Here is a 230686-nt window from a genome sequence, read left to right as displayed (position 1 = left end):
CCTTCCTTTCCTCGCCATCCACCCAAACCTCACCGCTCTTCATCCTGTAAGTGATCGTTTCGGCGTCCTCGTCGACGTCGATCTGTTCACCATTCACCATGCCCGGCAAATACAAATGCGCCGGACAGCCATCGCGCTGTTCATCGATCGACAAAGGCTTTGCCCATCGAGCGCATGAGATATGACAATCGCCACCGTTTTCAGGTTGAGCATGAAGGCAAGTTCGGCAGTTCACTCGCGGCTGTGCGTCGTGATGACAGACGGCTTTGTGCTTGCAGAACATGCATCCAAAGAACTGCGGGTTCTCGCTAATTCTACTCGGTGGCATGTCCGAAAACACGATGCGTTCGCAGCGCGCGACCAGTCGCAGGCAGAATTCCAGATCGTATTCGATGCGCTCTGAATAAAGGCTGTCGCTGTCCTTACACGACACGAGGTAAAGGCACCGACTTAAACCGAAGGCATGCATTCCAAGCTGGCACTGCGCATAGTGTAACGGCTTTACTTTCTGGCAGCCGTCCTTAACAATCAGCGCGAAGCCCTTGGCATTGCTCGATTTAAACTCAAGCAGGTGTTCAGTCTTAGACGCCTCCGGCACATTCATTGCTTTGCCGTCGCACTTTCCACGCACAAAGCCCGACACCAGCCGGATCTTGTCTTGCTGCCCGTAAACGTCGACGCCGATGCGCTCGAGATCAGCGACGAGCCGGTCTTCCTCAATGTTACCCGTTTCAAACAAGCGAAGCTGTCGGCCGCTATGGACTTCGTGGGCGGAAGCCCACCTGAAGCCATACCAAAGCGACCTGTCGCATTCCGTGCCGGCCTCGCCCACGCTGATGCCCCACGTGTCCCAGGATTTCGCCCGGGCCTCGTAAGCAGCATAAATCGCGGAAATAGTGCTTGCTGTTGGTTTTGGGATTGGCGCCATTACGACGGCTTCTCAACAGCGCGGTATTCGCACTCATAGGGCCTGGCTTCCAGAATTATACCGACAGAAACATACTGAGCTCTACGCTCAACCGTTTCAAGCCATCGGCAATCCGATCTACCAACGCGCACAGGATGCCAAGCAAACCATTTATGCCACACGCACCATTTCTTGCGTTTCTCTTCCCGAAGTTCTTCTGGTGTTAGCCCGCAATTAAACTTCATCTCACCACCTACACGCGCATCGGCATAATTACGCACCTGTACCCCGGCCTGCTCGCCGACGTGATCAGCGCAGGCGAACCGGAGTCCGCCATCGACATTGTGATTTCATCCGCACCAAACGCCGCCATAAGGTCCGTGACATACTGACCATTGAAACCGATCGTCAGCGGCTTGCTGCTGAAGTTGACTTCCATTTCCTCGGTCGCGTCGCCGCGATCTGGATTAGCTACGGTCAGCGTCAGAGCATCCGACGCGAATGAGAAGCGCACAGCGCGCCCACGCTCGCTGGCGATAACTGATGTTCGTCCGACAGCTTCGCGCAGTGCTTTAGCCGTAAGCGTAGCGACACGCTCCGAGGGCTTTGGAATAACGCGCTCGTAATCCGGATATGTGCCGTCGACTAGCTTCGACACGATGACGGTCGAACCGCTCTCGACCATTAACTTGTTTGACGACAGCGAAACCGACACAAGTCCGGCCGGCAGCAATGACAGCAGCTTGTTCGGCAGAATAACGGGCGTAAACGTGGCTTCCTGCTCAATGCGTGTCGACGCAAGGCGATGCCCATCTGTCGCCGTGGCAACGATATGGCCGTCCTTTGCTTCCAAATAGACACCGCAGAGATAATAGCGGGTTTCTTCTGCGCTAACAGCGAACTGCACTTCCTGCACGAGCGAAGCGAGATCGATTTCGATCGTGGTGTCGAAGCTTCCGTAATTGAAGGACGGGAAGTCAGCAGCTGGCAGCGTATCCAGCTTGAAACGGCTCTTGCCGGATTTAACGACCAGATGATTGCCGTCGGCTTCCAAGTTAACGTCGCCGGTTGCCTTCTTGGCAATATCCAGAAGCAGCTTGCCTGCAACCGTAACAGTGCCGTCCTGACTGTCCAGAACCGGCAAGCCGGTGCTGATTTCCAGATCAAGATTGGTGCCAGTGATGCTCAACTGTCCTTTGTCCACGGACAAAAGCACGTTGCCAAGAATGGGAATTGTCGTTCTGGCCTCTACAGCCTTTGTCACTGTCGACAAGGCGTGCGCAAGCTGCGCTCGGTCAAGCGTTACCCGCATGGGTTTCTCCTCGTGTTGTTGGTGTTAGGCGCGGCTGGTGACCGCGCCGTGGTTGGTTTAGGCTGCTAAGGGCCAGCCCTCTTCGTCAAGATCAGGCGGAACAAATTCGATGCCATTGAGATCGGCAAGGTGTTCCAGCAGCGCTACTGCATTGCCCGGCGTGTTATCGTTGGCCGGTTGCACCCATGGTTCACTTTCCGCATCGTCCACAGTCAGCGCCTCGATAGCCGCCTCAATGGTGAAGGGTTTGTCCTCGTTACCAAGCACAACCTTGTCACCGTAAGCGCCGCCGATCTGGTCTTTGAGGTCTTCCCAAGTTTCGATTTTCACGCCGCGAACGGCCAAGGCAACTTTCATGATGTCGCCTTTCCCAATGGTGTAGCCGCGCTGTTGGTATTTCAGGACGCGGGTAGCTGATGCGAGTGGATGGCGTGTGCCAGCATTGAACTTCAGAAAGCGCTGGCTATTGTGCTTCAGAAAGTCAGGATGAAAGGCAAACCCAGATTCTGCACTGTTGGCGCCAGCGTCCAGATCCACCGCGCCCATGCAAACTGTAAAATCAAAGGCGTCAAAAATAGACTGTGCACTTGGGAAGAAGTCAAAATACATCAGCTGGGCAATATTGTTGCTCCGGTCAGTAAAGGTCACGGCGCGCTTACTGGCAGCCACGCACCATAGGCCTTCCTCATATGCGTCATAAACAGCTCGCTCGAATGCGCGGCGAGATTTGAAATACAAATCAACGTCATTGATTTCAGTTCCGGTAAATACGCTTGTGACTGCGCCGCCCGCAACAAACGCACCGTCAAAGCGTACTGGAAGCGCACCATCGATCTGTCTGCGCTCGGATTCGTAAGCCATACAAAACTCCTCGTGTTGGTTCGGTGGGCTACCGGCGCGAAAGCACCGGCAGCTTTTTGGTGCTTACTTAGACCAAGGGCGGCTTCCCGCAGCTTTTGCAGGCTGCGCGGGCTTGTTGGTGTTTGCGGCTGCAGGACGGTTGTCATTGGCTGGTCGCTGCGCCGCCGCCGCTGGCTGCTGAGCGTCAATGCTCGGCTCAGGCACGTTGTTTTCGTCGGGAAAAAAGTATTTCTTTATTTCGGCGCGTGCTGGATACTGGCCGTCCTTTGAAGGCTTGCCGAGCGCAACGCGAACCGTGAACGACTTGAAGAGGAGGTCGTCCGTGTCTTCGACGGAAGACATTTCGAGCGCGCGGCAAAGGCTAGCGAACAGACGCTGGCCGATCTCCTGCGCCTGTGGGTTCTTGTTCTCGATGTTGTAGTTGTTGAACAGCTTTCGATCAGCGTATTCCGCAGGCTCCAGCACCTTCAACGTTGTTTTCAGGATAGTGCCGCTGCCAGTCGAAGTCGGCACCACGTCGGCCGCCTCGATTTCCATCTTGTATGTGCCGTTCGGCAGTTCGGAGTAATCCGACTGCGTCGTGTCGTGCTGGGTGGCGTCAAACGCCGTTCCAAGTCTCGCCATGTATTAGTTCCTCGTGTTGGTGGTGTGGTGAATGCGCAGATTAAGACTTCGCCCGAAATACAGTGGGTCGGAGAAACCCACCGATGAAGCCAAGCGCAGCACCAATCTGCCAAAGTGACATGTGGCCAGCATTGATGCCTAAAGCGGTGAGGAATGCCTGCACTGTTTCAGTGAAGAAGAAGCCGACAACCCATCCCGAAAACGCGCCAAAGAGAACTCCGATCAGCGGTGCAAAGAAAAGGATGGCGGCAATCGTGACCAGTCCTGCTAGTGCTTTTTCCATCAAGCAGCCTCCTGCTCTGTGACCGGCCAATATTTGGCCAATTCGGTGAAGCCCTGCCCTTTGCGGTATGGAACGGCGTCGGGCATCGAATACCGATTCTTGGCGTTGAAGCCCGCGCCTTCATTCAGATGGATCTGGCGCTCTTTGCCGCCCTCTGCATGAGCGACCTTTGTCTGGCGCGCGACTTCCTTTTCCTTGATGGAAACTCGGTAGTTCATGAACGCCACAACGTCAGACTTCTCACGCACAAGTGCATTTGCCCTTTTATGCAACTTAGGCTGGTATCTGGAATACGGGTCGGTTGTGGGGCTGTCGAAGCGCACAATCTCGGGATGGGCAAGGATGACCACATAAATGCCAGCTTGAGCGAGCGCCGACAGGGCCGACATGAGCTCATTCCATTCTGTGTCAGCTTCCACGTAGCCTTTACCAAACCCAGCTTCCTCAATGCTGTTGATGCCAAGGCGGGCACATGTAGCAGCCCAGACAAGCGGTTCGAGGCCGTCGGCGCTGTCAATAATCACGGTGCGCCGATCGTGCTCAACGGTCAGTAGTTCGCCGATAATGTTGAGCAAGTCGTCAAAGCTTTCAATCGTGCCTGGCGTTGCCATTTCAACATCAGACGGCGGTCGCTCGCCTTCTGTGGCCAGATAGATCGGATCTGGAAACTCAGCGGCAAGGCTGGTCTTGCCGATACCGTCGACGCCATACAAAAGCATCACTGGCGGGTCGTTTCTCTTCGTCGATTTGAGGCTTGATAGGCTAATAGCCATAATTAACTCCTCGTGCGTGTTCGTTCGGTGGTTAGTGGGTAAGTTGAATGACGATCATCATGGCCAGCAAGATGAGCGATCCAATCAGCCAAACTGGCGCCGATGTGGCCAGTGTGGGGAACCGTGGGTAGGTCATTGGCCACCCCACAAATAAAGCAGTCCGTAGAACGGCAGCACTGCATTCCAGAAAATGAAGCCTGCCACGATCAGCAAGAACCCAAGGGTAAAGCCCGTCAGAGCTAGGGAGCGCGCGATCTTACCGGTGCCATTACCGGCTGGCGTGACGGCGTTCACAACAGCACCCATGAGTAAAAGCCGATGGCCAGAGCTAAAGCCGCGACCACTGCCAGCCCCATGACGAAGTGATCACCAAGGCCGAGAACGCTGGAAGTTGGTGTTTCTAGGATGCGGTCGTCTTTGACGACGTAGTCTTTGAAGGGCGCCGTCATTCGGCACCGTCCTTATGAAATCTGAGCATAGTACCTCCTCATTCCCCGCCGCGATTGCAGCGGGGCTGGTTGGTTTATCGGTGGGATTTACTGGTTAGGCGGCGATGCGCGAGTACGGCTCGTCGTGCGCGATCCAGTGTTCGACGGCATCCTTTGCCGCCTTCAATCCGAGACCCGTCACAGATCGCAGCTCTTTGATCGCTGAAATCTTCTCACCCTTTGCAGCGAAGCGTTGCCATTCGTGCTTATAAGATGGAGCAGGCTCACTCACCTTCTGCGTCAGCACGTACACCCCGAACGCCTGGCCCTTATGGATACCGGCCAAACGCTTGGCTTCCTTCGCTGCCAACGTTGATTTGCATGAACATATGGAGCTGTTGACGGTTTTGGCTGACCGCTTTCAATCAGCGCAACGATGGCGGGTTTTGCAACATGTGCAGCTGCTTTAACAGGCTCGTCGACCCATTCGGCGATGAGATCGTGCTTGTCACGCCAGTCATGAGACGGATCATGGCGACCTTCATACCCACACGCGCCATCCGCGTTATAATGCCAATCGGCCGCAACAAAATAATTCAGTTCCGACCTTACTGGCCCAACCTTACGGCCGTCACGCGTGCGGTAGTATTTGCCTGCTTCGATTTTGAGGGAAACTAGTTTGAGATGATCCCATTTCGCATACCAGCAATCATCATCCATTCGATGCGTATCAAATCGAACGTAACAATCATTGTCGCCCCCATCAGCCCTAATGACCTCTGCGATTTCACCAGTCCTGTACCAAGGTAGTGAATCGACAATAATTTGCACCCGATCGCCAACCTTGAAAGCTGGCTTGTCTTTCGCCGACTCCGCAACAACAGGCAGAATTTCGTACTCGGTAGAAAGCAACAACCAAGTGTCGCCAACGTCATCGATGACCCAAACATCACCATCATCGACGGTTTTTACCTCGTACAATTCGCCTGCGCGAACGTCGATCTGCGTCACAAGGCTTCTAACTTTATCTCCGACTTTAAATTTACCCATCAAGCTACTCCTCGTGTTTTGGTGTTTTTGGTGAGCTTCACGCCCTTGGTGAAATCGACCGGAATGACGTTGTCTTCTTCTGTTCCGACCTCAGAGCCGCCACCGCCGCCACCATCACTGGCAGGTGGTTCAACTTCGAAGCGCGAAACTTCGATCGTCCCAAGTCCTGTTCCTGGTATCCAGAACCGCACCGTGAGGAACATGCAGCCGTCTCGGTCGCCGATGATGATCCCCTTCCAGCCTGTTAGCTTGTGGGTCACAATTGAGCCGGGCAGATCCCAGCAATCGCCGCAGTCGCAAGTCACGCTGCACCCCGCTTCGTTCTGCTGAACGACACAGGAGCGTTCGAAACGTACCGACCGTCTTTAAGGACGGCAGTGTCTCGGGCATGCAGCTTCTGCGCGGCTGCTCGATAAGGCTTGCGGTTTGTTGTGTCCCGCTCACCAGTCCGCGTGAATTTGGTTTGGTAAGCCTTGTGTGACTCACGAAAGTTAGGAGATTTCATTGATATTCCTCCTGTCAGGAGGTTGATCTGTGGCCGGCAGATGCGGGCCAACGTGGCTCAGGCTGCGATTGCGCCCGGCTCTTTGTGCTCTGAATAATGCTCGTAATTGTCGTTCGCGGCTTCCAGCGCACGGATGCGTGGCATAGCGATATAACTGACGCAGTGATTGGCCGTCGACCATCCACCGTTAGAAACGCACCGCACAACAATGCGGTCTGCAGTAGATTTTGGGATCGGGCGACGTAGAATTGAAGCTACCGTCGATCTGGGTAGGCTAAGCGCATTTCCTATTTCGGTCGGGTTGGCGCCAACCTCGTGCATGCGATGCACTTCTTCTATGGTTTCATAATCTTTCATGCTCTCCTCGTGCGTGGTGTTGGTTGACAAATGGCTTTGGTGAAGCCATCTGTTGTCCTGCGCGGGGTGGTACTCGCGAAGGAACCCCCGGTGTAGAAGTGGCGCAAGCCCTCCTCGTGTAAGCCGGGGTATTACGAGCAGGCTGGAGCAGCGGGTGGTGCCGGCTCACAACAGCCTGCTTTAATGCTTGTGCTGAGCAACGATGACAGCGGATAGCTCCTGTCGCACGTCATCATCGAGCTTTGCCCACATGTCCCAAAACATCTGACGTTGACGCGATTTACGTTCGGTAGGGTCACTCGTTGTTCGAGCGCTCACCTTTTCACCCTGTTCTGCTTGAGAAATAAGCTCTTCGCGTTTCTCTGCAGGTAATGACATCAGAGCGTCCATTTCGACGCCTTTATCAAGGCTGGTTCCAACAATCCTTTGGATGTCGGGGCCGAGCCCACGGACGCGGGCAATCTTGACATTGATCTGCGTCTTGCTGTCTCCGGTAATGTTTGCCAATTCGGAAGCGAATTGCTTTGGTTGCCCTCGTCCACGCTGAATACTGGACGGATTCCGTTCAGTATTATCTCCATTCATTTCATCCCAAATTGCCTTCCGCCGCGCAATATGAGCCGCTTCTTCAGCTGGTGACAGTTCGGACCGAGCTAGGTTCTCATCGATCTCCATCAACTCGGCACGGAGATCGTCGACGTCATAAACTTCGCACTCGACTACTGTGTGTCCTAGCGATTGTAGAGCCAACAATCGGTGCCTACCGAATATCAAGACAGGAGCGCTATCGCATACTTCCCCGTCGGGCATCGTTACATCATCACGCATGCAAACCGCAGGCGCATTCAGAAGACCTATATCGGAAATGCTACGGGCAATTTCCTCAACCTTCTTCATGTCAGGATGGCGATGACGTTCGCCAATGAAGATGTCTTCGATATCGAATGGCCTGCGGCTCATATTTTAATTCCAGTTCAATGGGACATCAAAAACAAGGTCAGTCATAGACCGGCGCTGTTTGTATTTTTCAAAGTGGGCAACAAACGCCGACACCCATTTCTCGCGGGGCAATTTTACTTTCTTGCCATCTTCGAAAATCGCCCGTCGCAAGACCATTCGCGGGTCACGCTTGGTCAACATTTCCCCCGTACGAACGGCGGCAAAAAACTTACGGATTTCATCTGCATCTTCACCGTTACGCAGGAGATAGAAAGATGCGGCAGACATTGGAGCCTGGCCGATTCCTTTGAAACCTGTGCCACAAGCACTTAGTGCCAGCTGGAACCCATCGGCATTGTCGAAGTAAAAGTCTTCAGACTCTGATGGGGTTGGCTTGCGGCTATTTGTGAGCTCAAAAACGAGTGAAGAAAGTGCAGACAAAACAACATAGTTACTGACGCCAGCTATCGCGAGGCGATCTTTAGCTTCACGTTTGATGCCAATATCGATTGTGCGCATTGATTGTTTTGTCAGGCCTGACGCCACTAACGATTCAACCTGGATACCCGTAAGAAGGACAGAAAAGCAGCGGTGCTGTCCATCGTTGACCGTACCGTCATCGGCGATAACGAGTGTTTCGCCGTTTAGGACAAATCGGTCATCGGCAATGTCGCGCATGATCTTAGCAAGATTTGCCGCCTTGACATTGCGGTTGCTGAGATTGTTCATCAGCAACACCTGAGCCCGCGCTGGGGTGATGTAATGCACGTTCGCACGTACGGTTTTATCAGTCACCCACCCTTTGTGCCATGCGTCGGCTTTTGTTAGCTCTGCGCCGGCAACTATATAGAATCCTTCTTCGCGCCCACCGTTAATAAGGCGCACCGCAATACGCGCAGCATCTTCAAATCGCCGCTCACGCACGAGACGGAAGACTTTTTGATGCTCTGTTTCGTCGACAGCAGCCGATCGTGCTGCCGCCTTCGTGCTCATCTTTGGTGCATCTTCAAGAACACGCGGCTTGGTGACCTGAACTGGCTTGGCAAACAGTGCCTCAGCGCGAGCGCGTTCAGGCGTGTATCTCTTATGACGGGTCACTACAGGAATTTCGCGGCCTCTGGCCTGTACAATCTGCATATCGTTTCTCCTCTTGGTTGTACTTTGTTTGTTGGCATGCTTATTGGTAGATGTCGGTGGGGAGCAAATAGCCACTCTGCAGCTTCGGCTGTTCTCATGTAGGGCAAGCGGCGCATCACTGCGTTAGCTGAGAGACGGCTTCAACCGTCAGAGCTTGGAGGTATGGGCTTATGCTGAAACCTAAGTTGGTCGCAGTACGTGCTTACGTTCGCCTGCGATTTGGACGCTCAGAGCATGTCAGTGCTCATTGGCGTTCGTGGCCGGCACAACTGGCTTTCGATTTCTAGGCTGGCGTTACAAACCAGCTCAATCCCCACCGGCACCCAATAATAAGCACGCGCAACATCGCCAGCCTCATGTGCGAGGCCAGCGCTCCTGTTGGTCTACGGTGGGTATTTGTCGTTGACGGCGAAAAGCGCTCTGATCGTATTGGTCATGATTTTCTCCTCGTGCATTGGTTGGTCGTCTTAGGATTTTAGTACTTGGCAGATTTACTATCTGTCCGGTCGCGGAAGCTCCGGCTTCTCTTTTTGCAACTCATTCTCCTTCTATTGGCCCGACCTTCTTCGTGTCGGTTGATGGAGAACAAGATATACGCGATTCGTATTTTCGTCAACGGTATACGATACGTTTTTCGTATTTATGTATTTGGCAATAAAAAAGGCCGCTTGCGCGACCTTGAATATTCAAACGATAATCGTATTAGAGTGAACGCCAAAACTCCCGAGGCATCCGCATAACAAACTTTCGGGCCCAGACGATTTCTACATCTTCGATATCGGGGGCATTCGTGCTCGTTAATGTGTATAGTCCAGGAACAGCCCCGCGGCGAACGGTTTTAATAAGGACACGACCATCCTGCAGTTCGACCATGCAAGTCTTACCAAGCGCGTCTTCGGGTAGCATCTCGATTCCTGAATAGGCCACAAGATCTCCATCTTCAAAAATGGGATACATGCTATCGCCTCGAACGATAGCACCGACCGTATCTTTAGGAAGTGCACTACTGATGGTGACATCGTAGAGCGGATCACCATCGTCGATTGGATAAACTTCCGCGCCAGCGCCGACATATCCGAGCACAGGTATCTTTGTGCTACGATCCGGGAGCGGCATGCCGCTTAGCTTACTCATTATGACCATTTCATTGGCCTTCAGCTGTCGCTTGCCTTTTAGAATTTCACTTATCGCAGGCTGTCGGTTTAATCCGAGCTCTTTTGCAACTTGTTCTTGCGTTAGACCGCAAGCATCAAGCGCGTCAGCGAACCATTTTATAATTTCCGTTTCCATACCCGATATATCGCATAATCGTATATTTGTGTCATATACGCTTTTCGTATTTTTATATTGACAGAAAAATACGCTTATCGTATAAATCTCCTCAACGGCACGAAGACAGCCTCACCAGCTTGATCTGCTGAACCCACCAAACACGAGGAGTACCAATTATGACGTCAGTTTCACCGAGAAGAAGAAGATCGCCAGCACCTCGCAAAAACGAAGTAATCGGCGGCGGATTCTTTGTATTCCGCCGCGGCAAACTAACCGGCCGCGTTAGTGTTGCCACTAGCCTACCATATGAACACGGATCGTTTGAACAAGCACTGGCGGAGGCAACGCGCCTCGCCAAGCTCTGCCCGGGCGAAACTTTTGAAGTCTTCCAGACGAGTGGCGCGATTGCTTCGTCTAACCATGATGTCTTTCTCGCCGAACTCCGCGAGGCCGGTGCCAGCGTTGAGGCTGTCACGAGCGGAGACCCCGAGCTGGCGGAGGCTGCGTGATGAACCGCGCCCTACTGGAAATGCTCGCAGATATGGAACCCGATCTGCACGCAGACGCAGCGCGTGCAGGCAGCGATGAGCCGATGCGGCGCCCTGATTACCGCGCAAAGAAGCACGCTCGCCCCATGCCTTGGATACGATACGCAGCGCGCGAAGCTGTCGAGATGACGGTTGTCATTGGGTTCTTTGTGACCATCGGCGCTGTGGGTCTGGGCGTCACATGATTTATCGCGAAAGATAGCGACGGGGCGGAGCGCCCCAAGATTTCCCAAAAATCGACGATCCGCGCGTTTTCACGCCACGGGTCGTCACGCTTACCAAAACCACACGAGGAGCACTTATTCATGTCTAATAGACACACGCACATCCTTACCGCCGACGAGTTCATTGCTCAGGGCACCACAGCAGCAGCAATCCTTTCGATTGCCCGTTGGTATCGCGTGAGCGACCCGGCGACTGCCGCAAAGATCAAAGACATTGCATATGACGTGTCGCGCAAAACGGGCGAGAAGATCCGTATGCGCCGCATGCGTCCGGCTAACGACAATCGCCGTCCTTTCAAGCGGAGGGCGGCGTGATGGACGCTCGAGGAAACAGTATCGACGCTGCATACCTCAACGCGTTGCGGCTAGGCCCGCAGCGCGTAGGCCGGGCATCCATTGGATGGGCTGGGATTCCCCTGCCCGTTGCTCGCCGTCTGGCGGCAACAGGTCGGGCCGTCGTCGTTGGTGGTGAGGTGCGTTATGTTGGTGGAGGTCGCACACAGCCAACCTAAAATATAGAGGTCGCCAAGCACTGAAAGGCGGTGACTGATGGTCACGCTGCTAGCGATGCATCTAAACCATTCAGATATTCAATCAGTTCTTCAGCGTCTCGCTTTTTGAGCGAACAGCAGAATTGACCGTTCAGAGATACCGGCTGATTGGTGACAGTTTCTCTTACTTCCCAAAGTCCATTTTGTTGCTCGGAGAGGTAGTAAAAATTATGAACCGTGCTGTTGAAAACCGACATTTCGATATCCTTGCGAAGGGAACTTGCCGCAACAACGTGGGTCGGAATTATTGGTTCCCGACCTTTGGGAGTAATTTCACAATCAGTCAGATAACCCTGCAAGAAAGGCGGTGAGTGATGACATCACAAAATTCAAATGATAATATCGCATTCACTCCAGAAACCCTCGCATTAAGGTGGCAATGCAGTCCGCAGCATATACGAGACTTGGTCAATAAGAACCGACTGCCGTCATTCCGCGTCGGCAGGCTTTATCGCGTCCCTTATGAAGCTGTATTGGAATACGAATGCCCCACGATATCCGACAAAAACTATTCCGCGGAAAATGGTACGCAGTTTGGTATGACGGAAAATCAACCCAACGCCGCAGCCTCCGCACCTCTGATAGTGATGAGGCCGAACGTCGCCTAGCAGACTTCAAGCGAGACTTTGCAGCGCCGCCGGGATCTCTCGTCGGCGACATAGTCGCTGCATACATCGATGCAAAGGACGGGAAAATCGCCGATCCTCACCGACTACGGTATGCTTGGAAGCAAGCTGAAGAACACTTCGCACATCTCAGGCCCGATCAAATCACCGAAGATATTTGTTCGGAATACGCGCAAGCTCGCTATTTGTCAGGTCGAAAAGAGGCGACTGTGCTCAAAGAGATAAACGTCATTCGGCAAGCCTTGAATTGGCGCGGCGTAAGCGGCGCGCGGTTCGAAGCGCCTTCGGCTCCGCCTCCCCGAGACAGGTATCTCACCAAGCCTGAATTTAAGCAGCTGTTAGCTGGCTGCGCTTCGCCTCACATGCATTTGTTCTGCGTGTTGGCTCTCACGACCGCCGCTCGCAAGACGGCAATTCTACAGCTTACGTGGGATCGGGTGGATTTTGATCGTAAGCTGATCAAGCTTGGAATTGTCGGCGACAAGAATCGCAAAGGACGTGCAGTGGTCCCTATGACGGATATCTCACTTGAAGCGTTACGAACTGCCTACAAGGCGAGGCAGTCGCCATATGTCGTGGAATATGGCGGTGAACGTGTGCTGGATATCAAAAAAGGATTCGCCGGAGCTGTGCATCGAGCTGGTTTGAAAGATGTTGTGCCTCACGATTTGCGGCATAGTGCGGCCGTATGGATGGCCGAAGCCGGCGTATCAATGGACGAAATTGCGCAGTACTTGGGTCATTCATCCACAGCGGTGACATTCAAGGTATATGCACGCTTCTCGCCAGACTATTTACGTAAAGCGGCATCAGCGTTAGACTTCTGACTCAGACAGTGACCAGTGGTTCACTTGCACATAAAAACATGAACTTAACGAGAACATAAAGGGTATTTTGAGTGCAATTCATTAGAAAATATCATTAAAAATCAATAATTTGAGATGGGTACCCTGCCCTCCGAAGGCAGAGGTCACTGGTTCGAATCCAGTCGGGTGCGCCAAAAACTCATCATAAAAAGCTTCGCATAATCTGGATTTGCAAAATCCAAGACCGATAATTGGTGAAAATGATTAGAAGTATCATGTTATTAATTGTCGGCGTGGGTGCCTTCGTTCAAGGCACATTTCGTCTTGGGAAACCAGCGCAAGCCGTTGAGCATTCTGGCTGGCTCTACCAACAATTTGGTGATGAGGGCGTTGCATGGGGTATGATTGCTCTCGGCGTAGTAGCCTTTATCATTGGTGCAGTTATGTTCAACAACACATGGGTTCGTTTGATCAAACAACGCCTGTCGCGTTGATCAGGCTATGATTCAGCAGAAATGATAAGACGGCACAAAACCGACCTCGAAACCACGCTCGTTTAAGGTCGCTCAATCTATCCGCTTTCTTTCATGCATTTGATACTATTTCAAAATCATCGCAAATTACTATCACTGAGCGATTAGTTTCAATTAACTACAAGTTTTTAGTAGTATTTCATTGACAGCTGGCAATCTGTCCTTAACTAGCTCATCATTGTTGATCGGCAACATAAAGGGACGGAAAATGCGTAAAATTGGATTTTGCCTGATTGCTTTGATGGCGATCTCGGGATGTACTTCAACTGAAAAAGACGTCAGCATTGGCACAGTAGCAGGTGCTGCAATTGGTGGAATTGCCGGCGGTGGCCGCGGCGCACTTATCGGTGCTGGTGCTGGTGCTGTAGGTGGCTTGCTGGTGCGCAATCTTCGCAATGGAAATTGTCAATACCGCAACAGCAAGGGCCATATTTACACGGCTCGTTGTCGCTAAGTTTAGTCAGGCGGGCATAAAGCCCGCCTTTCTTTTATCCCACATGCAGACCGGGGGCTTCCTGTCCGGTGCTTTCAACATATTCAGTATAACCGCCACCATATTGCTGAATGCCATCCGGTGTGAGTTCGAGCACGCGGTTGGAAAGTGCGGACAAAAAGCGGCGATCATGCGATACGAAAAGCATGGTGCCTTCATAGGCTGACAGCGCTTTGATCAGCATTTCCTTGGTGTCGAGATCCAGATGGTTCGTTGGCTCATCAAGTACGAGGAAGTTCGGCGGATCAAACAACATCGCCGCCATAACCAGACGGGCTTTCTCACCACCGGAAAGAACGCGACATTTCTTCTCAATGTCATCGCCCGAAAAGCCAAAGCAACCCGCAAGCGCACGCAGAGGTGCCTGCCCAGCTTTTGGAAAGCGCTGTTCCAGCCATTCAAGAATAGTGCTGTCACCATCCAGAATGTCCATGGCGTGCTGCGCGAAATAGCCGAGCTTTACGCTGGCACCAAGATTGACAATGCCCTGATCGGGTTCTGTCGTGCCGGTAACAAGCTTGAGAAGCGTTGACTTGCCAGCACCATTGACGCCCATGATGCACCAGCGTTCACGACGGCGGACCATAAAGTCCAGTCCGTCATATATGGTGCGGCTGCCATAAGACTTGTTCACGCCCTTGAGGCTAACCACATCTTCGCCGGATCTTGGCGCAGGCAGAAAGTCAAAGGCGACTGTCTGACGACGACGCGGTGGTTCCACGCGGTCGATTTTCTCAAGCTTTTTCACGCGGCTCTGCACCTGAGATGCATGGGATGCGCGTGCTTTAAAGCGTTCGATGAACTTGATTTCCTTGGCAAGCATGGCCTGCTGGCGTTCAAACTGTGCCTGCTGCTGCTTCTCATTGAGTGCACGCTGGCCTTCATAGAAGGCATAATCGCCGGAATAGCTTGTGAGCGAGCCTCCGTCGATTTCAATAATCTTGGTTACAATACGGTTCATGAACTCGCGATCATGCGAGGTCATCAGCAATGCGCCGTCATAGTTTTTGAGGAAGGATTCGAGCCAGATCAGGCTTTCAAGATCAAGGTGGTTGCTTGGTTCGTCAAGCAGCATAACGTCAGGACGCATGAGAAGAATGCGGGCAAGCGCCACGCGCATTTTCCAGCCGCCGGACAATTTGCCGACATCGCCGTCCATCATTTCCTGACTGAAGCTAAGACCGGCCAGCACTTCACGCGCACGACCGTCCAAACCATAACCATCAAGCTCTTCGTAACGCGCCTGCACTTCGCCATAGCGTTCGATAATTGCATCCATCTCATCAAGACGATCAGGATCGCACATGGCGCTTTCGAGTTCGCGCAGTTCGGCAGCAACAACGCTGACCGGCCCTGCCCCGTCCATAACTTCGGCGACAGCTGAACGTCCGCCCATTTCACCAACATTCTGGTTGAAATAGCCGATTGTCACGCCTTTTTCGACATTGACCTGCCCTTCATCGGGCAGTTCTTCGCCGGTGACCATACGGAAAAGCGTGGTTTTACCCGCACCATTTGGTCCAACCAGACCGATCTTCTCACCGCGATTCAACGCAGCAGAGGATTCGATGAAGAGGATACGATGGCTGTTAGACTTGCTGATATTATCGATGCGGATCATGGTCGTGGGAGGCCTTGTGAAAACGTGGCCTCCCTATGGCATGGCTTGTCCGCGCTGTCACGGGGCACAATGCCGATTAGCTCCGTTAAGGAATATGATGCAGCCATTCTTTGGTTGCGAATTTTTCTTCAACGAGCTTTTCAGCGGCAGCAAACTCTTCAGGAGTGATCGCTCCACTTACACCGCCATTCAGCGACACGAACATATCTTTCATGCGGTCTATAACTTCGCGGCGTGGCAAGCCTGTCTGGCTTCGAACTGGATCAACACGCTTGGCGGCACTCGCAGTACCTTTGTCTGAAAGCTTTTCCCGGCCAATGCGCAGCACTTTCACCATCTTTTCCGCATCCATGTCATAAGCCATCGTGACATGGTGCAGAACGGTTCCACCTGAATAGCGCTTTTGCGCTGCTCCACCGATCTTGCCTTTTGAGCTCGAAATATCGTTGAGCGGCTTATAGAAGGCGTCGATACCCAGAGAATTAAGCGATTTCAGCACCCATTCATCCAGAAATGCGTAAGAGTCGGCAAAGCTCATGTCACGGACAAGTTCACCCGGCGCATAGAGTGAATAGGTGATCGAGTTGCCCGGTTCTACAAACATTGCACCGCCGCCCGTGACACGGCGTACTGTCTCGACGCCCATTTCTTCAGTCGCTTCCATGTCAACTTCGTTACGCAGCGACTGGAAAGCACCGATGATAATCGATGGGCGCTCCCACTCCCAGAAACGCAAAGTGGGCGCGCGGCGTCCAGCTGCAACTTCGCGCGCCAGAACTTCATCTACCGCCAAATGCATTGTGGGCGTTAGCGGTGGAATATCGATAATCTGCCATTCATAGTCGCGCCACGTCCGCGCCACACCAAGCGCACGGCGAACAGCAATTGCAACGGCTTCAGGGCTGAAACCAATCATGAACGCATCAGGACGCAGTCCTTTGCGCACGGCGTCAGCGATCTCCTCGGCAGATGCAGTTGCTGGTAAGCCGTTCAAAGCATCGCGAATATCATCAAGGGCCTCAGCCGGTTCTAAGAAAAAATCACCTGCAACCTGAACCTGGTGCAGTTTATTATCTAGAACCTCCAGATCGAGAACAACCAGCTTACCACCGTGGACCTTATATTCACCATGCATTTTCATACGACCTTGCTGACGAGAAACATCTGGGCGCACTCTTGCGGATTCAAGGCAAAAAGGGAACTACGACACTGCCAATTTATGACATTTACGCTCAGATAAACGATAACTGCATCAAATTAAGATCATTAAAGACGTGGAGAGCCGTTCATTCTATATTCAATGTCTACCACGTATAGAATTAAGCATATTAACGCTCAAACAATGGTGTTCACCATGACAGCTTTTCTGTCTAACAAACTCAGCCTGATAGCAGGCGCATCAGCTTTCATCGCATCCATGTATATGCTTGCGCCAGCACCCGCAGAAGCGGCGCGTTTGCAACGCTGCGCTTCTGAAAAGGGTATTTGCCAATTACCTTACCCCACCGAAGTAGTTTATGGGGCTAATGGGCAAGCCACTTCAATGTTTGTAGACCGACCAGAAGTTCGTTGCTCGAATCAAGTTTTTGGCGATCCCGCACCCGGCAAAAGTAAAACATGCTCTTTTGTTGTCCGTGAACGCTATGAAGACAGACGGGATGACCGCCGCAATGATTGGCGCGACAACCGCCGCGATGACCGCCGGAACGATTGGCGTGACGACCGTCGTGATGATAGGCGCGGTGACTGGCAGCGATGTGCAAAAGAAAATGGTTTCTGCGATTTTTACGGCCGCAAAACCGTGCGTTACGGCGCGAAAGGTCGTTTTGTAGAACGCGTTGTCCGTGATGGCGTACGATGCGACAACCGTACATTCGGTGATCCAGCACGCGGTCAAGATAAAGCGTGCTACATTCAGAACTAAAACGAAAGGCGGGCAAAATGCCCGCCTTTTTATGAATAGTGTTCTATGCAACAGCTATTTAAAGTGCAGCCAATCGCGTTTCAGCTGTTTTGTCAGATGCCTTCTGCATTCCTGAATCGCGATCATAAACGTCGTTATAGAAACGCACCTTACCGCTCGCATCCGGCCAGGCGGTGAAATAAGCGATGTAGACGGGCACTGGATTGGCAACCTTAATGCCGCGCTCATCCTTGCCGAAATATTTTCCAAGCTCATCAACCTGCTTGCCAAGCACGGCGGCTGCCATATCACGCGGACGTTCTAAGCGAATGCAACCATGACTCAGCGCACGCATATCACGGCTGAAATAAGCTTTCGCCGGAGTATCATGCATGTAAATGTCATGCGCATTCGGGAACAGAATCTTCAATTCGCCCAATGCATTGTCGAGGCTTGGCTTCTGGCGAATACCCACATGTGCCTTACCTGCAGCAACAGCGCTCCAATTCACAGCACTTGCCGAAACCTTCTTACCACCGACATAGACTTCATAGCCATTGCGGTCGAGATAGCTGGTATCACGCATGACCTTTGGCAGCATTTCATTCAGAATAATCGAACGTGGCACCCCCCATGAAGGATTGAAAACAACGGTCTGAACCTTGTTATAAAAGAAATAGGTCTGATGTGTCGGCGAACCGATCACCACATTCATCGCCAATTTTTCTTTGCCATCTTCAAAATATTCTGCACGATAAGACGGCTGATTGACCATCACATAGCGCGAACCAAAATCATGTGGCAGCCAGCGAAGGCGCTCCATCGAATAGAGGATGCGATCACGCTTCACCGAACTCTGCTCACCTTGAAGGGCTGCAATCGTGTTCTTCCCGATGATGCCGTCCGGGGTGCTACCTGACAGTTTCTGATAATCCTTAATTGCCGCCGCAAGCTCCGGATCATAAATGGTTGCATCGGCATGTGCCTGTAACACATCACGATGCTCAGTCATGTATTTTTCAGGTGCGTGACGCGTAATAAGCGCAACAACCTTACCAAGCCCATCATTGGTATCACCCGGACGGATAGCCTTATCGAGCGAGATGCGGATTGGCTCTCTGGATGGTGCCTGCGTGTTCGCAAGTTCACGCTTCAACGTGGCATAAGCTTCGTTATTTGGCTGGAAGCTTTTCAAATAAGCAACCGGATCGCTTTCAGCGGCGAGCTTTTCAAGAACAGCTTTTGGATCAACGCGGTTTCGCGGAAGATCATAAAAGCCACTCAACCTATCTGCAACGATCCGTCCTTCGCCCGCATCAATTGCATAACGCAAAGCGCGCGCCGACATTTTAATTTCAAAGTCAGCGAGCTTCTGCTGATGTTCTGAAAGCTGTGTCACGTCGAAGTGTTCACCGGGAATAGCAACCGCATATTCTTCCGGGTTGAGACCATCTTCATCAGACTGAGCGAAGAAAGCCGCAACGTCCCGCGCTTTATCGAGCGCCTTGTTATCAGCAGACCAGATGAAACTACGCTGTTGCGAATAGAAGCTCACGATTGCTTCTGCGATCTGCTTCTCAGCCTGCACATCTGTTGTCTTCAGATAATCAGAAGTAGCATCGAATGCTAATTCGCCCCGCGTCTCGTTAGTCCTCTTAACCGGACCAATCGGTGACATACCCGAAGTCAGCGGATCAACCGACGACGGTTCAACAGCAGCAGTCACCTGCATATCGAGAGCGCTGAAATCAACTTTGATCAGTGCGTCGGGCTTGTAATTGTAAATCTGCGGACCTTTGACAGTCACGCGCTGCGCTGGCGGTACGGTGGCCCGTGGGATAGAAACGGTCTTTGTGCCGCTCTGCGCAGGCGTAGCAGGTATAGCCTGAACAGGTGGCTGAACTGGCTGAGCCTGTTGCTGACGACGCTGCTGGAAAAGCTCCAGCAAAGAATTTGCGGCCTGTGCCTGTGTGGCCGTGAAGAGTGTCGACGCTGCTAACGCAACTGCCAATGCACTACGAACATAAGGACCGCTTTTGCGATGATTATTCGTGTCGCGATAAAACTCTCTGGAGAACTGCATTCCAACCGCCAATTCAGTGCGACCACCTTTGAGTGAGGCCGCGTCAATCTTTGCCCATAGAATTGATGAATCTCGTATAGAATCTTTTAACGTTAACGCATCTTCCTATTTTTTTTTGCCAGGCTCCATCAATTTTTATTGAAAAGCGATTTCTCGGATACACTTTCGCGCGCTGTTTTCTGCGAGGTTGCGCAAAGTGCCGCAGTGGATTTCATCCCGCATCGCGTTACAAGCCCGACAGTTTATATACGGGCAAGCAAGCGAGGTACCACAATGGCAGAAGCAAGCGCCGCCAATCTCTTCCCTTTGGGCGAAGATAAGACCCCTTATCGCAAATTGACGTCTGACTATGTTTCTGTTGACACATTTAAGGGACAGGAAATTCTGAGCGTTGACGCTGAAGGATTGCGCATTCTGTCGGAAGCTGCCTTTGCAGATATCAACCACCTGCTGCGTCCCGGTCATTTGCAACAGCTCGCAAATATTATGAAAGACCCTGAAGCCACCGATAATGACCGCTTCGTGGCCTATGACCTCCTGAAAAATGCGAATATCGCCGCTGGTGGCGTCCTGCCTATGTGCCAAGATACCGGTACGGCGATTATTATGGGTAAAAAAGGCCGTCGCGTCTGGACCGAAGGCGGCGATGCCGATGCGCTCGGCGCTGGTGTTCTTGATGCTTATAACAAGAAAAACCTGCGCTATTCGCAGCTTGCGCCGCTCTCAATGTTCGAGGAAAAAAACACCAAGAACAATTTGCCCGCGCAAATCGACATTTATGAAGAAGGCGAAGACGCCTATAAATTCCTGTTTGTTGCCAAGGGCGGCGGTTCGGCAAATAAGACGTTTCTGTTTCAGGGCACGCCGTCGCTGATGACCCATGACCGGCTAATTGAGTTTCTGAAAGACAAGATTCTCAGCCTCGGCACTGCCGCCTGCCCGCCTTACCATCTGGCGATTGTTATCGGCGGCACATCTGCCGAAATGAACCTCAAGACCGTCAAGCTCGCGTCTACGCGTTATCTTGATGAACTCCCGACACACGGTTCGGAAACAGGTCATGCGTTCCGCGACCTTGAAATGGAAGCAGAAATTCACAAGCTGACGCAGTCGCTCGGCGTAGGCGCACAGTTTGGTGGCAAATACTTCTGCCATGATGTGCGTGTTATCCGCCTGCCCCGCCACGGTGCCTCACTGCCAATCGGTCTTGGTGTTTCCTGCTCGGCAGATCGTCAAGCAAAGGGTAAGATCACCAAAGAAGGCATCTTCCTTGAGAAGCTTGAAACCAATCCAGCGCAATATATGCCAGAGATTGACGAGGAAAAGCTGTCATCGCATGTGGTCAAAATCGACCTTAATCAGCCGATGGAAGACATTCTAAAGGAACTGTCGAAACACCCGGTCAAAACCCAGCTTTCTCTGACTGGATCGATTATCGTTGCACGCGATCTGGCGCATGCAAAGATCCGCGAGCGTCTGGAAAACGGCGAATCTATGCCGGATTATTTCAAGAACCATCCGATCTATTATGCTGGCCCAGCCAAGACACCAACCGGTTATGCTTCGGGTTCATTTGGCCCAACGACCGCTGGCCGTATGGATTCATACGTCGATCAGTTCCAGTCATTCGGCGGATCGATGGTGATGCTGGCAAAGGGCAATCGCTCGCGACAAGTTCGCGAAGCTTGCGGCAAGCATGGTGGCTTTTATCTCGGCTCCATTGGTGGACCTGCCGCCCGCCTTGCTCAGGATTGCATCAAGAAAGTTGAAGTCGTTGAATATCCAGAGCTAGGCATGGAAGCCATCTGGCGTATTGAAGTGGTTGATTTCCCGGCCTTCATCGTCATTGACGACAAGGGCAATGACTTCTTCAAAGAACTCAATCTAGGGTAATGTGAAGGGCGGGAAACCGCCCTTTTCTTCATCTGGGATCGCGTTTCAGACCTTTTTCAGCAAGCTCATCCAGATAGGTTTGCCAGAGCGTTTCTTTCTCTGTGCCTAACTTATGGAGATAGGTCCACGAGAACAGGCCCGTGTCGTGCATGTCGTCAAAGGTAATACGAACGGCATAATTACCCACCGGGTCCATCCGCATGATTTCGACATTGCGTTTGCCGCCAACGGTCACGCGCTGTTCCGGCGAATGGCCTTGCACTTCGGCAGAAGGCGACAAAACCCGCAATAATTCCGCCGTCAGTTCAAAGCGTTCGCCACCGTCAAAAGCCACCGTCAAAAGCTTGCGATCCTTTGAGACACGCAGTTCAGTGGGCCAGACATCACTCATATTCATTCTCCGTCGCTTCGAAAGCGTATGTTTCTTCAATAAACATGCCGTCCATTAGCGTCTATTCTTATTATTCGCATTTTGTTGAAGGTGGTTTGATTGAACACGAACTGGACAAACTTAAAGCGGAAAACTATCTCTATTCATAATTAGCGAGCAAACTTCGCGACACATGGGAACATATGGCAAATATTACGCAACGGCTCTTTCAACTGCCTGATGTTTCTCCGAATGGACCGATGATCGATCCGTTTGGACGCGCGGTTACCTATTTGCGTGTTTCTGTTACCGATCGTTGCGATTTCCGCTGCACCTATTGCATGGCAGAGCATATGACCTTTCTGCCGAAGAAAGACCTGCTCACACTCGAAGAACTCGACCGGATTTGCAGCGCCTTTATCGCTAAGGGCGTGCGCAAGTTGCGCCTGACTGGCGGTGAGCCGCTGGTCCGCAAAAATATCATGCACCTCATTCGCGGTCTTTCGAGGCATTTGCAAACTGGCGCGCTGGATGAGCTGACACTCACCACCAACGGGTCTCAACTTGCCCGCTATGCAGATGAATTGGCTGACTGTGGTGTGAAGCGCATCAATGTTTCCATCGATACTCTTGATCCGGAAAAGTTCCGCACGATCACCCGCTGGGGCGACGTCAATCGGGTTATTGAAGGAATTGATGCGGCGCAAAAAGCCGGCATCCGTGTCAAAATCAATGCAGTCGCGCTCAAAGAATTCAATGAGTTTGAAATACCAGAGCTGATCCGCTGGGCGCATAGCCGCGACATGGACATGACGCTCATTGAAACAATGCCGATGGGAGAAATCGAAGTTGACCGGACAGATCAATATCTTCCGCTCTCAAAGCTCCGTGCTGATCTTAGCCAGCAATTCACGCTCTCTGATATTCCTTATCAAACTGGTGGGCCTGCCCGTTATGTAAAGATTGCTGAAACGGGTGGTCGTCTTGGCTTCATCACTCCGCTGACGCATAACTTCTGTGAGAGCTGTAATCGCGTGCGTCTCACCTGTACGGGCATGCTTTATATGTGTCTTGGTCAGAATGATGAGGCCGATCTTCGTGCTGCGGTGCGTGCGAGCGAAAGCGATGGCGTGCTCAATGACGCGATTGATGAAGCTATCTCACGCAAGCCCAAAGGCCATGATTTCATTATTGATCGTGACCACAACCGCCCAGCGGTTGCACGTCATATGAGCCTCACGGGCGGATAAATAATTTGAATACGTTCACAACAAGTATCGATTGGACCGAATCCAAACGATAAGCTAGCGATATGAAACCATAAACCGGATTTCATATTGTGCCGCAGTCAGCAAATTTTCGTGCAAGCATGTTTATGCTTCTCGCCATGGGTACATTTACCATCGGCGATTCCATAACTAAATATTTGCTCGTCCATATGAACAGCGGTCAGTACATGTTTCTTCGTGGAATATTTGCCACGATAGCCATCGGGTTGCTGGCATGGCGCAACGGAGCGTTTCGCAACCTCTCACTCGATCCAATGACGATGCTTCGTGTGCTGGGCGAAGTGTTGGCGACAATCACTTATATCTACTCACTCGGCCACCTTTCTCAGGCATTCTGTTCAGCAGTTTTTCAGGTAACGCCGCTCGTTGTAACACTCGGCGCAGTGCTGTTCCTTAGTGAAAAAGTCGGCTGGCAGCGCTGGATGTGTATCTCAGTAGGACTTATCGGAGTCATTATAATTATCCGTCCCGGTGCAGACAGTGCCACTGACCTTGCAGTGGTTGGCGTTCTCTTATCCAGCGTATGCTTTACGGCCATGCGCGATATTGCAACGCGACGGATTCCAGCCAATATCCCGACGCTTTATCTCTCGACACTCACCGCCGGATCTATAATGATCACAGGCGGCGCGCTGATCGAGCCAATGGGTGGCTGGCAACCCGTTGGTCTTGAACCAATTATTCTGATGGCTTTAGCCGCAGGGCTTTTGCTGGTTGGCTATCACTTTATCATCATGGCAATGCGGGAAGGTGAAATCTCATTTGTGTCGCCATTCCGTTATTCGAGCCTGCTGTGGGCGATAATGCTAAGCACCGTCGTTTTCAATCAGGCACCAGATTCCTATACAATCGCCGGGTCGGTTCTTGTGGTAGGAAGTGGAATTTACATGGTCTACCGCGAAAACATCCGTAAAAAACGCGAACAGAAACTGCGTAAGCTGGAAACCATTTAATGCCTAAAGCAATGCAGATCGCAGGCGCTATTATTGCTGGAGGACAATCCAGTCGCATGCGTGCAGATGGCATTGCTCGTGATAAATTCCTGCAATTGCTGGGTTCTAAGTCAATTCTGGAACGGGTGGCCGCTCAGCTTTCACCACAGGTCGATCACCTGTTTATCAATACAAACACCGACAAGAGTGACCTTCCTGACTTGAGCTTACCGATAATTGCCGATGTTCAATCGCATTATGGCGGGCCGCTTATCGGCCTAAAAACGGCGTTCGAATACGCACAGAATTATTCATTTGTGCTCAGCGTTACCGGAGATTGCCCCTTCATTCCGTCCGACCTGATGGCGCGCCTCTATGAACGCCAACAAAAAAACGATGCGCGCATTGTTATGGCAAGTTCCAAGGGCCGGGTTCATCCAATTTTCGCTCTTTGGAAGCCAGATCTCCTACAGCCATTAAATGCGTGGTTGCAGCACACTGAAAAAGCCAGTGTACTGGCTTTCGCGCGAACCATCGGGTTTGAGACAGTTGATTTCCCGCTCCAAGCATTGCCGAAGACCACCGAAACCTTCGATCCATTTTTCAACATCAACACAGCCGAAGACCTGCACAACGCAAGAAAGCTCTATGAGGCGCTGCAATGACCGAAGCAAACATTGTTACCAAGAAAATATTCGGCATCACAGGTTGGAAAAACTCAGGTAAAACAACGCTCACTGAAAAGCTTGTGCAGGAATTTACCAAGCGCGGCTTCAATATCTCGACCGTGAAACACGCGCACCACAACTTCGACATTGATCACGTCGGCACAGATTCGTGGCGTCACAGAAACGCCGGTGCCGGTGAAGTGGCAATCGTCTCATCTGCGCGTTACGCGATCATGCATGAAAATCTGGGCGAAAAAGAACCTTCACTGGAAGAGATTGTCGCAAAACTCTCACCCTGTGATCTGATTCTCGTAGAAGGCTATAAACGCGAATCTCATTACAAAATTGAGCTGCGGCGTTCGGGCGGACATGAAGGTCCAGCACTTTCGGACGACGACCCAACCATCGTTGCTATCGCCAGTGATCACATCAACCACGACGCTAAATTACCCGTGTTTAATTTGGACGCGATTGCAGATATTGCAGACTTCGTGCAGCAAGTCATGAAGCTGTGAGGATTTCACTTATTTTTTCAGATTTGGTAGTGCTAAAATTGGAAACATTGCCATAAAACGCAAAAATCCCTTTTAAACCGCTATTCAACATGCACAATTAAATTACGTGGACCGTCTTGCAATCCACCGGGAATTGGTGGGATTATCAGCTTCTGGGTAGATGATTGGGCATTTACAAGAAAAAATATTGCGCGTTGTTATCTCCAGCATCTATTTGTAGTGAATGAGGGATCACTGTCAGACCTGCTAATGATAAACATGTCGACAGCATCCTTTTAAGCGGCTGAACCAGAAAAAGAATCAGGGAACCAGCCACAACGAAACGAGAGGACTAAGAATGCGCGTTATTCAGCGTATAGCTGCAGCAGCATCCGTTGCAGCACTTGCAATCACATTCGGCAGCATGACCGCCGGTATTGCCAATGCTCAGGAACCCCTGAAGCTTAAAATTGGTACGGAAGGTGCTTACCCTCCATTCAACTTCATCAAGCCAGATGGCACACTTTCGGGCTTCGACGTTGATATCGCCAAAGCGCTTTGCGACGAAATGAAAGCGGAATGTGAATTCGTTACGCAGGAATGGGACGGCGCGATCCCTGCCCTCCAGTCTGGCAAGTTTGATGCCTTCATTGCATCCATGTCAATCACTGACGAACGCAAGAAGCAGGTCGATTTCTCGAACAAATATTACAACACACCTCCCGGTGTTGCAGCGCCTAAGGACACCGACATCAAGGGCGTGACCAAGGAAGATCTCGCTGGCAAGACAATTGGCGTTCAGGTTTCGACCACGCATTCCAACTATTCTGAAAAGACCTTCACAGACAGCACAATCAAGGCTTATCCAACGGCGGAAGAATATCGCCTTGATCTGGCAAACGGTCGTCTTGATGCCGTTAACGACGATAGCGTGACCTTGGCTGAATGGCTAAAGTCGCCAGATGGCGCTTGCTGTAAGATGGTTGGCACCTTCCCGCCAGTGATTGAAATTCACGGTCCAGGTGCAGGCGTTGCCTTCAAAAAAGGAAACCCTGAGCTGATTGCAAAGTTTAATGACGCGATCAAGGCAATCCGCACGAACGGTAAATACAAAGAAATCAACGACAAATACTTTGATTTCGATGCATATGGTGCAGAAAACTAAGATAATTTAACTTTTATGCGCCGGTTTACTCCCAAGTAAACCGGCGCGACTATTTGGACTGTTCATAAATTTCAAGATCTGTAAAAGGCGCGAAGCCGCGACTTTAAAACAGGCGTAGCAAACAGATCCAAGGGAAGAGATTAGGCGCATGGAACATTACGCCACCTTATTGAGCTTTGGTCCGGAAGGATGGGGCCGAAGCATCGCCTGGGGACTTCTCGTCACCATTTCGCTTGCTCTGGCTACATTACCGCTAGGATTAGTTCTGGGATTTCTGGTTGCGATCGGAAAGCAATCCTCAGAACCCTCAATGCGACTTGCAAGCAATATTTACACGACCATTTTTCGCGGACTGCCAGAGCTTCTGACGCTGTTCTTGGTCTATTTTGGTGCTTCGCTTCTGCTTCAACAGTTGCTCGCTTATTTCGACATCAGCGCGAGAATTGAAATCAATGCGTTCGTGGCGGGTATGATCGCGCTGGGTTTTGTTTTTTCGTCTTATTCCAGTGAAGTCTTCCTATCTGCATTCCGTGCCATTCCGCGTGGACAATATGAAGGTGGCTATGCTGTAGGTCTTTCGCATTGGCAAACAATGCGCAAAGTCATCCTGCCGCAGCTCATCAAGATTGCTTTGCCCGGTCTCGCCAATCTCTGGCTTGTGCTCCTGAAAGACACCTCGCTGGTATCAGTCATTACGCTCTCCGACATTCTGCGTCAGACCTCGATTGCAGCGCGTGTAACGAAAGAGCCGTTCCTGTTCTTTGGCGTCGCTTGTCTGTTGTATCTCGCTCTTGCGATCATCTCCTCTTACTTCATCAACCGTATCGCTCGTTGGGCGGATGCCGGTAACAACGCATCGCGAGGAGCTTGATCATGAGTAATACCGCTCCATCAAACGTCGCAGAAGTGATTGCACCACCGCCAGTTGTGCGCACATGGACACGGACCCGCATTGCAGGTCATATCATTGTTGCAATATGGGCATTGCTCTTCATAGGCTTGGCACTCTACCTCTACAATACATGGCGCATCGATCTTTTCGAGACATACGGACCACGCTATTGGTCTGGCCTGCTCGTGACATTACAATTGGTTGCGGTTTCGATTGTGATTGGTGCGCTCTTATCGCTGCCAATCACCGCCGCGCGAATGTCAAAAAACCGTTGGCTGCGAAGTCTCGCGTTTGGCTATGTCTATTTCTTCCGTGGTACGCCGCTTCTGGCTCAGACCTTTCTGATCTATTATGGCTTTGGCACATTCCGGCCCTTCCTTGAGAGCATCGGTCTGTGGGTGTTTTTCCGCGATGCGTGGAACTGTGCGATCCTTGCCTTTTCACTCAACACAGCTGCTTATCAGGCAGAAATCCTGCGCGGCGCCATTCAAAGTGTAGCACTCGGCCAATGGGAAGGTGCTGCTGCCCTTGGTATCTCAAAGCGTGTCACCTTTTGGAAGGTCATTCTTCCACAAGCTTTGATTGTTGCACTTCGCCCTTATGGCAATGAGATCATTCTGATGATCAAGGGGTCGGCAATCGTTGCGATCATCACGGTCCTCGACCTGATGGGCGAAACACGCCGCGCTTATTCACGGACCTTCGACTTCCAGACCTATATCTGGGCGGCGGTTATCTACTTGCTTATCGTCGAGTGTTTGCGACACATCTGGGATTTCCTCGAAAGACGATTAACCAGACATTTGGTCCGCTAAATTAAAGAATAAAAGAAAACTAATCGCCCCCGGTAGCCTTGCAGCCACCGGGGGCGATCTGCTTTAAATGCACGGCTGATCTAAAGCGTCATGAACGCAATTCCATAGTAAGATGACAGGCCAAAAATGCTAAAAATCTGGGGTCGAATTAATTCAACCAACGTAAAAAAGGCGCTTTGGGCAGCCGAAGAACTTGGTCTCGCATACGAACAGATCGACGTCGGCGGGCAGTTTGGCGGGTTGCAGAATACCGATTTTCTAGCCCGTAATCCCAATGGACTCATTCCGCTTTTGGAAGATGGTGACACCACACTCTGGGAATCAAACGTCATCGTGCGTTATCTGGCGGCAAGCAACCCCAATGGTGGATTGTGGATCGAAAACCCAGCGCAGCGCGCTCAGGCGGAGAAGTGGATGGATTGGGCTTCGACGACGCTTTACAACGATTTTCGTGACATCATCATGCACCTGATCCGTTTGCCTGAAGACAAGCGTGATCCGGCGATTTTGCAGCGCGGTATTGATGGGCTTACGCGATCATTCAAAATTGTGGAGGAAATGCTTTCCACTCAACCATGGCTCTCAGGCGAAGCTTTTGGAATCGGTGATATACCGCTTGGCTGCTATGCCTATGCATGGTTCGAATTTCCGATGACGCGTCCTTCTTTGCCGCATTTTGAAGAATGGTATCAGCGCCTTACGCAACGCGATGCCTATCGCAAAGCCGTGATGACACCCCTCACCTGATCGCGACACTTTCATCCCTATTTCTAAGCATACAAATCCCCTCTGGAGGTATCAGACAATGACAGCAATTAAAGTGGCTTTTCTCGGCCTCGGCGTGATGGGCTATCCAATGGCTGGCCATCTGAAAGTTAAGGGCGGCTACGATGTCACCGTCTTCAATCGCACAGGTGCGAAAGCTGTCAAATGGGCTGAGCAATTCGGTGGCAAACATGCAGCTACTCCCGCTGAAGCTGCGCGTGATGCTGACTTTATATTCTGCTGCGTGGGCAATGATGATGATCTGCGTCAGGTAACAACGGGTCCAGATGGTGCTTTCTCAACAATGAAGAAAGATGCCGTGTTCATCGATAACACAACGGCTTCAGCTGAAGTTGCGCGTGAACTCGATGCGGAAGCTCAAAAGCGTGGCTTTCATTTCATTGATGCCCCGGTTTCGGGTGGACAGGCCGGCGCTGAAAATGGCGTCTTGACCGTGATGGTTGGCGCATCCGAAAGTGTATTTGAACGCGCGAAGCCTATCATTGAAGCTTACGCCCGTTCCGTAGGACTGATGGGGCCTGTTGGTTCAGGTCAGCTTGCAAAAATGGTCAATCAGATATGCATTGCGGGTCTGGTACAGGGACTTTCTGAAGGCATTCATTTTGGCAAGAAAGCTGGCCTTGATATCGAAAAGCTGATCGGCGTTATTTCTAAGGGCGCAGCAGGCTCATGGCAGATGGAAAATCGCCACAGCACTATGAATGAAAGCAAATATGAGTTCGGTTTTGCCGTTGACTGGATGCGCAAAGATCTTGGCATTTGCCTTGATGAAGCTGATCGAAACGGGGCATCACTGCCCGTAACGGCCCTTGTCGACCAGTTTTATAAGGAAGTGCAGAACATTGGCGGTGGCCGATGGGATACGTCATCTCTGCTAGCACGCCTCGAAAAGTAGTCTGCAGTCCAAAACGCGAAAAGCCCGGCAATGCCGGGCTTTTCTTTTTACGATTCCAAGATCAAAATTTGACTTTAGCAGTCAGTGACAATGCCCCAACAAAGTCATTGCCAAAGTCGCCTTTAGAACCACTAGGGTTTGCCACACCATTGATAACCGTGTCATCCATTTCGCCAGACGTCAGCCAACCTGCCGCACCAGCCAGGCGAACTTCGAAATTATCGGTCGCCTTATAATTGGTGCCAAGGCCAAACAGCCAAATATCGGTTTGTGATGTAAGACCTGTGGTGGTGCCACGATCCCAAGTCACAGTTCCGGCCGCCGACCATTGCTCGTTGAACTTGTGACCAATACCGCCACTCACTGTCCAGCCGTCCTGATAGTACATATTCAAATTGGTAATGTTTGCTCCCTTCGGAACCACCCTACCTGGTACAACTTGAACATTGGTGGACGCATTGAATGAAACACGTTCAATACTCGACCAGTCCGTCCATTTAATCGAACCAAAAGCCAGCCAATCAGGAGCTATGCCTGTCTGGAGCTTAAGCTCTACAGATTGCGGTGTCGCGACATCACTTTCAACCGGAATGGAAATAGCCTGATTGGTAAAAGGATTTACGGCGAGGTTGTCGATAGAGCCCGACAAATTGTATTTTACTTCTGACTGGTAAACTAAACTCGCTCGAATTGCATATTCAGGGAGTTCATAGGCAGCACCCAGGCGCCATCCGACAGCTTTGTCTTCTACATCAAGTGAAGCAATGCGACGTCCGCCAGGAAATGGGAAGTTAGTCGGGTTATTAAGCGGACTGATCCCAGGAATCATACGTGTCTGTTCACCCTTCAATTCCTGATAGCTCACACCACCAAGAATTCGAAAGAAGCCTTTTTCACCCGCTGAAAAACGGTACGAACAGTTCAAACCATAATCGTTTGATGAAATTTTCTGCTCAATCGCCGTGTACATTCGAACTGTATCAGTTCCGACGTCCGTATGAATGCCCCAAGGTTGACGATATTGGGCGGAGCATGCCAAATCATCTGTCAGATCGACTTTAGCCGAAAACTTAGGCACCCAATAACCTTTAGCCTCATCGACTTCTGTCGAATATGGCTGGTTCGTAACTGGATTGATACCACCAGTTCCATAAGGCGCGGGTAACGTTCCTACCGCGGAACCACGTATGTTCTTCAACTTACGCTGTGGAGATACAAAAGTACCCGTCGTATCAATGACAGTACCCTGCTCAAACAGAATATCAAAATCCTGCGAACTGCGCTCGAAGCCACCCGCATGTGCGCTGACCGCACTCCCCAGCAGAGCAGTGGCTATACCGGCGATTTTCAGGCTCTTAACCTTCATAAAATGTCCTCCCAAACACAATGTAGCGATCCCGATAATTTTTACTTTGACGCAAACGTAAATCAGGAATGTTTAAACCCGCAAGGTGCTTTAATTTATGTGTGATTGGGTAGCGAAACATGGATATGACGAAAATCCCAAAATGATAGGTACAATTTCTAAAACTTCTAAACTTCTAAGCTGACTTCACAAAATTTAAGCCGTTTTTCGCCGTTTTTCGGCCCAATTATCGTCTTGTTGCCAAAGCGCAACAACGTCAAAAAACAATCGAAACGCTGGTTCGATGAGTGCTAAAGTCTAAAAAACGCGATCCGAATACAACTCCAATAAATAAAGCATCCGCTGATGAAACCAGCGGATGCTTATGATTCGCGCAAAACCTGAAGCGGTTTTTAATTATCCGGCTTCACGAATACGTGCTTCAGCGGTCGCAACACGGGCAGCTGCTTCTTTCAGTTCGGCCAAACGCTCACGATCAGCCTTAACGACTTCTTCTTTTGCGTTCGCCACGAACTTTTCGTTTGAAAGCTTCTTCTCGATCTTTTCCATTTCAGCAGCGATTTTGCCTGCTTCCTTGGCCATGCGAGCAGCTTCGGCTTTGAGGTCAATCAAACTGCCTAAAGGCAAGCAGATTGTTGCTTCTCCATGGACGAGCTGAGCGGAGCCTTTTGGAGCTTCTTCAGCGAACGAAATTGTCTCAACGCGTGCCAAACGCTTGATTGCAGCATCGTGGCGCGCGAAACGATCAAGAGTTGCAGCATTAGCTTCAAGAACAACAATTGGAGCCACTGCACCGGCTGGAACATTCATTTCCGCACGAACGGAACGAATGCCCATAACGAGATCGACCAGCCAGTTGATGTCGGTCGCAGATTCTTCGTCCGCGAACGACAATTGCGGCCACTCTGCCAAAGCGAGAACCGTATCGCGCTTTGTGCCCTCACCTGCGGTCAGCGTCCAGAGCTCCTCGGTCATGAATGGCATGAATGGATGCAGCATCTTGTAGATTTCATCCAAACAATAAGCAGCGGTGGCCTGGGCTTCTGTCTTAGCAAGCTCATCTTCGCCCATGAAGATCGGCTTGAGTAGTTCCAGATACCAATCGCAGAACTGGTTCCAGACAAAGCGATAGGCAGCACTTGCCGCTTCGTTGAAACGGTAGTTAGCAATGCCGTCAGTCACTGCGCTGGTTGCCTTGGTGAGTTCTGTCAGAATCCAACGATTGACTGCAAGCTTGGCATCGTCCGGTTTGAAGTTCGGATCAAGCCTAACGCCATTCATCTGCGCAAAACGGGTCGCATTCCAGAGCTTGGTGCCGAAATTACGATAGCCAGCAATACGCGCTGGATCGAGCTTCACGTCGCGCCCCTGAGCCGCCATGATGGCAAGCGTGAAGCGAAGAGCATCCGCGCCATATTCATCCATCAACTCAAGCGGATCGATAACGTTGCCCTTGGATTTCGACATTTTCGCGCCGTGCTTATCGCGCACGAGCGCATGGAGATAAACCGTGTGGAACGGAATCTCTTCCATGACATGCATGCCCATCATCATCATGCGGGCAACCCAGAAGAACAGAATATCGAAGCCTGTTACCAGAACACTGGTTGGGTAATAAGCTGCAAGTTCCGGCGTCTTGTCCGGCCAGCCAAGTGTCGAGAATGGCCAAAGACCCGACGAAAACCAGGTATCCAGAACGTCGCTATCGCGTTCCAAAGCAACCTCTTTGCCGTAATGTGCAAGAGCCGCAGCCTTGGCTTCCTCTTCGCTCTTTTCAACAAACCACTCGCCATCTGGTCCATACCATGCCGGGATCTGATGACCCCACCAAAGCTGACGCGAAACGCACCAAGGCTGAATATTTTCCATCCACTCGAAATAGGTTTTTTCCCAGTTCTTCGGCACGATCTGCGTGCGACCATCGCGAACCGCAGCCATGGCAGGCTTTGCGAGTTCGGCTGCATTCACATACCACTGATCGGTCAGATATGGTTCAATCGGCACGCCGCCGCGATCACCATGTGGGACCGCATGTGTGTGATCTTCGATCTTTTCCAGATAGCCCTGCTCTTCAAGCGTTTCGACCAGACGCTTGCGCGCTGCAAAACGATCCAGACCCTCAAACTCTTTGATGAGTGCAGTGAGCTCGTGTGTAAGTTCCAGACCTTCAAGGAAATCAACGTTGTCTTTCAGCGTGATCGCCGCTTCTGGGGTCAGAATATTGATCACACGCAGATCATTGCGCTTGCCAACCTCAAAATCATTGAAGTCATGGGCAGGTGTGATCTTGACTGCACCCGAGCCTGCTTCTGGATCAGCATAATCATCTGCTACAATCGGAATACGGCGCCCAACGAGCGGCAGCACGATATTGTTGCCGATGGATGCATGATAACGCTCATCCTTCGGATTAACCGCAACGCCAGTATCGCCCAGCATCGTTTCGGGACGCGTTGTAGCGACAACGATAAAGGTGTGCGGGTTTTCAGGGTCGAAAGGCACGTTTTCCAGCGGATAACGCAGATGCCAAAGATGCCCCTTAATTTCACGGGACTCGACTTCGATATCAGAAATTGCGGTCAGCAGCTTGGGGTCCCAGTTGACCAGACGCTTGTCGCGATAAATCAGTCCCTGCTTGTGAAGCGAAACAAACACTTCCAGAACGGCGCGCGACAGACCTTCATCCATGGTGAAACGCTCACGCGACCAGTCGCATGATGCACCAAGACGACGAAGCTGATTAGAGATCAGCCCACCCGATTCCGACTTCCACTGCCAAATACGCTCAATGAACTTTTCACGGCCCATAGCATGACGGTTTGGCTCTTTGCGTTCAGCAAGCTGACGCTCAACAACCATCTGCGTTGCAATGCCCGCGTGGTCCATACCCGGTTGCCAAAGAACATTCTTGCCGCGCATACGCTCAAAACGGACCATAATGTCCTGAATCGTATTGTTGAGCGCGTGGCCCATATGCAGCGATCCGGTCACGTTCGGCGGAGGAATGACAACGGCAAATGGATCAGCGCCAGGCTTTGCACCTGCACCCGCTTTAAATGCGCCAGCCTCTTCCCAGCGTTCAGCGATTTTCGGCTCAACAGCCGCGGCGTCATAAGTCTTTTCAAGCATGGAACTATCCGGTCTGAATACGGAATGAATTGATTGACGGCTGAATAGCAACTAACAGCCAACAAATCACCCTAAAAGTGAAAACCCGCCTGCGAGACAGACGGGTCAAATGGTCCAATCTGGCACTTATCTATCAGCGTTCGCCACGCACCACACGTTCGATTTCTTCTCGAACAAGACGTTCAACGAGTGGCGGCAAATTGGTATCAAGCCAGTTTTGCAACATTGGGCGAAGTATCTCAGAAGCAATATCATCGAACGACCGGCGCGGCTCTAAGTGAACGGCGTGGTTCAAATCCTGAAACGCCGCTGATACTTTCCGCTCAGTACCCTCAGACAAAATATGATCTGTGCTGCTAGGTTTCAAGTTAACAGGCTCTTCCTTCGCAATAGTCGGTGCTTCTGCTGGCACGACAGCTACCTGCTCAGTCTGCGCTATATTCAACTCGCTGGCAATCTGCGTTTCAAGCGATGGCGCACTGTTTAACTCGGCGACAGGTTCTGAAACTTCGCTGAAATTATCATCGTTCTGAGCATTCAGAACGAAAAAATCTTCATCGTCTTCTTCAGTTTCCTCATCTGCAACCGGCACGTCAAGAGCAGGCTCGGAAACGGCGCCGCGCAACACTGGTTCTTCCTTGAAGACGACAGGTTTCAAAACAGGCTTTTCTTCTGCTTTCGGTGCCGCATCCTGAATATGAGTAGGCGCCCGGAACTTAGCTACATCACTACGCGCTTGAAAAGCGGACGCAGCAGGCATCGGATGACGTGAAACATCGCTGTCTTCAATAATCCGGCGAATGGAGGCGAGTATCTCTTCCATTGACGGTTCGCGTGCTGCGCTCGATGTTTGTGCCATAGCTGTCCGTCTTTCCCTTATTGCCAATAACTCACTCAGGCAGAGAATCATTGGTTCAAGGGTATCGGACATGCAGCGCTTTGAGAATCCCTGCACAGGCAAGTGTATTCCAAACCCACAGCTTTATCATTTTATTAAGAATTGATGCGCGACGCACGAATCAAACAAAAACGGCGCCAATGGCGCCGTTTTCAAAACTCTATGTCGATCAATTACCGACCATCAGGTGTACGCAGACCAAACCACTTGTCCTTAACAGCATTGTAGTGCTCTTCAGGCTTATACTGCGCAACCTGCAACTGCATGTCCTGCGCTGTCATACGACCGCTTGCAGCAAGAAGCGCATAGCTTGCGACGATTGAATCAGCTTCAGCCTGAACGAGCGCAATCTGGATAGTGACCAGACTATTCTGCGCATTCAAAACATCAAGCGTTGTACGCTGGCCAACTTTACGTTCTTCAATCACGCCGTCCAGAGCCAGCTGCGATGCAGAGATGCCATCACGGTTTGCCTTGACAGAAGCACGAGCAGATTCGAGCTGCGACCATGCCGAACCAATTGCCTGACGCACCTGATCCTGAATGACGTCGACTTCAATTCGTGCCTGTCCAAGCTGTTCTTTAGCCTGACGGACCTGAGCTGATGAGCGACCACCAGTATAAATCGGAATGCTTACGCCTAAGCCCACAGATGCCGAATTGCCATCACCAACACTCGTACCTGCATAGGTATCAAGATGACTCGCGCTTGCGGTCAAGCCAACGGTCGGCAACAAAGCACCTTCCTTAGCCTTGACGTTATAACCCTGCGCGTTAACTGCATATTGTGTAGCGAGAATGCCCGGATGAATATTAACCGCATTCGAATAAGCAGAATCTGGGCTCTTTGGCAGATTTCTAGCGGCAGGCGCCACCGCAAGCCTGTCTGGCTGCGTGCCAACAACTTGAACGAAAGAAGCTTCCGCCGACTTTACATCAGCACGCGCTGAATTGAGAGCGGCGATTGCTGTCGAGCGCTGTGCTTCTGACTGCGCAACATCCGTACGGGTGCCTTCACCAACATCAAGGCGCGCACGCGAGGCACGGACCTGCTCATTCATGGCAGCAAGGTTTTTTTCACGCAGAACAGCGATTTGCCGGAACTGATAAACATTCATATAGGCCTGAACAGCCGCAAAAAGTGTATTCTGTTCAGTATTACGGAGGTTTTCACGTTGCGCAAAAACGGTTGTTTCAGCGGCAGCTACATTATTCTTTGTTTGAAAACCATCGAACAACATCTGATTGAGTTCAATGCCATAGGTGCCAGTCGTCCGATAACCCGATGTCGGCGCTTTGCTGCGTCCAACATTGTAAGAGCCTGTCACCTGAGGGCGGTAACCCGACTTTGCAATCGCAACGTTTTCGTCTTCGATGCGAACGCCTGCGCGTGAAGAGTTCAAGGTTGAATTGTTCTTATAGGCTTTAACGAGCGCGCCGTTAAGCGTTTCCGACAAAGCAGCCTGACCCGATAAAACGGTGCCAGACAGGAGTATTGCCGCCGCCATAAGTCCTTTGCACGCTTTGAACACCGTATACCTCATATAAGAACAAACGAATCTCTAATCGAACCGATCAGTTCGGAAGGACTTAATAACGTGTAAATTTCGTTATTTCCATCTTTCCGCAGCCACTATCACAAACAATTTTAGTAGGGTTGCAGAATTGTCCCACGCACCAAATCAGAATTCGAACTGCTCAATACGCTCAAAGCCAGGCAGAGGACGAACTGCCGTATTGAAAACGCTACGACCGGAAGCCGTGCCATTTTCTTTTACGTAAAGTCGCGCAACTCCGGCATTTCCACGCCCTTCAACGACAACCAGACGGCCACCCTCTTTGAGCTGATTGAAAAGTACTTCGGGTACAAAATCAACTGCGCCTTCGATGAAAATCACGTCGTAAGGTGCTTCAGAAGCATAACCTGTATTCAAATCACCTGAAACGATCACAACATTGTCATGGCCGAGTTCCTGCAAACGAGCCGTTGCAACAGCCGCCAACGCGGAATCACTCTCCAAGCCAATGACCGATCCCGCAAGTTCTGAAAAGATTGCCGAAGAATAGCCCGTAGCGCAACCAATATCGAGAACGACGTCGTTTTTGTTCACCTTGGCAAGCTGTACGAGCTTAGCAAAAGGCGATGGCTCCATGATGTAGCGCGGTGCTTTACCTTCGCTCTCAAGCAGCTGATCTTCATCAATGTAAGCAAGAACCTGACGGTTTGCCGGAACAAAAGCTTCGCGTGGAACAGCCAGAAAAGCGTCAATGACGCTCAGGTCTGTTACATCCGTCGTACGGATCTGATTGTCGACCATCTTTGTGCGAAGATCTTGATAATCGGCTGACATAGCCATGCCCTACATCCTTCTATATCGCGCATAGGCGATTATTATGCTTTCGGCATCCCGGATAACAAGAACCATGACCATACGACAAAGCCGTGACAATCGCAGTTCACTGCCATTTTGGGCACCATAAACGAGATTTGCCGTTGATGTGGCAAAAATCGACCTTACAGTCAATCAGACACAGAAATTGCGAGCCCAACTGCAACACTTGGTCGCCTCTGCGTGACCCTCACATTTAATTTGCAAGCAAAAATGCCGGACGCATTCGCATCCGGCAATTAAGCTTTCAATAAATATCTTACAAGACAACTGCCATCAAAAGACAGAACACCCCGTTCACATTATTGCGTGATGGTCGCGGGATAGCCCGCAGCCGCAAGAGCAATAAGCGCATCAGCCTGTGAAGCTGAGCTATCAAACCTCACCTCTTTTTTATCGAGATCAATATCGACAATAGCGGCCTCATCAATCTTGTGCAGAGCATTCGTAACGCTCTGAGCGCAACCGCCGCATTTCATCTTGGGAACTGAAAACGTAACCATTAAACCACTCCTTACCTAAACTCTGCCAAGACCTTACAGCTTCCCATCGTGGTAAGGTCAAGCATGTTATGCGTTATGGAGCATCGCAGCTTTCTGGGACGCTTTTCTCGATGTCGAGGGGCGATTTTGTCAGTGAACCTGTCATAATCTCGATTGGCTTATAGGGAGGCACTTCCTGCATCGCAGGATTTGTAAGCCTTAGCGTGTAGCAGCCGGTATAGACTTGAGTTTTGCCATCATTGTCTTCTGATTCAATGGCAATAGGTAAACTCCAGTAAATCTGCCCTGCCCCCGGATCGGGTTCAGTTTTGCGAACAGCCACTTTCACACTCTTTGTGCCGTCGTAGCCTTTGGCAAAAGTCTTGAAATCGGGGTCCCGCCCCTCTTCCGAATAATAGCCATAAGCGCGGGAATATTCCTTGCGGTTGATGGCGTTGTAGTAAGATTCAATCAGCGCCTGCGGTGTTGACCGGTCATCGCGATAATCAGGAACAATCACACCATCAGCCGCATCTTGCGTCTGCTCAGACGGTTTTGTTTCCTCGACGGGTTTTGCCTCTTCTTGTGTCGCAGCAGCCTTTTTCGGAGCGTCTTGCGCACCGGCGGCAGACATCAAAACTATTGTACTGAATAAACCAGCAACACTTGCAAGCATCAAAGGCTTCATGCGCTCAATCGACATTCGCATCTCCTCTTCCAGCAATTCTTTTTTGCAATACCCAGAAATCTGCACAGCGGCTTTGGATGCGCTCTCGATTTGGTGTCTTGCAGTAATGATGTTACAACACTAACTATAGTAAAAACGTGGCAATCTCGCGAAAAAGCGATTGCTTTGAGCAGACTGAATGATTCTTCAGTCTCTGACCAGCAGAACACCGGAAGAGATGAAAATGGGCCGTTTCTCAGTCTTGACGCTTACCGATGCAGCCGCAGCGCGGGTGAGTGAAATCATGGCATCCAGAGAAGGTGCGCTCGGCATTCGCGTTGGCGTAAAAAAAGGCGGCTGTGCGGGTATGGAATATACGATTGATCTCGCCACAGAGCCAAAGGCTGGCGACGATTGCGTCGAAAAAGACGGTGCGAAGGTTTATATCGCGCCGGAAGCCGTTCTGTTTTTGCTTGGCACACAAATGGACTTTGAAGTCACAACGCTACGCACTGGTTTTGTTTTCAACAATCCCAATCAGACTTCTGCTTGTGGCTGCGGTGAATCGGTTGAACTAACTCCTGCCTCACCAGAAAGCCTTCGCCAGATGCAGGGTGCTGCTTAACCAATTGGCTTTCAGCAATGGATGACGAGACCCTACGAGAATTATTTGCGGGCTTAGGTGCAATCAGCATTCGCCGCATGTTCGGCGGCAAAGGTATTTATCATCAGGGCCTTATTATAGCGCTCGTCGTTGGAGATGAGTTGCTTTTAAAAGCTGATGCTCAAAGCGCGCCCGCTTTCATTGATGCTGGGTCGCGACAATGGGCTTATGATAGCAAAAAGAGCGGAAAGCCGGTTGCCATGCCTTATTGGAGTGTGCCGGATGATGCTTTTGATGATCCTGACATCATGACAGATTGGGCAAAACTTGCATTTGCAGCAAGTGTTCGCTCCACACCTCAAAAGTAAAAACCCGACCTGAATGTTCGGGTCGGGTTTTCTTTTCTTATGCCAGAACCCCTGTTGGGATCAGCATGAATGCTGGAATTTCGCTACCAAAGCCAACTGGTGCCGGACCATCATCATCATCGCGATCACGGCGACGCTTGTGATGATCGTGCTGTGGCTTATTACGACGCTCATCATTTGATGTGCGGATCGGGTCACGACGCTCTTTAATTTCGTGAATGATTGGCTGCGGTTCATCGGCCTGAACGATCACAGGTGCCTCGACCTTCTGTTTATCTTTCGATTTACCCTTGGCATCTTTGCCTTTGCCTCGGGCATTTCTGCCCTTGCGCGACGTATCGTCAGATTCGTCAGCTGCTGGCAAGGTTGAAAGATCGCCGTCATGCCATTCAATCTTTTCATTAATCAAAGATTCGACTGCCGAAAGATACTTTGCGTCGCCGGTCGTAACCAAAGTGAATGCCTGACCCGAACGGCCTGCACGACCAGTACGGCCAATGCGATGCACATAATCTTCAGCATGAATCGGAATATCATAATTGAAGACATGGCTCACATCAGGGATATCGAGACCGCGTGCGGCAACGTCAGATGCCACGAGAAGGCGCAACTTGCCTTCCTTAAAGTTCGCCAACATGGTCATGCGCGCACGCTGGTCCATGTCGCCGTGCAAAGCACCGGCGTCAAACTCGTGACGGACCAGTGAGCGGAACAGCTCCGATACGTCTTTCTTACGATTACAGAAGATAATCGCATTCTTAATCGCATCGCCTTCAGAACGGATCAAATCACGCAAAGCTGCGCGCTTGTCCCAATCCTTACGGCCCGATTTAACCAGACGCTGCGCGACAGTCTTTGCTGTCGAAGAAGCCTTAGCCACTTCAATCCGCGTTGGTGAATGCAGGAACTGTTCGGTTAGCTTGGTAATTTCCGGCGGCATGGTTGCCGAAAAGAACAATGTCTGACGGGTAAACGGTATCATCTTGCAGATGCGCTCAATGTCAGGAATGAAGCCCATATCAAGCATACGATCAGCTTCATCGATAACCAGAATTTCAACGCCAGTCAGAAGCAGCTTACCACGTTCGAAATGATCGAGAAGTCGACCAGGCGTCGCGATCAACACATCTGCGCCGCGCTCCAGCTTACGTTCCTGTTCATCAAAGGATACGCCGCCAATTAAAAGCGCCACGTTGACCTTATGATTAACGCCGTATTTTACAAAATTTTCTTCGACCTGCGCTGCGAGTTCGCGCGTTGGTTCAAGAATGAGCGTGCGCGGCATGCGAGCACGTGCACGGCCCTTTTCCAGAAGATGCAGCATCGGCAAAACGAAAGATGCAGTCTTACCCGTACCCGTCTGGGCGATACCAAGCACATCCTTGCGCTCAAGCGCAGGAGGAATAGCTCCAGCCTGAATAGGTGTAGGCGAGGCATATCCCGCAGCTTCAACGGCGGCGAGCACTTTCGGGGAAAGACCGAGTTCGGCAAATGTTGTCAATGGAGGCGCAGCTCTCTGTTTGGAAATGAATTCCACCCATCCTGTCATTGCCGCCACGTCATCAGGCGCAGGAACCAAGGCAGAAAAGGCGTCTGCAACGCAAAAAGCGTTTTCTTGCAGCATCGCCTACGTCTACATGGAACAAAAGTCAACTAAAATACGGTTGAGACATATAAAAACGCCTATTTATTTGTATTTTATTATCTTTCACATCTGTCTTACGTGAGGCTTTACTAAAAGCAAAGCCAACTAATGTCTGAATTGTTCTGTTAAAATTCGCTCATCCCAAGAATGATTTTGATCAAACAAGATGGCAACCTGACTATCGACCGCCTCACGCACAGTCACAGCCCGAACAGATTTCACTTCATTATTGTCTGCAACGGCATTCACTGGACGCTTCTCAATTTCAAGCAAATCCATGCGCACGGTCACATGCTTTGGCAAAAGTGCCCCACCCCAACGCCTTGGCCGAAACGGGCTAACCGGGGTCAAAGCCAGCAGAGGCGCTTCCAACGGCAAAATTGGCCCTTGAGCTGAGAGATTATAAGCAGTTGAACCTGCGGGCGTTGCCACCATTAAACCATCACAGACCAGCTCTTCAAGCCGCACCTTACCATCGATGGTTATACGAACCTTTGCGGCTTGATAGGATTGCCTAAAAAGCGAAACTTCATTGATCGCAAGCGCCTTGAAGGGAGCCATGTGCTCTGTTTCAGCAATCATCTCAAGCGGACGGATCACTTCTTTCTGAGCCGCACGAATTCTCGCGGGCAAATCATCAAGACTAAACTCATTCATAAGAAAGCCGACCGACCCACGGTTCATTCCATAAACGGGGATGCCACTGTTCATAAAATCGCGAAGCGCTTGCAACATCGTGCCATCACCACCGAGCGATACGACAACATCTGCGTCTTCGGCTGCTACATGACCATAACGCTTCACCAACTCCTTCTGAGCTGCGAGTGATTCCTCTGTTCCAGAAGAAAGGAAGTGAATCGCCAGGGATTTATCGTCCATATTATTCCATTCCAATGCGCCAGCCGGTGCAATTTCCACAGGCAAAATGGCTACCATATGCAAAACTTGCTTACCATTGCCGTTTTATGTGAATTTTCGCTTTACACAGCTGAAAATTATGCTAATTCCACGCCTGTGCTGCCCTTATAGCTCAGTTGGTAGAGCACCTGATTTGTAATCAGGGGGTCGGGAGTTCGAGTCTCTCTGGGGGCACCACTATTTATTTTGGTGCACGGCACAAAAAAACCAATCCTTACTTAAATAAAAGCGAACTTATTTTATAGATGCAATTCGGGTTGCATTTAATCATGCATCACAACTATTGTCTTCATAATTATTAAATATTAAGCTTGCATAATATATTAGATATATTTCTGGGCGCAATCTATCATGTCTCAACGGCGAATCTGCATTTCAGTTGCTACACGCAACAGACCAAACATGCTATGCATGTTGTTCTCGTCGCTTGCGACGATCAAAAAACCAAATAATGCTGATATTTCATTTTTAGTTGTCGAGAATAACGCTTCTCCAACACTTGAAACAACTATCAGCCAGTTCCGTTCAAATATGCCAAATGATAATATCGAATATGTTGTCGAAGAGGTATTGGGAATATCATCGGCACGTAATCGTGCGCTGAACCATTCGATTGAGCATGGCTTTGATTTTCTGGTTTATGTCGATGATGATGAATTCGTCGAGCAGGATTGGCTGGTCAATCTGTTAGCTGAACGGGATCGTCTTGATCTTGATATTGTTGGCTCGCCAGTCAGACCAAAACCTTTTGACGAAAATCTGACGCTCCTGCAAAAGCTCGTTTGGTCGGGTATTGAGCGCAGTGGCTATAAATCGGAACGCAAGTGCCGGCTTAAATGTGAGGCCGGACGCAGCGATTCTATCAAGGTGGCTACGGGTAGCTGGATGGGGAAACTAGATTTCTTCCGCTACACCGGCTTACGGTTTGATTCCCAGTTTGGACTAACAGGCGGCGAAGACTGGAATCTGTGGGCCAAGGCAAAATCGCTTGGAGCGAAAACTGGCTGGGCCTGTGATGCGATTGTTTATGAAACAGTGCCCTCATCCAGATTGACGCTGAGTTATCATTATCGCCGTAACCGTGATCATAACATTACAGAATTTGGCGCCCGTTATCGGGAGAACCCTAACAAAACACTGAAAAAGCTGCCTGTAAAGATTGTAGGACGTGCGATTAAATTTATCGGTGCTAGCCTTTCCATTCCATTCCGTGGCGGTCAGGGCCTTGTTTCCTCCGCAACAGCACTCGGCGGATTGGTTGGTCTTTTACAAGGCTGCTTTGGCAAAAATTCCATGCATTATGCCAATACCACCGGCCACTAAATAAAAAGCCCCGCAATGCGGGGCTTTTTTTTTAATACCAGCCGACAGCGACCTGCGCCTCTTCCGACATACGGTCGGCAGACCATGGCGGATCAAAGGTCATAGATACTTCGACCATGGAAACGCCCTCGACTGTGCCAACGGCATTTTCAACCCAGCCCGGCATTTCGCCAGCAACTGGGCAACCAGGAGCCGTTAGCGTCATCTCGATTTTGACCGTGCGATCATCTTCGATGTCGATCTTGTAAATCAGACCAAGCTCGTAAATATCCGCTGGGATTTCGGGATCATACACCGTCTTCAATGCACTGATGATGTCATCAGTCAGTCGAAGCAATTCTTCCTGAGGAATAGCAGAGGCGGAGAAAACTGACTTTCCTTCCGCAGATGCACTTGCATCGTCCGTCTTGGTTTCAGTCTGTTCCTGAACTTTTTGTTCGATCTCGGTCATCCGAAAAACTTCCTTGCCTTTTCCAAGGCTTCTGCCAATGCATCGACTTCAGCGCGTGTATTATATAGTGCGAATGAAGCACGGCATGTAGAGGTGACGCCAAAACGTTTCAAGAGCGGCTGTGCGCAATGCGTGCCTGCACGCACCGCAACCCCTGCCCGATCAATCACCATCGAAACGTCATGCGCGTGAATGCCTTCTAACGCAAACGAAATAATAGCGCCCTTGTCCGGTGCATTGCCATAAATGCGCAAGCTGTTGATCTTGCCCAATTGCTCATGCGCATAGTCTCGCAAGTCTGCTTCGTGCGCAGCGATCGCGTGACGGCCGACTTTTTCCATATATTCAAGCGCAGCGCCAAGCCCAATCGCTTGAACGATTGGCGGCGTGCCAGCCTCAAAACGATGCGGCGGATGATTGTAAGTGACGTTTTCTTCGCTCACTTCTTCGATCATTTCGCCGCCGCCCTGAAACGGACGCATCTTTTCGAGCATTTCCGCACGACCATAAAGAACGCCAATGCCTGACGGACCATAGACTTTGTGACCGGTAAAGACATACCAATCACAGCCGAGATCCTGCACATCGACAGGCATATGCACAGCACCCTGACTGCCATCAACGAGAACTGGAATGCCGCGCGCATGGGCCAGCTCAACGATCTTTTTGATCGGCGTCACTGTGCCAAGTGCGTTGGACATATGGGTAATTGCTACGAGCTTGGTACGCTCGGTCAGACGCTTTTCGAATTCCTCGATATGGAACACGCCTTCGTCATCGACCGGTGTGAAGACAAGCTTTGCGCCCTGACGTTCGCGGATAAAATGCCATGGCACGATATTGGAATGATGTTCCATAATCGACAGAAGGATTTCATCACCCTCGCCGATATTCGGCATGCCGTAGCCATAAGCGACCGTATTGATCGCTTCGGTCGCATTTTTCGTGAAGACGATTTCGTCTACCGAACCGGCATTTAAAAAGCGGCGGACTGTTTCGCGCGATTTTTCGTAGGCGTCTGTGGCAGCATTGGAGAGAAAATGCAGACCACGATGCACATTGGCGTATTCATTTGAATAAGCATGGGTAATCGCGTCGATGACGCTTTGCGGCTTCTGGGCAGATGCGCCATTATCAAGGTAAACAAGCGGCTTGCCATGAACCTGTCGTGACAGGATGGGGAAATCTCTGCGGATCGCTTCGACATCATAGCGCGCTATAAGTGGATTCTTCTGATCCATGATCGTTCCTTCTACCATTGAGGCAGAAAAGGCGGAGTAAATCTTACTCCGCCTTGTTCAATCAAGCGTGGGCTGAAAGCCAGTTTGAAAGCACTTCTTCCAGTGCCTCAACCAGAGCTTCATTTTCCAGCTCTTCAATGATCTCGGCAATAAATGCCTTAATCAGCAGGCCGCGGGCTTCACTTTCAGGAACGCCGCGCGCCATCAGATAGAAGAGATAGTCTTTGGAAAGCTCAGTCACCGTTGCACCGTGACCGCAAGCCACGTCATCTGCAAAGATTTCCAGCTCAGGCTTTGCATCAAACTCGCCGTCATCAGACAGCAACAGCGTGTTACAGGCCATACGCGCATCGGTTTTCTGAGCGATCTGTGCGACACGGATCATGCCCTGAAAAACGCCGCGTGCGCGATCCTTGACCACGTTGCGGATGATCTGGGTCGAACGTGTGTTCTCAACCAGATGCGCAACAGTCATGGTGATGTCGGTGTGGGAATCATCTGCGAGCAGATTGAGACCACGGAGTTCGAAATCTGAATCCTCACCCGCAACGGTCAGATGCACTTCCTGACGGATCAGCTTGCCACCGGCATTGACGATGTAAAGCGTGAGCTTAGAGCCTGCGCCTATCGTTGCATTGAACTGCGCTAGCTGCGTCGAATGACCGAAATCGCGCAGGATTACCCAGATGACATCGGCACCATCACCGACGCTCACATGGCTTACCGAGGTCGAGAACGCATCGCCTTCGCCGCCAGTCTGACGCTCAATGATCGTCGCCTTGACGTTCGAACCGATTTCGACCGGAAAGCGTGTATGGCCCTGGCCCGACTTTTGGATGTTCTGAATTTCAAGCGGCGCTTCAAGCTCAACATCATCAGCAATCGAAACAGCCCAGCCATCGCTGACATAAGCAGCGTTGATCTGGCCAATAGTGTCGTCAGTGCCACGAACGCTAAGCTGTGGAACGAGCGAGCCATCAGCAAGTGCATCGCGCACAGCCGTCAGTGTCACGCCTTCAGGAGCTTTGGCAGCAAGTGCCGCGCCATTGCTTGCAGCAAGAACGGTCGAGCCTGCAAGCAGCGTTGGAAGCGCATTGGTGCCAACGGTCGGATTGAAATCCGGTACGCTTTTCAGCAGCGTCCGGAAATCCGTGTAATGCCAGCTTTCAATGCGGCGCGAAGGAAGACCATTGATCTTCAATTCTTCCAGCGCATTGTCACGCGCAATGACGACATCGCCATTGCCCGGCAGCTCGCCCATACGGGTGGCAAAGCTTTCGATCAGCGCGCTTTCAGCGGGTGTCCTTGGCTTTGAGGTCTGGATATTCATAATCCGCCTCCTTAGGCTACTTCGCCGATAATGTCAGCATAGCCATTTTCTTCAAGGTGATTTGCGAGTGTCTTGTCGCCCGACTTGATGACCTGTCCCTTGTAAAGAACATGGACGCTATCCGGCACGATATAATCAAGCAGACGCTGATAGTGAGTGATCACGATCACGGCGCGGTCTGGCGAACGCAGGGCATTCACACCGTCGGAAACGATCTTCAGCGCATCGATGTCGAGGCCAGAATCGGTTTCGTCGAGAACGCAAAGGCTTGGCTCAAGGAGCTGCATCTGAAGAATTTCAGCGCGTTTCTTTTCGCCGCCCGAAAAGCCAACATTCAGCGGACGCTTCAGCATAGCCATGTCGATGTTAAGACCGCCAGCAGCATCTTTAACGCGCTTGATGAATTCAGGAATCTTCAGTTCAGCTTCGCCGCGCGCCTTGCGCTGGCTGTTCATCGCAACCTTGAGGAATTCCATTGTGGCAACGCCTGGGATTTCCATCGGATACTGGAACGCAAGGAAGATGCCCTTGGCAGCGCGTTCAGCAGGATCCAGTTCGAGGATCGACTCGCCATTGTAAAGAATGTCGCCTTCGGTCACTTCGTAGTCAGAACGACCTGCAAGGATATAGGACAGTGTCGACTTGCCTGAACCGTTCGGGCCCATAATGGCGGCGACTTCGCCCTTGTTCACAGTCAGGTTCAGACCACGGATAATTTCAGTATCCGTGTCAGCGATCTTTGCATGAAGGTTGATGATCTCAAGCATGGGTATAAACCTTGTCTCTCAGCGCAGTCTTCGCGAAGAACTGCATAAGCCAGTTAAAGAGCTGGCCAGAAAATCGGATGCGATAAAGCAGTCAGGCAAGCGTCGGATTAACCGACGCTGCCTTCGAGCGAAATGCCAATCAACTTCTGCGCCTCAACGGCGAATTCCATTGGCAGTTCCTGGATGACTTCCTTCACGAAACCATTGACGATGAGGGCAATTGCCTCTTCTTGTGGAATACCGCGCTGCATAACGTAGAACAGCTGGTCGTCGGAAATCTTCGAGGTGGTTGCCTCGTGCTCAAACTGTGCCGTGGCGTTCTTCGCCTCGATATAAGGCACAGTATGCGCTCCGCAATCGTTGCCGATCAGGAGACTATCGCACTGGGTGAAGTTACGGGCATTGGTCGCCTTGCGATGGGCTGAAACCTGTCCGCGATAGGTATTGTTGGAGTTTCCTGCCGAAATACCCTTGGAGATGATGCGGCTCGACGTGTTTTTGCCGAGGTGAATCATCTTGGTGCCGCTGTCGATCTGCTGATAGCCGTTGGAAACAGCAATCGAGTAGAATTCGCCGCGTGAATCATCACCGCGAAGAATGCAGGACGGGTATTTCCAGGTAATAGCCGAGCCGGTTTCAACCTGTGTCCAGGAGATTTTGGAACGGTCGCCACGGCAATCGCCACGCTTAGTCACGAAGTTATAGATGCCGCCCTTACCGTTGACATCGCCGGGATACCAGTTCTGAACGGTCGAGTATTTGATCTCGGCATCATCAAGCGCGATCAGTTCAACAACCGCCGCGTGAAGCTGGTTTTCGTCGCGTTGTGGTGCAGTGCAACCTTCGAGATAGGAGACGTAAGCGCCCTCTTCCGCGATGATCAGCGTGCGTTCGAACTGGCCCGTATTCTTTTCATTGATACGGAAATAGGTCGAAAGCTCCATCGGGCAACGAACGCCCTTAGGCACGTAAACAAACGAACCATCTGTGAAGACGGCCGAATTTAGCGTCGCATAATAATTGTCCGAAACAGGAACCACCGAAGCGAGATACTTCTGAACCAGTTCAGGATGCTCGCGAATAGCTTCGGAGATCGAGCAGAAGATTACGCCAGCTTTGGCAAGCTCTGCCTTAAACGTGGTAACAACCGAAATACTGTCGAACACCGCATCAACAGCCACGCGGCCTGATGCATAGACATTGTCCGATGGATTGCCGTCGATTTCGCTTGGGTCGCCCTGCTTGCGCACGCCAGCAAGAATCTCCTGCTCACGCAAAGGAATGCCAAGCTTTTCATAGGTGCGAAGCAGTTCCGGGTCGACTTCATCCAGCGATTTCGGGCCGGTCTGATTCTTCGGTGCTGCGTAATAATAAAGATCCTGAAAGTCGATTTTGGGGTAATCGACGCGCGCCCATGTTGGCTCTTCCATAGTAAGCCAACGTTCATAGGCCTTCAGACGCCACTCCAGCATCCATTCCGGTTCGTCTTTTTTAGCGGAAATGAAGCGAATGATGTCTTCGTTCAGACCCTTCGGGGCCTTTTCGGATTCGATGGTTGTCTCAAATCCGTATTTATACTGGTCCACGTCCAAGCCGCGAACCTGATCAATGGTCTCCTGCACTGCAGGCATTGGCGTTCTCCATCCTCGTCGAATTCAAGGTTCGACAGTTGCAAACGTCAGGGCGATGATAGCCGTTATCGTCGCCACAATATAGTGTGCGTGACGCTTCTTTAAAACCTTTCTAAACTCAATTTCAAGCCCAGCTTTAAATTTGCTGATAAAATTATGAGGAAATTGGGAATCTTTATCGCCCCAGCGCGGATTGTCACCACAATCGCACCTACTACTCAGGTTCTTGGCATTATTTTCGTCTGGCAAACAGCCCATATTCACATTCATACCAACTGCGAGTGGCACTTAAATAAGTATCCATTGCAAACTTAGCTCAAAGTCAGTATCTGCCATTTTTGTGATGAGCATCTATATTAAGGCACCTTAATATAAGCCGAGACAGAATTATTATTGTTGATCAAAGATCAAGATATAAATGAGGCTGGAGAATTCAATTGAGCTGCCCGACTATAGCAACCCTCTCTTCAATACCTTCACGGTTTAATTTGCTTCAGCCAACACTCAAATCACTTTTGCGGCAAAGTCTGAAGTTTTCAGAGGTTAGGCTATACATTCCGACAAGCTATCGACGATTTCCTGATTGGGACGGAAAGCTTCCTGAGGTGCCAGAGGGCGTGACAATTCACCGTTGCGAGAAGGATTATGGGCCTGCAACAAAGGTACTCCCTGCAGCACAAGACCTTAAAGGCCAAGACGTCGACATTTTGTTTTGCGACGATGATAAAATATATGATCGCGGATGGCACCATCGGTTCAAAACTGAAGCTTCCCTGAAACCAAATACATGCATTATTGAAGTTGGAGAAACGTTTCCGGATATCTCGGATAGTTGTCGCCCAAAAGATAGACTGCCGCGAAGCCGGTGGAAAAATAAAGATCTAAACTATAGAATGAAGCGGATTCTAAGCCTTTTTCTGACAAAACCTAATCTTACTTCAAGCGGGTATGCTGATCAGATTTCCGGTTTTGCTGGCGTTTTAGTACGTCCGGAATGGTTTGACGATCTGTTCTATGAAATCCCTGACGTTATGTGGACCGTCGATGACCCCTGGATATCAGGTCATCTGGAGCGCGTGGGGATTGCGATATGGAACACCGGAAAGCGAAAAAATCTTCCTGAAAATGAAGGAAGTTCGGTCGACGCACTTTTGAACCTCGTTCAGGAAGGTCATGATCGAGTAGAGGCTGATTTGCTTGTGATCGATTACTTTCGTGAAAAATATAATATTTGGACCAAGTGCGGTCCGGTTGATCCGCAGACCTGTTTGAGAACGACTTCTATGCGAGAAATGCTCAGACGACATCAAGTGGAGTTGAGCTAGTTAAAGTAGCTGAATTCCCCGGCCTAATCCGGGGTCTTCAAAATCACACATGGCCATCAATTGTTTTAGCGCGCTCGTGACGGGCGACGATTTTGCGCAGAACGTCCAGGAACCGGTCAACGGAATCCGTCGAAGTTTCTGGCTCAATCGAAACGCGGATCGCGCCGGGGCCATCTTCCTGCCCCATAGCGGCCAACACGTGGCTCGGCCCCACTTTGCCTGAAGAGCAAGCTGACCCCGCCGACAATGCTATGCCGCCAAGATCGAATGCGATCTGCACTGTCTCGGCTTTTTGACCATCGAGCGAAAAAAAAGTGGTGTTCGGCAGGCGATCAACAGCTTTGCCGTGAATGGTTGCATCGGGTGTGATTTCCATAAGCCCGGCTTCCAGCCTGTCACGCGATTGCGAAGACCAGCCATCGCCATTCAATCGTTCTGCCGCAATGTCAGCAGCTTTCCCAAAACCAGCAATAAGGGGCAGCGCCTCGGTGCCAGCCCGATGACCTTTTTCCTGACCGCCACCGCGAACCAATGCTTTTGGCATCATCAGATCGGAAATCGCAATAACTGCACCGACCCCCTTCGGCCCACCAATCTTGTGTGATGAGATTATTAAGTAATCGCCGCAATTATCGGTAATATCTAATTTAATACGACCTGCGGCCTGTACCGCATCAACAACGAATATACCGCCCGACGCTTTGACAACTGCTGCAATATCGCGAATTGGTTGGATCACGCCAGTTTCATTGTTTGCGGCCTGAACGGCAACAAGCGGCAAGCCGGCGCTTTTGTCATGCGCTTTGAGCGCTTGTTCCAAAGCTTCAAGACGCAGAATACCGTTTTCATCAACGGGAATAACGGAGATGTTTTCCGGGGCAAACTGCCCACCAGCCAGCATGCATGGATGCTCGGTCGCACTTATATAGAGATGTGAAAGACGCACCGGCGAGCGACCCATCATGTAAACTGGCGTCAGAAGTGTGGATGCGGCTTCCGTAGCACCCGATGTGAAGAAGACATGATCCGACTTAGCATTCACAAGCGCTGCCACGCTGCGCCGCGCCGATTCGACGAGCGCACGTGCGGCTCGTCCTTCACGATGTACGGATGAAGGATTGCCGGTAATGCCTAATGCCTCGATGACCGCATTGCGTGCTTCATCGAGCAATGGCGCACTGGCATTATAGTCCAGATAGAGCCTCTTGCCGGTTCCGATCACCGATACTATCTCCTAAGCGAAGCCTTTAAGTGGCGATAAGCGCAATTTTCTTGAATTTTCAGTCAGGAAAAGCCTATTAAGCCACACTAGGTACTGAACTACGGTCCAGTCTAACGAAATTTCAAATCGGTTCTAGAAGCGGCGCACTGTTACGTCAAGTTCGCCAACCGAGAGCCGATCTTCCGATCACCAGCGGAGTACACATGCCAGAAGTCATTTTCAACGGCCCAGCCGGACGCCTTGAAGGCCGCTATCAGCCTTCACGCGAAAAGAACGCACCGATTGCGCTCATCCTGCACCCGCATCCGCAGTTCGGTGGAACCATGAACAACAAGATCGTTTATGATCTGTTTTACATGTTCCAGAGCCGCGGCTTTACCACGCTTCGCTTCAACTTCCGCGGCATCGGCCGCAGCCAAGGCGAGTTCGACCATGGCGCGGGCGAATTGTCCGATGCAGCAAGCGCGCTTGATTGGGTTCAGGCTTTGCATCCCGATTCCAAGAATTGCTGGGTTGCTGGTTATTCTTTCGGCTCATGGATCGGTATGCAGCTTTTGATGCGCCGCCCAGAAATCGAAGGCTTTATCTCGGTTGCACCGCAGCCAAATACCTATGACTTCGCGTTCCTTGCTCCTTGCCCATCGTCAGGCCTGATTATCCATGGCGATCAGGACAAGGTTGCACCGCCGAAGGACGTGCAGGTGCTCGTCGATAAGCTCAAGACGCAGAAGGGCATTACGATCACCCAGAACACAATGCCGGGTGCAAACCACTTCTTTACTGGGCAAGGTGATCTTCTGATCGACGAGTGCACCGAATATCTGGACCGCCGTCTTGCTGGCGAACTGGTTGAAGTGCGCCAGAAGCGCCTGCGTTAAACGCTCTATAAATTAGCTTTATGAAAGTCCGGTGCGTTTTGCTACCGGGCTTTTATTTTGGCGGAAAAACCAGAACGCCGCCCGACAGCGGCTGATTGCAGCCTGTTGTTGTAGGATATGTCAGTGGAAGCCCGCGCATGGAACGCACAGCCAGATAGGCCCATGCTTCCGCTTCCATTGCGTCACCGTCGATACCCACATTATCCGCATCAACGACACGCGCGCCTTCGCGTTCAGCAAGCGCACTCAGCTCAGACATAATGGCCGCATTCTTACGCCCGCCACCGCTCACCACATAGGTTCGGGGCTGTGACGGCAAATGCGATGCAGAGCGCAGAATAGCCGCAGCACTCACATAGGCGAGCGTGCGTGCACCTGTCGCCAAATCCGTAGCGCCTTTTGCAGGAACAACGAAATCGCCACGATCAAGGGACCGACGGTGATTCCCTTTGAAAAACGCGTGATCGAGATAGCGAGCTGCCAGAGCGTCATCCACGACACCGCTCATGGCCGTTATGCCGCCGGCATCAAAACTGCCCTGCTCATTCAGTTCCATCCACTGATCAATCAGCATGTTGCCCGGCCCGCTATCATAAGCCATCAGCCTACCTGCTTCATCGACATAAGTGAGGTTGGAGATGCCACCAATGTTAACGAAGACGACCGGCCCTTCGAGACCTGAAGGCAAGTTGGCAGCGAGTGCCGCGTGATAGGCCGGGATCAATGGCGCGCCCTCGCCGCCATGTCGCATATCTTCAGCACGCATATCGTAGACGACTGGAATGCCGGTTTCTGCCGCAAGCAATGCTCCATCTCCAATCTGTACCGTGAGCGCCTCACGCGGGCGATGCAGCACGGTCTGACCATGAAACCCGATCACATCGATCTCTTCCGGCTTCAACGAATGTTCATAGAGAAAGTCTTGAACGGCAATCGCATGAAGAAGGGTTTGGTCGCGTTCAAGTTGCTTTAGAATACCGGGGCGCTCATTGCGATCACTGATACTACGCGCATCATTAAGAGCTGCCTTCAACCGTGCGCGAAATCCATCAGAATAAGACACAGCACTCGACGGTCCGCGTTCGACCAAATTCTCGCCATCAGTGGTCACAAGAGCAATATCGATACCATCCATCGAAGTACCGCTCATCAACCCAATTGCGCGTTTCAAATCGGCCATACCGGACTTTCCTTGTTATTCCCGCTTGAATGATGCTAAAGGCAAATTATCATAAGGCGGTAAGCACTTACTTACCGTTATTTCCATTCTCGCCTAATCAGTCAGGAAAAGGGCATGTCCGGTTTTAAATCCGATTTTCTTCGCACGCTTTCCGAGCGCGGCTTTATTCATCAAATGTCTGATGAAAGCGGCCTCGATGAATTGTTGGTCAAGGAAACCGTGACGGCCTATATTGGCTTTGATCCGACAGCGCCGAGCCTTCACGCTGGCGGTCTGATCCAGATCATGATGCTGCACTGGTTCCAGCAGACTGGCCATCGCGCCGTAGCCCTTATGGGCGGCGGCACCGGCATGGTTGGCGATCCATCCTTCAAGGATGAGGCACGCAAGCTGATGACCGAAGATACGATCGCGGATAATATCGCCGGTATTAAACGCGTCTTCGCAAACTACCTGACTTTCGGCGAAGGTCCGAAAGACGCGCTTATGGTCAATAATGCTGACTGGCTGCGCGATATTAATTATCTCGAATTCCTGCGCGATGTGGGCCGCCATTTCTCAGTCAACCGCATGTTGTCTTTTGATTCGGTCAAAACACGCCTTGATCGTGAACAGTCGCTTTCGTTCCTCGAATTCAACTACATGATCTTGCAGGCCTACGATTTCGTAGAACTCAGCAAGCGCTATGACATGCGCTTGCAGATGGGCGGTTCAGATCAATGGGGCAATATCATCAACGGTATCGATCTCGGTCACCGTATGGGTACGCCGCAGCTCTACGCCCTCACCTCGCCTTTGCTGACCACAGCTTCAGGCCAGAAAATGGGCAAGTCGCTGGGCGGTGCTATCTGGCTTAACGCCGATATGCTCAGTGCCTATGACTTCTGGCAATACTGGCGCAATACAGAAGACGCTGACGTAGAACGCTTCCTGAAGCTCTACACAACGCTGCCTTTGGATGAAATTGCAAAGCTTGCCGCTCTCGGCGGTTCAGAGATCAACGAAGCGAAGAAAATCCTCGCGACCGAGATTACCGCAATTCTGCATGGGCGTGACACTGCAGAAGAAGCTGCTGACACCGCTCGCAAGACTTTCGAAGACGGTGAACTGTCGGAAAACCTTCCAACCGTCGGCGTTCACAAGGCAACGCTTAATGATGGCATCGGTGTGCTTGCGTTAATGGTGCTTGCAGAACTCTGCGCCACCAATGGCGAAGCACGTCGTCACATTGAAGGCGGTGCAGTTCGCATTAACGATGAAATCGTGACCGACCCTCGTTTGTCGATCAATGCATCAGCGCTTAACGAACAAGGTGTTATCAAGGTTTCGCTTGGCAAGAAGCGCCACGTGCTAATCCGCCCTGCTTAATGCAGTAAAACAGTAATAAAAAAGCCCGGCTAAGCCGGGCTTTTTTATTATCCATCAAAACTCAAAGATCGAGCGGAAAATACCCGGCGCGATAATTGAAATCGGGTTGACAATCACTTGTGGTGCTTTAGCAGTGCCTTCAAGCTTGAACGTGATGCCTAAAAGACCACGATCACGTCCGTTGCCCAAAAGCGCACCAAAGATCGGCACTTCACCGAATATCCGGTTCACGCCATAGGCGGGCATAAATGTGCCGGTCATCGACATATTTCCCTGCGGATCATAAAGCGTGCCCTGAAAAGTTGCTCCGACAGTTGGCGACCGAAGCACGCCCTTCGAAAGCTTCAGATATCCCATACCTTTTTCTATCAGTGAGAAGCCGCGCTCCACATCAACGCGGGATACGTCAATATCACGCTTAACGGCCTGGTTAAGGCTTGTGCCACCTGTTGATGGCGAAGAAGAAACAATTTTTGCAAGGCGCGGCTCGTTGATGATCGAAAAGTTTCTGGCATCAATCTGACCGCTCAACGGACCATTGCCCTGCCCCGCCAAGCCAACGGTAATTTTTCCGCCGCGCATCTTATCGTAGAAATCGAAGAAGCGCAGGATTGCACCAGCATCATTGGACTGCAACGAAACAGAACGCGCATCGCCCTGTTCATTATTAGTTGCGACAAATGACTCCCCGGAAGACGTCTGGGCGTTTACGGACACACCAGAGATTTTGCTTCCTGCACTTTCATAAGAAACGGCAACATTGCGCAGGGCCTCGTCATTAAACCCTGTAACCTGATCAATCTGCGCACTCACAACAACGCGTGTAGTGTCGCCTTTGGAGCCACCAGTTTTCTTGCCAACATCAGAAAACTGCTTGATCAGCGAACGTGCATCAAACTTTGAACCGCTGACATTAACGCGGTATCCACCCGTCCCCTTAGTGGCTTTTATGGCAAGTCGATCAGAACGATTAAGCCGTACATCAGTTAAATCTGCCGACTGGAGATCACCACCAGCGATAGACAGGCTGCCTTTTGCGCCGAATGCATCACCAGTCAGCACGAGGTTGCGAATATCGATCTTGCCATCACTGCCAGCGCTTTTAACGAGGTCAAACTCCGCTTTTGAGGCAATACCGCTGCCTTTACGCCAACCTAGCCAAGGTAAATCAACCTGAGTCTTGTCAAGGTTCGCTACAACATGCCGTTTGCCATTTTCTTCCATTCCAAGATCAATCGAAATTGGTCCTGAGAAGACGTCCTTCAAGCCGGGCAGCAGTTTGTCACGCGACTTGTCGTCGATTTCCAATCGAACTTTCTGGTCACGCTTTGCAGGACCTGAACGATCAACTGGCTCTGTCATTGTAATTTTGGCCGGAATGCCATCAAGCTTTGCATCGGCAGTAATTATCGCAGCCGTCTGATCAACCTTTATACTGCCATCAGCATCAGTAACCTTCGAGCCGCCAACCGGCTTATCGATAGAAAGATTTTTGAAGCCAATATCAGCTTCCCACTTGAGGGTTCCGGGTGGCGGATCTTTCGACACTGCAAAACTGACTTTAACACGCGATTTTACGTCGCCAGTGACATCCTGCGGCATGAAAGGCACGTTTTTAAGAACATCAATCGGCTTTTTTCCGGCGATTTCCGCAATAGCTGCGGCTTGTCCTGACACAAGAAGATCAAGAGTTGCAATAACCGGACGTTGTGGGCCCCAAGGAATAATCAGCGTGCCTTCGGAAACATCTGCCTTCCGGTTGTCGGGCGTGTAAGCAACACCCTTATCAAGCTTGATGGTCGTATGTGCGCCGCGAACGCTCACAGTTCCATTGACATCGCGAACAGGCGGTAATTCACCAATGACATCAAAGCGCGTCTGTTCGACATTAAAATCAGCTTTTATTTCTTCGCCCGTGAGCGGTGGAGGAAGTCCGGGACCATTAAAGCGACCGCCCGCCAAGGATATGTCGATACGGCTATCTTTCAGGCGACCACCATACAAATTCTTCAATACCCAGGCACGTGCACCGTCAGCAACGTCGATAGGCCAAAGATGCTTTGCATCAGCGACAAGCATATCCGGAATGCGCAGCATGAAAATCATTTCGGGCGAACCGCTGCCAAAGCCAATACTTCCCTGACCGTAGAGTTCACCATTTTCGGTTTGAACATCGAGATTTGAGAACTGGATCCGCTGCTGTTTCGAAAAGAAACTTCCAGCAATACGCACTCCAAACGACAGCTGCGGGTCGTTCGACTCAGCTGGCATACTCGTCGCTGAAGTGGTCAGTATTTCAAAACGATAACTCGGGTCCGAAGCTGCATTTTCGGCCTGAAAATCTGGGCCGAAGGCACCATTGAACTGAGCCTGCAATCCACCCAACTGAACGCGCGACGGCAACACTTCAATCTTTTGACTACCAACGGAGTGTTCCAGCCTCAGCACAGCCGAGCCACGCACATCCTCAACACGTCCAAGCTGCATGTCGATACCATTAACGGCTAACTCAGCACCGATTGTATCTGGTTCCTCAGCATGAGCCGTTTTGCCAGAGAGCGAAAGACTGGCATTGCCTTTGAGTTCAAAGTGGGCAGGATTAACCCGATTGCCATCGATAATTGGCGCGACTTCAGCAGGTGAACCCAAGTCGAGGGGAATATTGCTAATAATGACCTTGAACGCATCAAGTTCATTATCTTGGCCCTTACGATCGATATTGCCATCAAGGGCAATTACCTTGCCGTTCCAGACAACAGTGCCATCCAGTTTAATGTGGCCTGCATCTTCAACCAGTCGCAGCTTTCTGATTTCGATGCTCTGCTGATTATCTCCAGCCTTAAACCGCACCGTTGTATTCATCAGGCTCAGGGCCTGTGTATTCTGGTCATGTAACAGTTCAAGATTTCGGCGCATCGCGGAAAAAAGATCATCGGAAAGCGCGTCAAAATCTACAAAACCGCGCTTGTCATAGGGTAGAGACTTCCAGAACCCTGCGCCTTCCTGTTCTGGCAAATCAAAAGCTGCGCCATCGATTTCCAATTCCGCAACCCGCACATTGCCGGTCAAAAGTGGAAGTGGTGCAAGCCCGAGGCGTACAGACTTAATATTCTGGATTTCAATGCGCTGCTTGGGATCAGAAATTGAGACATCACGAGCCTCTAAGGCCACCAGACTATTCTGATCAAGTGAAAGTCCAGCACTTCCAATTGAAGCAGATGCTTGATCACCGAGTACACGGGTCAAAGTTTTCTGAGCTTCTTCACGCAACATATTGCTGGTCACGCCGCCACGCAAAACAACAAAACCGACGCCGCCGATCAGAACAAGTACAATACACAGTGACAGAAATGCATGAGAGCACAAGGAAACGAATGAGCGTTTGCGACGTCCGATTACGAACACGCCTCCATCATCTCCGTCAGCTGCCAGACGCTCGATTCTCTTCATCTCGCGCTTGGAAAAGCGTATTTTGTGCTCTTTCTCAGTCAATATTCCAGCCGACCACCTGATTTCTCTATTTAAAACATCTCATAAAATGAATCATGAGAACTCAATAATATACTGTTTTTATTAACTTATATTCGATCAGTAGACCGATCTTGTGCTTCTTTAGCCTCTCCCAGAAGATAGACCGGTCGCTGCCTTAGTTTCGCTACGTTGCACAAGACTGATGCGAGTGCGATAGCTTTAAGTGTAACAGGCAGTTTACTCGTATATCTACAAAAGAAAGGCTTAGATATGGCTCGTCCCCAAATTGGAGATCTGGCACCGGACTTCACTTTGCCATCAGATAATGACAGCATTAGTCTGTCATCTCTCAAAGGCAATCCAGTCGTTCTTTATTTCTATCCAAAGGACGATACTTCTGGTTGTACAAAAGAAGCCATAGCTTTCTCTCAGCTCAAACCTGAGTTCGACAAGTTGAATGTACGTGTCATTGGTCTCTCGCCGGATAGCGCGGAAAAGCATGCTAAATTTCGCAAAAAGCACGAATTGACCGTCGATCTGGCGGCAGATGAAGACAAGACCGTGCTTGAAGCATACGGTGTCTGGCTCGAAAAGAGCATGTATGGCCGCAAATATATGGGTGTTGAAAGAACGACGTTTCTGATCGATGCAGAAGGTCGTATTGCGAAAATCTGGGAAAAAGTAAAAGTCGATGGCCATGCGCAAGCTGTATTAGAGGCTGCACGCGCGCTTTGATCCGACAATAAGGGCAATGCGTGTAAAAGGATTGCCCTTATAAATTCTCGTATATGCGAGTATTGCGAAAGCTTCGGAAAAGCTTTGTTAACCATGATAAGGTGCAATAGAATCAAATATCTGGGATGCAAAGACGACCAGCATGATAAAAAAGTGGAACAAGCCAGGAAACGACGGATGCATTGAGCATCTGAATGAACCGGCCGCCCGGCACTGGTCCACGAAATGGGTACGAACGTCAGTTTTTGGTGCTGTAGCTTTCGTTCTCGCTGTGGGTGGCGGCGTTTATACGACGTTTGAAAACCTCACTGAAAAATCACAACAATCAAATAGCAAGCTCGCATCGCTTTTTAAAAAGCCACTGGTGATGCAACCACTGCCTGAGATGCCATCGGAATCACCGCCCGGCATGTCCGTTCAGCCAGAGCGTTTATCACCGCAAGATGCGCTGACAATTCAGAAAATCGACACGATCATCACTGGCCCACGTACACACAAGCCACGCCCCATTGTAGAGCGCGCAGCGTCAAAAGACTCCTGAGTGATCCAAGAATAGGCTGCATAAAAAACCCGGCATATAGCCGGGTTTTTAGCATCTTTATCAACACGAAGATCAGTCAATGTCTTCGATAAGTTCAGCGCCACCATGAATACGGTGTGCAAGAGCGGCTTCCATGAACGGCGACACCGCACCATCCAAAACTTCTTGCGGGTTGGTGCTTTCAACGCCGGTACGCAGATCTTTGACCAGCTGGTAAGGCTGCAAAACATAAGAACGAATCTGATGTCCCCAGCCAATATCTGTCTTGCTGGCATTGGCTGCATCCGCCACAGCTTCGCGCTTTTTCAGCTCTTCTTCGTAAAGACGAGCGCGCAACATAGCCCAGGCTTTTTCACGGTTCTTATGCTGCGAACGTTCGGCCTGACACTGCACAACCACGCCACTGGCGATATGCGTAATGCGCACCGCTGAGTCCGTAGTATTAACGTGCTGACCACCAGCACCCGAAGCACGATACGTATCAATGCGAACATCGGCTTCTGTTACCTGAACATCGATATTATCATCCACGACAGGGTAAACCCAGATACTAGCAAACGATGTGTGGCGGCGCGCATTCGAATCGTAAGGCGAAATGCGCACCAGGCGATGAACGCCCGATTCCGTCTTTGCCATACCATAGGAATTATGGCCTTTAATCAGGATCGTCGCAGACTTGATGCCAGCTTCTTCGCCGTAATGCACTTCCATCACTTCGACCTTGCGCCCACTGCGCTCGGCCCAGCGTGTATACATACGCAAAAGCATTGACGCCCAATCCTGACTTTCGGTGCCGCCTGCGCCAGCATGGACTTCAAGATAGGTGTCATTCGCATCGGCTTCACCCGAAAGCAGCATGTCGATCTGGCGTCGATCAACATCCAACTTCAGCTCGCGAATGGTATTTTCCGCATCAGTGATGATCGACTTGTCACCTTCCTCTTCGCCCATGGCGATGAGTTCGATACTATCGTTCAGCGTCTGTCTCAGCGCATTGATGCCGTTTATGCTATCTTCCAATTGCTGACGCTCACGCATCAACTTCTGGGCTTCCTGTGCATCATTCCAAAGGGTCGGATCTTCAGCTCTCTGGTTCAGATAGCCCAGACGTTTGATTGCCTGATCCCAGTCAAAGATGCCTCCTCAGCAGGCTTATGGCCTGCTGGATTTCGTCAACCAGCGTCTCGATTTCCGCGCGCATGGGCAAATCGTTCCTTCAATTATTCCGCATATATGTGGAGAGAACCTAAGCCCTATCAGAGCAAGCCTCACACTTTTAAAAGGAGTGGCAAATAGCCATCCAAGCGCCGCGGACCATAGTTAGCACGCGACGCAGTGTAAAGAGGGAGAGGTCAGTAAAGTCCGCCCGAACCCGAATTGATTGCACGGGTTGCTTGTGGTGATTGTGGCTGAACGGGTGACCCCTCCCGGAACTGATCCATACCGATAACTGAATAGGTATCAGACGGCCCTGTTCCAGGCTTAAATGCTTCCATAATCAGGTTTGGATCACCCTGATTGGTGCGCATCCCTGTCTTCCGATTAATCGCAATCAGCGTCATGCCTTCCGGTACACGGAAATCAACCTTCGGAGTACCGGCCAGAGCTTGAGTCATAAAGTCTTTGAACACCGGGGCTGCCAAACCGCCGCCAGTACCACCACGACCCAGCGGCGTCGGCGTGTCATAGCCCATGAAGACACCAACAACGAGGTCTGGTGTAAAGCCTACAAACCACGCATCTTTTTCGTCGTTCGTGGTGCCGGTCTTGCCAGCAAGCGGGCGATCAAGACTCTTAAGCAACTGTGCTGTACCGCGCTGAACCACACCTTCCATCATCGACGTGATCTGGTAAGCAGTCATCGGATCAAGCACCTGATCGCGATTATCGATCAGTGTTGGTTCTTCCTGATTAGACCATTGCTGCGTATTGCAGCCCTCGCACTGACGACCGTCATGTTTGAAAACGGTTTTGCCGTAACGATCCTGAATACGATCGATCATCGAAGGTGTTATGCTCTGTCCGCCATTCGCGATGACCGAGTAAGCTGTCACCATTCGCAGAACGGTGGTTTCGCCAGCGCCCAACGACATCGACAGGACCGGGAGCATCTTGTCATAGACGCCAAAACGTTCCGCATATTCAGCGACCGTCTTCATGCCCATGTCCTGCGCAAGGCGCACGGTCATGACGTTGCGCGACTGCTCAATACCATAACGCAGTGTCGAAGGACCGGAGAACTTACCGGAGTAGTTCTTTGGTGCCCATACGCCGAGCGAACCGCCCTGATTGACTTCCAGCGGACCATCCAAAACAACGGATGCTGGTGTGTAGCCATTGTCGAGAGCCGCAGAATAAACAAAAGGTTTGAATGAGGAACCGGGCTGACGATAAGCCTGTGTTGCGCGGTTAAACTCTGATTGCCCATAGGAGAAACCGCCGACCATCGCGAGAACGCGGCCTGTATGCGGATCCATAGCAACCATTGCTCCCTGAAGTTTCGGAGGCTGTTGTAAGCGGAAACGAGATTCACCGTCTCCAGCTTTGGAAACATAAACAATATCTCCGGCCTTCAAGACACCTTCCGGCGACTTGGCGCTACCGCGCTTACCGTCGATATTCGTAACACGCATAGCCCACTTCATATCATCGGCAGCAATGAACGCCCGCGTACGCTCTTTTCCACGGAAACCGGAGCCACCGATAGCAGGCTGCAAACCAATATCTGCGCCAGCAGCAGAGACGTTGAGAACAACAGCCAACTGCCATTCAGGTACGTCTTCAAATGACTGCATGTCGCCAAATGCTGCCGCCCAGTCACTGCCAAGCTCTGCATGTTTCAAAGGACCGCGCCAGCCACGAGCTTCATCGTAGCGCAAAAGAGCAGTTTGCAGCGACTTACGTGCTTCGGTCTGCATCGTCGGATTGAGCGTCGTGCGAACAGACAGACCACCTTCATAAAGCGCATCAACACCGTATTTCTGGATAATCTGACGACGTACTTCTTCACTGAAATATTCAGATGCGAAGAGATAATGAGTAGCCGTCCGTGTGTTCACACCAAGCGGCTGCTTCTTGGCCTCTTCAGCTTCCTGCGTCGTAATATAGCCGTTCTCAGCCATGCGATCGATAACCCAGTTGCGGCGTTCCATCGCGCGGTCCGGGTAACGGAATGGATGATAATTGTTCGGCCCCTTTGGCAAAGCCGCCAGATAAGCTGCATCCGCAATGCTCAACTCACCAACCGACTTATCGAAATAGGTCAGCGCAGCACTGGCAATACCGTATGAACCGAGACCAAAGAAAATTTCATTGAGGTAAAGCTCAAGAATGCGGTCTTTCGAGTAAGCCTGCTCAATTCGCATCGCTAGAATTGCTTCTTTAATCTTACGATCGTAAGTCTGATTTGACGAAAGAAGGAAGTTCTTTGCAACCTGCTGCGTGATCGTCGAAGCACCAACCGGGCGACGACCAGATCCCAGATTCTTCACATTGGTAAGAACCGCACGAGCGAGACCACCAAAATCCAGACCGTGATGCTCATAGAAGGTTTTATCTTCGGCAGAAATAAAGGCTGCTTTCACACGGTTTGGCACCGCCTGAATTGGCAGATACATCCGGCGTTCGCGCGCATATTCTGCCATCAGACTACCGTCAGACGCGTGAACGCGTGTCATGACTGGTGGCTCGTATTTTGCGAGCACTTCGTAATCAGGCAATTCCTTAGTCACGCCCCCGATATAAACAGCCACTCCGCCGGCTACTATGAGCGCGAAAACTGTACCTATACCGAAGAAATATCCGATAAGCCTTACCATGAATCCGGATTCCCGCCTTCAGATCGTTCGAAAAACTAAAGAGCCACTAAAATTATGCTCATCAATCTGTGCCGTGTTGGCAATAACTGGTTTAGTGACCAGCAAATGCGTCAAAGGCAAGATCGTTTCCATGTTTTTACCGATTTAAAGTCATACAAACACGTACCGACCATAAAAATACGTAAAACTGTTGCATGCATGCATCTTATAAGCTGGGAGAAATATCAACCCCCACTAAACATTACATTATTTTAACCCCGGGACAAAGCCCCAGGGTGTTTTTGCATTTCAAAAGCCTTTATCGCCGTTGCAATGCGATCAGCGAGTTTACGGCGCCATTGCGGATTACTGATGAGCTTCTCATCTTCCGCGTTGGAAAGATAACCAATTTCAATCAACACCGATGGCACATCCGGTGCACGCAGCACCTGAAAACCCGCAAAACGATGCGGATTGTTGATCAGGTTAACCTCACCCTGCAAAGCGCCGATCACTTTTTCAGCAAAGCTCAGCGAAAACGTATGCGTTTCGCGACGTGTGAGATCGAGCAGAATATCAGCGACTTCAGGAAGTTCTTCAGGAGCAGCGCCACCGATGCTATCCGACTTGTTTTCACGCTCAGCCATAGCGCGCGCGACCGAGTCAGATGCCTTGTCAGAGATTGTATAAACAGTAGCGCCCCGAATATCACCCTGATTGATCGTATCTGCGTGGATGGAAATGAAAAGATCGGCTGAGTGCTGGCGCGCGAGGCGCACTCGCTCCGACAAGCGCAGGAAAGTGTCGTCATCTCGTGTCATCAAAACCTTGATGTTGCTTTCCTTAGCGAGACGATCACGCAGCTCCTGCCCGAAAGCGAGCGTCAAATCCTTTTCTTTAATACCGCTCAGGCTTTCAGCACCGCTATCAATGCCGCCATGCCCCGGATCAATCATCACGATAAAAGGGCGTGTTTCATTGTCTGTCGCAGGCGATACGGCTTTCACGCCAGTCGATCCAGTAACCTCGTGTGGTGCAGCAAGTTTCGCTTCAAATTGTTGATCTGAGGTCGCAACGATGTCTGCAACAAGACGATAACCTGAGGTCGTTTCGTTTTTGATTACCTGTACGTTTTCTACATCGAACGGCCCGCGCAATGTCAAAATGAGCCTTGAGCGGTTTTTGCCAACAGAACCATAGCGGACACGCGATACAATCCCCCTCGCCGCCAAGCTGTTTTCGTCGAAACCAAAGCGCGTTTCAGGAAGATCAAAAACCAAACGATGGGGATTGGCGAGAGTAAGCGTCGAAAACTTCGGCTCCTGATCAAACATAACGACAACGCGCATCCGCAGATCATCGCCCGCCATACGATACGTTAACGCCGACAGCGGCGCATCACTTGCAGCCTTTGCCGAACCGATGTGAAAGAACGCAGAACATAGTATCACCAGAAGCGCGAACATATTCCGCGCGTTCATTTTATTTCTGGCAATATTTTGCAGGCTCAGACAATGCATAGGTGTTCGCGATCTAAACATTAAAAATTCATCGAAAGTTGGCCGTTTAGGCCAAAGCATATGGATGCGTACATTTGATCAATCAAACCGTATCGAATTATGGTTAACAAAGGCTTTGATCCCGGCTTTTGACCGGCAGCACAGGCCATTGCCCTTTCTATAATCACCTTTCGGCAAAATTGCGATCACGGTGTCAACTGATATTCATACTTGTCATAGCGCGAACGACGCCATAAAAGCTTAAATAGGCTTTGGAATAGCTGTCAGAATCGTTTGCCGGTTTTCAATACGGATCGCGACGAAAGATAGCTAAAACAGTGGTGTATGGTATTCACTACCCCCTAGCCCGCACAGAATTCAGCGGAACACGGCATCCCCGCCGCCTCCGTTTTTTAATCGGCCGACTGCGCATGGATACGCGCTGTCGCCAGCGCTCTGAAAAGAGCAAACAGGTCGGCCCGGCTTTTTCGGGCCATATATGAGGTCGTTTCGAACGGAACAGCTATGGGTCAAGCAAGACTGACCATTGCAAGCCTGAAGACCGTGATCGCCAATTGGCCATCGCGCGCAGACACAGCAGCTTTTGTTCCGACGAACCCATTATCATCCGGCAGATGCTCCCCAGCCAGGACGACAGCCTTCAGGGTTTCGTCCGGCGCACGCGGCTTGCGTCTTAGTGCCGGTAAGAAAGACAATTATGTCCAACAAAATGCTTATCGATGCCTCCCACCCGGAGGAGACCCGCGTTATCGTAACGCGCGGGAACAAAATTGAAGAATTCGACTTTGAGTCGGAACATAAGAAGCAGCTAAAGGGAAACATCTATCTCGCACGCGTCACCCGCGTCGAACCATCCCTTCAGGCTGCATTCGTGGAATATGGCGGCAATCGCCATGGCTTCCTCGCATTCTCTGAAATCCATCCTGATTATTATCAGATCCCGGTTGCTGATCGCCTTGCTCTTCTTGAAGCTGAAGCAAAGGCTGCGCGCGCCGAAGATGAGGACGAAGACGACGAACCAAAGGCGAAGAACAATGATCGTTCGCGCCGTAATCGTCGTCGTGGACGCCGCGACGGTCAGAACGGTGGACAGCCAGCAAACGTTGCAAGAAACGGCGTGCCTGCTGCAGAACCAGTCGGTCCGGCGTTCGTAAATTATGTCGCTGGTACACCTGCCATCGCTTTGATGAAGCAGGCCGGCGACGTTGTTTCAGAAGCTATTGAAGCCAACGATAGCGATGATGACGACGATAACGAAGTCGAAAACGAAGAAGACATGGTGGAATCGGTTGGTTCCGAAGACGCTATGGAAGAGCTTCCATCGCATGTTCGCACCAATCGTCGTCAGTACAACATTCAGGAAGTGATTAAGCGCCGCCAGATCATTCTGGTTCAGGTGGTTAAGGAAGAGCGCGGCAATAAGGGCGCAGCTCTCACGACCTATTTGTCACTTGCTGGTCGTTACTCGGTATTGATGCCGAACACTGCACGCGGTGGCGGTATTTCGCGCAAAATCACCAATATTCAGGATCGCAAGCGTCTTAAGGATATCGTCAAAGAACTCGAAGTGCCGCAGGGCATGGGCGTGATCTTGCGTACCGCTGGTGCCAATCGCACAAAGCAGGAAGTCAAGCGCGACTACGAATACCTGATGCGTATGTGGGAAAATGTCCGCACACTGACACTGCAATCAACGGCTCCTTCGCTCGTTTATGAAGAAGGCAGTCTGATCAAGCGCTCGATCCGTGATCTCTACAACAAGGAAATCTCGGAAATTCTCGTTGCGGGTGAGACCGGCTATCGCGAAGCAAAAGAGTTCATGCGTATGCTGATGCCAACGCACGCGAAGGTTGTTCAGCCGTACCGCGAACAGGTTCCGGTTTTCACGCGTTATGGTCTGGAAGCACAGCTTGATCGCATGCTCGTGCCACAGGTTACGCTGAAATCTGGCGGTTATCTGATTATCAATCAGACCGAAGCTCTGGTTGCAATCGATGTCAACTCCGGTCGCTCGACCCGTGAGCATTCGATTGAAGACACTGCACTCCAGACCAATCTGGAAGCGGCCGAAGAAGTTGCGCGTCAGCTTCGTCTACGCGATCTTGCCGGTCTGATTGTCGTCGACTTCATCGACATGGAAGAAAAGCGCAACAACCGCGCTGTCGAAAAGAAGATGAAGGATTGTCTGAAAGACGATCGCGCCCGTATTCAGGTTGGACGCATTTCGCATTTCGGCCTTCTCGAAATGTCGCGTCAGCGTATCCGTGCGTCAGTACTCGAAAGCACGATGCAGGTGTGCCAGCATTGCGGCGGAACCGGTCATGTTCGCTCCGACTCGTCCATGGCGCTGCATATCATTCGTGGCATTGAAGATTATCTCCTACGCCATTCAGGCTATGACATCACTGTTCGCACGCCGGTTGCTTCAGCGCTTTACGTACTGAACAATAAGCGCGAACTGCTGGCAGAGCTTGAAGGTCGTTTCGGCGCTTCAATCAGCATTGATGCCGACGATAGCGTGGGTCATCAGCATTTTGTCATCGATAAGGGTGCGCCATCGACGCGTCCGATCACCATTCATCCTGCTGCGCCAATCGTTTATGAAGACGATCTGAACGATCCGGAAATCCCGCTGGATGAGGATGAAGCTGAAGAAGAAATCACAGCTGAGTCACCTGCTCGCGAAGAAAGCAGCGAAGAAGGTGATCGCAAGCGCCGTAAGCGCCGCCGTCGTCGTGGTGGTCGCGATCGTGAAGGTGGCGAGCAGTCTGCACAGACGGATTCGGGTTCGGAAGCATCTGACGAAGATGATGATGAAGATACATCCGCACAGAGCAATGGCTCGCTGAGCGAAGAAGATCGTCGCAAAAAGCGTCGTCGTGGTCGCCGCGGAGGTCGCAAAAACCGTCGTGAGGACGACTTTCACGCTAAGAAAGTTCCTGATCCTGAGTTTGTTGGCTATACGCCTGTCATTCCTGCGCGTGTTGAAGAAAAGGCCGCTGAAGTCGTTGTCAGCGAAGTTGTGGCGGTCGAAGCCGTAACGGTTGAAGCGCCAGTCGCAGTTGAACCAACTGTTGTTGTCGAAGCAGACGACAAGGCCGCGAAGCCAGCACGTAAACCGCGTGGTCGTCGCACTGCGAAGACCGAAGAAGTTGCTTCTGATGATGTGGTCGCAAGCGAGACCGCAGAAGAGCAAGCCAAGCCTGCTCGTAAGCCACGTGGCCGTAAGAAGCTTACGGATGAAGAAGCGCCGGCAGAAGTGGCTGCTAGCGCTGAAAATGCGGAAGCCGATAAGCCGAAGCGCCGTGCACCTCGCAAGGCCGCAGTTAAGGCCGAAGTGGAAGAAACTGTTGCGGAAGTTGCAGCTAAACCAGTTGCTGAGCCACAAAAAGCAGCCGAGCCGCAGAAAGTTGCAGAGGCCGTGGTTACGTCAAGTGACACGGAAGATAAGAAGCCGAAGCGCGGCGGCTGGTGGCAGAAAAAGGGCTTTTTCTAAGCCCTGCCAAACTTTGATGTAAAATATGAGAAAACCGGCGGAAACGCCGGTTTTCTTTTTAGTTTAAAGCGTAACTCGAAAAGTGCGAAACGCTCTTTTGTTTTATGTTGAGGCCTTTTGCTGTGGCAGCCAAGCTTCAAGACGACGGACCACTTCCTCTATTTCCTCGATGCTGCCCGCATAGGAAAAGCGCATTGTCCGGTGACCGTCGATTGGATCGAAATCGCGCCCTGGTGTGGCTGCAATATTGGTTTCAGCAATCATGCGCTGCGCAAATTCCATGCTGTCATTGGTGAAGCGCGAAACATCGCAATAGGCGTAGAATGCGCCATCCATTGGTGCTGCAAGGTTCAACCCCATGACTGGCAAATGATCGAGTAGAATTCTACGGTTCTGACGGTAGCGATCTTTCACGCGCTCCAGTTCCGCAGTCGCATTGAATGCTTCAATTGCTGCGCGCTGTGACAGTTCGGGGGCTGAAATATAAAGGCTTTGACCGAGGCACTCGATTGCCCGCACATCAGCTTCCGGCAAAACCATCCAGCCAATGCGCCAGCCGGTCATGCAATAATATTTCGAGAATGAATTGATGATGGTCACATCATCAGAAATCTGCAATGCCGTCACATCTTCCGCTTCATAGGAAAGACGGTGATAAATCTCGTCCGAAATAACGCGAATGCCCAGTTCATGCGCTGTTTCAATGATTGCCTTGAGTTCTGGCTTGTCGATCACGGCGCCCGTTGGGTTTGCCGGGCTTGCAAAAAGCACACCTTTGAGTGGCCTTTCAGCATGCGCAGCAGCCAATGCTTGAGCAGTAAGCGCGCCTGATGCGCCGCCTTCATTGGCGATTTCCACCACTTCAAGGCCAAGCGCTGTCAGAATGTTGCGATAGGCCGGATAGCCCGGACGCGTAATTGCAACACGGTCGCCCGGATCGAAATAGACCAGAAATGCCAGATTAAAGGCAGCCGAAGAGCCCGTGGTAATCGCTATACGTTGCGGCGAAACAGATACGCCATAGCTCTGCGCATAATGTGCAGCAATCGCCTCACGCAGTTCGATGAGACCAAGTGCATCGGTATAGCCGATGCTACCATCTTTCAGGGCGCGTTCCGCAGCCAGCCGGACAATTTGCGGTGCAGGGTCTGCCGGCTGGCCCACTGCCATCGAAATAATCGGATGGCCCGCCGCACGACGACGATTGGCCTCAGCCAGAACATCCATGGCGTGAAACGGTTCGACCGCGCTTCGGTTTGAAAGAGTATTCAACTTAGTCTCCAAAATGCTGGAAATACAATGTACGTCCCTCGCCCTATAATCGCCGGATTGGTAAAGCAACAGCGGCTTTGGTAAAAACAGCAATGAAGATTGAGATAAAGCCCTTAAAGTAGATTTGACCTTTAAGATTCGCATCATTTTCTTTTAAGCAGGATGAGAGGCATAATGGGGAGCATGTCTGCAATTTTTCCGGCGGAAGCATTTTCTTTCCGCCGCCTGATGCGCCGTTCCGTGGCCGCATTTGCTGCTCTTGCTATTGGCGTTACTGGCGTATTGCCTGCACAGGCTCAGTCACGTGGCGGCGGCGTTCCGATTGTGCGCGACGCGGAAATTGAAGCGCTCGTCGCCGATTATGCTGGTCCAATCCTTAAAGCAGCGAACCTTGGTGGACGCGGTGTTCGCGTCATTCTCGTCAATTCGCAAAGCTTCAACGCCTTTGTTGATGGACGCCGTATTTTTATCAATACCGGCGCGATCATGCAGTCTGAAACACCGAATGAAATCATCGGCGTGATTGCGCATGAAACTGGCCATATCGCGGGCGGCCATCAGGACCGTTTACGCGAGCAATTGAGCCGTGCGCGCACCATGGCCGTTATCGGCATGTTGCTTGGCGTTGGCGTCGGTGTTGCGGGTGCTGCGTCAGGCAGCAGCGGCGCTGCGGGTGCTGGCGGTGGTATTGCCATGGGCAGCAATGAAATGGCAATGCGCAGCTTGTTAAGCTATCAGCGCACCGAAGAAATTACTGCCGACCGTCTTGCGGTGAATTATCTCAACGCAACCGGCCAATCCACCAAAGGAATGCTCGATACATTTCAGCGGTTTGCTTCCGCGCTTTCGCTTTCCGGTACGCAGATCGATCAGTATCGTATCAGCCATCCCTTGCCGCGCGAACGCATAGCCAATCTGGAAGAACTCGCAAAAAAGAGTCCGAATTATAACAAAACGGACTCAGCCGCTCTCCAACTCAGACATGATATGGCGCGTGCTAAAATCGCTGCCTATTCCAACAATATGGGCGCATTGCAACGCATGTTCAAAGCCAATCCCGGTGGCTTGCCAGCGCGCTATGGCAGTGCAATCACGACGTACCTGAACGGCTCGGCGCGTTCTGCAATTCCAAAGTTCGAAGCGTTAATTAAAGAACAGCCAAAGAACCCGTATTTCCATGAAATGATGGGCGAAGTGCTGATTAAAGCCAATGACGCGCAAGGCGCTGCAAAGGCCTTTCAGCGCGCCGTTGCATTGGATACGCGCAAGTCACCATTACTGCGGATGAGCTATGGTCGCGCTTTGATGCTGACTGGCACCAAAGCTAATATGCCTAATGCAATCAAGGAGCTAAAAGCAGGGATTGCAGCCGACCCCGAATTTCCCGGAGGATATGGCTATCTCGCACAGGCTTATGGCCAGTCTGGCGACATGGCGCGCGCTGATCTTGCAACGGCGGACATGAACTACTATTCCGGCAACCTACAGCAGGCTCAGATTTTTGCCATTCGCGCTCAAAAGCAGATGAAACGGGGAACGCCCGACTGGCTGCGCGCGCAAGACATCATCAACGCCAAAGCGAAGAAAAAATAATCCCTGGACATTCCAATTGAGAATGTTTGAGCGGTTTTTCAGAACGTAAGAAAGTGATCGATATGAAGAATGTGATTTTAGGTGGATTAGCGGGCGGCGTCATTGGTGCTGGAGCGCTCGCACTCGGCTATTATGCAGGGACAGAGCACCAGCCAGCACCCGTTGCTCCGATTGAGGCGGCTGCGGCTCCCGCGCTGAACCAACAAGCTATTGAGAGCATCGTTCGTAATTATCTGCTGCAGAACCCGGAAATTATGGTCGAAGTGCAGACTGCGCTTGAAACCAAGCAGGCGGATGCGGCTCAGGAACAGGTGAAGCAGGTTTTGGCTTCCAGTCAGGATCAACTTTTCAACCCTGCACATGACGCAGTTTTCGGTAATCCAGAAGGCGACGTCACAGTTTATGAGTTTTTCGATTATAATTGCGGCTATTGCAAACGCGCCCTGCCCGATATGGAAGCTATCCTCAAAAACGATAAGAATGTTCGTTTCGTTATGAAGGAATTCCCGATCCTTGGCCCGGATTCCATGCGTGCACATGTGGTGGCACAGGCGTTCAAAGCTTTGATGCCAGAAAAATATGTCGAGTATCATGAAGTTCTCTTGAGCGCACAGGAGCGCGCAACCGAGGCTTCGGCAATTGCAGACGCGGTCAAGCTTGGTGCGGATGAAGCCCAGCTGCGCGAGAAGATGAAAGATCCCGCAATCACCAAGGCTTTTCAGGAAACCTATCAGCTCGCTCAAAAGCTTAACATCACTGGAACGCCGTCTTACATCATCGGAAATGATCTGGTTCCGGGTGCAATTGGTGCCGAAGGCTTGATCGAAAGAATCGCTGCTGCACGTACAGCAGACAAAGGCTGAACGGATTGAGAGCGCGCTCTGGTGATTTTCCATCAGAGCGTACTCAATTCATCAAAACAAATAAGTGACTATTTTTGCCACAAATTGCGTTCATTCCACAAAGAATAGCGGGAAAAACGCTGTGGTATAACATTAGCATTAATTTAGAGGGTTTCAGCTTGCGTCCAACCTCTCTATATGGAATGCGAAGTGTAATCGAAATTTCGTCATAGGCCCGTAATCCATAACGGATGAACATGGTAAAAACGGTTTTTGTTCTAAACGGCCCCAATCTCAATCTTCTTGGGAAGCGCGAGCCGGGCATCTACGGTGTGGCAACGCTCGATGATATCGAAGCGAGCTGCAAACGCGAGTCTGAACAACTGGGCCTTACTGTCGATTTTCGTCAGACGAATTACGAAGGCGATCTGGTGAGTTGGATTCAGGAAGCGGGCGATAAAAACGCTTATGTCCTGATCAATCCTGCTGCTTACAGTCATACTTCGGTTGCTATTCACGATGCCATCCGCTCGGCCAAGGTCACGGTCGTGGAAGTGCATCTGTCGAATATTCATGCGCGTGAAGCTTTCAGGCATCACTCCTATGTCTCCGCAGTCGCCAAAGGCGTTATCTGCGGCTTTGGCGCGGAAGGATACCTGCTCGGCCTGCGCGCACTCGCGGCAATTGCCAAAGAAGAAGAAAACAACGGGCAAGCGTAAAGGGGCCTTATATGTCCAGCAAAACTTCCGTCATCGATAAAGAAACAATTCGCGATCTTGCGAACATTCTCAATGAAACCGACCTGACCGACATCGAAGTCGAACATGGTGAACTCCGCATTCGCGTTTCGCGCAATGTAACGGTTCAGGCTGCGGCCACCGTCATGCAGGCGGCACCTGTTGCAGTTGCAGCACCTGTTGCGACTGTAGCAGCAGAGCCAACCAAGGCAGAACTCAGCAAAAATGCTGTTCCTTCGCCAATGGTCGGCACAGTGTATTTGGCCCCAGCACCCGGCGCACGCAACTTCATCGAAGTTGGCACGCAGGTAAAAGAAGGCCAAACTCTTCTGATCATCGAAGCCATGAAGACCATGAACCAGATTTCGGCACCACGCGCCGGTACGGTCAAGGCTATTCTGGTTGAAGATGCAGCGCCTGTAGAATTTGGCGAAGCGCTTGTCGTCATCGAATAAGATGACCATCTGGTCATTAGAGCGTGTCGCACCTGAAGCTTTCCACAACGCTCGCTCTATCTCTTTGTTTTTAAGCATGTCTTTATCCCAAAACCGGTTCCCACTTTTGGGAGACATGCTTTAGAATTTCGGCTTATTCAATGAACAGGCAGACAAGCGCAATGTTTCAAAAGATACTCATAGCCAATCGTGGCGAAATCGCTCTTCGTGTGCTCCGGGCTTGTAAAGAGCTCGGCATCAAGACGGTTGCAGTACACTCGACGGCAGATGCCGATGCGATGCATGTTCGCCTTGCGGACGAAAGCGTTTGCATTGGACCGCCTCCTTCACGCGACAGCTATCTGAATATTCATCAAATCGTTGCCGCTTGTGAAATCACCGGCGCGGATGCAATTCATCCGGGCTACGGCTTTCTTTCGGAAAATGCCAAATTTGCTGAAATTCTTGAAGCACACGGCATTACCTTCATCGGACCAACCTCCGCACATATCCGCACCATGGGCGACAAGATCGAAGCCAAGCGCACCGCAAAGCGCCTTGGCATTCCAGTCGTTCCAGGTTCAGACGGCGGCGTGACCGACGAAGGCGAAGCCAAGCGCATCGCAAAAGAAATCGGCTATCCGGTTATCATCAAGGCATCCGCCGGTGGTGGTGGTCGCGGCATGAAGGTTGCCAAGACCGAAGACGATCTGGCCGTAGCGCTCGCAACAGCGCGTACTGAAGCTGGTGCAGCCTTTGGTGATGATGCCGTTTACATCGAGAAGTATCTCGAAAAGCCACGTCACATTGAAGTTCAGGTCATGGGCGACGGTGCAGGCAATGCAATCCATCTGGGCGAACGTGACTGCTCGTTGCAGCGTCGTCACCAGAAGGTCTGGGAAGAAGCCAATTCGCCAGCGCTGAACGCAGAAGCACGCCACAAAATCGGTATGATCTGTGCCAATGCTGTTGCCGATATGGGCTATCGCGGTGCAGGCACGATCGAGTTTCTCTATGAAAACGGCGAGTTCTATTTCATCGAAATGAACACCCGTCTCCAGGTGGAGCATCCGGTCACCGAAGCTATCACCGGCATCGATCTTGTTCACGAGCAAATTCGTGTCGCAGCTGGTCTCGGTCTTTCGGTCAAACAGGATGACGTGCGTTTCTCTGGCCATGCCATTGAGTGCCGCATCAATGCTGAAGACCCGCGCAATTTCACGCCTTCACCGGGCCTGATCACCCATTACCACACACCAGGTGGCCTTGGCATTCGCGTGGATTCGGGCGTCTATTCCGGCTACCGCATTCCGCCTTACTATGACAGCCTTATCGGCAAGCTCATTGTTCATGGCCGCAACCGTGTTGAATGCATGATGCGTCTGCGTCGTGCGCTTGATGAATTTGTGGTTGATGGCGTCAAGACAACCCTGCCCCTGTTTCAGGACCTGATTTCCAATCAGGACATTGCAAATGGCGATTATGACATTCATTGGCTTGAAAAATATCTGGCCAAGCAGTCAGAAACCCCAAATGCATAAGAATATGGGTGCATAAATAAAGTGACCGCAGGAGCTTCCCCGGACGACTATACAATCGACCCGGAATTGCTCCTGCGTGCCTATGCCACCGGGGTTTTCCCAATGGCAGAAGAAGCAGACGATCCCGAGATTTTCTGGGTTCGACCTGATAAGCGCGGTATCATCCCGCTTGATGGCTTTCATGTTCCCAAAAGCCTGCAAAAAACCATCCGACAAGCCGTTTTTGAAATTAAGCTCGACAGTGATTTCGAGGGCGTTATCGACGGCTGCGCTAATGGCTCTGGGGAGCGTGCAAGGACATGGATCAACGCGCCAATTCGCGAGGCCTATGCTAAGCTTTTTGAAGTTGGTCACTGCCATACTGTTGAAGCATGGCATGAAGGTCAGCTCGTCGGCGGCCTTTATGGTGTGACACTCGGACGTGCATTCTTCGGTGAAAGCATGTTTACACGCAAGCGCGATGCATCAAAGGTCTGTCTTACATATCTGGTCGAGCATCTGAAGAAACAGGAATTTGTGCTGCTGGATACGCAATTTACGACAGCGCATCTGGAGCGTTTTGGCGCAATTGAAGTTAAGCGCAAAAAATATGAAGTTCTTCTTGATGAAGCGCTTCAGGGCAACGCGATATTCTGAAAGCTTGATTAGTTACGCTGGCTCGGCGGCGGAACATCAGATGCCTGCTTACAATTTTTAAGCCACACATCATAAATCGGGTGTTCGACGGCGTTCAAACCTGGACTATCCGCAAACATCCAGCCCGTAAAAATACGACGTATTTTACGATCAAGCGTGATTTCATCGACTTCGACAAAAGCATCTGTGCGCGGCGCTTCATTTTCTGTGCGCGAATAACAGACTTTCGGCGTCACCTGAAGCGCACCAAACTGCACGGTCTCATTAATATAGACATCGAATGACGTGATACGACCCGTGATCTTATCCAAACCAGAAAACTCTGCAACGGGATTTGAAATACGTTCTGCAAAGGCTGCGTTAAAGCTGAATGTACCGGCAAGAACTGTAAGAAAAGCCACTTTCGCTGCCTTCTTGATCCAGTTCTTTTCACGAATAGCAGTGCCGGGAGAGTACTTCGTCAAAACGGATATCCGTATCAATCTGGTTAATTATAGCGCCTTAGTAATTCCTAGGGATCAAATGTGACGATTCGTTGCCCAGTCGCAAGCAACAATGCCGTATCGTCGCACTCCAGAGGCAAATATCCTCACCCTTTTAAGAAAACCGCGCGCAACAAAAAACGGCATGAATGTTCATGCCGTTTTTTCTGCTTAATTAGTTGCCCGGTGTCCAGGCATCATATTCGCCCGTAACGCGTGGGCGTTCGCCCGGCGTAGTTCCAGGAATAGCAATCGAACCCTTTGGACGATAAGCCAGCGGTGAGCCGGTCAGGTTCTGCAAATGTGGCTTCTGCCAGTCACGCGGCTTGTAATCTTCTTTGGTCGGTGGTGTATCAACGCGGTGATGCATCCAGCCATGCCAGCCCGGAGGGATAGCACTTGCTTCTGCATAGCCATTGAAAATGACCCAACGACGAGTACGACCTTCAGAGTCTTTACCACCCTGATAGTAGATATTACCAAACTCATCTTCGCCAACCCGTTCGCCCTTGCGCCAGGTATGAAGGCGGGTGCCAAGCGTCTGGCTATTCCACCATGTGAAGACTTGCGTAATAAATGTTTTCATGACCTATCCAGATCCGTTATTGCCACAGGCAGAATAACTGCCGGGTTTTGAACGCTTATGGCCCCATCAAAGGCACAAGGCAAGGGGCAAGTTGCCGCTGTCACAAGAGTATGATGCAACAGCAAAGAGTTGCTACATGCTCCAGCCTTCGAGAGACTTTTCCATAATCAGCACAGGTTCTTTGCAATTGGGATCGCCCCAATCTTCGTTGCGGCCAACCTGCGCATAACCTTTACGCTCGTAAAAGCGAATAGACTTTGCATTGCGCTCGATAACTTCAAGCCGCATGGTGCTCACACCCGGAAAAGCCATTTCAATTTCAGCAAGCAACATCGTACCGATGCCCTGAACCTGCGCCTCAGGCCGAACGTAAAGCTGATGCAGCGACGCTTTGCCTTCTCCGGTCTGGCTTGCAAAAGCCATACCGTCGATACCGCCCTCGCCGTTGTCTGCAACGATGAATTCAGAATATGGCTTCTTGAGATTAGCTTTAAGAGCTGCAACCGAGTGCCATTTGCCAGTTACGGCATTCACCGTCTCCTGACCAAGAATATCATCAAAGGTCGCATGCCAGGTTAAAACCAGCAGCTCGTGCACGGCTTTCAGATCGGCTTCACTGGCGCTGCGAACCCACATTATTCTTCAATCCCAAGCTTGAATTTAACCAGATCATTAACAGCCTGCGGGTTGGCCTTGCCACCCGTTGCCTTCATGACCTGACCAACAAACCAACCAGCCATGCTTGGCTTTTCCTTGGCCTGCTGGGCCTTTTCGGGGTTGGCTGCTATGATGTCGTCAACAGCTTTTTCAATCGCTCCGGTATCGGTAACCTGCTTCATGCCGCGTTCTTCAACGAGGCTTTTCGGGTCACCGCCTTCGTTCCAGACAATCTCGAACAGTTCCTTGGCGATTTTGCCGGAAATTGTCCCGTCTTTGATCAAATCAATAATCGCACCGAGCTGCGCAGGCGAAACAGGCGATTCTTCAATGTCCTTGCCTGCTTTGTTCAGCGCGCCAAGAAGATCGTTGATGACCCAGTTTGCAGCTAGCTTGCCGTCACGACCATCACAAACGACTTCGTAATAGTCGGCAATCGCCTTTTCACTCACCAGAATCGACGCATCGTAAACCGAGATGCCGAGCTTTTCGACAAAACGGTCTTTCTTGACGTCTGGCAGTTCCGGCAGATCAGCAGCAAGTGCATCAACGAATGCCTGATCGAATTCAAGCGGCAGCAGATCAGGATCCGGGAAATAACGATAATCGTGCGCTTCTTCCTTAGAGCGCATCGAACGGGTTTCACCCTTCACCGGATCAAATAGACGTGTTTCCTGATCGATAGAGCCACCATCTTCCAGAATAGCAATCTGGCGACGTGCTTCATATTCAATCGACTGACCAACGAAACGGATCGAGTTGACGTTCTTGATTTCGCAACGCGTGCCAAATTCACCACCCGGACGACGAACCGAAACGTTCACGTCAGCGCGCATCGAGCCTTCGTCCATGTTGCCGTCACACGTACCGAGATAGCGGACGATCGTGCGCAACTTGGTCAGATAAGCACGCGCTTCGTCAGACGAACGCAGGTCTGGCTTGGAGACGATTTCCATCAGTGCTACGCCAGAACGATTCAAATCGACATAGGACATGGTCGGATGCTGATCATGGATCGACTTGCCCGCATCCTGTTCCAGATGGAGACGTTCAATACCAATCTCAACGTCTTCGAACTGACCCTTATTGTCGGGGCCGACCGAGATCATGATCTTGCCTTCGCCAATAATCGGCTGCTTGAACTGCGAAATCTGATAGCCCTGCGGCAAATCAGGATAGAAGTAGTTCTTACGGTCGAAAACCGACTTCAGATTGACCTGCGCGTTAAGGCCAATGCCGGTACGAACTGCCTGTTTGACGCATTCAATATTGATAACCGGCAACATGCCCGGCATAGCCGCATCGACCAACGACACATTAGCATTCGGCTCTGCACCGAACGATGTGGAAGCACCGGAGAAGAGCTTCGATTCGGATGTGACCTGTGCGTGGACTTCCATGCCAATGACGACTTCCCAGTCGCCAGTGGCGCCAGAGATAAAGCGTTTCGGTTCTGGTGTGCGCGTATCAATAAGGGTCATGCTGGCTCGCAAATATTCGGATTGAGCTAAAAACTGATTGATTACTGGCTAGAGCAAACCCCCATAGGATGCAAGCTTTTCGGCCAGTCAATCAGCCGTGGTCAAACAGAAAAGGCCGCGCAATGCGCGGCCAATTCCATATTCATATCAAAGAGAGAATTAAGCCTCGTCGGACTTTTCTTCTGCCTTCTTCTTAGGAGCAGCCTTCTTCTTGGCTGCTGCCTTCTTGGCTGGCTTTGCTTCCAGACCGTCTTCGTCTTCTGCAGTCAGCTCTTCCTTCGAGACCTTCTTATCGGTCACGTTGATGTTTGCGAGCAGATGGTCAACGACCTTTTCTTCGAAGATCGGTGCACGAAGGTTAGCAACTGCATCCGGCGTCTTGCGCAGGAATTCGTAGATTTCCTTTTCCTGACCTGGATAGCGACGTACCTGATCGTAAACTGCGCGCTGCAATTCTTCTTCAGTTACTTCTACACCAGCCTTTTCGCCGATTTCGGAGAGTACCAGACCGAGACGAACGCGGCGTTCAGCAAGCTTGCGATATTCTTCGCGAGCAGCTTCTTCAGTTGTTTCTTCGTCTTCAAACGTACGACCAGCCTGCTGCAGGTCGAAGTTGATCTGCTGCCAGATGTTGTTGAATTCGGCTTCAACCAGCTTTTCAGGGGTTTCGAAAGCATAATCGCCATCGAGCGCGTCGAGAATCTGACGCTTTACCTTCTGACGGGTGATCTGGCCGTACTGGCTTTCAATCTGCTCACGAACGACCTGACGCAGACGCTCAAGCGACTCGATACCGAGCTTCTTTGCAGTTTCGTCGTCGAGAACAAGTTCTCCAGCCTTTTCAACGCCCTTAACAGTGATGTCGAAGGTCGCTTCTTTGCCAGCAAGATGAGCTGCGCCGTATTCAGCAGGGAAATTTACGTTGATAACCTTCTCATCGCCAGCCTTCAGGCCAACGAGCTGTTCTTCGAAGCCAGGAATGAACTGGTTCGAACCGAGAACGAGCTGCGCATCTGTGTCCGCGCCGCCTTCAAATGCTTCGCCGTCGAGCTTGCCGAGATAGTCGATCGTTACACGATCTTCGTTTTCAGCTTTGCCCTTCTTCGCTTCATAAGTACGGGTCGATGAAGCAATGCGCTTAACCTGTTCGTCAACTTCTTCTTCCGAAATATCGACAACTTCACGGGTTACAGCGATCTTGCTGAAATCCTTGACTTCGATCTTTGGCAGAACTTCGTAGGTCAGCGAGAAAACGAAATCGGCCTTGCCGTCCAGAACCTTTTCAGCTTCTTTTTCGTCTTCCGACATCGAAACAACTGGCTGCGTAGCCGATTTTTCGTTGCGGTCAGCAAGAATCGAACGCGACGAATCGTTGAGGATTTCGTTCACGATCTCAGCCATGAAGGACTTGCCGTAGGTCTTACGCAGGTGCGATGTTGGCACCTTACCTGGACGGAAACCGTTGATCTTAGCGCGACCACGCGAAGTTTCGAGCCGCTCAGAGAGCTTAGCTTCAAGATCTTGGGCCGGAACCACGACTTTAATCTCGCGCTTCAGTCCTTCATTAAGCGTTTCGGTAACCTGCATGTTCAAACCTTCACTTCTATCATTGTCCCGCCGTTACTGGCGTTTGTGCCTCGTTGCGGGAGAGAAATTCTTTTGCCTAGAGGCAGATGGTGCGGATAGAGGGACTCGAACCCCCACGGTCTCCCGCCAGAACCTAAATCTGGTGCGTCTACCAATTTCGCCATATCCGCTTCTGAACCGAGGTGCACTCCACCGAATGCACAGTATCGTCTCAGATATTGAACCGCCTCTCGAAAGCGCGCGTCTCTATAACATTCAAATTTCCCGGTTCAAAGGAAAAAAGCCGTTTTAACTAGATTGATTTTCAGCTCTTTCGAGCCGAAGCGCTTTCGTGCTTTCCGCCCCTATATAGCGATCTTATCGCCTTAGCCAAGCTCTTTTTATTCAAAGTCTGATTAATAGAGTGGCTCTTGGTAAAGTTGCGTACCTTTGTCGCGCAAAGCCTTGATTACAGCGGTACCTGCATCATCCACAGCAACTACCGCGGTGATTTCTAAATCACGCTGGCTATCCTCAATCACACGCCCCTCACCTTCAGGCACATAATAGCGCTCTATGCCGTAACGCATATTGAGCGTGGCATCCGGATAATCAGTAATCGCGTAGGTCGATTCTCCGCGAATCTGAACTTCATCAGAAGCAAGGTCCGTGAAGGGGACGAAAGATGCACGCGCAACATGCCAAACGCCTCCATCACCGGGCTTCAAAGATACATAAACAGTGCGCGAACCATCGACGGGCGATCCGTTGATCAACTTGCGGTCAATCGACGTGATATCATAGCCAAGGATCACATAATCTCCGCGCATCAAGTCGCGAGGATCAATAGCGCGCGTTTGAAGCACGACCTCATGGCCGGAGCGCAGCACAGAAGCACGCTCCTCGATGCTCGCGTAAAGAATGCCAGTTTGAAGTACGGCTGCAACTACAGCACCGGCATAAAGCCACTTACTCTTTAATAAGCTCATAGCTTCAACTCCCCTTGGCGCTTTCGTCCGAACCTATTTTCCATGCGACGAACGAAGGCCGCCAGAAGAAGAACCAGAACGCCGGCAATCAGGAAGAAGCCAGATGTGCCGATCATTGAGCCGACGGTTGTGAAGGCCAGATAAAGTACTTCAAATGAAAAAGCCGCATAGGCAATCGAACGTAAACTGCCATTATCCCGCCCGCATAGTGCAAGCGCGCCGACGGAGAGCGCCAGAATGGTAATGCCAAAGACCACATCTTGCGTCACGTCCTTGTCGAAGATCGTTGAAAGCATGGTGTCGAGCTGGAGAATACCCAACGCCAGCAATGCAAGCAGTAGACCGTATGATGCCAATGGGTGCGCAAAGCGCGTAAGCTTCTGCACCGCTTGATGCGCAAAGGCGTCGGCAAGCATAAGCGCAACGCCGGAGGCCAACATCAAACCGAGGATCACACGGCTTTCATTTTCTGAATAGAGAAGCGTGGCCCAGCCCAAAACGAACAGGCACAGAATATGCGCCGCATGTCGGGATTGTGTGAAGCGTGCAGCAATAGCTCCCACCAGAACCAACAAAGGCCCGATCCAGCGATAGCTCAGACTGCCATAATCATTATCGAACATATAGGTTGAAAGATAGAAACAGGCGACTGCCGCACCAAAAGCCGTAAGCACCGATGAGCGGAGCAGGAAAGCCGCTGCAAAAACACCAACTGCCCAGACAACGGCCGCAGAATGCACATCGCCCGACATATGATACATCTGCCCAACAAGCGCGATACCGGCACCGAACGATGCTGCGGCAATTACATAGAGAGCCTGGGGCAAAACAGTATCACCACGGGTCTGCCGCCATGCACCACCGACATAGCAAACCCATATTAGCGCAAAGATCAGGCCGATACGTGCCATGCGGGGCATATCCTGCCAGTTCGCAGCCACCAGCATGATGACGGCTGCTCCCAGCAAAAGCCCACCCAGCGTTGCCAGAACCGAACCAAGGCTGAACCGGGGTCCACGTTTTTCGAGGTCAGCGTTGAGCCGTGATGCAGTCTCTGCATCGATAAGGCCTTCATGCTGCCAGCGCGCCACTAGGCGCTCTACTGAAACTGAAAACGACAAAACAACTCCCGAAGAATCTATCCGTTGACGGTATCAACCCACCAAGTGGCTGAGAACATATAGGAAACTCGCCAGCCGGCAAACAATTACCTTCGGGCGCTTTATGGCAATTTCGTGCCTTACTAGAGCGCCGTGCGTCCGAATGGACGCACAAAGGACGCTCTAGCTTTTTACTCTAAGCATCGTGCTTTCCAAAAATCAAAATCGATTTTTGGGCCGATGCTTTTCTAATCGATTTAGAGCGTCGTGCGGAACCCGCAAAGCAGCTATGCAAACTTGGGTCTGCAAGTAGTGAAAACAATGCGTTATATCATGGGCAGCAAACAAGATGAATTGATAATCAGTTCCTCAACGATGAAGGAATACCACCATGAACCTTATCCGCTCTTACAGCAATTGGCGCCGTTACCGCGATACAGTCAACGAGCTTAACCAGCTTTCGACTCGCGAACTCAACGACCTTGGCATTTCCCGCGCAGACATCCCATATGTAGCGCGTCAGTCTAAGGGTCGTTAAGCCCAACCGGCTCTAAAACGAATTCAAATTTGCTGGGCCTGAATCCTCCTCCCATCAGGCCCGGTTCGTCGCAAAGCACTCCTCCTCCCAAGCTTTGCGATACTATAGGACCGGACTCTCCTCCTCCCAATTCCGGTCTGACAATAATGGCATCCATCGCACCTCCTCCCGCGATGGATGCCATTAGTTTTTCTGGCACCTGTTTACCCTCTCGCGACGCTCTTCTCCCATTGAAGGCGGCATGCAAAGGAGGTAAGGGATTTGCCATGTCAAAAGATACAAATCTCTCCCCCGTACATGTCATCGGCGGCGGCCTCGCTGGCTCAGAAGCCGCTTGGCAGCTTGCGCAAGCTGGCGTGCCTGTTGTTCTGCATGAAATGCGTCCCGTTCGCGGCACAGATGCGCACAAGACAGATCATCTTGCAGAACTGGTTTGTTCAAACTCTTTCCGCTCGGACGATGCCGAAACCAATGCTGTTGGCGTGCTTCACGCAGAAATGCGCCTCGCAGGATCGCTGATCATGGCTTGCGCCGACGCTAATCAGGTTCCGGCTGGTGGTGCTTTGGCCGTTGATCGTGACGGCTTTTCGCAGGCAGTGACCGAAAAGCTTGAAGCGCATCCGCTCATCACCATAGAGCGCGAAGAAGTCACCGGCTTGCCGCCGGAAGAATGGGGTCAGGCGATTGTTGCAACTGGTCCTCTGACCGCGCCATCATTGGCTGAATCTATTCAGGCGCAAACCGGCGCGAATGCTTTGGCGTTTTTCGATGCCATCGCGCCGATCGTGCATTTTGATTCGATCAATATGGATGTCTGCTGGTTCCAGTCGCGTTATGACAAGGTTGGTCCCGGAGGCACCGGCAAGGATTACATCAACTGCCCTATGGACAAGGAGCAGTATGAGGCTTTCGTTGCGGCCCTCATCGAAGGCGACACGACAGATTTCAAGGAATGGGAAGGCACGCCCTATTTTGATGGCTGCCTGCCAATCGAAGTCATGGCAGAACGCGGTGCTGAAACATTGCGTCACGGCCCGATGAAGCCAATGGGCCTCACCAATGAGCATAATCCGACGGTCAAAGCCTATGCGGTCGTGCAGCTTCGTCAGGACAATGCGCTTGGCACGCTCTACAACATGGTCGGTTTCCAAACGAAGCTGAAATACGGTTCCCAGACTGGCATCTTCAAGATGATCCCCGGTCTTGAGAATGCAGAATTTGCACGTCTGGGCGGTTTGCATCGCAATACCTACCTCAATTCCCCAGTGCTGCTCGACAATGTGCTGCGTCTCAAATCACGCGAGAGCGTGCGCTTTGCGGGTCAGATCACCGGTTGCGAGGGCTATGTCGAATCATCGGCCATTGGTCTGCTGGCCGGACGTTTTACCGCTGCCGAAAAGCTAGGCAAAACGCCTGTTGCACCACCGCTAACCACTGCTTTTGGCGCACTGCTCGGCCACATCACTGGCGGTCACATCGTTGCTGATGATGCAGAGCCGGGCAAGCGTTCATTCCAGCCAATGAATGTGAATTTCGGCTTGTTCCCGCCGATTGAAGTCCCAAAAACCGAAGGTAAGCGTCTTCGCGGCAAAGAAAAGACGATTGCGAAAAAGCGCGCAATGTCTGCGCGTGCACTTGCTGATTTTCAGGAATGGCTGAGCAACAACGCTTAGTTTTAAAATATTGTAAAACAAAGAGATAAGGCGGCTTTCTCAATGAGGTTACCGCCTTATTTTTTAAAAACCAGCTCTAAACATCAGCCATTGTTTGCGTATAGCCGAAAGGTCTGCAACCTGATCGGCGGCTTTGCTGCCGAGCCGCTCAATGGCATTGAGATAGGCTGGAACAAGCGCCATCGGCAGAAATGCCGGACCGAGGCTTTTCGGCAAATCTTTCTTTGCTTTATCGAAAATCGCCAGATGTTCGCGCGCAAGCGCGATCATCACACTGACAACCCGTTCATGGGCAGATTTGTCATCATTGGCCAGAAATGCTTCACGCGACACGCCAACCGCCTGCAACATATCCGCGGGCACATAAAGCTGTCCACGACGACGATGGATCGGCAGAAGACGCAAAAGACCCGTCACCGCCTGAGCAACACCGGCGTGGCCGATCGTTTCTGTGTGCGCCTGTGCTGCATCACGATCAAGAATAAGCCCTGCAAGCTGGATCAGCGCAGAGGCCGTTTCGCCGCAATAGCCTTCCAGATCATTCCGGCTTGGCATCTGATCATCATAGAGATCGAAAATACGTGCTTCGCAGTAATTATCGAAAGCCGCGCGAGGTAGATCATATTTCGTAATCGTGTCGATCAGCGCGGCTGCTAATGGATGCGCTTCCGCACTTCCGCGCGCTTCACCATTGATAAGATCGCGCCACCATTGCAGACGAACTTCTCCAGGCAATGGTTCATGAACCAGATCACGGATACGCGCGATTTCGGTGTTAAAGGCGTAGAGGGCCGCCAATGCTCCGCGCTTGTCCTCCGGCGCATACAGCACTGAAAGATAGCGATCCCGGTCAGCCTCACGCAAAAGCGCCAGGCAATGTTCTTCATTCTGGTTCATAAGTTCAGTCTACCGCAAGCAGCGCCGCTGCAACCGCACGATCTTCCGCAAGCAGGACATTATAAGTGCGCACCGCAGCGCCGGTGCTCATCGGGTCGGACGAAATACGGTGTTCGCGCAGCATAGCGCGCACATCTTCCGGGATGCGGCGCAAATCCATGCCAGTTCCAACGAGCAGAATTTCGATATCACTCGCCTGTTCCAGAATAGCACCCAGATCATTGACCGAAATAATCGGCGGCGTCTTGGGCTCCCATCCATGAATCCCGGATGGCAGGCAAAGGATTGACCCGATATGCGACATATCGGCAAAGCGGAAACCACCATTGCCATAGGCATCAATCGGTGCGCGGCCCGGAAAATGGGCTTCGCGAATTTCTATACCCTTAGCCATGCCAGAGCTTTTCCAGTTTAGGTTGAGTCATTAGAAATGCTCTGTCCATTTTTGCGCACATCTTGTTCCGAAAACCGGTTCCCACTTTTCGGGATGTGCTCTAATTATCCAGATTGAGCGACTGCTCAAGATCATCACTCATTGCATCTTTGTCTGCTTCTCGCGGTTTGAGGCCGAACTGAACCAGCAAAGGTGCTGCGATAAATATCGAAGAATACGTCGCAACGATGATACCCACGCTCAGTGCCAGTGCGAACATTCGAATATCGGCACCACCAAACATATAGAGCGGAATATGCGCAATGAAAGTCACAAAGGCTGTCGGCAGGGTACGCGACAAGGTCTGGTTGATCGAGGCGTCGATAATCGCGGGCAATGGAGCACTGCTATAACGGCGCAGGTTTTCACGCACGCGGTCATAGATCACGATGGTATCGTTGAGCGAGTAACCGATGATCGTCAAAACCGCCGCAACACTCCACAGATTGAATTCCATTCGGAAGACGATGAACACGCCCGCCAGAATGATCACGTCGTGAAGTGTGGAAAGAACCGCACCCAACGCCAGTTGCCAACGGAATCTCACCCAGACATAGACGAAAATACCGGCGAGAGACAAAAACAGTGCCAGAAGCCCTGCCTGTGAAAGCTGCTCGGATACTGTCGGGCCGACCACTTCAACACGCTGGAACGAATAATCCTGCTCGAACTCGCCACGCAGTTTCACTGCAACGGTCTGCTCGGCATCGTCACCCACTTCCTGACTGCCGATGATAACAAGAGCTGAGCGTGGCGACTTTGCAGGCAGCACACGCGCGCTGTCGATGTTCAGCTCGCTCATGCGTTCTTCAATGTCTGGCAGATCTGCGTCACCGCTGCGCGCCTGCAATTCGACCATTGAGCCGCCACGGAAATCGATACCGTAGTTGAAGCCAATATTGACGAAGAGCGCGACAACGATTGCTGAAGCAAGGACTGAAATCGCAAGCGTTACGAATTGCAAACGCATAAACGGAATATGTGTAACCGTCGGCACCAGCTTCAGACGACGCTTTGGAATTTCCTTCGGCTTTGCAGTCCGCACCCATTGGGCGATCAGCAGACGCGTGAAAGTCAGCGTCGTGAACAGTGTCGTCAGAATACCAATTGTGACGGTAAGCGCAAAACCATGAACCGGGCCTGACCCCATCAGGAACAGCACGAGCGCTGCAATCATCGTGGTCAAGTTGGCGTCAACAATCGTGGAAAGCGCACGGTAGAAGCCCGATTCCATTGCCTGAACAACGGAATAGCCCTTGCGCCGATCTTCACGAACGCGTTCATAAATCAGAATATTGGCGTCAACCGCCATACCGATAATAAGGACGATACCCGCAACACTCGCAAGCGTTATGGATGCCCCGATCAGCGATATCACCGCAACGAGAATGACCATATTGACGACAAGCGCCACCATGGCAATCACGCCGAGGACGCCATAGGACAGGATCATAAACAGGCCGACGAGCACCATTGCGAGCAATGCTGCGGAAACTGCAGCACTCGCATAATCGTCACCCAATGCAGATGCGATTGTACGTTCTTCCAGAACTGTAACGGCCTTGGGCAGAGCACCTGAACGCAGAACGACCGACATATTGTTGGCCGATTGCAAATCGAAGGCACCCGAAATCTGCAATTCATCGGTATCAAGCGGCTCGTCAACGACAGGTGCAGAAACGACCTGATTATCGACGACGATAGCAAAAGTCTTATCGGTGACCTGAGCGGTCGCGGCTGCGAGAGCACTGCGCCCCTTCTCATCCAGTGTCAGAGTGATGACAGGTTCATTGTCATCGCCACCAAGCGTCGCTTTTGCATCGACAACGTCCGCTCCTGTGAAAATTGGCTGCTTTTTAACGAGATAGCCAACGGGCGGATCGTCAGAAGAATAAATAATCGAACTATCCGTCGGCGAAGCACCACCGCGAATCACATCATCGGGCGACATGCTATCATCAACAGCAAGGAACGACAGTTCGCCTCGAATGCTGAGAATATCTTTTAGAAGCTGCGCGTCATAAAGCCCCGGAACTTCAACACGAATACGATTGCGGCCTTCTTCATCAACAATCGGGTTGCCATAACCCAATTCCTCAAGACGCTGACGCATAACGTCTTTGGTGCGGTCGACATCGCCTCGGCCAGGGTTTTGCACCTGAAGGACAAGGCGGGAACCACCCGACAGATCAAGCCCGAGAGCGACCTGTTTTGTGGGTAGAAAGCCGGGCAGATTAGCCAGAGTTTCACGCGAGAAAAAATTGGGCGATGCAATGATGAAGCTGGCGATGATTGCCAACCAAATCAGAGCCGATTTCCAACGTGAAAAATATAGCATCGGGCAGCAATTCCGTTTCGGCTGGAAGAACTTAAACCGGATGCGAAATACAGCCGGTGTTGTGGGAAGCATGCGCTTTACGCGCGCTTCACAATAATGAACAGGCCCCGGTTAGAGCGCACAGCGCACTAACCATTTATATCTTCTGCATAATTCTTAAACTGTCTCAAGTTTAAGAATTATGCGGTAGGGAATCCTTACCGGGGCCTGTTCAAATCAAAAATTACTTATTCTTGTTATCAGCGACTGGTTCGCCCTTAACGCGCACTTCAGAAAGAGCGCTGCGCAGAACGCGAATCTTTACGCCTTCGGCGATTTCAACGTCGAGTTCACCATCGTCATGGACCTTCTGGACTTTACCGACAATGCCGCCACCCGTTACAACTGTATCACCGCGACGAACAGCAGCCAGCATTTCCTGACGCTTCTTCATCTGCGTCCGCTGTGGACGGATGATGAGGAAATACATGATAACGAAGATCAGAACGAAAGGCAGAATGCTCATGAGCATATCTGGGCCCATTACGCCGCCGGAAGCTTGAGCATAAGCTGGTGTTACAAACATTAGGTACTCCTCTGGAAGTCTCAAAGACAAATTCTTAATGGCATTACAATGGTTAGTGCGCCAATTGCAACCGACGATGGCTTCAGTCGGTCAAGGTCTAACACTTTTCCTGCTGGTTGTTGCATGTTAAGCCATCATCCTCATTAGCTGAGGGCATGGAATGACCACCGAAAATATACTGAGCCAGAAACTCGACCGCCTGATCGCGGCTTTGGAGCGTATCGCGCCGCCACAACCCACAACACCCGATCTTGAATCTGCAGACTGTTTTGTCTGGGCGCCTGAGCGTCTGACACTTGATGCGGTTAAGCGCGTCAACCGCGTCGATATCGGACTTATCCGTGGCGTCGATCTGGTGCGCGATCAGCTTGTCGATAATACACGCCGCTTCGCTAAAGGTTATCCGGCTAATAACGTCCTTCTTTGGGGCGCGCGCGGCATGGGCAAATCCTCGCTCGTCAAGGCAGCGCAAGCCAGCGTCAATGCTGAACAGGCCGACAAGCTTCCGCTGAAACTCGTTGAAATTCATCGCGAAGACATCGACAGCCTCCCTGCCCTGATGAACCTCATAAAGGAAGGGCCTTACCGCTTTATCCTGTTCTGCGATGATCTGTCATTCGATCATGATGATACGTCTTACAAGTCGCTGAAAGCAGCCCTTGAAGGCGGTGTAGAAGGTCGCCCGGACAATGTGATTTTCTATGCGACATCCAATCGCCGTCACCTAATGCCGCGTGACATGATCGACAATGAACGCTCAACTGCTGTGAACCCATCGGAGGCGATTGAAGAAAAAGTATCATTGTCTGATCGCTTTGGCCTGTGGCTTGGTTTCCACAAATGCAATCAGGAAGACTATCTGGCGATGGTTGATGGCTATGCCGCGAATTACCAGCTGGATTACGATTCAAAGCTACTGCATGCAGAGGCGTTGACATGGTCAACCACACGCGGCAATCGCTCGGGCCGTGTTGCCTGGCAGTATATTCAGGATCTGGCTGGCCGACTTGGAAAAGCAATATAGATTTCGATAAAAAAAGGCGGGTTTAAAACCCGCCTTTCATACTTCTGCGATCGAGTTCCGGTTATGATTCCAGATATTTGGAAGGATTGACCGGCGATGAATTCTTACGCACTTCAAAGTGCAGCTTTGGCGACTTCGCGTTGCCGCTCATGCCGGACTTTGCAATATCTTCGCCGCGACGAACCTTCTGGCCACGCTGCACGAGGATTTGGCTGTTATGTCCGTAGACGGTTACAAGCCCATTGTCGTGACGGATCAAAACCGTCTGTCCGAATTCCTTCAAGCCATCGCCCGAATAGATAACAACGCCGTTTTCAGCAGCTTTTACAGCAGTACCTTCCGGCACCATGATGTCGATACCGTCATTGACCGAAGTGCCATCACGCTGACCGAAGCTTGCGAGAACGCGACCACGAACCGGCCAGCGCATCTGCGAAATTCCGGTCGATGATGGTGCTGCGGACTGATCCTTTTCAGCGTCTTCGATGACCTTATTGCTCGCTGATGGCGGCGTATAAGGCTTGACGTTTGAAGCTTCATTCGGTGCAACCGAAGCAGTCTGCACTGGTGCGGCAACGGCTGGCTTGACCGGCTGTGGCGATACGGCTGCAACCTGCGTTGCGGCACCCGCTGTCGATGGAATAACAAGATTCTGGCCTACACGGATTGCACCGTTGGAAAGGCCATTCGCCTGCTTTAACTGTTCAACTGGTACGTTGTGCTTCTGCGCAATCGAGAAGAGCGAATCACCAGATTTAACCGCATAACCACCCGCAGCAGCGGCAGCAACAGGCGCCACAACATGACCAGCAGCAGGAATTGGCGCACCATTAGCGGTTGCTGGCAACTGTCCAAGAACATTCGCCTTCGCATTAGCGGCTGCATTGTTTGCAGCACCGGCAGCGCTTGCTACCTGCGTTCCGGCATTATTGACATGGCTCGCTGCCACGTCACGCGTCTGGTTCACCTGATTTTGTGCCTGCGTTGCAGCGGCAGCGACAGGTGCCGAAGACACTGGCGGCAAACTGTTGCGCTGAACGGACCCACTTGAAACAGGTGGTGCCGCAGCTATCGGTGCAGATGCGTAAACATCATTAGCCGGCTGCTGCTGAACAACACGCTGATTAGGCGTGGAGCCCGTAAACATGCCATCGGTAAAGCGCATTGTATCGGCGCTACACCCTGCACCAAAACCTGCAATGAGAACGATCGCTGCATTTCGCAGGAGACGTTCAGACGTATGCTGCAATATTGGAAAACGCATGATCAACTCGCCCAACTCTAGAACTCACTTGGACTCATTAAAACGCGTTAATGTTACTCGCTGGTTAAGAATGGAGATTTCTTATAAAAAATATTCACCAATTAGACACCATAAGCACACAGAAACGCCGCGCCGTAAGCAAATATGCGCTGTAAAAAAGTTTTTTGTATGGAACCAAAGGCGAGCAATTTCCTCACAAAACGGAGGATATGCCTTCAATAAACGGCTGATAACGAACAGGCATAATATTGGCCTGCTCAAAACGGCTACCAACTTTCGCAATACGCGTTACCATTTGCACGTCGTCACCCGGGCCGACTGGTGCTACCAGAACACCATGTGTCGCAAGAAGCTCCACGAAATGACGTGGAATATCTTCACACGCCAGCCAGATTATGATTCGGTCAAATGGTCCGCCCGGCATGCCATGACGACCATCAGCATGTTTGACCATGATGTTTTCACGCTTAAGTGTCACGAACTGCTGCAAGGCGCGGTCGCAAAGCTTGCGATAACGCTCAACCGTCGTCACACGGCCAGACAACATCGACATGACAGCGGCGGTAAAGCCGGAACCTGTGCCAATTTCCAGCACACGATGACCCGCCTCAAGATCAAGCGCTGCAATCATGCGCGCCTGATCGTCGATGCCTTCGATATATTCGCCGCAATCAAGCGGCGCAGTGCGTTGGCTGAAAGCAAGATGCGACCACGCAGAGCCCATAAAGCTCTGACGTGGCGTTGCTTCAATTGCGCCAAAGAGGCGGGCATCATTGATGCCGCGCGCTCTCATGCGCATGACGAAGGATGCAAATCCTTCCCTGTCCGAAAGCTGCGGGCGTTCAGACACAGCCTGATTCATGCTTCGACCCCAAGTGCTTCAACACCAAGTGCCTTGCTGAGATCTGCACGGACCTTCTGCGCGGTCAGATCGAGCTGGAGCGGCGTTACGGAAATAAAATCACCCTTGATCGCAGCGACATCACTGTCCGCTGCAACTTCAGCTTTCGTGCGGCCAAATTGCAGCCAGAAATAAGGGAAGCCACGACCATCGCGACGCTCATCAAGACGCGCATCATGGCTGAGTTTGCCCTGCGCAGTCACGCGAGTGCCTTTGACTTCATCAGGTGCGCAATTCGGGAAATTCAAATTGATCAAAACGCCTTCAGGCCAGCCAGCTTCGACGAGTTTTTTAATCAGCTCAGGCGCATGCGTTTCTGCAGTTTCCCAAGGCAGAACACGACGGCCATCGTCGTAATCATACTCCTGCGAAAGAGCGATTGCCTTCACACCGAGAAGTGTACCTTCCATAGCACCTGCAACAGTGCCGGAATAAGTGACATCGTCAGCCATGTTAGCGCCAGAATTAACGCCCGACAGAATGAGGTCTGGCGCTTCAGGCAGCACGTGACGCACGCCCATGATAACGCAATCGGTCGGTGTGCCGCGCAGTGCGAAGTGACGTTCATCAATCTGGCGCAGGCGAAGCGGCTCTGACAGTGTGAGCGAATGCGCAAGGCCGCTCTGATCTGTTTCGGGAGCAACAACCCAGACATCGTCTGAGAGCTTGCGTGCGATACGCTCCAGAACTGCGAGGCCTTCAGCGTGGATACCATCATCGTTCGTCAGCAAAATTCGCACGTCGTCACTCCTTCATTCAGATCATAAGATTTAACTACGCGGCTTTCTCAATGCGCGTAAGGCCGCCCATGTATGGCTGTAATGCTTCAGGAATATGAATGCTGCCATCTTCCTGCTGATAATTTTCCATAACAGCAATCAATGCACGGCCAACAGCAACGCCCGAACCATTGAGCGTATGCACAAAGCGCGTCGCTTTTTCCGCTTCCGGACGATAGCGCGCATTCATGCGACGGCCCTGGAAGTCACCGCAAACCGAGCAGCTCGAAATTTCGCGATAAGCATTCTGACCCGGCATCCATACTTCGATGTCATATGTCTTCTGCGCGCCAAAGCCCATATCGCCAGTGCAAAGCACAACCGTGCGGAACGGCAATCCAAGACGTTTCAGCACTTCCTCGGCACAAGCAGTCATGCGTTCATGTTCCGCAGCCGAGCTGTCTGCATCAGTAATCGACACCATTTCCACTTTAAGGAACTGGTGCTGGCGCAGCATGCCGCGCGTATCACGGCCGGCAGAACCCGCTTCCGAGCGGAAACATGGCGTCAATGCTGTGTAGCGCTGCGGCAAGGTTTTCACGTCAACGATTTCATCGGCAACCAGATTGGTCAGCGGCACTTCTGCCGTTGGAATGAGCCATCGACCATCGGTTGTGCGGAAAAGATCTTCAGTGAATTTTGGCAACTGTCCTGTGCCATAAACTGCTTCGTCACGCACCATCAGCGGCGGCATGGTTTCCATGTAGCCGTGCTCAGTGGTGTGCAAATCAAGCATGAACTGTCCGAGTGCACGCTCAAGACGCGCAAGCGGGCCTTTAAGAACCGTGAAACGCGAACCTGCAATTTTTGCAGCGCGTTCAAAGTCCATATAACCTAGCGCTTCGCCAAGCTCATAATGCTCTTTTGGCGTGAACGAAAAATTGCGCTGATTTCCAATGCGACGGATTTCAACATTGCCTGCTTCATCTTCGCCAAGCGGAACATCGTCGCCCGGAATATTTGGCAGCGTCGAAAGCGCGTCATTGAGTTCTTTGATCAGACGACGTTCGGTTTCTTCCGCTTCCGTCAAAAAGGCCTTCAGCTCGCCGACTTCCGCTTTCAGTCGATCAGCTGTTTCAGCGTCTTTTTCGGCCATAGCCTTGCCGATTTCTTTGGAAGCAGCGTTGCGACGTTCCTGAGCAGCCTGAACCTTGCCGACATGCTCACGGCGCTTTTCATCCAGCGCGATCAGTTCGGACGAACGCGACTCAGATCCGCGCTTAGCAAGCGCCTTATCAAGAGCTTCAGGGTTTTCGCGAATCCATTTGATGTCGAGCATGGGAAAAGCCGTTTCGTGTAATTTAACAAGAGAGAGGCTGCGATCATGCAGCCTCTGTTTAACATAAGTCCAGATCAGGAAGTTGGAGCGCTGTCCTCGGCGTCAGCCTCGTCCTTCGCTTCGTTCCGCTGCTTCTCGATCATTCGGGCCAATATGATAGAAATCTCGTAGAGAAGGATTGCAGGTATAGCAAGACCGATCTGGCTCGCAGGGTCTGGAGGGGTCAGAACCGCAGCCACCACAAAAGCAATAACAATCGCATATTTGCGTTTGTCTTTCAGGCCTTGCGATGTGACCAAGCCAACACGCGCCATCAGGCTTGTAATGACTGGCAACTGAAACACCAGACCAAAGGCGAAAATGAGCGTCATGATGAGGCTCAGATATTCTGAAACCTTAGGCAGAAGTGAAATCTGCACTTCACCGTTGCCGCCGCTCTGCTGCATGGCAAGGAAGAACCACATCACCATCGGGGTGAAGAAGAAATAGACTAGCGCACCACCAATCAGAAACAGGATCGGCGAGGCAATCAGGAATGGCAGGAATGCCATACGCTCATGTTTATAAAGACCAGGAGCGACGAACTTATAAATCTGCGCCGCGATGATCGGAAATGCCAGCACAATGCCACCAAACATGGCGACTTTTACCTGCGTGAAGAAGAATTCCTGCGGCGCTGTATAAATCAATTCGGCTTTCGAGCGATCCATACCGGCCCAGTCTATTGCCCACTGATAGGGCAAGACGAGCAGATTGAAGAGATGCTTCGCAAAGGCAAAACAGATAACAAACGCAATGAAAAACGCCAGAATCGCCCAAATCAGGCGGCGGCGCAGTTCGATCAGATGTTCGAGCAGCGGTGCTGCGCTCTGTTCAATTTCAGCCTCATCCGGTTTCAAGCTTTGCTTCCTGTCTTTTCAGTCGTCTTCTTCGTGGTCTTTTTAGCGGGAGCGGCAGGTTTTGTGGTCGTAGCTTTTGCCACAGCTGGTTTCTTCGCGACAGCGACCTTAGCGGGCTTGGGCGCGGCTGGCTTTGCAACAGCGTCAGATGCTGCAACAACTGCTTTAGGCTTCGCTGTCGTCGCTTTTGCTTTAACCGGCTTTTCTGCCACGGGTGCTTCGACTGCGGCGGCGGCCTTCTTGCGCGGTGCTTTTGGCTTAGCAACGGGCTTCTCGACCGGCGCTTCAACAGGAACCGTTGCGCCATTTGGCTCAACAGGCGTTGTCACTTCTGCAAATTTTGCGGGCTCAGCGGGTGACATGGACGTCGTAGACTGGAGACCAGCGCGAATATCCTCACCAGCACTGCGAATCGGATCAAAGACCTGTGTAAGTTTCGAGCGCGGATCAAGCTTGCGCGCCTCATCAACAATGTTCTTCACATCTTCAAGCTCAGCTTCTTTCAAAGCTTCATTGAACTGATTGCGAAACTCATTTGCGGTGCTGCGCATCCGCGAAGTCGCCTTACCGAAAGCCCTGAGCATCTTCGGCAAATCCTTAGGCCCAACCACCACGATCATCACGATCGCGATAATCAGCAGTTCAGACCAACCGATATCGAACATATTTGATACTCCGCGCTTTTGCGCGCGCCCCGTATTTCGGCGGAAAACCGCAACTCAGATCACAATTTTACCTCCATAGAGGTTATTGCAATCCGCTTGAATTGTTATTCATGCTGCGTACCGCATTGCACGCAGCCCGAACCAGATCACATCAGGACTTTGTCGTCTTCTTGACATCCTTGACGGTATCGTCAGCACGCGCATCAATTGTTCGTGCGTCAGCCTTAGCATCTTCCTTCGCAGCATCTTCTTCAGACATGCCCTGCTTGAAGTTCTTGATACCCTTGGCAACATCGCCCATCAGTTCTGGAATTTTGCCACGACCGAACAGAAGCAGCACAACTGCGAGAACGATCAGCCAGTGCCAGATAGAAAAGCTACCCATTTTATTCCTCTCAATGCCGTGAACCACGGCTTATTCCTGTATTGCTGATTACGATTTAAGCGTTTTCAACAAATCTTTCAAACAGAAGTGTGACCGTGAATGAAGATACACCAATTTTATTTGTCGTATCTTGTTTTAAATCAATCACCGCGCGGCGCGAGCAGCCCCAATCCTTCAAGATCAATATCTTCCAGTGGCTCTTCGTCATCAGTCAATTCGTCGGGATCAACATTTGGTACCGGCACCGAAAAACCAGACGGAATGCGCGCAGACAAAAGCCCTGCCCCGCGCAATTCTTCCAATCCCGGAAGATCGCGAATCTCTGGCAAACCAAACTGGTCGAGAAAAGCGTCGGTCGTGCCATAAGTCACCGGACGACCCGGCGTGCGGCGGCGACCGCGCAGCTTGATCCAGCCCGCTTCCATCAGCACATCAAGCGTACCCTTTGATGTTTCAACGCCGCGAATATCTTCCAGCTCTGCGCGCGTCACAGGCTGATGATAGGCAATGATCGCCAGCACTTCCATCGCAGCACGCGATAGTTTGCGTTGCTGAACTGTTTCACGGCTTAAAAGAAATCCGAGATCAGGTGCGGTACGAAAAGCCCATGCTGTGCCAACCCGAAGCAGATTGACGCCCCTGCCCTCATAGATTTTTTGCAAATGATTGAGCACAGCGGGTAAATCAACATTGCCCGGCAGACGTTCGGACAGTGCCCGCTCTGTGACTGGTTCTGCAGAGGCAAAAATAATCGCCTCGGCAATCCGGCTAAACTCAGCAAGTGTCATTGATGATTCTGGATTTTCAGCATCGTTATCAAAGTCATCCATTGCGATTTCTGTCTCAGACATCTGCGTCCTCATCCAGTTCGTTCAATCGAGCATGAGCGCGCATATAGATTGGTTCAAAGGGCGCATTCTGACGCACTTCCAGCTTGCCTTCGCGCACAAGCTCAAGACTTGCAGCAAACGAGCTTGCCAAAGCCGATGCGCGTTCTTGCGGCGTCAGCGCATAATTTATCAGGAAGCGGTCGAGCGCGATCCAGTCCTCACTTATTCCCATTAGCCGTACAAGCGCGCTGCGTGCTTCTTTCAAAGACCAAACGGCACGTTTTTCGATCTGAACATGTGTGACGCTCTGGCGCTGTCGCTGCGATGTGTAAGCAGTCAGTAACTCATAAAGCGTAGCAGAAAACTGGCTTGAGCGATCAACGACAACCAGTTCCGGCATTCCACGTGCAAAAACGTCTCGTCCCAGACGTTTACGGTTAACGAGATTCGCCGCAGCGTCGCGCATGGCTTCGAGGCGCTTAAGGCGGAATTGCAGCGTGGCGATCAGTTCTTCACCTGTGGCTTCGTCATCGCCTTTCTGCTTGGGGATCAGAAGCTTGGACTTCAAATAAGCAAGCCACGCCGCCATAACGAGATAATCGGCGGCCAATTCAAGCTTGAGAGCTTGCGCCTGCTCTACAAAGCCCAGATATTGTTCCGCAAGCGCCAAAACAGAAATGCGGGAGAGATCAACACGCTGCGTTCGCGCAAGATGCAGCAGCAAATCCAGCGGACCTTCAAAGCCCTGCACATCGACTAACAGTGAGGGTTCATCATTGTCGATGTCAGATTCATTTTGCCACAGAGCATTCATCGGCACATTTGCACCGTCTTTGCTGCTTGTGTTGGTTTCTGATCCGGCCACCCGCTTATCCTGTCGTCCTGATGGCCAGTGCATAAACGCCACTGACCTTTTCAGGACATCTTATCCTAAGAATTGCCTGTTAAGCTATTGCCTGAAACAGTTGTCCAAACTCTTCGCGTAGTTCCGCCTCATCTGACAAATCAGGTTCACCAGCATAGACTTCAGCCAGCTCTGCACGTTTGAGCGATTTGCCCTCCAAAATTGGAACGCGGGGGGCGACCTTTTTGAGTTCTTCCATCACGCCCGCGCAATAAAGAACAATATCGCAACCCGCATTGGTGATGCCTTCCGCAATATCACCAAGATCGCCGGAAAGCGCCTTCATCGAAATATCGTCGCTGATGATCAAACCATCAAACTGGATGACATCACGAATGACAGTGTTGATTACCGTTGGCGAAAGCGTTGACGGGTTTTTCGGATCAACGCTATCAAAGATCACATGCGCAGTCATGGCCATTGGCAGATCATTGAGCGCTTTGAATGGCACGAAATCATGCGTGACCAGCTCAGACAAAGGCACATCAACCCGTGCCAGTTCCTTATGCGTATCGCTGAATGCACGACCGTGCCCCGGCATATGCTTGATAACTGGCAAGACACCACCCGCAAGCAAGCCCTCGGCGGCAGCACGTCCCATCAGCGCCACTTCATGCGGATTTTTAGAATAAGCACGTGCACCAATCACATCATGCGCGCCCTCAATCGGCACATCGAGCACAGGCAGACAATCTGCATTCACCCCAACTTTAAGCAGGTCGAATGCGTGCAACCGCGCATGGAGCCATGCAGCGCGCAGACCTGCTTCATGATCGCGGTTATAGATCGCGCCAATTTCCGCAGCTGCGGGATAATTTGGAACCAGTGGCGGACGAAGGCGCTGCACGCGCCCACCTTCCTGATCGATAAACACCGGCATCTGCGGGCGATCTGTCACGTCGCGCAATTGTGCGGTCAAATCGGCAACCTGTTCAAGGCTTTCGACATTGCGTGCGAAGAGAATAAAGCCCCAAGGCTTTTCATCACGGAAGAAGGCTATCTCATCTGGCGTCAGCTCTGTACCGGCTACACCTGCAATCCACGCCTTGCATTCGCTCATGCGATATTCCTTCGATTCATTTGCACTCAAAATCAGTGATTATGACTTAACCGAAAAACATTTAGCTTGGTAGTCTCACGAAAAAGGGCGGCCAAAGCCGCCCTCTTCAAATTCATTTATCCGATTGCTTACTGCGTTACGAAGCAGCTGCCGCCCGCCGTCTTAAAGCGACCGCAAAGCGCATTCGCTTCTTCTTTCGAACCGGCCTGAACACGAACACGGTAATAAGTGCCCTTGTTCGGAATATCGGCGCGCTTGATGTCAACTGCACGACCACCGATCACGCTGCCATAACGCTGCGCCATATTGGCATATGACTTCTGTGCCAGTTCAGCAGATGGCTGCGAAGCGATCTGGATGAAGTAACCACCACCAGCCGCAGATGCGACCTGTGGAGCAGCCACAGGGGCTGCCTGTGCTGGCGTCTGTGTGCGCTGCGGCACGTTACCAACAATCGTGGTTGGCTGTTCAGCAGGGCGTGAAGGAATCACAGGTGCACGAACAGGTGCTGCTGGAGCCTGTGTTGCCGGCTGTGCAGTCGGCGTATTGGCAACTGGGGCCTGAAGTTCTCCCGCAGCAGCAAGCGCTCCGATTTCATCGGTTTCAGCTGGTGGCGCAATCGGCGCATCATTATTCGTCGCAGCAACTGGAACAGTCGGCTGTGGTGCCGTTTGCGCAGGCTGTTGTGCCTGAACGATCGAGCCATCAGGACGCACGATCATTGTTTCCACTTCACGTGGTTGGATCAATGGCGCATCCTGTCCAGAATTCTGCGCAGCGGCAGTGGTTGGCTCTGGGCCATCATCCACACCAACATCGTTATCCTGAGCGCCAAGATCGACAGGCTCTTCACCCGCAGAAATAAGCGACTTCTGTTCAGGATTATTCGGCAATGTACCTGCAACGCGGTCGTAAACGGCCTTATCCTGATTAGGAACAGTCGCACCGCCCGGATTTTCCGGCTGCATCTTGATCGGCTGGTTATCCGCGCGAATCACTACAGGCTCGCCGGAGCCGCTGCCACCAAGGAAGTGATAGCCAATTCCGCCGATGAGAACAGCCAGACCCGCGACGCTTGCGAGGATCAGACCACGGCGTCCACGAACCGGACGATTGCGATAGGCTTCCGCAGCAACACCAAGATCATCTTCTGGCTGCATACCGGCACGCGTACCAAATTCGCCACTTTCCATGGTCTGCGCACCTTGCGCAGCCCAATGATTGTAGAAGTCGTCGCTGTTGGCAGCAGCATTTTGTGGCGTTGCCGACGGGATGGTTGGATTGGCGCGTCCATAGGCAACGGTGGCCGCAGCAGCGCCAAGACCAAGGGCTGCACCAGCCGCAACACCACCGCTTGGCATGTAAGACGAAGCGCTTTCGCGGAAGATGTCCTCAAAAGCCTTGTCGGCTTCGCTCTGGACTTCGACCTTCGCCGCTGATTCATCCACATCGATGGTGCTGAACACTTCAGCGAACTCAGCTTCCAAATCGTTTAGCGATGTGCCGTTATCTTCATCGCCATAGCTCACTTCTGGCAGATCAAGCGAATGAGTTTGATCAACCTTGCCTTCAGAGACGCTTAGTGTTTCGATTTCAGGCGCTGGTGCGACGAACACTGAACGCTGGTCTGCATAGTTTGCAAATGATGGTGCCGAAGGGTGGCGATCTTCGTCGCTATAAGTTGCATGCGCATAAGCGGGCTGGCTGACCGGCTCTTCTTCTGCATCGGGCGACAAATCAAAATCTTCATCGGTGAAGAAATCTTCTTCGGTGAAGACAGCCGAAGCATCAGCAGGTGCAGCAGTAGCGGCATCGCCCGAAGGCTCAAAACCGAAGTCGTCTTCACTGAACGAAATTTCTTCCAGACCTGACTGATCATCATCGGTTGATTCTGATACAGCGCGTGCAAAGTCCGGCTCATCTGAGAGTGAGAAATCGTCACCAAACGAAAAATCGTCTTCGAGTTCGGGCTGCTCTGATTCGAAAGCAGGCGCCGCGTGCTGCACTGGTTCAGAAGTAAGCACACCAGCAGTCGCAGCACCGGCAGCGAAGTTGCTCAGGGTGTAATGCGGATAAGCTGGAGTTTCTGCGGTAGACGTTGTTCGAGGCGCATAGGTTTCTGGTGCGTAACTCGTCGCTGGTTCAACAGAAGTATAGGCCTGCGGATCTTCTAGCGAGAAATCATCAAATGCTGGCTCAGCATAGGCTGGCTCTTCAGCAACATTGCTCTCAAAACGAGGCGCATAGTTTTCAAACTGCTGCTGCTCATCTTGATAGGCCGGCTGATAAACTGATTCTGGCGCAGACGAAGCCTGAGGCTCATCACCAAACAATAAGCTTTCCAGCTCGTCTTCAAGCGATAGCGCCTGATGTGCAGGCTCTACAGGCTGGGAGGCTTCAAACGGTGTAGCGGATGGGATTTCCCATTCATTACCGATGTTCTGGCTGCTTGTTGAATATCCGGCAGGCTCGCCCGCGTAGGGATCAGCAAATTGCGATTCCCGCTCCTGAAATTCAGGTGAGCTGTAGTTTGAGTAGCCCTGCTCTGAAGGGGCGTTGGCAGCGGTTGCAGCATATGCATCCAGTTGAACGTCTTCGTAAGCTGTACGCGCTTCGGAATAATCATTGTAGTCGAACTGCGGCACAGGTTCTGCGCGATCAGCTTCTACAAAATCAAAAGACTGCGCTGGAGCAGCGGACTGAACTGCTGGTTCATGTGCATCCATCTGCAGATCAAACTCTTCTTCAAGAGCAGATGCCAGATGGTCCTCATGCAGAGCGGGCGCTTCATCCTGATAAGAATGGGATGAAAACGGCACCGTATATTGCTGCGGCTCTGGTTCATTGCCAAAATCACCCAGCAACTCACGCTCAAGATCGAACGCAATCTCGCTGTCACCAGAATCAAAATTTGGCTCAGGCCTGTAGTCGCCCCGGAAATCATTTTGGGCGGCATTGGTATCAGCAGACGCGCCGAAGTCCATGATCCTTGATAGTTCCATCAGCGGATCGTCTTCGTGCAGCGGACGCTCGCCGTAATTACGGGGATTAGCACTGCTGTCCGTCATGGTGTGTTCCTAACTCAAACCCTGGACGTCGCAAGACGTCTCGATACATCACATTTTAGCGAGGCAATGTGGGCAAAAGTTGACGGAAGTTACCTGCGCCTTATGGAAGGCCGACGACTTAACCCGCCGTCGATCTTCCATCTTTTTGACTTACCACCACCCACTCAACACTGTTGTTGAACTTGCGAGTGATCAGTTCGTCTTAGCGCATTTCCGTTGGAGCATCCGCACCGATAATCGTCAAACCAGAAGTCAGAACATCGGAAACGACCTGCACCAGCCCTAGCCTTGCTAGTGACAATTCTGGATCGTTAACCTTAATAAAACGTAAGTCTGGGTTTTCTGTACCCCTATTCCATTGCGAATGCAGCGCGCTGGCAAGGTCATAAAGGTAAAAAGCGAGGCGATGAGGCTCCTGATGGGTGGCCGCAGCGTCGATCAAACGTGGATATTCAGCAAGCTTGCGGATAAGTGCAATTTCGCTCTCATCGGTCAGCTTGTGAAGATGTGCACCAAGCGAAACACGATCCAGATCGGCAAGACCAAGCTGATCAACAGCCTGACGGAAGACCGAATGGCAACGCGCCGAAGCGTATTGCACGTAGAATACCGGATTATCTTTTGACTGCTCGGTTACTTTCGCAAAATCGAAATCAAGTGGCGCATCATTCTTCCGGTAAAGCATCATGAAACGGACCGGATCGCGACCCACCTCATCCACCACTTCACGTAGCGTGATGAATTCGCCCGAACGCTTCGACATGCGTACGGGTTCGCCGTCGCGGAACAGTTTGACGAGCTGACAAAGCAGAACTGTCAACTTGGCCTTACCGTCAGAAACAGCGCGAGCGACAGCTTCAAGACGCTTTACGTAGCCGCCATGGTCTGCGCCGAGCACATAGACCATCTCATTGAAACCACGGTCATATTTGTCTTTGAAGTAAGCAACGTCAGCCGCAAAATAGGTGAAGGCGCCGTCTGACTTCATCAGCGGACGGTCAATATCATCACCCACTTCGGTCGAGCGGAACAAGGTCTGTTCGCGGTCTTCCCACTCCTCTGGCAGCTGGCCCTTTGGCGGTGGCAGCTTGCCCTTATAGACGTGGCCCTTGAGCGTCAGATCGTTGATTGCAGCACGAATGGCGCGCGCATGATCTGCATGCAATGTGCGTTCAGAATAAAACACGTCATGATGAACATTCAGCGCATCAAGATCAGCCCGAATCATCGCCATCATCGCGTTGATGGTGCGTTCTTTCACGAGAACGAGCGCTTCTTCTTCCGGCATTTCCAGAAGCTTTTTGCCAAATTCCTTGGCAAGCGCCTCGCCGACTGGCACCAGATAATCGCCAGGATAAAGACCGGCAGGAATTTCGCCAATCTCTTCGCCTAGCGCTTCGCGATAACGCAGCATTGCTGAATTGGCTAGCACGTCGATCTGTGAGCCTGCATCATTGACGTAATATTCTTTGACGACATCAAAGCCAGCGAATTTCAGCAGGTTTGCAAGCACGTCACCGACAACCGCACCACGGCAATGACCGACATGCATTGGCCCGGTTGGGTTTGCCGACACATATTCAACGTTGACTTTTTTCCCAGCGCCGAGCTTTGAGCGGCCAAAATCAGTCGCTTCATTGAGCATCGCGGATAATTCGCGCTGCCAGTAAACATCTTTCAAACGCAGATTAATGAAGCCCGGACCTGCAACGTCAACACTTGCAACATCAGCATCAGCCTTCAATGCATCGGCAATTGCCGTTGCAAGCTCACGCGGATTCTGACCAACAGCTTTGGAAAGAACCATGGCAGCATTCGTCGCAATATCACCATGCGAAGCATCGCGCGGTGGCTCCACGCTGATACGCGACAGATCAAGCTCGCTGCCATCTTTCGTTTTCAGATCAATCTCTTGCAACGTTTTTTTGATACGTGCGTCGAAATCTGCAAAGATATTCATGGTTCGTCCTGTCAGGCTTCCGTCCGGCTATAAGTGTGTTTTCCGGCCTTGGCTCGTCATAAAAATAGCAGCAATACCAACGCGTTTTAGCACCAGCACCCGCTTCGTTACGCCCCGATTAAGCTAAATCGGGTGTGTGGTCAAACAATCGTCGGTGTTCGCGCACGGCATAATTGTCAGTCATGCCCGCCAAATAGTCGGCAACGCGACGTGCCCGGCCTGCCTGATCAAGTGTTTCCCAGTCCGCCTGCCACTCGGCTGGCATAATGGATGGCTTTTCAAATGAAATATCGAATAGGTCTTGAACAATCTTATCCGCAGCCTGCCTGCGGACCACGACACTGTCATGAAAATAGAGGTTCTTGAACAAAAAGCGTTTCAAAACTTTTTCATCATCTCGCATCGTTTCTGAGAAGCCTACGAGTGCGCGGGGTTGCGCATGCACCTCTTCAACGCTTTGTGGGTTGGCGCTGGCGATACGACGTTGTGATTCAGCAATTACATCTTCGACCATGATCGTGATCTGACGACGAACAAGCTCATGCCCGGTGCGCACGGCATCAAGCGCCGGATAACGCGTTCTGACAATATCCAGCAGCCGCTTCGTCAGAGGCACCTCATCGAGCCCTTCAAGCGTCAGCAGTCCAGAGCGAAGACCGTCGTCAATATCATGCGCATTGTAAGCAATGTCGTCAGCGATTGCCGCACATTGCGCCTCAAGGCTCGCAAAACGCGACAATTCGAGATCGTAGCGCTCGTTAAAGTCGAGGATAGGCTGTGGAACTGGCTCGTCAGCATGAGACACAAACGGGCCAATCAGCGGACCATTGTGCTTTACCAGTCCTTCAAGCGTTTCCCATGACAAGTTCAGACCGTCAAAATCCGCATAACGATGCTCAAGCTTCGTCACTATACGCAAAGACTGCGCATTGTGATCAAACCCGCCATAGGACTTCATCCGTTCGTTGAGCGCGTCTTCGCCGGTATGTCCAAACGGCGTATGTCCAAAATCATGAACAAGCGCCACAGCTTCCGCGAGGTCTTCATCCAATCGCAAGGCACGCGCCAATGCACGCGCAATCTGCGCCACTTCAATCGTATGTGTCAGACGGGTGCGGTAATGATCGCCTTCATGCGCAATGAAAACCTGCGTCTTATGCTTCAGGCGACGAAAAGCCGTCGAATGAATGATTCTGTCGCGGTCGCGCTGAAAAGGGGTTCGCGTGGCGCTTTCAGGCTCAGATACCAGCCGCCCACGGCTCAAAGTTGGATTGCAAGCATAAGGCGCGCGTTCACGATAACCGAAGCCGATGCCTTCAAGTGACCCAATTTCCTGACCGGACATTGCGATGCGTACCTCACTGTAATATGATTACGTAAATGACAGGTGGACATTGACTTCCACGCACTGCGTTCATAGCTATCAGCTAAACATGATGGCAAGTATGCGTTGATTGTGAATTTCGTAATTCCACTTCGTTATACGCAATTGTAAGCGGAACAAGGCAGATGACAGACATTAGCGTTTCTGAATCCGCAGCCAAGCGGATTGCAAAGATTATCAATTCAGAGCCCGGCAAAACCGCATTGCGTGTTTCTGTCGAAGGTGGCGGCTGTTCCGGCTTTTCCTACAAATATGATCTTGTCGATGATCAGTCCGATGATGACATTATTATCGAGAAGCTTGGCGCCAAGGTGCTAATCGATTCTATCTCAGTACCCTATATGGATGGTTCAGAAATTGACTTCGTTGACGATCTGATGGGGCAGTCGTTCCAGATACGCAATCCAAATGCGACAGCATCATGCGGTTGCGGAACAAGCTTCGCGATTTGATCAGGCCAAAATTTTGATATGAAAAACCGGCTGTATAGAGCGGTTCCAGTTTCACTGGAGCCGCTCTATCTTTTTGCCTTCACGCACTTCCGAACGCAAAACCGGTTCCCACTTTTGCTGGAAGTGCTTTGGCACAGCCGGTTTCGTTTTATCAGGCTTTCACGGATGAAACGGTCGCATCAATATGATCGACCAGCGCATCCGGCAAACCAAGACGACCTGCCAACATATCGAGATAACCGCGTTCTGCACGGCTATCCGGATCGATAGTTAAGCGCGAAGCCGTGTAAAGTTCGACCTTCTGTTCTTCCGTCTGTGCAGCTGCGACCAGCGCATCAATATCAATTGGGTCTGCCAGTTCTTTCTCAAAGAACGCTTCTGCCTCGTTATCGAGGCCTGAAATTTGCACTTTCTCCATAATCAGTCCGCGTTCAGCCGCATCGATGTGACCATCAGCCTTTGCAGCCGCAATCATCGCCTGAATAAGTGTCAGCGCAAAACTATTGCTCATTGATGGTGATTGCAGATGAAACGGCGAATCCGCTGGTGGCGGAGGGAGCAGTTCAGGCTCGGCTGCCGCTGGTTGCGGAGCAGTTTGTGGCTGCTGGCCAGACTTGTAGTTCTTATACGCGAGATAACCGAGACCAGCGATTGCAGCTAAACCGCCTGCGGTCGCGACGTTGCCGGCAAGTTTGCGTCCCGTTTTGGTGCCAAAGATTGCCGCAGCAATTGCGCCAGTAGCCAATGGATTTTTCTTTGCGAGATCGGTGGCCTGCCCTGCCTTGTCGCGAACGCTTCCTGACATACCCGGTATCTGCGATCCCAGAAACTGATCGAGAAGCTTTTTGGCGTCGAACATACAAATCTCCTGTTTGGCTACGATTTTATGGAGATAGGAACGCAAATGCGCCAATACAAATAGCTGACCAAGCATTTATGCGAATAGCTGCAAATTCTGTGATGGAATGCGTGCAGCGCTTGCCCTCGCCCCATCTTCCGCCTAATCATTTCAGCATGAAAATCGCGACATGGAATATTAACGGCGTCAAAGCGCGTATTGAAAACCTCCAGCATTGGCTGAAGGAATCATCGCCTGACATCGCTTGCCTTCAGGAAATTAAGTCGGTGGACGATATGTTCCCACGGCTGGAACTCGAAGCGCTCGGCTATCACGTCGAAACGCACGGGCAAAAAGGCTTTAACGGCGTTGCGATTCTTTCCAAAAAATCACCTGATGAAGTCATTCGTGGTCTTCCCGGCGATGATAGCGACGAACAGGCTCGTTTCATCGAGGCCGTTTTCTCGACCGATAAGGGCGTTCTGCGTGTCGTGTCGCTCTATCTGCCAAACGGCAACCCGATTGATACGGAAAAGTTTCCGTATAAGCTTTCTTGGATGCAGCGCCTTGAAGCATGGGCCAAGAGCAGACTTGAGCTGGAAGAGCCGCTTGTGCTTGCAGGCGACTATAATGTCATTCCTGAACCCTATGACGCGAAAAACCCGCAGCAATGGCTGGGGGATGCACTGTTTCAGCCGCAATCACGTCAGGCGTTTCGTCGCCTGGAAAATCTGGGCTTCACCGAAGCAGTCAGAGCTGCAACGGACGATGAAGGCGTTTACACGTTCTGGGATTATCAGGCCGGTGCATGGCAGAAAAACAATGGCATTCGCATCGATCATATGATGCTGTCGCCGGAAGCGGCTAACCATTTCGTTTCTACTGATATCGAAAAACACGTGAGAGCGTGGGAAAAACCGTCAGACCATGTGCCTGTAACGGTGACACTATCCGTCTAATTTATATCCGTCCGATCATGGGCGGATTTTAATTATCAAAAATCGCCCTTGGTGGTCAGATTGCTGGAGAGCGCCACTGCATTACGGCGGTCCGCTTCACCAGCAATAGAGAAAGCCTGTTCCTGCATATCGCGTATCCAGGTGCAGTCTTCTGTTGGACAACGCTCAAAAGCTGCGGTCAGCATAGCTAAGCCACGCACGGTCTTGCCAGCCTGAAACAACATATTGCCGAGCATGGCTTGCGCGCTTGCATTGCCCTTCTTGGCAGAAAGCTGGAACCAGCGTGCGGCCTGCATTGGATTGGGCTCTCCGCCCTCACCGTCAAGCAACATTTTGCCGAGTTCAAACTGAGCTGCCGGATCGCCGAAATTCGATGCAGCCTGCACATAGAGATTACGAGCGAACTTAGGATTGGCATTGACCGGAGAGCCCGGAATGCCACGCTTCACATAACCAGCGAGTGCGACCAGCGCATCGGCAACATAAGGCTCATTTTCTGAACCTGGCTCTGCACCATCACGAACGATCTTTTCAAAAATTTGATAGGCTTCGTAATCATTCTCTGCCACGCCGTCGCCATCGGCGTACATACGGGCGAGTTTCCACTTCGCGCCCTGATGACCACGATCGGCAGCGTAACGCAGCGCCTTGATCGCCTCGTCCTTGTGACCGCTTTTATAGGCAGAAAAACCAAACTTGAAGAGTTCAAACGGGCTACGCGATTTCTCAGAGTCATCGTTTAAATCAAAAGCCGAAGCGCTGTTGCAGACAATGGCCAAGCCAAGTGCTGCAGCGATAAGGGGATATGAAAAACTGCGGATACGCATCACAACGCTGGTCTTTCACACTGATTAGAAGTTAATGACATAAGTAACAGAGTGCATTGAATTTTCGTCAACACTGAGACCCGATTTTGGCGGAAAAAAGCTCGTTCTTCATTAGAACGAAAAAACAAAGATCGAACGGCTTTTCCACCTTCCGAAAACGGATCGTTGTGAAACAATGCGTCCTTCTTCATTTTTTCCTGTCCTGAGGGAACCAAAGCGTTCCAATTCTGTTAATAGCTTTCGCCTTTCCCTAGCGGTGACGCCCCTTTGTGGCGGGAAATGGGCAAAATGTGCCTCCCTCCTTCTAGCCTAAAGCAATAATAAAGACTGTTGCTGAATCATCACAAAACCACCTGTTATTGATCCCAATAAATTGCTGAAGACTTTTCATTCAAAAACCAGAGATTTTGAAAAGCTCTATACTGAGATATGATGTTTACCTGTGCTGGGGGCATCCTGAATGAGTAATAAACGACGCGATTACACTCGTCGGCATCAGTCGCGAAGGCGGAAAAGCCGTGGAGCTTTAAGCAGTATCCTCTTAACTTTCTTTATCTTTTTTGTACTCATCGCGATTATTGTATCACTGCCTGATAACCGCCAGCGGGCAGGATCGCTAACGGGCAGTGTCTATGTGATTGATGGCGACACGGTCATTCTCGACAAGGTCCATATCCGCCTGCTTGGAATAGATGCCCCGGAAATAGCGCAAAACTGTCAGATCGCAGGACGTGACTATCTTTGCGGCAGAGATGCACGAAATGCACTGCGCAACAGAATCAATGGTCAGTCGATTCGGTGTGAAATTTCCGGCATCGACAAATATGGCCGCGACCTAGGGCGGTGTTATCTGGGCGAGACTGATCTCAACCAATGGATGGTGGAACAAGGCTGGGCAGTTGCTTATGGGGACTATCGTAGCGAAGAGGCCACTGCGCGTCGCGAGAAGCGCGGCATATGGGCTGGCAGCTTCGAAGTGCCATATCAGTGGCGCAAAGACCATCAGCAACCAAATGCCGATGCTGCAACCGGCCATGAAACACGATCATCCGATGTAATCAGCGACATGATTCATTATATCAAAGGCCAAGTCGTTAAACTGCTAAATGCAATCTGATCTGGAGCATTACAGGAAGAATGGAAAATCTGGACGAGCTCAGACACTCGATCCAGGCGTGCCGCATTTGTCGTGACACGCCCCAATATCTGCCACCTTTACCGCACGAACCCAATCCGGTCTGTATTATTTCCAATACGGCACGCATCGCGATCTGCGGACAGGCGCCTGGCATTCGCGTGCATAACAGCTCCCTGCCCTTTAACGATCCGTCCGGTGATCGCCTGCGGCAATGGCTCGGCACAACCCGCGAAGAGTTTTACGATCCGTCACTTTTTGCGATTGTGCCGATGGGCTTTTGCTTTCCCGGCTATGACAAACATGGTGGCGACCTTCCACCACGTCGTGAGTGCCGTCCCACATGGCATGATCGCGTTTTTGCATCCATGCCTCAACTCGAATTCATTCTGGTCGTCGGGCAATATTCGCTTGCTTACCATCTTCCTGAATGGCGCAAGACGAGCCTGACCGAAACGGTTGAGAATTGGCGCAGTTTTATGGAAACGCCAAACGCTGATGGTCGAACCATTTTGCCCTTGCCGCATCCATCGTGGCGCAACAGCGGCTGGCTCAAACGCAATCCATGGTTTGACGCAGACGTCGTGCCTGCTTTGCAGCAAAAAATACGCAAACTGATTGGCTCCAGAAAATAATTTTTAGAACAACCATTCTCAACAGAATATTTTTCCTGTAAATTCATACCAAGGCAAACGATAAGGTATTAAGTTTCACGCATCCATTGGGTTCGGGAAACAGTTTCTAATATCGGGATAAAAATCGCATGGACAGGCTAGACAGAAAAATACTGCGCTTATTGCAGGAAGACGCAACACTGGCGGTAGCCGATGTCGCAAAGAAGGTTGGCCTATCCACAACCCCTTGCTGGCGCCGCATCCAGAAACTTGAGGAAGACGGCGTTATCAAACGCCGTGTCGCTATCCTCGATCCTGTGCGTATCAATGCGCGGGTAACGGTATTTGTTTCAGTTCGCACCAGTTCGCACAGCAATGAATGGCTCAAGCGTTTTTCAGAAGTTGTCCAGGAGTTTCCAGAGGTCATCGAGTTTTACCGCATGAGCGGCGATGTCGATTATCTGCTGCGCGTGGCGGTGCCTGACATTGGTGCTTATGATGCGTTCTATAAGCGCCTGATTAGCAAGATCGAAATTCGCGATGTGTCTTCATCGTTTGCTATGGAGCAGATTAAGTACACAACCGAGCTACCGCTCGACTACATGGTGCTCGACAAAGAGAACAATTAATACGCATTACCATAAAAAAAGCCCGGACTTTTTCGGCGCGCATCTTGTCCGAAAACCGTTTCACACTTTTCGGGATGCGCTATATCCGGGCTTTTTTATTTTTATTTCACGGTACTTGTAACGCCTGCTTGTTCAAATGTTGCCATTCCACTGTGGCAAAGCGCAGCCGCCTTGACGATACCAGCAGCAAGTGCCGCACCCGTTCCCTCTCCAAGACGCATCCCAAGATCGAGAAGTGGCTTCTTGCCCATTTTTTCAAGCAGCAAACGATGACCCGGCTCAGCCGAAACATGACCGAACAAGCAATGATCGAGCGATGTCGGATTAGCCGCATAAAGCACAGCGGCGGCAGCACTTGCGACGAAGCCATCAACGATAACTGGAATTTTTTCCATGCGCGCCGCAAGGATCGCGCCAGCCATTGCAGCCAATTCACGTCCGCCAAGGCGACGCAAAACTTCCAACGGGTCTCTGAGGTGATCCTGATGCAGGTTGACCGCCGCACGAACAGCCGCGAGCTTGCGATGCAACAATTCTCCCGTTGAGCCAGTACCCGGTCCAACCCAGTCTTCAGCCGAACCACCAAACAGGCCCATAGCAATGGCTGCGGCAATCGTTGTGTTGCCGATGCCCATTTCGCCGATGCAAAGAAGATCTGTACCGCCGGCAATACCTTCCATGCCGAAGGCCATGGTGGCCGCACAGGTGCGCTCGTCCATCGCTGCTTCTTCGGTGATGTCACCCGTTGGGTGTTCGAGCGCCAGATCGAAAACCTTGAGGCCCAGATCATGCGCAATGCAGAGCTGATTAATCGCAGCGCCACCGGCGGCAAAGTTCTCAACCATCTGCGCCGTGACACTTGAAGGGAATGGCGTGATGTTTTTTTCCGTCACACCATGATTGCCTGCAAAGACTGCGACCAGCGGACGATTGATCTGCGGAATGGATTTTCCAGTCCATGCAGCCAGCCATGCGACGATTTCTTCAAGCTGTCCGAGTGAGCCTGCTGGCTTTGTCAGTGTCGCTTCCCGCGCACGCACAGCCGCTTCCGCACCAAGATCTGGTCCCGGCAGATTGCGGATGAGTTCACGAAAATCGTCAAAAGGAAGGCCACTGGCACTCATATCGTCTGGTCCAATCAATCAATGGAGGATGCAAAACTATTTTGCTCGTCCTATAAGCACTTACGCATTTTTTCAAATCACCTCTTTGCGCCAAGGCTTATTGGCTGCAAATATTCCTTCCCATGCCATGTCGTTCTTAAAGCGGAGCAAGCACTTGCAGCGAAATAGCTTCATTGGAGACACAATCCGTTCTCTGGGGTTTCTAAGCCGTTTGCCGTTGCGTGCTGCATGGCTTGAGGGCTCGGGCGATTCGCTAAAAACAAGTGTGCGCGCTTTTCCGTTAGCCGGTGCGGTGCTTGGGTTACTTGCAGGCATTGCGCTGCTTATATCCGATTATCTGAACCTGCCCGCACTTGTTTCAAGCCTGATTGCTATTGGTGCACTCGCAGCGATGACAGGCGCACTCCACGAAGATGGCCTTGGCGACAGCGCAGACGGTTTTTTCGGGGCCTCAAAACCCCAACGTCGTCTCGAAATTATGAAGGACTCACGTATTGGCACCTTTGCGGCGCTAATACTCATCATCTGGACAGGCCTTAAAGCGGCACTTCTCGCAACACTTATCGAGAGAGTTGGCCCTTGTTACGCCGCTCTTGCGCTCATTGGTGCGGAATCTGCAAGCCGTGCGGCTATGCTCGCTCTCTGGTATGGTCTTCCATCAGCGCGTCCCGGTGGGCTTGCCGATAATCTGGGACAGCCTAGCTGGGAAACGCTTGTCTGCGGCTGTTTGCTTGGTCTTGGCATTCTGACGATCACCAGCATTCCAGTGGCGGGATTTGCAGGCTTCGTAAAAGCACTGCTTTTCAGCATTGTCTTAGTCTTTAGTTTTGCAAGGCTCTGCATAGCCAAAATTGGCGGACAGACCGGAGATACGCTGGGAGCGGCACAACAGATTTGTGCGCTCACTGTCCTGCTTGGCCTTGTCAGTGCGCTTTGATGCAACCACATTGATTTCATGAACGCGGCAGCAATCGAATCGCCATGCATTCTGGTGTGCGTGATAGACAGCCAAACAGGGTTTTGTCTGGGCTGCGCGCGGACGCTTGATGAAATTGCCGGTTGGTCCATGATGGACAGCGATGAACGGCGCGCAGTCATGGCGCTTTTAGCTCAGCGGCATGAAAGACTGGAAAAGAGAGAAAACTGATGGGGCGTTTGTTCTGGGTCGTAATTGCAGCCATTGCAGTTGTTATTTTGCTGCTGATGGCAAACGATGACAGCGGCACAACGCTTGGAATGGCCAATGACGCCTTTGGTCAGGCAGCCTATATGGGCATATGGGGTGTCGTGCTGGCAGCTGGCATTCTCGGCTCTGGCATCAAGCTTAGCGATTTCGCCCGGAACATGGCCGTCTGGGCAGTTATTATACTAGCGCTCGTTGCGGCCTATCAATATCGCTATGAGCTTCAGGACGTAGGAAGCCGTATCACGGCTGGCCTTATTCCCGGCAGTCCGATTTCGGGCCGCGCAACAGATGGTTCGCTGACGGTCACGCTTGCAAAATCTGCAAATGGCCATTTCGACGTTAACGGTCGCGTCAACGGCGCGCGCGTGCATTTCCTTGTCGATACGGGTGCATCTTCGGTCGTACTTTCGAAGGAAGATGCGGAACGTGCGGGCATCGACACATCGTCGCTGGCCTATAATGTCCCAATCAGCACGGCCAATGGCAGGGCAACGGCAGCAAGCATCACCATCGCGAGCTTGCAGATCGGCGACATAGAACGGCACAATATCCGCGCCATGGTTACGCAGGAAGGTCTTATGACCGGCAGTTTGCTTGGTATGAACTTCTTGCAAACACTGGGCGGTTTCAGCGTGCGCGGCGATCAGTTAATTATGATGGACTGATCAGGCCGCTTCAGCGCTGGCTTCCATGACGGACGCATATGCCTGACGCAGCAAATCACTATTCGCATCGGGCTTTGATGCATCCGTCGAGAGCATCTGACGCCAGCGACGTGCGCCGGGTTGCCCCGTGAACAAACCAATCATATGGCGGCTGATATGCGAAAGCTTGCCACCATCGGCAATATGCCTGTCTACATATTCGCACATTGCCTCAATAATCTCAGCCAAATCGACATGCTTTTCGTCTTCGCCATAGATCAGATGATCGACATCGGCTAAAATTGCCGGATTGTGATAGGCGACGCGGCCCAACATAACGCCATCTGTATGATCAAGATGCGCAACGGCCTCTTCAAGCGTAGCAATGCCACCATTTATGCCGATAAATGCCTCCGGCAGACGCTGCTTCAAACGATAAACACGATCATAATCAAGCGGCGGAATATCACGATTTTCCTTGGGCGAAAGACCTTTCAACCATGCTTTGCGGGCATGGACCCAAAGCGCGTCCGCTCCAGCGTTAAGAACCTGATCGGCAACCGCATCGAGTGCCACTTCCGGGTCCTGATCATCAACGCCAATCCGGCATTTGACAGTGACTGGCACAGAAACAGCCTCTTTCATTGCAGCCACACAGCGGGCAACCACATCGGGCGTCTGCATGAGGCAAGCGCCGAAGGTTCCCGACTGCACACGATCAGACGGGCAACCAACATTGAGATTAATTTCATCATAGCCAAAGCCTGCGCCGATCCGTGCAGCTTCCTGCAATTTAACGGGATCGGAGCCGCCAAGCTGAAGCGCAATCGGGTGCTCTGCTGCGTCAAACCCCATCAACCGCTCACGTGGGCCGTGGATCGCAGCATCCGCCACAACCATCTCGGTGTAGAGAAGAGCACGCTTTGAAAACAGCCTGTGAAAATATCTACAATGTCTATCAGACCAATCCAACATCGGCGCTACGGAGAACCGATGGTCGGGATAATTGCTCTTTTTATTTTTTATATCAGTCATTTAAACAATTATCCTGAGAATGCGATTCATCTGAGCATGAAAGCTTAAGATTGAAGGCCGTGCTGTAAGTGGCGCAAAAAGCCACAAACAATACAAATGATCAAGTTTTTGGGCCGCGAAGGCGATCAAATCATCGAATAGTGTGACTTCCGCGCCTATTACGAATTAAGATCATGATACGCGATTCTTAATACCAAAACTTGAGGACCATATTTTGACCGACCTGTCCCCCTTCAATAAGTCGTTCGATGCCTTTCTATTCGATATGGACGGCACTGTTCTAAGCTCGATTGCAGCGACCGAACGCGTCTGGGGACAATGGGCCACTCGCCACGGTATTGATCCGGTGACATTTGTGCCAACCATTCATGGTGTGCGTGCAGTGGATACGGTGCGCAGGCTTGGTCTGCCGCATCTCGACCCCGATACAGAAGCCAAGATCCTGCTTGATGCAGAAATGGCCGATCTGGACGGAATTGAAGCCATTGAAGGTGCAATTGATTTCCTCAAATCGTTGCCAGAAGACCGTTGGGCCATTGTCACTTCCGCCCCCATCGAATTGGCGCTTCGTCGCCTTGCGGCCGCCGGCATTGCGCTGCCAAAGGTCATTGTTTCAGCGGAAGACGTGGAGCGCGGAAAGCCAAGCCCTGAATGTTTCCAGCTTGGTGCAAAGCGGCTTGGTTTTGATCCGCATAATTGTCTGGTTTTTGAAGATGCGCCTGCCGGTATTGTTGCAGGTGAAACGGCTGGCGCGCATGTCGTCGTGGTGACTGCAACACATCCGCATTCGCCAGAAACCGCTCATAAGAGCATCAATAGCTATAAAGAACTGAAACTGTCGGTCGATGCCGAAACAGGTATCCTGTCGCTGACCGACGCTTCAATTTAATACGAATATGAAAGGCGCGTGTTAAATCACGCGCCGCCCTTCGCGCCAGACCGTGCGGATGATCGGCACATGCTCGGCAATCTGTACGCGCACAAGATCACCACGTTTGCCAATTGCGATCTCGCCGCGATCATCAAAACCAACAGCTTTTGCTGGATTGGCGGACACAAACCGCATTGCCTGCGGCAATGTGATTTCATCCATCACATCAGCCATGAAGAATGCCGCCTGCATCATGCTTGCCGGGATATAATCCGACGAAATAATATCGAGATGACCGGCCTCGGCCAATTCACGCGCAGAAACATTGCCGGAGTGCGAGCCACCGCGCACAACATTGGGTGCTCCCATCAGAACTGACATGCCGGAATCTTTTGAAGTTTTCGCAGCTAAATGCGTGGTCGGAAATTCGGCAACGCGAATGCCCTGCGTTTTGGCTTCTGCGACCTGGTCTGCTGTTGCATCATCATGGCTAGCAAGCACAATTCCGCGTGCATTGCAGGCATCAGAGATCGCAATCCGGTTCGAGGAAGAATGCTGCTGAGACTGGCCCATACGCTTTTCACAATAGCGAATGAACTCTTCTTCCGAGACCCTAAGCTTGCTCATGTAATAAAGCTTATAGGTCTCAATATCGGTAAATTGGCGCTGACCGGGTGCATGGTCCATCAGTGATACAAGTTTGACCAACGGGTGCACACCAAAGCGCTCAAAAGCACTCAGGCAATCAGGTGCCGAAACCTCGCAGCGCAAATGCAGATAATGATCGGCGCGCAGTCGTCCGGCTTCACGGCCTTCTGCGATGGCAGAGGAAAGCTTGCGCATATCTTCAACGCCGGTAGCAGCTTCCTCGTCAAACCCAATACGCAATGCATCAAACACGGTTGTAATGCCAGATGCTGCAATCTGCGCATCATGCGCCTGCACCGCCGCAATCGGGTTCCAGCGCACCTTTGGGCGCGGCGCATAGTGGCCTTCAAGATGATCGGTGTGTAGCTCTACCAGACCCGGCGTCAGATAATCGCCTTCCATATCCTTGCCGGAAACAGATGTGCCAGATGAAATATCAGCGATCATACCATCGATGATTTTTACCGTTCCGTTAATCACCTCATCGGGCAGAATAATATTGGCATTTTTTAAAATGAGTTCAGTCGTCATTCCTTATGGCCTCCCCACAGCCCTTGAGGACCGTTTGGGCACCTTATCACCCCCTGTCATGGGATGAAGCGAATGAATCTCGAATGGCGCACCTTTTTCGCGTTCCACAAAAAGCGCCAGATTGGCAACCTCGACTGGCTCATCAAGAACCGGTGCAAAAAACTCATCCAGTGTACGTTCAACCTGTGGGCGCTGTTTTTCATCAACAGGGCCGGTCAATGTCATATGAAACCGAAACTCTTCGAATACATAAGGGTAACCCCAGCGATCCAGATTTTGCCGCTGTGCGTCGCTCAATCGTTCTGGGCGGCGCTTTGCGATTTCTGCATCACGCAAGGGCGCACGAAAACGGTCAAATGATACAACAACGTCATTCGCCAGTTGGTTGAGCTCAGCCACGGGCTCTTCAGGAACAAGCGCGAAGAACGGACCAATGCCCTGCACTTTCAGGCGCGGAATAGCGAACGGGGCGGTCGAAGACGCAAAATACATAAGCGCAGAAAGCAGATCGCTTTCCTGAAACCCATCATCAAGCCTGAATGGTGCTTTCAAAGTTCCATGAAAGCCGTAACGGCGCGGTTCTTCCGTGAGTGCAGCGATATCTTCTGCTGCAAGAGTGCGAATCGCCGGAAGTTTCACAGCCTCGCCACTAAACGCACTGCGCCCCAACCAATTTGCAGCAACTTTCAAAAGCGCATCGCCCGAAGGCGGCGTGAAATAAATCGCGTAACGCATAGTGATTCCTCTTTTGCCGGGATCGTTACACGAGGAATGTGGCAAGTCGATAAAGGCTGGCTAAATCAGGATTTTACATCAGAGGAAATTCGTATAGGCGTATGCCCCAATAGCTATGAGGAGATAATAATGGGTGGTTTCGCGTCGATTGGTGAATGCATGATCGAACTATCAGGAGGCGATAGCGATCAATGGCGCATGGGGTACGCGGGCGACACGCTGAATACCGCCTGGTATATGCGTGCACTGACCGATCCGTCATTTCCAGTCGATTATGTCAGCGCATTTGGCGAAGACGACTTTTCGCAGAAACAACGCGCATTTCTTGATACCAATGGTATTGGCACAGCACATAGTCCGGTTATCAAAGGCGTGCATCCGGGACTTTATGCCATTACACTCAATGGTGCAGAACGCTCATTCACCTATTGGCGCAGCGATGCGGCAGCGAAGCGGCTTGCAAGTGATAGAGACGCGCTGAGAGCCAGTCTTTCTGGCCGTGATATGATTTACTTTTCCGGTATCTCGGTGGGGATCGTGTTTCCTGAACATCGCGAAACGCTGTTCGAGGTTCTGCGCGAATGCCGTGGAAATGGCGCACTCATCGCGTTTGATCCGAATTTCCGCCATCAGCTTTGGCCTGATCGCGAAGTTGCCAAAAAGATCATCAGTGAAGCCATGCAGATCGCCGATATAGCTTTGCCTACTTTTCCGGATGAACAGGCATTGTTTGGCGACGAAACAGCCCAAGCCTGCGCTGAGCGGCTGATCGGACTAGGCGTCAAAGAAATCGTTGTGAAAGACGGCACTGAACCAGCGTTAGTTATCGCGGACGGCCAACAAAGCCTCGTGCCTTCTGTGAAAGCCAATCCCGTTGATACAACAGGTGCAGGTGATAGCTTTAATGGCGGCTATCTCGCGGCACGCCTCAAAGGTTTGTCGCCTGTTGAAGCAGCGCAAAAGGCGCATGCCGTTGCTGCCCGCGTGGTCGAAATTCGCGGCGCGCTGGCTCCGATGGAAACCGCACGCGCCGCCTATTCTTAAGGCTTAATCTTTTGTGAAGGTAAAGTGACTTGTCTGGGCGTAAACTTCGCCCGGACGTAGAATGGATTGCGGAACATAGGAATATTCCAGCGATCCCGGCCAAAGCTGCGGCTCAAGGCAGAAACCGGCATGTTTGCCATAAGGCTTCCCCGTCAGCCCAATGCAATCATTGGCCATCGTGTTACCGGCATAAAACTGAACACCGGGTTCAGTCGTCGATATATCCAGACGAATACCCGAACGCGCTCCCTTTACGGATGCACAAGGACGCAATGGGCCACGCGCGGCTGTCAGGCATAAATTGCTATCGTATTCGAGCTGTTTGCCGTTTTCATCATAGCGGATTGGCCGAAAATCACGGAAATCATAAGCTGTGTCTTTGACAGGCAAAATGCGACCATCAGGAATCAGCGCTTCATCGACTGGCATATAGGCTTCGGCTTCAATTTTGAGCTGATGGTCGAGAATATCGCCCTCGCCGCCATCGTCGAGATTGAAATAGCTATGATGCAGCAGGCTGCAAGGGGTCGCCTTGTCCGTTACAGCCTCGAGATGAACGACCAGCGTACCATCATTCTTCAGCGTATAGGTACAACTAACGTTCAGGTTTCCGGGGAAACCCATTTCACCGTCCTTGGACAGTATCTTGAGGGTGACAAAGTCCGCACCTGCTTCCACAATATCCCAAACCCGGTTTCCAAGCCCTTGGCTGCCGCCATGAAGATTGTGAATGCCCTCAAAGTTTGGCTCGACGTCGTAGGTAGTACCATCAAGCTCAAAACGAGCGTTGCGTATCCTGTTTGAAAAGCGGCCGGCAATAGCACCCAAATGCGGTGAATGCGCGGGATAGTCATTAAAATCACGATAGCCAATGACAAGCGGTGCTTCATGGCTTTCCAGACGCAAATCCTGAATGGCTGCGCCCCATGTGATTACTTTTGCCTCAAGCGGGCCATTGGCGATGGTCAAACGATGAACCGCCTGCCCATCTGGGGCATATCCAAATATTTCCGATGTCACTTTATCCGCCCATTTTTAAGTCGTTACGGAGCTATATCAAGCAGCATCAACGCTTACTGTGCAAGAGCCAAATGCCGAAATCGATTGAGTGTTTTCAAATGAATCATGAAGAATAAAATTTATATTATTCCTTCAAATTATGCGATAATATCAAGTATATTTAACTATTACATTTATTTTATAATATACAAATTGAGGTTTTTATACATGAAAGCCAATTTCAAAAAAACCATTGAGTATATTTTTAGCGAAGAAGGTGTATTTGTTGATAACCCCCATGATCCGGGAGGCGCAACCAATATGGGAATTACGCTCAATACATTATCTGCATGGCGGGGGCATCCAGTATCACCACAAGATGTGAGGGAGCTTACACCGACCGACGCATCAAAAATTTACCAGCAACAATTCTGGAACAAGACTGATGGCGACAATTTACCTTCCGGTGTTGATTACGCTGTTTTCGATTTTGCGGTTAATTCCGGGCCTGGTCGTGCGGCAAAAATGCTGCAAGGTACCGTCAACCAGCATGAAGATGGCGTCATCGGCGCTCAGACAATTGCTGCCATCTCCAGTCGGTCACCCGTGGAGATCATCAATGCGCTTTGTGATGCACGCGCCTCATGGCTCAAAGGCCTATCCACAGCATCGACATTCGGAAAAGGCTGGTTGGCTCGTGTGGAACGTGTGCGATCACGAGCAATTGCAATGGCCTTGACGCTGCCATTCGTCGAGCCAATGGAACCAAAAATCCAAGGACTTCCGAAAGCACGTCAGCAAGACACAGCGTTGGCAACAGCTTTTAAACATCCCCAGGGGCTCAGCGCCTTAGCAAGTGCGACATCAGGCCTCGCAGCCATCGCGTCCGGCGACCATTTTGTGCGTTATGCACTCGCAATCGTAATGATAGGGTTTTGCATCATTGGGCTTTGGCACTTCATTCAGAGCTTAAGGAGCGAACCCTAACCAATGCAATTTTGTCCCCATTTCAAAAAATTGTAATCCACTTTATGTTGCGCTTCGCATAGCAGACACCTTATATGCGCGATCAAAGCTCTGGTTATTGTGAAAGCAATATGACTTTCCCTATCGCCGGAAACACGCTAGATACGCGCAGATACTCAGACGCATGCCCCATGAGGCATTGCAGGAATAAAGGAATCGAAACTTGTCCTCTACTTTTGACAAAGTCGCCGACATCATCGCAGAAACCAGCGAAATCGACCGTGACACCATCACGCCGGATAGCCACACTATTGATGATCTTGGCATCGACAGCCTAGACTTCCTCGACATCGTATTTGCGATCGACAAAGAATTCGGCATCAAGATTCCGCTTGAACAGTGGACTCAGGAAGTCAACGAAGGCAAAGCTCCGACCGAAGAATACTTCGTTCTAAAGAATCTTTGTGCCAAGATCGACGAGCTGGTTGCCGCCAAAAAAGGCTAAACAGCCACGAAACCTGACGGTATGAGAGGGTGAACATCCGTGTTCGCCCTGATTCCGTTTCTGGATCAGCATTTACGGGTAGACCGAACCATGCAGAGCAATAAAGTCGTCATCACTGGCATTGGCATCATCTCATCGCTAGGCGAAGGGCTGGATGCGCATTGGAACGCTTTTTCCACGGCAGGTTCTGAACCGCGCCTCGAAAAAGGAGCCTTTGCGCCTTACACCGTTCACCCCCTCGGCGAAGTCGATTGGGGTTTGCAAATCCCAAAGCGTGGCGACCAGCGCCAGATGGAGACATGGCAGCGGCTTGGTACCTATGCGGCAGGCCTCGCGCTTGACGATGCTGGTATCAAGGATGACGAAGCGCTCTGCGCCAGCATGGACATGATCGTAGGCGCCGGTGGCGGCGAACGCGACATTACCGTCGATATGCAGATTCTTGAAGAAGGCCGCACCAGTAACAATCGCGGTGTAATGCTCAACGAGAAACTCTCGACCGAGCTGCGCCCTACCCTGTTTCTGGCTCAGCTTTCCAATTTGCTCGCAGGCAATATCTCCATCGTCCATAAGGTGACCGGCTCCTCGCGCACATTCATGGGCGAAGAAGGTTCGGGAATTTCAGCGATTGAAACGGCGGCAGCGCGCATTCGCTCTGGCCAAAGCACGCATGCACTGGTTGGCGGATCGTATAATTCCGAACATTTCGACATGATTCTTGGCCATGAGCTTGGCGGATTGCTCAAGCATGACGGCTGGGCATCGCTCTGGGACCGAGATGGAACTGCCGGTGGCGGCATGATTTCCGGCTCTGGCGGCGTATTCCTTGTGCTTGAAAGCGCAGACCATGCGCAAAAGCGCGGTGCCCGCGCCTATGCAGAGATTGCAAATATCGAAAGCGCGCAGGTTCGCCGCGATGCAGCCGATCTCACCAAGACGGTTCGTGAACTTGTGCTTGCTGCCAATGGCGGCAAAGAACCTGAATATGTGGTGTCTGGCGCTTCCGGCGCACATAAGGCAACCGCTGCTGAGAAAGCGGCCCTTGAAGGTATTTCTGCCGCCTATCGTGGCATTACAAGTCTGACCGGTCATCTGCGCGAAGCACAGTTTCCGCTCGCTCTTGCGCTCGCGGCGATTTCCGTCTGGAAGGGCGAGGCTATCGCTGCTTCCAGCGCGTCTGAAAAAGCCATTAATGGCAACGTCAAAGAAGCCATTGTCACAACCATCGGCGCAACACGCGCTGAGGGTGCTGCAAAGCTGGTGAGAGCATAAGATGAGCAAATATACAGACCATCTCGGCCGTCCAATTGTTGCTATCACAGGTGCTGGTGTTGTTTCTTCGCTCGGACAGGGCAAGCAAGACAACTGGGAAGCACTGACCAGCGGACGTTCCGGTATTCATGAAATCACCCGTTTTCCAACGGACAGCCTAAAAACACGCTTTTCAGGCACTGTGGATTTTCTGCCTGAAAGCAATGTTGGCTCTTCGGCTCTGTCTGAGGCGCTCGCGCGTCTTGCAGGTGAAGAAGCCCTTGCACAGTCTGGCCTTTCGGTCAGCGATTTTGGTGGTCCGCTTTTCCTCGCAGCACCTCCGGTTGAACTCGACTGGAAAAGCCGCTTTGCGCTTGATGCAAGCGTTAAGGACGAAGGCCCGGCCAGCTATCAGCTTCTGCTCGAAGCTTGCCGTCGTGCGCGTCAGGATGAGCTTTTTAACACAACACAGTTTGGCTATATCGCCGAGCGATTGTCAGAGATTTTCGGCACACGCGGCCTGCCCGTAACGCTATCGACTGCATGTGCTTCGGGCGCAACTGCTATCCAGCTTGGCGTTGAAGCCATTCGCCGTGGCGAAAGCGACCGCGTTCTCTCGATTGGTACGGACGGTTCTGTATCGGCTGAATCGCTTATCCGTTTCTCGCTGCTCTCGGCACTCTCCACGCAGAATGATAAGCCGGAAAAGGCCTCGAAGCCTTTCTCGAAAGATCGCGATGGTTTTGCGATGGCTGAAGGTTCAGGCGCGCTGGTTATGGAATCGCTTGAAAGCGCCATTGCACGAGGTGCAAAGGTGCTTGGCATTCTCGCCGGTTGCGGCGAAAAGGCCGACGATTTCCATCGTACCCGTTCAAAGCCAGACGCCTCGCCTGCGATTGGCACTGTGCGCGCGGCACTTGCCGATGCGGGCCTGACTGAAGATCAGCTTTCCTATGTCAATGCGCATGGCACTTCGACACCTGAAAATGACAAGATGGAATATCTCGCTCTTTCCACAGTCTTTGGTGAACGTCTCTCTTCGATCCCGGTTTCGTCCAACAAGTCGATGATCGGTCATACACTGACTGCTGCTGGCGCGATTGAAGCAGTGTTCTCACTGTTGACGATTGAAACTGGCACCTTGCCTCCAACCATCAATTACGACCATGCTGATCCGGCGATCCCGCTGGATGTAGTGCCAAATGTGAAGCGTGATGCGCAGGTTTCTACCGTAATTTCGAACTCATTTGGTTTTGGTGGACAGAACACAAGTCTTGTATTGACGGCAAATCCGAATTAATCGGGTCCAAATCTAAAGCGCTACGCGCTTTCGTTCTTTGCTTATACGCATGTCTTTAACCCAAAACCGGTTCCCACTTTTGGGAGACATGCTTGAACATTCTCGGTAATCCCGGTCGGCAAAATGCTCTCCGGGATTATGTCTTGAAAAGGATAAATTCATGCGCGCCTTGCAGCTTCTCGACGATCGTCGTCTTGAAATGACCGACATTGCTCCGCCACCTGCTCCCGGCAATGGCGAAGTGACCGTGAAGATCAAGGCCGTTGCGCTCAACCATATCGACGTTTGGGGCTGGCGCGGCATGGCATTTGCCAAGCGCAAGATGCCACTCATCATCGGTGCCGAAGCTTCGGGCGTTGTCGATGCAATTGGTCCGGGCGTATCGAATGTTCTGCCCGGCCAGCTCGTTTCGATCTATGGCGCACGCACCTGTGGACTTTGCAAGGCCTGCCGCGAAGGTCGCGACAATCTCTGTGAACATGTCGGTGGTGTTCATGGCTTCCATCTTGATGGTTTCGCCTGTGAAGCCGTCAATCTGCCAGCACGTTTGCTCGTTCCAGCACCTCCCGGTGTTGACGCAATTGGCGCAGCTGTCGCTCCTGTTACTTTTGGTACGGTCGAGCATATGCTGTTTGACAATGCGAAGCTTCAGCCGGGCGAAACCGTTCTGGTTCAGGCTGGCGGTTCGGGCATTGGTTCGGCTGCAATTCAGCTTGCCAAGAAAATGGGCTGCACGGTTATCACCACTGTTGGCTCCGACGACAAGATCGAAAAGGCCAAGGCGCTCGGTGCTGATCACGTCATCAATTACCGTGTTGACCGCTTTGAAGGTGTTGTGCGCAAGCTCACCAAGAAGAAGGGCGTTGACGTTGTGTTTGAGCATGTTGGTGCCGACACATGGGCAGGGTCAATGCTTTGCATGAAGCGCGGGGCACGTCTTGTGACCTGTGGTTCGACCTCTGGTGTTTCGACCAATATGAACCTGATGCAGCTTTTCCAGCAGCAGCTTAAAATCCTCGGCTCTTTCGGTTGCCGTATGGAAAATATGGCTGATGCGATGCAGAAAATGGCGCAGGGCGTTGTTCATCCGGTCATCGATACTATCGTTGGCTTTGATGACATCGGCACTGCCTTAAAGCGCATGGAAGGCCGCGACGTTTTCGGCAAGATCGTATTGCAGATCGACTAAGCATTTGATGTTCAAGTTCAAGCTTCTTCTCTTCAAGTGGTCGCGTAAGCTCAAGCAGTTTAATTACTGGCTGTGGGCGCAGGCTGTGTTTATCGCGCTGGCGCTGTTGCGTCTGCTACCTGCCAAAAGCGCAATCCGCTTTTCGGCATGGTTTGCGCGCAAGGTCGGGCCACTCACACCACGGCATAAGGTTGCGACCAGCAATCTGCGTCATGCCTATCCAGAGAAGAGCGACGCTGAAATTGAGAAGATCGCCATCGAGATGTGGGATTCGATGGCGCGTCTTTTCGCGGAATATATCTTCCTCGATGCGATCTTTGATTTTGATCCCAATGCGACCGAACCCGGCCTGATTGAAGTTGACGGCATTCCCATTTTCGAGCGCCTGTGCAATGAAACAAAGCCGCATATCTTTTTCACCGCGCATACGGGCAATTTCGAGCTTCTGCCGATCTGTGCCGGTACGTTTGGTCTTGATGTAACCGCCCTCTTCCGCCCGCCGAACAATCCTTATATCGCCAAGACCGTTCTCAAAGCGCGCAAGACAAATATGGGGCATTTGGTGCCTTCCAAGGCCGGTGCTGCATGGTCCTTGGCGCGTGTTCTGGATAATGGCGGCAATGTTGGCATGCTGGTAGACCAGAAGTTCCAGCGCGGCGTGCCTTCGAGCTTCTTCGACCGTCCGGTAAAGACCAATCCGCTGCTCGCGAAGCTTGCGCGTCAGTACGATTGCGATGTTTATCCGGCGCGCTGCATTCGTCTGCCCGGTGGCCGTTACCGGCTTGAGCTGAAAGAGCGCATGGAACTGCCGCGTGACGAAAAAGGCGAGATCGACATTGCCGCAACTGCGCAGCTTCTCAACGATACCGTTGAAGGCTGGGTGCGCGAATACCCCGGCCAGTGGATGTGGTTCCACAAGCGCTGGGGCTAAACTCAATATCTGCGTTCGGTCAAAACTGGCCGGACGCTTTTTTGTTTGAATAAGGCAAATGCTTGCCAAGGGAGACAACCATGCGTCCTATCGCAATCGCCCCATCCATTCTGTCCGCCGACTTTGCGCGTCTGGGTGAAGAAGTCGACGCCGTGCTCGAAGCCGGTGCCGACTGGATTCATATCGACGTTATGGACGGCCATTTCGTGCCAAACATCACGTTCGGCCCGCAGGTCGTCAAAGCAATTCGTCCGCGTACTCAGGCATTCTTTGATACCCATCTGATGATCGCGCCATGCGATCTTTATCTGGAAGCTTTTGCCGATGCTGGCTGTGATCTGATCACTGTTCATGCCGAAGTAGGTGCGCACACACACCGTTCGTTGCAGAATATTCGTGCTTTCGGCAAAAAATCCGGTCTTGCGCTCAATCCAGCGACACCTGTCGAAGCGCTGACCAATGTTATCGATGACGTTGATCTTGTGCTTGTGATGACAGTTAATCCGGGCTTTGGTGGCCAGAAGTTCATCGCTCCAATGCTCGATAAGATCAAACGCGTGCGTGACATGATTGGCGACCGCCCAATTGATATTGAAGTCGATGGCGGCATCACGCCAGAAACCGCTGGTCTGGTTGTTGCCGCCGGTGCCAATATTCTCGTTGCGGGTTCTGCTGTTTACAAAGGCAACTCTGTCGAGAGCTATGCCGCCAACATCAAAGCCATTCGCGAAGCCGCAGAAGCAGCGCGATAATAGATTTTTCCGGGGTGATGTGCGTTGAGCGGAGCGTCAGGCTCTGCTAAACACCACGCATTCCCTTTACCCAAGACCTGCAGCCCGGCAGACGGGCCGCCAAAACAGGATATGCCCATGATCCCGCGCTATTCCCGACCAGAAATGGTCGCCATCTGGTCTCCCGAAACCAAATTCCGCATCTGGTTTGAAATTGAGGCCTATGCATGTGAGGCGCTTGCCGAACTCGGCGTAATCCCCAAGGAAGCCGCAAAGACCATTTGGGAAAAGGGCGACGCTGCAAAATTCGATGTCGCGCGCATTGATGAAATCGAAGCCGTTACCAAGCATGACGTCATCGCGTTCCTGACGCATCTTGCTGAGTTTATCGGTCCTGACAGCCGTTTCGTGCATCAGGGCATGACGTCTTCGGACGTACTTGATACAACGCTCAACGTTCAGCTCGTTCGCGCATCTGATCTGCTTCTCGCCGGTATGGACCGCGTTCTTGCAGCACTGAAAACGCGTGCTTTCGAACACAAAGATACCGTTCGTATCGGTCGCAGCCATGGCATTCATGCTGAACCAACCACAATGGGCCTGACTTTCGCCCGTTTCTACGCCGAAATGCTGCGCAACCGCGCACGTCTCGTTGCAGCACGAGCGGAAATCGCAACCGGTGCCGTATCGGGTGCTGTTGGCACTTTCGCCAATATCGACCCACGTGTTGAAGAATATGTCTGCGAAAAGCTTGGCCTCGAAGCAGAGCCAGTTTCCACGCAGGTTATCCCGCGTGACCGCCATGCTATGTTCTTTGCAACACTCGGCGTTATCGCTTCGTCGATTGAGAATGTAGCCATCGAAATCCGCCATATGCAGCGCACGGAAGTTCTGGAAGCAGAAGAGTTCTTCTCGCCCGGCCAGAAGGGTTCGTCGGCAATGCCGCACAAGCGTAACCCTGTTCTGACAGAAAACCTGACCGGCCTCGCCCGTCTGGTTCGTATGTCGGTTGTGCCTGCAATGGAAAACGTCGCTCTCTGGCATGAACGCGATATTTCGCATTCAAGCGTTGAGCGCGCAATTGGCCCAGACACCACCATCACACTCGACTTCGCGCTGAACCGTCTGGCTGGCGTTGTCGAAAAGCTGGTGATCTACCCGGAAAACATGCTCAAGAACATGAACAAGTTCCGCGGTCTAGTGCATTCGCAGCGCGTTCTGCTGGCGCTTACACAGGCTGGCGTTTCGCGTGAAGATTCCTACCGCCTCGTGCAGCGCAATGCGATGCGCGTTTGGGAACAAGGTGCAGACTTTCTTGAAGAACTGCTTGCTGACCAGGAAGTGCGTGCAGCGCTTTCAGAAGAGCAGATCCGCGAAAAGTTCGATCTCGGCTATCACACGAAGCATGTCGATACGATTTTCAAGCGCGTTTTCGGCTAAACATTAGTCTTCATAAATTGAGTCCGAAAAAAGCCCCATGTTTCTGTAAACATGGGGCTTTTTATTGTTTTAATATCAGGCACTCTTTTTGATCGTATTGATCACATTGCCCCATGGGTCTTCGAAGACGTGGTTGTTGCCGCCGCGCGTGTCTTCCATTTCCACCCATGCGAGACCAGTCCGGTCCTTGTCACGCAAGCCAGCGCCTGAACTCTGCCATGCGTTAGCACCGATATGGTGGTGATAACCGCCGGTCGATAAGAACACGGCCTTATCGCCATAGGTCTGCACGGTGTTAAAGCCCAGTTCCTTGTTCCAGAAAGCTTCCGCATCTTTGGCATTGCCAACGCGCAAGTGAACATGACCGACCACTGTATTCTGTGGTGCACCGTTCCATTCACCACCTTCGCGATCAATAACGTCGAGAAGATTTTTCACATCAAGCGCTTCTGTGCCCATGACCACGCGATCACCATTCCACTGCCACGTCTTATGTGGGCGGTCGGAATAAATTTCGATTCCATTGCCTTCAGGATCGGTGAGATAAATCGCTTCGCTGACATTGTGGTCCGATGCACCCGCAACGGGCAGCTGCTTGTCGATGGCGCGGCGCGACCAGCGCGCCAGATCACCACGTGTCGGTAGCAGAAAAGCAGTGTGATAGAGACCAGCGCTGCGTGGATCATCTGCTTTCGCAGCTGAAAACTGCTCGATTTCCATCAACTCGCGATCACCAGCACCAAGGACAATCGAAGCGCCACGGCGCGTCATCTCGCGAAGGCCGACAACGTCGCGATAATACTCAGCCAGAGTTTCAGCATCACGCGCCTTTAAACCAATGCGCGCCACCCGAACAGGCGTCGTCATTGCAAATGGTAGAGGAGCACTTGGAGCCACTTTCTGATTGGCTACTTTGTTTTCAGTTTCAATCATTTCATTCTCCTTCGACGGCGTTTCCGCGCGTGCGGAAAGAATATTGCTCATGACGGCAGCACCCGCAGTTCCGAGTATCGTCCTTCTGCTGATGGCCATAGTCGCAAAATCCTCTTTGGTGTTATCTTCCCGCTAAAGATCACAATTTAGAGAGCGTTTCACAAGATCGCGATCTGCGAACAAGCTGTTCATCATTTGCATCACCTGCGTTCATGCATCAGCGCTATAGCTCACCTTGAAGATGCTTTGAAACGGCTCTAAATAGGGATCATGAAAGTTAAAGATTCCGATATTCTCATCATTCCTGGTTACACCAATTCCGGACCTGATCACTGGCAGACCCGTTGGGAGAGCAAACTCTCGACGGCGCGACGCGTTGAGCAAGCCGAATGGTCGAAGCCAGTTAAAGACGATTGGGTAGCGCAGCTGGTTAAAGCCGCCAATGAAGCGACAAAGCCAATCGTGCTTGTGGCCCATTCGCTTGGCGTTGCGACAGCTCTACATGCAATGCCGCAAATTCAGCATAAGGTGGCTGGTGCGTTCTTTGTGGCGCCCCCAGATGTCTCGAATGACAAGATCAGGCCCAAGCACCTGATGACATTTGGCCCTTATCCGCGTGAGCGTCTGCCGTTTCCAACCATTGCAGTTGTTAGTCGCAATGATCCGTTCTCAAGCTTTGAAGCTGCGGAAGAAATTGTGAAAGACTGGGGTGCGCTGCTTATTGATGCCGGTGATGCAGGACATATCAATTCAGAGTCTGGGCATGGGCCATGGCCAGAAGGCTCAATGGTATTTGCTGAGTTTATGACTAAACTTGAGCCACCAAAAACACATTAAATCAACGAATTATATAGTTTTCTGATGAAATAGATTCAGACTAACTTGCGAAGCGGCAGATGAAACATCTGCCGCTTTATTTTTTAAGCGCGAATGGCGTCAACGAGTGTTTTAGCACCAAGGCGCATGTAGCCACCATCACTGGTGAGCGTTAAAAACTGAAAACCAAGCGGGATATAGCGCCGTGCAAATTCTGCTGATGGCGAATAGATGCCTGCAAATTTACCAGCCGCAGCTGCCTTGCGTGCAATTGTCGTAATCGGCTCAATGATGGCTTCTGAATCCGGATTTGCTTCACGACCGTTGCTCCACGCAATAGAAAAATCGGCAGGACCAACAAAAACGCCATCAATGCCGCGCACATCAAGGATCGCATCCAGCGCATCATATGCATCGCGTGTTTCGATCATGGCAAAAGCCAGCGTGTCCTGATTAGCGGTGACCAGATAATCGTTAGAGCCAGGCGTGCCGTAATCAGCATTAGCGCGGAACACGCCCCATGAACGCTCTCCGATCGGCGGATATTTCATTGAAGCGGCAAATTTACGTGCATCTTCAACCGAGTTGATCATGGGTGCAATGACGGCCTGTGCGCCGAAATCGAGTGCCCGGCTTGCCATGTCAAAGCGTCCGACTGGAATACGCACAACTGGCGGCTTGGCTGCGTTGAGAATGAGCCCAAGGCTACGCAACACACTTTGCTCATCATGACCGCCATGCTGCATATCGAGCGTTACAGCGTCAAAAGCGCTATGCGCCAACACTTCGACGGTGAGTGCTTCCGGCAAGGATGACCAAGCCGATAGAACGGTTTCTCCGGCACGAAGACGCGAAGACAAAGACATGCTTATTCCCCTGCATTACAAAACTAAGGGCGGAAATGCTGTCTGCTTATTTTAACGCGCATCTTATCCCGAAAACCGATTTCCACTTTTCGGGATGCGCTATCAGCATTTCCGCCCTTTATGACGAGTTAGTCTTTCTGGACCTGCTGGATCGCTTCCTCAAGGAAAGCAAACATCTTTTCACGAATGGTTGCATCTGTAACGCTCACGCTGGCAGCATCAAAATCAGTGCGCAGCTTGCGAAACACGTCTTCATCGCCTGCTTCTTCAAAGTCAGCTGCAACAACTTCACGCGCATAGGCGTCTGCATCCGCATCATGCTTGCCGAGAAGTTCTGCAGCCCAGAGACCGAGAATTTTGTTGCGGCGGGCTTCAGCCTTAAAACGCAATTCAGCATCGAGTGCGAATTTGCTTTCAAAAGCGTTGCGGCGATCGTCCATGCCAGTGGCCATTCATAGAACTCCCAAGCTGTTAACTTATATGAGATCGTCAACCGTTCTCTTGCCTAAAGCTGGCAAGGGGCGCAAGATTATACAAGAGCCAAAAGTCACTTTCTTGATTTATCTGGCTCTGAAACGCTTAAAACGGGGGAACGGGTACAAAGCAGGATTGTTAAAAGCCCACAATTGCTATACGTAGCCCGCGAGAATAGCGGCAAAAGCCGATCATCACATTTTTGGAAATCCGAGAAAAGCCATGAACCGTCGCCGCCGTATTTACGAGGGCAAGGCCAAGATTCTTTATGAAGGCCCTGAACCCGGTACTCTTGTCCAGTTCTTCAAAGATGACGCAACCGCGTTCAACGCGAAGAAGCATGAAGTTGTTGACGGAAAAGGCGTGTTGAACAACCGCATTTCTGAGCACATTTTCACGCAACTCAACCGTATCGGCATTCCGACTCACTTTATCCGCCGCCTCAACATGCGTGAGCAGCTGATCAAGGAAGTTGAAATCATTCCGCTTGAAGTCGTTGTCCGTAACGTTGCAGCAGGTTCGCTGTCCACACGCCTCGGCATTGAAGAAGGCACTGTCCTGCCACGCTCGATCATCGAGTTTTATTACAAGGCAGATGCTCTCAACGACCCAATGGTCACGGAAGAACATATCACTGCTTTTGGCTGGGCCAGCCCTGCGGAAATCGACGACATTATGGCTCTCGCCATTCGCGTCAACGACTTCCTCACCGGTCTGTTCCTCGGCATCGGCATCCAGCTTGTCGATTTCAAGATGGAATGTGGACGTCTATTTGAAGGCGACATGATGCGTATCGTCGTCGCCGACGAAATTTCGCCAGACTCAGCACGCCTTTGGGATGTCAACACCAATGACAAGCTCGATAAGGACCGCTTCCGCCGCGATATGGGTGGACTGGTTGAGGCCTATCAGGAAGTGGCACGTCGTCTCGGCATCATGAACGAGAACGAAACGCCCCGTCCTTCCGGCCCTACGCTTGTGAAGTAAAATCCGCACAGCCCGGAACGAAAGTTACCGGGCTGTTTTCATTTGGCTAAGTAAATCAGGAACTACTCAGTGATTAAGGCACGCGTCACCGTTACACTCAAAAACGGCGTTCTCGACCCGCAGGGCAAAGCTATTGTCGGCGCGCTCGGCAGCCTGAATTTCGAAGGCGTCAACTCGGTCCGCCAGGGCAAGGTCTTCGATCTCGAAGTCGAAGGCTCGGACAAGGCTAAAGCTGAAGCCGAAATCAAAGCCATGTGCGAGAAGCTGCTCGCCAACACGGTTATTGAAGACTACGCAATCGTCATCGCCTGACGCACTGCGCTCAGCAGGTATTTTTTGCGCGCTTTCAGATCGCTTGACGCGCTCTGAAGCCCTCAGATTCAAAGAGACATAAAACGCCATGAAAGCAGCAGTCGTTCTTCTCCCCGGCCTTAACCGTGACCGCGACATGATTGCAGCCGTCACCAAAATTTCCGGTCAGGCACCAATCACCGTCTGGCAGACAGATACATCCATCCCTGATGATGTTGATCTTATTCTGATCCCCGGCGGCTTCTCCTATGGTGACTATTTGCGTTGCGGTGCGATTGCAGCGCGTATGCCGGTCATGCAGGCTATTCGTGAGAAAGCCGACAAAGGCGTGATGGTTATCGGCGTTTGCAACGGCTTCCAGATTCTGGTTGAAGCAGGAATGTTGCCGGGTGCGCTGATGCGCAACACCTCGCTCAAGTTCGTTTGCCGCGAAGTAAAGCTCGAAGTCAGCAACGCCAATACGTCGTTTACCCGCAGCTATCAGCCAGGCCAGATCATTCGTTGCCCGGTTGCGCATCATGACGGCAATTATTTCGCCGATGCGGAAACATTGAAGCGCATCGAAGGTGAAGGTCAGGTTGTATTCCGCTATGCGGAAGGCACCAACCCGAACGGTTCGGTCAATGATATTGCCGGCATCGTTAATGCACGCGGCAATGTTCTCGGCATGATGCCACATCCTGAAAACCTGATTGAAGGTGCGCATGGTGGCAATGATGGCCGTGCACTTTTTGCAGGCGCATTAGGAATTGCTGCTTAAAAAGGCACACCTAAATAAAAGTTTTGAAGCGGCCTTCGTCTCAAACGAGGGCCGTTTTTTATTCTATATGCATTAGCTGATTCAGTGCATGCGCTAAACGCAATCGACTAGCGCGTCATGTAAATTCGTGGCAGCTTGGGCATTGCATACTTCCTGCGGCAACCGAATCGGGGAACTATAACGATGCAATTATATTCACGCCCACTCTCCCCCTATTCCGCTTTTGTACGTGGTGTTCTTTACCTCAAGGAACTTCCGTTCAAACCGATCAGCCTTCCTTATCCGTTTCCGGCGGATTTCAGCCATGTGACACCACTTAAGCGTGTTCCAGTGCTGATTACAGGGTCTGGTGAAACGCTGTTTGAAGCAGCCGTCATCGCGGAATATCTCGAAGATCATTTTCCTGAAACGCCTGTCCTGCCCGGAACGCCGCGCGAGCGCGCACTGATCCGGCTTCTCGCACGCGTCGCTGAACTGGACGTACTCGGACCAGCAATGAAGCTGATGATTCTATTGAGCAAGCCTGAGAAGGATCAGGCGTCCATTGATCGGCTGTTCGCTAAGCTAAACACCGGCTTGAGCGTTGTGGAATCACGTCTGACCGATAATGATTTTGCACTCACCGATGCACCAACTCTTGCCGATGCATGGCTCGTGCCAATTCGTTTTCTGATGGAGCCGCTCAAGAAGCTTTCAGGCAAGAGCGATTTGCTGGATGCATACCCAAAATTCGACACATATGCGGTGAAAGCAAACCAGGATCCGATATTCGAGCTTATTACAAATGAGATGAGTGACGGATTGAAGGCATTCATGCCTCAGCTTGCCTGAGTTACCCCATCCAATCCAAAGCGTACCCTCATCGGGTACGCTTTAAACATAATTTCTATTTGTTTTGAGCGAGCTGGGCTGTGCTGGCATCTTCAAAACGCCCCATGGAGTCTTCCTTGAAGAATAAGACCATCGCGCTTGCAGCTCTGTCCGCGCTCTCAATTCTTGCGGCTTGCGCACCGAAGCCTTCGCCTCGCCCGGCTTCCACAAATGCCAGCAAAGCAGCCTTAGCAACCATGGAGCGTATCGCCGTGGGTGCCAATAGTTGCTGGTTTAAATCCAAGGACAAGGACTTCCGCGGTTACGCTTTTGCGCCGGAACTGAACTCTTTCACTGGACGCCCACGTATGTTGGTGGTGCCTGCGCGCAATCTTGCAGGACGCCCACTGCTTGTTGTTCAGGCAGAAGGCAATCCTGCACGAATTGAAGCTTTTGGGCCAATGATGCAGCAGGCGCATAGTAGCCGTATCAGTGCAGACATCAATCGCTGGGCATCCGGCCAGAAAGACTGCGGCTAGGCCGAATTATCGAATATGGAAGCGTACTTTGCGCGCTTCCATATCAGCAGCGCTCCGCGAAAGCCCAATGTCTACGAGCTGTTCGTCGGTCAGATCCATCAATTGAATACGGCTGCGACGCAACATTGCGCGATGGGAAACCCACGCAGCAAATCTCTGCCAGACAGAACGCGTGTTCGCCGGGATTTCACGTTCAACTACCCGCATTGTATCAATTGTATCTATTTCATCATACTCAATCGGGACGAATGTCATCGCAAAACGCCTTATTGCTGCGTATAATCCTAACTTTGCATCAATCCGATGCGCTAAAGCGTAAATACAATTGACTCAAATATCGATACAATGCTTATATTGTGACCATGACAACTTGGCTTCCCAACCTATCAGACAAATCTGGCCCGCTCTACCTTCAGCTCGCTGACGCGATTGAAGAGGCAATTGCGAACAATTCTTTGCCAGCGGGAGAGAAACTACCGCCGCAGCGCAATCTCGCTTTCGATTTAAAGGTGACAATCGGTACAATAGGACGAGCTTATGCGCTTGCGCATGAGCGCGGGCTTGTGACCGGCGAAGTTGGGCGTGGAACTTATGTCCTCGCCAAACATGATCGCAAAAATGCTCCCGCCGCTTATTCAAGCGATGGCATTGCCGGAACCCGCATTCAGGATGCACCACTGGACAAGATAAGGTTCGACACAACGGCAGCGCCGGACGTGGGCCAGCAAGGAGTTCTGGATCAACTAATCGGTGCGACTATCCGCGACTTCCCACATGAGTTTGTGAACTACACGCGCTACTTTCCACAGCATTGGCTGGAGGCGGGACGACAATGGCTTGCACAGGAAAACGCTCCTGCTGATGCAAGCAATATCGTGGTTACAAACGGCGCACATGCCGGTGCGATTGCTGTGATAACAGCCTTCACCTCGCCCGGTGATCGAATTGTTTTTGAAGATCTGACCTATACGCAAGTCAGCCGGTCGGTGCGGATTAGCGGTCGCCGCACAGCTATCGCTGCAAGCGATGAATATGGCATGATCCCGGAAGAATTTGAGCGGGTATGCAATCAGCAACACCCGACAATGGCCTTCCTGATGCCAAGCATTCACAACCCCACGCTGGCCACCATGCCCTTTGAGCGCCGCCGTGCCATCGCTGACATTGCAGCGCGGCACAATGTCTGGCTGATCGAAGACGATACCTATGGCGTCATGACGCCCACCAATATTCCAAAGATTGCGGATATTGCGCCAGAACGCACATTTTTGATTGGCAGCCTTTCAAAGGCGGTCAGTGCTGGCTTGCGCTGTGGCTGGGTGTCCTGCCCTCCGCATTGCGCGCAGCGGGTTCGTGTTACGCATAAGCTGATGACAGGTGGCGTTTCGTTCCTACTCGCAGAAACGACCGCCCAGATGGTACTATCCGGTGAAGCTGATACGCTATTGCATAAATGCTCGGCAGAAGTTGAATGGCGAGAGCAACTGGCGCGAAAAATCTTTGCGGGTTACACATTCAACTCGTCGCCACATGTGCCTATCCTCTGGCTCAAACTGCCGGAACCATGGTTGGCAGGGACATTCAAAGCAGCCGCTTATGAAAACGGCATCCTGATCGACGATGAAGACGAATTCAAACCCGGACGCGTGGACCAGACATATCACCGGGTACGCATAGCTTTTTCGTCACCCACAGACCGCAAGATCATCGAAAATGGCTTTGTAACTTTGCGACGACTACTGGAAAATGAACAAGCAGGCTACGAAGGTAGCATTTGAGCCGGGAAATCAGCATTTTCCTGTCGCGCTTCTGGCAGAGTTAGGTTAAAGAGACCCCTTAAAACCTTAGGTGTCCGCCCTTCGGCAGAAGTTTTCGGGTACCGCAGCCTGCGACGGGGTCCCTCATCTCGATGACTATTTCCAATAAGCGCGAAATCACGCCGGAACTCATTCAATCCCACGGTCTGAAGCCGGACGAATATCAGCGCATTCTCGATCTCATCGGGCGTGAACCGAGCTTCACCGAACTTGGCATCTTCTCGGCCATGTGGAACGAACATTGTTCCTATAAGTCGTCGAAGAAGTGGCTGCGTACACTGCCAACCACTGGCGCGCGCGTCATTCAGGGCCCGGGCGAGAATGCCGGTGTAGTAGACATTGGTGACGGCGACTGCGTCGTCTTCAAGATGGAAAGCCACAACCACCCATCTTACATTGAGCCTTATCAGGGTGCTGCCACTGGCGTTGGCGGCATTCTGCGTGACGTATTCACCATGGGCGCGCGTCCGATTGCGGCCATGAATGCACTGCGCTTTGGTGAACCTGATCATCCAAAGACCCGTCACCTGGTATCCGGCGTCGTTTCCGGCGTTGGTGGCTACGGTAATGCATTCGGCGTTCCGACCGTTGGCGGCGAAGTCAACTTCGACAAGCGCTATAACGGCAATATCCTTGTCAATGCATTCGCAGCTGGTCTTGCTAAGCATGACGGCATCTTCCTGTCGGAAGCCAAGGGCGTTGGCCTGCCAGTTGTCTATCTCGGTGCCAAGACCGGCCGTGACGGCGTCGGCGGTGCAACAATGGCATCGGCTGAATTCGACGAATCGATTGAAGAAAAGCGTCCTACCGTTCAGGTTGGCGATCCGTTCACCGAAAAATGCCTGCTGGAAGCCTGCCTTGAACTGATGGCTTCTGGTGCAGTTATCGCCATTCAGGATATGGGCGCTGCTGGTCTTACGTGCTCGGCTGTTGAAATGGGTGCCAAGGGCGATCTCGGCATTGAGCTTATTCTCGACCATGTTCCGGTTCGCGAAGTGAATATGACAGCCTATGAAATGATGCTGTCGGAAAGCCAGGAGCGCATGCTCATGGTTCTCAAGCCTGAAATGGAAGAAGAAGCACAGGCAATCTTCCGCAAGTGGGGTCTCGATTTCGCAATCGTTGGCAAGACCACCGATGATCTGCGTTTCCGCGTCATCCATCAGGGCGAAGAAGTTGCCAATCTGCCGATCAAAGAACTCGGTGATGAGGCTCCTGAATATGACCGTCCGTGGATGGAACCGGGCAAGCATGCGCCGCTGCCAGCCAGCAATGTGCCGCAGGTTGAAGATTATTCGGATGCGCTGCTCAAGCTTATCGGCTCGCCAGATGGTTCGTCGCGCCGCTGGGTTTATGAGCAGTATGATACGCTCATTCAGGGCAACTCCTTGCAGCTTCCGGGCGGTGATGCTGGTGTGGTCCGCGTTGAAGGCCATGCAAACAAGGCACTCGCCTTCTCGTCTGACGTAACGCCACGCTATTGCGAAGCGGACCCATTTGAAGGTGGCAAGCAGGCGGTTGCAGAATGCTGGCGCAACATTACTGCAACCGGTGCTGAGCCACTTGCTTCGACCGACAATCTGAACTTCGGCAATCCTGAAAAGCCGGAAATCATGGGCCAGTTGGTCAAGGCCATCGAAGGCATCGGCGAAGCCTGCCGTGCGCTCGACTTCCCAATCGTTTCGGGCAATGTCTCGCTTTACAACGAAACTAATGGTCAGGCGATCTTGCCAACTCCGACCATTGCAGGCGTTGGTCTCATCCCTGATTGGTCGCAGATGGCCAAAATCGGCGGCATGCAGGATGGCGATTCACTTGTTCTGATCGGTGCAGACGGTTCGCATCTTGGCCAGTCAGTTTATCTGCGTGATCTGTTTGACCGCGCTGATGGCCCTGCTCCGAGCGTTGATCTCGCACTTGAAAAGCGTACCGGCGAGTTTGTGCGTTCGGTTATCCGCAATGGTCAAGTAACGGCTTGTCACGATCTTTCCGATGGTGGTCTTGCGGTTGCAGTTGCTGAAATGGCAATCAAATCCGGCAAGGGTGCGACGCTTGATGCGGGCGACGGGCTGCCGCATGCAGTGCTTTTTGGTGAAGATCAGGCACGTTACGTTGTGGCTGCAACGCCTGAAATGGCCAATCTAATTGCCTTGAATGCAGAAGGTGCTGGTATCGCATTCCGCAAACTGGGAACAGTTGGCGGCGATCGTCTGACATTCGGTGCAACGGTCGACGTTTCGGTTAGCGATCTCAACAACGCTTTTGAAGGCTGGTTCCCCGGCTTTATGAGCGGCGAAGCTGCCGTCGACAACTAATCGTTATCAGCTAGAACGACTATCAAAGGACGCCCGAACAGTAATCCTGCTTCGGGCGTTTGCTTGTCGGCAATTTAAAAGTTAGACAGTTGAAGATTGACGTATCAGGATGATGCGTTACGATTCTATAATATTAAAAAGCCTAAAAACGGCAGGAGACTTTGCATGGCTATGGACGCTCATGAGATCGAAAAACTGATACGCGAAGGTATTCCCGGCGCAAAGGTTACGATCCGCGACCTTGCCGGAGACGGAGATCACTATGCTGCCGAGGTTGTTGCGGAGAGCTTCCGCGGCAAGTCGCGCGTGCAGCAGCACCAGATGGTTTATGATGCGCTGAAGGGCAACATGGGCGGCGTACTTCATGCGCTCGCACTCCAGACAAGCATACCGGAATAAGCAGCATCGCAGTTTTAGCACCTGAATTTCAGGCGCGATGCTGGCTGCGGCAAGATGTTGCTCCCAACCTGCATGTTGTCGCGCGAATTTGACTTGCTTTCATCTTTATAGGGTGATTACCAAGGTTCAGCCACCTATATAGAGGTCTAACCTCTCCCTACGCGGGCCGGGATTTGAACCGGCGTCTGAAAGGATATAAAATGACCGGAATTAACGATTTTATCGACAATGAAGTGAAGACCAACGACGTTGTGCTGTTCTTGAAGGGCACTCCGGGCTTCCCACAGTGCGGTTTTTCTGGTCAGGTCGTTCAAATTCTCGATTATCTCGGCGTGGATTATAAGGGCGTCAACGTTCTGGCTTCCGATGAAATTCGTCAGGGCATCAAGGATTACTCCAACTGGCCAACAGTTCCGCAGCTTTACGTAAAGGGTGAGTTTATTGGCGGTTGCGACATCGTGCGCGAAATGTTCCAGTCGAGCGAACTTCAAACACTTTTTACCGATAAAGGTATTGCAACCAAAGCTGCCTGAGGATTAACTACCCCTCATCTGGCTTTTGCCCTTTTGAAAGGCGCCGCTACGTGGCGCCTTTTTATATTGCCTATTAATTAGTGCATTGCCTCAAGCCCTTGCCATGAGGCTTCTGTTTTCTAAATTCTGTTACTTGCGCCGTGTCTTTGGAAACGCCGCATTGCTCTATCAAGGACTGCCTTAATGCCGATTGACATCCAAAAAGGTTCGCCAGACCAAAAAACACCTATGCGTCCGCGTGGCGAATTTATTGCGCTGATCGCTGCAATCATGGCAATCAACGCGCTTGCCGTCGATATTATGCTTCCAGGACTGCCACAAATCGGTGCGAGTCTCGGCGTTCTTTCAGAAAATCATGCGCAATATGTCATCACAGCGTATCTTCTGGGATTTGGCGTTTCGCAGCTTTTCTACGGTCCATTGAGCGACCGTTTTGGTCGACGCGCGCCGCTTTTTGTCGGCTTGACGATCTATATCTTAGCGGCAATTGGTGCTGCTTTTGTTACCGATTTTACGACGCTGATCATATTGCGCGTGCTGCAAGGTCTGGGTGCGGCAGCGACGCGCGTGATTGCCGTCTCGGTTGTACGTGATCGTTTTGCAGGCCGTCAGATGGCGGAAGTCATGTCGCTCGTCATGATGATTTTCATGATCCTGCCGGTGATCGCACCGGCCACTGGTCAGTTAATCATGCTGTTTGGCGAATGGCACCTGATCTTCTTATCGATGGCCATTATGGCGGCGGTTGTCGCAGTGTGGGCCTATATCCGTCTGCCAGAAACCTTACCAGTTGATCATCGCCGCCCATTAACTTTGAAAAGCGTCATCGGCGGTTTCGGCATTGTCTTGTCTAACCGCGTCGCACTTTTCTACATGCTCGGAACATCGTTTATTCTCGGCGCACTGTTTGGTTACATCAATTCAGCGCAGCAGATTTTTGTCGATATCTACAAGCTAGGCACCATGTTTCCGCTGGCTTTCGCAGCGGTTGCGATGACACTCGCATTGGCGTCATTCCTCAATTCGCGGCTTGTCGGTCGCTATGGGATGCGTCGCATTTCCCAGACAATGCTGTTGGTGTTTGTGAGCTTCAGCCTGCTTTGGGTGGTATTGTCCCTTAGCTTTACCGGCCCTATACCATTCTGGTTGCTCATGATGATCTATATGACAATCATGTTCTCGTTCAGCTTGGTAACATCAAATTTCAATGCGTTGGCCATGGAGCCACTTGGTGAGGTCGCAGGTACCGCGTCGTCCGTTCTGGGCTTTGCACAGACAGTTATAGGCGCTGCATTGGGTGCCGCAATCGGTCAGGCTTTTGATGGAACAACAACACCCGTTGCCGCTGGCTATTGCGTGTTAGGGTTCATTTCCTTCATCTGCGTGATTATCGCAGAGCGCGGCAAATTATTCAAACCGCACAACAAACCAGTCTAATAAAAAAGCCCACAAAAAATGCCGCATTATAAATGCGGCATTTTTTTATTCTGCAAAGAGCGTTTGGTGAATTGCTTTCCAGCTTTCTTTGTCGGGAGCTACCAGCAAGCCGCCGCCTACATGCGAAGGCAGATATGGGCTTTCATCCCAGCGGGCGAGATATCCACCAGCTTCCTGATGAATGAGCGCGCCTGGAAGATGATCCCAAGGCATCAGCTTGTTATAGCAAGCGAAATGTGCACCGCCGGTGGCAATAATCCGATATTCATGCGCCGCACAGCGATAGCCTATCTGCGAAAGGAATTTCGTATGATTGCGCGCGAGGCGCGAGCGGATTGGCTCTTGCGTATATTGCCATGACACCGAACCTGTGATCTGCGAAATATCAGCCGCAGCAGCAACCTTCACAGGGCTTGTCGAGCTGTTGGCATGGCGGATATGTGCACCGCCGCCCTTGGAAGCAAGAATCCAATCCTTGCCCACCGGATCATAGATAATACCGGCAACAGTCTCACCTTTCGCGACAACTGCAAGCATCACGCCGAAAAGCGGTACGCCCGACGCAAAATTGAACGTGCCATCAACCGGATCGATGGTGAATGCGAGGTCTGCGTCACCCAAGCCTTTGAGCAGAGCTTCGTCATCGGAACAGGCTTCTTCGCCTACGATCAGCGCATTGGGAAAACGCTCTATAAGACGCGCAGTGATAAAGCGCTCTGCATTCACATCTGCCTCGGTAACCAGATCAGCAGCCGACGTTTTCTGGCGAATATCGCCCTGACCCAATTGCCGAAAGCGTGGCATGATTTCGGCGTTCGCGGCTTCTGCCAAAAGTTCAGCCAGCCAATCAATCTGCTTTTCTTCAAACTGCACGATCAGTCTCCACGTCAGAATTTTTCATTAAACCAGCAAAATCAAACAAATTACGATCCAGCAGATGGCTTGGGCGCACATTGGTCATCGCTCGGATCATGGTATCTTTACGACCAGGCATCCGCTTTTCAATATCGCTCAGCATTGCCTTCATTGCATTGCGCTGAAGCCCTTCCTGACTGCCACACAGATCGCATGGAATGATCGGAAATTGCATCGCGTTCGCGAATTTTTCCATATCCTCTTCCGCTACATAGGCAAGCGGGCGGAAAAGCATGAGATCACCATCATCATTCAAAAGCTTCGGTGGCATTGCCGCAAGACGACCACCATGGAACAGGTTCATGAAAAAGGTTTCGAGAATATCTTCGCGATGGTGGCCAAGAACGATTGCAGAGCAACCTTCTTCACGTGCGATCCGATACAGATTGCCGCGACGCAGCCGTGAGCAAAGCGAGCAATAAGTGCTATTCTCAGGAAGCTTTTCAGTAACGATCGAATAAGTGTCTTTATATTCGATGCGATGCTCAATCCCATAGCGGCTCAGGAATTCAGGCAGAATATGCTTCGGAAAATTCGGCTGGCCCTGATCAAGATTGACCGCCAACAATTCCACCGGCAGAAGACCGCGCCACTTAAGGTCAAGCAGCAGCGCCAGAAGGCCGTAGGAGTCCTTGCCGCCAGATAAGCACACCATCCAGCGCTCGCGAGGCAAACCTTCATTGGGCTTCACCATGGCGAAATCGTCTATCGCTTGACGTGTCAGCCGCAGGAGGCGCTTGCGGAGCTTATTGAATTCAACAGTTGCCGGAACGTCGCGGAAAAGCGGATGACAACCATCGAGACTGACATCTTCTGCGATATTAAGATCGATAGCGTTCATGATGCTTCCCGCGAACATGAGAGGATTATGTGTACATACAAAAAAGCCGCCCTTGGGGAAACCAAGGGCGACCATTTATTTCTGAAAACTGAACCAGAGGCCCAGAATTAACGCGAATAGAATTCGACGACGAGGTTTGGTTCCATCTGAACAGCGTATGGAACGTCGCCGAGAACTGGAACGCGTGCGAAGGTCGCAACCATCTTGTTGTGATCAACTTCAACGTAGTCAGGAACGTCGCGTTCTGCGAGCGAAACGGCTTCGAGAACGATCACGAGCTGCTTCGACTTTTCACGAACTTCAACAACGTCACCAGCCTTGAGGCGGAACGACTGAATGTTGACGCGACGGCCGTTTACGTTGACGTGACCGTGGTTGATGAACTGACGTGCAGCGAAGATCGTTGGAACGAACTTTGCGCGGTACACAACAGCATCCAGACGCGATTCGAGCAGACCGATGAGGTTTTCACCGGTATCGCCCTTGCGGCGAGCTGCTTCGTCATAGGTCTTACGGAACTGCTTTTCCGAAATATCGCCGTAGAAGCCCTTAAGCTTCTGCTTTGCGCGGAGCTGTACACCGAAGTCGGACAGCTTGCCCTTACGGCGCTGACCGTGCTGGCCTGGGCCATATTCACGACGGTTTACAGGGGACTTTGGACGGCCCCAGATGTTTTCGCCAAGACGGCGGTCAATTTTGTACTTAGAGGATTCGCGCTTGCTCATCACATTTCCTAAGGGTTAAAGCGCCTTGCGGCGCAGACAGGAAACGCGCCCTCCTCTGCCCTTGGTTAAAGGACTGACAGAATGAAGCGCGCAGCTGCGATCTTCATCCACGGGACACGTCAAATGAAACGCCGGAACGTTTAAGCTCCAGCGATGGCGGCTTTTAGTCATTGGAGTGTCATCTTGTCAAGGCTAAAGCCCGAATTTTGAGCCTTTTGGCCATATATAACCGTATGCCATCAAGCGTGAAGGAACGGCAAGCAATGCTTAGGCATTACACAATGCAGCTTGCTGACAAAAGAGGTAAATATGGCCGTTTCCTTCTCTTTCCTCCAAAGAAGCTTCATTATTGGTTCTCTGGCCTCGATAGCCCTATTGCTGCCAGGCGAAAGTTTCACAGATGCGAACGCACAAAACTTCATAGAACGCGTATTGAGCGGCAATGCAAAACAGCCACACTCAAAAAAGCGACAGGCGAAAAAGCGTACAATCAAGAAAGCGCAGCCGAAAACGCCTCCCACATTGAACGTGGTTCCGATTCCCACCCCATCGCCTCGTCGGGAAGACCGAAAAGAAACTGTTGAGGCACAGCCTGCACCTTCGCAAACTGAAACTGCACCTTTGCCAGAAAAAAAACCGGAGAAACCAATCGAGGCTGAAAAACCAGAGGTTGCACAACCCGACCCCAAAAAGCCTGAGCGTATCTATCAGGTGTCTTGTCCTGCACTGATGAGCGGAGATGTGGAAGGGAAGCTGCTGCCGCCCATTGAAGATGGTTCGCAATGCAGTGCTCAATCGCCGCTTTCACTCAGCGCAATTGGCAAAAATGAGCCTTTGAAATTTGCCAATGCTATTACGACCAATTGCGCCATGGCAGTCACGCTGGCTCAATGGGCTGGTGACGTAAAAGACGCTGCAAAAACGGTCTATGGAAATGACATTAAGGTCACCGAAATAGGAACCGGATCAGATTATCAGTGCCGCAATGTCAATGGTGCATCGGAAGGGCGAGTTTCAGAACATGCTTTCGCCAATGCACTCGATATAATGTCATTCAAATTTTCAGATGGGTCCAAAACCGAACTTGAAAGTGGCTGGAACGGATCGGAAAAAGAAAAGAAATTCTGGCGTGCCGTTCACGGTGCAAGCTGCAATCTTTTCATGACGGTGATCGGCCCCGATGGTGATGCGGCTCACCTGACTAACATGCATCTCGATCAGGGTTGCCACGGCAAATCCTGCCTTGCCCGAATCTGTCAGTGAGTTATTCTGTGTCATGAACGAAAAGACATAATTCGTCCCAACGACATTTCTAATAATATTGCCATTATCGATTTTGCTCATCGCATTTTGCGCCGAGCCTCTCAAAGGAACGATCCATGAAATCGACCAGAATTATACTTTTTGCATTTTTGACACTCGGCATCTCAAGCGCAGCAAACGCAGACACAGTGCCAAAACGATCCAAGGACTTCACCGGCAATTATCAGACACTGGTGAAAGACCAACAGGCATCACCCCAAATTGCAGGCTGCATTGCGTCTGCCTACGATTATGTGAAAAACAGCAAAAAATATGATCGTCTCGGCTTCACGAAAGACGATATTGCCAACGCAACGACCAACGAAAAATCATCGCAATTCAGCGCGAAAGACGGGCGGAAAGTATCAGCCGTTATTTCAGTGCCAGGTGAAGCGCGCAAAAAAGCTGGCGGCTGGGACGATATTTCAGTTCGTTGCGGCATTACTTCCGGCAAACTGAAAGCGATTGAGATTGTAACGACAAAAGCGGAAAAATAGAGCTATTGCTGAGCGACTGACTTTTAATCAGTCGCTCTTCTTATCGTCCACATGTTCCGGAAGACCTTTGTGCTTCGTCTCTGCAAAGTCTTCCAGTTCCTTTTCGGTCATGGATTCATACATTTCTTTAGAAGCCCCGACCAACTCACTCTTCTTTATTTCACCGCGTTTGGCGGAAAGTGCTGCACCGGCTGCCTTTTGCTGAGCTTTCGATTTCGCTGGCATGTCCGTTCTCCTCTGTAAGCAAGAAGAACGAAAAATCGCCTTGTCTGGTTCCTTATCAGTCCACAGCTTTGTCGAAACGTGAACGGGCATCGCGCATCTGCTCACGATTTCTCACGGCCCATTGCCCCAACACATCTATCGGCACCGCCAGCGAATGACCAAGCTCGGTTAGCGAATACTCGACTTCTGGCGGCGATGTTGGACGGACATGACGCGCCACAAGCCCGTCACGCTCAAGCGAACGCAGAGTAACCGTTAGCATCCGCTGAGAAATGCCTTCAATCGAGCGTCGCAAAGCATTGAAACGCATTGACCCCGCCTGCAAATTGAAAACAACCAGAATGCTCCACGTATCGCCAACGCGGTCGAGCACTTCGCGTATGGGGCATGGCCCTTCGCCTTCCGCGTCAGGCTTAAATGCTTCCGTCGACGATAATAATGGCGCAATGGCGTTTGGTTCATTTGTATTCTTCATTTTGATCTTAGTTAAAGCGCAATGCTTTTCCCTATCGCGGTCCTTGCCCAAAGCGTGGTTACTTCCATGTACCCTAAACATGAAAAAGTGCGTTCTTCACAAGGCTTTTCAATTCGGCTACCTAGTTACCATAAAGAACCTGATTATCAAATATCACTTTTACGGTTACAATCGAAAGGAACATATCATGTCTAAAATCGCACTAATTGGCGCAACAGGTTTTGTAGGCGCTGCAATTCTTAAAGAAGCTGTATCACGCGGCCACAGTATCACCGCGCTCGTCCGTAACACTGACAAAGTTGCGAAACTCGATAATGTGACAGCAGTGAAAAGCGATGTGTTTGATACCGATGCGCTGGCGAGCCAGCTGGCTGGTCATGACATTGTCATTTCAGCGTATAACCCTGGCTGGACAGACGCCAATATTCGCGAAAACCACATCAAGGGAAGCCGTTCTATCAATGCCGCAGCAAAGAAAGCTGGCGTTAAGCGTCTGATTGCAGTCGGTGGCGCTGGTAGCCTCGAAATCAATGGTCAACAGCTTGTAGATTCGCCAGATTTCCCGGCGGATTGGAAAGAAGGCGCACTGGGCGCACGTCAGGCGCTCAACGAACTGCGCGAAGAAAATGACCTCGACTGGACCTTCGTTTCGCCAGCTATCATGCTGGAACCGGGTGAACGAACCGGCAAATATCGCCTTGGCACAGATCAGCCTGTCTTTGACGAAAAAGGCGAAAGTAAAATTTCTGTCGATGATCTGGCGGTCGCAATTATCGACGAAGCCGAACAGGGCAAGCATATCGGCAAGCGTTTTACTGCTGCTTATTGAGATCAATGCATACCGGGTGGGCGACTGCCCGGTATCCTCAAGGTGACCCGATCACCTTTCAGTGCGTTCTTAACAAGAGGCGTGAAGCGGCCTAACTAAAGCGCAACAGCCAACAAATTGATGGAACGCCATGGAACTTGGTATTTACACATTCGGCGATATTGGGCCTGATCCTGAAACCAATCGCCCGCTTTCGCCACAGCAACGGCTAACAAATCTTATCGAAGAGATTGAACTTGCCGATCAGGTTGGCCTTGATGTGTTCGGTGTCGGTGAGCATCATCGCCCGGACTATGCAGTTTCTGCGCCACCTATCGTGCTGGCTGCAGCAGCCACACGCACAAAGAATATCAAGCTGACGAGTGCCGTTACGGTTCTTTCTTCTGACGATCCGGTTCGGGTCTATCAGCAGTTTTCAACACTTGATCTTCTCTCCAATGGGCGAGCCGAAATCATGGCAGGACGTGGTTCGTTCATCGAATCCTTTCCGCTTTTCGGATATGATCTTGATGATTACGACACGCTCTTCGCCGAGAAGCTCGATCTTCTTCTCAACATTCGTGAGAATGAGCGGGTGAACTGGACTGGCAACACCCGCGCCGCCATTGATGGGCGTGGTGTTTATCCGCGAGCTTTGCCAGATTCTTTACCTATATGGCTGGCAGTTGGCGGAACGCCAGCATCGGTTGGACGTGCGGCACTCCTCGGTCTACCTCTGGCTATCGCCATCATCGGTGGTTATCCGGAGCGCTTTTCACAACTGACTGATTTTTATCGAGAAGCAGGTCTTAAAGCTGGGCACTCACCAGAAAAGCTCAAAGTTGGAATCAACTCACACGGCTATATCGCTGAAAACTCTCAACAAGCAGGCGATGAGTTCTATACGTCATATGCCTATGTGATGAGCAAACTTGGACGTGAGCGCGGTTGGCCGCCAACCACCCGTGAACAATTCGACGCTATGTGCCAGCCACGAGGATCTTTGCTCGTCGGAAGCCCGCAGCAGGTTATCGACAAAATCCTCAATCAACACAGCTATTTCAAGCATGATCGATTTTTGTTGCAGACAGCTTTAGGCAATCTGTCCCACAAACATACGATGAAATCGATTGAGCTATTTGGCACGAAGGTTGCACCAGAGGTTCGCAAAGCGCTGAACCAGAAAGCGTCCGCATAAGTAAAAGGCCGACCAATCAACATTGGTCGGCCTTTTTATTCGATCGCCTTCGATCTGATTGGATCAGATCAGCTCTCTCATTCTTTGCATTAGCGTGCATCATTGTCCGAAAACCGTTTCACACTTTTCGGGATGCACTCTAAACCAGCTCCACATCTACGACGCCGGGGATTGCTTTCATGGCGCTCGCAATCTGTGGACTGACCCGATAGCGGTGTGGCAGCTCAATCTCCACCTCACGCTGTCCGTCCTCTTTTATAACGATAAAGCTCACCTCACCGTCACCGCGCGTATTGAAATGCGGAATGATCGATTTCAGCGATTGAGCCGAGCGAAGATAGAGCCGCAGCGCCTTCTGCATAGCGCAAGCACGATCCTCCAGCGACTGCACGGTCTGAATACGCAACCCGATACCTTCGGGTCGGTTTTCAGCAGAGACGGTAATCACCACCGATTTACCGCTTTCCAGCAGATCTCGATATTGCGCAAGACCTTCCGAAAACAACACAGCTTCAAACTGACCGCTGGCATCAGACAGTTGAACAATGCCCATCTTGTTGCCCGTGCGGGTTTTCCGTTCCTGTCGCGTGGTGATTGTTCCAGCAAGACGACCGGCATTCGCGCCGCGCTTCACGGCTGCTGAGAAATCGGCCCAGCTTTGCACGCGCATTCGATCAAGCACCTGACGATATTCATCCAGCGGATGCGCAGAAAGATAGAAACCGACCGCCTGAAATTCCCGATGCAGTTTTTCCGATGGCAACCAAGGGGCTGCTTGTGGCAGGATTAATTGTTCTTTCGGTGCGCCGGAAAGACCAAAAATATCGGACTGGCCGCTTGCAGCGTTCTCCTGCGTGCGCTGAGCAAAGCCCATGATGCGATCCATGCCAGCACTCATCGCGGCGCGATCACGTCCAAAGCAGTCAAGCGCGCCTGCATTAATCAGGCTGTCCAATACACGACGGTTGACGATTTTCGGATCAATCCGCTCACAGAAATCTTCGAGATTTTCAAACGGCTTTTCTGCCCGAACGTCGACAATGTGATCAACCGCTGCTTCACCCACGCCCTTGATGGCTGCAAGCGAATAGAAAATTTTCTTCTCACCAACTTCAAACGGGCGGAAAGATGTCATAACGGAAGGCGTCACAACATCAATCGCCAGACGATTTGCATCACGGCGGAAATCATTGAGCTTATCGGCGTTCGACATATCATATGTCATCGAGGCCGCGAGAAACTCAACTGGGTAATGAGCCTTCATATAGGCTGTCTGATAAGACACAATCGCATAAGCGGCAGCGTGCGACTTGTTGAAGCCGTAATCGGCAAACTTCGCCAGAAGGTCGAAAATCATATTCGCCTGTGCTTTATCGACACCGCCTTTAATGGCGCCATCGACAAAACGGACACGTTGCTTGTCCATTTCCTCGCGGATTTTCTTACCCATTGCGCGGCGCAAAAGATCAGCTTCACCGAGCGAATAGCCGGAAAGCACCTGCGCGATCTGCATCACCTGTTCCTGATAAACGATAACGCCCTGCGTTTCCTTAATCAGGTCATCAATTTTCGGGTGAATAGAAGCAATCTCTTCTTCACCGTTCTTGCGCGCATTATAGGTCGGGATATTCTCCATCGGACCCGGGCGGTAAAGCGCCACGAGAGCAATAATGTCCTCAATACGGTCCGGTCGCATGCCAAGCAGCGCCTTACGCATGCCCGCACTTTCCACCTGAAACACGCCAACCGTTTCGCCACGCGAAAGCATTTCGTAGGTGAGCTCATCGTCAAACGGTAAGCGCGTGAGATCAATATCGATGCCTTTACGGGCCACAAGCTTAACTGCCGTTTCGAGAACGGTGAGCGTCTTCAGACCGAGAAAGTCGAACTTGACCAGTCCTGCCTGTTCAACCCACTTCATATTAAACTGTGTGACCGGCATATCGGACCGTGGATCGCGATACATCGGGACAAGTTCAGAAAGAGGACGGTCGCCGATGACTATACCGGCGGCGTGGGTAGAAGCGTGGCGATACAGCCCCTCAAGCTTGAGCGCCATATCAAGAAGGCGTCCAACGACCGGTTCCTTCTCACGCTCTTCATTGATCTTAGGTTCAGTCTCGATTGCCTGCGCAAGAGATACGGGGTTTGCCGGATTCTGTGGCACCAGCTTACAAAGACGGTCTACCTGCCCATAAGGCATTTCCAGAACACGCCCAACGTCGCGCAACACAGCGCGCGCCTGCAGCGTTCCGAAAGTGATGATCTGTGCGACCTGATCACGACCGTATTTTCCCTGCACGTAACGAATGACTTCTTCGCGACGTTCCTGACAGAAGTCGATATCGAAGTCGGGCATCGATACGCGATCAGGGTTGAGGAAGCGCTCGAACAGAAGCGAAAAGCGCAGCGGATCAACGTCGGTGATCGTCAACGCATAAGCAACAAGCGAGCCCGCACCAGAACCACGGCCCGGCCCTACCGGAATGCCCTGCTGCTTGGCCCATTTGATAAAGTCCGCAACGATCAGGAAGTAACCGGGGAACTTCATACGGGTGATAATGCCGATCTCGTAATCGAGACGCTCGGCATATTGTTCTTCTGTATAGCCTTCAGCTAAACCGGCTGTTTCCAACCGCATTTTCAGGCCTTCACGCGCCTGACGTGCAAGCTCGTTGGCTTCTGCCTCAAGACCTGCTTCAGGGTCATCGGATTCGCCCGTGAAGCGCGGCAGGATAGGGTCGCGCGTCTGTGTGAACCAACTGCAACGCTCAGCGATTTCAATTGTGTTTTCGAGAGCTTCCGGCAAATCTGCGAAGAGTGCTGCCATTTCAGCGCGGCTTCTCAAATAATGATCCGGCGTCAAGCGTCGACGATCATCATTGGAAAGTATCTGCCCTTCGGCAATGGCCAGAAGCGCGTCATGCGCTTCAAAATCCTCGGCCTTGAGAAAGAAGGCCTCGTTGGTAGCAACAAGCGGCAGATCCATGGCGTAGGCAAGTTCAACGGTCTTCGCTTCAAGCGCACGGTCGTAACCAGCCTGACGCTGCAACTCGACATACAGCCGGTCGCCAAATGCATCTTTGAGGAAAGCCAAACGGCTTTCGGCACGATCAGCACGGTCTGCAGAAAATGCGCGTCCGATTGGGCCAAGTGGGCCACCCGATAGAACGATTACGTCTTCTGAAAGGCTTGATAGCCAGCTTGCATCAACATGAACTGGATCACCCGAAGGCGTATCCATAAATGCACGGCTAACGAGCCTAACGATATTTGCGTAGCCTTCCTCGGTTGAAGCGAGAAAAACCAGAGGTGCCAAGTCAAGAACAAGCCTCCGGTTTACGCTGCGGCTGTTATCATTATGGTCGCCGAAAGCGACGTCCAGCTGGCAGCCGATAATCGGCTGCAAACCATCTTTTGATGCCTTCTGAGCAAACTCCAAAGCACCAAACAGGTTATTACTGTCAGTGATCGCGATGGCCGGTGCCTCATCGGCAATCGCCTGTTTAATAATCTTGCCGACTGGCAATGCACCTTCGAGCAAAGAATAAGCAGAATGTACCCGCAGATGAACGAAACGAGGTGACGACTTACCCTCGCCCGCGCCAATGCTTGCTGTATCACTCATACTTTTCCCCGATCTTTGCAGACTGGTCAGACTGCAACATGATCATAGCGAAATCATGTTTTCAGCGCCAGCCAAGTGCAGCCATGTTTAAAGACTTCTACATCTTAAGATTGGCACACGGTAACGGGCGACTCTTATCGCCCATCAGAGCAGTTTCGGGGAATACGGTAACGATGTCCAGAGCGATGACCGTTACTATCATCTGGGTTCACAGGGAACCCGCTTCACGCTTTCAAATTGCACTCACCCAGATGGCGAAAGTAGCAATAAACAGGCTGACTGAGACGAAGGACAAAACGTCGTAGACGAGATCGGTCATGTGGATAACTCCTCTTTGTTCACGTATGTTTATTATTTGTTCCATTTTTGTTCTAAAGTCAACACTGTTATTGATGCCTTCCGGTATTTAAGGTTTATGAAATATAAACGGCAAACGCCGATGGGATTACCACCGGCGCTAAATAAACAAGATACTGGGAAGGCTTCGACTGTATTGAGGCGCGGATACAATACGCCCCGTTACATGACTATCAGAGGTCTACGACCTTGCCGTCTTTTAAGGTCACGCGGCGGTCCATACGACGAGCCAGTTCATGATTATGCGTGGCAATCATCGCAGCTAGTCCAGATTGGCGTACCAGTGCTTCAAGAGCGCCAAAAACATAAGACGATGTTGTCGGATCGAGATTACCAGTCGGCTCATCAGCCAACAACACAAGCGGTGCATTGGCAACGGCACGCGCGATAGCAACGCGCTGCTGCTCACCACCGGAAAGCTCTGATGGACGATGAGAAGCGCGCGGGCCGATTTTCATATAGTCGAGCAATTGCTGCGCACGAACGGATGCCGCCTTTTGTGCCAAACCACGGATCATCTGCGGCATCATCACGTTCTCAAGTGCGGAGAACTCAGGCAGCAGATGATGGAACTGATAGACAAAGCCGACATCGTTGCGACGGATGGCTGTGCGCTCGTCCTCAGACAATGCGCTGCATGAACGTCCATCAAGAAAGACATCGCCTGCATCCGGGCGCTCAAGCAAGCCTGCCGTATGCAGAAGGGTCGATTTACCCGCACCAGACGGAGCAACAAGCGCGACCATTTCGCCACGACGAAGCGTGAAGTTAGCATCCTTCAGGATGACCAATTCGCGATCAGCTTCCTTATAAGCGCGACTGACATTTTCCAGACGCAGAATGACTTCAGCCGCCATTATTCATACCTCAGTGCTTCGACCGGATCGAGCTTGGCAGCGCGCCATGCTGGCAAAATGGTAGCGATGAAAGAAAGAACTAATGCCATCGCAATGACGGAGACAGTTTCACCAACGTCCATTTTGGCTGGCAGTGTGCTTAGGAAATAGAGTTCTGGATTGAACAGGGTCGTACCCGAAAGCCACGAGAAAAACTGGCGAATGCGCTCGACATTCAGGCACACAACAACACCGAGCACCACACCGGCGAGTGTTCCGGTCACGCCAATGGCTGCACCTGTCATCAGGAATATGCGCATCACCGCGCCGCGCGTCGCACCCATAGTGCGAAGGATAGCGATGTCGCGCCCTTTATCCTTCACCAGCATGATAAGGCCAGAGATAATATTAAGCGCTGCGACAAGTACGATCAGCGTGAGGATCATGAACATGACGTTACGTTCAACCTGCAAGGCCGAAAAGAACGTCTGGTTGCGCTGGCGCCAATCGACCATAGAAATCTGACGCGCTGCGACTTCCTCAACAGGTGCGCGCATGGCGTCAACCTTGTCTGGATTATCGACAAAGATTTCCAGCGACTGCACTTTGTCTTCCTGATTGAAGAAAAGCTGCGCTTCGGTCAGCGGCATCATGACGATAGACGCATCATATTCCGACATGCCGATCTCGAAGATCGCAACAATCGGATAGGCTTTTACGCGCGGGTTAACACCAAAGGGCGTCACATCACCATCAGGGGAGATAACGCGCAGCGTATCACCGATGGAAAGACCGAGATTTTCAGCCATACGCGTGCCGATGGCCACGCCGCCGCTCTGATCAAAACCCTGCAAGGTACCCTGCTTGATATTATCAGATACGAGCTTGAGCTTGGCGAGATCTTCCTCACGAAGACCGCGAACCAATGCGCCCGTTCCGGCACCAATATTGCCCTGCACCAGAGCCTGCCCTTCCACCACCGGAATAGCAAACTTCACGCCGGAAATGCCATCAATCCGCGTGATAAGGCTCGCATAATCATCCAGCGGCCGATCAATCGGCTGCATGATGAGATGACCGTTGATGCCTAGAATTCTGTTTAGAAGCTCGGCGCGGAAACCGTTCATCACCGCCATAACGATGATGAGTGTGGCAACGCCAAGCATGATGCCGGTGAACGAGAAACCGGCGATCACCGAAATAAATGTTTCGCGGCGGCGTGCACGCAGATAGCGCCATGCGATCATCCGCTCATAAGCTGAAAACGGTCCAGAAGAAGGCGCCTTGTTGGGCGTCTTCTGCTTGCCGTCAGATTTTACTGCCGCCGCACTGCTCATATTTAAGCCGTCAACAGGTTGATTGCTGCTTCGATGGTGAGTGTCTGACGTTCACCAGTCTTGCGGTCTTTGACTTCTACTTCGCCAGCAGCAACGCTGCGTGGGCCGACGATCACCTGATAAGGCAGGCCAATCAAATCCATGGTTGCGAACTTGGAACCCGCACGATTGTCCGTATCGTCGAGCAGCGGATCGAGGCCAGCATTTGTGAAGGCGGTGTAGAGCTGTTCGCTCACGCCGTCACAAGCTTCATCACCAGCCTTCATATTGATAATGCCCACACCGAATGGCGCAATCGACTTTGGCCAGATAATGCCAGCTTCATCGTGGAAAGCTTCAATCGCAGCTGCGACCAGACGCGAAGGTCCAATGCCATAAGAGCCCATCGAAACGAAATGGTCTTTGCCATCTGGTCCCTGCACCTTCGCACCCATGGCTTCCGAATATTTGGTGCCGAAATGGAAGATATGACCGACTTCGATGCCGCGCGCCGAAACCTGTTCATCGGCTTTCACCGCTGACCATTCTGCTTCGTCGTGCATTTCATCGGTTGCCGCGTAAGGCGTCGTCCAGCGATTGACGATGTCAGTGAGCTGCTCGTCATTTCGGAAATCTGTATCCGCACCCGGAACGGCCAGATCAAGATAAGCCTTATCGCAATAGACCTGGCTTTCGCCGGTTTCAGCGAGAATGATGAATTCGTGGGAAAGATCGCCACCAATTGGGCCGGTATCCGCACGCATCGGGATCGCCTGCAAACCGACGCGAGCGAAGGTACGCAGATAAGACACGAACATGCGGTAGTAAGCCATCTTCGCGCCCTCATAGTCGAGGTCGAACGAATAGGCGTCTTTCATGAGAAATTCACGTGAACGCATCACGCCGAAACGCGGACGAACTTCGTCGCGGAACTTCCACTGAATATGATAAAGATTGAGCGGCAGGTCTTTGTAAGAACGCACATAGGAACGGAAAATATCCGTGACCATTTCTTCATTGGTCGGTCCGAAGAGCATTTCACGCTCCTGACGGTCCTGAATGCGCAGCATTTCCTTGCCGTATGCATCATAACGACCGCTTTCGCGCCAAAGTTCGGCGGACTGGATCGTTGGCATCAGAATTTCGTTCGCGCCAGCGCGGTTCTGCTCTTCACGAATGATGTCACAAACCTTGTTGAGCACTTTCAGACCAAGCGGAAGCCATGAATAAATGCCTGCCGACTGCTGACGGATCATGCCCGCGCGCAGCATTAACCTGTGAGAGACAATTTCAGCCTCTTTTGGGTTTTCTTTCAGAATGGGCAAAAAATACTGCGACAGACGCATCGTGACCACCGATCAAGAGAGAGATTACCTGAGTAGCAACCGACTGTGTGGAGAATCAGGCAAAAATTAAGCAAATCTGCCGGTTTCATAACGGGTTATAACGCGGTTGAAAACCCGCCCCTTTACTGTTTGCTAACCAACATTTTTACGGCCCACAACAATCGTCAACAGAACCCTGACATAGACATCAAAACAGTAGGTTTTAGATTTGTATTAAAATTCAATGTTTTATGTAGCTGGCATATCATTCGAGCAAAAATTGCGAAGGAAATATGACGCTATGAAAGATTTTTGGTGACAAAAGCTGTGCAGTCCGCTATTTTTTTCATCAATAAGCCTGACAACGGAAATAACCGTTGTTTAACGCGGTCAAAGTCTTGGGAGGATGGATCCAGGCGCGATATGTCGCTGCCGCCGGTAAAATGGAAACGGGTCGAACGCGTATTCGACTAGCAAGGCGAAAGCCTTGCTTTTTTTTTGGCTTCACTAAGAAAGTCAAGTTTTTGCACGACCATACTCAAGCAGTACATTGATATTATTTGTTTTTTGGAGTGCGCTCATTTTTGAGCCGGTTCGAACTGAATAGGATTCAAGCCGTAAAAGAGGGCTCAGGATTTCGCATTGAAATCCGATATATGGCATCACTAATTTTCTATAGATTCAAATAGTTATGGTGAATTTATAACTTTTAGATTCACGCTAAATCAAATATTTTTCCTAAAAATAACCTTCATAAATTCCATGCCTAAATATTAGGCATGGAATTAGCATTCTGTAAAATGAAAGAAGATTTCCTGCTTATTTCAAGTCAGGAAAGAAATGCGGAATATCATCAAGGCCGAAACCATGCACCTGCGTCATATAATAATATAGGCCGAATATGGCAGACGCTACGACAGTTGTGCGAACGAAAGCGCGACCGATGCGAGGTTTGGCGGGTGCGCTGGCAACTGTACCCAATGTTACTTCATTTTCTTCCGCCTGAGTGCGCAAGCCCACAGGTAAAATCGCAAATAATGTTATCCACCAGAAGATAAAATACATGGCAATGCCGGAAACAATGGTCATCTCACGCCTCCTCCAGCTCAATCAATGTTCCGTTGAAATCCTTGGGGTGTAGAAACAGAACCGGCTTTCCATGTGCGCCGATCTTCGGCTCGCCATTTCCAAGAATACGAGCGCCTTCAGCCTTCAGGTGATCACGAGCTGCGATAATGTCAGAGACTTCGTAGCAGAGATGATGCATCCCGCCCGATGGGTTCTTTTCAAGAAACGCTGAAATGGGCGATCCATCGCCCAATGGTTCCAGCAATTCGATCTTGGTGTTGCCAACATCAATGAAAACAACCGTAACGCCATGTTCCGGCAGAGCCTCAGGTGCGGTTACTTTTGCACCCAGTTGGCCGCTGTAAAGCGCAGAAGCGGCCCGAATATCAGGGACCGCAATTGCAACATGGTTCAGGCGTTCAAGCATCTATTTCCTCCTCCAGAAAACAGATTTACTTTATCCGGTTGATGAACACCGTCACTACCGGCTTTTTGCCCCATGCTTCATTTGTCGCAGCACGAACTGCACGGCGAACCGATTCCCGGACCACTTCGAGGTCTTTGCGGCGTGTGCGCGGAATGCTGTCGATTGCTTCAATTGCGGCATCAAGCAGCAAATCTTCAATCAGTTCGCCCTGCCCGTCTTCCTCTGGCACGCCAAAGGCAACCAGATCGGGCTCATCCATAATCTTGAAATCACGGTCGAGCAGAACGGAAACGGCGACGTGGCCGACATAGGCAAGCTTGCGGCGCTCAACCATGCCAATTTCATCTTCGTCACCGATCAGCTTGCCGTCTTTATAAATACGGCCAATCGGGGCTTTATCGATGATTTCAGCTTTGCCCGGTGCCAAACGAAGCATATCGCCATCGCGCACCTGCGCGATTTGTTCAATGCCCTCCATGGCACCAAGCGAACCTTGGGCTACCAGATGGGCCGCTTCGCCATGAACCGGAACCAAAATTTGCGGGCGCACCCATGAATACATCCGCTTCAATTCACTGCGGCGCGGATGGCCAGAAACATGCACTAGCGCATCATCATCGCTGATCAGCTTAATGCCCTGATCAATCAGCTTGTTCTTGATTTCAAGAATGGCCTTCTCATTGCCCGGGATCGGACGCGATGAGAAAATCACCGTGTCACCAGCCGAAAGAGCAATGCTGCGCATTTCATCACGCGACAGCTTGGCGAGCGCTGCTCTTGGCTCGCCCTGACTGCCGGTGAGGATCATCACGACATTTTCACGCGGAATATAGCCGTAATCATCTTCGCTTAGAAATTCCGGCAGGCCTTCCATGTAGCCGAGCTCGGTTGCAACAGCGATTGTGCGTTTCATCGAACGGCCAACCACCAGCACCTGACGGCCAGCGTCGCGTGCGGCTTCAGTGATCGAACGGATACGGCCAACATTGGACGAGAAGGTCGTGATCGCAACGCGCCCACGCGCATTTTCAATCAGTTCGCGCAAGCTATCGCCGACTTCGCGCTCCGATGGAGATTCACCTTCGCGCATAGCGTTGGTGGAATCACAAATCAGCGCCAGAACGCCCTGATCGCCGATAGCGCGAAACCGTGCCTCATCGATCAGTGGTCCCATCGAAGGATCGGGATCCATCTTCCAGTCGCCAGTATGAACGACTGTTCCAAGCGGCGTGGTGATCGCCAGCGAAACCGGTTCAGGAATCGAGTGGGTAACTGCAATCGCTTCAAGCTTAAAAGGCCCAACTTCGAAAGTCTCGCCAGCTTTGAAGATCGTGACCGGAATTTCAGGTGCACGAATTTCAGAATGACGCTTGGCTTCAAGCAGGCCCGCAGTAAATGGCGTTGCGTAAACCGGCGCCTTGAGGCGTGGCCAGAGATCAAGCAGCGCACCGTAATGGTCTTCATGTGCATGCGTAATAATAATAGCGCGCAGATTGTGCTTCTCAGCTTCCAAAAAGCGAATATCCGGCAGGATCAAGTCAGCACCTGGATGTTCAGGACCAGCAAAGCTTACGCCCATATCAACCACGATCCATTCGCGATTGTTTTCCGGTCCATAGCCATACATGGCGAGGTTCATGCCGATTTCGCCGACACCACCCAATGGCAGGAAGACAAATTGCGTCTGTGTTGAGCGGGGCATAATGCCTCCCTGTTCTTTAAAGCGCATCTCGATCTGACCCAATCAGATCGGCGCTCTAAAAGGTTTTTTCAACGCGCATCTTATCCGAAAACCGTTTCACACTTTTCGGGATGCGCTCCAATTAGAATTTATTATGCCCCTGTTGAACCCACTACCGATAGTTTGCAAGCCCGGAACAGCAGATTGAAAGGCCGATTGTTCACATATATTCGATCAGGAACCAGCTTTGACCGATGCAGCGGTTCCGAAATAGACATCGCCAGCAGTGACCGACACGCGTGTTCCATCGTCTTCGCGGATCACCAGACGGCAATCCGAATCGATAGTTTCAAACACGCCTTCAACAATGCGGCCATTCAACTGCATAGCTACAGGCTGGCCCAAACCATGGGCGCGCTTTAACCAAAACTCGCGAATAGTGTTGAGGCCACGCCCCTGATCCCAGATACGGTGATAGTGACACCATGCATCGGACAGCGCCAGAAACAGCGTGGCTGCATCCGTATTGCCGCCCAATCCATTGATGGAGGTTGCGGCATAAGGCAGACCTTCAGGTGCCGCGACAACGTTCGTTCCCATGCCAACCGCTATTCCAAAGCGCCCATCTGGGAGCAGTGTGGATTCAAGGAGAATACCGGAAAGTTTTGCACCATCGACCAGCACATCGTTTGGCCATTTAAGAGCGACATTCACTTTTGACGCAACGGCTGGCGGCAAAACGGCATCAACAGCCTCAGTAAGCGCTAGGCCTGCAACAAATCCTAAAGTAGCGGCAATTTGGGGATCAAAACGTTCAACCAGTAGCAGCGTTGCTGCGAGATTGCCTTCGGGCGCGGTCCATGTACGGCCGCGGCGCCCTCGTCCGCTCTCCTGTTTCGGAGAAACGAACCAGAGGCGCCCTGCATCACCGGCATTAGCCTGTGCAAGCGCCTCTGCATTGGTAGAACCAACGACTGGAAAAAACTCCAGTCGGTAATTGTCTGCTAAAGCCGCAGGTGCCAGCGTGAAACGATTGCCATCACCTGCGGCCTTATTCATTGTCATGCTCAGAAGAATGTTTTGGCTGCAGTTTCAGCCAAACCACCGAGCCAGCCGCCGATCAGTCCATAGAACAGAACGAAGGCACCAGAAACGAGCAATACGAGACGCAGCTCGATTGCTGCCGGAACGAAAGTTGTCACTGGTTCATCGAACCACATGATCTTGATCATGCGCAGGTAATAGAACGCACCCACAACCGATGCCACAATACCGATGATTGCAAGCGGATAAAGACCCACTTCAACGGCTGCAACGAAGGTGTACCACTTACCGAAGAAGCCAGCGAGCGGCGGAATACCAGCAAGCGAGAACAGCATGATCGTCATGATCACTGCCATAACCGGATTGCTGCGCGACAGGCCTGCGAGATCTTCGATCTTCTCGACATTGCCTTCCTTGGTCCGCATGGACAGGATGAAAGCAAAGCTGCCGAGCGTCATGACAAGATAGATCGCCATGTAAAGAGCAACGCCTTTAACACCGACAACCGTACCGGCAGCCAGACCGACAAGGGCATAGCCCATGTGGCTGATCGACGAGTAAGCCATCAGGCGCTTAATGTTGCGCTGACCAATAGCGGCAAAGGCACCCAGCACCATCGAAGCGATTGCAACGAAAGTGATGATCTGCTGCCAGTCTTGGGTGACGGGAGCGAAGGCACCTTCAACAACACGAACGATCAGAGCCATTGCAGCCATCTTAGGAGCGGCAGCAAAGAACGCGGTTACTGGCGTTGGCGAACCTTCATAAACGTCTGGCGTCCACATATGGAATGGGACAGCAGAAATCTTGAAGCAGAGGCCTGCAAGAATAAAGACCAGACCGAACACCAGACCGAGCTGACGCTCGCCACCAGAAATGGCGGTTGCAATTTCGGCAAAACCGATATGGCCGGTGTAGCCGTAAACAAGGCTGATACCATAGAGCAGCATACCCGACGACAGCGCGCCGAGAACGAAATACTTAAGGCCAGCCTCTGTCGAACGAACGCTGTCACGATTGAAGGCAGCAAGCACGTAGAGCGCAAGCGACTGCAATTCGAGGCCCATATAGAGTGTCAGCATGTTGGATGCCGACACCATGATGAGCATGCCAAGCGTGGACAACACGATCAGCACAGGGAATTCGAACTTATCGAATTTCTCTTCACGCGCAAAGCCAACCGACATGATCAGCGCCACGATGGAGCCGATCAGTGTCAGCACCTTCATAAAGCGTGCGAAAGCATCGTTGACAAAGGCACCGCCGAAAGCGCTGCCATTGTGTGGGAAGATAACGATCAGTGCGAGTGCTGCAATAAGAACAGCAACTGCAAGGCCATTGACGAGGGTTGAGGCGCGCTCTCCGGAGAACACGCCGATCATGAGCAATGCCAGTCCGCTCAGCGCGAGGAGAACCTCGGGAGCTGCGAGAGACAGGGAAGCAATCAGGTCGGTTTGCATCAAGCCTACGCCTTTACTTACTGCGCCAGCGTAGCGCTAGCGGCATTTGCCAGCGCTGCGTCATAATTGGTAACCAGTGCATGCACGGCGCTCGCGGTCGCATCGAAGACCGGAACCGGATACACACCGAAGAAGATGGTGAGAGCCACAAGCGGATACAGGATCACTTTCTCACGCGGGGTGAGATCGAGGATACCCTTAAGGCTTTCCTTGGTCAGCGCACCAAACACCACGTTGCGATAAAGCCAGAGCGCATAAGCTGCCGACAGGATCACACCCGATGTTGCGAACAGCGCTACCCACGTATTGACGCGGAAGACACCGAACAGCGTGAGGAATTCACCGATAAAGCCCGACGTACCCGGAAGACCGACATTCGCCATCGTCAGGATGAGGAAGGCAACTGCATATTTCGGCATTCTGTTTACGAGACCGCCAAAGGCCGCAATTTCACGGGTATGCATGCGATCATAGATCACGCCGACGCAAAGGAAGAGTGCGCCAGAAACAATACCGTGCGAAAGCATCTGGAAGATTGCACCCTGCACGCCCTGCTCGTTGGCGGCAAAAATACCCATGGTCACATAGCCCATATGCGCAACAGACGAGTACGCGATCAGCTTCTTGATGTCTTCCTGCACCAACGCAACGAGCGAGGTGTAGACGATAGCAATTGCTGAGAGTGCAAACACAAACGGAGCGAAATCGGCAGAAGCCAGCGGGAACATCGGCAGTGAGAAGCGCAGGAAGCCGTAGCCACCGAGCTTCAGAAGAATACCGGCCAGAATGACCGAACCTGCTGTCGGCGCTTCAACGTGCGCATCCGGCAACCATGTGTGAACCGGCCACATTGGCATCTTCACGGCAAAGGACGCGAAGAAGGCAAGCCATAGCCATGTTTGCATACCTGCCGGGAAATCGTATTTCAGCAGTTCGACGATGTTAAGCGTACCGGCCTGCCAGTACATTGCCATAATCGCGATCAGCATCAATACGGAGCCGAGCAGCGTATAAAGGAAGAACTTGAAGCTCGCATAAACGCGGCGCTTGCCACCCCATACGCCGATGATGATGAACATCGGAATAAGGCTTGCTTCAAAGAACACATAGAACAGGAACAGATCCAGCGCGCAGAACACGCCGATCATCAGCGTTTCCAGAATAAGGAACGCGATCATGTATTCCTTGACGCGCTTGTCGATGGCCAGCCAGCTTGCCAGCACGCAGAACGGCATGAGGAAAGCAGACAGCACGACAAACAGCATCGAAATGCCGTCAACGCCCATGTGGTAGGAAATGCCACCACCGAGCCAGCCGACCTGTTCGACCATCTGGAAGCCGGGGTTTGAATTATCAAATCCGGCCCAGATAACCAGGGATAGAATGAAAACGAAAACCGTGGTCAGCAACGCAACATTCTTGATGTTACGACGCGAGGCTTCGCTGTCATCCTTGATGAGAAGGATCAACAAGGCGCCGACGAGCGGCAGAAATGTGACCGTAGAAAGAATTGGCCAATCGGTCATCAGAAAGAGCTCCCGAGCATCATCCAGGTGACGAGCGCGGCGACGCCGATAAGCATCGCGAATGCGTAATGATAAAGGTAACCCGACTGCATCTTCACAACGCGATCTGTAACATCGAGAACGCGTGCAGCGACACCATTAGGACCGTAACCGTCGATAATCTTGCCGTCGCCAACCTTCCAGAAGAAGCGGCCGAGCCAACGTGCAGGACGAACGAAGATCAAGTCATAAAGCTCGTCAAAGTACCACTTGTTGAGAAGGAACTGGTACAGACCACGATGACGCTCTGCGAGTGCCTTCGGGATTTGCGGTGCACGGATGTAGAAGATCCATGCCGTTACCAGACCGATCAGCATAGCGATGAACGGCGACAACTTAACCCACAACGGAACGTGGTGATAATGTTCCAGGATTTCGTTGGTTGGCAACGTGAAGAGCGCACCCTTCCAGAATTCAGCATATTCGTGGCCGAAGAAGTATTCCTTGAACACGACACCTGCAAACAGTGCGCCGACTGCAAGGATCAACAGCGGTACGAGCATAACCGGAGGCGATTCATGAACGTGATGCATAACTTCTGCAGAAGCGCGTGGCTTGCCATAGAAGGTCAAGAAAATCAGACGCCATGAGTAGAAGCTTGTGAACAGAGCCGCAACCACCAGAAGCGTGAATGCATAACCTGAAGCAAGGCTGTGCGATGCGAACACCGACTCGATGATCGCATCTTTCGAGAAGAAGCCAGCAGTACCGATGATCGTTCCCGGAACGCCGAGACCCGTAATTGCAACAGTACCGATCATCATCATCCAGTAGGTGATTGGGATCAGCTTACGCAAACCACCCATACGACGCATATCTTGTTCGTCAGAAACGGCATGGATAACCGAACCTGCGCAAAGGAACAAAAGTGCCTTGAAGAAAGCGTGCGTGAAGAGGTGGAATACAGCAGCTCCGTAGGCGCCAACACCCAGAGCCGCAAACATGTAACCGAGCTGCGAACAGGTCGAGTATGCGATAACGCGCTTGATATCGTTTTGAACCAGAGCAATCGTTGCAGCAAAGAATGCTGTCGTTGCGCCGATGATCGTCACGATCAGAAGAGCCGTATGCGAGAGTTCGAAAATTGGCGACATACGCGCAACCAGGAACACACCCGCGGTCACCATCGTTGCCGCGTGAATAAGTGCGGAAACAGGTGTTGGGCCTTCCATCGCGTCAGGCAACCATGTGTGCAGCAGGAACTGCGCCGATTTACCCATCGCGCCCATGAACAAGAGCAGGCAGACGACCGTCAGAGCGGTTTCTTTGTGCAGTTCATAGCCAAGGAAGTTGAGCACAACAGCACCAGTATCGGCAGCGCCTTCAGCTGGCAGGTAGTTTGCGGCGGCTGCAAAAAGCGTGTTGTAATCAACCGTCTGGAACAGCGCGAACAGACCAAAGATACCCAGCAGGAAGCCGAAGTCACCAACGCGGTTGACAACGAATGCCTTCATTGCAGCGGCATTTGCCGAAGGCTTCTGGTACCAGAAGCCGATCAGAAGGTAAGAAGCAAGCCCCACGCCTTCCCAGCCGAAGAACATCTGGATCAGATTGTCCGATGTGACCAGCATGAGCATGGCAAAGGTGAAAAGCGAAAGATAAGCGAAGAAGCGCGGACGATGCGGATCGTGATGCATGTATCCAATCGAATAGATATGCACCAGTGCCGACACTGAGTTGACCACGACCAGCATAACGCCAGTCAGCGTATCAACGCGCAAAGCCCAGTCAAAAGACAGCGAACCCGACGTTACCCAATGAAGAACAGGGATACGAACCGTTTCGGCATCGTGGCCGAGTGGGATTTTGAAGAACACGACCCACGACAGGATCGCGACGATCACCATCAGGCCGGAAGTCACATATTCACTCGCCTTGGCACCGATCTTATTGCCAAAAAGTCCGGCAATAAGAAAGCCAATAAGCGGAAGGAAGACGATCGCGTTATAGAGCATTTGCCCGTCAACCTTTCATAACATTGACGTCTTCCACCGCGATAGAACCGCGATTACGGAAGAAAACAACGAGGATTGCGAGACCGATAGCTGCTTCCGCAGCCGCAACAGTCAGAACGAACAGCGCGAAAACCTGCCCGACCATATCGCCAAGCACAGAAGAAAACGCCACAAAATTGAGATTGACCGAGAGAAGGATCAATTCGACAGACATCAGGATAACGATGACGTTCTTACGGTTTAAGAAGATACCGAAAACGCCAAGGGTGAACAGGATGGCTGATACGGTCAGATAATGAGAAATACCGATTTCCATATTCTTTTCCTCAGATGCCCTTGCCTGTTTCGACCTGCTTGATCTCGATCGCCGTTTCAGGCGTACGAGCAACCTGATCCGAAATCGACTGGCGCTTCACATTCGGCTTGTGCCGCAGCGTCAGAACAATTGCACCGATCATGGCGACCAGAAGGACCAATCCAGCAATCTGGAAGTGGAAGACAAAGTCAGTGTAAAGAATGTCGCCAAGGGCCGCAGTGTTGGTGCGTTCCGCAACGTCAGGGATCGGCATAGCGCCCTGCCCCAGCTTTGGCGTGAACATCGAACCCGCAAATACAACAATCAGCTCACCCAGCAGGATCAGACCAACCAGAGCACCAACCGGCGCATATTGCAGCGCACCGCGCTTCAATTCGGAGAAGTCAACATCCAGCATCATGACGACGAAGAGGAACAGAACCGCCACAGCACCGACATAAACGACGAGCAGGATCATGGCGAGGAACTCGGCCCCCGTCAGCAAAAACAGCGCCGCTGCATTGAAGAAAGCGAGGATGAGAAACAGTACCGAATGCACGGGGTTGCGTGCCGCAATTACCATGAACGCGCTTGCGATCATGATAAAGGCGAACAGATAGAAGAACGCTGCCGCAATACCTGTCAGCATGGGGATCCCCCAACACCTTTCCGTGGACAAAGCCTGATTGCTTCATCCGCTTTAGTCTTTGTTTGCCGCGAATAATCGCGAAACTTAAATTCCAGCAACAAGACGGGCCGCCCCTTCTTGTTGCCGCTTTTCAAACCGGATGCTGAAACGGCGTTTCAGCAAAACCAATCAGCGATATGGCGCATCCATAGCGATGTTGCGCGCAATTTCGCGTTCCCAGCGATCGCCATTGGCAAGGAGCTTGTCCTTGTCATAGTAAAGCTCTTCGCGGGTTTCGGTCGCAAACTCGAAGTTCGGACCTTCAACGATTGCATCCACGGGACAAGCTTCCTGACAGAAACCGCAATAGATGCACTTCACCATATCAATGTCATAACGAACCGTGCGGCGCGTGCCGTCATTGCGGCGTGGACCCGCCTCAATGGTGATGGCCTGTGCCGGGCAGATCGCTTCGCAAAGCTTGCAAGCGATGCAGCGTTCTTCACCGTTTGGGTAACGGCGCAGCGCGTGCTCGCCACGAAAACGAGGCGAAATCGGACCCTTTTCATGCGGATAGTTCAGCGTCGCTTTTGGCGCAAAGAACTGGCGCATAGAGAGGAAGAAAGCCGCAACGAATTCCTTAAGAAGGAGGGATTTCGCGGCCTGTGCGAATGAAGCCATTTATCTTTCTCCTTACACCAGATCGAAGACTTTGATGACGGTTGCGGTCAGAACAACCATACCGAGCGAGATCGGCAGGAACACTTTCCAACCCAGACGCATCAACTGGTCATAACGGTAACGCGGTACAAAAGCCTTCACCATGGCGAACATGAAGAAGCACATGCAGAGCTTGAGCATGAACCAGATGATGCCCGGAACCCAGTTGAGGAACCATACGTCAACCGGAGGCAACCAGCCGCCGAGGAAGAGTGTGGTCATGAGCGCGCACATCAGTGTGATCGCCACATATTCGCCGAGGAAGAACAGAAGGAACGGCGTGGACGAATATTCGATCATATGACCGGCCACGAGTTCGGATTCAGCTTCGACAAGATCGAATGGCGGACGGTTCGTTTCAGCAAGCGCTGAAATGAAGAAGATCACGAACATCGGGAACAGAACCAGCCAGTTCCAGTCGAGGAACGACGCAGGCAGACCAAGCGATGTGCCAAGACCTGTATTCTGCGAAAGTACGATGTCTGTCATGTTGAGCGAGCCAACGGTGAGCAGAACCGTAACAATCACGAAACCAATCGACACTTCATAAGAGACCATCTGCGCTGCCGAACGAAGTGCACCCAGGAATGGATACTTCGAGTTGGAAGCCCAGCCGCCCATGATCACGCCATATACTTCAAGCGAAGAAATAGCGAAGATATAGAGAATGCCGACATTAATGTTTGCAATCGCCCAGCCTTCATTGACCGGGATGACTGCCCATGTTGCCATTGCCAGAACCGCTGAAATGAAAGGTGCAAGAAGAAATACACCCTTATTCGCGCCCGAAGGAATGATCGGCTCTTTAACGACGAACTTCAGAAGATCGGCGAAAGCCTGAAACAGACCCCATGGACCAACAACGTTTGGTCCACGACGAAGCTGCACGGCTGCCCAGATCTTACGATCCGCATAAAGCAGGTAAGCCACGACGATCAGCAATACGACAAGCAGAACGACCGACTTCAGCGCTATGATCAGCGCGGGCAAGACGTAAGCTGCAAAAATTCCGTCCATTATTCCGTCTCTCTCTCGCTTACTCAGCTGCCTGTTGGAAGCTGCCGGCCGCAAGCGCCGAGCACTCGGCCATGACAGCGGAAGCACGCGCGATTGGGTTCGTCAGATAGAAATCCTTGACCGGCGAAACGAACGCAACGCCGCCAGAAAGGTTAGATGCTTTTGCTGCAAGCGCTGACAGATCGTCTGCGTTTGAAGGTGCAATTGTGTCAATCGCCATCATATGCGGGAAGTCTGCATAGAGCTTAGCGCGAAGCTGCGAAAGGCTGTCAAATGGCAGGCGCTTACCGAGCGTATCGGAAAGAGCGCGCAGAATTGCCCAATCTTCCTTTGCTTCGCCCGGAGCAAAACCAGCACGGTTGCCAAGCTGTACGCGACCTTCGGTGTTGAGCCATGTACCCGATTTTTCGGTATAGGCTGCACCCGGAAGAATAACGTCAGCGGCATGTGCACCGGCGTCGCCGTGTGTGCCTATATAGACAACGAAGCTGGAGCCCTTGTTTGTCATGTCGAGTTCGTCTGCACCAAGCAGGAACACAACATCAAGATTGCCTAACATTTCGCCAGCTGCCTTGCCGCCCTCGCCCGGAACAACGCCGAGATCAAGAGCACCAACGCGGGACGCGGCGGTGTGTAGAACTGAGAAACCATTCCACTCAGCGCTGATCGCGCCAACATCCTGTGCAAGCTTCGCAGCCTGAGCCAAAACAGCTGCGCCGTTTTCACCGGTCAATGCGCCCTGACCAATGATGATCAGCGGACGTTCGGCCTTTGCCAATACGTCGCGGAATGCATTTTTTCCGGAAGCAACGGCTGCCAGAGTATCTGCGCCTGCGCCGAGATATTCGTAATCGTAACGCAGTTCAGCCTGCTCGCCGATCATCGCAATCGGGAAACGGCCAATACGAGTACGCTTGCGAATACGCGCATTCAAAACAGCAGCTTCAACGCGTGGGTTGGAGCCGATGATCAGAAGAGCGTCAGCATTTTCAATGCCTTCGATCGTTGCGTTAAAGAGATAGCTTGAACGTCCAAGAGCCGGATCAAGTGCTGCACCATCCTGGCGGCTATCGATATTCTTCGAGCCGAGCGATGCGATCAGGTTCTTAAGAGCGTAGAGTTCTTCAACAGAAGCCAGATCGCCCGAAACGGCACCGATCTTGTCGGCGGTAGTTGCAGAGACCTTAGCAGCGATTGCTGCGAAAGCTTCTGGCCATGTTGCGGCAACTAGACGACCACCCTTGCGAACATATGGGCGATCAAGGCGCTGCGTGCGCAGGCCATCCCAGATGAAGCGGGTCTTGTCGGAAATCCACTCTTCGTTCACCTGTTCATTAACGCGCGGCATAATGCGCATCACTTCACGGCCACGGGTATCAACGCGGATGTTTGAACCAACAGCATCCATCACGTCGATAGTTTCAGTCTTGTTCAGTTCCCACGGACGCGCCTGGAATTCATATGGACGCGAGGTCAGAGCACCAACCGGGCAAAGATCGATGACGTTGCCCTGCAGTTCCGAGGTCATTGCGCGTTCAAGATAGGTGGTGATTTCAGCATCTTCACCGCGACCAATGAGGCCGAGTTCAGAAATGCCAGCCACTTCGGTCGTGAAACGAACGCAGCGCGTGCAATGAATGCAGCGTGTCATGACCGTCTTGACGAGTGGGCCGATATACTTGTTTTCAACCGCACGCTTGTTTTCGCGATAGCGCGAGCCATCGGTACCAAACGCCATCGCCTGATCCTGCAAATCGCACTCGCCAGCCTGATCGCAAATCGGGCAATCAAGCGGATGGTTGATAAGCAGGAATTCCATCACGCCTTCGCGGGCCTTCTTGACCATCGGCGTGTTGGTGAAAATTTCAGGTGCTTCGCCGTTGGGACCGGGACGCAGGTCGCGAACGCCCATAGCGCAGGATGCGGCCGGCTTTGGCGGTCCACCCTTCACTTCAACAAGGCACATGCGGCAGTTTCCAGCGATGGAAAGCCGTTCGTGGAAACAAAAACGCGGGACTTCAGCCCCCGCGGCTTCGGCAGCCTGAAGGAGCGTATAGTGATCGGGTACTTCGATCTCTGTGCCGTCAACCTTAATATTTGCCATCGCTTATCCAAACCTGCGGCTCTTGCCGCATCTTCCAGATGTCAAACTCACTTGCGGCCCATGGGAGGTGGGCTGCACTCACACAATGCCTAAGCCCTATTCCGCTGCTTCCAGACGGATATTGCGGCTCTGAACGGCGTTGCGTGTGTAATCGTCAATGCGCTTTTCAATTTCCGGACGGAAATTACGGATCAGGCCCTGAATAGGCCATGCAGCAGCATCACCAAGCGCGCAGATCGTATGACCTTCAATCTGCTTGGTAACGTCGAGAAGCATGTCGATTTCGCGCTTCTGCGCGTTACCCTTGACCATGCGTTCCATCACGCGCCACATCCAGCCCGTGCCTTCACGGCAAGGCGTGCACTGTCCGCAGCTTTCATGCTTGAAGAAAGCTGCGAGACGAGCAATTGCCTTAATGACGTCGGTGGACTTGTCCATGACAATCACGCCGCCAGTGCCAAATGAAGATTTCTTCTCGCGCATACCGTCAAAGTCCATGATGGCGTCCATCATGTCTTCGCCCTTGATGATTGGGCAGGAAGCACCGCCAGGAATAACGCCAAGCAGATTGTCCCAGCCACCACGGATACCGCCGCCATGCTTTTCGATCAGCTCGCGGAATGTGATGCCAAGGCTTTCTTCAACAGTACAAGGCGTGTTCACATGACCAGAAATCTGGAACAGCTTGGTGCCGACATTGTTCGGACGACCAATTGACGAGAACCATGCACCGCCACGACGTAAGATTGTCGGAGCAACAGCAATCGATTCAACGTTGTTAACCGTCGTCGGGCAGCCATAAAGACCCATGTTCGCAGGGAAAGGAGGCTTCAGACGTGGCTGACCCTTCTTACCTTCAAGGCTTTCAAGCAGAGCGGTTTCTTCACCACAGATATAAGCGCCAGCGCCGTGATGAAGGAATATATCCATATCCCAGCCGCACTTATTGTTCTTGCCCAGAAGGCCAGCGTCATAGCACTCATCAATCGCTGCCTGAAGCGCTTCACGCTCACGCATGAATTCACCGCGCAGATAGATGTAAGCGGTGTGCGCACTCATAGCACAACCGGCGATCACGCAGCCTTCGATCAGCGTATGCGGATCGTGGCGCAGAATTTCGCGGTCCTTACAGGTGCCCGGCTCGGATTCATCGGCATTCACGACGAGGTAATGCGGACGATCCGTCACTTCCTTCGGCATAAACGACCATTTGAGGCCAGTCGGGAAGCCAGCACCACCACGTCCACGAAGGTTCGAAGCCTTCATTTCATTGATGATCCAGTCACGGCCCTTTTCGACAAAGCCCTTGGTGTTATCCCAATGGCCACGCGACATGGCGCCTTTCAGCGACTGGTCCTTAAAGCCATAGATATTGGTGAAGATGCGATCTTTATCAGCCAGCATGTCTCACCTGCTTCCGTCTTTGGTTGCGGCTTCAGCTTCAGCCTTTGCCTTTGCTTCGGCTTCCGCCTTGGCTTTAGCAACAGCGGCATCCGATGCCTTACGGGTTTCCAGACCAACCTGCTTATAGTCCAGATCTTCAGTCAGAGCCGTCAGTCCGCCCATTGGTTCAGACGTAATACGTCCGTCCTGTGGACCAGTCTTAACAGTATCGCCCTTGCCTGCTTCAAACGTATCGATGATTTCAGCAAGACGTTCTGGCGTAAGGTCTTCATAAGCATCCTTGAAGATCATGACCATCGGCGCATTGACGCAAGCGCCCTGACACTCAACTTCTTCCCACGACAGCGTACCTTCGGCATTCAGCTCGAAAGGATCGTGGTGGATTTTATGACGGCAAACATCCATCAGGGCTTCCGAACCACGCAACATGCATGGCGTGGTGCCGCAAACCTGAATGTGCGCGCGTGTACCAACTGGCTTAAGCTGGAACTGCGTATAGAAAGTCGCAACTTCCAGAACACGGATCAGCGGCATGTCGAGCATGGTTGCTACATGTTCGATAGCGGCTTTTGTGACCCAGCCATCCTGCTCCTGCGCACGCATGAGCAAAGGAATAACAGCCGACTGCTGACGGCCTTCCGGGTATTTTGCGATCGTCTTGTGCGCCCAGCTCTGGTTGTCTGCGTTGAAAGCGAAACCAGCCGGCTGAACGGCATCATCTGCGAGACGGCGAACGGACATCAGCGGTCAACCTCACCAAACACAATATCGAGCGAGCCAAGAATTGCCGAAACGTCAGCCAGCATGTGACCGCGACACAGAAAATCCATGGCCTGAAGATGGGCAAAGCCCGGCGCGCGCAGCTTGCAGCGGTAAGGCTTGTTAGAGCCATCCGATACGAGGAAGACACCAAATTCACCCTTTGGCGCTTCGACTGCTGCGTAAACTTCACCGGCAGGCACGTGATAGCCTTCCGTGTAAAGCTTGAAGTGATGGATGAGCGCTTCCATCGAGCGCTTCATCTCGCCGCGCTTTGGCGGCACAATCTTGTTGTCGGTGTTGGAAACTGGACCAACACGCTCTTTTCCGAGCAAAAGATCAACGCACTGGCGCATAATGCGAGCCGACTGGCGCATTTCTTCCATACGGATCAGGTAACGGTCATAGCAATCACCGTTCTTACCGATTGGAATATCGAATTCCATTTCGTTGTAGCATTCATAAGGCTGCGACTTGCGCAGATCCCATGCTGCACCCGAACCGCGGACCATGACGCCCGAGAAGCCCCATGCCCATGCGTCTTCAAGCGTTACAACACCGATATCGACGTTACGCTGCTTGAAAATACGGTTAGGCGTGATCAAATTGTCGAGGTTTGTCAGCGTCGTGGAAAGAAACGGATCAATCCATTTGCCAATATCTTCAATCAACTGATCTGGCAGGTCCTGATGAACACCACCCGGACGGAAATAGGCTGCGTGCATACGTGCGCCACAAGCGCGTTCGTAGAACACCATCAGCTTTTCGCGTTCCTCAAAGCCCCAGAGCGGCGGCGTCAATGCACCAACGTCCATGGCCTGCGTGGTCACGTTTAGAATATGGTTCAGAATACGACCGATTTCCGAGAAAAGAACACGGATCAGCTGACCACGCTTCGGCACGGTAATGCCAAGCAGACGCTCGACGGCCAGTGCATAGGCGTGTTCCTGATTCATCGGCGCCACGTAGTCGAGGCGGTCGAGATAAGGCAAAGCCTGAAGATAGGTCTTCGTTTCCATCAGCTTTTCGGTGCCGCGATGCAGCAGACCGATATGCGGATCAACGCGTTCCACGACTTCGCCGTCGAGTTCAAGAACAAGACGCAAAACACCGTGCGCAGCAGGATGCTGCGGACCAAAGTTAATATTAAAGTTGCGGACCTGAGTCTCAGCCATGTTTAGCTTCCTGTCGCTCAGTTCGTCTTGGCTTTTTCATCGCCCGGCAGGACGTAATCCGTCCCTTCCCATGGCGAGAGAAAGTCAAAATTGCGGAATTCCTGTCGCAGCATGACAGGCTCATAAATGACGCGCTTGGCTTCATCGCTGTAGCGAACTTCAACGAAACCAGTGGTCGGAAAGTCTTTGCGCAGCGGATGACCTTCAAAACCGTAATCGGTCAAAATGCGACGCAGATCAGGGTGGCCAGAGAACAGAATGCCATACATGTCGTAAGCTTCGCGCTCAAACCACTCAGCGCCTACAAAAACCGACACAGCAGAAGGAACCAGCGTGTCCTCGTCAGCCTGAACCTTCACACGAATGCGCAGGTTCTGGCGTGGTGAGAGGAACTGATAAACAACGTCAAAACGCTTGGCGCGCTGTGGATAATCAACGCCGGAAATATCCGTCAAATTAATGAACTGGCACTGCACGTCATCGCGCAGGAACGTCAGAACATTAATCAGGCTTTCAACCGGAACAGACAGCGTCAGCTCGCCATAGGCCAGCTTCGACTCTTCGATCGCATCGCCGAGACGTTCCTTGATATAGCCGGAAAGTTCACCAAGAGCTTCTTCGCTCATATCTCTAACTTCCTTTTTTAGACCCCGATCCATCCTTGGGAAAACAGATCGATTTCTAACAAACCTTCTTGCACAATTCAGACCGTGAGGTCCGCTTAGCGCTCGATCGTACCTGTGCGGCGGATCTTCTTCTGAAGCATAAGAATGCCATAAAGCAGCGCCTCAGCAGTCGGAGGACAGCCCGGCACATAGATATCGACCGGAACAACACGGTCACAGCCACGCACGACAGAATAAGAGTAGTGGTAATACCCGCCGCCGTTTGCACAGGATCCCATCGAAATGACATAACGTGGTTCCGGCATCTGGTCGTAGACCTTACGCAAAGCCGGAGCCATTTTGTTGGTCAGCGTGCCTGCAACGATCATAACGTCAGACTGACGCGGAGACGCACGCGGTGCGATACCAAAGCGCTCAGCATCATAGCGTGGCATAGAAATGTGCATCATTTCCACAGCGCAACATGCGAGACCAAAGGTCATCCACATCAACGAACCAGTACGCGCCCAGGTAACAAGAGCGTCAGCAGATGTGACGATGAAACCCTTATCCGACAGTTCGCTGTTCAGATCGTTGAAAAACGCGTCATCGGAGCCAACAGGCTTGCCCGTGCGTGGGTCAAGAATGCCTTTTGGCTGCGGAGCAATGAGTGTCGATCCAGACGCTTGATTTGTGCCGGTCAATCCCATTCGAGGGCTCCCTTCTTCCATTCATAGATGAAGCCGATGGTCAGAACACCAAGGAAAAGCATCATCGACAGGAAACCGAACCAACCGATTTCACCAAAGGACACAGCCCATGGGAACAGGAAGGCGACTTCGAGATCGAAGATGATGAAGAGAATCGACACCAGATAGAAACGGATGTCGAATTTCATGCGAGCGTCATCAAAGGCATTGAAGCCACACTCGTAAGCTGAAAGCTTTTCCGGGTCTGGCTGTCTGTACGCGACAAGAAACGGCGCAACCAGAAGGGCTACACCGATTACCATTGCGATGCCGAGAAAGATGACAATCGGCAAATAGGAACTTAAAAGCTCGTCCATGATCCTTAATCCGGCTTGAATAACGAGGCTGCGCCGCCTGTAATAAGCTTTTTAGAGCTTACCACCATGCGACACATTGCATCTCTTGCGACCTCGTCGCCTCAAGCAGCTTCAAGGGCATGCCGTGCGAACCTAAGTAATTGGCCGGACGGTTAGCGCAGCATGCACGCGAGCGCAAGCCCTCCAGCGCGATCAGGCGGGTATAGAGCGTTCAAGTTGCCTCATAAGCACCATCAGCAAGCCCATATATGCTACCCAAATCCGATATAGCACGAAATCATCATAATTTCGTGAGGAAATAGAGACGAACGATCTTTCGCCATTTTATGGCGAATAGAATCAATCGATTTAAAATGATCGATCGAAGTGAAGAACAATTTTGGTTGGCGCTGACAGGAAAACTGGGTCGGCATCACTGATTCATACTTAGCAATCATCGCCGTTCGCTATGTGCCAAAGCCAGCAAACTCTCCAATAAAAACCCGGTTAAACGCACTTTATATACGAGGCGCTATTTGCACATATATATAAAGTGCAAAACTCCCCTACTCCGCCGTTGCGACGGCATGATGCAACAGAGAGAAAAATCTCCTCGCCCCTGCTGCGATTCTTAAAATAAATTAGCGCCAAGACTTCAAGGCGTAGGTTCGCTTGCCTTCTTCAATTCAACCGCAGCTTTTAGGATTGTGCTTCAGACGTCATTGCGTTCTGCGGCGGCGATTGGAATCAAATTCCGGCCGTTCAGGATATCAACGAATATCGGCACAAAACTCTAGGAGGGCGATATGAGCACATATTTGCTCACCAGCGGCGACATTCTGGTCATTCTGGCCGGAATATTCTCTGTGGCGTATCTTTCCTGGAAACGGAAAGCGAAATAGCCCTTTCGTGCACGAGAATTAATGAGACCAGAGCGTGCGTATTCGCATCCACAGCGCCGCTTTAACTCTTCTTCACACATGTCGTTATTCGGAAAAGCAATTCAAACCTTAAACCGCACGTGCATTAAATATGCCCGACCCGCAAAAGCTGCTTGTTATACATCCGGCGACATAATCAATCGTTGTGTATCATGAGGAAATAAATTCGCGAGGTGCGCCATTTTCTTCAGAAATTTAAGATTTGTTTTCTGAATGAAAATGGCGCGAGTGACGGGGCTCGAACCCGCGACCTCCGGCGTGACAGGCCGGCACTCTAACCAACTGAGCTACACCCGCGCATTTCATTTTCAGCCATTTGGCTGGGTAGTCACCGGCGTTTCCGTTCGGTGTGAGCGGTCGTTTAAGGTGTTCTCTCACAAGTGTCAAGCGAGTGATCTGAAGAAAAAAGCAGAATTTTAATTTTATTCTAAAAGAGCCGATTTTACGTGCCTTATATATAGAGGGCCGAATCCGCAGCTCTGCGTATTCAGTCGGAAGGCGTTCAAATTAAACAGAAAAAGGAATCGCATTTTTTGATCTGTGTCATCACCCACCCCATTTCAGGTGCGCACAATTATAGCTTAGAGACGAGTTATCCCCAGCGAGCTCATATTTTTTAGCCGGAGAACTAAAAAAATGCATTTTTCTAATTTTAGCGCTTGCACTATCCAAACGAACAGCCTAAACGGCTCTCACAGCGGCTGACAAGTTAGCCGGGCGATTAGCTCAGTTGGTAGAGCGCTTCGTTTACACCGAAGATGTCGGGAGTTCGAGTCTCTCATCGCCCACCACTTACCCCATTGAAATTATTATAAATTAAAACGTGCAATGTGATGATGTCACTCTGCACTTTTGTTGTTTTCAAGATTGATTGTTTGCCCACCAGCAACCCAGTGGGCATATCTGCACGCCAGTTAAACGCGGATAACATAGTCCTTGCGGGTCGTTTCAATAACTTCCCATGTTCCCCTGAAACCAGGACGAATAACAAAACGGTCGCCAGCAACGATCTCGCGGCTTTCGCCGCCTTCTTCCGTCACAATTGAACGGCCAGACAGAATATAACAATATTCCCATTCATCGTATTCGATACGCCATTTTCCCGGCGTGCTTTCCCATATGCCTGCAAAAAGCTTGCCGTCGGCAGTTTCCTCGAAGTTCCACGTCAGGGATCTCGGATCGCCTGAAAGAACGCGCTCCGGTAAAGGAGCGCTTTCTTCTGGTTCCACACCATTGATCTCAAAGCTAAGAAACTGACTCATCCGATCAAACCTTGGCGAGTGCCTGTTCAATGTCGGCGATAATATCATCGGCATCTTCAATACCGATCGACAGGCGCACAACATCTGGTCCAGCGCCCGCCGCGACCTTCTGCTCATCGGTCAACTGACGATGCGTGGTCGATGCCGGGTGAATTACCAGCGAACGCGTGTCGCCAATATTGGCCAGTAGCGAGAACAGTTCGAGGCTATTGACGAACTTGACGCCAGCTTCATAACCGCTCTTCAGCCCGAAGGTGAAAACAGAACCGGCACCCTTCGGCGAATATTTCTGAGCAAGCGCATGATATTTATCATGCGGCAGACCAGCATAATTAACCCACGAAACTTTTTCATGGCCGTGCAGCCATGTAGCGACCTTCAAGGCATTATCTACATGGCGCTGCATACGCAGCGGCAGCGTTTCAACGCCTGTCAGAATCTGAAACGCGTTGAACGGCGATATAGCCGGTCCAAAATCACGTAGGCCAAGTACACGCGCAGCAATGGCAAAGGAGATATTGCCAAAGGTCTTGTGCAATTCGAGGCCAGCATAATCAGGCCGCGGCTCGGTAAGAAGCGGGTAGTTGCCCGACTTCGCCCAATCAAATGTGCCAGCGTCAACCAGAATACCGCCCATCGAATTGCCGTGACCGCCTATGAATTTGGTCAGCGAGTGCACGACAATATCTGCGCCATGCTCAATCGGGCGCACCAGATAAGGTGATGCCAATGTGTTATCTACAATCAGTGGCAGACCATGCTTATGTGCTATCTCTGCAATGGCTTCGATATCGATAACAATACCGCCGGGATTGGCAAAGCTTTCAATGAAGATTGCACGTGTCTTGCTGTCGATCTGCTTAGCAAAATCGGTTGGGTTGGTTGCGTCTGCCCAGCGAACCTGCCAGCCAAACGATTTAAACGACTGGCCAAACTGGTTGATTGAACCACCGTAAAGCTGGCGTGCAGCAATGAAATTATCGCCTGGTTGCAGAAGCGCATGAAATACCAGCAACTGCGCGGCATGGCCCGAAGCCGTGGCTACTGCTGCGGTGCCGCCTTCGAGTGCAGCAATACGCTCTTCCAATACGGCAGTGGTCGGATTCGTAATGCGCGTATAAATATTGCCAAAAGCCTGCAAGCCAAACAAAGACGCTGCATGGTCGGCATCATCGAACACAAAAGACGTGGTCTGATAGATTGGCGTGGCACGCGCACCCGTCGTTGGGTCGGGCTTTGCGCCCGCGTGAATTGCCAAAGTTTCGATACCGGGTGAGCGCTTAGACATGAATTCCTCCTAACAGCCTATGCCAAATGATATGAGCGGACGTTAGGCTTTGGCTGCCAGAAAGCAAAGGAGGATTTTGCGCGATAACCTCAAATCGCAGAAATTAATTCTACAATTTTAACTCAACCAATGAGGCGTGGATATTCGATAGCCGGACAGCGATCCATGATAACCTTGAGCCCTTCGTTTCGGGCTGTTTGGGCAGCTTCCGCATGGATGACATCGAGCTGCGTCCACAAAACTGCTGGTCGTTTCTTCAGAGCCCGAATTTCGTCAACAATGCCCGGAAGCGCATCCGAAGCGCGGAACACGTCAACCATATCAATCGGTTCAACGATATCACCAAGTTGGCCTACAACTTGTTGCCCGTGGATGGTCTTTCCCACCTGCCCCGGATTAACCGGGATCACATGATAGCCTCGATCAAGCAAAAACTTCATCACGCCATTGCTGGGGCGCTCCAGCTTTGGCGAAGCACCGAGCAGCGCAATCGTTTTGACTGTACGAAGAATATCGCGAATCTCATTATCCGATGACATTTGCATATCGTTCCTCCATAGGCGGCGTTGCGGCATTTGATGTAAGCATACAGCAAGACGGGCTTGCAAGGTCGGCCTCACTCACCCTATTCCTTGTTATAAGGGAGAGAGCATGAATATCAGCGCCGCACACCACACGAGCCTAAGTCCAGTCATGAGCCTTGAAGACTTGCAAGCCTTCATGAAGCGTGAGTTTCCGCAGCTTGGTGAAAGCTTCGAGATCATCTCTCTTGATAAAGGATCAGCGACGATGCATCTGCATGCAGATGATAAGCATCTGCGTCCCGGTGGTACGGTTTCCGGCCCTTCGCTCTTTGCGCTTGCAGATGTGGCTGCCTATGCAGCAATTCTCGCCCATATCGGGCCGGTTGCGCTGGCCGTGACCACCAACCTTAACATCAATTTTCTTCGCAAGGCCGATCCCGGCACAGTGGAAGCGGTTGCAAGAATGCTGAAGCTTGGAAAGCGTCTCGCGGTAATGGAAATAAGCATGATAAGCTGTGAAACAGATGAGCTTATTGCTCATGCGACCGCAACTTATTCTATTCCACCACGCTAAAAAATACGGTATTATAATACCTATAATCTAAGTTATTGTTTTTATTAAGTTTTTAAAAGATTGAACTAAAAACAGTGCTTGACGGCTTGTCTTAGTTTGTGTATCGACCCGGCCAGACCATATGAAAGCTCGCTTTCGTGTGATCTCACGGTCGGCTGTCTTCAAGACAGGCAGAACCAAACAAGCAACAAGAAAAGCCCGGATCGCAAGGTCAGGGATTAGTCAAGGAAGACTTCAATGGCAACTTTTTCTCAGAAGCCAGCCGAAGTGGTGAAGAAGTGGATTCTGATCGACGCAGAAGGTCTCGTCGTCGGTCGTCTCGCATCACTCGTCGCCAATCGCCTGCGCGGTAAGCATAAAGCAACCTTCACCCCACACGTTGACGATGGCGACAATGTCATCATCATCAATGCTGACAAGGTTGTTCTTACCGGTAAGAAGTACACCGACAAGGTTTACTACTGGCACACTGGTCACCCAGGTGGCATCAAGGAACGTACTGCTCGCCAGATTCTCGAAGGCCGTTTCCCGGAACGCGTTCTTGAAAAGGCTATCGAGCGCATGATCCCACGCGGTCCTCTTGGCCGTCGCCAGATGAAGAACCTGCGCGTTTACAAAGGTGCAGAACATCAGCACGAAGCTCAGCAGCCAGAAACTCTGGACGTTGGCGCGCTGAACCGCAAGAACAAAGGGAATGCATAATCATGGCTGAGCAGCTCAACTCGCTCGAAGAACTCGGCAGCGTAGCATCGGCTTCAGCTGCAGCTCCAGTTCACGTCCAGAAGATCGACGCTCAGGGCCGCTCATATGCGACCGGCAAGCGTAAAGACGCGATTGCTCGCGTTTGGGTCAAGCCAGGTTCCGGCAAGATCACTGTAAACGGCAAAGAATTTGCTGCGTATTTCGCACGTCCGGTTCTGCAGATGATCCTGCAGCAGCCGATCATTGCGTCAAACCGCGCTGGTCAGTTCGATGTCATCGCTACCGTTGTCGGTGGTGGTCTTTCCGGTCAGGCCGGTGCTGTTCGTCACGGCATTTCGAAGGCTCTCACCTACTACGAACCAGGCCTTCGCACGGTTCTTAAGAAGGGTGGCTTCCTTACCCGTGATAGCCGTGTTGTTGAACGTAAGAAGTACGGTAAGGCTAAGGCTCGCCGTTCGTTCCAGTTCTCGAAGCGTTAATATTTATCGCTTTAGAATTACAGAAAAGCGGGCCTTCGGGTCCGCTTTTTTGTTATTGATCGCCTGAATATGAATTTGGAATGAGTCAATGTCTTCGCAACGCTTCGCCATCACGCCGCAGCCGCCATACTTTGTTGTTTCGTTTTCCTCGCAGCGCTCGGGCGACGATGACAGCTATGGCGACATGACTGACCGCATGGCGGAGCTCGCAGCAAAACAGACCGGCTATATTGGTGTTGAGAGTGCGCGCGATACAGAAGGCTTTGGCATCACCAATTCATTCTGGGCGGATGAAGACAGCATTCGGGGTTGGAAGCGCGATGTCGATCATCTTGTGGCGCAAAAGCTTGGTCGTCAGCAATGGTATGAAACTTATTGCGTTCGCATTGCGCGTGTAGAACGTGCTTACGGTTTTGATGCGAAAACTGTATAAAGCAATCTCCCATTTTGCGTCTTGAAGCGCTATGAGAGTTGTAACGCCATCTGGGAGACGGCAATGCCCTCAAAGACGATTGACCATGCTTTCACTACACGCAGCCTGACAAGTGCTGCCACTGACCCCACACATGCGGGTGTATTGTCATTCATGCGCCGCTTTTACAGTAAGTCGCTAAAAGGTGCTGAAGCCGTTGTCTGGGGTATTCCGTTCGATGCGGCAGTCTCTAATCGTCCCGGCGCACGGTTTGGGCCACAAGCAATCCGTCGGGCATCTGCCATTTTCGACAATGACCCGCAATATCCGTTTGAGCGTGACCTGTTCGAAAATCTCGCTGTTACCGACTATGGTGATTGTCTGCTTGACTATGGCAATCATTATAAGACGCCAGCAACTATCGAGCGGGAAGCCGCGAAAATCCTCAAATCCGATGCATTTCTGTTAACGCTTGGCGGCGATCATTTTGTGACATGGCCCCTGCTCAAAGCTCACGCAGCAAAATATGGATCGCTGGCACTCGTTCAGTTCGATGCACATCAGGATACGTGGTTTGATGATGGCAAGCGCATCGATCATGGCTCATTTGTTGCTCGCGCTGTTCGCGATGGGATTATCGATCCGGATCATTCGATTCAGATTGGCATTCGCACCCACGCACCAGAAGATTGCGGCATCAAGATCATCTATGGTCACGAAGTCGAGGATATGTCGGCGCAAGCAATCGCTGACGAAATTCTCAAGCGCACCGCAGGCAAAAAGACCTATCTGACATTCGATATTGATTGCCTCGACCCAGCCTTCGCACCCGGTACCGGAACACCTGTTGCGGGTGGCCCTTCGTCAGCAAAAATGTTGTCCGTGCTTCGCAAGCTGACGGAACTTAACTTTGTCGGAGCAGATGTTGTCGAGGTTGCACCTGCTTATGATCATGCTGATATAACGGCTATCGCTGGAGCAACTATTGCGATGTATTATCTCGGACTGCTGGCTGAGCAAAAAGCACGACGACGATAGTTCTGCTCAGAAATTGATTCAAGCAGCTGAAAAACTGATTCCGAAAATTGACGTAACTTTCTGAAATTTAAAGGCAAAGCGCATGAAACCGAAAATCTTCATCGACGGCGAACACGGCACAACCGGTCTGCAAATCCGCACCCGCCTTGCCGAACGCGACGATCTTGAAGTGATTTCAATCCCGGAAGCCGAGCGCCGCAACAAGGACCTGCGTGCCGACTACCTGCGTGCCGCCGACATCGCGATCCTCTGCCTGCCAGACGATGCCTCAAAAGAATCTGTCGCGCTGCTAGAAGGTCACAACGCAACGCGGATTATCGATACATCGACAGCACATCGCATTCATTCAGACTGGGCCTATGGTTTTGCAGAGCTTGCTAAAGGCCAGCGTGAGCGAATTGCAGAAGCGCGTCTCGTTGCCAATCCCGGTTGCTATCCGACAGGTGCAATTGCGCTGGTACGTCCATTACGCGACGCGGGCCTGCTGGCTGCGGATTACCCGATCAGCGTGAATGCAGTTTCTGGCTATACCGGCGGCGGTAAGCAGATGATCGCACAGATGGAAGACAAGAACCATCCAGAGCATCTGGCAGCCAATAACTTCCTTTACGGCTTGTCTCTGCATCACAAGCATGTGCCGGAACTTCAGTTGCATGGACGTCTTGATCGTCGCCCGATCTTTGCACCAAGCGTGGGTCGTTTCCCGCAGGGCATGATCGTCCAGGTGCCGCTGTTTGTGACTGAGCTTGAAGGCACGCCGTCTCTCAAAGACGTTCATGCTGCTCTGACCGCCCATTATGCAGGTCAGGATATTGTGGAAGTGGTTTCGCTTGAAGAAAGCAGCAAACTTTCGCGCATCGATGCGGAAGAACTTGCAGGCAAGGACGGCATGAAGCTGTTCGTGTTCGGCACCGAAGGCGACAATCAAGTCAATCTCGTGGCTCTGCTCGACAATCTTGGCAAAGGTGCATCTGGTGCCGCTGTTCAGAACATGAACCTGATGCTAGGCAAATAAGCTCATTTTGAAATGAAAAGCCCGGCTTGAAGCCGGGCTTTTTTTACTGATAAGCGCCCTTGGTTGCGCGCCAATGGGCTACGGCAAAAGCAAGCACCATAAGCGCCACGAACTGATGCGTGAGGCCGAGATCAAGCGGCACACTCATAAGAAGCGTCACGATGCCAATCCCAGCCTGTACCAGTATCAGACCCAGCAGGACGATTGTTCGGCGCGCATGGGTGGTTCCTGCCGCATGTTTCCAGACCTGCACCAAATGCAGGATGGCTAAAACCACGACCGTATAAGCAAACATGCGATGCACGAACTGCACGGTTTTCGGGTTCTCAAACAGATTGATCCACCATGGCGACTGGATAAACAAATCTGATGGTATGATCGCACCATCCATCAAGGGCCATGTGTTGTAGGTCAGACCGGCATGAAGACCTGCGACAAGACCACCAAGATAAATCTGCACAAGCACCGCAAAGACCAGCCATCCTGCGAAACGCTGGATCGTGCGCTCTGCGGGTCGTTCGGTATATTTCACCAAGCCACGGGCGATATAGAACACGGCAGTTATAATTAGGCAGGCAGTCGTCAAATGGATTGCAAGGCGATACTGACTGACGCTTGTGCGTTCGCTCAGGCCCGATGCAACCATCCACCAGCCGATAGCGCCCTGAAACCCGCCCAATGCCAGCAGTCCCAGCATGCGATATTTCAGTGTTGTGTTGAGGCGGCCAGTCAACCAGAAAAAGGCGAGCGGAATAGCAACCAGAAATCCCACGAAGCGGGCCAGCATACGATGCGCCCATTCCCACCAGAAGATCGACTGGAAAGCTTCCAGTGACATGCCTTTGTTGATCTGCTGATATTGTGGAATCTTACGATATTTATCGAACTCTTCCATCCATTCCGCATGACTGAGCGGCGGAATAACACCATGGATTGGCTTCCATTCGGTGATCGACAGACCAGAGCCAGTCATGCGGGTTGCGCCACCGACCATGACAATCGCAATCAACACGACAAAAACCGCATAGAGCCAATAGCGGATCAGCCGACGATTACGGTCTTCTGCCGATCTCCTTGCGCCCTGCCCTTCTTGTCGAATGGAAACTGCCACCATGCCATTTTATCCTTCAGTATCGTATAGAGGGATACATGCCGCATAGGTGGGGCAGTTACAAGACAAGTTCACGCGACTTCACGCGACAAGCCGACGCGTTTTCGCTTCCTTTGCTTGTCCTCACGCGTTAGTGAGAAATGGAAAGAGGGAGAAAACCATGCCCGTTCGGCTGAAGAAACTCATTGGCACATTTCTACTTGTAGCCCTTGTGATCATCTATGCAGTTTTTGCGACGATAATCGCTGTTGCACAGCTGGCAGAGTCACCGGCATGGGTGCATTTGCTCTATTTCTTCCTAACCGGACTTCTCTGGGTTTTGCCTGCAATGGCGATCATCTGGTGGATGGCACAGCCTCCACGTCAGAAACGTCATTGATAAGTGCGCTATCACCGACGCCTTTGTGAATTAGATTCAAATAAACGATGGATCATGCTGATTTTAATATAAAATCAGGCTGCTGTTTGCGGTATTTCGTCATCCAATTCGGATGAGGGTTTCAGATTATCCATCAGGATAATTACATCTTGATAGCCGCTTTGATCCATATCCATTGCAGCTGTAATCACGCGATCATCATTCGGATCGACAATATTCATAATCACAACGGCAGAACTAGCGAAAATGCGCTCTATTTGCTGAGAGTTTGAAGGGCCACATTCGACGACAACAAAATCATAGGCTGTTTCAAGAGCATCCATGATGTGTGGAAGTCGATCAGCAGAACGCATAGCAATTGCCGGAACGACTTTCCCAAGCGGCATAACATGTGCTTGAGAGTAATGATCAGTATGGATGGTATCATTAAAACGGCGTTCTCCAGCAAGCAGATCGGTAATGCCATAGCGGTTACCTCCGTCAAGCATTGCACGCCCTAAAGTGCCTTTAGCGGTCATATCGACGAGGATGACACGACTTCCCCGATCAGCCAGTTCACGCAGCAATTTCACCGTAACGATCGAAGCGTCGTCACCTTCTGGTGAAACCGCAATAATGCGCTTAGATTTTAAAGCAATGAGGCCATCGGCAACCGCTTTTACACTGTTCGGGTTTTCCGACATATCGATTAGGCTTTCTTTCGTAGCAATTGTCTCGTGAACCCTCAGAGGCGATGTCCAGCGCCGGTTCTTAAGCCCGCTAATTGTTACAGCGGAGGCAGAGTCAATGTCGCCAGCTGCGCCTATAGCCGGCATTTTAATCTCTTCTGCAACTACAAAATTCTCATCCACTCCCATTATTCGGGAGCGGCGTTTGAACATTTCACGAAGAAGCACCGAAACCGCTAACAAAAGCAGGCTTAACAAAAATGTTGCGATGACAACTGGCAGTATTTTTGGAAAATATGGCTTAATCGGCACATCCGCACGGGTGGATATTTTTGAAAAAGCGGCGATACCATCGGAATTTGCGAGCGCGCCAGCCTCACTGTAGCGCTTTTGACAGCTGTCTAAAAGCTCGCGCTGCGCAGACGCCTCTTGCTCAAGAGCCTGAGCTTCCAATTGCGGCACGTGAGTATGCGCGAGTTCCGCATTCAGTTGATCCAACTCTCGATTGAGATCATTCTCACGTGTTTGGGCGATCTCGGTCGCACTGTTAAGACTTGTGAGAAGCTTACGCCCCTCAGCGTTGATTTGACTGTTTAAATCAACAAGCTGCGATCTCAGGGACTTAATACGCGGATGCCCATCAAGCAACGTAACAGAAAGGCTGGCAATTTCTGAATTGAGCCCAAGACGCAACTCTATAAGCCGCTGCATAGTGCCTTGTACCATTCCATCAGGCAGGTTTCCCGATATGTTACCGGATGCTAGCGCCTGACTAACTATATCGGCGCTTGCTTCAGATGCAGAACGCTCTGCGCGTAATCGGGATATTTCTGCCAAAACCTCTGAGTGTTTTGTGGCTATGTCGTCAGTGTCGGGCTGGCTACTTCTAAGCCGATTAGCCGCCTGATGATCAGATAATCTTTTCTCAGTAGCCCCTAACTTGTCATGCAAATCATCGATTTCTGACGCAAGCCAAGCGGCCGTACTATCGTTATTTTTATTATTCTGCGCACTTTCCATCGCGATATAGGAATCTGCGACAGCATTAGCCACTTCGGCGGCTGTTTGGGCGTTGGCAGAACTATACTGCACCGCAATGAGGTGCGTCCCGCGAACATTGTAAACGTGCAACCCGTTGCGCAGAGTTTGGAGAACGCGTTCATCGGGTGTTGAGTCAACTAAACTGCTTCGCAAACCCAAATAAGCCAGCGCCCTCGCCCAGATGCTGGTATCGACTGAATTAAATTCAGTATTTTCAGTGAGATTTAGCTTCTCTGAAACATCTGTTAGCAATTCACCAGAGGTCAAAAACTCGACCTGAGCCTTCATTCCGTCTGATGATAATTGCTGATCTTCTGGAGTCTCATAATTTGCAGACACCGAAGAAATTGTTTTTGGCTCAAGTGCAATACGGGACTCGGCCCGAAAGTCCGGCGTAATAAACTGGCAGATTGTCCATACACACAAAGACAAGACAGCTGCGCAGCCGATGATCCCAAGACAATTCTGACGCAATGCTGCGAGAAAAGTTCCGACACTTATATCTTGCAACGACTTATCGGCCTGCGACATTCCCATATTCCGCTAATCTGACCCTCAGACAACCATTTTATCCACTTTTGGGAGCGGGCCAGATGGTTAGCAAAAGGTAAATCAACAAGGTAACCAGACCGTTAATTTTCATAAGCGGAAGCATGAAAGATCTTTGCGCAAAGTTTTTTCATCAAAGATTACATTCTTTACCAGCCATTAACCTTAATCAATCGATAACATCACTTAACAGTATCCCGATATTTGAATCTGGATACTCAAACATGGCAAGGCTTTTCGGAAGAGACCGACGCGAAAATGACAATGCGGGAAAATCATAGCAAGCACACAGGCCATTTGGCTCTTGTAGTGCTTGGCCTAGCGGCGATGATGCTTTCAGCATGCTCAAGCTATCGCCCTGCCCCACCAGCATTTCATGCCGGTCTGAATGAACCCTATTTGCTAAGCGCTGGCGACCGTGTGCGCATAACAGTGTTCGAACAGGCAAATCTTACAAACAATTACAACATTGACCAGTCTGGCTACATTGCGTTTCCGTTGATAGGCAGTATTCCAGCAAATGGGAAAACCGTGAAGCAACTTGAGGGCATAATTGCCTCTAAGCTGCGTGGCGGATATCTGCGCGAGCCTGACGTTAGTGTCGAGGTTGACCGCTATCGCCCTATTTTCATTATGGGTGAAGTAGGTGGAGCAGGACAATACTCGTATGTGCCCGGCATGACCGTGCAAAAGGCAATCGCTGCTGCTGGAGGCTTCTCACCACGTGCCAACCAGGAAAATGTCGATATAACACGAACAATCAACGACGAGGTTTCAACTGGTCGCGTATTAATATCTGACCCCATTTTGCCAGGGGATACGGTTTATGTGCGCGAGCGTCTTTTCTGATGGATTTTTCATCGTGTAGTTATTTTCGCGCTACGCTTCTTACGAATTTGGCGATGCGAAAAGAACATATTACAGGGCGTCAAATCAAATCTACCTTCTTGAAATTATAGCTAATCATTACGAATGCGAAAGCTGCTGAAAACGTGCTGACGCTCTATTGTTTGGCTCACTCATACGGGTTTTTAAAGTCTCGCGTAGCCCGTACCCTATACTGGCTGGCAACATGTAAAGTTGCCAGCGATGTGAAAATGGTTTTAATCCAAAGCTGGTTCAGCGCATTGGATGCAAAATTTTATAGAATAAGTTTACTGTGGAACGCATTCACGACAATCAAACACACGCGATAGATTTTTAATCAGCCTTTCCTAAGGATTTGCGTTTAAAGATAACTCAGCGTTTAAGGTTGTTAGGAGCTGAACCGTGCGGCAAAATAATACGCCACCTCCGGTTAATCCCGAGGAAAATAATGCCAGTGGTCCGCATCGTTCACAGATGAAAGAGCAAATAGAGTTAAATCCGATGGCGCGCCAGATGGCTGCGCAGTATGCACGCGATACACTATCGCCGAGTATGTTTAGCGGAGTGATACGGCTTGTTGAGCTCGGAATTGTTCTGATAACGGGACTATTAAGTTTTTCTTACTATGTGAGTTTCAACACTCCGCATATTTTCTATTATTTCCTCATAATATTCCTGAGCGGCGCGCTTTTCGTGCTGATCATGGAAATGAACAATGGCTACCAGATCAACATTCTGCGTCGCCCAAGTCGGTACCTGAAGCGAGTTTTCATGGCTTGGGCCACCGTGCTCGGACTGATCGCGGTTACTGGCTTCTTACTCAAAGTATCCTCTGACTTTTCTCGTGCATGGTTTCTTATTTGGGCAATCAGCGGCCTTGTAACCCTCATCGCATCCCGTCTCTTCGTTTCATGGCGGCTCCAACGCTGGGCACGAAATGGCATTATGGAGCGGCGGGCAGTCATCGTCGGCGGGGGCCCAAGCGCTGAAGCATTAATTCGTTCTTTGGAGCAACAATCGGAGAACGATATTCGAATTTGCGGAATATTCGACGACCGCGATGACAAACGCTCCCCTCCGGTTGTTGCTGGCTATCCAAAGCTTGGCAACATCAAGGAATTGATCGAATTTGCACGCATTGCGCATATCGATATGCTGATCGTATCGCTGCCAATAAGTGCCGAAGAACGCATCTTAAAAATTCTGAATAAACTCTGGGTTTTACCTGTCGACATACGACTATCCGCCGTCAACAGTCATTTGCGGTTTCGTCCACGTGCCTACTCCTATATCGGCACCGTCCCCATGCTTGATATTTTTGACAAGCCAATCAATGACTGGGATTCGGTTGCAAAGCGAATCTTCGATATTGTTTTCAGCTTGCTGGGTATTATCTTTCTTTCCCCCATCATGCTGGCAACGGCAATCGCCATTAAGCTCGATAGCAAAGGCCCGATTCTGTTCAAACAGAAGCGCCATGGGTTTAACAACGAGGTCATAAATGTTTGGAAATTTCGCTCCATGTATACCGAGCAAAATGATCCAGCAGCACGCAATGTTGTAACGAAAAATGATCCTCGTGTGACCCGCGTTGGACGTTTCATCCGCAAGGCGTCAATCGATGAGTTACCACAATTCTTTAATTCACTGACCGGATCGCTTTCTCTCGTTGGGCCTCGACCTCACGCAATCGCCGCACACTCGCACAATGTCCTTTTTAATGAAGTCGTAGAGGGTTACTTCGCGCGTCATCGCGTCAAACCCGGTGTAACCGGATGGGCGCAGATAAATGGCTGGCGTGGCGAAATCGATAACGAAGATAAAATAATGATGCGAACGGAATACGACCTTTACTACATTGAAAATTGGTCACTTTGGTTTGATCTGAAAATCCTTTTCCTCACCCCTATCAAACTTCTTAACACCGAAAACGCGTATTAGACGCATATCGAAAACTATGAACCCCGCGAGCGGAATTCATTGACAGTTTTTCAAACGCAAATTGATGACGATTAGGACAAAGCTTGCAACTCTTAATTTATACAGCCGCGGCACTGTTTGAGATTGCAGGTTGTTTTGCATTTTGGGCATGGCTCAAACTCGACAAGTCGCCATTGTGGCTTGTTCCGGGCTTGATATGCCTTGCCGCTTTTGCATATCTGCTTACGCTTATTGAAAGCGAGGCCGCCGGGCGCGCTTATGCAGCTTATGGCGGCATCTACATTATTGCTTCGATTATATGGATATGGCTCGTTGAAGGCATGCGTCCCGACCGCTGGGACATTACAGGCGCCGCAATCGCATTTTGCGGCGCTTGCATTATCCTTTTCATGCCTCGCTCATAAATTATGAAAGCTTGCTGAATTCGACAACGAATTCCCGAATACCAGAGGCCAAAAACTGCACCGCAACGCACGTTAACAGAAAACCCATAATTTTCGTCACGGCTTGCATGCCATGGTCGCCGAGCACTTTCTCGATCCAGTTCGCAGAAGACAGGCCGATATAGGCAATTACAACCATAATGGCGATGCCAATTGCGATGACGCCATGTCCAAGAATGGTGTGGTCGGCAGGTATTTGGGACGTAAAACCCATCACAACAGCGATTGACCCCGGGCCTGCCAAGCTCGGCATCGCCAAGGGTGAGAACGAATAATCAAGCTGAGCTTTTTTAATATCTGCTGGCTCTGCGTCTACTTGCGATGAAGTGTCCTCACCCGAAAAAATCATGCGAAGTGCCAAGATCATAATGATGATGCCGCCCGCAACACGAATACCAGGCATTGAGATACTAAATAGCGAAATTATACCGTTCCCTAGCAGCATAAAAACAATCAGAATCGCAAATGCATAAATGCAGGTCTTGCGCGCTTGAGAGCGTTTGTCCTCTGCACTCATTCGCTTCGTCAATGCCATATAGAGGGGAATGGTCGTAAGAGGATTCATGATTGGCAAAAGACCAATCACCACGATCGATACATATTTCACAACCTCAGCGAACAGTCCCATCCACGCCCCCAAAAGCAAAACTAAAAGCTCGCCAAACTTACACTGAATTAGAAATAATTCTCTATCTGTTTATTATGCTCCGCACTGCTTCTCTAAAGCCATAAAGATGGGACGACTCCAGAAACTCTAAGAGATTAACACACAGTGAAATACTGGCGCTTATGTATTTTCATAACTCATCCGCATCATTCTTTAGAATTAATTGCGATCAAAAAATTGCGCTTGATGATATTTATAGAAAGAGTTCTACTGTCTTTGTTTCGATACGTGATTATTTCATTCGAAAAATTTTAATATATTTATTTAGATTAAGGTCGTACCCCCCAAGTTTTACAAGGCCCTCATCGATGTTCAATAAATTCTAGTACCCCTGTTACGACAGGGGTATTTTTTATAGAAAAAACGAAACAGCATACCAGAATAAATGTCTTAAAGTTTTTTGAAAAATGGTCGGAGCGGCGGGATTCGAACCCACGACCCCTTGACCCCCAGTCAAGTGCGCTACCGGGCTGCGCTACGCTCCGGACCATGAAAAAGCCCTATGATATAAAGGCTTGTGGTGCAAGGTCTATTTTGATGATTATCCAAAACGAATACGCTCGCACCACTCGCCGTTACGACTATGTGGTTCGAATCTGATAGGTTTCAGGCACATATCGATACCCCTCACCGTCACGTTGCAAATATGCAAGCGACGGAAACGGCATGTGATAGCCAATAAACGGAAGCTTATCCGTAGCGATCATATCGAACATACGCTTACGGGTTTCAGCCGCCATTTCCTTATCTATATCAAAAGAAACATGCCAATCTGGTCGCTGTAAGGTAATGACCGAGTGATTGGCAGTATCGGAAATGAGCATCAATGACTTTCCGCCTGATTCAACGCGGAAAGCCAGATGCCCCGGCGTGTGCCCATAGGCTCCGACAGCCTGGATACCCGACAAAACATCCTTGCCATCATCGATAAAGGTTATCTTATCAACCAAAGGCTTCACGTTCTTATCGACAAGTTGAGCGACACCTTTTGCTGGAGTTTCAAGCCGTGCTGGATCTGTCCAGAAGTCATATTCTTTCTGCCCAGCAGCATAACGCGCATTGGCAAAAGCCGGTTTACCGTCTTCAATCAGCCCGCCAATATGATCAGGATGGAAATGGCTCAGCACGACAAGCGATACATCATCCGCCTTATAGCCCGAAGCCTCAAGCGCACTGATAAGCTTGCCCTGCCCCGCTTCGCGCGCGCCTGCACCCATCCCGGTATCAAATAGAACAAGTTCTTTGCCTGTATTGATCAAAACCGGAGTGAAGCTGTTTACAAAGCGATCTGTCGGCAGAAGATTTTCTTCGAGCAGCGCTGCAACGTCCTCTGGGTCCTGATTTACAGCATAAGTCTTCTCAGGTGCCTCGCCTGCCCGTCGGCCATCCGACAGTGTGGTTATTTCAAAATCGCCAAACTGGAAGCGATGAAAACCTGGGTTCTCAATTTTGGACAACGCAGTTTCTGCTTTCGCTTCATCACTTTTGAAGGGCGCCAAAGCCATTCCACCGCTTGCGGCAGACGCTGCAACAATAAAATTTCGTCGTGAGAGTGCCATTGGTCAGTCTCCAAATTATTAGGTGCTTGTTAGGATAGCGCAAACGGCATGTCGATCCAGTGTAGCTTAATCAAGTTTTCGTAGATCGCTGATGACACCACACTTGTCAGCCGCAAAAAACATGGCTATCTGAAACATGCGCGGGACGACCCGCGTCTGTGTTCGCATAGGGGACGGCCCCATTTAAGGGGTGTTCCGTGGCTGGACCTATAGAACAATTCGCGATCAGACCTATTGTCGAGCTTGGCACACTCGGCGACCAGCAGATCGTTTTCACAAATTCTGCACTCTATATGCTGCTAACTGTCACGGTTGCCGCAGGTTTTTTGTTTATTGCTTCACACCGCAGTAAAGTTGTGCCGGGACGTCTGCAATCTTCAGCCGAAATGCTTTACGAATTTGTTTCGCAGACAATTCGCGAGAATGCCGGACAGCATGGAATGAAGTTTTTCCCACTGGTATTCTCGCTTTTCATATTCATTCTGGTGGCAAACCTGATCGGCATGTTTCCCTATGCATTTACAGTCACAAGTCAGCTCATAGTGACTTTTGCACTGGCAATGCTGGTTTTTCTTACGGTGACGATTTACGGCCTATTTAAGCACGGCTTCAAGTTCTTCAGACTGTTTATGCCAGCTGGCGTCCCGGCAATTCTCGCGCCGATCATCGTGCCAATCGAACTGATGTCCTATATCTCACGACCGATCAGTCACTCCGTTCGTTTGTTTGCTGTCATGCTGGCGGGGCATATCACGCTGAAAGTATTTGCTGGCTTCGTCGTTGGCTTAGGTAGCCTGGGAACAATGGGCTTACTGTCCGCAATTCTGCCTCTAGCGATGACTGTCGCGCTCACAGCACTTGAACTGTTGATGGCCGTGATCCAAGCTTATGTCTTCACAATGCTGAGCTGCATGTATCTCAATGATGCTCTGCATCCTTCACATTAATTCTATGTTTTAACGCGCATCTTATCCGAAAACCGCTTCACACTTTTCTGGATGCGCCTTATCCATCACGAAAGGACGACCTTTCGTTATTTCAATCATGGGACGGCCCATATCAACGGAGCAAAATAAAATGGCATGGATTTATCTGGCAATAGCTGGAGGCCTTGAAGTCATATGGGCCTATTTCATGAAAAAGTCTGAGGGATTTTCGGTCCTCACACCCAGCGTAATTACCATTGTAACCATGATTGGAAGCTTCGCACTGCTTTCTATTGCAATGCGAACCCTTCCGCTGGGCACTGCTTATGCCATCTGGACGGGCATTGGCGCTGTTGGCGCGTTTCTGGTGGGAATTTTCATTCTCGGTGAAGCGGCGAGCTTTTTCCGCGTTGCCAGTGTGATGCTTATTCTCGCCGGCATAATCGGACTGAAACTGTCGTCGACATAAAACATAAAAAAGGGAGGCAAATGCCTCCCTTTTTTATTCGATATCAGCGAACCTGATCCAGAAGTCGCTTGCATTCAAGAAGGTCAAATAACGCTTCCTGCAAAAGACTTCTATTGTCTTTGGATGCTCGTTTGCCATCAGCACCAATCGGGCCGTCTTCTTCGCCTTTTAACAGGCCAAACAGCTTGCGTGCTGGTTGCGGTGCCTTAATGCCATTCGGCAAGGCCATTTCGTTGTCAGCGGCGTTTTCCATCGCCTGCTTTTCAGCGGCTGCCTGCTTCTGGCGCGTAATCGCATCGATTGCCTGCACATCGCCATTACCGAGAGCAATGATGAATTGTGCATTATTCTCGCGAAGAAGGCGCTGCACGCCTTTGATCGTATAACCCTGATCATAAAGCAGATGCCGAATACCCTTAAGCAGCTCAACATCCAGCGGACGATAATAACGACGTCCGCCGCCACGCTTCATAGGCTTAATCTGGGTAAAACGCGTTTCCCAAAAACGCAGAACATGCTGCGGAAGATCAAGATCCTCTGCAACTTCGCTAATCGTCCTGAATGCATCAGGGCTTTTATCCATCTGCTTGCCTTTCCAGTGGTTTGGTTAGCCTCAAGGCCTCCCCTGCCAGTCCAGATAGTTCAAATGGCAATCAGTACTTCGATCAGTACGTGCCATAATATCACAATAATCCAACGGCGTTTATCATAAAAAAAACCGACGAAAAGCCCCAATTTCTCGGCGTCTCATATTAGCGGCCCGACTCAGCCTTAATAAGGAATATATAATATCAGGAACTGATAAGCACCTCTTCAGAATAACAGGAAATACGCAATTAGATTGTTGATAGTAGAAAGTCTCACCTCGCTTCAATGGTGAAACAAAAAAGCCGCCCATCGAAACGGGCGGCTGAACTCATGAAACTGCTCTAGTGCAAACTGATCTGAATTTTTACTTAGCGCTTTTTGCGCTGCGCTTCTGATGTTCTTGCAAAATGCGCTGCTTCAGAACGTTGGAAGCCTTGAATGTCATCACACGGCGCGGAAGAATTGGAACTTCTTCACCCGTCTTCGGATTACGGCCGATACGTTCATTCTTGTCACGGACCTGAAATGTCGCAAAGGACGACAGTTTCACGGTTTCCCCGTTTACGATAGCGTCACAGACCTCATCGAGGATCATCTCGACCAGAGCCGCCGATTCTGTTCTGGACAGGCCTACCTTACGATAAACAGCCTCTGCCAAATCAGCACGTGTGACCGTCTTACCTCCCATAACAGAACCTACCTGGTTAGCGTGTGAACAGATAATATCCTTAAGTGACAGGAGGTTACACAAATAAAAGTGGTTCGGTCAAGCCGCGAGTTTCCTCGCGGCCTATCAATTTTCTAATTACCAGCGCAATAGAACTGCGCCCCATGTAAATCCACCGCCCATAGCTTCCAAAAGAACGAGGTCGCCCTTCTTAATGCGCCCGTCTGCAACTGCTGTTGCGAGTGCCAGCGGAACAGAGGCTGCGGAGGTATTTCCGTGGCGATCCACGGTGATAACCACCTTTTCCTCGGCGATATTCAGTTTTTTAGCGGAAGCGTCGATGATGCGCTTGTTGGCCTGATGCGGCACAAACCAATCAATATCCTCAGCAGTCAGTCCGGTTTCTTCGAAAGAAGCCTCAATAACGTCGGTAATCATGCCCACGGCATGTTTGAAAACTTCACGGCCTTCCATACGAAGATGGCCAACTGTTTGCGTGGTGGATGGTCCACCATCAACAAAAAGCTTTTCTTTGTGGTTGCCATCAGAGCGAAGATTCGCTGTCAGAATGCCGCGATCAGAAGTCAGGCCTTTGCCTTCTGCCGACTCAAGCACGATTGCACCCGCACCATCGCCGAACAGCACGCAAGTTGTGCGATCATTCCAATCGAGAATACGCGAGAATGTTTCGGCACCAATCACAAGGACTCGCTTGGCCAAACCACCACGAATATAAAGATCAGCCGTGGTTATGGCATAGATGAAGCCACTGCAAACTGCCTGCAAATCAAAAGCGAAGCCTGTCGTAATGCCAAGCTCACGCTGAATTTCGACTGCACTCGCAGGAAATGTATGATTCGGCGTCGATGTTGCAACCAGAACAAGATCGATATCCGACGCATCGATACCTGCATTTTCAAGCGCCGCGCGCGCTGCAGCCGCACCGAGCGACACGGTTGTTTCGCCCTCGCCTGCAATGTGACGCTGACGGATACCCGTGCGCTGAACAATCCATTCGTCGGAGGTTTCAATCACGCCCGCGAAGTCGGAGTTCTTCATGATCCGCTCAGGCAATGCCGAACCAATACCTCGTACGACAGATCTTATCATCGTTATTTTTCCTGTCCTGCGTGACCGTAGCAGGCTTTTCTGCCGGTCAGAATTCGTGCCCCTTAGCGAGACAATTATTATTTTGTGCTTTCGCTACCATCATTCGACGCAGTTTGCGGATGACTGTGGTGGAAATGCGCCAGATCAACTTCGATTTTTTCGAGCAGCTTATTACGGACCATGTCATAGCCAACTTCAATCGCTGAACAGAAACCCTCAGCGGTCGCGCTCCCATGGCTTTTGATAACAACGCCGCTCATGCCAAGCAATACACCGCCATTGACCTTGTTCGGGTCCATTTTTTCGCGAATACGATCAAACGCGCCCTTAGCAAATATGTAGCCAATTTTTGCGAGCCAAGTACGGCTCATGGCCTGACGCAAGAGTGTGGCCATCTGACGTGACGTGCCTTCAGCGGTTTTGAGCGCGATATTGCCCGTAAAACCTTCCGTAACCACCACATCAACGGCACCATTGCCGATGTCGTTTCCTTCGACGAAACCCTTATATTGAAGGCCTTCGAGCGGCATATCGCGCAAGATCTGCGCCGCTTGCTTGACTTCGTCGAGACCTTTGACTTCTTCAGTGCCGACATTGAGAAGGCCAACTGTCGGCTTGCGAATTTCAAAAAGAGCCCGCGCCATGCCAGCGCCCATCACTGCATAATCGACAAGCTGGCGTGCATCCGCACCAATGGTTGCGCCGACGTCCAGCACGATGCATTCACCCTTCAAGGTCGGCCAAATCGCAGCGATTGCCGGACGCTCAACATCGGACAGCATACGCAAGCAGAATTTTGACATAGCCATCAGCGCGCCGGTGTTGCCCGCAGACACACAAACATCTGCATCGCCGGTTTTTACGGCTTCAATTGCCTGCCACATAGAAGACTTGCCGCGACCAGAGCGAAGCGCCTGGCTCGGTTTATCATCCATTTTAATTGCTACTTCACTGGCGCGAAACTCGGATGCAGCCTGTAGCTTTGGGTAACGTGCCAATACAGGCTCGACCTGTCCGGCCAAACCAAAGAATATAAACCGGATATCAGGATGACGCTCAAGCGCCTTCGCCGCACCTGGGATGACCACTTCAGGGCCAAAATCACCGCCCATGGCGTCAATCGAAACTTTTATCACTCTTGATTAATCCTGTGCGATCCCTTGCCCCAAATCTGCATTTTTAAAAACAGAGAGCTTTTCCGCGAAAATAGTGTTTTTCCGGTCATGCACAACCAGATTCTATCAAGCATCCGTTAAATCACGGCTTCTTAGACCAGTCTGATAGCTTTGCGAAAGGCGAATCAGGCTTATCCTCCTCATCCACATCGCCAAAAATCACTGGTTCCGCCTCGTCGGGCAGACCCGGCTTGCGTGGATAAGGATCAAGTGCCAGCTCAAAAAACTCTTCCGCGACAGCGCCCAAATCAATTTTATCGCCAACAAATGTCTCTGGTATGTCTGCGCCTTCCGCATCAAGCAGCAATTCACCGCTCTCATCCAGCTGAATTTTAGCGAGGCGAGAATCCTCGGGCACAAAAATCGTATCGACCTGCTCGTCAATCGTTGCATCCAGCGGCTCAAGCGTGGCTACGCATGACTGCACAACGTCTGCCTTGATCGTTCCGCGAATGCGAATGCCGCGCTTTTTCCAAGGTGTGAGCAAAAATTCGGCATCAAAGGATTTCACCGACCGAAGGCCGTGCTCATCAGCCAACGCCGCTCTTTCCTTTTCATTCGTCCCAATCTTCACCGTCAGACCCTTGTGGGGGAGATGCAGAACCGGAACGGGATAAGTCAGTGCCGGTTTATCAGTCATTATTCTCAGCCTTTTTCTTCGTATCAGTTGGCGATAGCGCCATGTCTTCGACATTTATAAAGGAAATATCGCCTGCCGCCAAAACGCCGTCATCGGTTTTTGCAAGCAAATCCCGACACGCGAACACATACGCACTCAAATGGTGAGAATGCGGCCATAATTCGAGATCAGGCTGAATATTTCTTGTTAGAGCTGCTGCCAATGCCTCTTGGTCATTATTATCCAGTGCCGAGCCATAAGAACTGACACGACCGTAGAACATCCGTGCGAGCTTCTTCATCCGCTTCGGAACGCCCTGATCACCGATTCCCAATTCTCGCAAGGAATGGTCAACATCCTTGAAAAATTCATCTGCAATGTCCTGTGCAAGGGGCATCAGCGCCGAATTTTCGCCCTTCATACGATGAAGAGTGAGGAAAATATGAACCGAAAGCATTTCATAGCGCCCCAATGGTGTATCAGGCACCTGAAATTGCGAATAAAATCGCTTTTGCCGCGCCGCCGCCACGATCGTCTCGTAAACGCGAAGCACAACTGTCTCATTTGCTTTGTTTTTGCGGCGAAAAAGTCGAAGAATCATTCGTATACGACCGTACTTGTTGCATCCAGTTGCAAGGTGGTTTACCGAAGTTCTCCTGACGGCGAAAGTGCCGCGCTGATATAGAATGTATGGAGAGGTCTTTGTTGCAGCGAATTTTCCCAAGCGCACGCAAACAGCGTGCCCTTCTCGCAGGCACAGCAATTCTCTTTTCGGCGGCTCTTGCCGGATGCAACACTGCATCCACGCTAAACCCGTCGGAAACGATCACAGAGGGTTACGTGCTTGATCAGGATGCGCTCGATTCGGTTCCGGTTGGTTCCAGCCGTGAGCAAGTGCTTCTGGCTCTAGGAACGCCATCAACAACGGCGACCTTCGATAATGAAGTGTTCTATTACATTTCGCAGAAGCGCTACCGTGCGGCACAGTTCATGAAGCCGAAAATCGTCGATCGCAACATCCTTGCGGTTTACTTCGATAAGGATGGTAAGGTTCACCATATCGCCAATTATGGTCTTCAGGATGGCAAGGTCTTTGATTTTGTATCCCGTACGACGCCGACCGGCGGCAAGGATCAGACCTTCATTGGCCAGATCATTCAGGGTGTTGCCAAAGCTCCAACGTCGCTTCCAGGCGGCATGACAGCTGGCGGAAACAACTAATTCTGCAAAGTGGATTGCAAAAAACCCGCCTTACGGCGGGTTTTTTATTGTTTCGCATCACGCGGAATGTGCAAGCACTGCAAGCAACAAAAGTGCCACGATGTTGGTGATCTTGATTGCCGGATTAACGGCAGGACCAGCGGTATCCTTGTAAGGATCACCCACAGTATCACCCGTTACAGAAGCCTTATGTGCTTCCGAGCCTTTGAGATGCTTCACGCCATCGGCGTCTGTGAAGCCATCTTCAAAGCTTTTCTTGGCATTATCCCATGCGCCACCACCCGATGTCATGGATATGGCCACAAACAATCCGTTAATGATAACGCCCAGAAGCGACGCGCCAAGAGCCGCAAAAGCCGCCGCTTTGGAGCCTGAGATAAGCAGAACGCCAAAATATACGACAATTGGAGCCAGAACCGGCAGAAGTGATGGAATAATCATTTCCCGGATAGCCGCTTTGGTCAGCAGGTCAACTGCACGCGCATAGTCCGGGCGATCCTGCCCAGTCATAATGCCCGGCTTTTCACGGAACTGACGCCGCACTTCCTGCACCACGGCACTGCCTGCACGACCAACAGCCGTCATTGCCATACCGCCAAAGAGATATGGAATGAGGCCGCCGAAGATCAGACCAGCCACCACGTAAGGGTTAGAGAGCTCAAACGATACCGGTCCCATATCCGCAAAATAGGGATAGGTTTGTCCGTTGGCTGCGAAATAGGCGAGATCGTTTGAATAGGCAGCGAACAGTACAAGTGCACCGAGACCCGCAGAACCAATCGCATAGCCCTTGGTGACGGCCTTAGTCGTGTTGCCCACTGCATCCAACGCATCGGTGGATTTGCGCACTTCCGGATCAAGACCGGCCATTTCCGCAATACCACCCGCATTATCCGTGACCGGACCAAAGGCATCGAGCGCCACAATCATACCAGCAATGCCAAGCATGGCTGTAACCGCAATGGCGGTGCCGAAGAGTCCTGCAAGCTGATACGTACTGATAATACCACCAATAATAACAATCGCAGGCAAAGCGGTTGATTCCAGCGATACCGCCAGTCCCTGAATGACATTGGTGCCATGACCCGTCACAGAAGCCTGCGCAATCGAATTGACCGGGCGTTTGTTGGTGCCGGTGTAATATTCAGTAATCACGACGATCAGGCCAGTCACGATCAAGCCGATGATGCCGCAGATAAACAGGTTGGTGCCGGTGATTGTCATTCCTGCAACGACGCCCACCTCTCCCCAGCCGACCGTCAGCGTATTGGCAACGGCAAGACCCACGATAGACAGAAGTCCGGTTGCGATCAGGCCTTTATAAAGCGCGCCCATGATGGAGCCATTAACACCAAGTTTGACGAAAAACGTTCCCGCAATTGATGTGAGGATGGAAACGCCACAGATCGCCAGCGGATAAAGCATCACACTTGAAAGCACATCGGAACCGGCAAAGAAGATCGCAGCCAGAACCATGGTTGCAACAACCGTCACCGCATAGGTTTCAAACAAATCCGCTGCCATACCTGCGCAGTCACCGACATTATCGCCGACATTATCAGCAATGGTTGCTGGATTGCGTGGATCATCTTCCGGAATGCCTGCTTCGACCTTGCCAACAAGATCGCCGCCGACATCGGCACCCTTTGTAAAGATACCGCCGCCCAAGCGTGCGAAGATCGAAATCAGCGAAGCACCAAAACCGAGCGCCACAAGCGCATCGATGACTGTGCGATCAGAGGGTGCATAACCCAGCCAAACCGTCAGAATTAAATAATAAACTGACACACCCAACAGTGCCAAACCAGCTACGAGCATACCAGTAATAGCGCCAGACTTAAAAGCTATTTCCAAGCCTCCAGCGAGGCTGAGGGATGCGGCTTGCGCTGTGCGCACATTCGCACGAACGGAAACATGCATCCCGATAAAGCCTGTCAAACCGGACAGGATCGCACCGATGAGAAAGCCTACAGCGGCCGAAATTGAGAGCAGATACCAGACCGCAAGAAAGACAACCACGCCAACCAGCGCAATGGTTGTATATTGTCGCGCGAGATAGGCTGCGGCACCTTCACGAATTGCAGCAGCAATTTCCTGCATACGCGCTGTGCCCTGATCTGCGGCAAGAACCGAACGCGTTGCCCATATGGCAAACAGAACGGAAAATACACCGCAGGCTATGACGAGAAGAAGAACTCCGATTCCCATTTAGGCCAACTCCCATTGAGCGCGCACCAGCTTGCGATAAATCGCTCGCAATCACGGAGCGATTATCTGCACACATCGGCGCATGAAAGGCCCGAAAACCCCTCCCCGGGCCAGAGATAGCGGCATGGAAGTGCCTGAAACCGTCAAGTCACCGGGTTTCATCGGCTTGATTTTACGTTTGAAGCATCTGCTTACAATCGAAGAGTTTGCAGATGTTTCTGCATTCGCGCATTCTCAATGCCGCAGGCTCAACATGCGGAAGACGTATTGAAACGTCAAGTCGTAGTTTGTTGAATTACCAAAGCAAAAAGGCTGCGATTTCTCGCAGCCTTTTTGGTCTAAATAGGAATGTCTGTTACTTGCCGCGCGGCTTTGTTCCACGGCTTTCGCCACGAAGTTCGAAAGCAATACGGTCGAGCACCGCGTTGACGAGCTTCGGCTCTTCTTCGGTGTAGAAAGCCTTGGCGATATCGACATATTCCGAGACGATAACCGCAGTTGGTACATCTTTGCGGGTTTTCAATTCCCACGCACCGGCGCGCAAAATCGCACGCAGTGTTGAATCAAGACGGGAAAGCGGCCAATCTTCAGTCAATGCCTGATGGATCATCGGATCCAGTGCAAGCTGCGTTTCCACAACACCTGCCACAATGCCACGGAACCATTGCGGATCTGCATCGAGATACTGCATGCCATCCACTTCCTTGCCAAGGCGATGGGCTTCATATTCAGCAACGACTTCGATGACGCCTGTTCCGGCAACATCCATCTGATAAAGCGCCTGAACGGCTGCGAGACGCGCAACGCCACGCTTGTTTGCGGCTCTTGGTGCATTCGGGCTGGTGCGGCCTTCAGAAGAAGCAGTCATCGTATCAGGCTCCGAATTTCTTACGTAGATCAATCATAGTTAGGGCTGCACGGGCTGCAAAGCCACCCTTGTCCTTATCTTCGCGACGCGCACGCACCCAAGCCTGCTCATCATTCTCTACAGTCAGAATGCCATTGCCAATAGCAAGACCTTCTTCAACTGCAAGATCGGTCAATGCGCGGCAGGATTCATTGGCAACAATATCAAAATGATAGGTTTCACCACGAATGACTGTGCCGAGAGCGACAAAGCCATCATAATTCGTGCCGCCATTTTCAGCGCCATCAAGCGCGAAAGAAATCGTCGCTGGCACTTCCAGTGCACCGGGAACCGTCACAACATCATAAGTCGCGCCAGCAGCATCCAGAGCAGCCTTTGCGCCGTCAAGAAGCGCATCCGACAGTTCTTCGTAGAAACGCGCTTCAACAATGAGCAAATGCGGCGCGTGCGCCTCGTGCTTCGACATGAGAGACTCCATGACAGAAATCGCGGACCGCAAATCCTGCGGTCAACGCTAAATTCAAAAAAACAGCTTAGGGTTCTTAGGCTCTAAGCTTATTTCTTATATTGCGCAAGCCTTGCTGCGTAACGGGCCAGCTGATCGATCTCAATATTGATCTTGTCGCCTGCTTTACGGTCGCCCCACGTGGTCACTTCAAGCGAATGGCGAATAAGCAGAACGTCAAATTCATTGCCATTGACGCCATTGACCGTCAGCGATGTACCATCCAGTGCGACAGAGCCTTTCTGGGCGATAAAAGGTGCCAGTTCTTCCGGCGCACGCAGAGTGAAGCGGACAGCATCGCCCTCTTCCTTGCGCTCAACAATTTCCGCCTGTCCATCGATGTGACCGGACACAAGATGGCCACCCATTTCGTCACCAAGCTTGAGCGAACGCTCAAGATTAATGCGGGTGCCATTTTCCCATTTTGAAATGGTCGTGAGACGCAATGCCTCTTCCCAGGCTTCCACTTCAAACCAGCGGGCATTGGTGCCTTTTTCCGGTAGTGCCACAACGGTCAGGCAAACTCCAGAACAGGCAATCGAAGCGCCAAGCTCGATGGTTTCAGGATCGTAAGCTGTTTCGATCCGCAGCAGCACACCTTCATTAAGCGGCTTAATACGATCAACCTTGCCAATGTCGGTGACAATACCTGTAAACATCAAGTCTTCCTTACATATTCCGCATAAGCATCGTCGCCATATCGCGCCTCGCGCACAATTGCGAATTCATTAGCGATATGGGATTGCAGATCCGTGACGGCAACCCCGGCGGCAGAACCGATTTCAACAGGTGAGCGGAAAAGCACGACGCGATCAACCAGATTTTCTTTTAAAAAGCTGCTGGCAACGCTTGCTCCACCCTCGACCAGAACAGAGGAAATACCCTGTGCAGCAAGGTCATCCATCAATTCTGGTAAAGCGATGCGGCCTTCATCACTTTCCGCCGCGATGATGCGGCATCCCGCCGCCTGCATCTCATAACGTCGCTCAGGCGCCACATGTTCACAACAAGCAAGCCACAAAGGAATAGCGTCTGAACTGCGAATAAGCTTTGAATCGAGCGGCAGTTTTAATCCGCTATCCAACACAAGGCGAACGGGCGAGCGTTGTTCCAGCCCCGGCAGACGACAATTCAGAATTGGGTCATCAGCAATTGCTGTTTCGACACCGACCAGAATTACATCGGTCTGCGCACGCAGAATATGCGACTGCGCGCGCGCAATCGGACCCGTGATTGTTACCTGTCCCTCACCCTTTTTACCGATGAAGCCATCGGCAGAAAGTGCAAGTTTCAGAATCACTTCCGGGCGTTTTTTAGAAGATCGATTCAGATAGCCCGCGAGGTCATCGGCAGCCTTATCTGACAGAATGCCCGGCACCACTTCAATGCCCGCGTCACGCAGGATTGCGAAGCCTTTGCCGCTTACTCTTTCGTCGGGATCAGTCGCGGCAACAAACACCCGCACAATACCTGCATGCACCAGAGCTTCCGCACATGGCGGTGTACGACCATGATGTGCGCAAGGTTCGAGACTGACATAAGCCGTGGCGCCCCGCGCCGCCTCACCCGCATCGGCCAGTGCCTGCGGCTCTGCATGAGGACGCCCACCGATTGCCGTCACGCCACGTCCAACGATAACACCATCTTTGACGATGATCGTGCCAACTGACGGGTTTGTTCCCGTTAAGCCCTTGTTGCGCCGTGCAAGACGAATGGCTGCTTCCATGAAGCGCAGATCATCGGCCGTCGCTTTTGCATGCGAGAATTCCACTTGGCTCATTTTATGCGTCCGGGTCGGAGGCGGGTTCAGTGACAGTCAATTCATCAATGACGTTGTGGAAATCGACGGCCTTGCTGAAATTGCGATAGACGGAAGCAAAGCGGATATAGGCGATGTCATCGACGCCCTTGAGCGCATCCATCGCTAGACGGCCAATTTCGTCGGACGTTACTTCGGCTTCGCCTGAGCTTTCGAGTTGGCGCACGATACCAGAAATCGCGCGTTCGATACGCTCTTCATCAATCTCACGCTTGCGCAGAGCCACATCAATGGAACGAGATAGCTTTTCACGATCGAAAGGCACCCGACGACCGCTCTTCTTCACGACCATAAGATCACGCAATTGCACGCGCTCAAAAGTTGTGAAGCGTCCGCCACATACCGAACAGACACGACGTCGGCGAATAACCGCACCGTCTTCCGCCGGGCGGGAATCCTTCACCTGCGTATCTTCAGACTGGCAATAGGGACAACGCATGGCACTCTTTCAATTGAATAGATGATTCCATTGAATGATACCCCATCAGGCGAATGCTGCCTAATTGAGACAGATATGAAAAAGCCCGCTCAACAAGGTTGAACGGGGCTTCATCAAAATTTGAAGGGTTTTAGCCCTGATAGCCGTACATCGGGAAGCGATCAGTCAGTGCAATGACCTTGGCCTTAACCGCTGCTTCAACGGATGCATTGCCTTCGTCGGAGTTGGCAACTTTCAGACCATCGAGCACTTCTGCGATCAGCGAGCCAATTTCCTTGAACTCAGCCTTGCCGAAACCGCGGGTCGTGCCAGCAGGTGTACCAAGACGAACACCGGAGGTTACGAATGGCTTTTCTGGATCGAATGGAATGCCGTTCTTGTTACAAGTGACATTTGCACGGCCAAGTGCTGCTTCAGCGCGCTTACCAGTTGCATTCTTCGGACGCAGATCGACCAGCATCAGGTGGTTGTCGGTGCCGCCTGAAACAATGTCCAAGCCCTGCGACTTCAGTTCGTCCGAAAGCGCACGCGCATTATCGACAACGTTCTGAGCGTAGATCTTGAATTCCGGCTTCAGAGCTTCTGCAAAAGCAACGGCCTTACCAGCAATCACGTGCATCAGCGGTCCGCCCTGCAAGCCCGGGAAGACAGCAGAATTGAACTTCTTCGCCAGATCTGGATCGTTGGTGAGGATCATACCGCCGCGTGGACCGCGAAGCGACTTGTGAGTCGTCGTGGTGCAAACATGCGCATGTGGAACCGGCGATGGGTGTACTCCACCGGCAACCAGACCAGCGATGTGAGCCATATCGACCATCAGATATGCGCCAACTTCATCAGCGATTTCACGGAAACGCTTCCAGTCCCAGATACGGGAATAGGCAGTACCACCAGCAAGAATAAGCTTCGGCTTGTTTTCACGTGCAAGACGGGCGATTTCTTCCATATCCAGAAGGTGATCGTCTTCACGAACGCCATAGGAAACAACGTTGAACCACTTGCCCGACATGTTAACAGGCGAACCGTGCGTCAGGTGACCACCGGAATTGAGGTCGAGGCCCATGAAAGTGTCGCCCGGCTGCAAAAGCGCCAGGAACACAGCCTGATTCATCTGGCTGCCGGAGTTTGGCTGGACGTTTGCAAATTCTGCACCGAACAGCTTCTTGGCGCGCTCAATCGCCAGTTCTTCAACAACGTCAACATACTGGCAGCCGCCATAATAGCGCTTGCCCGGATAACCTTCGGCATATTTGTTGGTGAGGATCGAACCCTGTGCTTCAAGCACCGCACGCGAAACAATATTTTCCGAGGCGATCAGCTCAATTTCATGACGCTGACGACCGAGTTCGTTGCGGATCGCACCGAAAATATCGGCATCAATCTCTTCAAGAGTTGCGTTGAAAAAAGCGGTATTGGCTTGTGTCATGTTTCACACCCTCCGGGTTAGCCGGCCGTAGCACTAAGAGATGAGGCGCAGTATCACACTTCGAATGGCAAGGCCAATGGCCGCAAAGCGAAAAGCATGTTCCAAAATGCGGCATGATGGTGCCAAAGGCACTGCCGGAAACAAAAAAGCCGCCCGAAATAGATTGGGGCGGCTTTTTTGCAGATAGTTTCAGATCAGGTATCAGTGCCAAGCGCCAGCGCGCTCGAACCATCCATCTTGTAGATGTCGTCGCGGAACTGCACTACACCATCACCAGTCGACCATGCGGTGATATAAACGAAGTGCAGCGGCACAGGATCAACCACCTGAATAGGCGTATTCACGCCGGAAGCAATCGTGCCTTCAATATTCTGACGATCCCAGCCAGCTGTGTTCTTCAACAGCCAGACATCCAGATCGCGAACGTTCTGCACGCGGACGCAGCCGGACGAATCAAAGCGCATCAACTTGTTGAAATAGCTCTTCTGTGGTGTGTCATGCATGTAAACGGCATGCGTGTTGTGGAAGTTGATCTTCGTGGAGGACATGGCGTTGATCTTGCCCGGGTCCTGACGGAACATCAGCTTCACCGCATCGTCGGTGTTCCAGTCAACGCTTTCCGGCGGAACCTCCTGACCCTGCGCATTGTAGAGGCGGATCTTGTTGTTTGCCAGATATTGCGGGTTTTTCCGCATCAGCGGAATAATATCCTTCTGGATGATCGACTTTGGAGCCGTCCAGTACGGATTGAGAATCACTTCGTGAATCTTGGAATCAAGAATTGGCGTCTGACGATCAATCTTGCCAACGACCGCTGTATGGCGCTGTGAAACGCTGCCGTTTTCAACAGCCTCAATACGTGCCGCAGGAATATTGACCATAACAAAGCGCTGCTCTGTCTGGCTTGCAGGTGTCATGCCGGAAAGACGCTGAAGATTGGTCTGCAACTGGCCAAGACGGGTATTCGCATCAACATTCATTGCAGCGTAGGTGAACTGGCCCATAACGCCATCGGCAGGCAGGCCATGACGCGACTGAAAGCGCTTAACGGCTGCATCGACATAAGTGTCATACGCGCTCGAAACACCAGCTTCACGTGGCAGATCGCCAGAAACGATCAAACGCTGGCGCAGAGCCTGAACCGAAGGATCATTGACGCCAAGCTGTAACTTTGCGCTGCCGGGAACCTGCGGCCAACCACCACGAGCGGCAAGATCACCATATTGGGCAATTGCCGACTGAAGATTGCCAACCGTCTGCTGACTGATAACCGGCTGATTGGTTGCAACCTTCTGGCCACCCGTTGCACGCGCATCAAACTGGTCATCCCAGTTACCGCGACGCGGTGCTGAAAGAATATCATTCAAAGCCTGCTGCTGGGCAAATGCTGCAGGAGCGATTGCAGATGCGGCAGCGGCCAAACCAGCGGTTGCAGCACCGCGCAGAAAGCTGCGACGGCCCACATTCATAGCCAGCATATTCTTGTCGGTTTTGGTCATTGTTTTGGTCCCAAAGGCTAACCTGTTGCGTCCGAATGCAAGGCACTCAGAAATAGCTCATGATTATGCACTGTATTAAACCCGATAAGTCGGTTTTTATGGCTTATTCATGTCGCGCCGCCAAGAATTCAAGGCAGCAACTGCTTAAATAGCTAGCAATCATGCAGTTCGTCGTATTAACCGGCGCAATTGTGACCGTTCTGCAACAAAATACTACAGTCGGTACGCTATGCTGTCATTCCAGAAACGATCGAGACGCTGCAACGAACGGTTCATGGCTGTAAACTCTTCCACCTGAATGCCACCGACCTGCTCAATAGAAGCAATATGACGCTGATAAAGAGACTGCACCTGATCGGCGATTTCATTGCCTTTATCGCTCAAGCTGACACGCACCGAACGACGATCTGTGCTTGAACGCTCATGATTGATAAAGCCCATATCAACGAGCTTTTTCAGATTGTAAGAGACGTTAGAACCAAGATAGTAGCCTCGCGAACGCAACTCGCCTGCGGTCAGTTCGGAATTACCGATGTTGAACAAAAGCAACGCCTGTGTCGCATTGATGTCGCTTCGACCAGCGCGATCAAACTCATCCTTGATGACGTCGAGCAGACGACGATGCAGACGCTCAACGAGCTGTAATGCTTCAAGATAAAGTGTGCGGAGCGCTGCTTCGGGATTCAAAAGCGGAGCAGATGCATCCATTCTGTGCTGTGCATTGATCATGTCTTTTGCCTCTCTGTCGGAGCAACCTTACGTGAGGTCACTCTCTTTCCTGTTCAGCCGGTGTTTTCACCGTGTCTGGATAGGAATTTAGACGAGATGCATAAAATTCGAATTAAAAGTCAGCCTTAACAGTAGCTTACCAAGCGAAATGCAATTTCAGGCTTAATGTTTTGTTACCAGCACATCAATTCAGACGGCAAGACCGACGCGTGACAGCCGGCGCTTTTCTAGAAAGAGCATGATGCGGAAGACAACATAAATGAGGATGCAGATCGCATTAAAACCAACAATCAATGGCCGATATTCGAAGTGTCGGGCAAAGACGGAATAGATCGCTATCTCACCAAGCGCTGCCACGACCCATAAAACCGGCCCCCACGGCGCACGCATCCAAAGGCCAGTTGCCGCTACGGGCATCAAGAGTGCCAAAGCAACGCAGGCCGTTTGCCACTGCCACGGCATCAGATCAAAGCGCCACAACAAGCCGGGTTGCACCCCAATCAGCTTAATCCAGTAATAAACGCCGCTCGCAAGCGCAGCCAAAGAGATCAAACGCATAAACCATACGAAAGACCATTCCGTGCCACTGGGCTGGATATGCTGGTGCAACTCATCCTGACGCATCAAAAGCTCAGTTCCCTCTCGCCAAGATTGGCAAAATACGCGTTGACCGTTTCCGGCTTCACTTCATCAATCGACGCAGGCTGCCAGACTGGCGCCCCGTCCTTATCGATCAAAACTGCCCGAACGCCTTCATAAAAATCGTGCCCTGCCAACATGCGTGATGCAATGCGATATTCCATGCGCATACAATCATCGAGATCAAGCGCACGGCCATCAGCTATCTGACGGAATGTCACCGCTAAACTGGTTGGCGACCGCGTAGCAAGAACTGTCAAAATATCCGTTGCAGGCTTGCTGCCATTTGCTGCAGCCTTTTGCAGCGCTTCGATACATTCAGCAAGCGTTGCATGCTCAAAACTTTCGGCAATCACGTTGCGGGCTTCGGGAGATGTTTCGAAATCAGGATATTGAGCACGCGCCAGAGCCGCATCAATATCGGCTTTTGCAATCAAATCATCGCGCAGATCATCCAGATCGCTGCTTGATATAGCATGAGTAGCAATACCGCTTTGCAGGCAATCGCCCCAGCGAATCCGATTACCCGTTAGAGCGAGATAATAGCCGAAATTATCATGCAGATGCGGCAGGAACGCGCTTCCACCCACATCGGGGAAAAAGCCAATACCTGTTTCTGGCATGGCAAAAAGCGTATTTTCAGTGACGATCCGGTGCGAGCCATGAATGGAGATACCTGCGCCACCGCCCATAACAATGCCGTTCAACAAAGAGACATATGGCTTTGGGAACCGTCCAATGCGCGCATTGAGACGATATTCGTCACGGAAGAAATCAAATGCAGGCGTTCCTTCCTGGCCAGCCTTATAAGCGGCCACAACATCACCACCCGCGCAGAAGGCACGACCTTCACCTTCGACAATAACGACAACGACATCATCATCCGATTCCCATGCTTGCAAAGCACGGTCGAGCGCAAGAATCATTTTATGGGTAAGAGCATTGAGCGCAGATGTGCGTGTAAGCCTGACAAGGCCAGCCTTACCCTTACGTTCAAAGCTGATTTCGCTGCCGCCACCGAAGTCAATCTGCATGTCGCTTTCTCCCGTATGATCAAAGTGTTTCAGATAAGACCGAAGGTTCGAAACACGTTAATCATTCTATCTTGCGCATTATCTTACGCAAAACCGCTCCGCACTTTTGCTGGAAATGCTTTCAATGGGTAGAAACTGAAAAGCCCCGCGTCAATCCTGCACAGGCTATTGTGCTTGGTTTAGCCACTTTTCCCGTGATAAACCGTCTGCAACACACACTAAGCTTCCGAACCGGTAGATTCCCAAGCTTTCTTCTCTCGGGAACATTTATATGACTGATCGTCTGAACAACATTTCTCCTGCCAACATTTCGGGCCACGTCGATGATGTGACCGGAGGCCGTCGTCTGCGGCGCATGCGCAAGGCCGACTGGTCACGCAGACTGGTTCAGGAAACACATCTGACGGTAGACGATCTGATCCTGCCATTCTTTTTGACCTACGGAACCGGCGTCACCGAAGCAGTCGATGCCATGCCCGGCGTAGAACGCTATTCGGTCGACATGGCTGTGCGTATGGCAGAGAAAGCCGCGAAGCTTGGTATCCCTGCGATTGCGCCCTTCCCGCGTGAAAAAGCAGAAGTAAAGACCGAGGACGGTGCTTATGTTGCAAGCCCCGACAATCTGATCAATCGCGCCGTGCGTGCGATCAAAAAAGAAGTGCCTGAAATCGGCATCATCACGGACGCAGCGCTCGACCCATTCACGACGCATGGTCATGACGGCATTTTGCGTAATGGCGAAATCATCAATGATGAATCGGTTGCCATGGTTGTTCGTGGCGCACTGTCTCAAGCAGAGGCGGGTGCAGATGTGATTGCACCTTCCGATATGATGGATGGTCGTATCGGCGCTATTCGTCAGGCACTGGATGCGCATGGCTTCAACCATGTGCCGATCATGTCCTACGCAACCAAATTCGCATCAGCCTTCTATGGCCCATATCGCGATGCAATCGGTACAGCTGGTCTGTTGAAGGGCGACAAGAAGACATACTATATCGATCCGGCGAACCCGGAAGAAGCTGTGCGGGAAGCCGAACAGGACGTGGCGGAAGGCGCTGATATGCTGATGGTGAAGCCCGGCATGCCTTATCTCGACATCATCCATCGTCTGAAGAACACGTTCCGCCTGCCGACTTATGCCTATCAGGTATCAGGCGAATATTCGATGATCAAAGCTGCCGGCATGAATGGCTGGATCGACGAAGAAAAAGTCATGATGGAGAGTCTTCTCGCCTTCAAACGTGCGGGCTGCGACGGTATTCTCACTTACTTCGCGCTGGATGTGGCGGAAAAGCTGAAAAGCCAAAGCTAATTTCCAAAACGCTATTTCCTTGAAATAGCCTGTTTCATGCACCACCTTGAGACTGTTCCGCGACGTGCGGAGCAGCGGACGGTTTATTTCCCGAACGCTTTTCGTATTAACGACTGGAAGGGACAATGTCCGATCATATTCTACACGGCGAAGTTATAGGGCCGCGTTACGAAAGCCGCGCATTTTTTGAAGGCGTGCGCACGCGTCGTATCATGGCGTTCCTCATCGACTATCTCATCGTGTTTCTATTGTGCATTCCGGCTGCCATAGTAATTTTCATCCTTGGCATCATCACACTGTCGCTTGGCTGGGCGCTTTATGCGATCATGTTTCCGGTCGTCGCTCTGTTCTACGTTTCGCGCACGCTGGGCGGACCACAGCAGGCCACCAAAGGCATGCAGATGATGAACATCAAAATCGTTCGTCTTGAAGGCGGAACTGTCGACCCGATGCTGGCTGTGGTTCACACAGTTCTATTCTGGGGCCTTAATGTAGTGCTGACCCCACTAATCTTGCTTGCCACGCTGGTCATTGACCGTAAGCGTGCCGTGCATGACCTCTTGCTTGGAACTGCCGTCATCCGTTCGGATCGATAATCAAGCATCAAAAAAATTCAGGGCCGGCTGCACAAAATGTCTATTGACGTTTTGTGCAGCCGGCTCAATCTTTAGAGCATGTCTCCCAAAAGTGGAAACCGGTTTTGGGATCAAGACATGCCTATAAAAATCACAAAGAGATGGTTCGGTATTGCCGTTTCGTGGATATTGAATGACCCATCAACCGCAACAGTCTCCGCAGTTTTTCCTAACGGCTCCATCGCCCTGCCCGTATCTCGACGGGCAAATGGAACGTAAGGTTTTTACGCATCTCGTTGGAGACAAAGCCAGCGAGATCAATGATCTGCTGACGCAAGGTGGTTTTCGTCGCTCTCAAAACATTGCCTACAGACCTGCATGTGAGATGTGCCGCGCTTGCGTTTCGGTACGAATCCTGACGGGTGAGTTCGAGATGAACAAAAGCATGCGCCGGGTGTGGGATCGCAATCGCGATCTGATTGGTCGTCCGCACAAGGCGCAACCAAGCACCGAACAATACGCATTGTTCCGCGATTATCTGGATGCACGGCACCATTCGGGCGGTATGTCCGATATGACAGTGCTCGATTATGCGATGATGGTCGAAGACACCCACGTTAATACGCAGATTATCGAATATCGCCGACGCGGGCCGGATAGTTTCATCAGCGCCAAGGGTGACGGAGAGCTGATCGCGGTCGCTCTTACCGACGTGATGGCTGACGGTCTGTCGATGGTCTATTCGTTCTTCTCACCGCATATGCATGAGCGGTCCATTGGAACCTACATGATCCTCGACCATATCCAGCGTGCACGTGCGGCTGGCTTGCCCCATGTCTATCTCGGCTATTGGGTCGAAGGCTCACGGAAGATGCAATATAAGACGCGGTTCAGACCGCAGGAGCATCTCGGGCCACGTGGATGGCAGAAATTTGAAGGATAATAAAAAGGCGGCATCAAAGCCGCCTTTGTTTTAGAATTTTCCCGAACGTGGGAAACCCTTTGGCACCGTACGACCGGCTGAGGCACGAGCCGCAATCCACTCAACAAGCTCTTCCTTGTTGCGATTGAATGTGCGGTCAGCTGAATCCTGCCACGACAAACCGTCAGCAATTGCAAAAGTACGAATGTCGGAAATGCCGCCATCCTTGTATTTCTGCAAACGCACACCCTTGCCGCGGGTCATTTCCGGAATTTCAGCAAGCGGGAAGACGACCATCTTACGATTTTCGCCGACCACCGCGATGTGATCACCTGAAATACGTTGACAAAGCTTGGCTTCGTCCGGCGCCTTCACATTCATCACCTGCTTACCCTTGCGGGTATTGGCGACGGCTTCATTCTCAGACACGATGAAGCCATTGCCTTCATGGGACACAAGCAGAAGCTTCGCCTGCGGATCATGGACAAAAGCGGTGAGAATATCCTGATCGTTTTCCATATCGACCAGAATGCGGATCGGTTCACCATGACCGCGACCGCCCGGAAGCGTATTCGCGCCAATGGTGAAGAACTTGCCGCCCGTCGTGAAGAACAGAATCTTATCCGTAGTCTCAGCGTGGAAAGCGAGCTTGAGCTTATCGCCTTCCTTGAAAGCCAGTGTCGAGAAGTCAGCCATATGGCCCTTCATCGCGCGCAACCAGCCCTTTTCAGACACAACGATTGTGACCGGCTCACGCTCGATCATCGCCTGATGAATATCTTCAAGATCGTGGGTTGGCGCTTCAGCAAAGGTGCTTCGACGCTTGCCAAGCTTGGTCGCTGGCCCAAACTTTTCGCGGACAGCTTTGATTTCAGTGCTGATCTTCTTCCATTGGCGCGTGCCAGAAGCGAGCAAGCCTTCCAGATCAGATTTCTCGGCTGTTAGGCCATCAAATTCTTTACGGATTTCGAACTCTTCAAGCTTGCGCAACGAACGCAAGCGCATGTTGAGAATGGCTTCGGCCTGATTATCCGTCAGATCGAAAAACCGCATCAGCTCCTGCTTCGGCTCATCCTCTTCACGAATGATACGGATGACTTCATCAAGATTGAGATAGGCTTTCAGGAAACCGCCGAGGATTTCCAGTCGCTTCTCAATTTCCGCCAGGCGATATTCGGAACGGCGAACCAGCACTTCCTTGCGATGTTCGAGCCATTCTTTGAGCACGCCGCCAAGCGAAAGAACATTGGGCACTTTGCCATGCGAAAGCACGTTCATGTTGAGCGAAACGCGGTTCTCAAGCTCAGTCAGCTTAAACAGCGATTCCATCAACAATTCTGGATCGACCGTGCGGTTCTTCGGTTCCAGAACGATGCGAATGTCTTCCGCAGACTCATCGCGAATATCATCAAGCAGCGGCAGCTTCTTCGCCAGAAGAAGCTCAGCAATTTTTTCAATCAGGCGCGACTTCTGAACCTGATACGGAATTTCAGTGACAACGATCACCCAAGTTCCGCGATTGCCCTCTTCCTTTTCCCAGCGTGCGCGCGCACGAAACGAGCCGCGACCGGTGCGATAGGCTTCAACGATATTGGCATGATCCTCGACCAGAATACCGCCAGTCGGGAAATCAGGACCGCGCACCTTACATTTCAAAAGCGCTGTGGGATCACTCTCCGCTTCCTTTTTCAACTCTTCCCACTGCGCAGGCGAAGTGATCAGTTCTTCGACGCTCGCATCGGGATGATTGATGAGATACAGCGCGGATGAGCAAAGCTCCGCCACATTATGCGGCGGAATATTGGTCGCCATGCCGACCGCAATACCGGCCGAGCCATTGGCGAGCAGGTTCGGGAATGCACCCGGAAGGACGATGGGTTCTTCGTCTTCCTCATTATAAGTCGGGCGGAAGTCGATGGCGTTTTCGGTGATGCCTTCGAGCAGCAGCGTTGACACTTCTGTCATTCGCGCTTCGGTGTAACGCATTGCAGCTGCATTATCGCCGTCAATATTGCCGAAATTACCCTGCCCGTCCACGAGCGGATAACGAACGGCAAAATCCTGCGCGAGACGCACCAGTGCATCGTAAATCGAGGCGTCGCCGTGCGGATGGAATTTACCCATCACATCACCAACGATACGCGCGCATTTTGCATAGGCCTGATCAGGATTAAGACGCAGCAGACGCATCGCGTGCACAATACGGCGGTGAACCGGCTTCAAACCATCGCGCACATCCGGCAGCGCACGATGCATGATCGTGGACAGCGCATAAGCGAGGTAGCGTTCTTCAAGCGCAGACTTGAGATCGACCCGTTCGATGTGTTCTTCGCCGTCGCCCGGCGGAATCAGACTTTTACCCATAATTCTCAGTACCAATTGCGCGATTCGTCAGCAAGTAGTGATGAGAACCAATCCAGTACATTCGTCGCAAATATGCCGTCATTGCTCCTGTATAGAGAAATTATCGTGGTTTTTGCCACAAGGAACACAGGAAAAGCGAAACGGGCTGTTTTTCCTTTCGTAAAAGCTTATGTAGACATTTGAATTTTTTACCGAATGATCAGGAGCCAATAAATGCAGGTTTTCGTTCTTAGTAAGCAGGCCGCGCGCGTATTTGCAGCAAGCACGGCACTTTCGTTGGTATTTGGCAGCGTAGCTATGGCCGCCGATGCCAATGCCGTCGCTGAACGCCTCAAGGCAATGTATGCCAAGCAGGGCGGAGAACTGAGCTTTGCCAATGTCAAAGCTGATGGCTCCGACATTGTGCTTGAAGGCACGAAGATCAAGCTTGCAACTGTTTCCGACAAGGCAATAGCTCTCGGCGACATTACCCTCGAAAACGTTGAGGATACATCAGACGGCGGCTACAGCATTGAAAAAGCAGTTGTTGCTGACATTGATATCCCTGCGGGCGAAGCAAACAAGAACGACAAAGTTTCCATCAAGGGTATCTCGATGGAAAACATCTCGATTCCATCTGAAAAGGCTGAAGGCGCGCTCAACCAGATGGTTCTCTACGAAAAGATGAAGATAGATGAAATGGCGTTTGGAACACCGGGCACGGATGGTGCAACGGTCAAAGGTTTCGAAGCAACGCTGGGGGCCGCCAATCGCTCTGAGAAAATCGACTACGCGCTGACCATTGCAGATATTGACGCTACCTTCGAGAAGGATGGCAAGAACCCACTTGCGCCGCTCGACATGAATACCTTCAACGGTTCAGTTACATCTAAAGGCACGTGGTTGCCGAAGTCTGGCGACGCATCCCTCGACCAGTTCGAGATCAGTGCAAAGGAACTCGGCAAAATCGACATCACCGGTGCGCTTGCCGGCTATGATGTTGCATTCCTTGAAGCCGTTCAGAAAACCCAGCAGAACATGACAAAGGCAGATGCCGACAAGGACGCTGCTGGTCTGGCTATTCTCGGTCTTGCTGAACAGCTGAGCCTTAAGAACCTGACAATCCGCTTTGACAATGAAACCCTCACGCAGAAGCTGCTAGATTATTACGGCAAGCAGCAGGGTTCTGACGGCAAAACGCTTGGCGAACAGCTGAAAATGATGGTTCCGCTTATGGCTACACAGCTCAAGAACCCGGAATTTGCTCAGCAGTTGAAGACCGCGGCTGAAAAGTATTTCGACGATCCAAAGTCGCTGACGATTTCGGCTACGCCTGACCAGTCGGTTAGCTTTGCATCAATCGTTGCGACAGCATCACTCGATCCAACGAAGATCATTCCACTTCTGAAGGTCGCAGTTGAAGCCAACAACTGATTGATCTGATACTAATTCAACGAACCCGGTGCGCTCTGCTCACCGGGTTTTCTTTTGCTTGTTTATAAGGCCAAAGAAAAAGCCCGATCTCGCGACCGGGCTTTTTGATTTCATATCTGAACCGATCAGCTTTTCTGCGTCGGCGCCAGACGAATATGCAGATCGCGCAGCTGCGCGGTCGAAACATCCGAAGGTGCGTTCATCAGAAGATCGAGCGCCTGCTGGTTCATCGGGAACAGCGAGATTTCGCGCAGGTTCTTTGCGCCAACGAGCAACATGATCACACGATCAACACCGGCAGCCATGCCGCCATGTGGAGGCGCGCCGTACTGGAATGCACGATAGAGACCGCCAAAGCGCTCTTCCACGTCCTGTTGGCTGAGGCCAACCAGTTCGAACGCCTTAACCATGACGTCCGGCAGCTGGTTACGGATCGAACCGGAAGCGATTTCAAAGCCGTTACAGACCAGATCGTACTGGTAAGCCTTGAGCGACAACGGATCCTGCGTTTGCAGTGCTTCCATCCCACCCTGCGGCATTGAGAACGGGTTGTGTGCGAAGTCGAGCTTCTTGTTGTCTTCGTCCCATTCGTAGAACGGGAAGTCGATAATCCAAGCAAGTTCAAAGCGCTCACGATCAACGAGGTTCAATTCTTCACCAGCGCGCGTGCGGGCGTCGCCTGCGAATTTGTAGAACTTCGATGGCTGACCAGCCACGAAGAAACAAGCATCGCCATCGCCGAGACCAAGCTGCTCGCGAAGCGCTTCTGTGCGTTCTTCACCAATGTTCTTGGCAATCGGTCCTGCGCCTTCGAGCTTATCGCCTTCTTTGCGCCAGAAGATGTAGCCGAGACCCGGCTGACCTTCGCCCTGTGCCCATGAATTCATGCGGTCACAGAATGCGCGGCTGCCACCGGTCTTTGCCGGAATTGCCCAGACTTCGACCTTGGGATCGTTTGCGATCATGTTCGCAAAGACCTTGAAGCCGGAACCAGCAAAATGCTCGGTCACTGCCTGCATTTCAATCGGGTTACGCAGGTCTGGCTTGTCTGAACCATAGGTGCGGATTGCATCATCATAAGCGATGCGGCGGAACTGCTGCGTGACAGGCTTGCCTTCGGCAAACTCTTCAAAGATGCCGCGCATGACAGGTTCCATCGTTTCCCAGATTTCTTCCTGAGTAACGAAGCTCATTTCAAGATCGAGCTGGTAGAATTCGCCCGGCAGACGGTCTGCACGCGGATCTTCATCACGGAAGCAAGGCGCGATCTGGAAATAGCGGTCGAAACCGGCAACCATCAGAAGCTGCTTATACTGCTGCGGAGCCTGCGGCAGCGCGTAGAACTTGCCTTCGTGAATACGGCTCGGCACGAGGAAGTCGCGCGCGCCTTCTGGCGACGAGGCCGTCAGAATTGGCGTCGAAAATTCATTAAAGCCAATTTCGGTCATGCGGCGACGCATCGCTGCAATGATCTTTGTGCGGCTCATGATGTTCTTATGCAGCGTTTCACGACGCAGGTCGAGGAAACGGTACTTGAGGCGAATGTCTTCCGGGTAATCCGGTTCGCCGAACACGGGCAGCGGCAATTCCTTGGCTGCGGCCAGAACTTCGATCTCGGTTGCGAAAATTTCGATATCGCCGGTCGGCAGGTTTGCGTTTACGGCTTCGCCGGTACGCGCCTTGACTTCACCATCGACGCGGATAACCCATTCACCGCGAACGGTTTCAGCAATTTTGAACGCTGGCGAATCAGGATCAGCGACGATCTGGGTCAGACCGTAATGATCGCGAATGTCGATGAAGAGGATGCCACCATGGTCACGGACGCGATGAACCCAGCCAGACAGACGGACTTTTGAACCAACATCCGATTTGCGAAGGGCTGCGCAGGTATGGCTGCGATAACGGTGCATGATTTCTGCCTTTTGGAACTTTATAAATCTTGTGCAAGCAAAGCGCTGCAATTCGGGCGGAAAAGCGCATTTTGATCACGCTTTGTCAAGCCGACACTACCTGTGTTAAACCAGCTTGACAGAATATGTCGACAAAAATCACTATTTACGTGTTATCTCATCGCAATATCACTCTTGCGGCACGACAAGCGGGCCGTCTCTGAATATTTTGTTTAAACACGCATCTTAACCGAAAACCGCTTCACACTTTTCAGGATGCGCTCTAAAAAGAAAAACATGCAGCTCATCACGACCACAGAGGCCCTTGAAGAGGCCGTATCCGCCTTAGCCAAATCCGACTTTGTGACAGTCGATACCGAATTCATTCGGGAAACGACGTTCTGGCCGGAGCTTTGCCTCATTCAGATGGCCTCGCCTGACCATACCGCTTTGGTCGATGCGCTCGCTCCGGGCCTTGATCTTGCACCTTTCTTCCGCCTGATGGCAGACGAAAAAGTACTTAAGGTTTTCCATGCGGCACGGCAGGACATCGAAATCGTCTTCCATCTGGGCGATCTCATCCCTACCCCGATTTTTGACAGTCAGGTTGCCGCGATGGTTTGCGGCTTTGGCGATGCCATTTCCTATGATGCGCTGGTTCAAAAAGTCACCGGCAAGCATCTCGACAAGTCTTCACGCTTTACCGACTGGCGCCGCCGTCCACTGTCAGACAAGCAGCTCGATTACGCGCTGGCTGATGTTACCTATCTGCGCGACATTTATCTTTATCTGAAAGATGAGCTTGAGAAAGAAGGTCGCAGCGAGTGGGTCAATGAGGAAATGGCCGTGCTGAGTGCACGCGAAACTTATGACCTGCATCCAGATGATGCATGGAAGCGCGTGAAGACGCGTATGCGCAAGCCGATTGAACTTGCAATTGTGCAGTCGGTTGCAGCATGGCGCGAACGTGAAGCCCGCGAGCGTAATGTGCCGCGTGGACGTGTCATCAAGGATGACACGATCGCAGAAATCGCGCAGCAGCAGCCGAAAGATGCGGAAGCGCTCGGTCGTTTGCGTTCGATCCCAAAAGGCTGGGAGCGTTCGGCACAGGCTGGCGGCCTTGTGACTGCCGTTCAGGCTGCACTGGCTATTCCGAAAGAGGACCTGCCAAAATTGCCGAAGCAATCGCATTCTCCTGAAGGGAGTGCCGCTGCTGGAGACATTCTGAAAGTCTTGCTGAAGCTTGTTACCGAAGAGCACGGTGTTGCAGCCAAGATCGTTGCAAGCTCTGATGATATCGACAAGATTGCCGCCGAAGGCGAGAAGGCCAATGTGCCTGCACTGCAAGGCTGGCGTCGTGAAGTCTTTGGCCAGAAAGCGCTTGATCTCATTGAAGGTAAAATCGGTATCAAGTTTGAAAACCGACGCATTCGTGCAGTTGAATTAAACTAAACAAAAGGCCGGCGGAGAACATTCCGCCGGCCTTTTGGTTTGTCGACCACTCAATTTTAATGATGGTCGTTTGCTTCAATCGCACTGTCACCAACGGCAAAGAAAAGGTTCTTGCCTGTAAGCTTTGAAAGCTGCTGCAAACGGCCTTCAGGCCGATCCGAAATCAAATCTGCGATATCTCCCGGCACAACCAGCGCGATTCCATTCTCATCCTCGCGCCAATAAAGGCGTGGAATAACTCCCGGCATGGAAGCGGAAAGCAGATACACCACCCGCAGCAACGCGCCCAATAGCCTTGCACGTTCGCGCAAACGCGGCGTAGCCAGCTTCAGAATTTCCGGGGCAATCTCGTCTTCAACCAGCCCTTCATGGCGATAATAATTCGCCAAGGCCATGAAGGAACGGCCCGGATGATCAATGCCACCGAAAGATCCATGCGCGATAATATTGAGTGCTTGCGATCCGCGATAATCAGGGTGTGCGCGCCAGCTAATGTCAGCCACCAGACACGCAGCCTGACGATAACGCCCCTCGTCTTCGGTTTCATCGAACCCTAGCACCGGCAGCGAAAGCGTCGTCCATGTCGCCAGTTCTCGCGCATGACGCGGAGAACGCGAACGCAGGATTGCCAGTTCTTCTGCCGAAGCCAAAAGCGGGTCAAGCCGCTGTTCATTCTTGGGCAGCAGTGAATAAAGATAACCTTCACGCACACCAAGTGCAGAAAACACGATCTTGGAAGGCTTCATACGGCGGATGGTTTCGAGCAGAACCGTTGCGCCATATGCGAGGAGTTGACGGCGGTTCTTCGAGACCGACTCGATGCCACGCATTGTATCAATATTGCCTTTGGCAACACGCGTGAGGAAGCTCTTTGCTTCCACCGGGTCCATCTCATAACCATGCATGACATGAAGCGGATAATGCTTCACCGTCATATGCAGCTTGGCGAGATTTCGCCATGTACCGCCGACAGCGTAGAAAACCTGTCCCTGATGCGCTTCAAGAAGCGTCGCACGCTGGAGTTCGGTACGGGTAATTCTGGCCGCTTCCGGCAATTGCTCGTTGGACATGTCCTGCAAGCGCAGACCACCCAGAGGCAATGTGATTCCCTCACCGACATCGTGGTCATTTACATCGACCAGTTCAAGGCTACCGCCGCCAAGATCACCCGCGATGCCTTGTGGCTTATAGAAGCCCGAAATGATTCCAAGTGCCGAATAATAGGCTTCTTCTTTGCCGGACAGAACTTCAATATGTCTTCCGAGAATGGCTTCAGCCTGAGAAATGAAATCAGGACCATTCTTGGCTTCGCGTGCAGCAGCTGTTGCCAGCGCATGAATGGAAATCGCGCCCGCCTGTTCAGCCAGAACGCGAAAACGCTTCAATGCGCGAAGAGCAATATCAACGGATTTCTCATTGAGCTTTCCGGTCTTGGCCAATCCTTTGCCAAGACCGCAGAGAAGCTTTTCATTGAAGAGCACTGTCGGCGACCGGACAATGCCCTCATAAACAACGACACGGATCGAGTTTGATCCAATATCGATAACCGCGACGGGCTTGAGGCCCTTCAATCGGCCTTGTGCTATTGCTGGACTCATGAAGTCGTTTTTCTTTCCGCCTGTGCACGTCTGCGATGTGCAGTCAGGCGTGGGGCAGATGACTTCGGTGACTTTCCGCGACCAGACAAGCTTGGATTTGTCATGAAATATTCCTGCGCGTTGAAGGCTTCTTCTCCATCCGCTTTTTCTATCCGGCGAGAGGTGCCATCCGCAAGTAGCTGATAGCTCTGTTGGTTATCAATTATGTTGGCAAACATAATTTGCGACAGAATTTGCTGATGCACAGTGGCATTGGTCACCGGCACCAAAGTCTCGACACGGCGATCAAGATTGCGTGGCATCATGTCAGCTGAACCGATATAGACAATTGCCTTGTCAGACGGCAGATCGTAGCCGTTTCCGAAGCAGAAAACGCGGCTATGCTCGAGAAAACGCCCCACAATCGACTTGGCGCGAATATTATCTGAAAGACCAGGAACACCCGGGCGCAGACAGCAAATACCGCGCACAATCAGTTCCACATCAACGCCTGCCTGACTGGCTTTATAAAGCGCATCAATAATCTGTGGATCAACCAGCGAATTCATCTTCATCCAGATGGCAGCAGGCTTACCAGCCTTCGCATTGCTGATCTCATCTTCAATGTGCTTGAGGATTCGCGTGCGCAGCGTCAGCGGCGAAATAGCAATCTTCATTTCCTCGGCTGGTTGAGCATAGCCAGTGATGAAATTGAAGATATGTGCCACATCGCGCGCAATATCCGCATCTGACGTGAAGAACGAAAGGTCGGTATAAATACGCGCTGTGATCGGGTGGTAATTGCCCGTTCCCAAATGCACATAGGTACGCAGCTTCTGGTCTTCGCGGCGCACAACCAGCGACATTTTTGCATGGGTTTTCAATTCAAGAAAACCAAACACAACCTGAACGCCTGCGCGTTCAAGATCGCGCGCCCAGCGAATATTGGCCTCTTCATCGAAACGCGCCTTCAGCTCGACCAGCGCGGTTACTGACTTGCCAGCTTCTGCGGCATCGACAAGCGCACGAACGATCGGGCTGTCGTTGGAGGTACGATAAAGCGTCTGCTTGATCGCCAATACATCAGGATCAGCCGCCGCCTGACGCAGGAACTGCACCACAACGTCAAATGATTCATAAGGATGGTGAACAACGATGTCCTTTTCGCGAATCGCTGCAAAGCAATCGCCACCATGCTCGCGGATACGCTCCGGGAATCGCGGATTGTAAGACACGAACTTCAGATCATCGCGTGGAATCGAGACAACTTCCGAAATCATGTTCAGCGCCAGAAGGCCTTCCAAAACACTGATACGGTTTTCCGAAACGCCGAGTTCCGTTGCAACGAAAACGCGCAAAGCTTCTGGGATTTCAGCATCAAACTCGATGCGTATCACCTGACCGCGACGGCGGCGCTTCAAAGCTGTCTCAAACAGACGAACCAGATCTTCGGCTTCTTCTTCCACTTCAATATCGCTGTCACGAATGATGCGGAACGTGCCTGCACCGCGCACTTCGTAGCCGGGGAACAAACGACCAATAAACAGGCTCACGGCATCTTCAATGGTAATGAAGCGGAACGAATTTTGCAGTTCGGTTGGAAGCTGAATGAATCGCTTCAAGGCAACCGGAATGCGCAAAAGTGCCGTCATTGGATGGCCATCAAGACGACGTGCCAGTTGCAGCGCCATCGAGAAACCAAGATTTGGAATAAACGGGAATGGATGGGCTGGATCGATGGAAAGTGGTGTCAGAACCGGGAAAATGGTTTCGAGGAAGTGGTTTTCCAGCCAGTCCTTTTCGGCCTTAGACAAGGCCGCAGGACGAACAATCTCGATATTTTCTTTTTCAAGCTCCTCGCGCAGCGTGCGGAGGCGTTCCTGCTGGCCTTCCTGAAGGCGACTGACTTCTTCGAGAACGAAATCGAGCTGTTCCTGCGGCGTGCGGCCATCAGCACTGCGCATGGCAACGCCTGCGCGAACCTGTGCAGCGAGACCCGCAATACGCACCATGAAAAATTCATCAAGGTTGCCTGCGGAGATAGACAAAAAGCGCAGACGTTCAAGCAATGGCTGACGCGCATTGCCAGCTTCTTCCAGAACACGTCGGTTGAACTGCAACCACGAAAACTCGCGATTAACAAAACGTTCCGGGCTTTTCATCAGCTCAGAAATTCGATCGTCAATCAAAGCTTCGTGAGCATTCTGATCTTTTCCAAGATTCTTGTCTGCGGAAAGATCATTGGCTGGCTGAATGGTCAGATCAGTCGTATGTGGTGCCATAATGCTGTTTTCGTTCATTTTTCCTGTCCCGGCTTTTACCGGAAAATCCCGGCGCGACCATAAGCCTATGGCTGTCATATGACAGTTTGATAGCAAACTGCTTAAATTGTCTCCAGAATTGATGAAAACGCTTCCAGAAACAAGCCGTACGCGGTAAATGCTTGAAAAATAGCTATCCTGAATTGGGTACCGCGATCCACAAGCTCCGGAGCATATCATGTCCGATCACATCATCCCGCACTTCCAGAACGACGCTGGACACAACTCCATCGAAATCGGCGTAAAGGAATTCATGTGCGTCGGCGCGAACCCGCCTTTCGATCACCCGCACGTCTTCCTCGACATGGGACACGAAAGCGAAGTTGTCTGCCCTTATTGCTCGACGCTCTATCGCTACAACCCGCAGCTTCATGCTGACGAGACCTTGCCTGCTGGCTGCGTCTATGATGCGCCTGCCGATAAAGCTGCCTGAATATAACGAGCGGCAATCCTGCCGCTGATAATATGAGCAGACTGGATACAAGACGCATAGTAATTGCAGGGGCCGGTGTTGCCGGTTTAAGTGCTGCACTTGAGTGTGCAGCACGCGGATGGTCTGTTCAGCTTTTTGAAAAAGCGCAAGCCTTGTCAGAAGTCGGTGCAGGCTTGCAGCTTGCTCCCAATGCAATGCGCCATCTTGAACGCCTCGGCGTTGCAGATCGATTATCGTCACAAGCTGTTATACCAGAGGCGCTTTATCTCATGGATGGGCGCAATGCTCGTCCTTTGCTTGCGATGCAACTCGGCGACAAGGCGCTAAAGCGTTGGCACCACCCCTATGTGGTTTGTCATCGTGCCGATTTGCAATCCGCTCTGCTCAATGCCTGCAACGATAATCCGAATATCGAGATCAATCTCGGTTCGGAAATTCTCAGCCACACGGCTGACAGCAGCGGAATCACAGCGGTTGTCAGACGTGGCACCAGTGAAGAAACCATTCAGGCAGAATATCTGATTGCGTGTGATGGTGTGTGGTCGATGCAGCGCAGCAAAGGTGGCTATGACAAAGCGCGTTTCAGCGGACACATCGCATGGCGCACGACAGTTGCAGTCGATGACCTGCCTGCGAGCTTCACATCAGCCATTCCGGAGCAAAAATCAGTTTCTGCGTGGCTCGGTAAGAAAGCGCACTTCATTGCCTATCCAGTCAAAGGCGGCGAGTTCTTCAACTTTGTAGCCATTACAACGGGTGAAAATCCGGGTGAGATTTGGTCGAAGACTGGCGACAGTTCGCGGCTGCAATCCATCTATCAAGACTGGAGCGCGCCAGTACGCGATGTTCTGAACGTTGCAGGTGAATGGACCTACTGGCCGCTGTTTGAAATGCACGACGCACAATTTGTTGGCCCCGACAGAGTGATTTTTCTTGGCGACGCCTCTCATGCTGTCACCCCCTTTGCAGCCCAAGGTGCTGCCATGGCAATTGAAGATGCTGCAGCGCTCGCAGAAGCATTGGATAGCGAGGATCAAAAATCAGCCTTGAAGCGGTTTGATTCTGTTCGGAAAGAGCGGATTGCAGCAGTCGCCAAACGCGGTCAGATGAACCGCTTTGCCTATCATGCAACGGGTGTTTTCGCGCTTGGTCGCAATATGCTTTTCGCCATGCGCAGCCCAGATAGTTTCCTAAAAGATCTGGACTGGCTTTATGGCTATGATGCCGTCTCAGCGCTTAACTCGCACTAACGTCACTCATCAGCATCACGGGCTGCTTCAAGCGTTGCTATGTCGAGCTTGACCATTGTCATCATAGCATTTGCTACACGCTGTCTTACTTCTGGCGAGCCATTTTGCAGAATATCAAGCATGAATTCAGGCACAATCTGCCATGCGAAGCCATATTTATCGGTCAACCAGCTACATTCCATAGGCGCACCGCCTTCTAGTAGCCGTTCCCAGAATGCATCTAGCTCAGCCTGATCCTTGCATTTGAGTACAAGAGATGTTGCGGGATTGAACTTAAAGTCCGGCCCGCCATTCAGCGCGCACATAGCTTGTCCATCGAGCGTGAAGTTTGCTGCCACAACATCCGTACCGTCCGGCTGATGGCTATGTTTAAAGCGGATCAAACCGTCAAGCGACGCAGGTCTTCCCAGATCACGGAATATCGACACATAATAGTTGGCGGCTTCTTCAGCCTGCTTATCGAACCAGAGGCAAACAGTTAGACCAGACATGGTTTTCTCCTCCCTTATGTCCTGCCCCCGTTTGGTCAGCCCATAGCTTTGGCAGCTGCTTCCATATCCATCCACATTATTTCCCAAATGTGACCATCAATATCCTCGAAGCTGCGGCCATACATAAACCCATAATCTTGCTTTTGAGCAGGATCGGCCAGTCCACCTGCCTTGGCAGCTTTATCAACCGTATCATCCACTTCCGCCTTGCTGTCCGCAGAAAGACAAATTAGTATTTCACTAGACGTATGGGCATCTGCAATTTTTTTGGGCGTAAATTGGCTGAACTTCTCATGGCTTAAAACCATGACGTGAATGGTATCAGAGAACACCATGCAAGATGCAGTTTCATCCGAAAACATTGGATTTTTTGTTGCTCCAATCGACTCGTAAAAACCTGTCGAACGAGCGACATCTTTGACGGGCAAATTCACAAAAATCATTTTGGCCATAACAGTTCCTCCCTACTGTATTGAATGACATAGTATATAACTGAGATGCTCCCCAAAGGATGCATAACGCTTACAATATCACGAGGGAGATCCCGAATGACAATCCAGTTTGAACAAACCTGCCCAATCTTCAGGATTTTCGATATTGAAAAGGCCAAGGATTTCTATGTCGGGTTTCTCGGCTTTACGCTCGACTGGGAACATCGCTTTGCGGCAGGGATGCCGCTCTACATGCAGGTCTCACGCGGAGGTCTTACCTTGCATTTGAGCGAGCATCACGGAGATGGTAGCCCCGGCGCCAATATTTTTGTGCGCATGCAGGGCGTGGATGCGTTTCAGAAGGAAGTGAATTCACGTGGCTATCCCTACATGCGGCCTGGTATTGAAGATCAGCCTTGGGGACGCGTGATGGCGGTTATTGATCCATTCGGAAACCGCATTCAGTTTTGCGAAGGTCCGCACGACGAATGAAAAAAATACCCGCCGTTGTTCGCGGCGGGTGTTTTTGATGAAACGATCAGATTAGTTAGTGCAGAATTTGGCTCAAGAAGAGCTTCGTGCGCTCGTGCTGCGGATTATCGAAGAACTCAGCCGGTGAGTTCTGCTCAACGATCTGCCCCTGATCCATGAAGATCACGCGGTTGGCGACCTGACGGGCAAAGCCCATTTCGTGCGTCACGCAGATCATAGTCATGCCTTCATCAGCAAGGCTTACCATCGTATCAAGCACTTCCTTGACCATTTCCGGATCAAGCGCCGATGTCGGCTCATCAAACAGCATGACTTTCGGACTCATGCAGAGCGCACGCGCAATTGCCACACGCTGCTGCTGGCCACCTGAAAGCTGGCCCGGATATTTATTGGCCTGCTCAGGGATTTTCACGCGCTTCAGATAGTGCATAGCCACTTCTTCAGCCTGCTTCTTTGGCATTTTACGCACCCAGATCGGTGCCAGTGTGCAGTTTTCCAGAATGGTCAGATGCGGGAACAAGTTGAAGTGCTGGAACACCATGCCGACTTCACGACGCACTTCATCGATCTTTTTGAGATCGTTGGTGAGTTCGATGCCGTCGACAATGATCTGGCCCTTCTGGTGCTCTTCCAGACGGTTGACGCAACGGATCATGGTTGATTTGCCTGACCCGGATGGTCCGGCCACAACGATGCGTTCGCCACGCATGACCTTCAGGTTGATGTCACGCAGCACATGAAACTCACCATACCACTTGTGCATATTCTTGATCTCGATCGCCACTTCGGTCTTCGAGACTTCCAGTTTTGTACGGTCGATGTCGACACCAAGTTCAGATTGCGGGAGGGCGCTTTGTGCACTCATTTGAATTATTCCCTTTATTCTTATCGTTTATGACCCGTGTCGAGCCGTCGTTCCATGAATATAGAGTATCGCGACATGGCGAAACAGAAAATCCAGAAAACGAAGCCCGCAAAGACCAATCCAGTTGCAGGTGTCTGTGGAGAAGCCCAGTTTGCATCGGAAAAGTTCTGCCGGACAATGCCGAGCAGATCAAACATTCCGATGATGTAAACAAGGCTGGTGTCTTTAAACAGACCAATAAATGTGTTCACGATGCCTGGTATCACCAGCTTCAACGCTTGTGGCAGGATAATGAGGTTGGTCTTCTGCCAATAGCCGAGCCCGAGTGCGTCCGCACCCTCGTATTGACCCCGTGGAATAGCTTGCAAGCCACCACGAACAACTTCAGCCATATAAGCTGATGCGAACAATGCCACACCGATCAGTGCGCGCATCAATTTGTCGAAAGTGACGCCCGGCGGGAGAAAAAGTGGCAGCATAACACTGGCCATGAACAAGACCGTGACCAATGGAACGCCACGCACCGTTTCGATGAAGATGATCGACATCGTCTTGATCACAGGCAGTTTTGATCGCCGTCCCAAGGCGAGAACAATACCCAGAGGCAGAGAAACTGCGATGCCGACAAACGACAAGACCAGCGTTACAAGAAGGCCACCCCAAAGCGACGTTTCAACATAACGCAGGCCAAAAGAACCGCCGACCAGCAAGAAATAGGCGATAATCGGAAACGCGAAGAAGAACAGAATGGCGTTGATGACCTTGTGCGGGATTTTCGGGATCAGCAACGGAACGAGCAAAATGACGAACAATGCGGCCGTCAAATCAACGCGCCAACGCTCTTCAAACGGATAGCGCCCATAAATGAACTGCTGATATTTCGCATTCACAAATGCCCAGCAAGCACCTGACCAGCCTTCAGGTTGAACACCACCCTGAATGACCGTCAGACATGCCGTGCGGTCTGTTCCTGTCCACGCAGCATTAATAAACAGCCACTGGACCATCGGCGGCAAAAACCACGCAACAATCGCCAGACCAAAAATCGTCAGTGCCGCATCTGTAGGCGTGGCAAAAAGATTAACACGCAGCCAATGCGAAAAGCCCTGCACTGAACGAGGTGGGGTTTCCCCCTCGACCATTTGCGTTCGGACATATTGGAGATTTGTATTTTCCATGCTCATCTCTCCACCAATGCCATTTTCGCATTAAACCAGTTCATCAGACCGGAAACGATCAAGCTGATGCTGAGATAGATCACCATCCAGATAGCAACGACTTCAACAGCTTGGCCTGTCTGGTTGAGGATTGTGCCACCAACAGCAACAAGATCAGGATACCCGATTGCAATTGCGAGCGATGAGTTTTTGATCAGATTGAGATACTGGCTCGAAAGCGGTGGAATAATGATGCGCAAAGCCTGTGGCACGACAATCAGGCGCATCGTCTGGCCGGGTCGTAAACCAACAGCATAAGCCGCTTCGGTCTGGCCTTTGTTTACGCCCAAAACGCCTGCACGAACGGTTTCCGCAATGAATGATGCGGTATAGAAAGACAAAGCCAGCAAGAGCGCCAGAAATTCTGGCTTCACCTGCGCACCGCCCGTCAGATTGAACGTTCCGAGCTTTGGCAGATCAAACGAGATAGGAAATCCTGTCACGATCAGTGCCAGGATCGGCAAACCAATGATCAAGGCAGCAGAAACGCGCACCGTATGGAACGGCTGGCCTGTCGCCATTTGCCTACGCTTAGCCCAGCGCGCCACGAAAAATGATGCGATGATACCGAGAAGCAAAGCGACAGGCAGCAACCAAGCCCCCTCACCCCAAATAGGTGCCGGCATGAAAAAACCGCGATTGTTGAGATAGGTCCCAAGCGGCAAAGAAAGGCTTTCACGCGCCTGCGGCAAGACCGAAAGAACGCCGAAATACCAAAAAAAGATAACAAGCAGCGGCGGAATATTACGGAAAACTTCGACATAGACGGTGCAAATTTTGCGGATCAGCCAATTACGAGACAGTCTTCCAATGCCAACCAGAAAACCAATAACTGACGCCAGAATTACACCCAAACCCGCCACATAAAGCGTGTTGAGAAGGCCAACGAGAATAGCACGGCCATAGGTCGAATCGCTGTTGTAAGGAATGAGCGTCTGGCTAATATCAAAGCCTGCCCGTCCGGTTAGAAAGCCAAAACCGGAAGCAATATTGGCACGTTGAAGATTAGTGATCGTGTTTCCAACGATCCAATAAATAGAACCGATAACGACTACGAACACCACGACCTGATAAAAAATGCCGCGTACCCGCGGGTCATAAAGGAGTGATGTGCCCCTGTCGCTTCGGCGTTTGTCAGTTGCAGAATAGGAAGCCATATGTTCCCTGTTTTCTCTCGGCCACTGTATTCGCTTTGAAAATAGCTAACGATCCCGCCCCAATCGGAAGACCATTTCAGAGCCGTCGCAGAGATTGCCGAAGATTGCGGCTCTGACCGTCCGATACAGAGCGCTTATTAAATTATCCGATAAAAGCTATTGGCATGACTTGAGCACCTAGTCGTTTCCGATAATGCAAAAGATCAGTGACCAATCCCAGAGCCGACAAATCCGGCGGGTGCATTTCTGCCCCCGCCAAATGTCGTGCGACTAAGCGCTGTTTTAACGGATCGGCATACCGTATTGTAGGCCGCCCTTGTTCCACTCAGCATTCAAGCCACGCGCGATCTTAAGCGGGCTACCGGCACCAAGGTTACGCTCGAACATTTCGCCGTAGTTGCCCACGCCCTTAACGATATTGACAACCCAATCATTGTTGAGGCCAAGGTCGGTGCCGATCTTGGTATCAGCTTCTGATCCGAGCAGACGCTTGATTTCCGGATTATCGGAATTCTTCATCTCTTCGACGTTCGCTTGCGTGATGCCAAATTCTTCGGCATTCAACAGCGCATAATGGGTCCAGCGGACGACATCAG

228 protein-coding genes, 5 tRNA genes and 2 pseudogenes (2 of these 235 running past the window's edge) are annotated in these 230686 nt (G+C 51.5%); 93 read left to right on the top strand and 142 right to left on the bottom strand.

Annotated elements, in window-relative coordinates; translation table 11 throughout:
* The 15 genes from WH356_RS02620 to WH356_RS02550 all read right to left on the bottom strand — a co-directional run.
* Positions 1 to 928 carry the 5' portion of an oxidoreductase gene (locus WH356_RS02620; RefSeq protein WP_339508617.1) on the bottom strand. 11 nt of this gene lie to the left of the window's left edge, so the window shows 928 of its 939 coding nt (coding positions 1-928); the start codon lies at positions 926 to 928; its stop codon lies beyond the left edge, outside the window.
* A gap of 232 nt (positions 929 to 1160) precedes the next feature.
* Positions 1161 to 2219 (bottom strand): DNA polymerase III subunit beta, encoded by a 1059-nt coding sequence (dnaN, locus tag WH356_RS02615; protein WP_339508616.1) that lies wholly within the window; start codon positions 2217 to 2219, stop codon positions 1161 to 1163.
* Positions 2220 to 2276: 57 nt separating this feature from the next.
* The gene (locus WH356_RS02610; protein ID WP_339508614.1) at positions 2277 to 3080 is read right to left on the bottom strand and encodes a hypothetical protein; all 804 of its coding nucleotides are present in this window, start codon (positions 3078 to 3080) and stop codon (positions 2277 to 2279) included.
* Between the two features lie 63 nt (positions 3081 to 3143).
* The gene (locus tag WH356_RS02605) at positions 3144 to 3704 is read right to left on the bottom strand and encodes a DUF669 domain-containing protein (RefSeq protein WP_339508612.1); all 561 of its coding nucleotides are present in this window, start codon (positions 3702 to 3704) and stop codon (positions 3144 to 3146) included.
* Between the two features lie 40 nt (positions 3705 to 3744).
* Entirely contained in the window at positions 3745 to 3987 is a 243-nt protein-coding gene (locus WH356_RS02600; RefSeq protein ID WP_339508611.1) for a hypothetical protein, read from the bottom strand.
* On the bottom strand, positions 3987 to 4760 hold the full coding sequence (locus WH356_RS02595) for an ATP-binding protein (RefSeq protein WP_024898838.1): 774 nt from the start codon (positions 4758 to 4760) through the stop codon (positions 3987 to 3989). The genes WH356_RS02600 and WH356_RS02595 overlap by 1 nt, the downstream gene beginning before the upstream one ends.
* A 132-nt stretch (positions 4761 to 4892) precedes the next feature.
* Complete coding sequence (locus WH356_RS02590) at positions 4893 to 5066, bottom strand: hypothetical protein (RefSeq protein ID WP_339508608.1); 174 nt, start codon at positions 5064 to 5066, stop codon at positions 4893 to 4895.
* Complete coding sequence (locus WH356_RS02585; protein ID WP_339508606.1) at positions 5051 to 5209, bottom strand: hypothetical protein; 159 nt, start codon at positions 5207 to 5209, stop codon at positions 5051 to 5053. Before WH356_RS02585 ends, WH356_RS02590 begins: the two co-directional genes overlap by 16 nt.
* Positions 5210 to 5303: 94 nt before the next feature.
* A complete protein-coding gene (locus WH356_RS02580) occupies positions 5304 to 5495 on the bottom strand; it encodes a ribosomal protein L7/L12 (protein ID WP_339508604.1) in 192 nt (63 codons plus the stop codon).
* Positions 5489 to 6238, bottom strand: a complete 750-nt coding sequence (locus WH356_RS02575; protein ID WP_339508602.1) for a hypothetical protein — start codon at positions 6236 to 6238, stop codon at positions 5489 to 5491. The genes WH356_RS02580 and WH356_RS02575 overlap by 7 nt, the downstream gene beginning before the upstream one ends.
* Complete coding sequence (locus tag WH356_RS02570) at positions 6238 to 6543, bottom strand: hypothetical protein (protein ID WP_339508600.1); 306 nt, start codon at positions 6541 to 6543, stop codon at positions 6238 to 6240. The genes WH356_RS02575 and WH356_RS02570 overlap by 1 nt, the downstream gene beginning before the upstream one ends.
* Positions 6544 to 6800: 257 nt before the next feature.
* The gene (locus WH356_RS02565) at positions 6801 to 7100 is read right to left on the bottom strand and encodes a hypothetical protein (RefSeq protein ID WP_339508598.1); all 300 of its coding nucleotides are present in this window, start codon (positions 7098 to 7100) and stop codon (positions 6801 to 6803) included.
* A 180-nt stretch (positions 7101 to 7280) separates the two neighbouring features.
* Entirely contained in the window at positions 7281 to 8060 is a 780-nt protein-coding gene (locus tag WH356_RS02560; RefSeq protein ID WP_339508596.1) for a ParB/RepB/Spo0J family partition protein, read from the bottom strand.
* A 3-nt stretch (positions 8061 to 8063) separates the two neighbouring features.
* The gene (locus tag WH356_RS02555) at positions 8064 to 9032 is read right to left on the bottom strand and encodes a hypothetical protein (RefSeq protein WP_339508594.1); all 969 of its coding nucleotides are present in this window, start codon (positions 9030 to 9032) and stop codon (positions 8064 to 8066) included.
* 846 nt (positions 9033 to 9878) lie between these two features.
* Positions 9879 to 10466: a S24 family peptidase gene (locus WH356_RS02550; RefSeq protein WP_339508593.1), complete on the bottom strand. Its 588-nt coding sequence runs from the start codon at positions 10464 to 10466 to the stop codon at positions 9879 to 9881.
* A 158-nt stretch (positions 10467 to 10624) separates the two neighbouring features.
* Here WH356_RS02550 and WH356_RS02545 point away from each other — a divergent pair, with 158 nt between their 5' ends.
* The 4 genes from WH356_RS02545 (at position 10625) to WH356_RS02530 (ending at position 11732) form a co-directional block, all read left to right on the top strand.
* Positions 10625 to 10957, top strand: coding sequence for a hypothetical protein (locus WH356_RS02545; RefSeq protein ID WP_339508591.1), 333 nt, complete (start codon positions 10625 to 10627; stop codon positions 10955 to 10957).
* Positions 10957 to 11181 (top strand): hypothetical protein, encoded by a 225-nt coding sequence (locus tag WH356_RS02540; RefSeq protein ID WP_339508590.1) that lies wholly within the window; start codon positions 10957 to 10959, stop codon positions 11179 to 11181. Before WH356_RS02545 ends, WH356_RS02540 begins: the two co-directional genes overlap by 1 nt.
* Positions 11182 to 11301: 120 nt before the next feature.
* Positions 11302 to 11535, top strand: coding sequence for a hypothetical protein (locus tag WH356_RS02535; protein WP_339508588.1), 234 nt, complete (start codon positions 11302 to 11304; stop codon positions 11533 to 11535).
* Positions 11532 to 11732 (top strand): hypothetical protein, encoded by a 201-nt coding sequence (locus WH356_RS02530; RefSeq protein ID WP_339508586.1) that lies wholly within the window; start codon positions 11532 to 11534, stop codon positions 11730 to 11732. Before WH356_RS02535 ends, WH356_RS02530 begins: the two co-directional genes overlap by 4 nt.
* Positions 11733 to 11773: 41 nt before the next feature.
* Here the strand turns inward: WH356_RS02530 and WH356_RS02525 are convergent, their stop codons facing one another.
* Positions 11774 to 11968, bottom strand: a complete 195-nt coding sequence (locus WH356_RS02525; RefSeq protein ID WP_339508585.1) for a hypothetical protein — start codon at positions 11966 to 11968, stop codon at positions 11774 to 11776.
* Positions 11969 to 12085: 117 nt separating this feature from the next.
* Between WH356_RS02525 and WH356_RS24010 the strand changes: the two are divergent.
* From WH356_RS24010 to WH356_RS02510, 4 genes and pseudogenes are all read left to right on the top strand, one after another.
* Positions 12086 to 12241 (top strand): annotated as a pseudogene (locus tag WH356_RS24010) (excisionase family DNA-binding protein); the annotation flags it as partial.
* A gap of 14 nt (positions 12242 to 12255) precedes the next feature.
* A complete protein-coding gene (locus WH356_RS02520; protein ID WP_339508584.1) occupies positions 12256 to 13224 on the top strand; it encodes a tyrosine-type recombinase/integrase in 969 nt (322 codons plus the stop codon).
* A 254-nt stretch (positions 13225 to 13478) separates the two neighbouring features.
* Positions 13479 to 13697 carry a hypothetical protein gene (locus WH356_RS02515; RefSeq protein WP_339508583.1) on the top strand — a complete coding sequence of 73 codons (219 nt, stop codon included), beginning with the start codon at positions 13479 to 13481 and terminating at the stop codon, positions 13695 to 13697.
* A 247-nt stretch (positions 13698 to 13944) separates the two neighbouring features.
* The gene (locus tag WH356_RS02510) at positions 13945 to 14190 is read left to right on the top strand and encodes a YMGG-like glycine zipper-containing protein (protein WP_339508582.1); all 246 of its coding nucleotides are present in this window, start codon (positions 13945 to 13947) and stop codon (positions 14188 to 14190) included.
* 34 nt (positions 14191 to 14224) lie between these two features.
* On the opposite strand, the gene abc-f is transcribed toward WH356_RS02510, so the two are convergent.
* Positions 14225 to 15850: a ribosomal protection-like ABC-F family protein gene (abc-f, locus tag WH356_RS02505; protein WP_339508580.1), complete on the bottom strand. Its 1626-nt coding sequence runs from the start codon at positions 15848 to 15850 to the stop codon at positions 14225 to 14227.
* Between the two features lie 85 nt (positions 15851 to 15935).
* Positions 15936 to 16991, bottom strand: a complete 1056-nt coding sequence (locus WH356_RS02500) for a lipoate--protein ligase family protein (protein ID WP_339508578.1) — start codon at positions 16989 to 16991, stop codon at positions 15936 to 15938.
* Positions 16992 to 17204: 213 nt separating this feature from the next.
* On the opposite strand from WH356_RS02500, the gene WH356_RS02495 reads away from it, so the two are divergent.
* A complete protein-coding gene (locus WH356_RS02495) occupies positions 17205 to 17774 on the top strand; it encodes a hypothetical protein (RefSeq protein WP_339508577.1) in 570 nt (189 codons plus the stop codon).
* Between the two features lie 58 nt (positions 17775 to 17832).
* Here WH356_RS02495 and WH356_RS02490 read toward each other — a convergent pair whose 3' ends face one another.
* Positions 17833 to 19836: a L,D-transpeptidase family protein gene (locus tag WH356_RS02490; RefSeq protein WP_339508575.1), complete on the bottom strand. Its 2004-nt coding sequence runs from the start codon at positions 19834 to 19836 to the stop codon at positions 17833 to 17835.
* Positions 19837 to 20109: 273 nt separating this feature from the next.
* Between WH356_RS02490 and WH356_RS02485 the strand changes: the two genes are divergently transcribed.
* On the top strand, positions 20110 to 21729 hold the full coding sequence (locus WH356_RS02485) for a fumarate hydratase (protein WP_339508574.1): 1620 nt from the start codon (positions 20110 to 20112) through the stop codon (positions 21727 to 21729).
* A 28-nt stretch (positions 21730 to 21757) separates the two neighbouring features.
* Here WH356_RS02485 and WH356_RS02480 read toward each other — a convergent pair whose 3' ends face one another.
* A complete protein-coding gene (locus WH356_RS02480) occupies positions 21758 to 22120 on the bottom strand; it encodes a DUF971 domain-containing protein (RefSeq protein WP_339508572.1) in 363 nt (120 codons plus the stop codon).
* A 182-nt stretch (positions 22121 to 22302) separates the two neighbouring features.
* Here WH356_RS02480 and moaA point away from each other — a divergent pair, with 182 nt between their 5' ends.
* The 9 genes from moaA (at position 22303) to WH356_RS02435 (ending at position 30035) form a co-directional block, all read left to right on the top strand.
* The gene (gene moaA / locus WH356_RS02475; RefSeq protein ID WP_339508571.1) at positions 22303 to 23349 is read left to right on the top strand and encodes a GTP 3',8-cyclase MoaA; all 1047 of its coding nucleotides are present in this window, start codon (positions 22303 to 22305) and stop codon (positions 23347 to 23349) included.
* A 125-nt stretch (positions 23350 to 23474) separates the two neighbouring features.
* Positions 23475 to 24341 carry a DMT family transporter gene (locus tag WH356_RS02470; protein ID WP_421565388.1) on the top strand — a complete coding sequence of 289 codons (867 nt, stop codon included), beginning with the start codon at positions 23475 to 23477 and terminating at the stop codon, positions 24339 to 24341.
* An 11-nt stretch (positions 24342 to 24352) separates the two neighbouring features.
* A complete protein-coding gene (gene mobA, locus WH356_RS02465) occupies positions 24353 to 24985 on the top strand; it encodes a molybdenum cofactor guanylyltransferase MobA (RefSeq protein WP_339508567.1) in 633 nt (210 codons plus the stop codon).
* Entirely contained in the window at positions 24982 to 25503 is a 522-nt protein-coding gene (mobB, locus tag WH356_RS02460; protein WP_339508566.1) for a molybdopterin-guanine dinucleotide biosynthesis protein B, read from the top strand. The genes mobA and mobB overlap by 4 nt, the downstream gene beginning before the upstream one ends.
* Before the next feature lie 337 nt (positions 25504 to 25840).
* The gene (locus WH356_RS02455; RefSeq protein WP_339508565.1) at positions 25841 to 26647 is read left to right on the top strand and encodes an ABC transporter substrate-binding protein; all 807 of its coding nucleotides are present in this window, start codon (positions 25841 to 25843) and stop codon (positions 26645 to 26647) included.
* Positions 26648 to 26795: 148 nt separating this feature from the next.
* The gene (locus WH356_RS02450; protein WP_339508563.1) at positions 26796 to 27518 is read left to right on the top strand and encodes an ABC transporter permease; all 723 of its coding nucleotides are present in this window, start codon (positions 26796 to 26798) and stop codon (positions 27516 to 27518) included.
* A gap of 2 nt (positions 27519 to 27520) precedes the next feature.
* The gene (locus WH356_RS02445) at positions 27521 to 28354 is read left to right on the top strand and encodes an ABC transporter permease (RefSeq protein WP_339508561.1); all 834 of its coding nucleotides are present in this window, start codon (positions 27521 to 27523) and stop codon (positions 28352 to 28354) included.
* A gap of 126 nt (positions 28355 to 28480) precedes the next feature.
* Entirely contained in the window at positions 28481 to 29101 is a 621-nt protein-coding gene (locus tag WH356_RS02440; protein WP_339508560.1) for a glutathione S-transferase family protein, read from the top strand.
* 58 nt (positions 29102 to 29159) lie between these two features.
* The gene (locus tag WH356_RS02435; protein WP_339508559.1) at positions 29160 to 30035 is read left to right on the top strand and encodes an NAD(P)-dependent oxidoreductase; all 876 of its coding nucleotides are present in this window, start codon (positions 29160 to 29162) and stop codon (positions 30033 to 30035) included.
* Between the two features lie 61 nt (positions 30036 to 30096).
* On the opposite strand, the gene WH356_RS02430 is transcribed toward WH356_RS02435, so the two are convergent.
* The 7 genes from WH356_RS02430 to WH356_RS02400 form a co-directional block, all read right to left on the bottom strand.
* Positions 30097 to 31401: an OmpP1/FadL family transporter gene (locus WH356_RS02430; protein WP_339508558.1), complete on the bottom strand. Its 1305-nt coding sequence runs from the start codon at positions 31399 to 31401 to the stop codon at positions 30097 to 30099.
* Between the two features lie 396 nt (positions 31402 to 31797).
* On the bottom strand, positions 31798 to 34530 hold the full coding sequence (locus WH356_RS02425; protein ID WP_339508556.1) for a valine--tRNA ligase: 2733 nt from the start codon (positions 34528 to 34530) through the stop codon (positions 31798 to 31800).
* A 133-nt stretch (positions 34531 to 34663) separates the two neighbouring features.
* On the bottom strand, positions 34664 to 35389 hold the full coding sequence (locus WH356_RS02420; protein WP_339508554.1) for a PopZ family protein: 726 nt from the start codon (positions 35387 to 35389) through the stop codon (positions 34664 to 34666).
* Between the two features lie 212 nt (positions 35390 to 35601).
* Positions 35602 to 36972 (bottom strand): TolC family outer membrane protein, encoded by a 1371-nt coding sequence (locus WH356_RS02415; RefSeq protein WP_339508552.1) that lies wholly within the window; start codon positions 36970 to 36972, stop codon positions 35602 to 35604.
* A 138-nt stretch (positions 36973 to 37110) separates the two neighbouring features.
* Positions 37111 to 37779 (bottom strand): protein-L-isoaspartate O-methyltransferase family protein, encoded by a 669-nt coding sequence (locus tag WH356_RS02410; protein ID WP_339508925.1) that lies wholly within the window; start codon positions 37777 to 37779, stop codon positions 37111 to 37113.
* A 341-nt stretch (positions 37780 to 38120) separates the two neighbouring features.
* Positions 38121 to 38321 (bottom strand): heavy-metal-associated domain-containing protein, encoded by a 201-nt coding sequence (locus WH356_RS02405; RefSeq protein ID WP_339508550.1) that lies wholly within the window; start codon positions 38319 to 38321, stop codon positions 38121 to 38123.
* Positions 38322 to 38394: 73 nt separating this feature from the next.
* Positions 38395 to 39003 carry a hypothetical protein gene (locus WH356_RS02400; RefSeq protein WP_339508548.1) on the bottom strand — a complete coding sequence of 203 codons (609 nt, stop codon included), beginning with the start codon at positions 39001 to 39003 and terminating at the stop codon, positions 38395 to 38397.
* Positions 39004 to 39211: 208 nt separating this feature from the next.
* On the opposite strand from WH356_RS02400, the gene sufA reads away from it, so the two are divergent.
* Positions 39212 to 39592 (top strand): Fe-S cluster assembly scaffold SufA, encoded by a 381-nt coding sequence (gene sufA, locus WH356_RS02395; RefSeq protein WP_339508924.1) that lies wholly within the window; start codon positions 39212 to 39214, stop codon positions 39590 to 39592.
* Positions 39593 to 39609: 17 nt separating this feature from the next.
* Complete coding sequence (locus WH356_RS02390) at positions 39610 to 39939, top strand: TfoX/Sxy family protein (protein ID WP_339508546.1); 330 nt, start codon at positions 39610 to 39612, stop codon at positions 39937 to 39939.
* Between the two features lie 37 nt (positions 39940 to 39976).
* Here WH356_RS02390 and WH356_RS02385 read toward each other — a convergent pair whose 3' ends face one another.
* On the bottom strand, positions 39977 to 41440 hold the full coding sequence (locus WH356_RS02385) for a DEAD/DEAH box helicase (RefSeq protein ID WP_339508923.1): 1464 nt from the start codon (positions 41438 to 41440) through the stop codon (positions 39977 to 39979).
* Between the two features lie 249 nt (positions 41441 to 41689).
* A complete protein-coding gene (locus WH356_RS02380) occupies positions 41690 to 42463 on the bottom strand; it encodes an NAD kinase (protein WP_339508544.1) in 774 nt (257 codons plus the stop codon).
* Between the two features lie 140 nt (positions 42464 to 42603).
* On the opposite strand from WH356_RS02380, the gene WH356_RS02375 reads away from it, so the two are divergent.
* Positions 42604 to 42679: transfer RNA gene (locus tag WH356_RS02375), tRNA-Thr, on the top strand.
* Between the two features lie 174 nt (positions 42680 to 42853).
* Positions 42854 to 43825, top strand: a complete 972-nt coding sequence (locus WH356_RS02370; RefSeq protein ID WP_339508542.1) for a glycosyltransferase family 2 protein — start codon at positions 42854 to 42856, stop codon at positions 43823 to 43825.
* A 31-nt stretch (positions 43826 to 43856) separates the two neighbouring features.
* Here the strand turns inward: WH356_RS02370 and WH356_RS02365 are convergent, their stop codons facing one another.
* The 6 genes from WH356_RS02365 to WH356_RS02340 form a co-directional block, all read right to left on the bottom strand.
* On the bottom strand, positions 43857 to 44276 hold the full coding sequence (locus WH356_RS02365; protein ID WP_339508540.1) for an SUF system Fe-S cluster assembly protein: 420 nt from the start codon (positions 44274 to 44276) through the stop codon (positions 43857 to 43859).
* The gene (locus WH356_RS02360) at positions 44273 to 45517 is read right to left on the bottom strand and encodes a cysteine desulfurase (protein WP_339508538.1); all 1245 of its coding nucleotides are present in this window, start codon (positions 45515 to 45517) and stop codon (positions 44273 to 44275) included. The genes WH356_RS02365 and WH356_RS02360 overlap by 4 nt, the downstream gene beginning before the upstream one ends.
* 61 nt (positions 45518 to 45578) lie before the next feature.
* Positions 45579 to 46847 carry a Fe-S cluster assembly protein SufD gene (sufD, locus tag WH356_RS02355; protein ID WP_339508536.1) on the bottom strand — a complete coding sequence of 423 codons (1269 nt, stop codon included), beginning with the start codon at positions 46845 to 46847 and terminating at the stop codon, positions 45579 to 45581.
* An 11-nt stretch (positions 46848 to 46858) separates the two neighbouring features.
* The gene (sufC, locus tag WH356_RS02350; RefSeq protein ID WP_339508535.1) at positions 46859 to 47614 is read right to left on the bottom strand and encodes a Fe-S cluster assembly ATPase SufC; all 756 of its coding nucleotides are present in this window, start codon (positions 47612 to 47614) and stop codon (positions 46859 to 46861) included.
* 107 nt (positions 47615 to 47721) lie between these two features.
* Positions 47722 to 49245 (bottom strand): Fe-S cluster assembly protein SufB, encoded by a 1524-nt coding sequence (gene sufB / locus WH356_RS02345; protein ID WP_339508534.1) that lies wholly within the window; start codon positions 49243 to 49245, stop codon positions 47722 to 47724.
* A gap of 24 nt (positions 49246 to 49269) precedes the next feature.
* Entirely contained in the window at positions 49270 to 49533 is a 264-nt protein-coding gene (locus WH356_RS02340) for a hypothetical protein (protein WP_339508532.1), read from the bottom strand.
* Positions 49534 to 49682: 149 nt separating this feature from the next.
* On the opposite strand from WH356_RS02340, the gene WH356_RS02335 reads away from it, so the two are divergent.
* A complete protein-coding gene (locus WH356_RS02335) occupies positions 49683 to 50570 on the top strand; it encodes a glycosyltransferase family 2 protein (RefSeq protein ID WP_339508530.1) in 888 nt (295 codons plus the stop codon).
* Positions 50571 to 50613: 43 nt separating this feature from the next.
* On the opposite strand, the gene WH356_RS02330 is transcribed toward WH356_RS02335, so the two are convergent.
* On the bottom strand, positions 50614 to 51792 hold the full coding sequence (locus tag WH356_RS02330; RefSeq protein WP_339508528.1) for a cysteine desulfurase family protein: 1179 nt from the start codon (positions 51790 to 51792) through the stop codon (positions 50614 to 50616).
* Between the two features lie 203 nt (positions 51793 to 51995).
* Between WH356_RS02330 and WH356_RS02325 the strand changes: the two genes are divergently transcribed.
* Positions 51996 to 52670, top strand: a complete 675-nt coding sequence (locus WH356_RS02325; protein ID WP_094507100.1) for an alpha/beta hydrolase — start codon at positions 51996 to 51998, stop codon at positions 52668 to 52670.
* Between the two features lie 52 nt (positions 52671 to 52722).
* Here WH356_RS02325 and WH356_RS02320 read toward each other — a convergent pair whose 3' ends face one another.
* Positions 52723 to 53850 carry an anhydro-N-acetylmuramic acid kinase gene (locus WH356_RS02320; protein ID WP_339508526.1) on the bottom strand — a complete coding sequence of 376 codons (1128 nt, stop codon included), beginning with the start codon at positions 53848 to 53850 and terminating at the stop codon, positions 52723 to 52725.
* Between the two features lie 114 nt (positions 53851 to 53964).
* Here WH356_RS02320 and tyrS point away from each other — a divergent pair, with 114 nt between their 5' ends.
* Positions 53965 to 55218: a tyrosine--tRNA ligase gene (gene tyrS, locus WH356_RS02315; protein WP_250039771.1), complete on the top strand. Its 1254-nt coding sequence runs from the start codon at positions 53965 to 53967 to the stop codon at positions 55216 to 55218.
* 54 nt (positions 55219 to 55272) lie between these two features.
* Here tyrS and WH356_RS02310 read toward each other — a convergent pair whose 3' ends face one another.
* Positions 55273 to 58668 carry a YhdP family protein gene (locus WH356_RS02310; RefSeq protein ID WP_339508525.1) on the bottom strand — a complete coding sequence of 1132 codons (3396 nt, stop codon included), beginning with the start codon at positions 58666 to 58668 and terminating at the stop codon, positions 55273 to 55275.
* Positions 58669 to 58959: 291 nt separating this feature from the next.
* Here WH356_RS02310 and bcp point away from each other — a divergent pair, with 291 nt between their 5' ends.
* Both bcp and WH356_RS02300 read left to right on the top strand, forming a co-directional pair.
* Positions 58960 to 59424 (top strand): thioredoxin-dependent thiol peroxidase, encoded by a 465-nt coding sequence (bcp, locus tag WH356_RS02305; RefSeq protein WP_339508524.1) that lies wholly within the window; start codon positions 58960 to 58962, stop codon positions 59422 to 59424.
* A 142-nt stretch (positions 59425 to 59566) separates the two neighbouring features.
* Entirely contained in the window at positions 59567 to 59965 is a 399-nt protein-coding gene (locus WH356_RS02300; RefSeq protein ID WP_339508523.1) for a hypothetical protein, read from the top strand.
* A 72-nt stretch (positions 59966 to 60037) separates the two neighbouring features.
* Here the strand turns inward: WH356_RS02300 and prfB are convergent.
* The 4 genes and pseudogenes from prfB to WH356_RS02280 all read right to left on the bottom strand — a co-directional run bounded on the left by prfB (position 60038) and on the right by WH356_RS02280 (position 65977).
* A protein-coding gene (prfB, locus tag WH356_RS02295) for a peptide chain release factor 2 (protein WP_339508522.1) occupies positions 60038 to 61166 on the bottom strand; the annotation gives its coding sequence in 2 pieces (ribosomal slippage) (positions 60038 to 61096 and positions 61098 to 61166; 1128 coding nt in all).
* Positions 61167 to 61317: 151 nt separating this feature from the next.
* Positions 61318 to 63783, bottom strand: a complete 2466-nt coding sequence (locus WH356_RS02290; RefSeq protein WP_339508521.1) for a penicillin-binding protein 1A — start codon at positions 63781 to 63783, stop codon at positions 61318 to 61320.
* 251 nt (positions 63784 to 64034) lie between these two features.
* Positions 64035 to 65159: pseudogene (locus tag WH356_RS02285) on the bottom strand (N-acetylmuramoyl-L-alanine amidase); the annotation flags it as partial.
* A gap of 632 nt (positions 65160 to 65791) precedes the next feature.
* Entirely contained in the window at positions 65792 to 65977 is a 186-nt protein-coding gene (locus tag WH356_RS02280) for a hypothetical protein (RefSeq protein WP_310010311.1), read from the bottom strand.
* A gap of 2 nt (positions 65978 to 65979) precedes the next feature.
* Between WH356_RS02280 and WH356_RS02275 the strand changes: the two genes are divergently transcribed.
* Positions 65980 to 68778, top strand: coding sequence for an Rne/Rng family ribonuclease (locus tag WH356_RS02275; RefSeq protein ID WP_339508520.1), 2799 nt, complete (start codon positions 65980 to 65982; stop codon positions 68776 to 68778).
* Positions 68779 to 68880: 102 nt separating this feature from the next.
* Here WH356_RS02275 and WH356_RS02270 read toward each other — a convergent pair whose 3' ends face one another.
* Positions 68881 to 70050 carry a pyridoxal phosphate-dependent aminotransferase gene (locus tag WH356_RS02270; protein WP_339508518.1) on the bottom strand — a complete coding sequence of 390 codons (1170 nt, stop codon included), beginning with the start codon at positions 70048 to 70050 and terminating at the stop codon, positions 68881 to 68883.
* Between the two features lie 174 nt (positions 70051 to 70224).
* On the opposite strand from WH356_RS02270, the gene WH356_RS02265 reads away from it, so the two are divergent.
* The 6 genes from WH356_RS02265 (at position 70225) to aat (ending at position 75833) form a co-directional block, all read left to right on the top strand.
* Positions 70225 to 71643 (top strand): M48 family metalloprotease, encoded by a 1419-nt coding sequence (locus WH356_RS02265; protein WP_339508516.1) that lies wholly within the window; start codon positions 70225 to 70227, stop codon positions 71641 to 71643.
* 62 nt (positions 71644 to 71705) lie between these two features.
* Entirely contained in the window at positions 71706 to 72506 is an 801-nt protein-coding gene (locus WH356_RS02260) for a DsbA family protein (protein WP_339508921.1), read from the top strand.
* Positions 72507 to 72742: 236 nt separating this feature from the next.
* The gene (gene aroQ / locus WH356_RS02255) at positions 72743 to 73204 is read left to right on the top strand and encodes a type II 3-dehydroquinate dehydratase (protein WP_339508514.1); all 462 of its coding nucleotides are present in this window, start codon (positions 72743 to 72745) and stop codon (positions 73202 to 73204) included.
* A gap of 11 nt (positions 73205 to 73215) precedes the next feature.
* Positions 73216 to 73677: an acetyl-CoA carboxylase biotin carboxyl carrier protein gene (gene accB, locus WH356_RS02250; RefSeq protein WP_339508512.1), complete on the top strand. Its 462-nt coding sequence runs from the start codon at positions 73216 to 73218 to the stop codon at positions 73675 to 73677.
* Positions 73678 to 73838: 161 nt separating this feature from the next.
* A complete protein-coding gene (gene accC, locus WH356_RS02245; RefSeq protein ID WP_339508920.1) occupies positions 73839 to 75197 on the top strand; it encodes an acetyl-CoA carboxylase biotin carboxylase subunit in 1359 nt (452 codons plus the stop codon).
* Positions 75198 to 75263: 66 nt separating this feature from the next.
* Positions 75264 to 75833 (top strand): leucyl/phenylalanyl-tRNA--protein transferase, encoded by a 570-nt coding sequence (aat, locus tag WH356_RS02240; protein WP_339508919.1) that lies wholly within the window; start codon positions 75264 to 75266, stop codon positions 75831 to 75833.
* Positions 75834 to 75841: 8 nt separating this feature from the next.
* On the opposite strand, the gene WH356_RS02235 is transcribed toward aat, so the two are convergent.
* The 8 genes from WH356_RS02235 to WH356_RS02200 form a co-directional block, all read right to left on the bottom strand.
* The gene (locus WH356_RS02235; RefSeq protein ID WP_339508918.1) at positions 75842 to 76312 is read right to left on the bottom strand and encodes a DUF2155 domain-containing protein; all 471 of its coding nucleotides are present in this window, start codon (positions 76310 to 76312) and stop codon (positions 75842 to 75844) included.
* 178 nt (positions 76313 to 76490) lie between these two features.
* Positions 76491 to 76901 (bottom strand): NADH:ubiquinone oxidoreductase subunit NDUFA12, encoded by a 411-nt coding sequence (locus WH356_RS02230; RefSeq protein ID WP_339508510.1) that lies wholly within the window; start codon positions 76899 to 76901, stop codon positions 76491 to 76493.
* 132 nt (positions 76902 to 77033) lie between these two features.
* On the bottom strand, positions 77034 to 77537 hold the full coding sequence (locus tag WH356_RS02225) for a GNAT family N-acetyltransferase (protein WP_339508508.1): 504 nt from the start codon (positions 77535 to 77537) through the stop codon (positions 77034 to 77036).
* Positions 77537 to 79039 carry an Asp-tRNA(Asn)/Glu-tRNA(Gln) amidotransferase subunit GatB gene (gene gatB / locus WH356_RS02220; protein WP_339508506.1) on the bottom strand — a complete coding sequence of 501 codons (1503 nt, stop codon included), beginning with the start codon at positions 79037 to 79039 and terminating at the stop codon, positions 77537 to 77539. The genes WH356_RS02225 and gatB overlap by 1 nt, the downstream gene beginning before the upstream one ends.
* 159 nt (positions 79040 to 79198) lie before the next feature.
* Entirely contained in the window at positions 79199 to 80626 is a 1428-nt protein-coding gene (tig, locus tag WH356_RS02215; protein WP_339508504.1) for a trigger factor, read from the bottom strand.
* An 87-nt stretch (positions 80627 to 80713) separates the two neighbouring features.
* Positions 80714 to 80796, bottom strand: a tRNA-Leu gene (locus WH356_RS02210).
* Positions 80797 to 81021: 225 nt separating this feature from the next.
* On the bottom strand, positions 81022 to 81594 hold the full coding sequence (locus tag WH356_RS02205) for a GDYXXLXY domain-containing protein (RefSeq protein ID WP_339508502.1): 573 nt from the start codon (positions 81592 to 81594) through the stop codon (positions 81022 to 81024).
* Positions 81591 to 82715, bottom strand: coding sequence for a DUF2157 domain-containing protein (locus WH356_RS02200; RefSeq protein ID WP_339508500.1), 1125 nt, complete (start codon positions 82713 to 82715; stop codon positions 81591 to 81593). Before WH356_RS02200 ends, WH356_RS02205 begins: the two co-directional genes overlap by 4 nt.
* A gap of 370 nt (positions 82716 to 83085) precedes the next feature.
* Here WH356_RS02200 and WH356_RS02195 point away from each other — a divergent pair, with 370 nt between their 5' ends.
* Both WH356_RS02195 and trmFO read left to right on the top strand, forming a co-directional pair.
* A complete protein-coding gene (locus WH356_RS02195) occupies positions 83086 to 83232 on the top strand; it encodes a DUF1127 domain-containing protein (RefSeq protein WP_250039747.1) in 147 nt (48 codons plus the stop codon).
* Between the two features lie 266 nt (positions 83233 to 83498).
* The gene (gene trmFO, locus WH356_RS02190; protein WP_339508497.1) at positions 83499 to 84905 is read left to right on the top strand and encodes a methylenetetrahydrofolate--tRNA-(uracil(54)-C(5))-methyltransferase (FADH(2)-oxidizing) TrmFO; all 1407 of its coding nucleotides are present in this window, start codon (positions 83499 to 83501) and stop codon (positions 84903 to 84905) included.
* A 63-nt stretch (positions 84906 to 84968) separates the two neighbouring features.
* On the opposite strand, the gene WH356_RS02185 is transcribed toward trmFO, so the two are convergent.
* From WH356_RS02185 to yajC, 4 genes are all read right to left on the bottom strand, one after another.
* The gene (locus WH356_RS02185; RefSeq protein WP_339508495.1) at positions 84969 to 85802 is read right to left on the bottom strand and encodes a phytoene/squalene synthase family protein; all 834 of its coding nucleotides are present in this window, start codon (positions 85800 to 85802) and stop codon (positions 84969 to 84971) included.
* A gap of 4 nt (positions 85803 to 85806) precedes the next feature.
* Positions 85807 to 86196 carry an Mth938-like domain-containing protein gene (locus tag WH356_RS02180; RefSeq protein WP_339508493.1) on the bottom strand — a complete coding sequence of 130 codons (390 nt, stop codon included), beginning with the start codon at positions 86194 to 86196 and terminating at the stop codon, positions 85807 to 85809.
* Positions 86197 to 86296: 100 nt separating this feature from the next.
* Positions 86297 to 88645, bottom strand: coding sequence for a protein translocase subunit SecDF (gene secDF / locus WH356_RS02175; RefSeq protein ID WP_339508491.1), 2349 nt, complete (start codon positions 88643 to 88645; stop codon positions 86297 to 86299).
* 151 nt (positions 88646 to 88796) lie between these two features.
* Entirely contained in the window at positions 88797 to 89138 is a 342-nt protein-coding gene (yajC, locus tag WH356_RS02170) for a preprotein translocase subunit YajC (RefSeq protein WP_339508489.1), read from the bottom strand.
* 160 nt (positions 89139 to 89298) lie between these two features.
* On the opposite strand from yajC, the gene WH356_RS02165 reads away from it, so the two are divergent.
* Positions 89299 to 90162, top strand: a complete 864-nt coding sequence (locus tag WH356_RS02165; protein WP_339508487.1) for an ATP-binding protein — start codon at positions 89299 to 89301, stop codon at positions 90160 to 90162.
* Positions 90163 to 90223: 61 nt separating this feature from the next.
* Here the strand turns inward: WH356_RS02165 and dipM are convergent, their stop codons facing one another.
* From dipM to WH356_RS02100, 13 genes are all read right to left on the bottom strand, one after another.
* Positions 90224 to 91441 (bottom strand): cell division endopeptidase DipM, encoded by a 1218-nt coding sequence (dipM, locus tag WH356_RS02160; RefSeq protein WP_339508485.1) that lies wholly within the window; start codon positions 91439 to 91441, stop codon positions 90224 to 90226.
* Positions 91442 to 91619: 178 nt separating this feature from the next.
* Positions 91620 to 92288 (bottom strand): protein-L-isoaspartate(D-aspartate) O-methyltransferase, encoded by a 669-nt coding sequence (locus tag WH356_RS02155; protein ID WP_339508483.1) that lies wholly within the window; start codon positions 92286 to 92288, stop codon positions 91620 to 91622.
* Positions 92285 to 93067, bottom strand: coding sequence for a 5'/3'-nucleotidase SurE (gene surE, locus WH356_RS02150; RefSeq protein WP_339508481.1), 783 nt, complete (start codon positions 93065 to 93067; stop codon positions 92285 to 92287). Before surE ends, WH356_RS02155 begins: the two co-directional genes overlap by 4 nt.
* Before the next feature lie 34 nt (positions 93068 to 93101).
* Positions 93102 to 94385 carry a serine--tRNA ligase gene (gene serS / locus WH356_RS02145; RefSeq protein WP_339508479.1) on the bottom strand — a complete coding sequence of 428 codons (1284 nt, stop codon included), beginning with the start codon at positions 94383 to 94385 and terminating at the stop codon, positions 93102 to 93104.
* Positions 94386 to 94459: 74 nt separating this feature from the next.
* Positions 94460 to 95284 carry a twin-arginine translocase subunit TatC gene (gene tatC, locus WH356_RS02140; RefSeq protein ID WP_339508478.1) on the bottom strand — a complete coding sequence of 275 codons (825 nt, stop codon included), beginning with the start codon at positions 95282 to 95284 and terminating at the stop codon, positions 94460 to 94462.
* On the bottom strand, positions 95281 to 95949 hold the full coding sequence (gene tatB, locus WH356_RS02135; protein WP_339508477.1) for a Sec-independent protein translocase protein TatB: 669 nt from the start codon (positions 95947 to 95949) through the stop codon (positions 95281 to 95283). Before tatB ends, tatC begins: the two co-directional genes overlap by 4 nt.
* 151 nt (positions 95950 to 96100) lie before the next feature.
* Positions 96101 to 96334 (bottom strand): twin-arginine translocase TatA/TatE family subunit, encoded by a 234-nt coding sequence (locus WH356_RS02130; RefSeq protein WP_250039724.1) that lies wholly within the window; start codon positions 96332 to 96334, stop codon positions 96101 to 96103.
* Between the two features lie 140 nt (positions 96335 to 96474).
* Positions 96475 to 97185 carry an SMC-Scp complex subunit ScpB gene (gene scpB, locus WH356_RS02125; protein ID WP_339508476.1) on the bottom strand — a complete coding sequence of 237 codons (711 nt, stop codon included), beginning with the start codon at positions 97183 to 97185 and terminating at the stop codon, positions 96475 to 96477.
* The gene (locus tag WH356_RS02120) at positions 97178 to 98029 is read right to left on the bottom strand and encodes a segregation and condensation protein A (protein WP_339508475.1); all 852 of its coding nucleotides are present in this window, start codon (positions 98027 to 98029) and stop codon (positions 97178 to 97180) included. The genes scpB and WH356_RS02120 overlap by 8 nt, the downstream gene beginning before the upstream one ends.
* Before the next feature lie 79 nt (positions 98030 to 98108).
* On the bottom strand, positions 98109 to 99128 hold the full coding sequence (gene nagZ, locus WH356_RS02115) for a beta-N-acetylhexosaminidase (protein WP_339508474.1): 1020 nt from the start codon (positions 99126 to 99128) through the stop codon (positions 98109 to 98111).
* 128 nt (positions 99129 to 99256) lie between these two features.
* On the bottom strand, positions 99257 to 102196 hold the full coding sequence (locus WH356_RS02110) for an SPOR domain-containing protein (protein ID WP_339508473.1): 2940 nt from the start codon (positions 102194 to 102196) through the stop codon (positions 99257 to 99259).
* Positions 102197 to 102398: 202 nt separating this feature from the next.
* Complete coding sequence (gene argS, locus WH356_RS02105) at positions 102399 to 104156, bottom strand: arginine--tRNA ligase (protein ID WP_339508472.1); 1758 nt, start codon at positions 104154 to 104156, stop codon at positions 102399 to 102401.
* Between the two features lie 118 nt (positions 104157 to 104274).
* Positions 104275 to 105501: a deoxyguanosinetriphosphate triphosphohydrolase gene (locus WH356_RS02100; RefSeq protein WP_339508471.1), complete on the bottom strand. Its 1227-nt coding sequence runs from the start codon at positions 105499 to 105501 to the stop codon at positions 104275 to 104277.
* A gap of 164 nt (positions 105502 to 105665) precedes the next feature.
* On the opposite strand from WH356_RS02100, the gene erpA reads away from it, so the two are divergent.
* The gene (erpA, locus tag WH356_RS02095; RefSeq protein ID WP_339508470.1) at positions 105666 to 105992 is read left to right on the top strand and encodes an iron-sulfur cluster insertion protein ErpA; all 327 of its coding nucleotides are present in this window, start codon (positions 105666 to 105668) and stop codon (positions 105990 to 105992) included.
* A gap of 151 nt (positions 105993 to 106143) precedes the next feature.
* On the opposite strand, the gene WH356_RS02090 is transcribed toward erpA, so the two are convergent.
* Complete coding sequence (locus WH356_RS02090; RefSeq protein ID WP_339508469.1) at positions 106144 to 106851, bottom strand: tellurite resistance TerB family protein; 708 nt, start codon at positions 106849 to 106851, stop codon at positions 106144 to 106146.
* A gap of 155 nt (positions 106852 to 107006) precedes the next feature.
* Between WH356_RS02090 and xth the strand changes: the two genes are divergently transcribed.
* A complete protein-coding gene (gene xth, locus WH356_RS02085) occupies positions 107007 to 107789 on the top strand; it encodes an exodeoxyribonuclease III (protein ID WP_339508468.1) in 783 nt (260 codons plus the stop codon).
* A gap of 35 nt (positions 107790 to 107824) precedes the next feature.
* Here the strand turns inward: xth and WH356_RS02080 are convergent, their stop codons facing one another.
* Positions 107825 to 108616, bottom strand: coding sequence for a tetratricopeptide repeat protein (locus WH356_RS02080; protein WP_250039714.1), 792 nt, complete (start codon positions 108614 to 108616; stop codon positions 107825 to 107827).
* Between the two features lie 460 nt (positions 108617 to 109076).
* Between WH356_RS02080 and WH356_RS02075 the strand changes: the two genes are divergently transcribed.
* The 3 genes from WH356_RS02075 (at position 109077) to WH356_RS02065 (ending at position 110994) form a co-directional block, all read left to right on the top strand.
* Positions 109077 to 109733, top strand: a complete 657-nt coding sequence (locus WH356_RS02075) for a thermonuclease family protein (RefSeq protein ID WP_339508467.1) — start codon at positions 109077 to 109079, stop codon at positions 109731 to 109733.
* A 20-nt stretch (positions 109734 to 109753) separates the two neighbouring features.
* Positions 109754 to 110386, top strand: a complete 633-nt coding sequence (locus WH356_RS02070; protein ID WP_339508466.1) for a uracil-DNA glycosylase family protein — start codon at positions 109754 to 109756, stop codon at positions 110384 to 110386.
* Between the two features lie 128 nt (positions 110387 to 110514).
* Positions 110515 to 110994, top strand: a complete 480-nt coding sequence (locus WH356_RS02065) for an Lrp/AsnC family transcriptional regulator (RefSeq protein ID WP_339508465.1) — start codon at positions 110515 to 110517, stop codon at positions 110992 to 110994.
* 101 nt (positions 110995 to 111095) lie between these two features.
* Here WH356_RS02065 and cobT read toward each other — a convergent pair whose 3' ends face one another.
* A complete protein-coding gene (cobT, locus tag WH356_RS02060; RefSeq protein WP_339508464.1) occupies positions 111096 to 112118 on the bottom strand; it encodes a nicotinate-nucleotide--dimethylbenzimidazole phosphoribosyltransferase in 1023 nt (340 codons plus the stop codon).
* 154 nt (positions 112119 to 112272) lie between these two features.
* Here cobT and WH356_RS02055 point away from each other — a divergent pair, with 154 nt between their 5' ends.
* Genes WH356_RS02055 through WH356_RS02045 form a run of 3 tightly spaced genes read left to right on the top strand, consistent with a single transcriptional unit; the run spans position 112273 to position 113969 of the window.
* On the top strand, positions 112273 to 113055 hold the full coding sequence (locus tag WH356_RS02055; RefSeq protein WP_339508463.1) for an adenosylcobinamide-GDP ribazoletransferase: 783 nt from the start codon (positions 112273 to 112275) through the stop codon (positions 113053 to 113055).
* An 18-nt stretch (positions 113056 to 113073) separates the two neighbouring features.
* Positions 113074 to 113265: a DUF1289 domain-containing protein gene (locus WH356_RS02050; RefSeq protein ID WP_339508461.1), complete on the top strand. Its 192-nt coding sequence runs from the start codon at positions 113074 to 113076 to the stop codon at positions 113263 to 113265.
* Positions 113265 to 113969 (top strand): TIGR02281 family clan AA aspartic protease, encoded by a 705-nt coding sequence (locus WH356_RS02045; protein WP_339508460.1) that lies wholly within the window; start codon positions 113265 to 113267, stop codon positions 113967 to 113969. Before WH356_RS02050 ends, WH356_RS02045 begins: the two co-directional genes overlap by 1 nt.
* Here WH356_RS02045 and dusA read toward each other — a convergent pair whose 3' ends face one another.
* Positions 113970 to 114983, bottom strand: a complete 1014-nt coding sequence (gene dusA / locus WH356_RS02040; protein WP_339508458.1) for a tRNA dihydrouridine(20/20a) synthase DusA — start codon at positions 114981 to 114983, stop codon at positions 113970 to 113972.
* A gap of 214 nt (positions 114984 to 115197) precedes the next feature.
* On the opposite strand from dusA, the gene WH356_RS02035 reads away from it, so the two are divergent.
* Positions 115198 to 115872, top strand: coding sequence for an HAD family hydrolase (locus tag WH356_RS02035; RefSeq protein ID WP_339508456.1), 675 nt, complete (start codon positions 115198 to 115200; stop codon positions 115870 to 115872).
* Between the two features lie 21 nt (positions 115873 to 115893).
* Here the strand turns inward: WH356_RS02035 and WH356_RS02030 are convergent, their stop codons facing one another.
* Positions 115894 to 117033 (bottom strand): alpha-D-ribose 1-methylphosphonate 5-triphosphate diphosphatase, encoded by a 1140-nt coding sequence (locus WH356_RS02030; RefSeq protein ID WP_339508454.1) that lies wholly within the window; start codon positions 117031 to 117033, stop codon positions 115894 to 115896.
* Between the two features lie 3 nt (positions 117034 to 117036).
* Entirely contained in the window at positions 117037 to 117768 is a 732-nt protein-coding gene (locus tag WH356_RS02025) for a DUF1045 domain-containing protein (protein ID WP_339508453.1), read from the bottom strand.
* Between the two features lie 129 nt (positions 117769 to 117897).
* Between WH356_RS02025 and WH356_RS02020 the strand changes: the two genes are divergently transcribed.
* Positions 117898 to 118812, top strand: coding sequence for a sugar kinase (locus tag WH356_RS02020; protein WP_339508451.1), 915 nt, complete (start codon positions 117898 to 117900; stop codon positions 118810 to 118812).
* A 3-nt stretch (positions 118813 to 118815) separates the two neighbouring features.
* Here the strand turns inward: WH356_RS02020 and WH356_RS02015 are convergent, their stop codons facing one another.
* Positions 118816 to 119832 carry an aldose epimerase family protein gene (locus WH356_RS02015; protein WP_339508449.1) on the bottom strand — a complete coding sequence of 339 codons (1017 nt, stop codon included), beginning with the start codon at positions 119830 to 119832 and terminating at the stop codon, positions 118816 to 118818.
* A 207-nt stretch (positions 119833 to 120039) separates the two neighbouring features.
* Here WH356_RS02015 and WH356_RS02010 point away from each other — a divergent pair, with 207 nt between their 5' ends.
* The 8 genes from WH356_RS02010 to purB all read left to right on the top strand — a co-directional run bounded on the left by WH356_RS02010 (position 120040) and on the right by purB (position 128124).
* The gene (locus WH356_RS02010; RefSeq protein ID WP_339508917.1) at positions 120040 to 120798 is read left to right on the top strand and encodes a glycoside hydrolase family 108 protein; all 759 of its coding nucleotides are present in this window, start codon (positions 120040 to 120042) and stop codon (positions 120796 to 120798) included.
* 202 nt (positions 120799 to 121000) lie between these two features.
* On the top strand, positions 121001 to 121282 hold the full coding sequence (locus WH356_RS02005; RefSeq protein WP_024897522.1) for an acyl carrier protein: 282 nt from the start codon (positions 121001 to 121003) through the stop codon (positions 121280 to 121282).
* Positions 121283 to 121372: 90 nt separating this feature from the next.
* Positions 121373 to 122554: a beta-ketoacyl-ACP synthase gene (locus WH356_RS02000; RefSeq protein WP_339508445.1), complete on the top strand. Its 1182-nt coding sequence runs from the start codon at positions 121373 to 121375 to the stop codon at positions 122552 to 122554.
* A 1-nt stretch (position 122555) separates the two neighbouring features.
* On the top strand, positions 122556 to 123833 hold the full coding sequence (locus WH356_RS01995; RefSeq protein WP_339508443.1) for a beta-ketoacyl-ACP synthase: 1278 nt from the start codon (positions 122556 to 122558) through the stop codon (positions 123831 to 123833).
* Positions 123834 to 123993: 160 nt separating this feature from the next.
* Positions 123994 to 125022 (top strand): zinc-binding dehydrogenase, encoded by a 1029-nt coding sequence (locus WH356_RS01990; protein WP_094506997.1) that lies wholly within the window; start codon positions 123994 to 123996, stop codon positions 125020 to 125022.
* Between the two features lie 4 nt (positions 125023 to 125026).
* Positions 125027 to 125953 carry a lipid A biosynthesis lauroyl acyltransferase gene (locus WH356_RS01985; RefSeq protein WP_339508440.1) on the top strand — a complete coding sequence of 309 codons (927 nt, stop codon included), beginning with the start codon at positions 125027 to 125029 and terminating at the stop codon, positions 125951 to 125953.
* Between the two features lie 80 nt (positions 125954 to 126033).
* On the top strand, positions 126034 to 126705 hold the full coding sequence (rpe, locus tag WH356_RS01980; protein WP_339508439.1) for a ribulose-phosphate 3-epimerase: 672 nt from the start codon (positions 126034 to 126036) through the stop codon (positions 126703 to 126705).
* Positions 126706 to 126822: 117 nt separating this feature from the next.
* Positions 126823 to 128124 carry an adenylosuccinate lyase gene (purB, locus tag WH356_RS01975; RefSeq protein WP_339508437.1) on the top strand — a complete coding sequence of 434 codons (1302 nt, stop codon included), beginning with the start codon at positions 126823 to 126825 and terminating at the stop codon, positions 128122 to 128124.
* Between the two features lie 75 nt (positions 128125 to 128199).
* On the opposite strand, the gene WH356_RS01970 is transcribed toward purB, so the two are convergent.
* A complete protein-coding gene (locus tag WH356_RS01970) occupies positions 128200 to 129057 on the bottom strand; it encodes a VOC family protein (RefSeq protein ID WP_339508916.1) in 858 nt (285 codons plus the stop codon).
* 270 nt (positions 129058 to 129327) lie between these two features.
* Between WH356_RS01970 and WH356_RS01965 the strand changes: the two genes are divergently transcribed.
* Positions 129328 to 129894, top strand: a complete 567-nt coding sequence (locus tag WH356_RS01965; RefSeq protein ID WP_339508436.1) for an RBBP9/YdeN family alpha/beta hydrolase — start codon at positions 129328 to 129330, stop codon at positions 129892 to 129894.
* 83 nt (positions 129895 to 129977) lie between these two features.
* Here WH356_RS01965 and WH356_RS01960 read toward each other — a convergent pair whose 3' ends face one another.
* Both WH356_RS01960 and WH356_RS01955 read right to left on the bottom strand, forming a co-directional pair.
* Entirely contained in the window at positions 129978 to 130745 is a 768-nt protein-coding gene (locus WH356_RS01960) for an HpcH/HpaI aldolase family protein (RefSeq protein ID WP_339508915.1), read from the bottom strand.
* A 122-nt stretch (positions 130746 to 130867) separates the two neighbouring features.
* Complete coding sequence (locus tag WH356_RS01955; protein WP_339508434.1) at positions 130868 to 131191, bottom strand: DUF1476 domain-containing protein; 324 nt, start codon at positions 131189 to 131191, stop codon at positions 130868 to 130870.
* A gap of 244 nt (positions 131192 to 131435) precedes the next feature.
* On the opposite strand from WH356_RS01955, the gene purC reads away from it, so the two are divergent.
* From purC to WH356_RS01930, 5 genes are all read left to right on the top strand, one after another.
* Positions 131436 to 132200 carry a phosphoribosylaminoimidazolesuccinocarboxamide synthase gene (gene purC / locus WH356_RS01950; RefSeq protein WP_339508433.1) on the top strand — a complete coding sequence of 255 codons (765 nt, stop codon included), beginning with the start codon at positions 131436 to 131438 and terminating at the stop codon, positions 132198 to 132200.
* Positions 132201 to 132269: 69 nt separating this feature from the next.
* A complete protein-coding gene (gene purS / locus WH356_RS01945) occupies positions 132270 to 132512 on the top strand; it encodes a phosphoribosylformylglycinamidine synthase subunit PurS (protein ID WP_250039681.1) in 243 nt (80 codons plus the stop codon).
* 88 nt (positions 132513 to 132600) lie between these two features.
* Positions 132601 to 133272 (top strand): phosphoribosylformylglycinamidine synthase subunit PurQ, encoded by a 672-nt coding sequence (purQ, locus tag WH356_RS01940; RefSeq protein WP_339508431.1) that lies wholly within the window; start codon positions 132601 to 132603, stop codon positions 133270 to 133272.
* Between the two features lie 183 nt (positions 133273 to 133455).
* On the top strand, positions 133456 to 134103 hold the full coding sequence (locus WH356_RS01935; protein ID WP_339508430.1) for a glutathione S-transferase family protein: 648 nt from the start codon (positions 133456 to 133458) through the stop codon (positions 134101 to 134103).
* A gap of 116 nt (positions 134104 to 134219) precedes the next feature.
* Entirely contained in the window at positions 134220 to 134621 is a 402-nt protein-coding gene (locus WH356_RS01930) for a hypothetical protein (protein WP_339508429.1), read from the top strand.
* Between the two features lie 6 nt (positions 134622 to 134627).
* Here the strand turns inward: WH356_RS01930 and WH356_RS01925 are convergent, their stop codons facing one another.
* Complete coding sequence (locus WH356_RS01925; RefSeq protein ID WP_339508427.1) at positions 134628 to 134876, bottom strand: DUF1127 domain-containing protein; 249 nt, start codon at positions 134874 to 134876, stop codon at positions 134628 to 134630.
* Positions 134877 to 134983: 107 nt separating this feature from the next.
* On the opposite strand from WH356_RS01925, the gene WH356_RS01920 reads away from it, so the two are divergent.
* The 5 genes from WH356_RS01920 to WH356_RS01900 all read left to right on the top strand — a co-directional run bounded on the left by WH356_RS01920 (position 134984) and on the right by WH356_RS01900 (position 141122).
* A complete protein-coding gene (locus WH356_RS01920) occupies positions 134984 to 136399 on the top strand; it encodes an aminotransferase-like domain-containing protein (RefSeq protein ID WP_339508914.1) in 1416 nt (471 codons plus the stop codon).
* Between the two features lie 131 nt (positions 136400 to 136530).
* Positions 136531 to 138753, top strand: a complete 2223-nt coding sequence (purL, locus tag WH356_RS01915; RefSeq protein ID WP_339508426.1) for a phosphoribosylformylglycinamidine synthase subunit PurL — start codon at positions 136531 to 136533, stop codon at positions 138751 to 138753.
* A 165-nt stretch (positions 138754 to 138918) separates the two neighbouring features.
* On the top strand, positions 138919 to 139152 hold the full coding sequence (locus WH356_RS01910) for a BolA/IbaG family iron-sulfur metabolism protein (protein WP_134153339.1): 234 nt from the start codon (positions 138919 to 138921) through the stop codon (positions 139150 to 139152).
* Between the two features lie 200 nt (positions 139153 to 139352).
* A complete protein-coding gene (gene grxD / locus WH356_RS01905; protein WP_339508424.1) occupies positions 139353 to 139685 on the top strand; it encodes a Grx4 family monothiol glutaredoxin in 333 nt (110 codons plus the stop codon).
* Positions 139686 to 139868: 183 nt separating this feature from the next.
* The gene (locus WH356_RS01900) at positions 139869 to 141122 is read left to right on the top strand and encodes a multidrug effflux MFS transporter (protein ID WP_339508423.1); all 1254 of its coding nucleotides are present in this window, start codon (positions 139869 to 139871) and stop codon (positions 141120 to 141122) included.
* 45 nt (positions 141123 to 141167) lie between these two features.
* Here the strand turns inward: WH356_RS01900 and WH356_RS01895 are convergent, their stop codons facing one another.
* The 3 genes from WH356_RS01895 to rpsD form a co-directional block, all read right to left on the bottom strand.
* Positions 141168 to 141995, bottom strand: coding sequence for an inositol monophosphatase family protein (locus WH356_RS01895; RefSeq protein WP_339508421.1), 828 nt, complete (start codon positions 141993 to 141995; stop codon positions 141168 to 141170).
* Positions 141985 to 142878 carry a tRNA 2-thiocytidine(32) synthetase TtcA gene (gene ttcA, locus WH356_RS01890; protein WP_339508419.1) on the bottom strand — a complete coding sequence of 298 codons (894 nt, stop codon included), beginning with the start codon at positions 142876 to 142878 and terminating at the stop codon, positions 141985 to 141987. Before ttcA ends, WH356_RS01895 begins: the two co-directional genes overlap by 11 nt.
* A 107-nt stretch (positions 142879 to 142985) precedes the next feature.
* A complete protein-coding gene (gene rpsD / locus WH356_RS01885; RefSeq protein ID WP_339508418.1) occupies positions 142986 to 143603 on the bottom strand; it encodes a 30S ribosomal protein S4 in 618 nt (205 codons plus the stop codon).
* 309 nt (positions 143604 to 143912) lie between these two features.
* Between rpsD and WH356_RS01880 the strand changes: the two genes are divergently transcribed.
* Positions 143913 to 144866, top strand: coding sequence for an extensin-like domain-containing protein (locus WH356_RS01880; RefSeq protein ID WP_339508417.1), 954 nt, complete (start codon positions 143913 to 143915; stop codon positions 144864 to 144866).
* Between the two features lie 116 nt (positions 144867 to 144982).
* Positions 144983 to 145402, top strand: a complete 420-nt coding sequence (gene bspC, locus WH356_RS01875) for a type IV secretion system effector BspC (protein WP_339508415.1) — start codon at positions 144983 to 144985, stop codon at positions 145400 to 145402.
* Between the two features lie 27 nt (positions 145403 to 145429).
* Here bspC and WH356_RS01870 read toward each other — a convergent pair whose 3' ends face one another.
* Together WH356_RS01870 and WH356_RS01865 are read right to left on the bottom strand one after the other, a co-directional pair.
* On the bottom strand, positions 145430 to 145627 hold the full coding sequence (locus WH356_RS01870) for a DUF3008 family protein (protein WP_339508414.1): 198 nt from the start codon (positions 145625 to 145627) through the stop codon (positions 145430 to 145432).
* Positions 145628 to 145682: 55 nt separating this feature from the next.
* On the bottom strand, positions 145683 to 146102 hold the full coding sequence (locus tag WH356_RS01865) for a winged helix-turn-helix transcriptional regulator (RefSeq protein WP_339508412.1): 420 nt from the start codon (positions 146100 to 146102) through the stop codon (positions 145683 to 145685).
* 187 nt (positions 146103 to 146289) lie between these two features.
* Between WH356_RS01865 and WH356_RS01860 the strand changes: the two genes are divergently transcribed.
* Complete coding sequence (locus WH356_RS01860; RefSeq protein ID WP_339508411.1) at positions 146290 to 146931, top strand: NAD(P)-dependent oxidoreductase; 642 nt, start codon at positions 146290 to 146292, stop codon at positions 146929 to 146931.
* A 130-nt stretch (positions 146932 to 147061) separates the two neighbouring features.
* Positions 147062 to 148108, top strand: a complete 1047-nt coding sequence (locus WH356_RS01855; protein ID WP_339508409.1) for an LLM class flavin-dependent oxidoreductase — start codon at positions 147062 to 147064, stop codon at positions 148106 to 148108.
* 139 nt (positions 148109 to 148247) lie between these two features.
* On the opposite strand, the gene dnaE is transcribed toward WH356_RS01855, so the two are convergent.
* The 23 genes from dnaE to WH356_RS01740 form a co-directional block, all read right to left on the bottom strand.
* Positions 148248 to 151736, bottom strand: a complete 3489-nt coding sequence (gene dnaE / locus WH356_RS01850; RefSeq protein ID WP_339508408.1) for a DNA polymerase III subunit alpha — start codon at positions 151734 to 151736, stop codon at positions 148248 to 148250.
* A 530-nt stretch (positions 151737 to 152266) separates the two neighbouring features.
* Positions 152267 to 152950, bottom strand: coding sequence for an ABC transporter ATP-binding protein (locus WH356_RS01845; protein WP_339508406.1), 684 nt, complete (start codon positions 152948 to 152950; stop codon positions 152267 to 152269).
* Positions 152950 to 154266: a lipoprotein-releasing ABC transporter permease subunit gene (locus WH356_RS01840; RefSeq protein WP_339508404.1), complete on the bottom strand. Its 1317-nt coding sequence runs from the start codon at positions 154264 to 154266 to the stop codon at positions 152950 to 152952. The genes WH356_RS01845 and WH356_RS01840 overlap by 1 nt, the downstream gene beginning before the upstream one ends.
* A gap of 2 nt (positions 154267 to 154268) precedes the next feature.
* Entirely contained in the window at positions 154269 to 155591 is a 1323-nt protein-coding gene (gene proS, locus WH356_RS01835; protein WP_339508403.1) for a proline--tRNA ligase, read from the bottom strand.
* Between the two features lie 798 nt (positions 155592 to 156389).
* The gene (locus tag WH356_RS01830; RefSeq protein WP_339508402.1) at positions 156390 to 156659 is read right to left on the bottom strand and encodes a DUF1467 family protein; all 270 of its coding nucleotides are present in this window, start codon (positions 156657 to 156659) and stop codon (positions 156390 to 156392) included.
* A 1-nt stretch (position 156660) separates the two neighbouring features.
* Positions 156661 to 157065, bottom strand: coding sequence for a methylmalonyl-CoA epimerase (gene mce, locus WH356_RS01825; RefSeq protein ID WP_339508400.1), 405 nt, complete (start codon positions 157063 to 157065; stop codon positions 156661 to 156663).
* Between the two features lie 25 nt (positions 157066 to 157090).
* Positions 157091 to 158767: a ribonuclease J gene (locus WH356_RS01820; RefSeq protein WP_339508398.1), complete on the bottom strand. Its 1677-nt coding sequence runs from the start codon at positions 158765 to 158767 to the stop codon at positions 157091 to 157093.
* A gap of 213 nt (positions 158768 to 158980) precedes the next feature.
* A complete protein-coding gene (locus WH356_RS01815; RefSeq protein WP_339508397.1) occupies positions 158981 to 159805 on the bottom strand; it encodes a biotin--[acetyl-CoA-carboxylase] ligase in 825 nt (274 codons plus the stop codon).
* A gap of 8 nt (positions 159806 to 159813) precedes the next feature.
* Complete coding sequence (nuoN, locus tag WH356_RS01810) at positions 159814 to 161250, bottom strand: NADH-quinone oxidoreductase subunit NuoN (RefSeq protein WP_339508395.1); 1437 nt, start codon at positions 161248 to 161250, stop codon at positions 159814 to 159816.
* 17 nt (positions 161251 to 161267) lie between these two features.
* Positions 161268 to 162776, bottom strand: a complete 1509-nt coding sequence (locus WH356_RS01805; protein WP_339508393.1) for an NADH-quinone oxidoreductase subunit M — start codon at positions 162774 to 162776, stop codon at positions 161268 to 161270.
* Positions 162776 to 164770: an NADH-quinone oxidoreductase subunit L gene (nuoL, locus tag WH356_RS01800; RefSeq protein ID WP_339508392.1), complete on the bottom strand. Its 1995-nt coding sequence runs from the start codon at positions 164768 to 164770 to the stop codon at positions 162776 to 162778. Before nuoL ends, WH356_RS01805 begins: the two co-directional genes overlap by 1 nt.
* A gap of 7 nt (positions 164771 to 164777) precedes the next feature.
* The gene (gene nuoK, locus WH356_RS01795) at positions 164778 to 165086 is read right to left on the bottom strand and encodes an NADH-quinone oxidoreductase subunit NuoK (RefSeq protein WP_007874552.1); all 309 of its coding nucleotides are present in this window, start codon (positions 165084 to 165086) and stop codon (positions 164778 to 164780) included.
* A 10-nt stretch (positions 165087 to 165096) separates the two neighbouring features.
* Complete coding sequence (locus tag WH356_RS01790) at positions 165097 to 165714, bottom strand: NADH-quinone oxidoreductase subunit J (protein WP_094506965.1); 618 nt, start codon at positions 165712 to 165714, stop codon at positions 165097 to 165099.
* Between the two features lie 168 nt (positions 165715 to 165882).
* Positions 165883 to 166374: an NADH-quinone oxidoreductase subunit NuoI gene (gene nuoI / locus WH356_RS01785; RefSeq protein ID WP_094506964.1), complete on the bottom strand. Its 492-nt coding sequence runs from the start codon at positions 166372 to 166374 to the stop codon at positions 165883 to 165885.
* A 12-nt stretch (positions 166375 to 166386) separates the two neighbouring features.
* Positions 166387 to 167430: an NADH-quinone oxidoreductase subunit NuoH gene (gene nuoH, locus WH356_RS01780; protein WP_094506963.1), complete on the bottom strand. Its 1044-nt coding sequence runs from the start codon at positions 167428 to 167430 to the stop codon at positions 166387 to 166389.
* A gap of 19 nt (positions 167431 to 167449) precedes the next feature.
* On the bottom strand, positions 167450 to 169534 hold the full coding sequence (nuoG, locus tag WH356_RS01775; protein WP_339508389.1) for an NADH-quinone oxidoreductase subunit NuoG: 2085 nt from the start codon (positions 169532 to 169534) through the stop codon (positions 167450 to 167452).
* A gap of 96 nt (positions 169535 to 169630) precedes the next feature.
* Positions 169631 to 170938 (bottom strand): NADH-quinone oxidoreductase subunit NuoF, encoded by a 1308-nt coding sequence (gene nuoF, locus WH356_RS01770; RefSeq protein WP_339508387.1) that lies wholly within the window; start codon positions 170936 to 170938, stop codon positions 169631 to 169633.
* 3 nt (positions 170939 to 170941) lie between these two features.
* Complete coding sequence (nuoE, locus tag WH356_RS01765) at positions 170942 to 171679, bottom strand: NADH-quinone oxidoreductase subunit NuoE (protein ID WP_339508385.1); 738 nt, start codon at positions 171677 to 171679, stop codon at positions 170942 to 170944.
* Positions 171679 to 172872, bottom strand: a complete 1194-nt coding sequence (locus tag WH356_RS01760) for an NADH-quinone oxidoreductase subunit D (RefSeq protein WP_094506959.1) — start codon at positions 172870 to 172872, stop codon at positions 171679 to 171681. Before WH356_RS01760 ends, nuoE begins: the two co-directional genes overlap by 1 nt.
* 17 nt (positions 172873 to 172889) lie before the next feature.
* The gene (locus WH356_RS01755; protein WP_339508383.1) at positions 172890 to 173498 is read right to left on the bottom strand and encodes an NADH-quinone oxidoreductase subunit C; all 609 of its coding nucleotides are present in this window, start codon (positions 173496 to 173498) and stop codon (positions 172890 to 172892) included.
* Between the two features lie 95 nt (positions 173499 to 173593).
* On the bottom strand, positions 173594 to 174187 hold the full coding sequence (locus WH356_RS01750; protein ID WP_094506958.1) for a NuoB/complex I 20 kDa subunit family protein: 594 nt from the start codon (positions 174185 to 174187) through the stop codon (positions 173594 to 173596).
* Positions 174178 to 174543, bottom strand: coding sequence for an NADH-quinone oxidoreductase subunit A (locus tag WH356_RS01745; protein WP_250039644.1), 366 nt, complete (start codon positions 174541 to 174543; stop codon positions 174178 to 174180). The genes WH356_RS01750 and WH356_RS01745 overlap by 10 nt, the downstream gene beginning before the upstream one ends.
* Before the next feature lie 1140 nt (positions 174544 to 175683).
* Positions 175684 to 175760: transfer RNA gene (locus WH356_RS01740), tRNA-Asp, on the bottom strand.
* Positions 175761 to 176178: 418 nt separating this feature from the next.
* Here WH356_RS01740 and WH356_RS01735 point away from each other — a divergent pair.
* Positions 176179 to 176254, top strand: a tRNA-Val gene (locus tag WH356_RS01735).
* 123 nt (positions 176255 to 176377) lie between these two features.
* Here WH356_RS01735 and WH356_RS01730 read toward each other — a convergent pair.
* The 3 genes from WH356_RS01730 to WH356_RS01720 form a co-directional block, all read right to left on the bottom strand.
* Entirely contained in the window at positions 176378 to 176725 is a 348-nt protein-coding gene (locus WH356_RS01730) for a cupin domain-containing protein (protein ID WP_339508380.1), read from the bottom strand.
* A gap of 4 nt (positions 176726 to 176729) precedes the next feature.
* Entirely contained in the window at positions 176730 to 178013 is a 1284-nt protein-coding gene (locus WH356_RS01725) for an O-acetylhomoserine aminocarboxypropyltransferase (RefSeq protein ID WP_339508378.1), read from the bottom strand.
* 122 nt (positions 178014 to 178135) lie between these two features.
* Positions 178136 to 178558 carry a CoA-binding protein gene (locus WH356_RS01720; RefSeq protein WP_339508377.1) on the bottom strand — a complete coding sequence of 141 codons (423 nt, stop codon included), beginning with the start codon at positions 178556 to 178558 and terminating at the stop codon, positions 178136 to 178138.
* Between the two features lie 106 nt (positions 178559 to 178664).
* Between WH356_RS01720 and WH356_RS01715 the strand changes: the two genes are divergently transcribed.
* The 6 genes from WH356_RS01715 to argC all read left to right on the top strand — a co-directional run bounded on the left by WH356_RS01715 (position 178665) and on the right by argC (position 182757).
* Positions 178665 to 179111 carry a PaaI family thioesterase gene (locus tag WH356_RS01715; protein WP_339508376.1) on the top strand — a complete coding sequence of 149 codons (447 nt, stop codon included), beginning with the start codon at positions 178665 to 178667 and terminating at the stop codon, positions 179109 to 179111.
* A gap of 237 nt (positions 179112 to 179348) precedes the next feature.
* The gene (gene rplM / locus WH356_RS01710; RefSeq protein WP_339508375.1) at positions 179349 to 179813 is read left to right on the top strand and encodes a 50S ribosomal protein L13; all 465 of its coding nucleotides are present in this window, start codon (positions 179349 to 179351) and stop codon (positions 179811 to 179813) included.
* A 2-nt stretch (positions 179814 to 179815) separates the two neighbouring features.
* Entirely contained in the window at positions 179816 to 180292 is a 477-nt protein-coding gene (rpsI, locus tag WH356_RS01705; protein WP_339508374.1) for a 30S ribosomal protein S9, read from the top strand.
* Positions 180293 to 180380: 88 nt separating this feature from the next.
* Positions 180381 to 180725 carry an antibiotic biosynthesis monooxygenase family protein gene (locus WH356_RS01700; protein ID WP_339508373.1) on the top strand — a complete coding sequence of 115 codons (345 nt, stop codon included), beginning with the start codon at positions 180381 to 180383 and terminating at the stop codon, positions 180723 to 180725.
* A 63-nt stretch (positions 180726 to 180788) separates the two neighbouring features.
* Positions 180789 to 181742 (top strand): agmatinase, encoded by a 954-nt coding sequence (gene speB / locus WH356_RS01695; protein WP_339508372.1) that lies wholly within the window; start codon positions 180789 to 180791, stop codon positions 181740 to 181742.
* An 82-nt stretch (positions 181743 to 181824) separates the two neighbouring features.
* A complete protein-coding gene (gene argC, locus WH356_RS01690; RefSeq protein WP_339508371.1) occupies positions 181825 to 182757 on the top strand; it encodes an N-acetyl-gamma-glutamyl-phosphate reductase in 933 nt (310 codons plus the stop codon).
* Between the two features lie 43 nt (positions 182758 to 182800).
* Here argC and WH356_RS01685 read toward each other — a convergent pair whose 3' ends face one another.
* On the bottom strand, positions 182801 to 183871 hold the full coding sequence (locus tag WH356_RS01685) for a COX15/CtaA family protein (RefSeq protein WP_339508370.1): 1071 nt from the start codon (positions 183869 to 183871) through the stop codon (positions 182801 to 182803).
* 157 nt (positions 183872 to 184028) lie between these two features.
* Between WH356_RS01685 and WH356_RS01680 the strand changes: the two genes are divergently transcribed.
* Positions 184029 to 184247, top strand: coding sequence for a DUF2842 domain-containing protein (locus WH356_RS01680; protein ID WP_339508369.1), 219 nt, complete (start codon positions 184029 to 184031; stop codon positions 184245 to 184247).
* 74 nt (positions 184248 to 184321) lie between these two features.
* Here WH356_RS01680 and WH356_RS01675 read toward each other — a convergent pair whose 3' ends face one another.
* Positions 184322 to 186487 carry a GumC family protein gene (locus tag WH356_RS01675; RefSeq protein ID WP_339508367.1) on the bottom strand — a complete coding sequence of 722 codons (2166 nt, stop codon included), beginning with the start codon at positions 186485 to 186487 and terminating at the stop codon, positions 184322 to 184324.
* 282 nt (positions 186488 to 186769) lie between these two features.
* Between WH356_RS01675 and WH356_RS01670 the strand changes: the two genes are divergently transcribed.
* The 3 genes from WH356_RS01670 to WH356_RS01660 all read left to right on the top strand — a co-directional run bounded on the left by WH356_RS01670 (position 186770) and on the right by WH356_RS01660 (position 189717).
* Positions 186770 to 187354 (top strand): polysaccharide biosynthesis/export family protein, encoded by a 585-nt coding sequence (locus tag WH356_RS01670; protein WP_339508913.1) that lies wholly within the window; start codon positions 186770 to 186772, stop codon positions 187352 to 187354.
* A gap of 420 nt (positions 187355 to 187774) precedes the next feature.
* A complete protein-coding gene (locus tag WH356_RS01665; protein WP_339508365.1) occupies positions 187775 to 189313 on the top strand; it encodes an undecaprenyl-phosphate glucose phosphotransferase in 1539 nt (512 codons plus the stop codon).
* 83 nt (positions 189314 to 189396) lie between these two features.
* A complete protein-coding gene (locus WH356_RS01660) occupies positions 189397 to 189717 on the top strand; it encodes a YnfA family protein (RefSeq protein ID WP_310010438.1) in 321 nt (106 codons plus the stop codon).
* Position 189718: 1 nt separating this feature from the next.
* On the opposite strand, the gene WH356_RS01655 is transcribed toward WH356_RS01660, so the two are convergent.
* The 3 genes from WH356_RS01655 to WH356_RS01645 all read right to left on the bottom strand — a co-directional run bounded on the left by WH356_RS01655 (position 189719) and on the right by WH356_RS01645 (position 191982).
* Positions 189719 to 190384 (bottom strand): MarC family NAAT transporter, encoded by a 666-nt coding sequence (locus WH356_RS01655; RefSeq protein ID WP_310010439.1) that lies wholly within the window; start codon positions 190382 to 190384, stop codon positions 189719 to 189721.
* Between the two features lie 447 nt (positions 190385 to 190831).
* Positions 190832 to 190908: transfer RNA gene (locus WH356_RS01650), tRNA-Pro, on the bottom strand.
* A 96-nt stretch (positions 190909 to 191004) separates the two neighbouring features.
* The gene (locus WH356_RS01645; RefSeq protein WP_339508363.1) at positions 191005 to 191982 is read right to left on the bottom strand and encodes an MBL fold metallo-hydrolase; all 978 of its coding nucleotides are present in this window, start codon (positions 191980 to 191982) and stop codon (positions 191005 to 191007) included.
* A 197-nt stretch (positions 191983 to 192179) separates the two neighbouring features.
* Here WH356_RS01645 and WH356_RS01640 point away from each other — a divergent pair, with 197 nt between their 5' ends.
* Both WH356_RS01640 and sugE read left to right on the top strand, forming a co-directional pair.
* The gene (locus tag WH356_RS01640; protein ID WP_339508362.1) at positions 192180 to 192929 is read left to right on the top strand and encodes a F0F1 ATP synthase subunit A; all 750 of its coding nucleotides are present in this window, start codon (positions 192180 to 192182) and stop codon (positions 192927 to 192929) included.
* Positions 192930 to 193059: 130 nt separating this feature from the next.
* Positions 193060 to 193377, top strand: coding sequence for a quaternary ammonium compound efflux SMR transporter SugE (gene sugE / locus WH356_RS01635; protein WP_339508361.1), 318 nt, complete (start codon positions 193060 to 193062; stop codon positions 193375 to 193377).
* Between the two features lie 43 nt (positions 193378 to 193420).
* Here sugE and WH356_RS01630 read toward each other — a convergent pair whose 3' ends face one another.
* The 6 genes from WH356_RS01630 to WH356_RS01605 form a co-directional block, all read right to left on the bottom strand.
* Positions 193421 to 193960 (bottom strand): MerR family transcriptional regulator, encoded by a 540-nt coding sequence (locus tag WH356_RS01630; protein ID WP_250039617.1) that lies wholly within the window; start codon positions 193958 to 193960, stop codon positions 193421 to 193423.
* A gap of 369 nt (positions 193961 to 194329) precedes the next feature.
* Positions 194330 to 194653, bottom strand: coding sequence for an integration host factor subunit alpha (locus tag WH356_RS01625; protein ID WP_187545449.1), 324 nt, complete (start codon positions 194651 to 194653; stop codon positions 194330 to 194332).
* A 117-nt stretch (positions 194654 to 194770) separates the two neighbouring features.
* The gene (locus WH356_RS01620; RefSeq protein WP_339508360.1) at positions 194771 to 195742 is read right to left on the bottom strand and encodes a beta-ketoacyl-ACP synthase III; all 972 of its coding nucleotides are present in this window, start codon (positions 195740 to 195742) and stop codon (positions 194771 to 194773) included.
* 77 nt (positions 195743 to 195819) lie between these two features.
* Entirely contained in the window at positions 195820 to 196878 is a 1059-nt protein-coding gene (plsX, locus tag WH356_RS01615; RefSeq protein ID WP_339508358.1) for a phosphate acyltransferase PlsX, read from the bottom strand.
* A 121-nt stretch (positions 196879 to 196999) separates the two neighbouring features.
* Positions 197000 to 197557 carry a YceD family protein gene (locus tag WH356_RS01610; protein ID WP_339508356.1) on the bottom strand — a complete coding sequence of 186 codons (558 nt, stop codon included), beginning with the start codon at positions 197555 to 197557 and terminating at the stop codon, positions 197000 to 197002.
* Positions 197550 to 198137, bottom strand: a complete 588-nt coding sequence (locus tag WH356_RS01605) for a ubiquinol-cytochrome C chaperone family protein (RefSeq protein ID WP_339508354.1) — start codon at positions 198135 to 198137, stop codon at positions 197550 to 197552. Before WH356_RS01605 ends, WH356_RS01610 begins: the two co-directional genes overlap by 8 nt.
* A gap of 101 nt (positions 198138 to 198238) precedes the next feature.
* Here WH356_RS01605 and WH356_RS01600 point away from each other — a divergent pair, with 101 nt between their 5' ends.
* Positions 198239 to 198757, top strand: coding sequence for an outer membrane protein assembly factor BamE (locus WH356_RS01600; protein ID WP_250039610.1), 519 nt, complete (start codon positions 198239 to 198241; stop codon positions 198755 to 198757).
* 57 nt (positions 198758 to 198814) lie between these two features.
* Here WH356_RS01600 and WH356_RS01595 read toward each other — a convergent pair whose 3' ends face one another.
* The 11 genes from WH356_RS01595 to WH356_RS01545 all read right to left on the bottom strand — a co-directional run bounded on the left by WH356_RS01595 (position 198815) and on the right by WH356_RS01545 (position 209923).
* A complete protein-coding gene (locus WH356_RS01595; protein ID WP_339508353.1) occupies positions 198815 to 200965 on the bottom strand; it encodes a sodium-translocating pyrophosphatase in 2151 nt (716 codons plus the stop codon).
* A 355-nt stretch (positions 200966 to 201320) separates the two neighbouring features.
* Positions 201321 to 201833, bottom strand: coding sequence for a transcription antitermination factor NusB (gene nusB, locus WH356_RS01590; protein WP_339508351.1), 513 nt, complete (start codon positions 201831 to 201833; stop codon positions 201321 to 201323).
* A 4-nt stretch (positions 201834 to 201837) separates the two neighbouring features.
* Entirely contained in the window at positions 201838 to 202299 is a 462-nt protein-coding gene (locus WH356_RS01585; RefSeq protein WP_339508350.1) for a 6,7-dimethyl-8-ribityllumazine synthase, read from the bottom strand.
* An 89-nt stretch (positions 202300 to 202388) separates the two neighbouring features.
* Entirely contained in the window at positions 202389 to 202997 is a 609-nt protein-coding gene (locus WH356_RS01580; protein ID WP_313828317.1) for a riboflavin synthase, read from the bottom strand.
* On the bottom strand, positions 202997 to 204118 hold the full coding sequence (gene ribD / locus WH356_RS01575) for a bifunctional diaminohydroxyphosphoribosylaminopyrimidine deaminase/5-amino-6-(5-phosphoribosylamino)uracil reductase RibD (protein WP_339508346.1): 1122 nt from the start codon (positions 204116 to 204118) through the stop codon (positions 202997 to 202999). The genes WH356_RS01580 and ribD overlap by 1 nt, the downstream gene beginning before the upstream one ends.
* 1 nt (position 204119) lies before the next feature.
* Positions 204120 to 204596, bottom strand: coding sequence for a transcriptional regulator NrdR (gene nrdR / locus WH356_RS01570; protein ID WP_339508344.1), 477 nt, complete (start codon positions 204594 to 204596; stop codon positions 204120 to 204122).
* A gap of 130 nt (positions 204597 to 204726) precedes the next feature.
* A complete protein-coding gene (gene glyA / locus WH356_RS01565) occupies positions 204727 to 206022 on the bottom strand; it encodes a serine hydroxymethyltransferase (RefSeq protein ID WP_339508342.1) in 1296 nt (431 codons plus the stop codon).
* Between the two features lie 194 nt (positions 206023 to 206216).
* Positions 206217 to 207521, bottom strand: coding sequence for a L,D-transpeptidase family protein (locus WH356_RS01560; protein ID WP_339508341.1), 1305 nt, complete (start codon positions 207519 to 207521; stop codon positions 206217 to 206219).
* Positions 207522 to 207734: 213 nt separating this feature from the next.
* The gene (gene ldtR / locus WH356_RS01555; RefSeq protein ID WP_250039598.1) at positions 207735 to 208250 is read right to left on the bottom strand and encodes a transcriptional regulator LdtR; all 516 of its coding nucleotides are present in this window, start codon (positions 208248 to 208250) and stop codon (positions 207735 to 207737) included.
* A gap of 189 nt (positions 208251 to 208439) precedes the next feature.
* Positions 208440 to 208874: a DUF6163 family protein gene (locus tag WH356_RS01550; RefSeq protein WP_339508339.1), complete on the bottom strand. Its 435-nt coding sequence runs from the start codon at positions 208872 to 208874 to the stop codon at positions 208440 to 208442.
* Positions 208874 to 209923 (bottom strand): enoyl-CoA hydratase/isomerase family protein, encoded by a 1050-nt coding sequence (locus WH356_RS01545; RefSeq protein ID WP_339508338.1) that lies wholly within the window; start codon positions 209921 to 209923, stop codon positions 208874 to 208876. The genes WH356_RS01550 and WH356_RS01545 overlap by 1 nt, the downstream gene beginning before the upstream one ends.
* A gap of 271 nt (positions 209924 to 210194) precedes the next feature.
* Here WH356_RS01545 and hemB point away from each other — a divergent pair, with 271 nt between their 5' ends.
* The 3 genes from hemB to WH356_RS01530 all read left to right on the top strand — a co-directional run bounded on the left by hemB (position 210195) and on the right by WH356_RS01530 (position 212756).
* On the top strand, positions 210195 to 211238 hold the full coding sequence (gene hemB / locus WH356_RS01540; protein ID WP_339508337.1) for a porphobilinogen synthase: 1044 nt from the start codon (positions 210195 to 210197) through the stop codon (positions 211236 to 211238).
* Positions 211239 to 211363: 125 nt separating this feature from the next.
* A complete protein-coding gene (locus WH356_RS01535; RefSeq protein ID WP_339508336.1) occupies positions 211364 to 211834 on the top strand; it encodes an RDD family protein in 471 nt (156 codons plus the stop codon).
* Positions 211835 to 212006: 172 nt separating this feature from the next.
* The gene (locus WH356_RS01530) at positions 212007 to 212756 is read left to right on the top strand and encodes an arginyltransferase (protein ID WP_339508335.1); all 750 of its coding nucleotides are present in this window, start codon (positions 212007 to 212009) and stop codon (positions 212754 to 212756) included.
* Positions 212757 to 212786: 30 nt separating this feature from the next.
* Here WH356_RS01530 and WH356_RS01525 read toward each other — a convergent pair whose 3' ends face one another.
* Entirely contained in the window at positions 212787 to 215099 is a 2313-nt protein-coding gene (locus tag WH356_RS01525) for a DNA topoisomerase IV subunit A (RefSeq protein WP_339508333.1), read from the bottom strand.
* 213 nt (positions 215100 to 215312) lie between these two features.
* On the opposite strand from WH356_RS01525, the gene WH356_RS01520 reads away from it, so the two are divergent.
* The gene (locus tag WH356_RS01520; RefSeq protein WP_339508331.1) at positions 215313 to 216512 is read left to right on the top strand and encodes a hypothetical protein; all 1200 of its coding nucleotides are present in this window, start codon (positions 215313 to 215315) and stop codon (positions 216510 to 216512) included.
* 125 nt (positions 216513 to 216637) lie between these two features.
* On the opposite strand, the gene aspS is transcribed toward WH356_RS01520, so the two are convergent.
* Positions 216638 to 218425 carry an aspartate--tRNA ligase gene (gene aspS / locus WH356_RS01515; RefSeq protein WP_339508329.1) on the bottom strand — a complete coding sequence of 596 codons (1788 nt, stop codon included), beginning with the start codon at positions 218423 to 218425 and terminating at the stop codon, positions 216638 to 216640.
* A 276-nt stretch (positions 218426 to 218701) separates the two neighbouring features.
* Between aspS and rnd the strand changes: the two genes are divergently transcribed.
* Positions 218702 to 219856: a ribonuclease D gene (gene rnd, locus WH356_RS01510; protein WP_339508327.1), complete on the top strand. Its 1155-nt coding sequence runs from the start codon at positions 218702 to 218704 to the stop codon at positions 219854 to 219856.
* 56 nt (positions 219857 to 219912) lie between these two features.
* On the opposite strand, the gene ppx is transcribed toward rnd, so the two are convergent.
* On the bottom strand, positions 219913 to 221454 hold the full coding sequence (gene ppx, locus WH356_RS01505; protein WP_339508325.1) for an exopolyphosphatase: 1542 nt from the start codon (positions 221452 to 221454) through the stop codon (positions 219913 to 219915).
* Complete coding sequence (locus WH356_RS01500; RefSeq protein ID WP_339508323.1) at positions 221451 to 223733, bottom strand: RNA degradosome polyphosphate kinase; 2283 nt, start codon at positions 223731 to 223733, stop codon at positions 221451 to 221453. Before WH356_RS01500 ends, ppx begins: the two co-directional genes overlap by 4 nt.
* Before the next feature lie 199 nt (positions 223734 to 223932).
* Between WH356_RS01500 and WH356_RS01495 the strand changes: the two genes are divergently transcribed.
* A complete protein-coding gene (locus WH356_RS01495; protein WP_187545513.1) occupies positions 223933 to 224187 on the top strand; it encodes a zinc-finger domain-containing protein in 255 nt (84 codons plus the stop codon).
* A 32-nt stretch (positions 224188 to 224219) separates the two neighbouring features.
* On the top strand, positions 224220 to 225437 hold the full coding sequence (locus WH356_RS01490; RefSeq protein WP_339508318.1) for an FAD-binding protein: 1218 nt from the start codon (positions 224220 to 224222) through the stop codon (positions 225435 to 225437).
* Between the two features lie 2 nt (positions 225438 to 225439).
* On the opposite strand, the gene WH356_RS01485 is transcribed toward WH356_RS01490, so the two are convergent.
* Positions 225440 to 225928, bottom strand: a complete 489-nt coding sequence (locus WH356_RS01485) for a VOC family protein (protein ID WP_339508316.1) — start codon at positions 225926 to 225928, stop codon at positions 225440 to 225442.
* Between the two features lie 35 nt (positions 225929 to 225963).
* The gene (locus tag WH356_RS01480; protein WP_339508314.1) at positions 225964 to 226380 is read right to left on the bottom strand and encodes a VOC family protein; all 417 of its coding nucleotides are present in this window, start codon (positions 226378 to 226380) and stop codon (positions 225964 to 225966) included.
* Positions 226381 to 226476: 96 nt separating this feature from the next.
* Here WH356_RS01480 and WH356_RS01475 point away from each other — a divergent pair, with 96 nt between their 5' ends.
* Positions 226477 to 226851: a glyoxalase superfamily protein gene (locus WH356_RS01475; RefSeq protein ID WP_339508312.1), complete on the top strand. Its 375-nt coding sequence runs from the start codon at positions 226477 to 226479 to the stop codon at positions 226849 to 226851.
* 55 nt (positions 226852 to 226906) lie between these two features.
* Here the strand turns inward: WH356_RS01475 and WH356_RS01470 are convergent, their stop codons facing one another.
* The 4 genes from WH356_RS01470 to WH356_RS01455 form a co-directional block, all read right to left on the bottom strand.
* Positions 226907 to 227716 carry an amino acid ABC transporter ATP-binding protein gene (locus WH356_RS01470; protein ID WP_339508311.1) on the bottom strand — a complete coding sequence of 270 codons (810 nt, stop codon included), beginning with the start codon at positions 227714 to 227716 and terminating at the stop codon, positions 226907 to 226909.
* Between the two features lie 20 nt (positions 227717 to 227736).
* Positions 227737 to 228894 carry an amino acid ABC transporter permease gene (locus tag WH356_RS01465; RefSeq protein WP_339508309.1) on the bottom strand — a complete coding sequence of 386 codons (1158 nt, stop codon included), beginning with the start codon at positions 228892 to 228894 and terminating at the stop codon, positions 227737 to 227739.
* Positions 228895 to 228896: 2 nt separating this feature from the next.
* On the bottom strand, positions 228897 to 230090 hold the full coding sequence (locus WH356_RS01460; RefSeq protein ID WP_339508307.1) for an amino acid ABC transporter permease: 1194 nt from the start codon (positions 230088 to 230090) through the stop codon (positions 228897 to 228899).
* A gap of 282 nt (positions 230091 to 230372) precedes the next feature.
* Positions 230373 to 230686: the 3' portion of an amino acid ABC transporter substrate-binding protein gene (locus WH356_RS01455; protein WP_339508305.1), read on the bottom strand. The gene runs 718 nt beyond the window's last position; only the last 314 of its 1032 coding nucleotides appear in the window; its start codon lies beyond the right edge, outside the window — the gene reads right to left on this strand; its stop codon occupies positions 230373 to 230375.

This window comes from Ochrobactrum sp. MYb379 (assembly GCF_037479515.1).
Classification (GTDB): domain Bacteria; phylum Pseudomonadota; class Alphaproteobacteria; order Rhizobiales; family Rhizobiaceae; genus Brucella.
This window is presented reverse-complemented; position numbering and strand designations above follow the sequence as displayed.

What these genes read in the sequence shown, in the direction of transcription:
- dnaN (WP_339508616.1), bottom strand. Translation starts at nt 2,219, where the DNA reads ATGCGGGTAACGCTTGACCGAGCGCAGCTTGCGCACGCCTTGTCGACA.
- WH356_RS02610 (WP_339508614.1), bottom strand. Translation starts at nt 3,080, where the DNA reads ATGGCTTACGAATCCGAGCGCAGACAGATCGATGGTGCGCTTCCAGTA.
- WH356_RS02605 (WP_339508612.1), bottom strand. Translation starts at nt 3,704, where the DNA reads ATGGCGAGACTTGGAACGGCGTTTGACGCCACCCAGCACGACACGACG.
- WH356_RS02600 (WP_339508611.1), bottom strand. Translation starts at nt 3,987, where the DNA reads ATGGAAAAAGCACTAGCAGGACTGGTCACGATTGCCGCCATCCTTTTC.
- WH356_RS02595 (WP_024898838.1), bottom strand. Translation starts at nt 4,760, where the DNA reads ATGGCTATTAGCCTATCAAGCCTCAAATCGACGAAGAGAAACGACCCG.
- WH356_RS02590 (WP_339508608.1), bottom strand. Translation starts at nt 5,066, where the DNA reads ATGGGTGCTGTTGTGAACGCCGTCACGCCAGCCGGTAATGGCACCGGT.
- WH356_RS02585 (WP_339508606.1), bottom strand. Translation starts at nt 5,209, where the DNA reads ATGACGGCGCCCTTCAAAGACTACGTCGTCAAAGACGACCGCATCCTA.
- WH356_RS02575 (WP_339508602.1), bottom strand. Translation starts at nt 6,238, where the DNA reads ATGGGTAAATTTAAAGTCGGAGATAAAGTTAGAAGCCTTGTGACGCAG.
- WH356_RS02565 (WP_339508598.1), bottom strand. Translation starts at nt 7,100, where the DNA reads ATGAAAGATTATGAAACCATAGAAGAAGTGCATCGCATGCACGAGGTT.
- WH356_RS02560 (WP_339508596.1), bottom strand. Translation starts at nt 8,060, where the DNA reads ATGAGCCGCAGGCCATTCGATATCGAAGACATCTTCATTGGCGAACGT.
- WH356_RS02555 (WP_339508594.1), bottom strand. Translation starts at nt 9,032, where the DNA reads ATGAGCACGAAGGCGGCAGCACGATCGGCTGCTGTCGACGAAACAGAG.
- WH356_RS02550 (WP_339508593.1), bottom strand. Translation starts at nt 10,466, where the DNA reads ATGGAAACGGAAATTATAAAATGGTTCGCTGACGCGCTTGATGCTTGC.
- WH356_RS02545 (WP_339508591.1), top strand. Translation starts at nt 10,625, where the DNA reads ATGACGTCAGTTTCACCGAGAAGAAGAAGATCGCCAGCACCTCGCAAA.
- WH356_RS02540 (WP_339508590.1), top strand. Translation starts at nt 10,957, where the DNA reads ATGAACCGCGCCCTACTGGAAATGCTCGCAGATATGGAACCCGATCTG.
- WH356_RS02535 (WP_339508588.1), top strand. Translation starts at nt 11,302, where the DNA reads ATGTCTAATAGACACACGCACATCCTTACCGCCGACGAGTTCATTGCT.
- WH356_RS02525 (WP_339508585.1), bottom strand. Translation starts at nt 11,968, where the DNA reads ATGTCGGTTTTCAACAGCACGGTTCATAATTTTTACTACCTCTCCGAG.
- WH356_RS02520 (WP_339508584.1), top strand. Translation starts at nt 12,256, where the DNA reads ATGCCCCACGATATCCGACAAAAACTATTCCGCGGAAAATGGTACGCA.
- WH356_RS02515 (WP_339508583.1), top strand. Translation starts at nt 13,479, where the DNA reads ATGTTATTAATTGTCGGCGTGGGTGCCTTCGTTCAAGGCACATTTCGT.
- WH356_RS02510 (WP_339508582.1), top strand. Translation starts at nt 13,945, where the DNA reads ATGCGTAAAATTGGATTTTGCCTGATTGCTTTGATGGCGATCTCGGGA.
- abc-f (WP_339508580.1), bottom strand. Translation starts at nt 15,850, where the DNA reads ATGATCCGCATCGATAATATCAGCAAGTCTAACAGCCATCGTATCCTC.
- WH356_RS02500 (WP_339508578.1), bottom strand. Translation starts at nt 16,991, where the DNA reads ATGAAAATGCATGGTGAATATAAGGTCCACGGTGGTAAGCTGGTTGTT.
- WH356_RS02495 (WP_339508577.1), top strand. Translation starts at nt 17,205, where the DNA reads ATGACAGCTTTTCTGTCTAACAAACTCAGCCTGATAGCAGGCGCATCA.
- WH356_RS02490 (WP_339508575.1), bottom strand. Translation starts at nt 19,836, where the DNA reads ATGCAGTTCTCCAGAGAGTTTTATCGCGACACGAATAATCATCGCAAA.
- WH356_RS02485 (WP_339508574.1), top strand. Translation starts at nt 20,110, where the DNA reads ATGGCAGAAGCAAGCGCCGCCAATCTCTTCCCTTTGGGCGAAGATAAG.
- WH356_RS02480 (WP_339508572.1), bottom strand. Translation starts at nt 22,120, where the DNA reads ATGAGTGATGTCTGGCCCACTGAACTGCGTGTCTCAAAGGATCGCAAG.
- moaA (WP_339508571.1), top strand. Translation starts at nt 22,303, where the DNA reads ATGGCAAATATTACGCAACGGCTCTTTCAACTGCCTGATGTTTCTCCG.
- WH356_RS02470 (WP_421565388.1), top strand. Translation starts at nt 23,475, where the DNA reads ATGCTTCTCGCCATGGGTACATTTACCATCGGCGATTCCATAACTAAA.
- mobA (WP_339508567.1), top strand. Translation starts at nt 24,353, where the DNA reads ATGCAGATCGCAGGCGCTATTATTGCTGGAGGACAATCCAGTCGCATG.
- mobB (WP_339508566.1), top strand. Translation starts at nt 24,982, where the DNA reads ATGACCGAAGCAAACATTGTTACCAAGAAAATATTCGGCATCACAGGT.
- WH356_RS02455 (WP_339508565.1), top strand. Translation starts at nt 25,841, where the DNA reads ATGCGCGTTATTCAGCGTATAGCTGCAGCAGCATCCGTTGCAGCACTT.
- WH356_RS02450 (WP_339508563.1), top strand. Translation starts at nt 26,796, where the DNA reads ATGGAACATTACGCCACCTTATTGAGCTTTGGTCCGGAAGGATGGGGC.
- WH356_RS02445 (WP_339508561.1), top strand. Translation starts at nt 27,521, where the DNA reads ATGAGTAATACCGCTCCATCAAACGTCGCAGAAGTGATTGCACCACCG.
- WH356_RS02440 (WP_339508560.1), top strand. Translation starts at nt 28,481, where the DNA reads ATGCTAAAAATCTGGGGTCGAATTAATTCAACCAACGTAAAAAAGGCG.
- WH356_RS02435 (WP_339508559.1), top strand. Translation starts at nt 29,160, where the DNA reads ATGACAGCAATTAAAGTGGCTTTTCTCGGCCTCGGCGTGATGGGCTAT.
- WH356_RS02430 (WP_339508558.1), bottom strand. Translation starts at nt 31,401, where the DNA reads ATGAAGGTTAAGAGCCTGAAAATCGCCGGTATAGCCACTGCTCTGCTG.
- WH356_RS02425 (WP_339508556.1), bottom strand. Translation starts at nt 34,530, where the DNA reads ATGCTTGAAAAGACTTATGACGCCGCGGCTGTTGAGCCGAAAATCGCT.
- WH356_RS02420 (WP_339508554.1), bottom strand. Translation starts at nt 35,389, where the DNA reads ATGGCACAAACATCGAGCGCAGCACGCGAACCGTCAATGGAAGAGATA.
- WH356_RS02415 (WP_339508552.1), bottom strand. Translation starts at nt 36,972, where the DNA reads ATGAGGTATACGGTGTTCAAAGCGTGCAAAGGACTTATGGCGGCGGCA.
- WH356_RS02410 (WP_339508925.1), bottom strand. Translation starts at nt 37,779, where the DNA reads ATGTCAGCCGATTATCAAGATCTTCGCACAAAGATGGTCGACAATCAG.
- WH356_RS02405 (WP_339508550.1), bottom strand. Translation starts at nt 38,321, where the DNA reads ATGGTTACGTTTTCAGTTCCCAAGATGAAATGCGGCGGTTGCGCTCAG.
- WH356_RS02400 (WP_339508548.1), bottom strand. Translation starts at nt 39,003, where the DNA reads ATGTCGATTGAGCGCATGAAGCCTTTGATGCTTGCAAGTGTTGCTGGT.
- sufA (WP_339508924.1), top strand. Translation starts at nt 39,212, where the DNA reads ATGGGCCGTTTCTCAGTCTTGACGCTTACCGATGCAGCCGCAGCGCGG.
- WH356_RS02390 (WP_339508546.1), top strand. Translation starts at nt 39,610, where the DNA reads ATGGATGACGAGACCCTACGAGAATTATTTGCGGGCTTAGGTGCAATC.
- WH356_RS02380 (WP_339508544.1), bottom strand. Translation starts at nt 42,463, where the DNA reads ATGGACGATAAATCCCTGGCGATTCACTTCCTTTCTTCTGGAACAGAG.
- WH356_RS02370 (WP_339508542.1), top strand. Translation starts at nt 42,854, where the DNA reads ATGTCTCAACGGCGAATCTGCATTTCAGTTGCTACACGCAACAGACCA.
- WH356_RS02365 (WP_339508540.1), bottom strand. Translation starts at nt 44,276, where the DNA reads ATGACCGAGATCGAACAAAAAGTTCAGGAACAGACTGAAACCAAGACG.
- WH356_RS02360 (WP_339508538.1), bottom strand. Translation starts at nt 45,517, where the DNA reads ATGGATCAGAAGAATCCACTTATAGCGCGCTATGATGTCGAAGCGATC.
- sufD (WP_339508536.1), bottom strand. Translation starts at nt 46,847, where the DNA reads ATGAATATCCAGACCTCAAAGCCAAGGACACCCGCTGAAAGCGCGCTG.
- sufC (WP_339508535.1), bottom strand. Translation starts at nt 47,614, where the DNA reads ATGCTTGAGATCATCAACCTTCATGCAAAGATCGCTGACACGGATACT.
- sufB (WP_339508534.1), bottom strand. Translation starts at nt 49,245, where the DNA reads ATGCCTGCAGTGCAGGAGACCATTGATCAGGTTCGCGGCTTGGACGTG.
- WH356_RS02325 (WP_094507100.1), top strand. Translation starts at nt 51,996, where the DNA reads ATGCCAGAAGTCATTTTCAACGGCCCAGCCGGACGCCTTGAAGGCCGC.
- WH356_RS02320 (WP_339508526.1), bottom strand. Translation starts at nt 53,850, where the DNA reads ATGGCCGATTTGAAACGCGCAATTGGGTTGATGAGCGGTACTTCGATG.
- tyrS (WP_250039771.1), top strand. Translation starts at nt 53,965, where the DNA reads ATGTCCGGTTTTAAATCCGATTTTCTTCGCACGCTTTCCGAGCGCGGC.
- WH356_RS02310 (WP_339508525.1), bottom strand. Translation starts at nt 58,668, where the DNA reads ATGAAGAGAATCGAGCGTCTGGCAGCTGACGGAGATGATGGAGGCGTG.
- bcp (WP_339508524.1), top strand. Translation starts at nt 58,960, where the DNA reads ATGGCTCGTCCCCAAATTGGAGATCTGGCACCGGACTTCACTTTGCCA.
- WH356_RS02300 (WP_339508523.1), top strand. Translation starts at nt 59,567, where the DNA reads ATGATAAAAAAGTGGAACAAGCCAGGAAACGACGGATGCATTGAGCAT.
- WH356_RS02290 (WP_339508521.1), bottom strand. Translation starts at nt 63,783, where the DNA reads ATGGTAAGGCTTATCGGATATTTCTTCGGTATAGGTACAGTTTTCGCG.
- WH356_RS02275 (WP_339508520.1), top strand. Translation starts at nt 65,980, where the DNA reads ATGTCCAACAAAATGCTTATCGATGCCTCCCACCCGGAGGAGACCCGC.
- WH356_RS02265 (WP_339508516.1), top strand. Translation starts at nt 70,225, where the DNA reads ATGGGGAGCATGTCTGCAATTTTTCCGGCGGAAGCATTTTCTTTCCGC.
- WH356_RS02260 (WP_339508921.1), top strand. Translation starts at nt 71,706, where the DNA reads ATGAAGAATGTGATTTTAGGTGGATTAGCGGGCGGCGTCATTGGTGCT.
- aroQ (WP_339508514.1), top strand. Translation starts at nt 72,743, where the DNA reads ATGGTAAAAACGGTTTTTGTTCTAAACGGCCCCAATCTCAATCTTCTT.
- accB (WP_339508512.1), top strand. Translation starts at nt 73,216, where the DNA reads ATGTCCAGCAAAACTTCCGTCATCGATAAAGAAACAATTCGCGATCTT.
- accC (WP_339508920.1), top strand. Translation starts at nt 73,839, where the DNA reads ATGTTTCAAAAGATACTCATAGCCAATCGTGGCGAAATCGCTCTTCGT.
- WH356_RS02230 (WP_339508510.1), bottom strand. Translation starts at nt 76,901, where the DNA reads ATGAAAACATTTATTACGCAAGTCTTCACATGGTGGAATAGCCAGACG.
- WH356_RS02225 (WP_339508508.1), bottom strand. Translation starts at nt 77,537, where the DNA reads ATGTGGGTTCGCAGCGCCAGTGAAGCCGATCTGAAAGCCGTGCACGAG.
- gatB (WP_339508506.1), bottom strand. Translation starts at nt 79,039, where the DNA reads ATGACCCTTATTGATACGCGCACACCAGAACCGAAACGCTTTATCTCT.
- tig (WP_339508504.1), bottom strand. Translation starts at nt 80,626, where the DNA reads ATGCAGGTTACCGAAACGCTTAATGAAGGACTGAAGCGCGAGATTAAA.
- WH356_RS02205 (WP_339508502.1), bottom strand. Translation starts at nt 81,594, where the DNA reads ATGAGCTTATTAAAGAGTAAGTGGCTTTATGCCGGTGCTGTAGTTGCA.
- WH356_RS02195 (WP_250039747.1), top strand. Translation starts at nt 83,086, where the DNA reads ATGAACCTTATCCGCTCTTACAGCAATTGGCGCCGTTACCGCGATACA.
- trmFO (WP_339508497.1), top strand. Translation starts at nt 83,499, where the DNA reads ATGTCAAAAGATACAAATCTCTCCCCCGTACATGTCATCGGCGGCGGC.
- WH356_RS02185 (WP_339508495.1), bottom strand. Translation starts at nt 85,802, where the DNA reads ATGAACCAGAATGAAGAACATTGCCTGGCGCTTTTGCGTGAGGCTGAC.
- WH356_RS02180 (WP_339508493.1), bottom strand. Translation starts at nt 86,196, where the DNA reads ATGGCTAAGGGTATAGAAATTCGCGAAGCCCATTTTCCGGGCCGCGCA.
- secDF (WP_339508491.1), bottom strand. Translation starts at nt 88,645, where the DNA reads ATGCTTCCCACAACACCGGCTGTATTTCGCATCCGGTTTAAGTTCTTC.
- yajC (WP_339508489.1), bottom strand. Translation starts at nt 89,138, where the DNA reads ATGTTTGTAACACCAGCTTATGCTCAAGCTTCCGGCGGCGTAATGGGC.
- WH356_RS02165 (WP_339508487.1), top strand. Translation starts at nt 89,299, where the DNA reads ATGACCACCGAAAATATACTGAGCCAGAAACTCGACCGCCTGATCGCG.
- WH356_RS02155 (WP_339508483.1), bottom strand. Translation starts at nt 92,288, where the DNA reads ATGAATCAGGCTGTGTCTGAACGCCCGCAGCTTTCGGACAGGGAAGGA.
- serS (WP_339508479.1), bottom strand. Translation starts at nt 94,385, where the DNA reads ATGCTCGACATCAAATGGATTCGCGAAAACCCTGAAGCTCTTGATAAG.
- tatB (WP_339508477.1), bottom strand. Translation starts at nt 95,949, where the DNA reads ATGTTCGATATCGGTTGGTCTGAACTGCTGATTATCGCGATCGTGATG.
- WH356_RS02130 (WP_250039724.1), bottom strand. Translation starts at nt 96,334, where the DNA reads ATGGGTAGCTTTTCTATCTGGCACTGGCTGATCGTTCTCGCAGTTGTG.
- scpB (WP_339508476.1), bottom strand. Translation starts at nt 97,185, where the DNA reads ATGTCTGAGACAGAAATCGCAATGGATGACTTTGATAACGATGCTGAA.
- nagZ (WP_339508474.1), bottom strand. Translation starts at nt 99,128, where the DNA reads ATGAGCGAATGCAAGGCGTGGATTGCAGGTGTAGCCGGTACAGAGCTG.
- WH356_RS02110 (WP_339508473.1), bottom strand. Translation starts at nt 102,196, where the DNA reads ATGACGGACAGCAGTGCTAATCCCCGTAATTACGGCGAGCGTCCGCTG.
- argS (WP_339508472.1), bottom strand. Translation starts at nt 104,156, where the DNA reads ATGAATATCTTTGCAGATTTCGACGCACGTATCAAAAAAACGTTGCAA.
- WH356_RS02100 (WP_339508471.1), bottom strand. Translation starts at nt 105,501, where the DNA reads ATGTCCGGTCAGGAAATTGGGTCACTTGAAGGCATCGGCTTCGGTTAT.
- erpA (WP_339508470.1), top strand. Translation starts at nt 105,666, where the DNA reads ATGACAGACATTAGCGTTTCTGAATCCGCAGCCAAGCGGATTGCAAAG.
- WH356_RS02090 (WP_339508469.1), bottom strand. Translation starts at nt 106,851, where the DNA reads ATGTTCGACGCCAAAAAGCTTCTCGATCAGTTTCTGGGATCGCAGATA.
- xth (WP_339508468.1), top strand. Translation starts at nt 107,007, where the DNA reads ATGAAAATCGCGACATGGAATATTAACGGCGTCAAAGCGCGTATTGAA.
- WH356_RS02080 (WP_250039714.1), bottom strand. Translation starts at nt 108,616, where the DNA reads ATGCGTATCCGCAGTTTTTCATATCCCCTTATCGCTGCAGCACTTGGC.
- WH356_RS02075 (WP_339508467.1), top strand. Translation starts at nt 109,077, where the DNA reads ATGAGTAATAAACGACGCGATTACACTCGTCGGCATCAGTCGCGAAGG.
- WH356_RS02070 (WP_339508466.1), top strand. Translation starts at nt 109,754, where the DNA reads ATGGAAAATCTGGACGAGCTCAGACACTCGATCCAGGCGTGCCGCATT.
- WH356_RS02065 (WP_339508465.1), top strand. Translation starts at nt 110,515, where the DNA reads ATGGACAGGCTAGACAGAAAAATACTGCGCTTATTGCAGGAAGACGCA.
- cobT (WP_339508464.1), bottom strand. Translation starts at nt 112,118, where the DNA reads ATGAGTGCCAGTGGCCTTCCTTTTGACGATTTTCGTGAACTCATCCGC.
- WH356_RS02050 (WP_339508461.1), top strand. Translation starts at nt 113,074, where the DNA reads ATGAACGCGGCAGCAATCGAATCGCCATGCATTCTGGTGTGCGTGATA.
- WH356_RS02045 (WP_339508460.1), top strand. Translation starts at nt 113,265, where the DNA reads ATGGGGCGTTTGTTCTGGGTCGTAATTGCAGCCATTGCAGTTGTTATT.
- dusA (WP_339508458.1), bottom strand. Translation starts at nt 114,983, where the DNA reads ATGACTGATATAAAAAATAAAAAGAGCAATTATCCCGACCATCGGTTC.
- WH356_RS02030 (WP_339508454.1), bottom strand. Translation starts at nt 117,033, where the DNA reads ATGACGACTGAACTCATTTTAAAAAATGCCAATATTATTCTGCCCGAT.
- WH356_RS02025 (WP_339508453.1), bottom strand. Translation starts at nt 117,768, where the DNA reads ATGCGTTACGCGATTTATTTCACGCCGCCTTCGGGCGATGCGCTTTTG.
- WH356_RS02020 (WP_339508451.1), top strand. Translation starts at nt 117,898, where the DNA reads ATGGGTGGTTTCGCGTCGATTGGTGAATGCATGATCGAACTATCAGGA.
- WH356_RS02010 (WP_339508917.1), top strand. Translation starts at nt 120,040, where the DNA reads ATGAAAGCCAATTTCAAAAAAACCATTGAGTATATTTTTAGCGAAGAA.
- WH356_RS02000 (WP_339508445.1), top strand. Translation starts at nt 121,373, where the DNA reads ATGCAGAGCAATAAAGTCGTCATCACTGGCATTGGCATCATCTCATCG.
- WH356_RS01995 (WP_339508443.1), top strand. Translation starts at nt 122,556, where the DNA reads ATGAGCAAATATACAGACCATCTCGGCCGTCCAATTGTTGCTATCACA.
- WH356_RS01990 (WP_094506997.1), top strand. Translation starts at nt 123,994, where the DNA reads ATGCGCGCCTTGCAGCTTCTCGACGATCGTCGTCTTGAAATGACCGAC.
- rpe (WP_339508439.1), top strand. Translation starts at nt 126,034, where the DNA reads ATGCGTCCTATCGCAATCGCCCCATCCATTCTGTCCGCCGACTTTGCG.
- purB (WP_339508437.1), top strand. Translation starts at nt 126,823, where the DNA reads ATGATCCCGCGCTATTCCCGACCAGAAATGGTCGCCATCTGGTCTCCC.
- WH356_RS01970 (WP_339508916.1), bottom strand. Translation starts at nt 129,057, where the DNA reads ATGATTGAAACTGAAAACAAAGTAGCCAATCAGAAAGTGGCTCCAAGT.
- WH356_RS01965 (WP_339508436.1), top strand. Translation starts at nt 129,328, where the DNA reads ATGAAAGTTAAAGATTCCGATATTCTCATCATTCCTGGTTACACCAAT.
- WH356_RS01955 (WP_339508434.1), bottom strand. Translation starts at nt 131,191, where the DNA reads ATGGCCACTGGCATGGACGATCGCCGCAACGCTTTTGAAAGCAAATTC.
- purC (WP_339508433.1), top strand. Translation starts at nt 131,436, where the DNA reads ATGAACCGTCGCCGCCGTATTTACGAGGGCAAGGCCAAGATTCTTTAT.
- purQ (WP_339508431.1), top strand. Translation starts at nt 132,601, where the DNA reads ATGAAAGCAGCAGTCGTTCTTCTCCCCGGCCTTAACCGTGACCGCGAC.
- WH356_RS01935 (WP_339508430.1), top strand. Translation starts at nt 133,456, where the DNA reads ATGCAATTATATTCACGCCCACTCTCCCCCTATTCCGCTTTTGTACGT.
- WH356_RS01925 (WP_339508427.1), bottom strand. Translation starts at nt 134,876, where the DNA reads ATGACATTCGTCCCGATTGAGTATGATGAAATAGATACAATTGATACA.
- WH356_RS01920 (WP_339508914.1), top strand. Translation starts at nt 134,984, where the DNA reads ATGACAACTTGGCTTCCCAACCTATCAGACAAATCTGGCCCGCTCTAC.
- purL (WP_339508426.1), top strand. Translation starts at nt 136,531, where the DNA reads ATGACTATTTCCAATAAGCGCGAAATCACGCCGGAACTCATTCAATCC.
- WH356_RS01910 (WP_134153339.1), top strand. Translation starts at nt 138,919, where the DNA reads ATGGCTATGGACGCTCATGAGATCGAAAAACTGATACGCGAAGGTATT.
- grxD (WP_339508424.1), top strand. Translation starts at nt 139,353, where the DNA reads ATGACCGGAATTAACGATTTTATCGACAATGAAGTGAAGACCAACGAC.
- WH356_RS01900 (WP_339508423.1), top strand. Translation starts at nt 139,869, where the DNA reads ATGCCGATTGACATCCAAAAAGGTTCGCCAGACCAAAAAACACCTATG.
- ttcA (WP_339508419.1), bottom strand. Translation starts at nt 142,878, where the DNA reads ATGAACGCTATCGATCTTAATATCGCAGAAGATGTCAGTCTCGATGGT.
- rpsD (WP_339508418.1), bottom strand. Translation starts at nt 143,603, where the DNA reads ATGAGCAAGCGCGAATCCTCTAAGTACAAAATTGACCGCCGTCTTGGC.
- WH356_RS01880 (WP_339508417.1), top strand. Translation starts at nt 143,913, where the DNA reads ATGGCCGTTTCCTTCTCTTTCCTCCAAAGAAGCTTCATTATTGGTTCT.
- bspC (WP_339508415.1), top strand. Translation starts at nt 144,983, where the DNA reads ATGAAATCGACCAGAATTATACTTTTTGCATTTTTGACACTCGGCATC.
- WH356_RS01870 (WP_339508414.1), bottom strand. Translation starts at nt 145,627, where the DNA reads ATGCCAGCGAAATCGAAAGCTCAGCAAAAGGCAGCCGGTGCAGCACTT.
- WH356_RS01865 (WP_339508412.1), bottom strand. Translation starts at nt 146,102, where the DNA reads ATGAAGAATACAAATGAACCAAACGCCATTGCGCCATTATTATCGTCG.
- WH356_RS01860 (WP_339508411.1), top strand. Translation starts at nt 146,290, where the DNA reads ATGTCTAAAATCGCACTAATTGGCGCAACAGGTTTTGTAGGCGCTGCA.
- WH356_RS01855 (WP_339508409.1), top strand. Translation starts at nt 147,062, where the DNA reads ATGGAACTTGGTATTTACACATTCGGCGATATTGGGCCTGATCCTGAA.
- dnaE (WP_339508408.1), bottom strand. Translation starts at nt 151,736, where the DNA reads ATGAGTGATACAGCAAGCATTGGCGCGGGCGAGGGTAAGTCGTCACCT.
- WH356_RS01845 (WP_339508406.1), bottom strand. Translation starts at nt 152,950, where the DNA reads ATGGCGGCTGAAGTCATTCTGCGTCTGGAAAATGTCAGTCGCGCTTAT.
- WH356_RS01840 (WP_339508404.1), bottom strand. Translation starts at nt 154,266, where the DNA reads ATGAGCAGTGCGGCGGCAGTAAAATCTGACGGCAAGCAGAAGACGCCC.
- proS (WP_339508403.1), bottom strand. Translation starts at nt 155,591, where the DNA reads ATGCGTCTGTCGCAGTATTTTTTGCCCATTCTGAAAGAAAACCCAAAA.
- WH356_RS01830 (WP_339508402.1), bottom strand. Translation starts at nt 156,659, where the DNA reads ATGACCATTGTTTCCGGCATTGCCATGTATTTTATCTTCTGGTGGATA.
- mce (WP_339508400.1), bottom strand. Translation starts at nt 157,065, where the DNA reads ATGCTTGAACGCCTGAACCATGTTGCAATTGCGGTCCCTGATATTCGG.
- WH356_RS01820 (WP_339508398.1), bottom strand. Translation starts at nt 158,767, where the DNA reads ATGCCCCGCTCAACACAGACGCAATTTGTCTTCCTGCCATTGGGTGGT.
- WH356_RS01815 (WP_339508397.1), bottom strand. Translation starts at nt 159,805, where the DNA reads ATGAATAAGGCCGCAGGTGATGGCAATCGTTTCACGCTGGCACCTGCG.
- nuoN (WP_339508395.1), bottom strand. Translation starts at nt 161,250, where the DNA reads ATGCAAACCGACCTGATTGCTTCCCTGTCTCTCGCAGCTCCCGAGGTT.
- WH356_RS01805 (WP_339508393.1), bottom strand. Translation starts at nt 162,776, where the DNA reads ATGACCGATTGGCCAATTCTTTCTACGGTCACATTTCTGCCGCTCGTC.
- nuoL (WP_339508392.1), bottom strand. Translation starts at nt 164,770, where the DNA reads ATGCTCTATAACGCGATCGTCTTCCTTCCGCTTATTGGCTTTCTTATT.
- nuoK (WP_007874552.1), bottom strand. Translation starts at nt 165,086, where the DNA reads ATGGAAATCGGTATTTCTCATTATCTGACCGTATCAGCCATCCTGTTC.
- WH356_RS01790 (WP_094506965.1), bottom strand. Translation starts at nt 165,714, where the DNA reads ATGCTGACAGGTATTGCGGCAGCGTTCTTCTATCTGTTCGCCTTTATC.
- nuoI (WP_094506964.1), bottom strand. Translation starts at nt 166,374, where the DNA reads ATGGCTTCATTCGCACAGGCCGCGAAATCCCTCCTTCTTAAGGAATTC.
- nuoH (WP_094506963.1), bottom strand. Translation starts at nt 167,430, where the DNA reads ATGGACGGAATTTTTGCAGCTTACGTCTTGCCCGCGCTGATCATAGCG.
- nuoG (WP_339508389.1), bottom strand. Translation starts at nt 169,534, where the DNA reads ATGGCAAATATTAAGGTTGACGGCACAGAGATCGAAGTACCCGATCAC.
- nuoF (WP_339508387.1), bottom strand. Translation starts at nt 170,938, where the DNA reads ATGCTGGCTGATAAAGATCGCATCTTCACCAATATCTATGGCTTTAAG.
- nuoE (WP_339508385.1), bottom strand. Translation starts at nt 171,679, where the DNA reads ATGTCCGTTCGCCGTCTCGCAGATGATGCCGTTCAGCCGGCTGGTTTC.
- WH356_RS01760 (WP_094506959.1), bottom strand. Translation starts at nt 172,872, where the DNA reads ATGGCTGAGACTCAGGTCCGCAACTTTAATATTAACTTTGGTCCGCAG.
- WH356_RS01755 (WP_339508383.1), bottom strand. Translation starts at nt 173,498, where the DNA reads ATGAGCGAAGAAGCTCTTGGTGAACTTTCCGGCTATATCAAGGAACGT.
- WH356_RS01750 (WP_094506958.1), bottom strand. Translation starts at nt 174,187, where the DNA reads ATGGGATTGACCGGCACAAATCAAGCGTCTGGATCGACACTCATTGCT.
- WH356_RS01745 (WP_250039644.1), bottom strand. Translation starts at nt 174,543, where the DNA reads ATGGACGAGCTTTTAAGTTCCTATTTGCCGATTGTCATCTTTCTCGGC.
- WH356_RS01730 (WP_339508380.1), bottom strand. Translation starts at nt 176,725, where the DNA reads ATGAGTCAGTTTCTTAGCTTTGAGATCAATGGTGTGGAACCAGAAGAA.
- WH356_RS01725 (WP_339508378.1), bottom strand. Translation starts at nt 178,013, where the DNA reads ATGTCTAAGCGCTCACCCGGTATCGAAACTTTGGCAATTCACGCGGGC.
- WH356_RS01720 (WP_339508377.1), bottom strand. Translation starts at nt 178,558, where the DNA reads ATGCAAATGTCATCGGATAATGAGATTCGCGATATTCTTCGTACAGTC.
- WH356_RS01715 (WP_339508376.1), top strand. Translation starts at nt 178,665, where the DNA reads ATGAATATCAGCGCCGCACACCACACGAGCCTAAGTCCAGTCATGAGC.
- rplM (WP_339508375.1), top strand. Translation starts at nt 179,349, where the DNA reads ATGGCAACTTTTTCTCAGAAGCCAGCCGAAGTGGTGAAGAAGTGGATT.
- rpsI (WP_339508374.1), top strand. Translation starts at nt 179,816, where the DNA reads ATGGCTGAGCAGCTCAACTCGCTCGAAGAACTCGGCAGCGTAGCATCG.
- WH356_RS01700 (WP_339508373.1), top strand. Translation starts at nt 180,381, where the DNA reads ATGTCTTCGCAACGCTTCGCCATCACGCCGCAGCCGCCATACTTTGTT.
- speB (WP_339508372.1), top strand. Translation starts at nt 180,789, where the DNA reads ATGCCCTCAAAGACGATTGACCATGCTTTCACTACACGCAGCCTGACA.
- argC (WP_339508371.1), top strand. Translation starts at nt 181,825, where the DNA reads ATGAAACCGAAAATCTTCATCGACGGCGAACACGGCACAACCGGTCTG.
- WH356_RS01685 (WP_339508370.1), bottom strand. Translation starts at nt 183,871, where the DNA reads ATGGTGGCAGTTTCCATTCGACAAGAAGGGCAGGGCGCAAGGAGATCG.
- WH356_RS01680 (WP_339508369.1), top strand. Translation starts at nt 184,029, where the DNA reads ATGCCCGTTCGGCTGAAGAAACTCATTGGCACATTTCTACTTGTAGCC.
- WH356_RS01675 (WP_339508367.1), bottom strand. Translation starts at nt 186,487, where the DNA reads ATGTCGCAGGCCGATAAGTCGTTGCAAGATATAAGTGTCGGAACTTTT.
- WH356_RS01670 (WP_339508913.1), top strand. Translation starts at nt 186,770, where the DNA reads ATGCGGGAAAATCATAGCAAGCACACAGGCCATTTGGCTCTTGTAGTG.
- WH356_RS01655 (WP_310010439.1), bottom strand. Translation starts at nt 190,384, where the DNA reads ATGGGACTGTTCGCTGAGGTTGTGAAATATGTATCGATCGTGGTGATT.
- WH356_RS01645 (WP_339508363.1), bottom strand. Translation starts at nt 191,982, where the DNA reads ATGGCACTCTCACGACGAAATTTTATTGTTGCAGCGTCTGCCGCAAGC.
- sugE (WP_339508361.1), top strand. Translation starts at nt 193,060, where the DNA reads ATGGCATGGATTTATCTGGCAATAGCTGGAGGCCTTGAAGTCATATGG.
- WH356_RS01630 (WP_250039617.1), bottom strand. Translation starts at nt 193,960, where the DNA reads ATGGATAAAAGCCCTGATGCATTCAGGACGATTAGCGAAGTTGCAGAG.
- WH356_RS01625 (WP_187545449.1), bottom strand. Translation starts at nt 194,653, where the DNA reads ATGGGAGGTAAGACGGTCACACGTGCTGATTTGGCAGAGGCTGTTTAT.
- WH356_RS01620 (WP_339508360.1), bottom strand. Translation starts at nt 195,742, where the DNA reads ATGATAAGATCTGTCGTACGAGGTATTGGTTCGGCATTGCCTGAGCGG.
- WH356_RS01610 (WP_339508356.1), bottom strand. Translation starts at nt 197,557, where the DNA reads ATGACTGATAAACCGGCACTGACTTATCCCGTTCCGGTTCTGCATCTC.
- WH356_RS01605 (WP_339508354.1), bottom strand. Translation starts at nt 198,137, where the DNA reads ATGATTCTTCGACTTTTTCGCCGCAAAAACAAAGCAAATGAGACAGTT.
- WH356_RS01595 (WP_339508353.1), bottom strand. Translation starts at nt 200,965, where the DNA reads ATGGGAATCGGAGTTCTTCTTCTCGTCATAGCCTGCGGTGTATTTTCC.
- nusB (WP_339508351.1), bottom strand. Translation starts at nt 201,833, where the DNA reads ATGACTGCTTCTTCTGAAGGCCGCACCAGCCCGAATGCACCAAGAGCC.
- WH356_RS01585 (WP_339508350.1), bottom strand. Translation starts at nt 202,299, where the DNA reads ATGTCGAAGCACGAGGCGCACGCGCCGCATTTGCTCATTGTTGAAGCG.
- WH356_RS01580 (WP_313828317.1), bottom strand. Translation starts at nt 202,997, where the DNA reads ATGTTTACAGGTATTGTCACCGACATTGGCAAGGTTGATCGTATTAAG.
- ribD (WP_339508346.1), bottom strand. Translation starts at nt 204,118, where the DNA reads ATGAGCCAAGTGGAATTCTCGCATGCAAAAGCGACGGCCGATGATCTG.
- nrdR (WP_339508344.1), bottom strand. Translation starts at nt 204,596, where the DNA reads ATGCGTTGTCCCTATTGCCAGTCTGAAGATACGCAGGTGAAGGATTCC.
- glyA (WP_339508342.1), bottom strand. Translation starts at nt 206,022, where the DNA reads ATGACACAAGCCAATACCGCTTTTTTCAACGCAACTCTTGAAGAGATT.
- WH356_RS01560 (WP_339508341.1), bottom strand. Translation starts at nt 207,521, where the DNA reads ATGACCAAAACCGACAAGAATATGCTGGCTATGAATGTGGGCCGTCGC.
- ldtR (WP_250039598.1), bottom strand. Translation starts at nt 208,250, where the DNA reads ATGATCAATGCACAGCACAGAATGGATGCATCTGCTCCGCTTTTGAAT.
- WH356_RS01550 (WP_339508339.1), bottom strand. Translation starts at nt 208,874, where the DNA reads ATGCGTCAGGATGAGTTGCACCAGCATATCCAGCCCAGTGGCACGGAA.
- WH356_RS01545 (WP_339508338.1), bottom strand. Translation starts at nt 209,923, where the DNA reads ATGCAGATTGACTTCGGTGGCGGCAGCGAAATCAGCTTTGAACGTAAG.
- hemB (WP_339508337.1), top strand. Translation starts at nt 210,195, where the DNA reads ATGACTGATCGTCTGAACAACATTTCTCCTGCCAACATTTCGGGCCAC.
- WH356_RS01535 (WP_339508336.1), top strand. Translation starts at nt 211,364, where the DNA reads ATGTCCGATCATATTCTACACGGCGAAGTTATAGGGCCGCGTTACGAA.
- WH356_RS01530 (WP_339508335.1), top strand. Translation starts at nt 212,007, where the DNA reads ATGACCCATCAACCGCAACAGTCTCCGCAGTTTTTCCTAACGGCTCCA.
- WH356_RS01525 (WP_339508333.1), bottom strand. Translation starts at nt 215,099, where the DNA reads ATGGGTAAAAGTCTGATTCCGCCGGGCGACGGCGAAGAACACATCGAA.
- WH356_RS01520 (WP_339508331.1), top strand. Translation starts at nt 215,313, where the DNA reads ATGCAGGTTTTCGTTCTTAGTAAGCAGGCCGCGCGCGTATTTGCAGCA.
- aspS (WP_339508329.1), bottom strand. Translation starts at nt 218,425, where the DNA reads ATGCACCGTTATCGCAGCCATACCTGCGCAGCCCTTCGCAAATCGGAT.
- rnd (WP_339508327.1), top strand. Translation starts at nt 218,702, where the DNA reads ATGCAGCTCATCACGACCACAGAGGCCCTTGAAGAGGCCGTATCCGCC.
- ppx (WP_339508325.1), bottom strand. Translation starts at nt 221,454, where the DNA reads ATGAGTCCAGCAATAGCACAAGGCCGATTGAAGGGCCTCAAGCCCGTC.
- WH356_RS01500 (WP_339508323.1), bottom strand. Translation starts at nt 223,733, where the DNA reads ATGAACGAAAACAGCATTATGGCACCACATACGACTGATCTGACCATT.
- WH356_RS01495 (WP_187545513.1), top strand. Translation starts at nt 223,933, where the DNA reads ATGTCCGATCACATCATCCCGCACTTCCAGAACGACGCTGGACACAAC.
- WH356_RS01490 (WP_339508318.1), top strand. Translation starts at nt 224,220, where the DNA reads ATGAGCAGACTGGATACAAGACGCATAGTAATTGCAGGGGCCGGTGTT.
- WH356_RS01485 (WP_339508316.1), bottom strand. Translation starts at nt 225,928, where the DNA reads ATGTCTGGTCTAACTGTTTGCCTCTGGTTCGATAAGCAGGCTGAAGAA.
- WH356_RS01480 (WP_339508314.1), bottom strand. Translation starts at nt 226,380, where the DNA reads ATGGCCAAAATGATTTTTGTGAATTTGCCCGTCAAAGATGTCGCTCGT.
- WH356_RS01475 (WP_339508312.1), top strand. Translation starts at nt 226,477, where the DNA reads ATGACAATCCAGTTTGAACAAACCTGCCCAATCTTCAGGATTTTCGAT.
- WH356_RS01470 (WP_339508311.1), bottom strand. Translation starts at nt 227,716, where the DNA reads ATGAGTGCACAAAGCGCCCTCCCGCAATCTGAACTTGGTGTCGACATC.
- WH356_RS01465 (WP_339508309.1), bottom strand. Translation starts at nt 228,894, where the DNA reads ATGGAAAATACAAATCTCCAATATGTCCGAACGCAAATGGTCGAGGGG.
- WH356_RS01460 (WP_339508307.1), bottom strand. Translation starts at nt 230,090, where the DNA reads ATGGCTTCCTATTCTGCAACTGACAAACGCCGAAGCGACAGGGGCACA.